Annotated in this window: 164 protein-coding genes and 2 pseudogenes; 64 read left to right on the forward strand and 102 right to left on the reverse strand. The window is 62.3% G+C overall.

All coding sequences use genetic code 11. The features are described from left to right. Window positions 1–240: 240 nt before the first annotated feature. Complete coding sequence (locus tag BLV07_RS05315; RefSeq protein WP_091880831.1) at window positions 241–2,280, reverse strand: methyl-accepting chemotaxis protein; 2,040 nt, start codon at window positions 2,278–2,280, stop codon at window positions 241–243. A gap of 348 nt (window positions 2,281–2,628) precedes the next feature. Here BLV07_RS05315 and BLV07_RS50265 point away from each other — a divergent pair. Both BLV07_RS50265 and BLV07_RS05320 read left to right on the forward strand, forming a co-directional pair. Then, window positions 2,629–2,766, forward strand: a pseudogene (locus BLV07_RS50265) (LysR family transcriptional regulator); the annotation flags it as partial. Between the two features lie 60 nt (window positions 2,767–2,826). Beyond that, window positions 2,827–3,516 carry a LysR substrate-binding domain-containing protein gene (locus tag BLV07_RS05320; RefSeq protein ID WP_502689889.1) on the forward strand — a complete coding sequence of 230 codons (690 nt, stop codon included), beginning with the start codon at window positions 2,827–2,829 and terminating at the stop codon, window positions 3,514–3,516. Between the two features lie 243 nt (window positions 3,517–3,759). Here the strand turns inward: BLV07_RS05320 and BLV07_RS05325 are convergent, their stop codons facing one another. The 7 genes from BLV07_RS05325 to BLV07_RS05360 form a co-directional block, all read right to left on the reverse strand. Continuing rightward, window positions 3,760–4,203, reverse strand: a complete 444-nt coding sequence (locus BLV07_RS05325; RefSeq protein WP_091880837.1) for a CBS domain-containing protein — start codon at window positions 4,201–4,203, stop codon at window positions 3,760–3,762. 425 nt (window positions 4,204–4,628) lie between these two features. Then, complete coding sequence (locus BLV07_RS05335) at window positions 4,629–5,612, reverse strand: D-2-hydroxyacid dehydrogenase (RefSeq protein WP_091880843.1); 984 nt, start codon at window positions 5,610–5,612, stop codon at window positions 4,629–4,631. Between the two features lie 195 nt (window positions 5,613–5,807). Then, window positions 5,808–6,662 carry an SDR family NAD(P)-dependent oxidoreductase gene (locus BLV07_RS05340; RefSeq protein ID WP_091880846.1) on the reverse strand — a complete coding sequence of 285 codons (855 nt, stop codon included), beginning with the start codon at window positions 6,660–6,662 and terminating at the stop codon, window positions 5,808–5,810. A gap of 42 nt (window positions 6,663–6,704) precedes the next feature. After that, window positions 6,705–7,361: a 3-oxo-tetronate 4-phosphate decarboxylase gene (gene otnC / locus BLV07_RS05345; protein WP_091881189.1), complete on the reverse strand. Its 657-nt coding sequence runs from the start codon at window positions 7,359–7,361 to the stop codon at window positions 6,705–6,707. Between the two features lie 84 nt (window positions 7,362–7,445). Beyond that, a complete protein-coding gene (locus BLV07_RS05350; protein WP_091880849.1) occupies window positions 7,446–9,071 on the reverse strand; it encodes an NADP-dependent glyceraldehyde-3-phosphate dehydrogenase in 1,626 nt (541 codons plus the stop codon). A 30-nt stretch (window positions 9,072–9,101) separates the two neighbouring features. Then, entirely contained in the window at window positions 9,102–9,422 is a 321-nt protein-coding gene (locus BLV07_RS05355; protein WP_091880852.1) for a putative quinol monooxygenase, read from the reverse strand. Then, window positions 9,422–10,534, reverse strand: a complete 1,113-nt coding sequence (locus tag BLV07_RS05360) for an isocitrate/isopropylmalate dehydrogenase family protein (protein ID WP_091880855.1) — start codon at window positions 10,532–10,534, stop codon at window positions 9,422–9,424. Before BLV07_RS05360 ends, BLV07_RS05355 begins: the two co-directional genes overlap by 1 nt. Before the next feature lie 367 nt (window positions 10,535–10,901). On the opposite strand from BLV07_RS05360, the gene BLV07_RS05365 reads away from it, so the two are divergent. Then, window positions 10,902–11,645: a GntR family transcriptional regulator gene (locus BLV07_RS05365; protein WP_091880858.1), complete on the forward strand. Its 744-nt coding sequence runs from the start codon at window positions 10,902–10,904 to the stop codon at window positions 11,643–11,645. A 73-nt stretch (window positions 11,646–11,718) separates the two neighbouring features. On the opposite strand, the gene BLV07_RS05370 is transcribed toward BLV07_RS05365, so the two are convergent. Then, a complete protein-coding gene (locus BLV07_RS05370) occupies window positions 11,719–13,056 on the reverse strand; it encodes an MFS transporter (RefSeq protein ID WP_091880861.1) in 1,338 nt (445 codons plus the stop codon). A gap of 155 nt (window positions 13,057–13,211) precedes the next feature. Here BLV07_RS05370 and BLV07_RS05375 point away from each other — a divergent pair, with 155 nt between their 5' ends. After that, a complete protein-coding gene (locus BLV07_RS05375; protein WP_091880862.1) occupies window positions 13,212–14,840 on the forward strand; it encodes a GMC family oxidoreductase in 1,629 nt (542 codons plus the stop codon). Window positions 14,841–14,855: 15 nt separating this feature from the next. Here BLV07_RS05375 and BLV07_RS05380 read toward each other — a convergent pair whose 3' ends face one another. The 7 genes from BLV07_RS05380 to BLV07_RS05410 form a co-directional block, all read right to left on the reverse strand. Beyond that, window positions 14,856–16,337, reverse strand: coding sequence for an aldehyde dehydrogenase (locus BLV07_RS05380; protein ID WP_091880863.1), 1,482 nt, complete (start codon window positions 16,335–16,337; stop codon window positions 14,856–14,858). A 45-nt stretch (window positions 16,338–16,382) separates the two neighbouring features. Beyond that, the gene (locus BLV07_RS05385) at window positions 16,383–17,102 is read right to left on the reverse strand and encodes a haloacid dehalogenase type II (RefSeq protein WP_091881191.1); all 720 of its coding nucleotides are present in this window, start codon (window positions 17,100–17,102) and stop codon (window positions 16,383–16,385) included. Window positions 17,103–17,418: 316 nt separating this feature from the next. Further along, window positions 17,419–19,392 carry a transketolase gene (tkt, locus tag BLV07_RS05390; RefSeq protein WP_091880864.1) on the reverse strand — a complete coding sequence of 658 codons (1,974 nt, stop codon included), beginning with the start codon at window positions 19,390–19,392 and terminating at the stop codon, window positions 17,419–17,421. A gap of 125 nt (window positions 19,393–19,517) precedes the next feature. Continuing rightward, window positions 19,518–21,377 (reverse strand): TRAP transporter large permease, encoded by a 1,860-nt coding sequence (locus BLV07_RS05395; RefSeq protein ID WP_091880865.1) that lies wholly within the window; start codon window positions 21,375–21,377, stop codon window positions 19,518–19,520. Between the two features lie 7 nt (window positions 21,378–21,384). Further along, window positions 21,385–22,398: a TRAP transporter substrate-binding protein gene (locus tag BLV07_RS05400; RefSeq protein ID WP_091881192.1), complete on the reverse strand. Its 1,014-nt coding sequence runs from the start codon at window positions 22,396–22,398 to the stop codon at window positions 21,385–21,387. Window positions 22,399–22,465: 67 nt separating this feature from the next. Continuing rightward, window positions 22,466–23,323 carry an alpha/beta fold hydrolase gene (locus tag BLV07_RS05405; protein WP_091880867.1) on the reverse strand — a complete coding sequence of 286 codons (858 nt, stop codon included), beginning with the start codon at window positions 23,321–23,323 and terminating at the stop codon, window positions 22,466–22,468. Between the two features lies 1 nt (window position 23,324). Next, the gene (locus tag BLV07_RS05410) at window positions 23,325–24,251 is read right to left on the reverse strand and encodes an NAD(P)-dependent oxidoreductase (RefSeq protein ID WP_091880870.1); all 927 of its coding nucleotides are present in this window, start codon (window positions 24,249–24,251) and stop codon (window positions 23,325–23,327) included. A gap of 234 nt (window positions 24,252–24,485) precedes the next feature. Here BLV07_RS05410 and gcvA point away from each other — a divergent pair, with 234 nt between their 5' ends. Further along, complete coding sequence (gcvA, locus tag BLV07_RS05415) at window positions 24,486–25,379, forward strand: transcriptional regulator GcvA (protein ID WP_091880873.1); 894 nt, start codon at window positions 24,486–24,488, stop codon at window positions 25,377–25,379. Between the two features lie 66 nt (window positions 25,380–25,445). Here gcvA and BLV07_RS05420 read toward each other — a convergent pair whose 3' ends face one another. The 6 genes from BLV07_RS05420 to BLV07_RS05445 form a co-directional block, all read right to left on the reverse strand. Continuing rightward, window positions 25,446–26,726 carry a glycerate kinase type-2 family protein gene (locus BLV07_RS05420; protein ID WP_091880876.1) on the reverse strand — a complete coding sequence of 427 codons (1,281 nt, stop codon included), beginning with the start codon at window positions 26,724–26,726 and terminating at the stop codon, window positions 25,446–25,448. Window positions 26,727–26,910: 184 nt separating this feature from the next. Continuing rightward, window positions 26,911–27,909: an MBL fold metallo-hydrolase gene (locus tag BLV07_RS05425; RefSeq protein ID WP_091880879.1), complete on the reverse strand. Its 999-nt coding sequence runs from the start codon at window positions 27,907–27,909 to the stop codon at window positions 26,911–26,913. Between the two features lie 159 nt (window positions 27,910–28,068). Then, window positions 28,069–28,929: an NAD-dependent epimerase/dehydratase family protein gene (locus BLV07_RS05430; protein WP_091880882.1), complete on the reverse strand. Its 861-nt coding sequence runs from the start codon at window positions 28,927–28,929 to the stop codon at window positions 28,069–28,071. 33 nt (window positions 28,930–28,962) lie between these two features. Continuing rightward, window positions 28,963–29,907 carry an ABC transporter permease gene (locus BLV07_RS05435; RefSeq protein WP_091880885.1) on the reverse strand — a complete coding sequence of 315 codons (945 nt, stop codon included), beginning with the start codon at window positions 29,905–29,907 and terminating at the stop codon, window positions 28,963–28,965. 43 nt (window positions 29,908–29,950) lie between these two features. After that, a complete protein-coding gene (locus BLV07_RS05440) occupies window positions 29,951–31,528 on the reverse strand; it encodes a sugar ABC transporter ATP-binding protein (protein ID WP_091880889.1) in 1,578 nt (525 codons plus the stop codon). A gap of 45 nt (window positions 31,529–31,573) precedes the next feature. Next, window positions 31,574–32,701 (reverse strand): substrate-binding domain-containing protein, encoded by a 1,128-nt coding sequence (locus BLV07_RS05445; protein ID WP_091880892.1) that lies wholly within the window; start codon window positions 32,699–32,701, stop codon window positions 31,574–31,576. Between the two features lie 507 nt (window positions 32,702–33,208). Between BLV07_RS05445 and BLV07_RS05450 the strand changes: the two genes are divergently transcribed. The 8 genes from BLV07_RS05450 (at window position 33,209) to BLV07_RS05485 (ending at window position 40,534) form a co-directional block, all read left to right on the forward strand. Further along, on the forward strand, window positions 33,209–34,093 hold the full coding sequence (locus BLV07_RS05450; protein WP_091880895.1) for an NAD-dependent epimerase/dehydratase family protein: 885 nt from the start codon (window positions 33,209–33,211) through the stop codon (window positions 34,091–34,093). Window positions 34,094–34,103: 10 nt separating this feature from the next. Beyond that, window positions 34,104–34,976, forward strand: a complete 873-nt coding sequence (locus tag BLV07_RS05455) for a beta-keto acid cleavage family enzyme (protein ID WP_244550970.1) — start codon at window positions 34,104–34,106, stop codon at window positions 34,974–34,976. Window positions 34,977–35,004: 28 nt separating this feature from the next. Then, window positions 35,005–36,315, forward strand: a complete 1,311-nt coding sequence (locus BLV07_RS05460) for an MFS transporter (protein ID WP_091880901.1) — start codon at window positions 35,005–35,007, stop codon at window positions 36,313–36,315. Continuing rightward, a complete protein-coding gene (locus BLV07_RS05465; protein WP_091880903.1) occupies window positions 36,203–36,901 on the forward strand; it encodes a dihydrofolate reductase family protein in 699 nt (232 codons plus the stop codon). Before BLV07_RS05460 ends, BLV07_RS05465 begins: the two co-directional genes overlap by 113 nt. Before the next feature lie 33 nt (window positions 36,902–36,934). Then, window positions 36,935–37,768, forward strand: a complete 834-nt coding sequence (locus BLV07_RS05470) for an oxidoreductase (RefSeq protein ID WP_091880906.1) — start codon at window positions 36,935–36,937, stop codon at window positions 37,766–37,768. A 10-nt stretch (window positions 37,769–37,778) separates the two neighbouring features. Next, the gene (locus BLV07_RS05475) at window positions 37,779–38,507 is read left to right on the forward strand and encodes a haloacid dehalogenase type II (RefSeq protein WP_091881194.1); all 729 of its coding nucleotides are present in this window, start codon (window positions 37,779–37,781) and stop codon (window positions 38,505–38,507) included. Between the two features lie 19 nt (window positions 38,508–38,526). After that, window positions 38,527–39,342, forward strand: coding sequence for an SDR family NAD(P)-dependent oxidoreductase (locus BLV07_RS05480; protein WP_091880908.1), 816 nt, complete (start codon window positions 38,527–38,529; stop codon window positions 39,340–39,342). A gap of 448 nt (window positions 39,343–39,790) precedes the next feature. Further along, a complete protein-coding gene (locus tag BLV07_RS05485) occupies window positions 39,791–40,534 on the forward strand; it encodes an SDR family oxidoreductase (protein ID WP_091880910.1) in 744 nt (247 codons plus the stop codon). 89 nt (window positions 40,535–40,623) lie between these two features. Here the strand turns inward: BLV07_RS05485 and BLV07_RS05490 are convergent, their stop codons facing one another. The 18 genes from BLV07_RS05490 to BLV07_RS05575 form a co-directional block, all read right to left on the reverse strand. Then, the gene (locus BLV07_RS05490; RefSeq protein WP_210187788.1) at window positions 40,624–41,373 is read right to left on the reverse strand and encodes an SDR family NAD(P)-dependent oxidoreductase; all 750 of its coding nucleotides are present in this window, start codon (window positions 41,371–41,373) and stop codon (window positions 40,624–40,626) included. Window positions 41,374–41,415: 42 nt separating this feature from the next. After that, entirely contained in the window at window positions 41,416–42,315 is a 900-nt protein-coding gene (locus BLV07_RS05495) for an SMP-30/gluconolactonase/LRE family protein (protein WP_091881197.1), read from the reverse strand. Between the two features lie 60 nt (window positions 42,316–42,375). Then, window positions 42,376–43,353 carry an ABC transporter permease gene (locus BLV07_RS05500; protein ID WP_091881199.1) on the reverse strand — a complete coding sequence of 326 codons (978 nt, stop codon included), beginning with the start codon at window positions 43,351–43,353 and terminating at the stop codon, window positions 42,376–42,378. 20 nt (window positions 43,354–43,373) lie between these two features. Then, window positions 43,374–44,885, reverse strand: a complete 1,512-nt coding sequence (locus tag BLV07_RS05505; protein WP_091880916.1) for a sugar ABC transporter ATP-binding protein — start codon at window positions 44,883–44,885, stop codon at window positions 43,374–43,376. 68 nt (window positions 44,886–44,953) lie between these two features. Further along, a complete protein-coding gene (locus BLV07_RS05510) occupies window positions 44,954–46,021 on the reverse strand; it encodes a sugar ABC transporter substrate-binding protein (RefSeq protein ID WP_091880919.1) in 1,068 nt (355 codons plus the stop codon). A 126-nt stretch (window positions 46,022–46,147) separates the two neighbouring features. Further along, entirely contained in the window at window positions 46,148–47,686 is a 1,539-nt protein-coding gene (locus BLV07_RS05515; RefSeq protein WP_091880922.1) for an aminoacyl-histidine dipeptidase, read from the reverse strand. Between the two features lie 731 nt (window positions 47,687–48,417). Beyond that, window positions 48,418–49,425 carry a transketolase family protein gene (locus tag BLV07_RS05520; protein ID WP_091880925.1) on the reverse strand — a complete coding sequence of 336 codons (1,008 nt, stop codon included), beginning with the start codon at window positions 49,423–49,425 and terminating at the stop codon, window positions 48,418–48,420. Beyond that, complete coding sequence (locus BLV07_RS05525; protein WP_091880927.1) at window positions 49,422–50,261, reverse strand: transketolase; 840 nt, start codon at window positions 50,259–50,261, stop codon at window positions 49,422–49,424. The genes BLV07_RS05520 and BLV07_RS05525 overlap by 4 nt, the downstream gene beginning before the upstream one ends. A 602-nt stretch (window positions 50,262–50,863) precedes the next feature. Further along, window positions 50,864–52,174, reverse strand: a complete 1,311-nt coding sequence (glcF, locus tag BLV07_RS05530) for a glycolate oxidase subunit GlcF (protein ID WP_091880929.1) — start codon at window positions 52,172–52,174, stop codon at window positions 50,864–50,866. Window positions 52,175–52,176: 2 nt separating this feature from the next. Next, a complete protein-coding gene (locus BLV07_RS05535) occupies window positions 52,177–53,361 on the reverse strand; it encodes an FAD-binding protein (protein ID WP_091880931.1) in 1,185 nt (394 codons plus the stop codon). Between the two features lie 41 nt (window positions 53,362–53,402). Next, window positions 53,403–54,836 (reverse strand): FAD-binding oxidoreductase, encoded by a 1,434-nt coding sequence (locus BLV07_RS05540; RefSeq protein ID WP_091880932.1) that lies wholly within the window; start codon window positions 54,834–54,836, stop codon window positions 53,403–53,405. Window positions 54,837–55,135: 299 nt separating this feature from the next. After that, a complete protein-coding gene (gene pyk, locus BLV07_RS05545) occupies window positions 55,136–56,551 on the reverse strand; it encodes a pyruvate kinase (RefSeq protein WP_091880934.1) in 1,416 nt (471 codons plus the stop codon). A gap of 74 nt (window positions 56,552–56,625) precedes the next feature. Next, the gene (locus tag BLV07_RS05550; RefSeq protein WP_176945353.1) at window positions 56,626–57,411 is read right to left on the reverse strand and encodes an SDR family NAD(P)-dependent oxidoreductase; all 786 of its coding nucleotides are present in this window, start codon (window positions 57,409–57,411) and stop codon (window positions 56,626–56,628) included. A gap of 26 nt (window positions 57,412–57,437) precedes the next feature. Then, entirely contained in the window at window positions 57,438–58,466 is a 1,029-nt protein-coding gene (locus tag BLV07_RS05555; protein ID WP_091880938.1) for a TRAP transporter substrate-binding protein, read from the reverse strand. A 55-nt stretch (window positions 58,467–58,521) separates the two neighbouring features. Continuing rightward, the gene (locus BLV07_RS05560; protein ID WP_244550984.1) at window positions 58,522–60,372 is read right to left on the reverse strand and encodes a TRAP transporter large permease; all 1,851 of its coding nucleotides are present in this window, start codon (window positions 60,370–60,372) and stop codon (window positions 58,522–58,524) included. Window positions 60,373–60,483: 111 nt separating this feature from the next. After that, window positions 60,484–61,872 (reverse strand): four-carbon acid sugar kinase family protein, encoded by a 1,389-nt coding sequence (locus BLV07_RS05565; protein ID WP_091880940.1) that lies wholly within the window; start codon window positions 61,870–61,872, stop codon window positions 60,484–60,486. Then, a complete protein-coding gene (locus BLV07_RS05570) occupies window positions 61,869–63,146 on the reverse strand; it encodes a ribulose-bisphosphate carboxylase large subunit family protein (RefSeq protein ID WP_091880943.1) in 1,278 nt (425 codons plus the stop codon). The genes BLV07_RS05565 and BLV07_RS05570 overlap by 4 nt, the downstream gene beginning before the upstream one ends. Window positions 63,147–63,350: 204 nt before the next feature. Further along, window positions 63,351–64,259 carry a LysR substrate-binding domain-containing protein gene (locus BLV07_RS05575; RefSeq protein ID WP_091880945.1) on the reverse strand — a complete coding sequence of 303 codons (909 nt, stop codon included), beginning with the start codon at window positions 64,257–64,259 and terminating at the stop codon, window positions 63,351–63,353. A gap of 177 nt (window positions 64,260–64,436) precedes the next feature. Here BLV07_RS05575 and BLV07_RS05580 point away from each other — a divergent pair, with 177 nt between their 5' ends. Further along, entirely contained in the window at window positions 64,437–65,321 is an 885-nt protein-coding gene (locus BLV07_RS05580; RefSeq protein WP_091880947.1) for a beta-keto acid cleavage family enzyme, read from the forward strand. A gap of 171 nt (window positions 65,322–65,492) precedes the next feature. On the opposite strand, the gene BLV07_RS05585 is transcribed toward BLV07_RS05580, so the two are convergent. The 8 genes from BLV07_RS05585 to BLV07_RS05620 all read right to left on the reverse strand — a co-directional run bounded on the left by BLV07_RS05585 (window position 65,493) and on the right by BLV07_RS05620 (window position 73,700). Continuing rightward, complete coding sequence (locus BLV07_RS05585) at window positions 65,493–66,473, reverse strand: aldo/keto reductase (protein WP_091880949.1); 981 nt, start codon at window positions 66,471–66,473, stop codon at window positions 65,493–65,495. Between the two features lie 39 nt (window positions 66,474–66,512). Beyond that, window positions 66,513–67,268, reverse strand: a complete 756-nt coding sequence (locus BLV07_RS05590; protein ID WP_244550971.1) for an N-acyl homoserine lactonase family protein — start codon at window positions 67,266–67,268, stop codon at window positions 66,513–66,515. A gap of 89 nt (window positions 67,269–67,357) precedes the next feature. Next, window positions 67,358–67,837: a hypothetical protein gene (locus BLV07_RS05595; RefSeq protein WP_091880952.1), complete on the reverse strand. Its 480-nt coding sequence runs from the start codon at window positions 67,835–67,837 to the stop codon at window positions 67,358–67,360. Further along, window positions 67,834–68,883, reverse strand: a complete 1,050-nt coding sequence (locus tag BLV07_RS05600; protein ID WP_091880954.1) for an aldo/keto reductase — start codon at window positions 68,881–68,883, stop codon at window positions 67,834–67,836. The genes BLV07_RS05595 and BLV07_RS05600 overlap by 4 nt, the downstream gene beginning before the upstream one ends. 29 nt (window positions 68,884–68,912) lie before the next feature. After that, window positions 68,913–69,977: an aldo/keto reductase gene (locus BLV07_RS05605; RefSeq protein ID WP_091880956.1), complete on the reverse strand. Its 1,065-nt coding sequence runs from the start codon at window positions 69,975–69,977 to the stop codon at window positions 68,913–68,915. Window positions 69,978–70,039: 62 nt separating this feature from the next. Then, on the reverse strand, window positions 70,040–71,026 hold the full coding sequence (locus tag BLV07_RS05610; protein WP_091880960.1) for a substrate-binding domain-containing protein: 987 nt from the start codon (window positions 71,024–71,026) through the stop codon (window positions 70,040–70,042). A 91-nt stretch (window positions 71,027–71,117) separates the two neighbouring features. Beyond that, window positions 71,118–72,101, reverse strand: coding sequence for an ABC transporter permease (locus tag BLV07_RS05615; RefSeq protein ID WP_091880962.1), 984 nt, complete (start codon window positions 72,099–72,101; stop codon window positions 71,118–71,120). Between the two features lie 57 nt (window positions 72,102–72,158). After that, on the reverse strand, window positions 72,159–73,700 hold the full coding sequence (locus tag BLV07_RS05620; protein ID WP_091880964.1) for a sugar ABC transporter ATP-binding protein: 1,542 nt from the start codon (window positions 73,698–73,700) through the stop codon (window positions 72,159–72,161). Window positions 73,701–73,881: 181 nt separating this feature from the next. Between BLV07_RS05620 and BLV07_RS05625 the strand changes: the two genes are divergently transcribed. The 3 genes from BLV07_RS05625 (at window position 73,882) to BLV07_RS05635 (ending at window position 75,824) form a co-directional block, all read left to right on the forward strand. Next, window positions 73,882–74,592 carry a FadR/GntR family transcriptional regulator gene (locus BLV07_RS05625; protein WP_091880966.1) on the forward strand — a complete coding sequence of 237 codons (711 nt, stop codon included), beginning with the start codon at window positions 73,882–73,884 and terminating at the stop codon, window positions 74,590–74,592. 126 nt (window positions 74,593–74,718) lie between these two features. Further along, window positions 74,719–75,105 (forward strand): CidA/LrgA family protein, encoded by a 387-nt coding sequence (locus BLV07_RS05630; protein WP_091880968.1) that lies wholly within the window; start codon window positions 74,719–74,721, stop codon window positions 75,103–75,105. Then, complete coding sequence (locus BLV07_RS05635) at window positions 75,102–75,824, forward strand: LrgB family protein (RefSeq protein WP_091880971.1); 723 nt, start codon at window positions 75,102–75,104, stop codon at window positions 75,822–75,824. The genes BLV07_RS05630 and BLV07_RS05635 overlap by 4 nt, the downstream gene beginning before the upstream one ends. Before the next feature lie 150 nt (window positions 75,825–75,974). Here the strand turns inward: BLV07_RS05635 and BLV07_RS05640 are convergent, their stop codons facing one another. Genes BLV07_RS05640 through BLV07_RS05650 form a run of 3 tightly spaced genes read right to left on the reverse strand, consistent with a single transcriptional unit; the run spans window position 75,975 to window position 79,240 of the window. Next, window positions 75,975–76,415: an SRPBCC family protein gene (locus BLV07_RS05640; protein ID WP_091880973.1), complete on the reverse strand. Its 441-nt coding sequence runs from the start codon at window positions 76,413–76,415 to the stop codon at window positions 75,975–75,977. A gap of 35 nt (window positions 76,416–76,450) precedes the next feature. Further along, on the reverse strand, window positions 76,451–78,007 hold the full coding sequence (locus BLV07_RS05645; protein WP_091880976.1) for a 4-hydroxyphenylacetate 3-hydroxylase family protein: 1,557 nt from the start codon (window positions 78,005–78,007) through the stop codon (window positions 76,451–76,453). A gap of 6 nt (window positions 78,008–78,013) precedes the next feature. After that, window positions 78,014–79,240: an ABC transporter substrate-binding protein gene (locus BLV07_RS05650; RefSeq protein ID WP_091880979.1), complete on the reverse strand. Its 1,227-nt coding sequence runs from the start codon at window positions 79,238–79,240 to the stop codon at window positions 78,014–78,016. 183 nt (window positions 79,241–79,423) lie between these two features. On the opposite strand from BLV07_RS05650, the gene BLV07_RS05655 reads away from it, so the two are divergent. Further along, complete coding sequence (locus BLV07_RS05655) at window positions 79,424–80,467, forward strand: winged helix-turn-helix transcriptional regulator (protein ID WP_091880981.1); 1,044 nt, start codon at window positions 79,424–79,426, stop codon at window positions 80,465–80,467. 7 nt (window positions 80,468–80,474) lie between these two features. On the opposite strand, the gene BLV07_RS05660 is transcribed toward BLV07_RS05655, so the two are convergent. The 7 genes from BLV07_RS05660 to BLV07_RS05690 are packed head-to-tail and all read right to left on the reverse strand — an operon-like array spanning window position 80,475 to window position 88,093. Next, window positions 80,475–82,016 (reverse strand): class I adenylate-forming enzyme family protein, encoded by a 1,542-nt coding sequence (locus tag BLV07_RS05660; protein ID WP_091880984.1) that lies wholly within the window; start codon window positions 82,014–82,016, stop codon window positions 80,475–80,477. 12 nt (window positions 82,017–82,028) lie between these two features. After that, window positions 82,029–82,778, reverse strand: coding sequence for an SDR family NAD(P)-dependent oxidoreductase (locus tag BLV07_RS05665; protein ID WP_091880987.1), 750 nt, complete (start codon window positions 82,776–82,778; stop codon window positions 82,029–82,031). Continuing rightward, window positions 82,771–85,173, reverse strand: coding sequence for a xanthine dehydrogenase family protein molybdopterin-binding subunit (locus BLV07_RS05670; RefSeq protein ID WP_244550972.1), 2,403 nt, complete (start codon window positions 85,171–85,173; stop codon window positions 82,771–82,773). The genes BLV07_RS05665 and BLV07_RS05670 overlap by 8 nt, the downstream gene beginning before the upstream one ends. After that, entirely contained in the window at window positions 85,166–85,927 is a 762-nt protein-coding gene (locus BLV07_RS05675) for an N-acyl homoserine lactonase family protein (RefSeq protein ID WP_091880991.1), read from the reverse strand. The genes BLV07_RS05670 and BLV07_RS05675 overlap by 8 nt, the downstream gene beginning before the upstream one ends. Continuing rightward, on the reverse strand, window positions 85,924–86,406 hold the full coding sequence (locus BLV07_RS05680; protein ID WP_091880993.1) for a (2Fe-2S)-binding protein: 483 nt from the start codon (window positions 86,404–86,406) through the stop codon (window positions 85,924–85,926). The genes BLV07_RS05675 and BLV07_RS05680 overlap by 4 nt, the downstream gene beginning before the upstream one ends. A 7-nt stretch (window positions 86,407–86,413) precedes the next feature. Then, window positions 86,414–87,274, reverse strand: coding sequence for an FAD binding domain-containing protein (locus tag BLV07_RS05685; protein ID WP_091880995.1), 861 nt, complete (start codon window positions 87,272–87,274; stop codon window positions 86,414–86,416). Window positions 87,275–87,319: 45 nt separating this feature from the next. Next, the gene (locus tag BLV07_RS05690; protein ID WP_244550973.1) at window positions 87,320–88,093 is read right to left on the reverse strand and encodes an enoyl-CoA hydratase-related protein; all 774 of its coding nucleotides are present in this window, start codon (window positions 88,091–88,093) and stop codon (window positions 87,320–87,322) included. A gap of 448 nt (window positions 88,094–88,541) precedes the next feature. Between BLV07_RS05690 and BLV07_RS05695 the strand changes: the two genes are divergently transcribed. After that, window positions 88,542–88,907 carry a hypothetical protein gene (locus tag BLV07_RS05695; protein ID WP_091880999.1) on the forward strand — a complete coding sequence of 122 codons (366 nt, stop codon included), beginning with the start codon at window positions 88,542–88,544 and terminating at the stop codon, window positions 88,905–88,907. Here BLV07_RS05695 and BLV07_RS05700 read toward each other — a convergent pair. Both BLV07_RS05700 and BLV07_RS05705 read right to left on the reverse strand, forming a co-directional pair. Continuing rightward, a complete protein-coding gene (locus tag BLV07_RS05700; protein ID WP_091881002.1) occupies window positions 88,855–90,210 on the reverse strand; it encodes a tyrosine-type recombinase/integrase in 1,356 nt (451 codons plus the stop codon). The genes BLV07_RS05695 and BLV07_RS05700 overlap by 53 nt on opposite strands. A 603-nt stretch (window positions 90,211–90,813) precedes the next feature. Continuing rightward, a complete protein-coding gene (locus tag BLV07_RS05705) occupies window positions 90,814–91,284 on the reverse strand; it encodes a DUF6998 domain-containing protein (RefSeq protein ID WP_091881004.1) in 471 nt (156 codons plus the stop codon). Between the two features lie 343 nt (window positions 91,285–91,627). Here BLV07_RS05705 and BLV07_RS05710 point away from each other — a divergent pair, with 343 nt between their 5' ends. Genes BLV07_RS05710 through BLV07_RS05720 form a run of 3 tightly spaced genes read left to right on the forward strand, consistent with a single transcriptional unit; the run spans window position 91,628 to window position 95,060 of the window. After that, window positions 91,628–92,701 carry an ABC-three component system protein gene (locus BLV07_RS05710; RefSeq protein WP_091881006.1) on the forward strand — a complete coding sequence of 358 codons (1,074 nt, stop codon included), beginning with the start codon at window positions 91,628–91,630 and terminating at the stop codon, window positions 92,699–92,701. Then, a complete protein-coding gene (locus BLV07_RS05715) occupies window positions 92,689–93,192 on the forward strand; it encodes an ABC-three component system middle component 2 (RefSeq protein ID WP_091881008.1) in 504 nt (167 codons plus the stop codon). Before BLV07_RS05710 ends, BLV07_RS05715 begins: the two co-directional genes overlap by 13 nt. Next, window positions 93,189–95,060, forward strand: a complete 1,872-nt coding sequence (locus BLV07_RS05720) for a recombinase family protein (protein WP_091881010.1) — start codon at window positions 93,189–93,191, stop codon at window positions 95,058–95,060. Before BLV07_RS05715 ends, BLV07_RS05720 begins: the two co-directional genes overlap by 4 nt. Window positions 95,061–95,339: 279 nt before the next feature. On the opposite strand, the gene BLV07_RS05725 is transcribed toward BLV07_RS05720, so the two are convergent. The 4 genes from BLV07_RS05725 to BLV07_RS05740 all read right to left on the reverse strand — a co-directional run bounded on the left by BLV07_RS05725 (window position 95,340) and on the right by BLV07_RS05740 (window position 101,010). Continuing rightward, on the reverse strand, window positions 95,340–96,179 hold the full coding sequence (locus BLV07_RS05725) for a universal stress protein (protein ID WP_091881012.1): 840 nt from the start codon (window positions 96,177–96,179) through the stop codon (window positions 95,340–95,342). 124 nt (window positions 96,180–96,303) lie between these two features. Then, window positions 96,304–96,693 carry a response regulator gene (locus BLV07_RS05730; RefSeq protein WP_091881014.1) on the reverse strand — a complete coding sequence of 130 codons (390 nt, stop codon included), beginning with the start codon at window positions 96,691–96,693 and terminating at the stop codon, window positions 96,304–96,306. Further along, window positions 96,690–99,731: a GAF domain-containing protein gene (locus tag BLV07_RS05735; protein ID WP_091881203.1), complete on the reverse strand. Its 3,042-nt coding sequence runs from the start codon at window positions 99,729–99,731 to the stop codon at window positions 96,690–96,692. The genes BLV07_RS05730 and BLV07_RS05735 overlap by 4 nt, the downstream gene beginning before the upstream one ends. Window positions 99,732–100,110: 379 nt before the next feature. Further along, window positions 100,111–101,010 carry a LysR family transcriptional regulator gene (locus BLV07_RS05740; RefSeq protein WP_091881016.1) on the reverse strand — a complete coding sequence of 300 codons (900 nt, stop codon included), beginning with the start codon at window positions 101,008–101,010 and terminating at the stop codon, window positions 100,111–100,113. A 208-nt stretch (window positions 101,011–101,218) separates the two neighbouring features. Here BLV07_RS05740 and BLV07_RS05745 point away from each other — a divergent pair, with 208 nt between their 5' ends. The 4 genes from BLV07_RS05745 (at window position 101,219) to BLV07_RS05760 (ending at window position 104,537) form a co-directional block, all read left to right on the forward strand. Next, a complete protein-coding gene (locus tag BLV07_RS05745) occupies window positions 101,219–102,427 on the forward strand; it encodes an arabinose transporter (RefSeq protein ID WP_091881018.1) in 1,209 nt (402 codons plus the stop codon). Then, on the forward strand, window positions 102,424–103,200 hold the full coding sequence (locus BLV07_RS05750) for a carboxymuconolactone decarboxylase family protein (protein WP_091881020.1): 777 nt from the start codon (window positions 102,424–102,426) through the stop codon (window positions 103,198–103,200). The genes BLV07_RS05745 and BLV07_RS05750 overlap by 4 nt, the downstream gene beginning before the upstream one ends. Window positions 103,201–103,321: 121 nt before the next feature. Beyond that, window positions 103,322–103,717 carry a (R)-mandelonitrile lyase gene (locus BLV07_RS05755; protein WP_210187790.1) on the forward strand — a complete coding sequence of 132 codons (396 nt, stop codon included), beginning with the start codon at window positions 103,322–103,324 and terminating at the stop codon, window positions 103,715–103,717. A 46-nt stretch (window positions 103,718–103,763) separates the two neighbouring features. Continuing rightward, on the forward strand, window positions 103,764–104,537 hold the full coding sequence (locus tag BLV07_RS05760; protein WP_091881022.1) for an SDR family NAD(P)-dependent oxidoreductase: 774 nt from the start codon (window positions 103,764–103,766) through the stop codon (window positions 104,535–104,537). 27 nt (window positions 104,538–104,564) lie between these two features. Here BLV07_RS05760 and greA read toward each other — a convergent pair whose 3' ends face one another. The 3 genes from greA to BLV07_RS05775 all read right to left on the reverse strand — a co-directional run bounded on the left by greA (window position 104,565) and on the right by BLV07_RS05775 (window position 106,070). Then, window positions 104,565–105,047 carry a transcription elongation factor GreA gene (gene greA, locus BLV07_RS05765; RefSeq protein ID WP_091881208.1) on the reverse strand — a complete coding sequence of 161 codons (483 nt, stop codon included), beginning with the start codon at window positions 105,045–105,047 and terminating at the stop codon, window positions 104,565–104,567. 68 nt (window positions 105,048–105,115) lie between these two features. Continuing rightward, window positions 105,116–105,601 carry a hypothetical protein gene (locus tag BLV07_RS05770; protein WP_091881024.1) on the reverse strand — a complete coding sequence of 162 codons (486 nt, stop codon included), beginning with the start codon at window positions 105,599–105,601 and terminating at the stop codon, window positions 105,116–105,118. Between the two features lie 133 nt (window positions 105,602–105,734). Beyond that, window positions 105,735–106,070, reverse strand: a complete 336-nt coding sequence (locus BLV07_RS05775) for a hypothetical protein (RefSeq protein ID WP_091881026.1) — start codon at window positions 106,068–106,070, stop codon at window positions 105,735–105,737. A 257-nt stretch (window positions 106,071–106,327) separates the two neighbouring features. On the opposite strand from BLV07_RS05775, the gene BLV07_RS05780 reads away from it, so the two are divergent. Next, window positions 106,328–106,561: a DUF3551 domain-containing protein gene (locus BLV07_RS05780; protein ID WP_091881028.1), complete on the forward strand. Its 234-nt coding sequence runs from the start codon at window positions 106,328–106,330 to the stop codon at window positions 106,559–106,561. Window positions 106,562–106,600: 39 nt separating this feature from the next. On the opposite strand, the gene BLV07_RS05785 is transcribed toward BLV07_RS05780, so the two are convergent. Both BLV07_RS05785 and BLV07_RS05790 read right to left on the reverse strand, forming a co-directional pair. Then, entirely contained in the window at window positions 106,601–107,119 is a 519-nt protein-coding gene (locus tag BLV07_RS05785; protein WP_091881030.1) for a hypothetical protein, read from the reverse strand. A 38-nt stretch (window positions 107,120–107,157) separates the two neighbouring features. After that, window positions 107,158–108,705 carry an acetolactate synthase large subunit gene (locus tag BLV07_RS05790; protein ID WP_091881032.1) on the reverse strand — a complete coding sequence of 516 codons (1,548 nt, stop codon included), beginning with the start codon at window positions 108,703–108,705 and terminating at the stop codon, window positions 107,158–107,160. 268 nt (window positions 108,706–108,973) lie between these two features. Here BLV07_RS05790 and BLV07_RS05795 point away from each other — a divergent pair, with 268 nt between their 5' ends. Together BLV07_RS05795 and BLV07_RS05800 are read left to right on the forward strand one after the other, a co-directional pair. After that, entirely contained in the window at window positions 108,974–109,552 is a 579-nt protein-coding gene (locus BLV07_RS05795) for a L,D-transpeptidase (RefSeq protein ID WP_091881034.1), read from the forward strand. A gap of 294 nt (window positions 109,553–109,846) precedes the next feature. Then, window positions 109,847–110,662, forward strand: coding sequence for a DUF2927 domain-containing protein (locus tag BLV07_RS05800; protein WP_176945362.1), 816 nt, complete (start codon window positions 109,847–109,849; stop codon window positions 110,660–110,662). Window positions 110,663–110,844: 182 nt separating this feature from the next. Here the strand turns inward: BLV07_RS05800 and BLV07_RS05805 are convergent, their stop codons facing one another. Then, entirely contained in the window at window positions 110,845–111,972 is a 1,128-nt protein-coding gene (locus tag BLV07_RS05805) for a threonine synthase (RefSeq protein ID WP_091881038.1), read from the reverse strand. A 383-nt stretch (window positions 111,973–112,355) separates the two neighbouring features. Here BLV07_RS05805 and BLV07_RS05810 point away from each other — a divergent pair, with 383 nt between their 5' ends. From BLV07_RS05810 to upp, 3 genes are all read left to right on the forward strand, one after another. Beyond that, a complete protein-coding gene (locus BLV07_RS05810; RefSeq protein WP_091881040.1) occupies window positions 112,356–113,612 on the forward strand; it encodes a GTP cyclohydrolase II in 1,257 nt (418 codons plus the stop codon). Window positions 113,613–113,619: 7 nt separating this feature from the next. Next, a complete protein-coding gene (locus BLV07_RS05815) occupies window positions 113,620–114,858 on the forward strand; it encodes a URC4/urg3 family protein (protein ID WP_091881042.1) in 1,239 nt (412 codons plus the stop codon). 159 nt (window positions 114,859–115,017) lie between these two features. Next, a complete protein-coding gene (gene upp, locus BLV07_RS05820; protein ID WP_091881044.1) occupies window positions 115,018–115,647 on the forward strand; it encodes a uracil phosphoribosyltransferase in 630 nt (209 codons plus the stop codon). A 242-nt stretch (window positions 115,648–115,889) separates the two neighbouring features. On the opposite strand, the gene BLV07_RS05825 is transcribed toward upp, so the two are convergent. Both BLV07_RS05825 and BLV07_RS05830 read right to left on the reverse strand, forming a co-directional pair. Further along, complete coding sequence (locus tag BLV07_RS05825; protein WP_091881046.1) at window positions 115,890–117,002, reverse strand: M48 family metallopeptidase; 1,113 nt, start codon at window positions 117,000–117,002, stop codon at window positions 115,890–115,892. Between the two features lie 3 nt (window positions 117,003–117,005). Then, the gene (locus BLV07_RS05830; RefSeq protein ID WP_176945363.1) at window positions 117,006–118,151 is read right to left on the reverse strand and encodes a YjgN family protein; all 1,146 of its coding nucleotides are present in this window, start codon (window positions 118,149–118,151) and stop codon (window positions 117,006–117,008) included. A gap of 388 nt (window positions 118,152–118,539) precedes the next feature. Here BLV07_RS05830 and BLV07_RS05835 point away from each other — a divergent pair, with 388 nt between their 5' ends. Continuing rightward, on the forward strand, window positions 118,540–119,805 hold the full coding sequence (locus BLV07_RS05835) for a cytochrome P450 (protein WP_091881048.1): 1,266 nt from the start codon (window positions 118,540–118,542) through the stop codon (window positions 119,803–119,805). Between the two features lie 180 nt (window positions 119,806–119,985). Next, complete coding sequence (locus tag BLV07_RS05840; RefSeq protein ID WP_176945354.1) at window positions 119,986–121,260, forward strand: cytochrome P450; 1,275 nt, start codon at window positions 119,986–119,988, stop codon at window positions 121,258–121,260. A 236-nt stretch (window positions 121,261–121,496) separates the two neighbouring features. On the opposite strand, the gene BLV07_RS05845 is transcribed toward BLV07_RS05840, so the two are convergent. Next, window positions 121,497–122,417 (reverse strand): LysR substrate-binding domain-containing protein, encoded by a 921-nt coding sequence (locus BLV07_RS05845; RefSeq protein WP_091881052.1) that lies wholly within the window; start codon window positions 122,415–122,417, stop codon window positions 121,497–121,499. Window positions 122,418–122,542: 125 nt separating this feature from the next. On the opposite strand from BLV07_RS05845, the gene BLV07_RS05850 reads away from it, so the two are divergent. The 4 genes from BLV07_RS05850 to mdlC all read left to right on the forward strand — a co-directional run bounded on the left by BLV07_RS05850 (window position 122,543) and on the right by mdlC (window position 127,460). After that, window positions 122,543–123,712 carry an acyl-CoA dehydrogenase family protein gene (locus BLV07_RS05850; protein WP_091881054.1) on the forward strand — a complete coding sequence of 390 codons (1,170 nt, stop codon included), beginning with the start codon at window positions 122,543–122,545 and terminating at the stop codon, window positions 123,710–123,712. 9 nt (window positions 123,713–123,721) lie between these two features. Further along, window positions 123,722–124,825 (forward strand): CaiB/BaiF CoA transferase family protein, encoded by a 1,104-nt coding sequence (locus tag BLV07_RS05855; RefSeq protein WP_091881057.1) that lies wholly within the window; start codon window positions 123,722–123,724, stop codon window positions 124,823–124,825. Window positions 124,826–124,840: 15 nt separating this feature from the next. Then, window positions 124,841–125,692, forward strand: coding sequence for an HTD2 family dehydratase (locus BLV07_RS05860; protein ID WP_091881058.1), 852 nt, complete (start codon window positions 124,841–124,843; stop codon window positions 125,690–125,692). A 145-nt stretch (window positions 125,693–125,837) separates the two neighbouring features. After that, a complete protein-coding gene (gene mdlC / locus BLV07_RS05865) occupies window positions 125,838–127,460 on the forward strand; it encodes a benzoylformate decarboxylase (protein WP_091881060.1) in 1,623 nt (540 codons plus the stop codon). A gap of 167 nt (window positions 127,461–127,627) precedes the next feature. Here mdlC and BLV07_RS05870 read toward each other — a convergent pair whose 3' ends face one another. Continuing rightward, on the reverse strand, window positions 127,628–128,404 hold the full coding sequence (locus BLV07_RS05870) for an SDR family NAD(P)-dependent oxidoreductase (protein WP_091881062.1): 777 nt from the start codon (window positions 128,402–128,404) through the stop codon (window positions 127,628–127,630). Between the two features lie 75 nt (window positions 128,405–128,479). On the opposite strand from BLV07_RS05870, the gene BLV07_RS05875 reads away from it, so the two are divergent. Then, complete coding sequence (locus tag BLV07_RS05875) at window positions 128,480–128,941, forward strand: MarR family winged helix-turn-helix transcriptional regulator (RefSeq protein WP_176945355.1); 462 nt, start codon at window positions 128,480–128,482, stop codon at window positions 128,939–128,941. Window positions 128,942–129,111: 170 nt separating this feature from the next. Here the strand turns inward: BLV07_RS05875 and BLV07_RS05880 are convergent, their stop codons facing one another. Then, the gene (locus tag BLV07_RS05880; RefSeq protein WP_091881066.1) at window positions 129,112–129,906 is read right to left on the reverse strand and encodes an SDR family oxidoreductase; all 795 of its coding nucleotides are present in this window, start codon (window positions 129,904–129,906) and stop codon (window positions 129,112–129,114) included. A 53-nt stretch (window positions 129,907–129,959) separates the two neighbouring features. Next, on the reverse strand, window positions 129,960–130,655 hold the full coding sequence (gene trhA / locus BLV07_RS05885; RefSeq protein WP_091881068.1) for a PAQR family membrane homeostasis protein TrhA: 696 nt from the start codon (window positions 130,653–130,655) through the stop codon (window positions 129,960–129,962). Between the two features lie 180 nt (window positions 130,656–130,835). Between trhA and BLV07_RS05890 the strand changes: the two genes are divergently transcribed. Further along, entirely contained in the window at window positions 130,836–132,305 is a 1,470-nt protein-coding gene (locus tag BLV07_RS05890) for a YcjX family GTP-binding protein (protein ID WP_091881070.1), read from the forward strand. Next, on the forward strand, window positions 132,302–133,330 hold the full coding sequence (locus tag BLV07_RS05895; protein WP_091881072.1) for a YcjF family protein: 1,029 nt from the start codon (window positions 132,302–132,304) through the stop codon (window positions 133,328–133,330). Before BLV07_RS05890 ends, BLV07_RS05895 begins: the two co-directional genes overlap by 4 nt. A 117-nt stretch (window positions 133,331–133,447) precedes the next feature. On the opposite strand, the gene BLV07_RS05900 is transcribed toward BLV07_RS05895, so the two are convergent. Next, window positions 133,448–135,037 (reverse strand): glycosyltransferase family 39 protein, encoded by a 1,590-nt coding sequence (locus tag BLV07_RS05900; RefSeq protein WP_176945364.1) that lies wholly within the window; start codon window positions 135,035–135,037, stop codon window positions 133,448–133,450. Window positions 135,038–135,461: 424 nt separating this feature from the next. Here BLV07_RS05900 and BLV07_RS05905 point away from each other — a divergent pair, with 424 nt between their 5' ends. The 4 genes from BLV07_RS05905 (at window position 135,462) to BLV07_RS05920 (ending at window position 139,452) form a co-directional block, all read left to right on the forward strand. Next, window positions 135,462–137,192, forward strand: a complete 1,731-nt coding sequence (locus BLV07_RS05905) for an adenylate/guanylate cyclase domain-containing protein (protein ID WP_091881076.1) — start codon at window positions 135,462–135,464, stop codon at window positions 137,190–137,192. A 330-nt stretch (window positions 137,193–137,522) separates the two neighbouring features. After that, entirely contained in the window at window positions 137,523–138,722 is a 1,200-nt protein-coding gene (gene sorA / locus BLV07_RS05910; RefSeq protein ID WP_091881078.1) for a SorA family sulfite dehydrogenase catalytic subunit, read from the forward strand. A gap of 12 nt (window positions 138,723–138,734) precedes the next feature. Continuing rightward, window positions 138,735–139,043: a SorB family sulfite dehydrogenase c-type cytochrome subunit gene (gene sorB / locus BLV07_RS05915; RefSeq protein ID WP_176945356.1), complete on the forward strand. Its 309-nt coding sequence runs from the start codon at window positions 138,735–138,737 to the stop codon at window positions 139,041–139,043. Between the two features lie 208 nt (window positions 139,044–139,251). Further along, on the forward strand, window positions 139,252–139,452 hold the full coding sequence (locus BLV07_RS05920; RefSeq protein ID WP_008563500.1) for a cold-shock protein: 201 nt from the start codon (window positions 139,252–139,254) through the stop codon (window positions 139,450–139,452). Between the two features lie 174 nt (window positions 139,453–139,626). Here BLV07_RS05920 and BLV07_RS05925 read toward each other — a convergent pair whose 3' ends face one another. Beyond that, complete coding sequence (locus tag BLV07_RS05925) at window positions 139,627–140,088, reverse strand: Lrp/AsnC ligand binding domain-containing protein (protein WP_018643717.1); 462 nt, start codon at window positions 140,086–140,088, stop codon at window positions 139,627–139,629. A 114-nt stretch (window positions 140,089–140,202) separates the two neighbouring features. Here BLV07_RS05925 and putA point away from each other — a divergent pair, with 114 nt between their 5' ends. From putA to BLV07_RS05940, 3 genes are all read left to right on the forward strand, one after another. After that, a complete protein-coding gene (putA, locus tag BLV07_RS05930; RefSeq protein ID WP_091881083.1) occupies window positions 140,203–143,202 on the forward strand; it encodes a bifunctional proline dehydrogenase/L-glutamate gamma-semialdehyde dehydrogenase PutA in 3,000 nt (999 codons plus the stop codon). A 115-nt stretch (window positions 143,203–143,317) separates the two neighbouring features. Then, a complete protein-coding gene (locus BLV07_RS05935; RefSeq protein WP_091881085.1) occupies window positions 143,318–144,523 on the forward strand; it encodes a CaiB/BaiF CoA transferase family protein in 1,206 nt (401 codons plus the stop codon). A gap of 167 nt (window positions 144,524–144,690) precedes the next feature. Next, entirely contained in the window at window positions 144,691–145,338 is a 648-nt protein-coding gene (locus BLV07_RS05940) for a glutathione S-transferase family protein (protein WP_091881087.1), read from the forward strand. 9 nt (window positions 145,339–145,347) lie between these two features. Here the strand turns inward: BLV07_RS05940 and BLV07_RS47360 are convergent, their stop codons facing one another. The 6 genes from BLV07_RS47360 to BLV07_RS05965 form a co-directional block, all read right to left on the reverse strand. After that, the gene (locus BLV07_RS47360) at window positions 145,348–145,512 is read right to left on the reverse strand and encodes a hypothetical protein (RefSeq protein ID WP_176945357.1); all 165 of its coding nucleotides are present in this window, start codon (window positions 145,510–145,512) and stop codon (window positions 145,348–145,350) included. An 80-nt stretch (window positions 145,513–145,592) separates the two neighbouring features. Continuing rightward, a complete protein-coding gene (locus BLV07_RS05945; RefSeq protein WP_091881089.1) occupies window positions 145,593–147,143 on the reverse strand; it encodes a hypothetical protein in 1,551 nt (516 codons plus the stop codon). A 93-nt stretch (window positions 147,144–147,236) separates the two neighbouring features. Continuing rightward, window positions 147,237–148,220, reverse strand: coding sequence for a hypothetical protein (locus BLV07_RS05950; protein WP_176945365.1), 984 nt, complete (start codon window positions 148,218–148,220; stop codon window positions 147,237–147,239). A 456-nt stretch (window positions 148,221–148,676) separates the two neighbouring features. Continuing rightward, entirely contained in the window at window positions 148,677–149,174 is a 498-nt protein-coding gene (locus BLV07_RS05955) for a TPM domain-containing protein (protein WP_091881093.1), read from the reverse strand. Window positions 149,175–149,177: 3 nt separating this feature from the next. Further along, on the reverse strand, window positions 149,178–150,095 hold the full coding sequence (locus BLV07_RS05960; protein ID WP_244550975.1) for a TPM domain-containing protein: 918 nt from the start codon (window positions 150,093–150,095) through the stop codon (window positions 149,178–149,180). Window positions 150,096–150,233: 138 nt separating this feature from the next. Then, window positions 150,234–150,836: a LemA family protein gene (locus tag BLV07_RS05965; protein ID WP_091881097.1), complete on the reverse strand. Its 603-nt coding sequence runs from the start codon at window positions 150,834–150,836 to the stop codon at window positions 150,234–150,236. 142 nt (window positions 150,837–150,978) lie between these two features. Here BLV07_RS05965 and BLV07_RS05970 point away from each other — a divergent pair, with 142 nt between their 5' ends. From BLV07_RS05970 to BLV07_RS05980, 3 genes are read left to right on the forward strand one after another with little or no spacing between them, the layout of a single operon-like run. Beyond that, complete coding sequence (locus BLV07_RS05970) at window positions 150,979–151,830, forward strand: enoyl-CoA hydratase (protein WP_091881099.1); 852 nt, start codon at window positions 150,979–150,981, stop codon at window positions 151,828–151,830. Window positions 151,831–151,834: 4 nt separating this feature from the next. After that, window positions 151,835–152,983: an acyl-CoA dehydrogenase family protein gene (locus BLV07_RS05975; protein ID WP_091881101.1), complete on the forward strand. Its 1,149-nt coding sequence runs from the start codon at window positions 151,835–151,837 to the stop codon at window positions 152,981–152,983. 15 nt (window positions 152,984–152,998) lie between these two features. Then, entirely contained in the window at window positions 152,999–154,195 is a 1,197-nt protein-coding gene (locus BLV07_RS05980) for an acyl-CoA dehydrogenase family protein (protein ID WP_091881103.1), read from the forward strand. Window positions 154,196–154,394: 199 nt separating this feature from the next. On the opposite strand, the gene BLV07_RS05985 is transcribed toward BLV07_RS05980, so the two are convergent. The 4 genes from BLV07_RS05985 to BLV07_RS06000 form a co-directional block, all read right to left on the reverse strand. Beyond that, on the reverse strand, window positions 154,395–156,716 hold the full coding sequence (locus BLV07_RS05985) for a xanthine dehydrogenase family protein molybdopterin-binding subunit (RefSeq protein ID WP_091881105.1): 2,322 nt from the start codon (window positions 156,714–156,716) through the stop codon (window positions 154,395–154,397). Between the two features lie 106 nt (window positions 156,717–156,822). After that, window positions 156,823–157,908, reverse strand: coding sequence for a S1C family serine protease (locus BLV07_RS05990; RefSeq protein ID WP_091881107.1), 1,086 nt, complete (start codon window positions 157,906–157,908; stop codon window positions 156,823–156,825). Window positions 157,909–158,082: 174 nt separating this feature from the next. Next, a complete protein-coding gene (locus BLV07_RS05995) occupies window positions 158,083–158,958 on the reverse strand; it encodes a dihydrodipicolinate synthase family protein (RefSeq protein WP_091881110.1) in 876 nt (291 codons plus the stop codon). A gap of 63 nt (window positions 158,959–159,021) precedes the next feature. Continuing rightward, on the reverse strand, window positions 159,022–159,987 hold the full coding sequence (locus BLV07_RS06000) for a VOC family protein (RefSeq protein ID WP_091881113.1): 966 nt from the start codon (window positions 159,985–159,987) through the stop codon (window positions 159,022–159,024). Window positions 159,988–160,186: 199 nt separating this feature from the next. Here BLV07_RS06000 and BLV07_RS06005 point away from each other — a divergent pair, with 199 nt between their 5' ends. Together BLV07_RS06005 and BLV07_RS06010 are read left to right on the forward strand one after the other, a co-directional pair. Then, window positions 160,187–161,053 carry a S1C family serine protease gene (locus tag BLV07_RS06005; RefSeq protein WP_091881115.1) on the forward strand — a complete coding sequence of 289 codons (867 nt, stop codon included), beginning with the start codon at window positions 160,187–160,189 and terminating at the stop codon, window positions 161,051–161,053. Beyond that, window positions 161,050–161,421 (forward strand): response regulator transcription factor, encoded by a 372-nt coding sequence (locus BLV07_RS06010; RefSeq protein ID WP_091881117.1) that lies wholly within the window; start codon window positions 161,050–161,052, stop codon window positions 161,419–161,421. Before BLV07_RS06005 ends, BLV07_RS06010 begins: the two co-directional genes overlap by 4 nt. 11 nt (window positions 161,422–161,432) lie before the next feature. Here the strand turns inward: BLV07_RS06010 and BLV07_RS06015 are convergent, their stop codons facing one another. From BLV07_RS06015 to BLV07_RS06030, 4 genes are all read right to left on the reverse strand, one after another. Next, complete coding sequence (locus BLV07_RS06015; RefSeq protein WP_091881119.1) at window positions 161,433–162,509, reverse strand: sensor histidine kinase; 1,077 nt, start codon at window positions 162,507–162,509, stop codon at window positions 161,433–161,435. Beyond that, window positions 162,496–163,188, reverse strand: a complete 693-nt coding sequence (locus BLV07_RS06020) for a response regulator transcription factor (protein WP_091881121.1) — start codon at window positions 163,186–163,188, stop codon at window positions 162,496–162,498. Before BLV07_RS06020 ends, BLV07_RS06015 begins: the two co-directional genes overlap by 14 nt. 103 nt (window positions 163,189–163,291) lie before the next feature. Beyond that, window positions 163,292–163,813 (reverse strand): hypothetical protein, encoded by a 522-nt coding sequence (locus BLV07_RS06025; protein ID WP_091881123.1) that lies wholly within the window; start codon window positions 163,811–163,813, stop codon window positions 163,292–163,294. Window positions 163,814–164,134: 321 nt separating this feature from the next. Continuing rightward, window positions 164,135–166,471, reverse strand: coding sequence for a Tex family protein (locus BLV07_RS06030; RefSeq protein ID WP_091881125.1), 2,337 nt, complete (start codon window positions 166,469–166,471; stop codon window positions 164,135–164,137). Window positions 166,472–167,110: 639 nt separating this feature from the next. On the opposite strand from BLV07_RS06030, the gene BLV07_RS06035 reads away from it, so the two are divergent. Next, on the forward strand, window positions 167,111–168,580 hold the full coding sequence (locus BLV07_RS06035) for an amidase (RefSeq protein ID WP_176945358.1): 1,470 nt from the start codon (window positions 167,111–167,113) through the stop codon (window positions 168,578–168,580). A gap of 39 nt (window positions 168,581–168,619) precedes the next feature. On the opposite strand, the gene BLV07_RS47365 is transcribed toward BLV07_RS06035, so the two are convergent. Beyond that, window positions 168,620–168,940: a hypothetical protein gene (locus BLV07_RS47365; RefSeq protein WP_164934991.1), complete on the reverse strand. Its 321-nt coding sequence runs from the start codon at window positions 168,938–168,940 to the stop codon at window positions 168,620–168,622. Window positions 168,941–169,081: 141 nt separating this feature from the next. On the opposite strand from BLV07_RS47365, the gene BLV07_RS06045 reads away from it, so the two are divergent. Together BLV07_RS06045 and BLV07_RS06050 are read left to right on the forward strand one after the other, a co-directional pair. Beyond that, on the forward strand, window positions 169,082–169,990 hold the full coding sequence (locus tag BLV07_RS06045; RefSeq protein WP_091881129.1) for a PaaI family thioesterase: 909 nt from the start codon (window positions 169,082–169,084) through the stop codon (window positions 169,988–169,990). 67 nt (window positions 169,991–170,057) lie between these two features. Then, on the forward strand, window positions 170,058–170,423 hold the full coding sequence (locus tag BLV07_RS06050) for a hypothetical protein (RefSeq protein ID WP_164934992.1): 366 nt from the start codon (window positions 170,058–170,060) through the stop codon (window positions 170,421–170,423). Window positions 170,424–170,634: 211 nt separating this feature from the next. Here BLV07_RS06050 and poxB read toward each other — a convergent pair whose 3' ends face one another. From poxB to BLV07_RS06065, 3 genes are all read right to left on the reverse strand, one after another. Then, window positions 170,635–172,371, reverse strand: coding sequence for a ubiquinone-dependent pyruvate dehydrogenase (gene poxB, locus BLV07_RS06055; protein WP_091881131.1), 1,737 nt, complete (start codon window positions 172,369–172,371; stop codon window positions 170,635–170,637). A 107-nt stretch (window positions 172,372–172,478) separates the two neighbouring features. Next, window positions 172,479–173,111: a 2-dehydro-3-deoxy-6-phosphogalactonate aldolase gene (locus BLV07_RS06060; RefSeq protein ID WP_091881133.1), complete on the reverse strand. Its 633-nt coding sequence runs from the start codon at window positions 173,109–173,111 to the stop codon at window positions 172,479–172,481. A 13-nt stretch (window positions 173,112–173,124) separates the two neighbouring features. After that, window positions 173,125–174,039: a 2-dehydro-3-deoxygalactonokinase gene (locus tag BLV07_RS06065; RefSeq protein ID WP_091881135.1), complete on the reverse strand. Its 915-nt coding sequence runs from the start codon at window positions 174,037–174,039 to the stop codon at window positions 173,125–173,127. A 217-nt stretch (window positions 174,040–174,256) separates the two neighbouring features. Here BLV07_RS06065 and BLV07_RS06070 point away from each other — a divergent pair, with 217 nt between their 5' ends. Further along, entirely contained in the window at window positions 174,257–175,354 is a 1,098-nt protein-coding gene (locus tag BLV07_RS06070) for an LLM class flavin-dependent oxidoreductase (RefSeq protein ID WP_091881137.1), read from the forward strand. 56 nt (window positions 175,355–175,410) lie between these two features. Beyond that, window positions 175,411–175,965, forward strand: coding sequence for a flavin reductase family protein (locus BLV07_RS06075; protein WP_091881214.1), 555 nt, complete (start codon window positions 175,411–175,413; stop codon window positions 175,963–175,965). 348 nt (window positions 175,966–176,313) lie between these two features. Here BLV07_RS06075 and BLV07_RS06080 read toward each other — a convergent pair whose 3' ends face one another. The 3 genes from BLV07_RS06080 to BLV07_RS06090 all read right to left on the reverse strand — a co-directional run bounded on the left by BLV07_RS06080 (window position 176,314) and on the right by BLV07_RS06090 (window position 183,456). Then, on the reverse strand, window positions 176,314–178,167 hold the full coding sequence (locus BLV07_RS06080) for a sigma-54-dependent Fis family transcriptional regulator (protein WP_176945359.1): 1,854 nt from the start codon (window positions 178,165–178,167) through the stop codon (window positions 176,314–176,316). A gap of 108 nt (window positions 178,168–178,275) precedes the next feature. Continuing rightward, complete coding sequence (locus BLV07_RS06085) at window positions 178,276–181,581, reverse strand: acetyl-CoA carboxylase family protein (protein WP_091881140.1); 3,306 nt, start codon at window positions 181,579–181,581, stop codon at window positions 178,276–178,278. A gap of 192 nt (window positions 181,582–181,773) precedes the next feature. Then, window positions 181,774–183,456, reverse strand: a complete 1,683-nt coding sequence (locus tag BLV07_RS06090; RefSeq protein ID WP_091881142.1) for a methyl-accepting chemotaxis protein — start codon at window positions 183,454–183,456, stop codon at window positions 181,774–181,776. Between the two features lie 361 nt (window positions 183,457–183,817). Here BLV07_RS06090 and BLV07_RS06095 point away from each other — a divergent pair, with 361 nt between their 5' ends. Together BLV07_RS06095 and BLV07_RS06100 are read left to right on the forward strand one after the other, a co-directional pair. Then, on the forward strand, window positions 183,818–184,318 hold the full coding sequence (locus BLV07_RS06095; protein ID WP_091881144.1) for a hypothetical protein: 501 nt from the start codon (window positions 183,818–183,820) through the stop codon (window positions 184,316–184,318). A 14-nt stretch (window positions 184,319–184,332) separates the two neighbouring features. Further along, entirely contained in the window at window positions 184,333–184,803 is a 471-nt protein-coding gene (locus BLV07_RS06100; protein ID WP_244550976.1) for a hypothetical protein, read from the forward strand. A 244-nt stretch (window positions 184,804–185,047) separates the two neighbouring features. Here BLV07_RS06100 and BLV07_RS06105 read toward each other — a convergent pair whose 3' ends face one another. Next, on the reverse strand, window positions 185,048–185,647 hold the full coding sequence (locus tag BLV07_RS06105) for a TetR/AcrR family transcriptional regulator (RefSeq protein ID WP_091881148.1): 600 nt from the start codon (window positions 185,645–185,647) through the stop codon (window positions 185,048–185,050). Between the two features lie 174 nt (window positions 185,648–185,821). Between BLV07_RS06105 and BLV07_RS06110 the strand changes: the two genes are divergently transcribed. From BLV07_RS06110 to BLV07_RS06120, 3 genes are all read left to right on the forward strand, one after another. Then, a complete protein-coding gene (locus BLV07_RS06110) occupies window positions 185,822–186,199 on the forward strand; it encodes a tautomerase family protein (protein ID WP_091881150.1) in 378 nt (125 codons plus the stop codon). 102 nt (window positions 186,200–186,301) lie between these two features. After that, window positions 186,302–186,673 (forward strand): hypothetical protein, encoded by a 372-nt coding sequence (locus tag BLV07_RS06115; RefSeq protein WP_091881153.1) that lies wholly within the window; start codon window positions 186,302–186,304, stop codon window positions 186,671–186,673. A gap of 1 nt (window position 186,674) precedes the next feature. Then, a complete protein-coding gene (locus BLV07_RS06120) occupies window positions 186,675–187,070 on the forward strand; it encodes a GFA family protein (RefSeq protein ID WP_091881155.1) in 396 nt (131 codons plus the stop codon). A gap of 15 nt (window positions 187,071–187,085) precedes the next feature. On the opposite strand, the gene BLV07_RS06125 is transcribed toward BLV07_RS06120, so the two are convergent. Beyond that, on the reverse strand, window positions 187,086–188,015 hold the full coding sequence (locus BLV07_RS06125) for a CobW family GTP-binding protein (protein ID WP_091881156.1): 930 nt from the start codon (window positions 188,013–188,015) through the stop codon (window positions 187,086–187,088). Between the two features lie 3 nt (window positions 188,016–188,018). Beyond that, window positions 188,019–189,509 carry an amidohydrolase family protein gene (locus BLV07_RS06130; protein WP_244550977.1) on the reverse strand — a complete coding sequence of 497 codons (1,491 nt, stop codon included), beginning with the start codon at window positions 189,507–189,509 and terminating at the stop codon, window positions 188,019–188,021. Window positions 189,510–190,161: 652 nt separating this feature from the next. On the opposite strand from BLV07_RS06130, the pseudogene BLV07_RS06140 reads away from it, so the two are divergent. Further along, window positions 190,162–190,641 (forward strand): annotated as a pseudogene (locus BLV07_RS06140) (DUF4102 domain-containing protein); the annotation flags it as partial.

The following is a 190,641-nucleotide window of genomic DNA, read 5'->3' on the forward strand; positions in this document are numbered from 1 at the left end:
AGATGACGCGTTCGTCCCTGATCTTGGCTCAGATCGCACCGGAGACGAGCCGATAGCAGACGAATCGCATCAAGGCTCATCCCGACAAACTCCGACAGTCCTCATCCAGACTGCTGTCGAGCTCAGAAGCGCAGCGTGAACTTCTTGCGCGGAGGCGCAACCACACTACAACCGCCGACCGAGCACCTTTCACATGAGGCGCGGTCTAACAGTGAGCCAATTCCTTTGAACATTATCGGGCTAAGCCGCCCGTATGTTGGCCATGAAGCGATCGAGCTCGGTCCGCAGACGCACACTCTCGGTCGATAGTGTCTTGGCCGAACTCAGCACCTCGTCCGAAGCAGTTCCGGTCTCGGTCGCAGCGCGATTGACCTGTCCAATGTCGACGGCCACAGCCTGCGTGCCCTGCGCGACGGTTTGGACGCTACGCGCGATCTCCTGGGTAGCGGCGCCCTGCTGTTCGACCGCGCTCGCGATCGAGGCTGCAATCGCCGATATCTGATCGATCGTCGTCCCAATCTCCTTGATCGCCCCCACTGACTCGCTCGTGGCGCCCTGCATCGCGGCAATGTGGGCCGAGATTTCGTCAGTCGCGCTTGCTGTCTGGCTCGCGAGCGACTTGACCTCGCTCGCGACAACGGCGAAGCCCCGCCCTGCCTCACCCGCGCGCGCCGCCTCGATGGTGGCGTTGAGGGCCAGGAGATTGGTCTGTTCGGCGATCGCTGTAATCAACTTCACGACATCACCGATCTGTTGCGCCGCGCGGGACAGCTTGGCTATGCGATCATCGGTTTCCTTGGCCTGCACCACGGCAGCTTCCGTGATACGGTTGGAACCCTGGACCTGCCGACCGATCTCCTCGACCGACGCAGAGAGCTCTTCCGTCGCCGTAGCGACCGACTGCATATTGGAGGAAGCCTGCTCGGAAACGTTGGCGACTTGGCTCGACAAGCCCTGTGTGGTCTCTGCGGTCCGCGTCAGCGTGGTCGCAGCGGTCTCGAGCTGCGCTGCGGAGGCCGAGACGGTTGATACTATGGAGCCGACCGCGCTCTCGAATTGGTCGGCGAATCGAATCAGCTCGGCGCGTCGAGAGGCCGCCTGCTCCCGATTCTGCGTCTCCGCCGTTGCGGCGTCCCGTTCAGCCTTAGCAATCGCCTGCAGCTTGAACTCTTCCACCGCCGCGGCCATTTCACCGAGCTCATCCTCTCGGCCAAGCCCCGGCAACACCACGTCAAAATCTCCCGACGCCAGCTTTCGCATCGCATTGCACATCGCGATCATTGGGCGAGAGATGCCGGCGCCGAGCAGGAGAGCAAGGACAGCGCCAAGAAGTATTCCGCCGGCGGCGAGAATCACGATCAGTTGCTCGGTCCGACCGATGGCCTGTTCCGACTCCGCTTCCAGTCGCCGCTGCTCGGCAAGGAGATCGGATTTCATCGCGGCCGAACCTTGCATGATCGTCCCGGCCGAGTTGCCCATCTCCGCCACAAGCTCATCGACGGACTTGGCATTCGCTATGAGCTTTTCCAGCGCCTCGCGATAGGCTTGCAGCAACGCCTTGGCTTCCCTGAGGCCGGCTACGACCTTCTCGTCCGCCGAATAGATCGCCTTGAACGAATTCTCGGCCAATTTCAGCCCACCGAGCGCACTCGCTGCTACCGGCTGATCCGAACTGAGATAGAAATTGCTGGCGGCTGCGTTCGCGGTCTGAAACTGCGTGTTGACCTGCTTAGTACCGAACTCAATAGCCTGAGTCTCGGTGTCGGACGCACCAAGACGGATATCGTCCAACTTGTATTTCAGCAGGCTCGCGCTGGGCGTGAGTTGATCATGCACGATCAGCGCACTGCTACGCTTCAGTTCGAGGATTCTGGCAAATGTCGCCGAAAAGCCGGTGAACTCCTTTGCCAGCTTGTTGAGACGCTCCAGGCGCTCCGGCGCTTTGGTGTTCTTGACCGATTGATCGATGGCGTTCTTCAAGCTGGCCTCGGCAGCCAGCGCTGCCATCGCATCGTCTTCCTTGCCAGTGACCACGAAGTATCGAGCACCCGAGCGGTAGGCCAGCAGTTCATGATCGATATTGCGTGCGAGATCGGCCTCCGAAACACTGACCCGGAAGGACCCGACTCCATCGGAGACACGCTCGAATCCGAAATAGGCGAACGCCATGCTGATGGCCAGGATGACGAGAACCGCCCCGAATCCGGCTACAATTTTCGCACGAAATCGCAGGGGCGGAATGAGATTGCCCGTCGGTTTTCTCTTGATACGCCCAGCCATCCGCATTCGCCCCCATGTGTTCGCACTGGCCCACCCAGCGGTCGGGAATTTTCCAGACAGTTTTGAAAATGAGTGGGGAGAGGTCAAAGTCAGGTAAATCCGTCTTACCGGACGATGGGTGCATCGTCGCTGCAGAGGAATGGCCAGCGTCGACCAATGACGCTTGGACGTTGACCGGCCTAGCCACAAGTGACTTGGCGAACCCATCGGAAACTGTTGAAGACCAACCCTTTTCTCAGATCGTGCTTTGGTGGAGGATGGACGGACTGCGGGGTCTGGCCGGTCACCGAAGGCCGGATTGTTGAATGCAAATTGACTAACTGTTGAGCCGAATGCATCGATCTCGATATGAGTAACCGAACCGACCTTGTTGAGCTGGAAGCTTTCCTGGCGATTGTACGTGCAGGCGGCTTCCGTCGCGCCGCGACCATCAGGGGTGTCTCCGCCTCTGCTCTCAGCCATTCCATGAGAAGCCTCGAGCAACGGCTTGGCGTCCGCCTTCTCCATCGCACCAGCCGCAGCGTGCATCTTACAGCTGCTGGGGAAATGCTCGTGCGTGAGCTGGAGCCTCGCTTCCGCGGGATTGAGGAAGCCATCGAGGGCCTGAATGAGTTCCGGGGCCACCTTGTAGGCCGCGTCAGGATCACCGCATTGCGCGACGCTGCGCGCCTGCTTCTCGCGCCGAAGCTCCCAGCGTTTCTCGCCGCTTTCCCTGAGATCGAGGTGGAGATTGCCGTCGATGACAAGTTCGTCGACATGGTCGCTGAGGGATTTGACGCGGGTATCCGCTATGGCGGGACCGTGCCCGAGGGCATGATTGCCTCGCGACTGAGCGACAGTCTCGAATGGGTCATCGTCGGCTCACCCGGTTATCTCAAAGATCATGGCCATCCAAAACACCCGGAAGATCTTTCGAGCCATAAGTGCATCCGCATCCGCCTGGGCACCGATCGAATCTACGAATGGGAATTCGAGCATCAAGAGAAACGTCTCACCATCGATGTTCCCGGAACGATCATTCTGGATGACTCCGAGCTCTCGATCCGAATGGCGGAGGCCGGTGTTGGCCTGTTCTATTGCCTGAAGGCCAGGGTCGAAGCTCAATTGTCGAGCGGCTCACTGGTCGCGGTGCTGCCCGAGTGGATTTCGCCCGGACCGGGCTTCCACGCCTACTACTCTTCCCACCGTCAAGTGCCCTCCGCGCTGCGAGCGTTCCTGGACCATCTTCGAGGTTAGTGGTGGTTTTCCCGCTCTGCCCGCTACAAGTCGTCCCCCAAGCGTCGCGATTTCGTCAAGGGACTTCCACGACTCTAGTCGAGCACGTGAAGTCGCCTGATCGCTCGCTAAGGCACGTTCTCACTACGGGCTGGCCAATTGATGTCCGGTGGCCCCCCAACAGCGACCGAAGAGCGGACATTCTCCGAGGTCACAGATGGGCCCACAAGCAGATATGGGGGCGGCGACACCGCAGTTCGTCTGTTAGCCCCCGGGGCCGTCCTTCATGATATAGCCCATTAGGTCGTCCACGTTGTGCTCCAAATCCCGGATGATGTTCTTGACGACGTCTCCGATCGAGATCACGCCGAGGACCTTGCCCGCGTCCAGCACCGGCAGATGGCGAAAGCCGCGCGCAGCCATCATTGCCATGCAGCCCTCCAGCCGATCGTCCGGCTTAACCGTCACCGGGTTGCTCGTCATCACCTGGCCCACGGGCGTCGTCTTCGCATCGAGCCCGGGCAGCAGCACTTTGATAGCGCAGTCACCCTGGGTCACGATACCGACCAGCACGTCGTCGTCGATGACCAGCACCGACCGGACCCGATTGTCGCGCATCTGGCGCAAGGCTTCGACGACCGTGTCGCCGGAACGAACATCGACCAGGGCACCCTGCTTCTGGGCCAGAGCGCTTTTTACTGTGCTCATCGATCTCCCCTCGGGGCCCTGTCCTGCCCCGCCCTTAATGGTCCGCATTGAAGAATAGTCGAAATATCTCGCCTCGTCAGCACCGCGCCGATGTCGCCGGCGAAGCCTGTCACCGATCCCGACAGCGGAATTTTCACCGCCTCGATGGCATAGCCCGGCAGCACCTTCACTACTTCCAGCTCGAAGCCGCTGACGCCATCGTGCGCAGCGCAACCCCTCGAGAGATACCGCTCTACCATCTCTCCAAATTCCATAGCCGACAGAGTGGTGGAATAGGGTACCCAGGTTCAAGCGGTCGAAGCACTGGCACCAGCTCAAGGGGTGCTATGGATTTAAAGCCGTCGATGGGTTTGAGCGACGCGCGGTCCGCTTACATCACTTAGCGGACTTATCTATGGTTACGCGAGACTTCTCGGTCCGGTCTACTAGTGAGCCCCCCTCACAACATTCTTCGGCGTGCCGTTCCAGAACGCTTCGATATTATCGATGAGCTGGTCCGCAAGCGATTGCACCGCCTCCTGACTTGCCCACGCGACGTGAGGTGTCAGGATGAAGTTAGGCAGCCCTGTCAGTTGCATGAGAGGATGATCGGCTGAGGGAGGCTCGACGGTAGCCACATCAAAGCCGGCGCCTGATATGCGACCGGAACGAAGCGCCTCACCCAGAGCGATCTCGTCAACCAGACCACCTCTCGCCGTATTGATGAGTATCGGCCTGCGTTCCATGAGCGCGAACTCGGGCGCTCCGATCATGTTGCGCGTTGCCGGCATCAGCGGAGCGTGGATGGTGATCGCATCGCTGAGACGCAGCACGTCTTCAAACGGCGTATAGAGCGGCCCCATTCCCTGCACACCTTTGTAGGATGAAAACAGGACGCGCATCCCAAAGGCTCGCGCGAGGTCCGCGACGGCACGTCCCAGCGCACCGTCTCCAATGATCCCGAGTACAGATCCTGCGATATTCCGGATCGGGTAATCGAAATAGCAAAACTGCCCCGATTCAGCCCAACGTCCCGCCCGCACCGAGTCACGATACGCGAGAACGCTGCGCCGAAGAGCAAACAGAAGAGCGAACGTATGTTCGGGGACTGTGTCGACCGCGTAGTCCCGAATATTTGACACGAGCACATTCCTGGCAGCACAAGCCGCAATATCCACCACATCTGTGCCGGTCGCAGCGACTGCCACCAGTTTCAGGTTGCGTGCTGTGGCAATCGCCTTTGCAGTTACCGGCGCCTTGTTTGTGATCACAACATGGGCATCAGCAATCCGATCGCTCACCTCCTCGGCTCGCGTCGCTTTGTACTCAATCCACTCGTGTAGAAATGGCAATTGGCGCAAAACAACGTCAGGCAGCATCGTGCTCCTATCGAGAAACACGACCTTTGCGGCTGTGATGGTTTTGCTCATGTTGAAACTCCGTCCAGGCGTGGCTTTCGCTTCGGGTCGTACCCGCACATTCCCTCCCCGCATACGATGGACGAGAGATCGCTAATTCCCCGCAAAACGACTTCAAGCAATTATGAAAGAACGCTTCGCGCTGGGAAAACGAAAAAGACGGTCGAACACATGAGTATTGCTCAACTTCGACATTTCAACGATATCTCAGCCCTCCTCCGGCGGTCCTGACATCCAGGCCGCAAAGCGCGGCCCCCAATCAGGATGCCATCGGGAAAGCGCGGGCCTGTTTTGAACCATATCGTCCGCGGCCCAACGAATTCGTCTAGCATCCATTTCGGATGTGACTGAATTGTCGGGACAAATGATGTAAAAGTCGCCTCGCCGAAACCTTTCGACAAACAGGTCGATCACTTGTTCGGCCGTCCAGGGCTCCTCCGGTTTGACATCCTGCAACGGCTTCAGGCCCGGAAAGTTCATGGGAGTCCATGTGTACCCAGGCACCAGCAAATGCGCCGTGACACGTCCACCAGTCGCTTTCAAAAGCTCGTGGCTGAGTTGTTCGGTCAGAACCTTAACTGCCGCCTTGGAGACGGAGTATGCCGCTTTTCCAGGAGGGGTGGTAATACCTTCCTTGGACCCGAGATTGACGATCGCGCTTCGCGTTTTTGCTTCCAGCATTCGCGGAACGAAGAGGTGCTGGGCCGCGAGTGGACCGAAAAAATTGACATCGAGCGCATGTCGCCATGCTTCGACTTTCTCGTAAGGGCCCGCGCGCTCGATGATTGCGGCATTATTCATCAGCAAGGCAACTTCACCGAATTGTTCGTATGCCGCTTCCCTTAAAGCTTCGAGATCCGCCTCGCGGGATACGTCGCCTGCCATGACGACAACTTCGGTATCGAGCGCGCCGGCGAGCACCCAAAGTCTCTTCTCGTCTCTATCGAACAGCACGAGGCGCATCCCTTCGCGAGCAAAGCGGCGTGCCGCAGCCGCGCCGATTCCGCTCGCCGCACCAGTCACAACTGCGACGCGCCCTCGCGCGATGATGTCGGCGTTCATCTCTGTCCTTCCTTAAGTGAGACCCGCATCCGGCTTGCCGTGCTAGGACCCCGATTCCGGCAAAGCCAGTCCGAATGTTTTGACCAGATCGTTCTCCTGCTCTGGTGATAGAAAGCGTGGATTGAGGCCACGCAATAGCAAATAGAGTTTGGCGGTCTCTTCGAGTTCCTCGGTCGCAAACACGGCTGCCTCGAGCGTTTCGGCGGAGACGACCGGCCCGTGATTGGCCAACAGAATGGAGGAGTATTTCCCCGCGAGCCCCGTAATCGCCGAAGCGACCGCGGGGTCTCCTGGTCGATAGTACGGGATCAGGGCCGTCTGACCGCACTTCATCAGATAATAAGGCGTCATCGACGGCAGGGCCGCACGTGCGTCGATCTCGGGCAGCATCGAGAGCGCTACCGAATGTGTCGAATGAAGGTGAACGACAGCTCCCGCGTTCGTGCGGGTGTCGTAGAGCGCAGCATGGAGCGGCACCTCCTTGGTCGGAGGATCACCGGAAACGACGCGCCCCTCCGCGTCGATCCTCGATATCCGGGCCGGATCAAGAAAGCCCAGAGAAACGTTGGTCGGCGTGACCAACCACCCGCCGTCCTCGAGTCGGACGCTGATATTACCCGACGAGCCTGGTGTCAGCCCCCGTTCGAATAATGACCGGCCGAACCGGCAAATCTCTTCTCGGCGTTTCGTCTCGCTCACGTGCACACCGAAGACTGGCCTCTTTCCGAACAGGACCCATCGCGGCTTACCGTCGCTACGGGATCGCTCTCGAGTCGTTTGCGGTCATAGAATGAAGCCGGTGTGGATGAAGTTCGAGTGATGACCATCGACAATGGCATTGAGGATTTCGCGCGCTGGCTGGGTGTATTTCGTCGCCACCATCGAACGAATTGAAAACGAACGCAGCGCATCCGTGACCGACAGCGTGCCCTCGGCTGAGTCCTTCCTTCCGGTGAACGGAAAGACATCGGGCCCACGCTGACACTGACAATTGATATTCACCCGGCACACCTGATTGACCAGCGAGTCCGCCATACGGCCGATCATGTCAGGATCGCTGGCAAACAGGCTCACCTGCTGACCGTGTTCGGATGAGGCGACGTAATCGAGCGCAACCTCAAGATCGTCAAAACTCATGATCGGGACGAGCGGACCAAATTGCTCCTCTCGATAGAGCCGCATTGCTGAAGTCACCGGGTATACCACCGCCGGATAGAACAACGTGCCTTCGACCGTACCGCCACCGGCGTTGAGAACATCGGCGCCATTTGCGACGGCGTCATCCAGAAGTTCGGTCATCTGCTTGGCCTTCCCCGTACTCGGCAAGGGGGTCAAGCTTACACCGGATGCCCACGGCATTCCGATCTTCAAATCGCCGAGAAGCCGCAGAAATTCCGACGTGAACGCCTGCTCAACATCACGGTGGACGAGCAACATTTTCAGGGCGGTACAGCGTTGTCCATTGAACGAGAGAGCTCCCGCCAGACATTCGCGCGCCGCAAGCCCTATGTCTGCGTCAGGCATGATGATGGCCGCGTTCTTGGCGTCAAGCCCTAACACGGCACGCAGACGATTGGTCTTTGGGTGCACCTTCTTGAGATGGTCTGCCACACGGCTTGACCCGATAAGCGTCAAGACGTTGACCTTGCCGGTGCTGAGAAGTGCTGGGACAATCTCAGCGCCTTCGCCGTAGGCGAAGTTGATCACCCCCGGGGGAAACGCCTCGCAAAAGGCATTGAGCAACGGCTCGAACAGGAGCACCCCATTACGCGGCGGCTTGAACACGACGGAATTGCCCATGATCAGGGCAGGAATGAGTGTCGCGAAAGTTTCGTTGAGCGGGTAGTTGTAAGGGCCCATGCACAACACGACTCCGAGCGGAGTGCGGCGGATGAGGCCGACTGTCCCCTCCACGATTTCGAAGTGGGAGTTCGCATTGTCGAGATTGCGTAAGGCCTCGATGGTTTCCCTAATATAGTCGATCGTGCGGTCGAACTCCTTTTCGGAATCGGCCAGCGTCTTGCCGATCTCCCACATGATGAGACGCGAGATATCTCCTCGGCAGGCGCTCATGCGAGCCAAGAATTTCTGCATCGCGAGGATACGATCGGAGACGCGCATCGTCGGCCAAACGCCACGCCCGTTGTCGTAAGCGGTCACAGCAGCTTCGAGAGCGACCAATGCCGACTCGACACTTCCGAACGGATGACTGCCGAGCCGCGCTTGCGTCAAACGACCGTTGTCGTCACGAACCATCACCGGCGAGAGCACATCCTTGGTTGGCCCCGCCCAATCGCGGATTTCACCACCCACGAGGATGCGACGCTGCTCGATCGGCTGGATCGCAAACTCGCGCAGACCTTTATCATCGGCGCTAGGAAACAACATTCTCAGTTGATCGGAGTTCATGACATTCCCCAGCCCGACGGCCCCAGGTCACTAATGACCAGACTTGTGCGATCTTGTCGTGGCCCCGAGACGGACGTAGGTCGCAATCCGCTTTTCGATCACCCAGGGCGAGACCAGTCGGTCGAAACGGCGGAAGTGCTCGGTCGCTAAGTGGGCGTCAAATGCCGCTTTGTCGTCATATATTTCGTAAAGGAATATCTCAGCGCCGTCGGCTGCTTCACAGACATCGAAGAGCCGACAACCTGGTTCGAGTGCGATCGAATCGGCGGCGTTCGCCAGCATCGCCTCGCGAAACTCGACCGTGTGCCCCGCCTTGATGGAAAAGGTCACGGTCACCACGAACTCGCCCATCACGCCACCGCCTTCATCGCTTGCGGAAGAGCTGCAATGGTTTCACGCGTGACTGCCGCGCATCCCGCCGTGCCGCCCAGCTCGATCGGCACCGCCCCGGAAGAGAGCGCCACTTGTACTGATGCTTCAATGAGACGAGCACGAACCTCCAGCTGAGGCTCGCCATGCTTCTCCGCGAGCCAATCAAGCATCATCGCGGCTGAGAGGAACATTGCGCACGGGTTCGCTTTTCCCTGTCCGGCAATGTCAGGGGCTGTACCGTGCGCAGGCTGAAACAAGGCATGCTTATCGCCAACATCGGCGGACGGGGCCATGCCCATTCCACCAACGAGTCCGGCGGCGAGATCGGACAGGATGTCCCCGAACATGTTCTCGGTGACCATGACGTCGAGTGTCCACGGCTTCTTGACCATCATAAGCGCCATGGCGTCGACATACGCATGGTCGGCCCCGATGGTCGGGTGCGTCGCCGCGACCTCATCGAAGATCTTGCGAAAGAACGCCATGGACGTGAACACGTTCGCCTTGTCGACACAGGTCACCCGCGCCTGGCCGCGCCTTGATTGCCGACGTTGGGCTAGCCGGAAGGCAAAATCGCTCACTCGCGCGGTACCGTTCCTGGTGATGCACATTGTGTCGTACGCCTCATCGTCACCGACGACTTTGCCCCTACCCCGCGCGTGGAAGAGCCCTTCTGTCTGCTCCCGGACCAGGACGAAATCGATGTCATCCACGCGCTCGTCTGACAAGATCCGCGGGAGGCCCGGAAACCAACGGATCGGGCGAACCCCGGCGTAGAGATCTAACGCCATCCGAAGATCGAGCTGGGGAATGATCTCTGTTCCGTCCGTATGCCGAATGTCCGGCCACCCCATAGCGCCGAACAGAACAGCGTCCGCCCCGCGGCAGGCATCGAGGGTAGCCTCCGGCAGTGCTTCACCGCTCTCGGCATAAAATTGTGCTCCAGCCTGCCAGGTGGTCAGTCGCAAAGGCGCGCCGGCGGTCTTGGCTTCCACGGCGGCCAGAAGTTCGAGGCAGGCCGTCATGACTTCACGGCCGATACCGTCGCCCGGCAGGACCGCAATATCAAGATGATTGGAAGAGACTGTCACGCTGCATCTCCAGGTCGGTTCTGCTTAGGCTTGCGGATCGCATCGCCATTGTACACAAAGGGGTGCCGTTGTTGCGTTCAATAACGTATGCATTAGTTATACACTAGTCCGATATGACGGAAGCTGCAAGCCACGATCCTTTCCCGGCTAGTCGAGGGGCGATCAGCGGGGACCGCCCCTCATCCACGAGTTTTTGGAGCAAGCGATGAGCCTCCCCTTCTCTTTCGACCTGGGCCAAGGCTAGGTTTCGACAAGTGACGGATCTGGCTCGGATCTTTCCACAACCGAACCTTCCGACTGATGGTCGCGATGCAATTGGTTGCTCACGGCGATAGTGGTAAGACCAGGGAGAGAAGAACTGACCGCAATGACAACCAAGCCTCGAAAAAAGTCGCCAGACCTCAAGCCTGCGCCCCGCAAGGTGCCGACACGGACGCGCCTGACCCCCGTTGCGTCCCCGAGCGGCAAACCCAATCAAGCTGATATCGCCTATGCCCGGCTGCGCGAGCTGATATTGAGCGGCGCTATCGCCCCCGGCAGCTTCGTTCTTGAACTTGAGGCGGCGGCACGTCTTGGGATGAGCCGAACCCCTGTACGAGAGGCGATGGTGAGGCTGCGCGCCGAAGGCATTGTCGAAATCCGCGCGCGCCACGGAATGCGCGTCCTTCCGGTGTCGGCGGACGACATGCGCGAGATCTACGAGGTGCTCACGAGCCTGGAAGCGACCGCCGCCGGGCTCGTCGCGAGGCGTGGAATCGCCAAGGAGGCTCTGGTCTCTCTCAATATGGCCGTCGCCAACATGGACGCCGCATTGGATCGGGATGACCTGGAGGCGTGGGCCCAAGCGGACGAGTCCTTCCATCGGACACTGATCAACAGTTGCGGCAACCGACGCATCATTCAGACAGTCGATCAGTTCTGGTCGCAGGCGCATCGTGCGCGCCTGCTGACGCTCCGCCTTCGTCCTAAACCGACGCAATCGAACCGGGAGCACGCCGCTCTGGTGCGGGCAATTGCCAAGGGCGACGCTGACGCCGCCATGCGCCTGCACCAAGAGCACCGCGAACGTGCGGGAAGGCTTCTGACCGACCTGCTCTCGAAGCTGCCCTGAGCGGCCGATCAGTTCGCACTTCGTGCCTGGCAGCGCTATCCGCGGATAGCGCTGCAGTTTGTTTGCCCTCGATTCAACGAGCCGCACCGGCAGAGGCCCCAACTGTCACAGGCGCGCTGCGGGACTTTTGCCGGGTGAAGTAGACCACCGAAACGGCCACGCACGCCGTCCAGATTCCGGCCACACAGTAGATGCCCAGGTCCAGCGTGTTGGTCGATTGCGTGAGAAAGCCGATGATGAAGGGCGCAAAGAACCCGGCCGTCAATCCGATCGAATTGATGAAGGCGATTCCGGCGGCGGCCGAAACATCCTTGAGCGCGGCCGTCGGCAGACTCCAGAATACCGGCAGCACGGCCATGACTCCGCCCAGCGCCATGCTCAGCCCGATCAGGACAAGAACGAGGTTGTGCTTGAACCAGACGCTGATCAGGAAGCCGGCAACGCCGAACAGGCAGCTTCCGACGAAGTGCAGGAAGCGCTCGCGCTTCCGATCGGAGCTGCGACCGACTGCGAGCATCACGATCACCGCTCCGGCGTAAGGCACCGCCGAATAGATGCCGAGCTGGACGGTGTCCGTAACCCCTGCCCCCTTAATCAAGGACGGGAGGTAGAAGAAAATTCCCGATTGTGCGAGCACGATCCCGAAGAGAATTGCAGCAAGCAGAAGCACGTCAACGTTCTTGAAGACGTCAAGGATGCCCATCTCGGGCTTCCTGACGTTCTCCGCATCGATGTTGGCGCGAAGGCGCACCTTTTCCGACGACGACAACCAAGAGGCCCCCTCGATGGTGTCGCTCAACTTGAACCAGACCACGAATGCCAGCAGGACGGCCGGGATACCCTCTAGCAAGAACATCCACTGCCAGCCGGCCAGTGATGCAGTTCCGTGCATGTGGGCGATGATCAGACCGGAAATCGGCGCGCCGAAGATGCCGGCAAGAGGTGCAGCGAGGTAGAAGAGCGACGTGACGGTGGCGCGACGCTCGGTCGGATACCATCGCATCAGGTAGAAGATGACACCAGGAAATAGCCCGGCTTCTCCGATCCCAAGCGCGATGCGGAAGATATAGAAGGAATATTCGGACCAAACCAGCATCATCCCCATCGAGATGAGGCCCCAGGTCATCAGGATGCGGCTCAGCCATCGCCGCGGGCCGAAACGGTGCATCAACAGATTGCTGGGGACTTCCGATGCCGCATATCCGAGGAAGAAGAGTCCCGCGCCGAGCCCGTAGACGGCTTCGTTCAATCCGAGATCGCCCATCATATGGGGCTTGGCAAAACTGATGTTGATCCGGTCGAGATACGACACCGTGTAACACGTGATCAGCAGCGGCATCAGATAAAGCGTGACTTTCCGGTAGAGAGCATCATCGCTGCCGGTCTTCGATCGCCCCGTTTCCGCACCCATGGTCCCCTCCTCCTTGCTTTACAGCATTCATTAATGCATGCATTAATGCGATCGTTACAAATGTGAGGCTGGAAATCAAGCCGTTTTCGCAGCATCTTTGATCCCGGGCGGGAAACCATGGGTCGAGAACGCGAAACACGCCTGGGGATGGATCGATGAGCGAGGAATTCGACTACGTGATCGTTGGCGCCGGCGCCGCTGGATGCGTCCTCGCGAACCGGCTTACCGCCGATGGCGTCGCCACGGTTTGCCTGCTCGAGGCGGGACCGCCCGATCGCAACCCGTTCATCCACCTGCCCGCCGGTTTCATCAAGACGCTGTTCGATCCGACCTGCACCTGGCAATTCAAGACGGATCCGACCGAGCGAACCGGCGGCCGACCGATCGCAACGACGCAGGGCCGCACGTTGGGCGGCGGCTCGTCCATCAACGGAATGGTCTACAACCGCGGACAACCGGCTGACTTCGATGGATGGGCCCAACGGGGCAATCGGGGGTGGGCTTGGGACGAAGTCCTCCCCTACTTTCGTCGCTCGGTGCGGCGGTTGGATATCGAGAAGGAGCCCGAGCAAGGCGAAGCAATTCCGGTCAGTCGAATGGACTGGCTTCACCCCGTCTCCGAGGCCTTCATTCGCGGTTGCATCAACGCTGGAATTCCGCAAAACCCGGACTATAACAACGGCTATCAGGCGGGAGTGGGATACTTCCAGCGCACGATCGACCGGGGCTGGAGAGTCAGCAGCGCGCGCGCATTCCTGAAGCCTGCCCTGTCGCGTTCAAACCTGGAACTCCGCACCAACGTTCGCGCGAGCGAAATTGTGCTCGACCAGCGTCGCGCAGTCGCGGTGCGGTATCTGCGTCGACGTGGTGCTACGCCAAACGAAGTTCGCGCGAGACGCGAAGTCATCCTGGCGACGGGTACCGCCAATACCGCACGGCTGCTCCAGGTTTCCGGCATCGGCCCAGCGCCTGCGCTTGCGTCCTTGGGTGTACCCTTGAGACACGAGCTGAACGGAGTAGGAGCGAACTTTCGCGACCACTATGCGGTGCGGATTGTGATGAAAGCCAGGCCGGACGTCGTCACATTGAACGAACTGTCGCGCGGGCTTCGTCTTGGAGGACAGATCGCCCGCTGGGCCGTCGGCTTGCCCAACATCCTGGCAACGTCCCCGTCGCAAGTCCATGTCTTTTGGAAGTCATTCGAAGGCCTCGATGCGCCGGACCTCCAATGCGTGTTCACGCCCGGCTCCTACAAGCAAGGGGCCGTCTATGTGCTAGACGACTATCCCGGCGTGTCGGCCGGCGCTTGGCCGCATCGCCCGCAAAGCACGGGATATGTGCACGCCCGCTCCACGGACGTCTTCGAGGACCCCGTCGTTCAGCCGAACTATCTCAGCGACCCGCAGGATCGACGTACCACGATCGGCGGCCTCCGCCTGATCCGCCGCCTCCTGTCAACGCCCGAGCTCGCGCAGTATCTCCAGAACGAGACGCTGCCCGGCCCTGACGTGACCACCGACGACGAACTGCTCGACTACAGCTATCGAAACGGGACCACCTGCTACCATCTCATCGGAACCGCGCGCATGGGACCGGCATCCGATCCGGATGCTGTCGTGGACAACGAGCTTAGGGTCCACGGACTTGACCGCCTGCGGATCGTTGATGCCTCGATCATGCCGACGATGCCGTCTGCGAACACGTACGCCACGACGCTTATGATCGCAGAAAAGGCTGCCGACATGATCCAAGGTCGACAGCTGCCGAACAATCAGGCCGGGTGAGAGGCGCAACGGCTGTCAGCGCATCACGAAGGGATCCACCACGTCTTCCGCGGTCCCAATCATGATGCTCTTGGTCTGGAGATAATTCTGGATCGAATCCAGTCCATTCTCCCGGCCGATGCCCGAATGCTTGTAACCTCCGAGAGGCGAGAGGTAGCTGATCACGCGATAGGTATTGACCCACACCGTACCGGCCTGAAGTCGTTCCGAAACCCGAAGTATCCTTCGAATGTCCTGCGTCCAGAACCCTGCCGCCAGGCCAAACGTCGTGTCGTTCGCGATCGCGATCGCTTCTTCGTCGTCGTCGAAGGGAATGCATGCCAGAACGGGACCGAAGACCTCTTCCTGGGCAATGCGCATCCGGTTGTGCACCCCCGTGAATATCGTCGGTTCGACGAAGTAACCGCCTTCTCCGATGTCAGGCCCGGTCGCCGGCCCACCACCCAGCACGCAGGTGGCCCCCTCACCCTTCGCTACGTCGATGTAGTCAAGAATCTTGCGATATTGAGGGGGCGTCGTGACGGGGCCGACCTGCGTGCTGGCCAGGAGCGGATCACCCTTCTTGGCCCGTCTGGCAAACGCGACGACGCGCTCCACGAACTGGTCGTGGATGCTCCGATGAACGAGGAGACGTGAACCGGCGATGCATGTCTGTCCGGTCGCGGCGAAAATCCCCGAGATGACGCCTTTGACCGCGTTGTCGATTTCCGCATCGTCGAAGACGATGTGAGGCGATTTGCCGCCGAGTTCGAGCGTCACCTTCTTGAAGCTGCGTGCCGCCAGTTCGCCGATTCGACGCCCGGTGGCTTCGCTTCCGGTGAAAGCAACTTTTGCAACATCGGCATGCGAGATCAGGGCATCGCCGATCTCACCTCCAAACCCGGTAACCACGTTGAAAACGCCTGGCGGAAAGCCGGCCTTGTCCACAAGCTTCGCGAACTCCAGCGTTGAGGCGGACGTGAACTCAGACGGCTTTGCGACGAAGGTGTTTCCCGCAGCGAGCGCCGGAGCGAGCTTGTAGGCGAGAAGCAGAAGCGGCGAATTCCAGGCGGTGATGCCGACGCATACCCCGAGGGCCTCCTGCCGTGTGAAATTGAATGTCTGCGGTTTATCGATCGGGATGACAGCGCCCTGGACCTTATCCGCAAGGCCGCCGAAATAGTAATACCACTGCGGAATGTACTTCAGCTGGAACGCCATCTCGTTGATGAGCTTGCCGTTGTCCGTCACCTCGGTTCGGGCGAGTTGCTCGGCGTGTTCGGCGATGAGATCGCCAAGGCGTCGGAGCAGATGTCCGCGCTCGGTCGCCGTCAGCTTTGGCCAGGGCCCCGTTCTGAATGCAGCCTTGGCCGCCGCCACGGCGCGGTCGACATCCGCAGGCTTTCCCCGCGGGATCGTTGCCCAGGCCTTGCCCGTGAAAGGATTGAGAGACTCGAAGCATTCGCCGCCCACCGCGTCGACCCATTCTCCGCCGACGAACATCTTGTAGGACTGCATTGCGCTATATCCTCTTCTCAACTGGGCCCGCAGACTGGCGTGTATCTACGCGCCGACGCGCTCGGCAAGTTCGATAATGTCGTTGGCCACGACGTCCCAATCCTGCGTCGGCTCGAGGTCGGTCTTCTGGCCCGGACCATGCTCGGTCGGACGCGGGATGAAGGCCGTTTTCAGGCCAGCTGCCCGGGCAGCAGCGAGATCGCCATTATGCGCAGCGCACATCATGACCTCCGCTGGATCGAGATACATGAGCCTGCACACGCCGAGATAGGTCTCGGGATGTGGCTTATAGTGCCGAAACAGCTCGCAAGAGAAGACGTTGTCCCACGGCAGCCCGGCATGCTTCGCCATATTGACGAGCAGCGCAACATTCCCGTTCGACAATGGGCCGATGACGTATCGGCGCTTGATGCGGGTTAGCCCCTCGACCGCATCGGGCCAGCCTTCCAGCCTGTGCCATACGCGGTTGATGTGCCGGCGCTGATCCACTGACAGGGCTTCGAGGTTGAGTTCAGCCAGAACCTGATCGAGGGCATGAGCGTGCAGCTCGTCGAGATTCGTCCAGGCGATTTCCCCGGTCCTGACCCGATCTTTCTCGGGTTCGTACCGCCCCCGCCAGCTGTCGGCCAACGCGGCCCAATCCGCCTTGATCCCTTCGCATTCCCCCCACGCCGAGAGGTCGCGAATGATACTTCCACGCCAGTCCACCACCGTGCCGAACGTATCGAACACGATCGCCTTTACTCGCTGGATCGAACTCTTCATCACCGGCTCCCTCAGCTGCGGCCAGGGTCCCAAGTCCGCAAAAAAACGTCTCTGTGCATTTATTAATGTATGCATTATTTCTGTCAAGCCTTGCGACTGGAACCGGTCACGCAACGTGACCGATCCTAATCCGCCGGGCGCCCTACAGGCCCTCCGGGCTACCGGTCAGTAGATAGTCAGACAGCCTGCATGCAGCAGAGGGACCAAACACGGGGCAAAGGGAGGATCGGTCAGGCAAACGTCGGCGGGCGTTATCGTGCGCTGGCCTCGTTCCCCGGCCATCGGCGTCGCGCTCGACTGACGGCCGGATCGGCCGTCACGATTGCTTGCCGGACTCAAGACGTTGCAAGACCTTCGTCACAATGTTCTCCGCCGTTATCCCGAAATGGCGGAACAGTTCCTCGCCCGGTCCCGACGCTCCAAAGCCGGACATGCCCACGAATATGCCGGCGTCTCCGATATAGCGCTCCCACCCGAGCCGGACGGCGGCCTCAACGCCTACGCGCAGCACGTCCTCTCCAAGAACGCTTCGTCGATAACTCTCTTGTTGCTGCTCGAATGCCTCCCAGCACGGCATCGATACCACAGCGGTCGGAATATTCAGGTTCTCGAGAAGTCCCTTTGCGTCGAGCGCGACGGCGACCTCAGATCCGGTCGCGAGCAGCGTAACTCGTCGTGCTCCGCCCGTCGCTTCGGACAGAACATAGCCACCGCGCGCGCTCAGATTCTCGTTCGAGTGCGTCGTCCTCACGAGCCGGAGAGCCTGGCGGGACAGGATGAAGGACGATGGGCCGTCACGCCGCGACAGCGCCATCTCCCAACACTCCGCGACCTCGACGGCATCTGCGGGACGGAGCACCAGAATATTGGGGATGGCCCTTAGTGAGGCCAGAAATTCGACCGGCTGATGCGTCGGGCCATTCTGTCCAATACCAATGGAATCGTGGCTGTTGATAAAGACGACGGGCAACCCCATCAGGGCTGCCATCCTGATGGCGGGCCGCAGGTAATCGGAGAAGGCCAGATAGGTCGCCCCGATCGGCATGATTCCGCCGTGAGCGGCCATCCCGTTCATGATCGATCCCATCGCGTGTTCACGGACGCCGTAGTGCACAAAACGGCCACCGCGCTCAATCGCGGTGAAAGCCTGCAGGTCACGCTTGTGGCAGGTGGGCCCCTCAAGATCCGGCGCGCCGCTGAGCAATTCCGGAAATACGTCGAACAACGTCGCCACCGCCTCGCCGGACGACAGGATAGATGGTTGGGCCGGCAAGGAAAGCGCGGACTCCTTGTATTGCCGCAAGGGAGCCTGCCAGTCCGCCGGCATCTTGCGGTCCGCCAGGCGTTCCAAAAGCGCGCGTCGCTCAGGCGCAAGTTCGGAGACCCGCGATTTCCAGGTATCGTACCGTTCTGTATTGCGCGCGCTGATCAAGCTCCGCCAGCCGTTCAGGACCTCCGAAGGGACAACAAAGGGCGGACTGGTCCAGCCAAGGCGTTCGCGAGCGGCTTGCGTATCCTCCTTGAAAACGCGCCCGCCATGTGCGCCCCGCTTTCCCTCAAGCCGCGGGAACCCGCGGCCGATCACCGTCGCGCACGCAATGAGGCTGGGCCTCGGATCGGATTTCGCGTGCGCGATCGCGACGTCGACCGATTCGAAATCGTGTCCGTTCGCATCCAGGACCTGCCAACCCGCCGCCCGGAAGCGCGTCCGGATATCTTCGCTGGTCGACAGGTCCGTGCTGCCGTCGTCGGTCATCGAATTGTCGTCCCAGAGAACGACAAGTTTTCCGAGACGAAGATGGCCAGCCAGTGCAAGCGCTTCCTGGGCGACCCCTTCCATCAGGCAACCGTCACCCGCGATGACATAAGTGAAGTGATCGAGCAGGTCGGAGCCGAGCATCTGGCGCAGATATTCTTCGGCAATGGCCATACCCACGCCATTGGCGAATCCCTGCCCCAGTGGCCCGGTGGTAACTTCGATGCCGTGCTCGACCGCATATTCCGGATGACCATGACAGATGGATCCGAGCGTACGGAAGCGCTTGATCTGCTCGATGTCGATCGCCTCGTATCCGCTCAGGTACAGCAACGAATAGAGCAACATCGATCCATGACCGTTGCTCAGGATGAACCTGTCGCGATCGATCCAGGTCGGATCGGCGGGGTTGAACTTGAGATGGCGCGTGAACAGGACGGTGGCGATCTCGGAACACCCAAGCGGTGCACCAGGATGACCGTCCCGGGCATTCTCGATGGCGTCGAGAGACAGCATCCTGATTGCATTGGCCATCGCCCCATCCAGGTCTTGATCTCGAGATACGGGTGTTCGCGGCACGATAGTCATGTTTAACCCTTGTCTGTTCACGTCTGTGATTGTTTCTTCGCCGTCCGATCAAATCGTTCGAGGCTGAGGCGCTAGAGAAAACCGATCGAGAGCCAGGGGATGCACGCGACCACGATGAGGCCGGCAAGCAGCGCCAGCATGTATCCCATCAAGGGACGAATGCCTTCCGCCGGATCGGCGCGACCGATCGCGCAAGCTGCGTAATATCCGACGCCGAATGGCGGAAGGAAGAGTCCCATTCCCATCGCCAGAATGATCACCATCGCATAGTGCACCTCGTGAAGGCCGACAGCCTTCGCGATTGGGAACATAAGAGGAGCGAAAAGCACGAGCGCCGGTATTCCCTCCAGCACGCTCCCCAGGACGATAAACATCAGGATCGACACGGCCATGAAGGTTGGGCCGCCGCCGGGAAGCGACGCCATGACCTTTGCGAGATCGCGCGAAAACCCCGACTGCGTCAAACACCAGGCGACGGTTGTCGCGGCACCGATGATGAACAGAATGGCGCCCGACAGCGCGGCCGTGTCGATCAGCATCTTTGGAAATTTCGACCAGTCGCACCGGCGATAGATCAAAATTCCGACGAGGACCGAGTATGCGATACCGATTGTCGAGACTTCCGTGGCCGTGGCCACGCCCTCGACGACCGCCGCTCTGATGATGAACGGAAGCGCGAGCGCTGGGAGCGCGAAGAGAAACGCGCGGAGAACATCCCGCCGCGGCGGCTTCGAGATGTGCGAGAGATCCTCTCGCCTGTTACTCCACCAAACGACCATCGCCAGGAAGAGACCGAGGACGACCGCCGGTACCAAGCCCCCCGTAAAGAGCGCCGCGATCGACACGCTGGTAACCGAGCCGATCGTAATCAACACGAGGCTGGGTGGGATGGTCTCGGTCTGGGCGCCGGTCGCGGCGAGCAATGCGACGAGCTCCCCGCTCTTTTGTCCACGCTTCCTCATTTCCGGAAGCAGCGAGGGGGCTACCGCGGCCATGTCTGCGGTTTTCGAACCAGAGATGCCCGACACGAGGTACATGGCGCCGATCAGAACGTAGCTCAACCCGCCCCTGACATGCCCGAGCAGCGCTGCGAGGAAGTCGACCATCGCCTTCGCCATCCCTGTGAGTTCCATCAGGTAGCCGAGGAACACGAAGAGCGGGACGGCGAGCAAGATGAGGTGCGACATGCCCTCGTCCATCCGCCCGGCGATCGTCAGCACAGGCGAATTCGTTGCAAGTCCGATGTATCCAAGAGCGGCCATCCCGAACGCAAATGCGATAGGCACGCCGAGAAACACGGCCACGCCGACCAGGCCCACGAAGAACAGCACGAGGTTGAGGTTACCGAGGCCCAGGAAGAAGCCGCGAGACAACCACATGAGCGCAGTCATGCCGGCCACAAGGCAAAAGGCGGTCAACAACCGAGGTCGTGCAATCGAACCCACCTTTGCGAGCGCGAAGACGACCATGAGGACGAGGCCCACGGGCAGCGCCGCTGCGCGCATCGATCCCGGCAACTCAAGCGCCGGAGTAATCACAAACGATTCCTCGTGCGCGTAGTCGATCGCCGGCCAGAGCATGAGGACCATGAAGGCGACGCAGGCCAACAATGCCACCGTTTCGCAGTTTGCCCGCGCCGAAGGGCCGAACCGATCGACAAGGGCTGTCATGCGCATGTGCTGGCCGCGGTGCAGCGCGATGGCGGAGCCGAGCATGGAGAGCCAGACGAACAAGATCTGAGCGAGTTCGTCGGTCCAGACGATCGACGCTTGAAAGACATACCGGGCAATCACGCCGATCGACAGCACTCCGACTTCGACCGCAACGACCGCGCCAGCGAACAACTCGGTGAGAGATATCAGCCAAGCTGTCAGCCGTGGGCCAAGACCCGGTCGGACGCCGATCATCACTGGTTCGTCAGTCACCGCCATCGTGCCCTCAGCTCAGCTTGCCGCTCGCTGCCTCGAGAAGAGACCAGGCTTCGTCCCCGTACTTGCCCTTCCATTCGCCGTAGAAGCCCGATTGCTGCAGCTTGGAGCGGAACGCGGCCGTATCGACCTTGACGAACTCCAGGCCCTTCGTGCTCAATTCGCCCTGGAGCGAGTTGTTGAGCGCCGCAACGTCGGCGCGCTGCTTGACTGCAGCCTCGTTGACCGTCCTGACGATGACATCGCGGTCCGAGGCTGGAATTCCCTCAAACGCCCGCTTGTTTGCCAGGAACCAGAAGCCGTCCCACATGTGGTTCGTTTCGGAGAGGTACTTCTGGACCTCGTACATCTTGGCGAAGTAAATTCCCGCCAACGGATTTTCGAGGCCATCGGCCACCTTGGTCTGGAGAGCGGAATAGGTCTCGCCCCACGGAATCGAGGTCGGCGAGGCGCCAAGGGATTTGAAAAGCGACGTCCACAACGGACTCGGCGGCACCCTGATCTTGAAGCCCTTTAGATCATCGGGCGTCTTGATCGGGCTCTTGGCCGAGGTGGTTTGCCGAAAGCCGTTGTCCCACATCTTCTCGAAGGCAACGATGTTCGACTTGGCGAAACTCGCGATGATGTGTTTTCCGAGAGGACCGTCGACGGCGTTCCAGACCTGGGAATAGTCCGCGAAGGCAAATCCGATTCCGGTGATCGCAGCGACCGGCACCAGGGTGGCTACAATCAGGCCCGACGATGCGAAGAACTCGATCGCACCCGACCGCAGCTGGCTCAGCATATCTGCGTCGGTGCCAAGCTGACTGTTCGGGAAGACCTCGATTGCGACACGTCCGTCGGTCAGCTTCAGGATCGCCTCGGCGGCCTCCGTCATCCGCGTGTTGAGCGGATGATCCTTCGGCATGATATTGGCGAACTTCAACTTGAACTGCGGCTCGGCCCTGACAATCGCGGGATATGCAAGACCAAGTGCAATACCAACTCCCCCGTGCAGTACGCCACGTCGCGACAACTTTCTCATCGTCTCCTCCTCCACAATGTTACTGGTATTTTCTTTGGTCGATTTCTGCGCCGGCGAACGCCTGCGCCTATTCCTTCTCTGCAAAGAAGCCCAACAACGCCTCGGAGATGAATTCCGGCGCCTCTTCGGCCACCCAATGTCCGCTGTCCGGGATCGTGCCGCCCCGCACATTTTCAGCGACACGCTTTAGCGACTCGATGGTTTCGAGCCCGCGTCCGAATGCCTTCTCGCCGCCCAGCGCCAAAACCGGCATCTTGAGCTTGCCTTGCGATGCCAATATCGCCTGATTGTCCGCGACGTCCTGCGCAAAGGCCCGGTAGTAGCCGAACATTGCGCGGAACGCCCCGAGCTTTTTGTAGGTCCGGTAATATTCCTGCTTGTCGTCCTCCGAGAGGCAATTGGCGCGATGGCCGTAGTTCTCGAAGAACCAGTTCAGCACTAGTTCTTCACGCCCCGCGCAGAGTGCCTCGGGAAGATCCGGAGTGCGATAGAAGGGGTGATGCCATCGGCGCCCGCCCTGCGACATCTCTCCGCCATCGCCCGGAATCGTCACGTCTAGAATCGCGAGCTTCGACACCGCCTCCGGGTGATGTGCAGCGAGCGAGAACGCGACCGGCCCGCCCCAGTCGTGTCCGACAAGATGAAATCGTTCGATTCCCAAGTGCCCGTTGACAAGCTGCCAGATGTCCTCGGCTACGGTCCTCTTGTCGTATCCCGATTGCGGACGGGTCGAGTCTCCCAGACCACGAAGGTCAGGAGCGATCACGAAGTATCGCTCAGCGAGCCGTGGCATCACGAACCGCCATTCATACGAGGATTGAGGGATCCCGTGCAGGAGAACCACCGGGTCGCCTTTGCCGGCGGCCAAGTAATGCAGCGAAACTTCGCTCAGATCAGCGAAATGACTGTTTGCCTGGCGCATCATCTCACCTTCCCGACACACCGGTCATTGCGCGATACGCTCTTACGACCTGACTGTCGTCGACCTGACCAAAGCCTTGGCCCGAAACCGCCAAAAACATCTGCTGTGCGATGGACGCGAGCGGGGTCGGCGCTTTCAGACGCTGGCCGGCATCCAAGACGATTCCGAGATCCTTGACGAAGATATCGATGGCGCTGGTCACCTGAGGTTCGCCCGCAATCATACGGGAGCCCCTGTCGCGCAACATCCAGCTGGACGCTGAGGATTCAGAGAAGATTTTGATCAGGATCTGCGGATCGATGTCCGCCTGCGCACCGAGTGAGACGGCCTCTGCAGCTGCCGCCAGATGCACGCCGCACAGGAGCTGGTTGATTGTCTTTACCAGCGCCCCCTGCCCAGGAATCGACCCGACATGATGCACTTTGTCTCCCATCGCCTGAAGAAGCGGCTCCACGCGAGAAAACGTTTCGTTCGGGCAAGCCGCCATGATGGTGAGCGTAGCTGAGGCGGCACCCGCGACTCCTCCGGACACGGGAGCATCGACGAAGCTGCGGCCGGTTTTGGTGACCGCTTTTGATATTCTTTCCACGTCTGCCGCTGGACAGGTCGCCATGAGAACAACGCCGCCTTCTTTTGGCAGAGCCTCAAGAACACCCGCCTCAAACAGCAGTTGCTCTGCCTGGGCAACGTTCACTACCATGAGCACCAGAAAGTCCGCGCCCAGCGCGGCATCCTTCGCTGCATTGGCCCAGATACCTCCTTGCTTTTCGAACGCGGCGCGAGCTTCAGCTCTGACGTCGTATCCCCTCACTCGATAGCCGCGAGCGCAGAGATGCGCGGCCATCCTTGAGCCCATGGATCCGAGGCCGATAAACCCGATGTTGATTGCCTTGGATAGATCCGTGCTCTTGCTATCCCGCGTCATGCTCATATGGCGATGGTGTCCCTTCGTATTGCCTTCGAGCGCGCTGCCTCCCTCGCCTTCGCGAAGGAGCGCTGACCAAGCAAGAAGGAGCGGAGGACTCTCGTGATGAGAGCCCAGTGGACGCACCTCCGGATCTTGCGGTTGTCAGCCCGCATTCTCTATCCCTTGAGCCTAGTAACCTTGCCCGGCACGAACAAAGGAATTAAAGTCCAAGTTAGATGATCTCTATTCATGTGAACCATGACCCACCTGCTCCACTTGCGCGCCATTCAGATTTTCGAGGCCGCGGCGCGTCTTGGCTCCTTCCTTCGCGCCGCGGACGAATTAAGGGTGACGCCTTCCGCCGTGAGCCACCAGATCAGGTCACTGGAAACCACTTTGGGCGTACAGCTCTTTCATCGAATCAACCGCGCGGTCATGCTGACCGACGTCGGTCGAAAGTATGCTGACGAAGTATCCGAGGCGCTCGGGCGTATTGAAGCCGCAAGCCAGACTGTCGCGCGAAAAGGCAAAAGCGACATTCTGACGATCCATTCGGTTCCGAGTTTTGCGAGCCAGTGGCTGATGCCACGGCTCTCCAGATTCGGCGCGCTCAATCCGGAAATCGATTTGAGATTGAATGCATCGGGCGACGCTGCCGACCTCGGAGGCGATGCCGTCGACATCGATATTCGATACGGCACCTTCGTGCCTGCAGCCTACTTGGGTGTTGACTCGTTTCCGCTCGAGACGATCGTCGTATTGTGCTCACCCAAGCTCATGAAAGGCGCATCGCGGATTCGGACGCCGGCTGACATAAAGAAGCACGTCTTGATCCACTCCGAGGTCAACCTCTACCGATGGAAGCACTGGGCAGAGGACGCAAAGCTCGAGCTGGATCTAGAGCGCGGCCCTCGTTTTGACCGCTCTTTCATGGCCATCAGCACCGCCGTTGACGGCCTCGGTGTTTGTTTGGAGAGCCGACTGCTAGTCCAACGCGAGCTCGAAAGCGGTCGCCTGGTCATGCCTTTCGGACCGAATGGCGCTCGTATGCTGTGTCACAGCCTAGTATACCGCCGCTCTCGCACCAACGTACCGAAGATCGCCACGTTCCGGAAATGGATGTCGCAGGCTTTACGCGAGACTGAGACCTAGAGGCACGTCGAACGTCCGGGCGATCGCGTGCCGTTCCGCTCCGAATGGGCCAGGCGGCGGCTGCGGCTACTCAACCAGGATGACCCGCAGATCATTGACATTCGTCAACGTTGGACCCGTCTGCAGCAGATCGCCGATCTCTGCGAAGAAGGCGCTTGCGTCATTGTTGCCGAGATATGACCGAGCGTCGAGGCCGCGCGATTTGGCCCGACTAAGGGTCCGCTCGTCAATGATGGCGCCGGCAGGATCTGACGCGACCTCGCTGCCGCCATCTGCACCATCGGTATCTGCAGCAAGAGCTGCGATGCCACTCTCGCCGTTGAGCGCGAGGGCTAACGCGAGTGCATACTCCTGATTGGGTCCGCCACGCCCATTGCCGCGAACGGTGACCGTTAGCTCCCCACCCGACACTATGGCGACGCGCTTTCGTTCCGACCGAGCTTGCAGCGCGAGGCGCGCATGGTTGGCCGCGACATCACGCGCCTCACCTTCAAGATCAGCTCCGAGATCGATGATCTCGTAGCCAGCTTTTCTTGCGGCAGCAATCGCTGCAGCCAGCGCGTCGCGTGGCCTTGCGATTAGCTCCAGGCGCGTCCTGGCAAAACACGGATCATTAGGCTTACAGCTCTCGTTTTGCGGATCCCTGAGGGCATGACGAATCGCCTCATCTGGCAGGAGGTCGTATTTCTCGATTACCGCTCGCGCGTCCGCAAGCGTCGTCTGATCCGGTACGGTCGGTCCGGACGCAATTGAGGACGGATCGTCGAATGGCACGTCGGAAATTGCAAGCGCCACGACCTCGGCCCGCCTGCTGGCACGCGCGAGGCGTCCACCTTTGATACGCGACAGGTGTTTGCGGACGATGTTGATCTCGTCGATCCGTGCGCCGGAGCGCAACAACGAACGCGTCAGTTTCTGCTTCTCGACGAAGGTAATGCCGTCAACAGGTGCGATCCAGTTGGCGGAGCCGCCACCGGACAGCAACACCAAGACCAAGTCTTCCTCTTGGGCACTCTGGGCGAGTCGCAGCGTCCTTTCGGTACTCTCCCGTCCTGCCTCGTCCGGCACCGGATGGCCGGCCTCAACGACCTCGACGCATCTCGTCGGCACGCGATGACCGTGCCGGGTCGTCGCAATGCCGATCAGTCGATCCGCATCAAACTTGAACACATCCAGGTAGTGCCGCTCGGCCGCTGCGGCCATGGCGGCGGCCCCCTTGCCGGCTGCGAGACAGATCAAACGGCCCTTCGGAGCTGCCGGAAGATGAGGCACCAGTATGACGTTGGGATGGGCGGCGGCGATCGCAGCATCTAGAACGGCGCGAAGGAGAGGGCGTCGATCGGTCATTTCAACACTCGTTCTAAAAAACGGCCCGACCTCTAGGGCCGGGCCAGTCTCGGGAGGAGCGCTTGCGCGCTTGTTTGGTCGGTGTCAGCGACCAACTTGGCAGGCCGCCATTAGACCGGCGGCTGAACTCCGCTGACAGGTCCGGTCAATGTCTGGCAGTGCCCGACTTGACCTACCCCGCAAGCTAAAGAGACGACATGTGCATTGGCTCAGGATAATAGCGGAATCCGTCACCATCCTTCCCTACGTGGCCAAGGCCGGGCCAAGGGAAGTGATATGACATCAGCGGCGTCCTGTTCGCGGCCAACATATCCAGCACTCTCACACGTGATTTTACCGACAGCTTGGAATCCGTGTCGAACAGAAACTCCATTCGAGGTTTTTCGAAAAGCAGCACGGGATGGTGCGTCAGATCCCCGAGATAGCAAAACGACTTCCCCGCCGACTCGATCATAAAGCAGTGATGACCGAGTGTGTGACCGGGCGATGCAATCGCGTGAACACCCGGCAGAAGCTGCTCGCCGTCCTTGAAGAAAACGATGCGATCGCGCACGGGCGGCAGGTTTTGGATCGCCGCTTTGACCAGACCATCGAGATCACCGCCGAGCTTGCTCTTGTCAGTCCAATAGTCGTAGTCGGTCTGGCTGATGTAGATCTGTGCGTTCGGGAAGGTCGGCTTGTTATCGTCCCCCCAGATACCACCGATGTGATCCCAGTGCGCGTGCGAACAGACGACCGCGTCGATGTCCTCAAGAGCAATTCCGGCAGCGGCGAGGCTGCTCTTCAGGCGCCCCGTGGTGGGCCCGAACTGCTTGAGTGATCCCATTCCGGTATCAAACAGCACCAGCTTGTTTCCAAAATCGACAACCGGCGCATTCTGCTCGAGCACGACTTCCTTTGTCGGAAGGAAGCTCTTGTCGAGCATCCGCACGATTTCCTCCTTCGGCACACCCAGGAAGCTTTCGCTCGGGTCTCCAAGGGGCAACGGTCCGTCCGATACGACAGTGACCTGTGCTTCCCCCAACGCAAATCGATAATACGACGGAACCTGCTTATCGGACTTCGGTTCCTTGGCTTCACTGTGTGTAGCAACCACCTCGGTCAACGCCGCACCGCCCACCAAGGCGGCTCCCTTGACAAGATCCCGGCGCCTGATTTCCGAACGAGTCTTGCTCGACTCCATTTGCTCCTCCCAATGAACGTGATTTTTAGTTTAGGCCGGACATCGGAAGGCTACGGCGTGCCATCACAAGGCTGCAAACGAAATGGTCGAGTGGATAGGTGATTCAATTTCATCTCAACCAAAAGCGGCTCCCCGAGTTTTTGAACGAGAAGTTCTTGTCTAACCCTTATTTTGAGCCGGCCGCCAACTGTGCTTCGGTGAATAACCGAGCACTCGACGAGCCTTGTCTATGGAGAGCAGCGTCTCATTTCCGCTGATTTTCCTCTTGAATGGTACGCCAGGAAAATATTTCTGTGCAAGCTCCACACTGGGTGTCGGCGATACCGTGTCGGCATTGGCAATTACGAAGACTTCTGCTCCCTTGATATCTGCCTCCAGCGACAATCGAACCGCCTGAGCCCCATCACGTGCATCGATGTAACCGAACAGATTGAACTTTCGATCTTCCGGATCGAAGGACGGAAATTGCCCGTATTCGGCAGGATCCATCACGTTCGAAAATCGCAGGCACGCAATCTTCAGTAGGGGATCCCACCGGCAAAACTGACGCGCAATTTCTTCGCCGACCGCTTTGGACAGCGAATAAGCCGTTTCGGGCCTCGCCGGATAATCTTCGTCGACTGGAAGATATGGCGGCGGATCCTTGTATGGCAGACCGAGCAAGGTCTCACTTGAAGCCCAGACCACATTGCGTATGCCAAGGCGGCGCGCGGCCTCGAAGACATTATAGGTACTGGCCGTATTGATACCGAATACCTCGCTGATAGCCACAACGCCGGGCATTGGAACGGCAGCGAGGTGAACAACTGCGTCCACCCCTCGCTTGTGATACCATTCCATGCCGGAAAGCAGCTCTATGGTGCGATCGAGATCCGTGAGATTGACCTGCACGAAAGGACAAAGGTCCACCGCAGGAGGTGTGACATCCGCGTTGACCACGTGGTAGCCGTGATCCAAGAGATCCTTGACGCAAGCTCGGCCGAGCTTGCCGCTTCCACCAGTGACGATGACCAAGGTCATGCGATAGTCCCTCTTTTTTTGAGTTCTGCTCGGTCAGGCGCGCTGGCTGCGGCCCAAGGCGACCGCCAGAACTATGAGAACGCCTCGCGCCATAAGCTGCTGACTAAAGTCGAGCCCAAGCAGAATGAGGCCATTGTTGATAACGCCGATCAGCAGCGCGCCCACGATTGATCCGATGACGGTTCCGGCTCCGCCGAACAGGCTGGTACCGCCAAGAACGACGGCGGCGATAACCGACAGTTCATCGCCCTCTCCCAGCTGGAAGCGCCCCGAGTGCAGGCGTCCCGCGTAAAGCATACCTGCGATGGAAGCCGCCGTGGCAGTCATCAGAAGCGCCTGAAACTTGACGGTTCTTGTCTTGATGCCGCTGTAGCGCGCTGCTGTCTCACCACCACCAGTGGCCAAGATCTTTCGTCCGAAGGGGGTCTTTCGCAGGGCCGTATGAGCCAGCGCGCCGAGGATCACGACCCACAATACAAGGATCGGGACCGGGCCGATATTTCCCGATCCGAAAACGGCGATGAAGGTGTCATCGATCACCGGCACGGGAGAGGTTCCGCTCATCCACATGCCAAGCCCACGGGCAAAGCCCATCATACCTAACGTGACCAGAAAGGAGGGAATGCCGATCCAGGCGGTCAAGCTTCCATTCACGGCTCCCACAAGGAGACCGGTACAAAGTCCGGCCGCAATCGCAGGTACAAGCCCGTAACGGCTGAGAGCGAGGCCTGAGGTCACGGAAGCCAAGCCTGCAATGGCTCCAACCGACAAATCGATCTCACCGGCGCACAACACGAAGGTCATGGCCATCGCCATGATGGCGATGATCGCGGTTTGTCGTGCGATGTTGAGCAGATTATTGGCTGACAGGAAGCCGCGATCACTCAGCGTGATCGCGAATATCACGAAAATCAGCGCGAACCCAATATAGACGACGTATTGTCGCCAGTCCGAGACAATGGAAGCGCCTCTAACCATGGCCAACGGACCTCGATGCGTCGTCGCTGCAGTTCCAGTTCCATCAGTACGTCGGAGCATTGAGCCGCACCTCCTGGATTAGGACTTGAAGGTTGTGCTCCGCCTTGGCGATCTGCCCCCCTTCGTCTGCGCTTCCGGTCGGCTCGCCGGCCGCCACGGAAATCTCGTCCCTGGACACCTCGCGGGCAATGCGTCCATCGCTCATGATGAGCACTCGATCGCTAACCGCCAGAAGTTCGGCGAGCTCGGAAGAAATGATGATGATGGCCCGTCCCTCATCCGCAAGTTCGCGGATGAGATCGACGATTTCCGTTTTGCTCCCGATGTCGATGCCCGCCGTGGGCTCGTCCAGGATGAGTATCTCGGGATTCATGGCCAACCATTTGCCGAGCACCACCTTCTGCTGGTTGCCCCCTGAGAGTGTTCGCACCGGCACCGAGCTGGAGGTTGCTTTAATACGCAGTCGTTGAATCAAGCCAGTCGCAGAAGCGGTCTCCTTGGTGCCGTCAAGGAACGGGCCTCGCGCGAGGTCGCCTAGTCGAGGTAGACTGAGATTTGTACGTATGCTGTGCGCTGCGATCAGGCCTTCGCGAGCCCTGCTTTCAGGTATGAGGGCGATTCCCGCTTCCATCGCTTCACGTGGACTGCGAATTCTGACAGCTTGGCCTTTCGCTCGAATTTCGCCGGAGGTCATTGCATCAATACCAAACATGACCCGAGCCAGTTCGCTGCGGCCGGAACCCAACAGGCCTGCAATTCCGAGCACTTCACCGGAATAAACTTCGAAAGAAGCGTTTATCGGCTTATTCGGCCCGGATACCGATCGGACCTCGAGAGCCGGGCTACGCGTGCGGTCAACCGAACGCGGCCGCCAGCTGAAACTTCCAACCCGCTTGCCGATCATATGCTCGACGACGTCCTGGATTTCGAACTGGCGCACTGGGGCGGTCGCGACGTTCCGACCATCCCTGAGGATGGTCACTTCCTCGGCGATCTCGAATATCTCATCCATCCGATGCGACACGTAGACGATCGCGGCCCCGTCCGCGGACAGGCGTTTGAGGAGAGAAAAGAGACGCTCGACCTCAACGCCGGTCAACGCGGATGTCGGCTCATCCAAAATAAGGATGCGAGCGTCTTGCGAGATCGCTTTCGCGATCTCGACCATTTGCATCTGGCCAGTGCTGAGCTTCTGAACAGGTGTTGCCGGATCGACATCCATGCCGAGTTCGGACATGATCACTCTCGATCGGTCCCGCGCCGTACGATCGTCCACGAGAAGCCCAAATTTTCTCGGCTCGCGAGAAAGAAAGATGTTCTGGGCGACGGTCAGACTTGGGATCAGGCTGAGCTCCTGAAATATCATCCCGATACCCGAGGCGCGGGATGTAGCGGCACTAAAGCTATTCATCTGCCGACCGAAGATGGTTATCGAGCCTTCGGTCGGCGTCAGAATTCCCTGAAGTATTTTGAGCAGCGTCGACTTTCCGGCGCCATTCTCACCCATCAGCGCGTGGACCGTTCCTTGCTTGACCGCGAAATCGACGCCGCGAAGGACCTGGAGCCCTCCGAACGACTTCTTGATGCCGGTCATCTCGACCGCGTTGCTGGATTCGCTCATGACCCATAGCTCGCGTGCGGGGACAAACTCCCGGGCCTACTAGTCCTACTTCAACGCGTCCGTCACCACTTGAGGCGGCGGCGTCCCATTGGACATTGGCCAGCCGGCAATCAAGTTCTGCTTGGTCACCGCCAGTGCGGGAAGGACGACATAGGGCGGCGCCGCTTTGCCGATCAGGGCATAGCCGGCCAAAATGCCTTCCGCATAGCCAGCGCCGTACGGCCGCTGCGATCCTGTCCCCTTCACGTAACCATTCTTCGCCATATCGATAGCGATGTTTACACCAAGGTCGCAGGTCGTGATCACGAGATCCTTCGGCCCGCGTCCGCTGCTACGCGCCGCAGCGAGCACGCCTTCGGTCGGCACATCCCAGACAGCCCAAATCCCGTTCAGTTCAGGATGGGCGGTCAGCATCCCAGAGGCGATACGCTCAGACTCACCGGAAAAGTCAGGGCCACCGACGCCCTGTTCGGCCACGATCTTGATGTCAGGGTAGGCTTTGATCGCCTCCTTGAATCCCATGACGCGCTCGACGGTCGCAAACAGGTCGGAAGCGTGTGGAATCAATCCAATATTGCCTTTTCCGTTCAGGGCCTGCGCCATAAGCAGCGCCGCAGCCTTGCCCATACCTCTATTGTCGGAAGACACGAGGCTCACATAATCCGTCCCGGGCGACATTCCGGCGCCAGTCTGATCGAGAAACACGATCTTTATACCGGAAGCCGCCGCACGCTTGTACGCGGCGGCCGTGCCGTTTTGCTCAGCAGGAACGCTAATCATCACGTTCGGTTTGCGGGCCATGACCGTCTCAATGTCGGAGACCTGTTGCTCGGCTTTGTACCCCGCGTCCGTGACAGCGATGATCTTGATTCCGAGCATATCGAGAGCAGCCTTTTGGCCCGCCATCTGCGCCTTCGCCCAATCGGAGGCGGTGTAGTGCATGACGATAGCCGCAGTCGCGTTCATCGACTTGATCTTTGCGATCTCCTCCGGGCTTAGCTCCAGGTCGCTGGCGAGAACGGGCTTTTCCCCGTGCGGACCGGATGCCGGATGCTCCTCGATATCCTTTAATGCCGCAGCAACATCCGCCGCCATCGACGGGCCTATGGCCAAGCCCATGATTGCGACAGAAGCAACTATCGCAGCGCTAAGGTTTTTAATCAGGCTAGACATGTGATCCCTCCCAAGAACGGGCTGCGCCCAAATGCGTCACAGGATCTTTGCGTCCCTTAATGCATACATTAATGCGCGCGACCCGAGACCGTCAATCGCTCGCAGCTCATTGTACTAGCTTGCTTGAAGCAAATTTCACTGAGGCTCGATTGCCAGATCATGTCGACTTGGAGCTGGACATCGCGTGATTTCCAGGGCGGCGGATAAATCTCGCGATTTGCGACGCGAATCTAGGTCAAACCTGGCGATACGGCCCCATTGTGCAGCGGTGCTTAACAGTCCAATGACCGAGAAAGCACAATCCCTAAACTTCAATTCCCTTCCTCGGGTCGATGGACCGCCACGTTGCGCAAAGGCTGCTCTCGCGAATCAAAGCGCCACGTGGCCATGCGGTGTGTGAGCCAGATCGTACAGCGTGTTGAGCGCAATGTTCGCATCGGATGCCGTTCTAACGGGTTGTGGCCTCCGGAACGACATTCCGGCCTCGAGCATACCCGGAGATGAACAATGGCTAACGGCAAGCGTGTCGCCGTCACCGGCGCACTCGGCAAAATCGGCACGGTCCTCGTCCCCTATCTGCGGGACAAGGGCTATGAGGTTTTCCTAATTGACGACATCGCGCCATCCGATCCGAAGGAAGCCGCGATTGTCGCCGACCTCACCGACTTCGGCCAAGCGCTCGACGCTCTGTCGTCGATCGGCGCCGATACTTATGCTCGCGCGGAGCCCAAGGCATTCGACGCGATCGTGCATCTGGCCAGCATGCCCCACCCGCGCATGAAGCCGGATGCCGAAGAGCTGCGCATCAACATGATGACGACCTATAACGTGTTCGAGTCTGCGCGCCGTCTCGGCATCAAGAACGTCATCTGGAGCACGAGCGAGGTCGCCACCGGCATACCCTACGACAAAACCGCCGCTCCCTATGTCCCCGTCGACGAGGCCTATCCGATGCGAGGCTACAACGTCTATTCGCTGACTAAAGTGCTCGGCGAGGAGATGGCGCGCCAGTTTTGTCTCAACGATCCCGAGATGCGCATCACTTGCCTTCGCCTCTCCAATGTCATGAACCCCGAGGAGTATGAGGGGTTCGAGAAGTGGCAGGACGACTCCACCAAGCGTCTCTGGAACTTCTGGACCTACATCGACAATCGCGACGTAGCTCAGGCGGTTGCGCTGGCGATCGAACATGATGTCCGCGGCAAGGACGAGTTTTTCATCACCAACGATGAAACGGTGATGCGGACTTCGACCACCGAGCTGCTCGACAGGCACTTTCCGAATATCGAGCGCCGCAAGGCGTTCAGCGGCAACGAGGCGGTCATCTCAAACGAGAAGGCCAAGCGAGTGCTCGGCTATCAGCCGGAGCATCGCTGGACCGACAAGAAGTAGGCCCCGAGTGATGGCGCGCAAACAGCTCATCATCGAGGCTCGGATCAACGAGTACACGCCGCGTAGCGAGAACAGGCACATCCCGTTCTCGCCATTGGAGATCGGCGAAGCTGCGGCGCGTGCTTGCCGGGCAGGTGCCAGCATCGTCCATTTCCACGCACGTCACGGCGATGGCTCACCCGACCACCGTGCCGAAACCTATGCAGCGGCTATCCGCGCCATCCGCGAGCGGTGCGATGTCCTGGTCTATCCAACGCTCGGTCAGGTCACTGCGGGCGGGGAGGATGAGGATCGGATCAGGCATATCGAGGCGCTGGCGGGCGATCCCGCCACACGTCCCGATATCGCGCCGATCGATACCGGCAGCACCAACATCGACCGCTTCAAGGACGGCGGGTTTCGCTCCGGCGAGCGGACCTATGTGAACCGCACCGGGACGCTGCGCTTCTTCGCAGAACGGCTGCGCACGCTTGGCGTCAAACCGCAGTTCGTCAGTTGGGCTGTCCCCTTCACGCGTATGTTCGAGGCACTTCGTGAGACTGGCCTCGTCGACGCCCCTGCCTGGTTCGTCTTCGAGTTGACGGGTGGCGGTATTTTGGGCGGCCACCCGGGCACGATCGACGGCCTGGAGGCACATCTACGCTTCCTTCCCGGCGGACCGCTCGAATGGTCCGTCTCGAACAAGATCGGCAACGTGACCGGTCAGGCCGCGCTCGCAATCGAGCGCGACGGCCACGTCTCGGCCGGCCTCGGCGACTATGGTTGGCCGGAACTCGGCTGCCCGGATAATGGCGCCGTTATCCAGTTCATCGCCAACCTGTCACGCGCCATGGGACGCGAGGTGGCTTCAGTCGCGCAAACCCGGGACATGCTTGGTCTGTGATCCGGGCAGCACGAGAAAGACAAGGATCATGATAGAAGACAAGATTGTCGCCGCCCCGCAGGGCGTGGCGCTCGCGCAGATCGCGCTCGGTCTAAGTGGCCTCTTTATCGGAACCGGCGAGTTCGCCGCCATGGGACTTCTGCCCGGCATGGCGCAGTCGGCCGGAGTCTCCATCCCACAGGCAGGCAATTTCATCAGCGCCTATGCGCTCGGCGTCGTTATCGGCGCGCCGGTCCTTGCCATTACGACGTCGCGCATGGAGAAGCGCAATTTGCTCCTGTTGCTCGCCGCGATCGTACTGGTGGGCAATCTCGTCTCCGCGGTCACTCAAGACTATCTCGGCATCGCGGCTGGCCGCTTCGTTGCGGGGCTCCCCCATGGCGCCTATTACGGGACGGCCTCGATCGTCGCCGCAGCCATGGCGCCGCCCTGCCAGCGCGCGCAGGCGATTGGCCGCGTCATGTTGGGGCTGGCCACTGCGAACCTCGTCGGCGTGCCGCTGACGACGTGGCTCGGCCAGAGCTTTGGCTGGCGGTCGGCTTTCGGACTAGTCGCCGTTGGCGGTGCCTTGCTTTTGGTGATGCTGCGCATTCTTATTCCCGTGGTCGAAGCGGACGAGGATGCAAGTCCGCGGCGCGAGCTGTCCGCCTTTCCCCGTCCGCAGATCTGGTTGACGCTCGCGGTTGCGACGATCGGCTTCGGCGGCATGTTCGCTGTCTACAGCTACATTACGCCGACCCTTGTTCAGGAAACCGGCGTGGCCGAGGGCACGGTGCCCCTGTTTCTCGCGCTGTGGGGCCTGGGCATGATCGTCGGCAACATCACCGGCGGGTGGTTCGCGGACCGGGCGCTGATCCCGTCGATTTTCGGCATCATCGTCTGGAACATCGTGTTCCTCGCGCTGTTCTTTCTCGCCGCACCCAACCCGATTCTCGCCGGCGCGTCGCTCTTCATGATCGGCATCGGCTTCGCGCTCGTGCCTGCGCTTCAGGCGCGGCTTATGGACGTTGCAAGCCACGCGCAGTCCTTGGCCGCCGCCATGAACCATTCGGCTTTCAACCTGTCCAACGCGATCGGCTCTTGGACGGGCGGGCTCGCGATCGCAGCCGGCTTTGGCTGGGCGTCGACCGGGCCTCGTCGGTGCCGCGCTGGCGGCGGGCGGGTTGGGGATCATGACATCTCGGTGCTGCTGATGCGCGGTGCTGCCCCTTCTCAGGAGACGAAACATGAAGCCTCACGTCATCTGCCACATGATGAGCCCGCTCGACGGTCAGCTCGTCGTCGATCAGTGGAGCCCGTCGACGGGCCGCTCGTCGGACGATCTGGTTGCCGAATATGACCGGGTGCACGACGAGCTCGAATGTGATGCCTGGATCGCCGGGCGCGCGGTCGGTGAAGAGTTCGCGGATGGCGAGCCCCATCCACCGAGCGATCATGGCGAGGTCGGAAGGCCGGTCCACGTCGGCCGTGCCGGTGCCGATGATTACGCCATCCTGATCGATCAGGATGGCAAGCTCCACTGGACGGCCCCTGAGACCTACGGCGCGCCGATCATCATGGTTCTCGGCCGCGATGTACCGGACGCGCATCTGGCGGAGCTCGCCGCCGACGGCATCTCCTACATCGTCGCCGAAGACGACACGATCGACCTTGCCGCGGTCCTCGAGATCCTCGCCGATCGCTTCGGGATCAGGCGCTTGCTCCTGGAAGGCGGCAGCCACACCAACGGGACGTTTTTCAAGGCCGGGCTCGTCGACGAGATCAGCCTGCTTCTCTTCCCTGCGATCGGCGGGCGTAGTCGGGGTCGGACCTTGTTCGAGGCCGGTCCCGAAGGGCTTGCCGACCATGTTCGCCTCTCGATCAGCGCGAACGAAATGCGGCGCAATGGCATCGTCCACCTCCGCTACTCCGTCTCCTACGTCTGAGACGGCTTCCCGCAGCGTTTTGAGGAGCATCTCATGAAGACATGGTTCATCACCGGCGCGTCGCGCGGCTTTGGTCACGAAGTGGCGTTCGAGGCGCTTCGCCGCGGCGACCGCATCGTCGCAACCGCTCGTTCCCTCGACGCGCTCGACGATGTGGTCGCGATCGACCCCGAACGCGTCGCAGTCGCCCAGCTCGACGTCACCAAGCGGGATGAGATCTCGCGCAGCATCGAGATTGCGCGCGAGCGCTTCGGTAACATCGACATTCTCTTCAACAATGCCGGCATCGGCTATTTCGCCGCGGTAGAGGAGAGTGACGACGCACACGTCCGTCGCCTCATGGAGGTCAACGTCTTCGGCCTCGCGGCGGTGACAAAGGCGTGGCTGCCGCACCTGCGCAAGCAGCGGTCCGGCCTGATCCTCAACACCTCCTCGGTCGGTGGCATCCGTTCCTTTCCCGCCGTCGGCTGGTACAACGCCTCGAAATTCGCGGTAGAAGGCCTTTCCGAAGCGCTGGCGCAGGAGATCGAACTGCTCGGCATCAAGGTTGTGATCGTCGAGCCCGGTCCATTCGCGACCGACTGGGCGGGCAATTCGGCGGCCGAGGTGTCGGGCCCTCACGCAATCGCCGACTATGATCAAACCGCCGGCAAGCAGCGCCGAACCTTCCGCGAGAACGTAGGCCAGGAGCTCGGGGACCCTGCCAAAGCCGCGCGCGCTATCGTCGATGTCGCGCACGACGATCATCCGCCACTGCGTCTGCCGCTCGGCAATTTCGGCTACGACGGCATGCTCGAGAAGTTTGACATGGTCCGCAAGGATGTGGCGGCCCGAGAGGCGGCCAGCCGCAGTGTCGACCGCGACTGAGGAGCCAGTGATGCCCATAGACTTCTCCATTGTCGGCTTTCTCGGGTTCGACGTCTTCGGCACCGTCGTCGACTGGCGTACGGGCGTTGCACGGGCGTCCGAGCCGTTCCTTGCCAGGCACGGCATCGAGGTGGACCCACTCGTCTTCGCTGATGAATGGCGGGCTCTCTACCAGCCCTCTATGCAGAAGGTGCGGGCCGGCGAGCGCCCCTGGGTCAAGCTTGAGGTTCTCAATCGCGAAAACCTCGAAACGGTGCTGAGCCGGCACGATGCGGATTTCGGCCGGATTTCCGATGCGGAGCTCGTTGACCTCAACAAGGCATGGGAGCGGCTGGATCCCTGGCCCGACTCGTTGGAGGGGTTGACCCGCCTCAAGCGCCACTTCGCCCTCGGCCCGTTGTCGAACGGCCATATCGCGGGGATGCTCAACCTGGCGCGGTTCGGTGGCCTCCCATGGGACGTCATCGCCGGGGCCGAGGTCACGAAGAGCTACAAGCCGATGCCGCAGACCTACCTGCGCTCGGCGGACGCGGTTGGTCTGCGTCCAGACCAGGTCGGAATGGTCGCCGCGCACAATGATGATTTGAAGGCTGCTCGCGCTGCAGGGCTCCGCACCGTCTTCGTGCGTCGTCCTCACGAGCACGGCCCCAATCAGACCACCGATCTCGATGCCAAGGAAGGTTGGGACGTGATTGCCGAAAGCCTGACCGAGGCAGCCGACGCGCTCGGCTGCAACTGAACCTCAAAGGAGAAATCGCATGACGAACCCCGACATTCGTCCGCTTGCGCTCGTCACCGGCGCATCCAGCGGCATCGGCTATGAGCTGGCGCGCCTGTTCGCAGCCGACGGCCACGACGTCATCATCACTGCGACCGGCACCAACGGTGACCTGAACCGTACCGCGGATGCTGTCCGCGCGACCGGTGTTGAGGCAATCATCGTCGAAGCCGACCTCACCGACTACGCTGGAGTCGAGAAGCTCGCCGATGCGGTGAAGCAGACCGGTCGCCCCTTGGCCGCCGCGGCGCTCAATGCCGGCGTCGATGTCGGCGGCTATTTCGTCGGCCGGACTGATCTCGCGGCCGAGATCAAGATGATCCAGCTCAACGTGACTTCGCAAGTTCACCTCACCAAGCGCCTGCTGCCCGACATGGTGAAGCGCGGAGAGGGCAAGCTGCTCTATACCGCCTCGATCTCGGGCACGATGCCGACGCCTTATGAGGCAGTATATGGCGGCACCAAGGCGTTCCTGATCTCCTTCGTAGAGTCCGTGAAGGAGGAGAACAAGGACAGCGGCGTCACTTTCACCCTGCTTCTGCCGGGTGAGGTCGATACCCCCTTCTGGCATCGCGCCGGCATGGACACGACCGAGCTAGGCCTCGGTGTGAAGGCCGCGCCGACCAAGGTAGCGCATGAAGGCTATGAAGCGATGAAAGCGGGCAAAGACCGCATCGTCTCGGGCAAGCCCGGCAGCAAGTTCATCGGTCACGTCGTCAACAACATCCTCCCCGACACGCTCAAGGCCGCGGCGCACGCAGGCGGCGCCCAGCCCGACTCGGGCCTAAAGGACTGAGCGCGGCGATGTCGGTGAACACAGTATCCATAGCGGCCCCCGGAGCGGGATCGCCCCAGCCCAATTCATTCTGGACTTGGGCGGGTTGTTACACCGCACCGGCGACTTCGCGGCGATGGGGCTCTGCCGGACTGCGCGCGCTCGGTCGACGTCAGCTTCTCGGAAGCCGGTTATCTCATCAGTGCCTATGGACTGGATTTGGTGGTCGGCTCGCCAGTGCTCGCAGTGGCGGCGGCAAGCGTGTTGTCAGCAAGCGCGTTCGGTACCGCTGTCTCATCGAGATGAGCACGCGGCGCGCCTTACCGCGGTCGTCCGCTGGACCAAAGCCATGAGCACATTGACGAACATGCAATCGGCTTTCTCGCCGCCCGACCTCGCTGCCGACTGGAATTGATCGCGAGCCGCTCTGAGGCGCGGCCCAAGCAAGCTGTCAAACGGAGACATGACTATGAAGTATCTCGAGAATGCCGTTACCGTCATATCAGGCGCTGCGTCGGGCATCGGTGCCGCGTCCAGCCGGCGCCTGGCCGGAGCGGGCGCGCGCATGGTGCTCGGTGACATCGACGAGGGCGGCCTCACGAAGTTGGTGGCCGATATCCAATCCGCGGGTGGCAAGGCCGTCTACAAGGTGACTGATGTTACCCGCGTAGAAGATTTTGAATCGCTCGTCGCGCTAGCGGAGAGCACCTACGGCCCCGTGGACATTCTGGTGAACAACGCCGGCCTGATGCTCTTCTCGTACTGGAACGAGCGCGCGATCGCGGACTGGGATAAGATGATCGATGTCAACCTGCGCGGGTATCTGCACGGCATCGCCGCCGTCCTTCCCACCATGCTCGAGCGCAAGGCGGGTCGCATCCTCAACATCGATTCCGTTGCAGGCCACCGTGCCGGCGAAGCAGGCGGAGTCTATGCCGCGACGAAGTTCTTCATCCAAGGAATGACAGAGAGCCTGCGCAAAGAGGTCGGTGCCTCGCACGGCATCCAGGTTGGAATGGTGAGCCCCGGCGTGATCGATACGGGCTGGCCCCACAAGCTACGCGATGGCAGGGCGAAGGACGTCGCCATCGATCTCTCCAGGCAGGCAATCAAGCCGGAGGCTGTGGCCGAAGCAGTGGTTTTCGCGCTGAACCAGCCGCCAAGCGTCGCGATCAGCGAGGTCATTGTCGCTCCTGTCGATCAGGCCTGGTGAACCCTGCGATTGAAAGGCATTTTGAGCCTTAACCTACTTTCCTCTCCTCTGGCTGAGGTTGATATCCGGCAGGCCTTGAACCGCGGAGATCAGACCGCGGTCATACCGCCATCGACGACTAATTCGGAACCCGTCATGTAGCTCGATCCGTCCGACGCCAAAAACGTGAGCGCCGCCGATACTTCCGAGCACTCTCCGGGTCTTGCCATGAGCGTGCTTCCCAGGATGAGACGCGTCTGCTCCGGATCAGAGAAGTAATTCTCATTGAGGGGCGTCCTGATCGTGCCTGGGTGTACAGAGTTCACTCTGATCCCGTGCTGCCAAAGGTCAACGGCCGCGGCCTTGGTAAGCATGCGAATGGCCCCCTTCGTCGCGCAGTAGCCGGTCATGCCCGGCATGTTCGCCACGATGCCGGACACTGATGACACGTTAATGATCGAACCTCCGCCCGCCCGCTTCATGCTGGGAGCGACCAGCTTGCACCCGAGGAACGCGCCAGTGACGTTCACCTCGTACAGCCTTCGGAAGTCCACGAGGGAAAGCTTTTCAATCGCCTCGCGGATGAATATTCCTGCATTATTGACGAGCACGTTGACATATCCGAAGGAGCGCTCCGCCTGATCAACGACGTTGCTCCACGCCTCCTCGTCAATCACATCGTGTTCGACGAAAATTGCCGTGCCGCCGGACGCTGATATTTCATCAGCAACACGACGACCGCTCTCTGTGTCGACATCGGTTAGGACCACGGCTGCACGTTGCGCCGCAAATTCGCGGGCATGGATCTCGCCCATTCCCTTGCCGGCTCCTGTGACGATAGCAACCTTTCCCACAAGCACTTCAAGTCTCCTCGTTTTGTCCCGTCGCGCTTTCGGCGCGAGTCAAATACCCGTCGTGTTGAGGCACACCGCGTAGATCGACGTGCTAGCCGCCATGAAGAGCCGGTTTTTACGACGCCCCCCAAAGCAAACGTTTGCGCAGGTCTCCGGCAGATGAATCTTTCCGATCAAGGCCCCTTCCGCGGAGTAGCAGCGGACGCCGTCTTCCGCGGGATCCGCCCACCCCATACTGCACCAGACGTTTCCATGAACGTCGACGCGCAGGCCGTCGGTGAAACCGGGAGCGAAGTCGTCGGCGAACACCGCGCCGTTCCTCAAGCGTCCGTCGACCACGTCGAAGACCCGGATATGCGACGGGCCGCCGTCCGTTATTCCGCTGTCGACGACATACAGCTGCGATTCGTCCGGAGATAAAGCCAGGCCATTAGGCCGCACGAAATCGTCCGCGACCACATTGAGCGATCCGGCGGGATCCAGTCGGTAGACCGCCCGGGGAAGCTCGGCTTCCTGCTTGACCCCCTCATAGTCGCTGTCGATGCCGTACCCGGGGTCGGTGAACCACAGCGCGCCATCGGACGCCACAATCACGTCATTTGGCGAGCTGAGCCGTTTTCCTTCGTACCGGTCCGCCAGGACGGTGATGGTCCCGTCCAGCTCTGTGCGAGTAACTCTTCTAAGGTGCTCACAGCTGACAAGGCGTCCATTACGATCGCGGGTATGCCCATTCGCATAATTCGAAGGACTTCGAAATACTCCTAGATGTCCATCCGCCTCAAACCAGCGATAAATACGGTTGTTCGGAATATCGCTGAAGAGAAGACTGCCACTATCCCCGAAGTAGACAGGTCCCTCCACCCATCCAAAGCCTGTTGCGAGACGTTCGATCGGTGCATTTCCGATCTTGTACGTGAACCGTCGATCGAGCGCCTCGACGCCCTCCACGGGGTATCGCAAGCTATTCTCGATTGGGCCTAGGCCAAAACCCACACTTGCCTCCCGCACTCAGGTGTCCCTCGAGCGGCCACCAAACTTGTCGGCGCACACGGCCAACAGAATGATCGCGCCGATCACGACTTGATGCCAGAACGTGTTAACGTTGAGAATATTGAGACCGTTGCGCACGACGGCCATGAGGACCGCCCCAGCAGCAGTTCCCAACAGAGACGCCTTGCCTCCCGCGAGGCTCGTACCCCCCATAACTACCGCTGCGATCACATCCAGTTCATAGCCCTCGCCAGCCTCTGGCATTGCTGCTTCGAGCCGTGAGGTAAGGAGAACGCCTGATAGCGCCGCCAGAAATCCAGTAAGTGCATACACAGCAATCTTGATGAGATCGATTCTTATACCGACCAGCCGCGCCGCTTCTGGATTGCTTCCGATCGACAGCGTGTAACGGCCGAAGCGCGTTTGATAAAGCAGGAAGTAGACCGCTGTAAAAGTCAGAATGGTGACCAACACCGGCATTGGCACGAACCCAACGAATCCCTGGCCGAAGGCCTGGAAGGAAGGATTCGACAAGCCAGTGAGCGGAATGCCCTCCGTGTAGACCATGATCAATCCACGCGTGATGACCATCATCGCCATGGTGACGATGAAGTCAGCTATCTTGACTTTTGCAACCAGAACGCCGTTCACGATGCCGATCAGAGTACCGACAGCCAGGCTCGCGGCGACGCTGACGAACGGATTGAGCCCCCGATTCATCAGGTCCGCAGCAATCAGGCCGGTGAATGCCAACGTCGACCCAACCGAGAGATCAATGCCTCGCATGGCAATGACGAGGGTAGCACCGAAGGCGATAATGGCGACAAAGACCGCCTGCCGCGTGATATCTGTGAGGTTACCTACGCTCAGGAAGCGTGGCGATGCGACTCCAAGTGCCACTATGAGAACGATCAGCGCGATCACGATGCCGCTCGCCCCCCCGGAGAGCCTGAATTTCGATACCGATGTCTTTGCATCCAAGGCCTGAGTCGACATTCTGTTCTCCATTGTTTTTCTCAGGTCCGCTGAATCGAAAGCGAGGCGATGGCTTCTTCGCTTGCGGAAGCCGAGTCCAGTATTCCGACCACCTCGCCTTCAAACATGACCATTATCCGATGACACAACCCCAGCAGCTCGGTGTTGTCAGATGAGACCACGATGATCCCCTTTCCGGTCTGCGCGCTGCTGGCGATTAGCTGGTAAACATCGGCCTTCGCCTTGATGTCGATCCCCCTCGTCGGCTCCTCGAGAAGCAATACGTCAGGCTCGGTGAGCAGCCATCGCGCTAAGAGCACTTTCTGCTGGTTGCCGCCGCTCAGCCGTCCGATCGACTGCTCAGGTCCTTCCGATTTGATACCCATCTTCCGGATGTGGTTGATGCATTGAACACGTTCCGCTCGCCGATCCAGGCGAACACCGCCGAATTTGCTCAAGCTGGAGGCGGTCAAATTCCAGCCGACGCTATGTTCGGCGAAGATGCCCTCCGTCTTGCGCTCAGCCGGAAGAAACGCGATCCCGTTGTTCATCGCGGCCGATATCGAGTCGATCGAGATCGATCGTCCCTTCAGCAGGATTCTGCCAGAGTCCCACACACCATCACCGAACAACGCCCTTAGAAGGCGGCTCTTGCCCGATCCTTCGAGCCCCGCAACGCCTAGAATCTCCCCCTCGTGCAATTCGAAATTGACGTTCTCGAATGCTCCGCGTCGGGATAGACCCTCTACCTTGAGGACAGGATCAGCGCCTGGATCTGTCTTCGTCGGAAATTGCTTTGCCAGCGAGCCGCCGATCATCAAGCCGATCATCTTGTTCACGTCGAGCGTCGATGCCGGCAGGTCGGCGACGCACGCCCCATCGCGCATCACGACGACGCGGTCACAAATTTTCAAGACCTCATCCAGTTTGTGAGACACGTATATGACGGACTTCCCGGCCAGCTTAAGATCGTTAATGATTCTGACGAGGCGTTCTCGTTCGGCTTTCTCAAGCGCCTCGGTCGGCTCGTCCATGATCAGGATCTTTGCGTTTGAGTTCAACGTCCTGGCGATTTCGACGATTTGTCGTTGAGCAAGAGTGAGCGAGCCAACAGGGCAATCGAGATCAATCTCGACGCTAAGCACATCATTCAGGATTCGACGGGCGCAATCCCGCATGGCCTTCTTTCGAAGCGGCACCGTCATGTTCGGAGAATTTCCAATCGACATCTCCCGGCCGATGAAGATGTTTTCAACCGCATCGAGGTCCGGGAACAGACTGAGCTCCTGATAGATAATTCCTATACCTACCCGTTGCGCGTCCGCCGGCTCGCGGATCTCCACCCGCCCCCCATCAACTTCAATCTCGCCCTCGTCACGCACATGGGCCCCAGATAGGATCTTCATCAGGGTCGATTTTCCGGCCCCGTTTTCGCCCACCAATCCCAGCACCTCGCCCTTGGCGAGATTCATCGAAATGCTCGACAGCGCGTTGGTCGCTCCGAAGCGCTTGCCAACGCCTGTGATTTTGAGAGCCAGTTCCGACCGGTTCATTGATGTCGCCCCTTCGTAACAGCAGATGGAGCCACGCTCGAGCGGCGAGCGTGGCTCCTCCTGACCATCTACTTCGTATTCTTGGCGACGTAGATGTAGTCGGCCGGATCAAACGTGCCGATGTTCTTGGCATCGTACGTCTTTGGCGCGACGAAGATCTTCTTGGGGACGCCTTCGCCCTTCATGACGAATCGCTCGACCGCGCGGATGATGTTGCGGCCTTCCTCTTTGGCCCCGGTATCGACGGTGGCTGCGAAATCGCCGACCTTGATCGCGTCGTTGGCTTCCTTCATGTTCTCGTAGCCTACGATCGCAATCTTTCCGTTCAGCTTCCTCGCCTTCAAGGCCTGGAGGCCCCCCAGCGCCATTTCATCGTAGAGCGCAACGAGAATATCCACATCTGGATGCGCGGTGAGCATGTTCTCGGTCACGGTCAGACCTTGCGCGCGCACCCAACCGGCCGGCTGCTTGGCCACAATCTTAAGGTTCGGGTACTTTGAGAGGACTTCATTGAAGCCCTTCATGCGTTGCGCAGTGTGCGGACCGGGCAAGCCCTCAAGGACAGCAATCTTGACCTCTCCCTTGTCCTTATAGTTATCGACAATCCACTGCGCCTGAGCGCGACCACCGTCGCTCTGGTCGTATCCGATATCGCTGACGTAATAAGGGTCGTCCGCGACGGGTGAGTTGAACAGGAACACCGGGATTCCCGCTTCCGTCGCGCGGCGGATCAACGGCTCCAAAGCGCCCTCGTTGTAGAGCGCGACCGCTATCGCGTCGACGCGTTCGTTAATCCAGGCCTCCATCGTGCGGACCTGATCGTCCGTCGCTGATTGGCTCTTCGGCGCTTGCACGAGCAGTTGGATCGTGGAAGGTCCCCCGGCTCTATCGATCTCCTCCTTAACTCCAGCCAGCACACGCTGATAGTACGTATCCATTGCCGTCGGCAGGAAACCGACTTTAAGGGGACGATTGGTCTTCACCTGGGATTTCGCCTCTTTGCCGGTTGGCGGAATCACCTTGTCCATGAGGATTCCTGGAAAAACCGCCCCGTAGTCGGCGGCAAACGCCATACCGGGCATGACGATGGCCACGAGCAACCCCGCCGCCAATGAATTACAGAAAGAACGCTTCATGTTTCCCCTCCAATGCTTGTTTCTGGTGCAACATCTGCTGCCCGCGTGCGCGAGCAACCTCGTCCAGGGCTCCAGTCATTATGGAGCTCTGTTAACGATCAGTCCGCTGAGACGCGCGAGGTCGCGCTAATCTCTGAGATTGCGGAGAATTTCCTTGAGAAGCCGCCAGATAGGCTCGACGGTGGTATGATTGAGACGCTCTCGGGTCGTGTGCACATCGAACGCTTCCGGTCCGATCGAGATCATGTCGATTCCCGGGATCTTCTTGTTGAAAAGACCCAACTCGAGGCTTGAGTGAGATACTTCAACGTGAGGTTTGGCCTTGAACGTATCTTCGAACGCGCGGGTGGCGACCGCCAAAAGCTTTGAGTCCTTGTTGTAGGGCCACTCCGGGCAATCGGCGAAGGTGGTAACCCTGGTCCCACGCCCCATCAGCTCGGCCAGCCGCTCGATACGTTTGAGGATGGCGTAGCGCCGCGAGCTGATCGCGCTCGGAATGGTCGAGAGGATCTCGACTTCCTCGTCGCTTGTCGACAACAGGGCAATGGTGTTCGAACTCTCCACCAGATTCGCGATTGTGAGGCTCATGCTTTGGACGCCGTTGGGCGTCAGCGTGATCGCCTGGACAACCGAATTGGCGGTAACATCCGAAAGGACGCGCTCCACGAGACCGTCGCTCGGCTCCAAACCGACCTCGAGCTTCGGGTCGCTGACGAAGAACTCCTTCTTGATATCTGCGGCGACGTTCCGGACGATCTCGCTCGCACGATCCACATCTGCCTGATGCATAAGCAGGAGTGCTTCGGCGTCTCCCGGAATAACGTACCGATTGACGCCCCCCCTGACCGACGCCAGCCGGACCGGCAGTTCGTCGAGGAGCGCACCGACGACCCGAGCGAGAAGGACGATCGCGTTGGCGCGCTCGAGGTGAATGTCGAACTCCGAGTGGCCGCTGCTCAGTCCCTTCACGAACAGGCGCATCGCCGTCAAGCCGGCCGGCGCTTTCTGCCATTCGACCGGAATCCGGAAGCGCGCCGAGATGTCGCCCGCGCAGCCGGCGAAGAGACTCTTGGGATCGTGCCAGTTGAAATCGATCAACCGCCGGCCCGTCAGACGGGACGCATCGAAGTGTTGAGCGCCTCCCTTTCCGACCTCTTCCTGGACTGTCAGTACGACCTCGAGTGGCGGATGGGGAATGTCCTTGGCGTCGAGCACGGATAGCGCCAACGCCACACCCACCGTGTTATCGGCGCCGAGCGTCGTACCGGTGCCATGGATGAAGTCGCCGTCGATCCGCAGCTTGATGCCCTGCTTCTCGAAATCGTGCTCCACACCTTCATCGCTCTCGCACACGATGTCGGTATGACCGTGGAAGATGAGCGGCGACGCGTTCTCGTATCCGCTCGTTCCCGGCTTCTTGACTAGGATATTGTGGATGTCGTCCTGGTAGCACTCGAGCCCGCGGTCCCGCGCGAACTTTGCGATGTAGTCGCTCACCTGCTTCTCGTTATAGGACCCGCGGGGAATGCGGCTGATCTCTTCGAAGTAGCGAAAGAAGACTTCGGGTTTGAGGTCCGCAAGGACTCCACTCTTATCGGCTCCCACCGAGTGAGCGTCGGGACGTCGATCGTTTACGGTTGTTGTTGCGGTCTGGTGCGCAGACATGAATTCCTCCCAGTGCCGGCGCCGTCGTGCATTGCGGCCGCCCTCATTCTTCCGACGATAAGAAATAGGATCAGCAGATCAAACGAATTGCGCGCTTCATTGAGTGAATTGTCCTCATCCAAATGCCAGTTTCGAGCGGCGAACAAACTTCGATCGAGGGGAGTTACGTTCTACAATCTCCCACGCGCCGACCGTCACCGTCTTTACCGGCGCTAGCATCAGAGAAACGGGTGCTAAACGGTCGGGGCAAAATAGCGTCGGCACCTGCAAAGAAAGCCGGTGTCGAATAAGACTGCCGAGAGATTTTTTAAATGCCGATCTCGCTCGCTACGCCTGGCTTGTCGATAAACATGCGAGAGGTTCGTGGTGGCTTCGACAGCAAACACGCGAACCGCAGGACTCTGATTGGCCTCCTGGAATCTGTTTCCACGCCAAGCAGAATGCCAAATGCCTGAGCGGCCGCCGACAGGCGCATCCGCTATGAGCACGAAAGTCTTCAGTGAGGGGAACACTAAAGCTCCCTAGCTTACGAGGATAGGCCTATGGCCGCGAGCACCAGGATCCTCTGAAAGGGCTACCTGCCGCGCAGGTTTGGACCTACGCTTCCCGTACCGAGCGAACCTGTCAAAGGTGCCCGTCTGCTCATTTGGAGGCTCCGTATGGGCAGACCCAGGGCGACTCGTTCAAGGTCGACAAGCAGACTCGCGTCCGCGCGTCGTGGTACGTAGCCGTCAAAGCCAGGACTTGACGCTGCTAACGATCGCATCCGTCGAAATTCCGTATCGATCGTGAAGCGTAGGCAAGGCGCCAGCCGCTAGGAATTCGTCCGGCAGGCCGATCATGTGGAATGCAGGATGCACACGCTCCCTCATCAGAACAGCGGCGACTGCTTCGCCTAGCCCACCAATGATCGTATGGTTCTCCGCGACGACGACGACTCGCCCCGGCTTTCTACAAGCGGCCACAATGGTCTCGACATCAAGCGGCTTGATGGTCGGCACGTGGAGCACTGACGCGCCAACACGATCTGCTTCAAGTTTTTTTGCTGCTTCTAACGCCCGCATCGTAAGTAGGCCGGAAGAGATGATGAGAACGTCATCCCCGCTTCGCAAGTGCTTCGCTCTTCCAAGTTCGAACTTGTAGCCGTATTCGTCAAGCACGAGCGGCACCTGCCCTCGCAGCAGACGCATATAGACGGGGCCAGGATGCGCCGCCATGGCAGGCACCGCCTGCTCAATTTCCAGAGCATCGCATGGATCGATAACCGTCATGTTCGGCATCGCGCGGAACAGTGCCAGGTCTTCAGCCGCCTGATGACTTGGGCCGTATCCGGATGTGAGCCCTGGCAGCGCGCATGCGATCTTCACGTTCCGATCTTCTTCGGCAATCGTCTGGTGAATGAAATCATAGGCGCGCCGAGAAGCGAACACGGCGTAAGTCGTCACAAACGGCATAAAGCCCTCTGCGGCAAGTCCGGACGCGCCCCCAAACAACAGCTGCTCAGCCATACCCATCTGATAGTAACGGTCCGGAAACTCCTTCGCGAACACATGGAGATCGGTGTATTTGCCGAGGTCAGCCGTCATCCCAACGACTTCGGGACGCCGTCGCGCGAGTTCGATCAAGGCATGGCCGAACGGCGCGGCCCTTGTTGGTTGTCCCTCTGCGGCAATCGAAGCGATCATTGCCGATGTCGTAAGGCGCTGCTTCGACGTAGTGGTGCTTGATGTCACCTTCATGGCTGACTCCCATCCTGCAGCGCTGCGAGTGCCAACTTCCACTCGTTCGCATCGACGCGCATGAAATGATTCCGCTCACGCGCCTCAAGAAACGGCACGCCTTTTCCCATGACCGTGTCGGCGATAATCATTCGCGGCACGGCTCCCTCGTGCGTCTTTGCCGCATCGAATGCCGCAACGACGGCATTGAGATCATTACCGTCCACCCGCTGAACGAACCAGCCGAATGATCGCACTTTGTCGACCAGGGGCTCGAAGCCCATCATTTGGCCGGAAGGGCCATCCGCCTGCTGGTTATTGACGTCGACCACGGCAATGAGATTGTCCAACTTGTAGTGAGCGGCGGACATCATCGCCTCCCACTTCGATCCTTCATCGAGCTCGCCGTCAGAGAACAACGTGTAGACGAAGCGGTCGGATCCTTTTCGCTTCAATCCAAGGCATCGGCCGACCGCGATGGTAAGACCGAGCCCCAGCGAACCGCCCGACATTTCCATCCCCGGCGTGTAGCTTGCCATACCGGACATCGGCAGACGGCTATCATCGAAGCCGTAGGTCTCCAGCTCTGCCTCCGGAACGATGCCCGCCTCGATCAGCGCGGCGTACAGTGCAATTGCATAGTGACCATTGGAGAGAAGGAAGCGGTCGCGCCCTTCCCACTCTGGATCTTCCGGCCGATACCGCATGGCATGGAAGTAAGCCACCGCCAATACGTCAGCGATATCCAGGGCTTGGGCGATGTAGCCCTGCCCCTGCACTTCGCCCATTCGGAGCGCATGGCATCTGATGCGGCGAGCTCGTTCGTGCAGTGAGACGTTGTGGCCTTGAACCGTCATGTCGCCTGATCCTAGTTGTTGCGGAACGCGCGAAACCCGCGCTCCTGTCGAACAGCGAACGAGACGAGGCATACGGCGATCTTCCGTTGCGCACTCGATCTGGGCGCTTCTCCGATTCGCGCGGCTCTTCGGTCCGCGATCGCCAAAGCAATATAAGTCTGGGCAATTACAGCAAAAGAATTAGATCGTCATTTAGGTGATTCTGGTTCATGTATGGCGGCGACGCCGTTGCAAGTTTCGCCCGAAGATCGGCGCGAACCATCCGCACGCCCCGCTTAACATGCGTCAAGCGGGTGACATTATTCTCCGTCTCTGGAGGACTGTTTGTAAGAACGCTGCGTCTCCCGACAACACTTTGGAGATGTGACATGCTGAGAAGATCGTTTTTGCTTGCCGTGAGCGCGCTCGCTCGCGCTATCGACCCCACTCCGCCCAATCCAGAACCGCCGCTCAAATCAGAACCATGCCAGATGCCGCTGGATGATCGGGAGCGACATCTAAAACCAAGGTGAGTTTTGCGTCTTCCATGCCCGAGTTCTCACCGCGCAATCTCGCACTCGCTGCAACCAGACACACAGTTGTTACCTCGCGCGCCTTTAAGATCAGCCCACAGCAAATGACTTCGGCGCTGGTCCTCCGGTCGCCCAATCGAGCAACTCGATCGTATGGACGATCGGTATGTCGGCGCCATCGCCGATCTGCGTGATGCAACCTATGTTTCCTGTCGCGATCAGGTCTGCTTTCACGCGCCGAATGTTTGCCACTTTTCGCACACGCAGTTGTTTCGCGATTTCCGGCTGAAGAATGTTGTAAGTCCCCGCCGATCCGCAGCAGATGTGTCCTTCAGGTATATCCCTGACCGTAAAGCCGGCCTGTTTAAGCAACGCTTTCGGTTCCTCAGTGATCTTTTGACCATGCTGCATCGAACAGGCCGAATGGTAGGCGACGACGAGATCGCGCGCTATGGGTGAGACGTCCAGTTTCATCGGCCAGAGGAATTCGGTGATATCTCGCGCGATTGCCGAAACCCGCCGTGCCTTATCTGCATAGGCGGGATCTTCACGGAGCATGAAGCCGTAATCCTTGATCGTCGTTCCGCATCCAGACGCCGTAGTGATGATCGCGTCGAGGCCCTCGCCATCCATCTCTGCGATCCACGCGTCGATGTTTCTCCTTGCGAATTCGTGTGAATCGCGTTCGTGTCCGAGATGATGGACCAGCGCGCCACAGCACCCCTCACCTCTGGCTTGTACCACCTCGACGCCGTGGCGGGTCAAGAGCCGGACGGCTGCCTCATTGAAGTCGGGGCGTAGTACAGGCTGGGCACAACCGCTGAGAATTGCGACGCGGCCGCGCTTCTCTCCCATTGCCGAAAAAACACCCGGCTTTTGCGTGGCGGATCGAAGCGGCACATGGGCTGGCGCGAGATCGAGCATTGCCGCAAGCCGATCGCCTACATGGGGCAAGCCGGCCAAGATATACTTTAACGGCCGGCCAATTTGCGCCGCAGTGATCGCCGCTCGGAACCGTCTCGGATAGGGAAGAATCATCGCGAGCATGGCCCGGACAAGCCGGTCGTGGAAGGGCCGCCGATATGTCTGTTCTATATAGGCGCGAGCATGATCCACTAGGTGCATGTAGTGCACGCCCGACGGACAGGTAGTCATGCACGACAGGCACGATAGGCAGCGGTCGATGTGCTTGACGACCGGCGTGGTCGCCGGTTTGCTGCCCTCCAGCATGTCCTTGATCTGATAGATGCGGCCGCGAGGGCTGTCGAGCTCGTCGCCAAGCAGCAGATACGTCGGACAGGTGGCGGTGCAGAAGCCGCAATGAACGCAGCTTCGAAGGATCTTTTCCGAAGCCTCTGTTGCGGGATTCCGTAGTTGTTCAGCGGTAAACGTTGTCTGCATCGTTACAGCTCGGGGAACATCCGACCAGGATTGAATATCCCAGCCGGATCGAGAGAGGCCTTCAGCCCGGTCTGAAGCCGCGCAATCGCTTCGACCGGAGGATCAAATACATCGACCGCAGCACGGACGTCTTCGGGTGCGCGCACGAGGGTGGCATGTCCACCGGCCTCACGGGTCGCCGCGCGAATCGTTGCCGCACTGGCGGCACTGGCCGTTGAGCACGCCAGCCAGATCAACCCGCCACCCCAGTCAAAGAACCACCGCGCATCGATAGTCCGAGCAATCCGCGCCGCGACGTCAGCACCTTTGGTCGGTGCCGTTGAGATGCGCCAGATCGCCTTATCGCGAGGCTCAGCGAGGACCGTTGCATCGCGGATCGCCCCCCAGAGATCCCTCCCAGTGTCATCGGCGAGCACCACGGCCGTGCCGAACGCTTTCAAAAGCGACCGCAGCTCACCGAGTCGATATTCTACCGAATCGGGAAACCCCTCGACGCGGATCAAGGTGCGCGCGCCGTCACCGATCTTCGCGGGCAGGTGCGCTGCGCCGCTGATATCGTACGGCGAGCCGAGCGCCGCCGACAGCGCCGCTATGGCGGTCTGGTCGGAGAGGCCCACCAGCCACAATGTTGCTACACGCTGTGGGCTCGGGACGACTTTGAAAGTGACTTCGGTGAGGAAGCCGAGGGTGCCATGCGCGCCGACCATGAGCTTGACGAGGTCAAGGCCCGTCACGTTCTTCATGACACGACCGCCGGACTTGATCGCCTCGCCGCGCCCATTGACGAACCGCACCCCGAGAGCACTATCGCGGGCTGACCCGCCAGCGATTCGGCGCGGTCCTGAAAGGTTCATGGCGGCGACCGCTCCGATCGTCGGTTCACCGTCGCTGCCCAGCAGTGGGCGGTAGTCGAGAGGTTCGAAGGCGAGCTCTTGCCGATGCTCCGCGAGCAGCCGAACGATCCCACTGAGAGGGGCGCCAGGCTCGGCGGAAATCACGAATTCTGCTGGCTCATAGAGCGTGACTTTTGTCATTTGCGATGACGAGAGGGTCAACTCGAATTGCGGCGGCCTGCCGAACGCGCGCTTCGTCCCACTGCCCTGAATCGCCAGTGGAGTGCGCTGCGCCGCAGCTTCTGCGACGATTGCGCAGGCCTCAGCCTCAGACGTTGGATTATGGCGCGTCATATGGACACAACTCCCTCCCGATGCCGGTGTCGCACGCGTAGCTACGCGGTTAACCGGTTGTCGAGCGGGAACACTTTTGCGGGATTGAGCAACCATGCAGGATCGAAGACAGCTCGCACGCGCATCTGCTGCCACAGATCGCGTTCTTCGAACTGGAAGCGCATCAAATCGCGTTTCTCGATCCCGACCCCGTGTTCGCCGGTCAGGCAGCCGCCCACTTCCACGCAGTATTTCAGGATGTCTTCGCCAGCGGCTTCCGCCTTCGCCTGCTCGGCCGGATCGTTAACATCATAAAGAATCAGCGGATGCATGTTGCCGTCGCCCGCATGAAATACATTTGCGACGCGCAGGCCGTAGGACGCGACAATCTCGCCTGTGCGTTTCAAGACGTTCGACAGCTGACCAAGCGGCACTGTACCGTCCATGCAGATGTAGTCGGCAACACGCCCTGTTGCTCCGAAAGCGGACTTGCGTCCTTTCCAAATTGCCGCGGCTTCCGCTGCGGAGTGGCTCTCCTTGATGTGACGGACATTGTGCTTCCGCGCGATTCCGACGATCCGCGCGAGCATGGCTTCCATCTCACGGTCGGAGCCCTCCACCTCGATAATCAGAAGAGCGCCGACGTCGAGCGGGTAACCCGCCTTGGCAAATCCCTCCACGATCTCGATCGTCTGTTTATCCATGAACTCAATGGCCACCGGGACGATGCCTGCACCCATGATTGCCGCGACACAGGCCCCCGCTTCCTCGCTCGTATCGAAGCCGAATAGGACGGGCTTGGCGCCCTCCGCGGCACGACGAATCCGCACGACCGCTTCGGTAACGACGCCGAGCTGGCCTTCCGATCCAACGATAAGACCGAGGAGGTCGTAGCCTGGGCTGTCGAGGTGCTCTCCGCCGATCTCAACTATCGTTCCGTCGAGCAAGACAAGTGTCACGCCAAGGATGTTGTTCGTGGTCACGCCGTATTTCAGGCAATGCGCCCCGCCCGAATTCATCCCGATGTTGCCGGCGATGGTGCAGGCGAGCTGGCTCGACGGGTCGGGCGCATAGAAAAAGCCTTCATGCGCAACTGCCTGGCTCACCGCAAGGTTGGTAACGCCCGCCTGCACTCGGGCGGTCCGGTTCCCGAAATTGACATCCAAGATCCGGTTCATCTTCGATACGCCGAGAACGATCGCATCCTCCTGCGGAATCGCCCCGCCCGCGAGCGACGTTCCGGCGCCCCGCGGAACAACCTTCACCTGATTTTGCGCACAGAACTTCAGGACGGCCGACACTTCCGAGGTGGTCGACGGAAGCACGACCGCGAGCGGCATGCGCCGATAGGCAGTAAGGGCGTCGGTCTCGAAGGCGCGGCGTTCGTCTTCGGAGACGATGAGCGCCTCCGGGGCAACGAGTTGGCCAAGGCCGGTCAGAATTTCGCCGCGGCGGCCGAGCACGGCCTCGTCAGGTATTGGGAATGCAATCGGCATGGCTCTTCCTTCACTCCGCCCGGCAGAATGGGCCTTGTGCCACCAGCCAGACCAGATCCGCGCTTTTCAGGTTAGGTAGCATCCTTCGTTTCCCCGACCACCCGCCATGAGAGCGAGTAAATGCGCTGGTCGGATGCGAGCGACCACGCATCCAATTGACCCGCAGCGCGCCAGCTTCCAACTGCTTTTCCTTGGCATGCCTCTTAGTGCGAAACGTAGAAGCCGCCACTAAGCGCGATGAGAGTGCATAATTTCCAACGACCAGTTGTAAGGGCGATGTGAGTTAAGCTTAGAGACGCTCAAGGCACCGTCATGACGCGGATGTTGTTCGTGGTACCGGCCTGCGCGAATGGGATTCCAGCGACGATCACTACCGTGTCCATGCGTTTAGCGAACTGCTCGCCGACCGCGGTAGAGACGGCCCGAGACACCATCTCCTCGTAGTCGTTCACGTCGGTTGACGACACACTGTGCGCACCCCAGAGCAAACAAAGCCGGCGCGCAGTGTTCATACTTGGAGTCACTGCAAGAACAGGCACATCCGGACGGCGACGGGCAATGCGAGCTGCGGTCGTGCCTCCAGATGTGTAGACGACGATCGCAGAGGCATGGATCGCAGATGCTAATCCCGCAGCCGCCGCGGCCACCGCGTGAGGGGCCGTCTGCTCCTCCTCCGGGCGCAAAGCATCGAGGATAGAACGATACATATTGTGACGTTCTGTGCTGCGGATGATGCTGTCCATCATCTCCACTGCTTCACGCGGGTAGCGGCCTACGGCAGACTCCGCGGACAGCATTACCGCGTCGGCTCCATCGTAGATGGCCGTCGCTACATCCGATGCCTCCGCGCGGGTCGGAGTCGGCGAAGCGACCATGGAATCGAGCATCTGCGTGGCCACGATTACCGGCTTTACTGCCAATCGACAGGCCCGTACCAATTCCTTTTGTCGGCCAGGAACGTCTTGATGAGGAATCTCGACGCCAAGATCGCCTCGCGCCACCATGACCGCGTCGGACAGATTTATGATGTCATCAATTCGATCGAGCGCCGCCGGCTTCTCGATCTTCGCGACGAGGGCTGCCCGATCCCCGATCAGTCCCCTCGCCTCAATGAGATCTCCCGGCCGCTGCACGAACGATAGCGCCACCCAATCGACGCCCAGTCGAAGACCGAAATCGAGATCTCCACGGTCTTTCGGAGTAAGTGGCGACAGATCGAGGATCGTCCCCGGCAGGTTAACTCCTTTGTGGTTGGAGAGCTTTCCGCCGATGATCACCTCGGCTTCAAGGCTCTCGCGGTCGAGCGATTTGACGCGAACTCGCAGCCGTCCATCGTCGATCAAGAGATCGTGCCCCGGCGCTGCCGCCGCAAACACCTCCGGATGCGGCAATGGGATTGCATCCCGATCACCTTCGGTGCCTTCCTGAACGAACCGAACGGTCTCGCCCGCCAGCAGCGTCAGGCTCCCCTCGCGCAACGTACCGATCCGAATCTTGGGTCCCTGGAGGTCGAGCAGAATACCGATCGGCCTGCCCATCTCGATCTCCAGAGCTCGGATCGCGGCGTGAACCTTGGCATGGTCCTGCTTCGCACCGTGGCTGAAGTTGAGACGAAACGTATCGACTCCAGCCTCGAACAACTTTCGAAGCATCTCTGGTTCGCAGCATGCCGGTCCAACGGTTGCTACGATCTTTGCTCGGCGGTTTCGGCGCACGTCAGTAATCTCTCCATCGGCAAATCAGGACCGCTCCCGGACGAAGCGGTTCCCCAAGGTGTCTCAATCTCCGGCTATCGCGGAGGCGTCTTGTCAGGTCCGAACATCAAGCCGGCCTCGCGGAACCCTCCGTCGACGTTCAATGTGTGGCCGTGAACGTATCGGCTCTCGTCCGACGACAGGAAAACCGCGGCATCGGCAATTTCCTCCGGAAGCCCATAGCGGCTCATTGGGATGAGATATTCATAGGCTTTCCGCGTCGCCGGGTCGTGTGCCGTCTTGGCCATCTCGGTTTCGATCGCTCCTGGAGCAATGTTGTTGACATTGATCCGGTGCTGCGCGAGCTCGACCGCCATAACCTTCGTGAGCAATTCCAGCCCGGCTTTGGCGGCGCCATATGCGCCTCGTCCGTTTCCACCGCGCTGTCCCGAAAGCGAAGCAATGTTGATGATCTTTCCGCCGCGGCCCTGATTTACCATCTGGCGCGCAACCGCCTGCGCTACAATGAATGCACCGGTCAAATTGATCGAGATCATTCGTTCCCAATCCTCGAGCTTGATATCGAGGAAGGGTGTATTGCCACCGATGCCGGCATTGTTGATCAGAATGTCCAATCCGCCGCACTGCTGGACGATTTCATCCAACAACTCGGTCACAGACTCCTGGTTCGCTACATCCACCTTCAAGCCGAGATGCTCGCGACTTGCGTTTTCGAGCATCAACGCCGATGTTTTCGCGCCATCCACGTTGAGGTCCGCGATGACAATGCGAGCCCCTTCTCGCGCCAACGCCTTGGAGATCGCGAGGCCGATACCGCGCGCGCCACCGGTGACGAGCGCCACCTTCTTGTTCAATCTCATATCAATCTAACTCCCGCTTCGTCGTCTCAGGTTAACTTTCCGGTGGTCCGCTCAAGCGTTGTCCACAGTTCCTCGCCGTACTTTGCACGCCATTCTTTGTAGAACCCGGCAGCGCGAAGCGCTTCCCGGAAGGCTGCGACGTCCGGCTCGTTGAATATGAGGCCCTTCTTGGACAGATCTCCCCGTAGGGATGTCGCGAGCGTTGCCATATCCTTTCTCTCAGCCATCGCGGCATCATTGATTGCAGTAGCGATGATCTTGCGGAGATCCTCGGGAATAGCTTCCCAGTTCCGCTTATTTGCGACGCAGAAGAAGGCGTCCCACATGTGGCCGGTCAAAGCGCAGTATTTCTGCACTTCGAACAGATTCGCGGTGAAGATATTCGCCAACGAATTTTCCTGACCGTCGACGATCTTGGTCTGCAGCGCGGAATACAGTTCGCTGTAGTTGATCGTTGTCGGTGCGGCACCAAAGGCCTGGAACATCGACGTCCAGAGCGCGCCGACCGGCACGCGGATCTTGACGCCCTTCAGATCGGCGGGGGTGTTGATCTGCTTCGTGCTTGTGGTGATGTTGCGGAATCCGTTATCCCACATCTTGCCTACGGGTACGAGATTCGCTTTTCCGATAGCAAGCCGCAACGCATCACCGAGCTCTCCATCCATCGCCTTCCAGACGGCATCATAGTCGGGGAAGATAAAGCCCAATCCGTAAATCGATGCCGACGGGACGATCGTCGAGAGAACATTGATCCCGGAATTGAGGAACAGATCGAGCCCGCCGGCGCGCAGTTGCGACAGCATGTCGGTGTCGCCGCCGAGCTGGTTGTTGGGAAACACGTTGATTTCCACCCGTCCCTTCGTTTCCGTCAATACGCGTTCAGCCGCCTCTCTGGCGCGCGCCGTAATCGGATGAGACTCGGCGAGATTGAAACCCCAGCGAAGCCGGAACTCCGCGGCCGCCCGAGCACTTTTAACAGGGTATCCAACGCTAGTGGCCAGAGCTGCTGCCGTGGTCCCCTGAAGAAACGTCCTGCGATTGAAAGTCCGTTTCATCGCTTCCCTCCATTCTCTACGTGGTTTGTACTCTTATGCGTCTGGGCATCAGCCCTTACAGGAATCCCGTCGATATCCACGGGACCAGCGCCACGATCGCGAGCCCGATCAACAGGGCCGCCATGTAACCCACGATGGGTCTCATTCCAGCGTCCGGGCTTACCCTGCTGATCGCGCAAGCTGCGTAGTAGCCAACGCCGAATGGCGGTGCGAACAACCCGACGCCCATCGCCAATATGACGACCATCGAATAGTGCACGAGATCGATTCCGAGCGCTTGAGCGATCGGGAAAAGCAGCGGCCCGAAGAGAACGATCGCGGGAATGCCCTCGAGCACACTGCCCAGTACGACGAAGGCCACGATGGACACCGCCATGAAACTCATTGACCCGCCTGGCAGCTGCTTCATCGCCACGGCGAGCGAGCGCGAGAATCCCGATTGCGTCAAACTCCATGCCATCGACGTCGCGGTGCCGATGATGAACAGAATTGCGCCGGACAAGCTGGCGGTCTCGACCAGCATAGGCTTGATACGCCGCCAGTCGAATTGCCTGTAGAACAGAGCTCCGACGACGATCGCATAGAATATGCCGATCGTGGACACCTCGGTCGCGGTCGCCACGCCTTCGATGACGGCAGAGCGAATGACGAATGGCAATGCGATTGCCGGCACGGCGACCAAAAATGTCTTGCCGATCTCCTTGGCGGAGGCACGACGGGCGAGGCTGCGGTCCTCGTTGCGGTACCTCCACGCGATGACGCAACAGAGCGTGATCGCCAGGATGACGCCAGGTAGCAGGCCTCCGGTGAACAAGGCCGCGATCGAGACACCCGTAACCGACCCGATCGTGATGAGGACGATGCTGGGGGGAATTGTCTCGGTCTGGGCGCCTGTTGCCGCGAGCAACGCGACGAGGTCTCCCTCCTTGGCGCCGCGGCGCTTCATCTCGGGGAAAAGAACAGGCGCAACTGCCGCCATGTCCGCGGCTTTCGATCCCGAGATGCCGGATACGAGGTACATCGCTCCGACGAGGACGTACAATAGTCCACCACGCACATGACCCAACAGGCTGGCAAGGAAAGAAACCATGGCCCGCGCCATGCCTGTCATTTCGATGAGCTGGCCGAGGAATACAAACAGAGGAACCGAAAGCAGGATCAGGTGGCTGACGCCCTCATCAATGCGGCCCACGATGATAAGCGGCGGCGTCCTCGTAGTGAGCATGAGATAGCCGAACGTCGCCAGACCGAACGAAAAGGCGATCGGCACGCCAGTGAATACAGCGCACGCCACCACCACGACGAAGAAGATGAAAAGATTGATGTTGCCAAGCGGCCCAAATAGCGGCTGGAGCAACCAAAACAGGCCCACAATGAACGCGACGGTGCCGAGCGAAGAAAAGATCAATTTCGTATCAGCGAGGCGAACGAGCCGAAGCAGCGCAAATATGACCATCAACCCGAAGCCAACGGGTGCAGCGGTGGCGCGCCAAGCATTGGAGAGGTCCATCGCCGGCGTCCTGACGATCGCTTCCTCGATGGCGTACTCGAGCGTGGCTGGGAATAGCAGGACGACCAGTCCGAGCGATGCCGCCAATGCGATTGCGTCTAGTTGCGCTCGCATCCGCGGCGATACGAAAGCGAACAGGGCCGTCATCCGCATGTGCTCGCCCCGTCGCAACGCGATGGCAGAGCCCAGCATCACGAGCCAGAGAAACAGCATGGACGCGAGTTCGTCCGACCAAATGATCGGCTTGAGGAAGATGTAGCGCGCCAGAACTCCGGCAAACAGCAGCAGGATCTCCGCGGCGAGCAGTATGGAGACGCACACCTCGAGCAGTCGACCGATCACTCGGTCGACGCCGTCCGCAGCAGCAAGCGCGACGTTCTTGCTTGAGTTCTCCATGACTTTCGGCAGAGCCGCGCACGACATGGCGTCGCTCGCACCATCGTGCGTAACCACGCCGCCCGAGGGCATCGATGGGACACTCATGGCGTCCTCCCTGTTTCGCTTTTGTTAGACTTTGCCTAGCCACCCGTGTTCGAAGAACTTTTCTTCGCCGAGTTGACCGCCTTTGAACGCTATCTGAAGTCCGTCCAACCGGCCGCGTGTCGCCCTGGCTCTGCAGAGCGGAACGCCTGGACTTATGCGGGCCGCAATTTCGAGGGCGTCAATGTCCAGCAACTGCGCGACTTGGCTCGACGTGTCGCCGCCCGACAGCAGCAATCTCTTCAAAGGTACCACATCGAGGATGTCACTGACGAGCTGTCCGAGCTTGCGGCCGAGATCACGGCCGCCTTCATGCTTGGCGAGCTCGCGAGACATTCCGCCGCCGACGAGCTTCTCGATCATCTTTCCGATCCGCGGATCATCCGGACCGCGGGCCGTATGCAATATGACGCTACGCCCTTCCTTCAGAAGAGAAGTGGCGCTTTGGACGACTTGGGTCGCGATGGCGCCATGCTTGTCGGGATCAAGCAAGCCGGCTGCATCAAGAGGAACTTCGGCAAAACCGGCCCGTACGGCTGCGTCGATCTGCAAGGCCGTCAGCGAGGAAGCACTGCCGGACACGGCAAGCACTTGGTCAACCGGGGACGGGTTACCATAGTTTTCAGACGGCGGAGGAATTATCCCGGCCTCACGCCACCATTGCATCAAAGCATATTCCACACCCGACGGGCCGACTACAAATGCGCTTCGATTCCCGGCCGCGCGATCGGCGAGCAGTCGGCCGACCTGCGTAAGTTGCGACGCATTCGCGGAATCCAGCAATATCGCATCGGGCGCAGATTTCGTCAGTTCTGCGAACCGGTCGGCGGCCCGCGCATAATCCTGATCAAGGAAGGGCAACGTGAGTTTTTCGAACTTGAGTGCTGCCTGCCGCCCGATATGGACGGCCAGATCGCTTTCCTTCATCGGCGTCACGGGATGAACGCTCATGATCGGGTGACGGTCGATCCTGTAGATGTTCCCATCCGTCCCGGATCGGGCAAATAGATTGCCGAAGAGGCAGTATCGTTGCAGCGAAGGCGTTCCGCCGACGATCGGGATCGGATCGTTACCGAACACGGACTTCGCGATCTCGATCACCCGGCCGATGCTGCCGATCTCGGGCGAGCTGTCGAAAGTTGAGCACACCTTGTAGTGCACAATTGGTGCTCCAAGCGATGCAAGGTATCGGAAATCTCCCGGCAGGCGCTCAGTCATCTCCGCGGACGACATGCCGCGGCTTACTCCCGCGAGGCCGACAACCTCTAGGTCGCCGAAATGCTGCAAGACGTCCGGCGTCGGGGGACGTAGAAACAGTGCCGCACGTAGCCCGGCGAAGGCCACGGCCTCAAGGGCGTCAGTCGATCCTGTGAAATCGTCGCCGTAGAAGGCAAGCCGATATCGACCTTGCGTCACGACGCGCCTCCGAACTTGGAAATAGCGAGCTGCAATGGTCGATGGGATTTGGCGTATTCTGTTACTGGCACGCCTTGAACTGCGGCTTCCCAGGCCTGGCGCAGGCTCATGACACCGTCAGCAATGCCACCTGGATGGCCCATGATGCCACCTCCTGCCAAATGCATCAGATCGATGGCTCCAAGCCGCGCAAACGTGTCACCGGCTTGTCCTGCCCATTGTCCCGACGAGAAGACCGGCATCATCGGCTTGACGCCTGAAAAGGCCGCCAGACAAGACCTGGCCGAAGCAATGACCGAATCATCCGGCTCCCAGAATTTGCTCCTCAGGCCGTTGACATGCAGATGATCGATACCGGTCAGGCGCCATAGCTTTTGAAACGCGGCAAAGTCGAAGCCGAGCCATGGGTGGCGTGTAAACAGGCCCCAGCCGTTGCGGTGACCGTGGATCGGTAGATTAGTGTATGTTCGCAGATGTTCAATTGCCGAAAAGCCGCACCAGTTCACACTCACCATCACGCACGTGCCGCCGGCTTCCAGAACCAGGTCGTGGCGACGTCGCATGTCGTCGATCGAGCCACTGATGTTGATTGCGTACATCGGCTTTCGACCCAACCGATCGGCATGCCGTTCGATGACCGGCAACACTGCCTTCAGGCGCTCCTCAAAGGGCGCATACGGCGGATCCGCGATCAGCTCGTCGTCTTTGAGAAAGTCTATGCCCGCTTCGCAAATCTTGTCGACGAGCGCGGCGGTCTCGGACGGAGACATGCCAATGCTGGGTTTCAGGATCGTGCCAATCATTGGCCGATCAAACACTCCGGCCAAACGTCGGGTGCCTTCGACACCGAACTTCGGACCCGGAAAGCCCGCGGCGTAGCTGACGGGCATCTTGATGTCGAGGAGCCGGAGGCCCGTCGTCTCGCCCAGCTCGAACAGATTGCCCGCAATGGTCGCCAAGAGCGTCGGGATATTGCAGCCTACATTGTCAATCGGAAATGCGATTTCGATCTCGCCGCGATGAAACGCTTTTGGACGATCGTTTTTCTCGAAGAAGGAACTGCGCAGAGTCGGGCTATCGACAGGCGGAAGCTCGGTTACGCTAATCACCCGGGCTCGCGATCGCTTCTTGAGCTCATCGGTTTCCCCGGGTAACGCAAGAAACGTCCCGCTCGACTGCTCCCCGGCAATGACTTCCGCTGCCCTCGCCACGCTATCGCCGGTCTCGACGAGATATCGGGCGGTAAACTCGGATCGCGGACTATCGCTGCGCATGGTACGCCCTGTCGAGGTTTGCTGCGTTTCTTCCGAAAGTTCGTCTCTTTCATCCGGACGGCCTACAGGACCCGTATGATGGACGGGCACATCTGACCTTGAGTACACCGCGGCAGCAAACGATATTGATGAAGCAAGGTGTGAGAAAAACTCACATCGCGCGATCTACGGATCCGACACCGCTCGGGGCTTCGAAGGATTGAACTAGGCGTCCACACTGCTCAAGGCTGCACACATCTTCGCGGTGGTGGACATCTCGCGCGTGAGCCAATGGGAAACCGCCCTACTTTCAGGACGGGTCGCCACGTGAGGAGCGGTCCAAAGCATCAACCTTCGCTTGCCGGGGATGCTGCCGAATGGAGCGACCAGCCTTCCACTGTTGATTTCCTCGAGGACAAACATCGTCGGGACTAGCGCCAAGCCAAGGCCGCACAGCGCGGCCTGGATTAGCAAATAGAAGTGTTCGTAGGATTCTTGAATGTGGACATCTTGCCGCAGCCCCAACTCGTCGAGCCAATCCGACCAGGCCTCCGGACGCGTCCGCGTACCCAACAGACGGCAGCTCGCGATGTCGCCGGGCTTTTGGAGCCTGTTCGCCTTCGCATAGGAAGTCGCACAAACGGGGGAAATCCACTCCCGCGCAAGCTCTTTAATGACAACATCCTTGGGTGGCGCGATGGTGCTGGAACGTATCGCGATACTCACCTTATCGCGGATGAAATCCACCTGATCGTAGTTCATATTGAACTGAAGATCGATGTTCTTATTCGCTTCGTGAAACGCCGCGAGGCGGGGAATTAGCCAATACATCATGATGGTCGCCGAACATGAAACTGTCAGCGGTCCAGGCAATATCTGCTCGACACTACCATCTATAAGATTGAATGCAGCGGTGAGGCCTTCAGCCAGGCGACTCCCCTCAGGGGTCGGGTCTGTCGAGGAGGACGTTCGCACCAAGAGCGGAACGCCAAGCAATTCTTCGAGCGATCGAATATGGCGGCTGATCGCCCCATGAGTCACCGATAACTCGAGCGAAGCCGCAGTCATGCTGCGCAACCGCGCCGTTGCTTCGAAAGCGCGTAGTGCATTGAGCGAAGGCTTTGGACGCGCCATTCGTCCCCTCAAAATGACATTCTAGCGGCTGTGAGCTTTTATCACAAGGTCGGCGTTAAAAGTCGTTTGGGGGTTCTGCGCCCGAGTCTTAAGCTCGGGCAACGCTCGATCGTGGCTGGCCCAACCCACTACGGACGGCCTTGAAGTCCGCCTGCTCGTTGGCATGAGGCATCAAAAATGACGCACAAGAAGATGATCGTCGAAGCTCGCGTGAACGAATACGCGATGCGGGATGGAAACCCGAATGTGCCATGGACGGCGGATGAAATCGCCGAAACCGCGGCCCGCTGTCGCGAGGCCGGCGCGTCGATCCTGCATTTTCACGCCAGAGCTGATGATGGCGCGCCCCTGCACACGGCTGAGAAGAACGCCGAGATCATTCGCAAGGTCAGGCAGAAATGCGACATACTGATCCTGCCGACGCTTGGCTTCTTTGCCAACGACACTGACCCGAACGCGCGCATCAACTGCATTCTAGAGCTTGCCAAAAGCCCGGAGACGAAACCCGATATTGTCCCAATCGATACCGGAAGCAGCAACCTCGACGCGTTCGATCGCGACAAGCTCGTGTTCGAGCATTCCGACCGCATCTATGAAAACCGAACGTCCGCCGTGGAGCACTATTTCCGCTCTCTCAAATCTGCCGGCATAAAGCCGAAGATGACCTGCTGGTCGATCGGGTTCGTCCGACGCGCGATAGCGTTCATGGAAATGGGGCTTGTAGCAACGCCGGGCTACTTCTTGCTCAACATGACCGACGGTCCCTATCTCACTGGTCATCCCGGCACGCTCGAAGGGCTGGACGCATTCTTGCCGTTCTTACCAAAGCACGTTCGCCACAGTTGGACGGCCAACATCGTTGGCGGCAACTTGCTGTCCATGTGCGAAGGCGTAGCCAGGCGCGGCGGCAACATCGCCCCGGGGATCGGGGACTATCCCTACATCGAATACGGCTGTCCGACTAACGAGGAGCTCGTCCGTCGGACATGCGTCATCGCAAGGGGCTGCGGCCGCGAAATTGCGTCTCCTGACGACGTCCGGGAGATGCTTGAGATTTCTTGAAGCTGTCCTGTCTTCAGCCGCTGACCACTGACCCGAAGCGAACGACCAGCCTCGCTCCACTCTTCGGAGGGCTCTCCCTGACTGTGCCGGGATCTCATAGATCCCGGCACTTTTTTCCGTATTTGCTTCTGATCTGCCGAGCGCTTCCCTTGACGTGGGATTCGGTTTATTTCACTTCAAGCCGACAACTCTGTGAGGCACATAGCGCTCTTCTAGCCGCGCAATTTCCTCTGACGTCAGCTTTAGACCTAAGGCTGCGATTGCATCATCCAAGTGCTGAGGCTTCGTTGCGCCGATGATCGGCGCCGTTATGCCATCTTTTCCGGCCACCCAGGCGAGAGCTATATGCGCTGGTGCTACCCGACGCTCCGTTGCGATGTCAGACAGCACGTCCACAATACTCCGGTCGGCCGCTTCGGCGTGTCCATAGAACTGCGACGTTACGTTGTCCGTCTCGGAACGGGCACTTTTCTCAGTCCAGGGGCGGGTAAGGCGCCCGCGAGCCAGCGGACTAAAGGCGATTACACCAACGCCCTCGTCGCGACAGAGCGGCAGCATCTCTCGTTCCTCCTCCCGATAGAGGAGATTTAGGTGACATTGCATCGACACGAAGCGTGCCCAAGAGTTCACGTCGGCCCGATAGAGAGCTTTGGCAAACTGCCAAGCATAAGTGTTGCTGGCACCGATGTAACGGACCTTACCGCTGCGCACGAGATCGTTCAATGCTTCGAGCGTTTCATCGATCGGCGTGTCGTTGTCCCAAAAGTGGATCTGGTAAAGATCGATATAGTCGGTGCCGAGCCTCCGGAGACTGGCCTCCGCTTCGGCAAGAATTGCCTTTCGCGAAAGACCCGCCCCATTTGGCCCCTGCCGCATACGGCCGTAGACCTTCGTAGCGATCACGATCTCGTCTCGCGGCACAATTTCCTTTAGAATTTTGCCGACGATCTCCTCGCTCGTACCGTCCGAGTAAACGTTGGCCGTATCGAAGCAATTGATGCCGCAGTCGAGGGCCTTCTGTATGAACGGCCGGCTCTCGCTTTCACCGAGCGTCCAAGGATGATTCCCTCGCTCTCCCACTCCGTAGCTCATACAACCCAGTACGATCCGCGAGATCTTGAGGCCCGAGCGGCCCAAACGCATGTAATCCATGAGCGATACCCTCGCTGGCTTGCCAGCCCCTGAGCCGTTTCAAAGTGTCGCGATGTCGGTGATTCGAAGTCCCCGATCACTCACCCTAGACGGGAAGTGGTCCTTGAGCTTTTCCTCGTGGACGGGTACGAGCCTCAGCATGTCGCCGCCGACGCTGGCGAGCATCTCTTCCGCCGTGAGAATTAGATTGGTCTGGCTTCCCGTCGCAAGTCCTGGCGGCACGAAGCATGGATCATTCCGATCGCCTCCGTGCAGGTTTTCGTATGTGTAGACGACGTCTCCGGTAAGGACCCATCGGTCCTCGATGCTTCCGCCGTTGCGGACCACCACGTACTGCGAACCTGCCGTGTGCGTGTCGAAGGCTGGAAGAAGATCGATATTCGGCAGGACGTCGTGCGACGCACCGTCCAGCACGAGCAGCCGATTCTTCAGTCCGAGATCCACGAGCTTCAAGATATCGGCAGGATTGATGCCGCCGAGGAGGGAACGAAAACGGCGCCCCTTTGTCATGGCCCAGACCCAGCTTTCGATCTCGCGCTTCTGGATGTAGAACTTAGCGTTCGGGAAGTAGTCCAGCCCGCCCATGTGGTCGAAATGAGCGTGTGTGAGGAACACGTGCTGCACATCTTCGGGACGAATGCCGACGGCCCCCAGGACCTGAGAAGGTGGGGTCCAGCCTGTGACGCCGATCGAATTGGCGATCTCGCCTCCGAAATCCGACTGATCATAACCAGTGTCAACCAACGCGACCGTGTCGCTGCTGCGCAGGAGCACATAGGCAAACGGCAGGTTCATGCTTCCACTGTTGTGCCGCCCGTATAACACCCCACTTATCGGATGCTGGGGGCTCGCTGCGTATTCGAGCACAGTGATGGCATATCTCGTCATTCGGAGGCTCCAATCAGAGGATCAGCACCAAGCTTAAGGTGGCCACAACACTGCCGCAGGTCGATCAAGCCGCCGCTGGCGATCGGGCTCGCCCGCCGCAGATGGCCCCAGGCCTTTGACAGCAAGCTCGTCTCGCTCGTGCGCCGATGCAGTGCCAGGGCCGCTCGCGGCGGCAGCAGCAGATGTGCCGCCTGCTTCACGTGGTAATGCTCATGCCGCCGCTGCAGCGGGACCCGAACCGCTGCAAGAACATCGTACACATGATCCGGATCGCCGGCGTCAGGCTTGCTTTCGTCCTCCAGATGTGACGTCCCGATGAAGTTCGCGAGAAGACGAACAGAGCGATCAGTTACGACATCGCGCAGATAGCGGACGACCGGCCCGATGACAATGTCGTATTCGGCGACCGCTGAACCCGTTGCAATCCCCTCTAAGGGATCGTCGGCACGGAACTGTGCGCCCAGAAATCCGCTCACGAGGATCGCCCGTCTTCAGGAACCGGAGCATTCGATGGGATCAGGTTGAAGTTCCTCAAGTCCTGCCAGAGAGCAGCGGGTATCCGCGCCGAGACGGCGTGGACGTTCTGGGTAACCTCGCTTGTCGACTTCGCGCCCTGAACCACGGTGGCGACGGCGGGATGCGCTTGCACGAACTGGGTCGCGACGGTCGGTAGATCAACACCGTGTCGTTCGCAAACTTTCTCGACTGAACGGACGCGCTCCAGGATAGCGCTGGGGACCTGCTGGTAGTCATAGGTCGAGGCCACCGCCTTCGATCCAGCGGCTAAGATGCCCGAATTGTAGATGCCGCCCGCAATTACAGAGACATTTCGAGACTGAAGCTCATCAAAATGCCCATCGAGCGGTGCATGGTTGAGAAGCGTATATCGACCCGCGATCAAAGCGCAGTCAATCGGGAATTCGCGCGCGACTCCAACGACGGATTCGGTCTCATTTACCCCCAACCCTACCGCACCGATAGCACCCGAACTCTTCAGCACGTCGAGGGCACGGTATCCGCTCTCACGGAGTTGGTTCCAGTAATATTCTGCTTGATCGCCGTGCCATGCGCGCCCGACGTCATGGACCAGAAGCACATCGATATAATCTAGGCCCAAACGCTGCTGACTATCCTCGAACGAGCGCATCACACCGTCGTACGTGTAGTCATAGGTGTCTCTAAACGGGTAAGGATCAACCCATTCGATGCCGTACACCGTGTCGAGCTTCGGTGTTCGGCTCGCGGGCTTGAGCACGCGGCCGCACTTCGTACTCACGACGACCTGATCGCGAACGCGGAGGTCCCGGAGAGCACGGCCAAGGAAATGCTCTGCCTTTCCGAGACCATACATCGGCGCGCAATCGAAATAGCGGACCCCGAGATCGAAGGCTCCCTTGACGACAGCTTCGAATTCGGAATAGGGCACTCCGACATTGAATCCCGAAAGAGGCACCGTCCCGAGCCCCGCGGATGTGACGGACACTTTAGTGCAGCCGAGAGTTCGTCTTTCGAGCGGAATCATCGCTCTTCTCCTTGCTTGTCTTGGATCATTCAGCTGGACAGAGCCATGGAGCCCTGGTCCGGCAGTGGGGCTTCTCTGGGAATCAGACCTTCGCTCTTCAGCTCCATCCAGAAGGCCTGAGGAATTGGCGCCGATATGGAGGCGACGTTCTGCTCCACATGCGCCGTCGTGAGCGCGCCCTGAACCACTGATGTCACGGCCGGATGCGCATAGACGAACTGTGAAGCCGCATTGGCGAGCGCGACGTTGTGACGTTCACAAACAGCTTCCAGCGCCTTCACGCGCTGTACGATGGATTCGGGAGCCGTCTGATAATCATAGGTCCGCGTTAACGCATTACCCCGACTGCCCTCCGCAAGAATCCCCGAATTGTAGACACCGCCGGCGATAATGCCGATGCCGAGACGTTGGGCCTCGGGAAAGAAGTCAGTCAGTGGCGCATGATTTAGAAGCGTGTACCGCCCTGCCACGAGCGAGCAGTCGAGATTGAATTCGGCGGCCACTTCAAGCACCGAAGCGGTCTCGTTTACACCGAGGCCAATCGCCTTAACCGCTCCCGAGCGACGGAGTTCGTCGCACGCCCGATATCCGCTCTGACGGAGTTGCCGCAGATAAAGTGGGTACTTCTCCTGGTGCCAGACACCGCTCACGTCGTGCAGGAAAAGAATGTCGATATGGTCGAGACCGAGGCGCTGCTGACTATCCTCGAAGGACCGCATGATGCCATCGTAACTGTAATCGTATTCGTCGACGAAGGGCAGCGGATCGACCCAGTTGATCCCATAAAGACTTTCCGCGCGCTTTGAACGGCTTGCCGGCTTCAACAGCCGACCCGCCTTGGTGCTTACCACGACCTCCGAGCGAAGACCGTGAACACGAAGGACGTGGCCGAGGAAATGCTCCGATTTCCCGAGACCATAGAGTGGAGCAACATCGAAATAACGTACGCCCTGCTCGTATGCCTTAAGGATGACAGCCTCAAAGGTCTCGAAACTAACCGGAACACCACATCCGCCCAATGGCGACGTGCCGAGCCCGAGCGAAGTCAAGTTCACGCGCCCGTTCGGAAGCGCCCGCTTTTGCAGAGTCGTCATGTGCAGCTATCCCGTCTAAGATCAGTGCGCACGCGATGCTCACCGCGTGCGCACGATTTACATCACATGTATTTTGCGACGTTCGAGGAATCCAAGATAAGCCAGGGAACCACGTAGTCCTTCTGGCCTCCGCCTTTCCACTCCATCAAAGACTCCCAAACTTCGGACCGCGGCTTGTAGCTGTCCCCCTTGACGGCATGCAGGGCGAGGTCGACGGCGCCCTGCCCCTCAGCACGGGCGTACTTGTAGAGCGTGACAGTCATCTCGCCTTTCTGAACCGCGCGCTTTCCGTCCGGGATGCCATCTATTGCGAGCACCGGAACGGACTTGAAGTCCACCTTGGCGCTCTTCATGGCCTCGATCGCGCCCAGCGCCATCTCGTCATTTTCGGCGAGCACGGCATTGATCTGCCCTGGATGCGCGAGCAACCAATTCTCCATGAGCGACTGCCCCTCGGCGCGACTCCAGTTGCCGGACTTGCTTGCGATCAACTTGAGCTTCGGGAACTTGGCTAAGCCGGCATCGATGCCAGCCTTGCGCTCGATCTGCGCCGATTGACCAATCGGCCCTTCCATCAGCACCACATTGCCACCATTCGGAAGCAGCTTACCTAGTTGGTCCCCGATAATACGCCCTCCTTCCGTGTCGTTGACGATGATCGACGCAGTGTAGTTCTTCGATGCGGTTTTCAGGGCCGACACGATCACCGGAATGCCCGCAGCAACGGCTTTGTCGATCGCGGGCGCCGACGCCTGGAGATCGAACGGCGACATAATGATGGCATCGAACTTTTGGGTAATGGCCGTATCGATCTGATTCGCTTGGACGAGCGGATCGTACTTACCGTCAAAGATCGTGACTGCGACAGAACCGTCCTTGACTGCCGGGTGGTTCTGAATCTCGCTGGACCAGGCCTTCATGTACTCGCCGGACTCCCCGAACGATAAAGCGGCGATCCGTGTCTTGCTTTGAGCAAAGGCCGTACCGGTCGATAGAATGATTGCAGCAGCGGCGAAACTCGCCATCGTCGATCTACGCGTAACCTTCATCGTCTCCTCCGATTGATGTGGTCAGTCACCTAGTCCGCCCATGCTGGGCGTTACAGCCGTTTGTCATCGTCTGTAATGGTCTTCGCAGGTGTCACTTGCGAAATTGGTCAAGCATCACGGCGACGACAATGATCGCGCCCTTGAGAAGCTGCTGGTAGTAGGAAGACACGCCCATCAGATCCATGCCGTTGTTGATCGTTCCGATGATGAGTGCGCCGAACAGCGTTCCGACTAGCGAGCCGCGCCCTCCTGCGAGGCTAGTCCCACCGATCACCACGGCCGCAATCGCATCGAGTTCGTAGCCGATGCCCGCCTGTGGAAGTGCGGCGGTCGTGCGGGAGGTAAGCACCAGGCCAGCGAGTCCGGCGAGAAGTCCCGAGATAACGTAGGTGGATGCAATGACGGTCCGCGTGGAGATGCCGCTTGTCTTAGCGGCCTTATCGTTTCCTCCCACGGCGTACACGTAGCGCCCGAAGGTCGTGTAAGAAAGCACGATCCATCCGATCGCAAACACAAGAAACAGGATCAAGACCGGTACAGGGACGCCCGCAACGCTGCCACCGCCGATCCAACGAAACGACTCGGAGAGGTTGGGAACAGGGCGCCCGTCGGAAAAGATCAGCGTCAAGCCGCGAGCCATGCTCAGCATGCCGAGCGTAGCGACGAAGGGCGGGACATTGAAGGTCGTCACGATGACGCCGTTCAGCAAGCCCAGTGCGGCTCCCGTCCCTAATCCTGCAACAATTGCCCACAGCACAAAGTGCTGGTTGGTCGAGGTCACGAGGCTGGCCGCGATCATACCGGCGAGGGCCATAACGGAGCCAACGGAAAGGTCGATGCCTTTTGTCAAGATCACGAAGGTCACCCCGATCGCCAAAACGCCGTTAATCGAGGATTGTCGCAGCAGGTTCACCCAGTTGAGCCACGTCATGAAGTACTCGTTGGCTACGGCGAAGAACGCCGAAATCACCACGAACACGATGACGATGCTGAACGACTTCAGGTATGGTCCTACAGCAGCGATACTTTTGGATCTGGCACCCGTCGCGACGTTGCTTATTGCGTTAGCCACCATTCCACTCCTCGCTTCAACCGCATGCCTACGCCAATTCTTGAGAGCCTATCGATCCGCTCAACTGGCGAGATCTGTCAGCATTTGCTGGGTTGTCTCGTGCCCGTCGACGACATGATCGAGTCGCCCTTGCCGAAACACGGCAATCCGATCGCTGATTTGGAGAATTTCCGGCGCTTCGGATGAGACGACGAGCACCCCATTGCCCTTCGCCGCGAACTCGCGGAGAAAGGCGTAGATCTCCTGCTTCGACCCTTCGTCGATTCCACGTGTCGGCTCGTCACATATCAGCAGTCGCGGATTGGTCAGCAGACAGCGGGCGAAAACTACCTTCTGCTGGTTTCCGCCGCTAAGTGTCTCTACGGGGATATTTGGAGATGCCGCTTTGATCCGGTGCAATCGCATCATCCGATCCGTAGCGGCGGCCTCCGCCTTGCGGCGGACGAACCCGCTCACGGCGCGGAGTGCTAGAGACGACAAGGCGATGTTGTGTGCAATGGAGGCACAAAGAACGAGGCCGGTATCCTTCCGATCCTCGGGCACCATGGCCATACCTCGTTGGATGCACTTCTTGGGATTGCCAGGATCGACCCTCGTTCCATCGAGAAAGACGTCTCCGGCGGTCGGCGCGTGAATGCCGTAGATCGTCTCCAGGAACTCGGTCCGACCAGAGCCAAGCAAACCGTAGATGCCCAGCACTTCTCCTGCAGCGACCGTTACAGAGATGTTCTTGAAATGAGATCCGCGCGACAATGAACGCACTTCGAGCAGGATCGGCGCGCCTTCATTAGGCTTGCCCTTTTCGACCGTCTTGACCTCGTGGCCGACGATCTGAGTCACGAGGTGATTGCGATCGATCGAGGAAATTGCCCCGCTCTCGATGAATCGGCCATCACGGAAGACCGTGTATTCGTCCGCGATCTCGAAAATTTCGGTCAGCTTGTGCGATACGTAGATGATCGCGGATCCACGCGCTTTTATTCGCTTCAGGGCGTTGAAGAGGATGTGCACCTCGTGCTCGCCGATGGCCGAGGTCGGCTCGTCCATGATGACGATGTCCGCGCGGTGGCTAAGTGCCTTCGCAATCTCGACGAGCTGGATCTGTGCCAAGCTTAAGTCTCGCATGCGAGCGCCGACCGGCACGTCGAACTCGAGGTCATCCAGAAGCCGTTTTGCGGCTTGCCGCATCTTCGGGAAGTCCACGACAAGACCGCCGATCTTCGGCTCCCTCCCCAAGTAGATGTTCTCGGCCACCGTCATCTCGGGAACCGGAGACAATTCCTGGGTGATGATGGTCACGCCGTGCCGCAAAGCATCCGCGGCACTCCTGAAATCGACGGCCATCCCGTCGATACGAATGCTGCCTTCGTCGCGGTGCAGCAAACCCATTACGATGTTCAGGAAAGTGGACTTGCCGGCGCCGTTACCGCCGCAGAGTGCGTGAACGGTTCCGCGCTTGAGGACGAGCCGCCCGTCGCGAAGGGCCGGAACACCATTGAAAGACTTTGCGATTCCGTCCGCCACCAACAACGGCTCGTCGCGCGGCCCTGGAGCAGCGTTCTTTCCATGACCTTCCGGATTTGACCCGGTCGACAAAAGCATCGGTTTCCTCCCGCAGCGTCTTGATCGCGCCTGCGTGAAGATATGAGGTCATACCTTATACCTGTTGTCAATTGAGATCATACCTCCTACCTTGTGGATGTTGGTTTGTTTCGTCTGGTCGCGCGGCGGCTTATGTGTTGGCTTCGCGGAGCAACGGCGAAAATTAGACTGCGAGCGACCGATGGAGCGGATGGAAACCAAAAAACTACCCACGCGTGTCGAAGTCGCGTTGAATTACATCACGGGCGAGATCGCCAACGGCAACCTAAGTCCCGGCGACAAGTTGCCCAATGAGAAGGAGCTCGCAGAAAAGCTCGGCATCAGTCGGACCCCCATTCGCGAGGCGATGAAGACGCTTGCGGTCTCAGGATTGATTGAAACCCGCCACGGGCACGGCAACTATATCCGGAAGGACGAAGGCACAGCCGTCATGCCCCTGATGATGTTTCAGCTCTATCTCCAGGACTCTTCACCTGAGATGCTGATGGAGCTTCGGTACATTTTCGATCGAAACTGCGCGGAATTGGCTTCGATAAGACGCACCGACCGAGATTTAGAGGTCATGCGAGAGAGCATCGATCGCCTGAAGGCTCTCTCCGAGGATCCTCATTCGCCGATCGACAAATTGCTGGAAGCCGATCTCGACTTTCACCGTGCAGTTTATGCGGCAGCAGGCAACAAGCTCATCGTGGTGATCGCTGATTTCGTTTTGAACATGGTTGCCCCCTGGATCCGCAAATCGCTGGAAGTAAGCGGACGGTATCGCGCCGTTGGCCTACATGAAAAGATGTACGCAATGATCCGCGATCAGAAGACAGGCATGCTCAGTCGGGAGAGCGTGGAGGCGAACATGGAGCACTTCATGTCATCCCTGAAAATTCCTGCGGCGTAGCACGTTGCCAGGTGGATCCAGCTCAAACTTCGCTCCCTGGATCGCCTCGATACCCTCACATTTCTCTTACTCTGAACGCGCCCAGGGCCTTCATCGACAACAATTCGTCAGCCGCCACGCACCTCCATGATCGCAAGTCTGAGCTTAATTCTGTTCTGCCAGTTAGGCGGCGAAGTCATCGTGCGCGGCCTCAACCTGCCAATGCCGGGGCCGGTACTCGGATTGGTGTTCTTGCTCATCCTTCTCTTGACGCGCGATCGCTTCAGCGCGCTCAGACGCGGCCCGCTGCGGAACGATGCCGTTGAGAGCACCGCTCGCGGCTTACTTTCACATCTTTCTTTGTTGTTTATTCCTGCTGGCGTAGGCGTGGTCAAGAATCTCGACCTGGTCATTGGGCACGGGATCGCAATCCTGCTGACTTTGGCGGCGTCGGTCGTAGTCACTTTATTCGCAACGGTCGCTACCTTCCTGGCGATCAACCGGCTTCTCACGAAACGCCAAGTAGAGCCATGAGCGAAAACTCATTCTCGCTTTGGGTCTATCTCTCGCAGTCACCGCTACTGTGGCTGACGGTGACACTCTCGACCTATGCGGTCGCTGATACCTTGTCGCTTGCGACACACAGGCATCCCCTGGCGAATCCGGTGCTTCATTCGATCTGGATCATCGGTGCATTCCTGCTAATAACCGGCACTTCCTACAACACTTTTTTCGCCGGCGCGCAGTTCGTTCACTTTCTGCTCGGACCAGCAACGGTCGCGCTCGCGGTGCCGCTCTACGACAATCGAAAGCGGGTTGTCGCGGCGATCGTGCCAATGCTCGTTTCGCTGGTGGCCGGCTCAATCACGGCAATCGTGTCCGTCGTTCTGTTCGCCAAAGCTCTCGGCCTACCGCATGCCATCATTCTGTCGCTTGCGCCGAAATCGGTGACTGCCGGTGTCGCCATGGGAATCAGCGAATCCCTCCACGCCGATCCGTCGCTCACGGCGGTCTCAGTCGTGCTTACGGGCATCATGGGCGCCATCGTCGTCACCCCGCTAATGAATTGGGCAGCGATCACCGATTTTCGCGCGCGGGGCTTCGCGGTCGGCATCGCGGCTCACGGTATCGGCACAGCACGCGCATTCCAAGTCGACGAAGTGGCCGGCGTTTTCTCCGGAATCGCCATGGGCCTCAATGCGCTCGTGACGTCGCTCTTGGTCCCGCTCGCGGTGACCCTACTGCTTGGTTAATGGCCCGTTTATTTCCTTTGGCTCTCAAATCTTGCTTGCTGTGACAGCGCGCTTCTGAACCAGCGAATGCACAATAGCGTTCGCTAGTTTGCATCAATCTTCAATCTTGTCTGGCCGGGATCTGAGTTGGAGGGGACGGCTATTCTCCGTCTAAAGGGCTCGCGCGAAATTGGCGAAGAACTCGTCGGCAAGCTTCTTGGCGGTGCCATTGACAAGTCGCTGTCCTAATTGCGCAAGCTTTCCACCGATTTGCGCGTCGACCTGATAGGTCAACAGCGTGCCGTCATCCCGCTCAAGCAAATTGACCCTTGCGCTCCCCTTTGCGAAGCCTGCGACACCGCCCTCCCCCTCTCCTACAATATTATAGCTGCTTGGTGGATCGAGGTCGGTCAGAGTGACCCTGCCTTTGAATCGTGCGGAGACGGGCCCCACCTTCATCTTTGCGACCGCACGAAATCCTTGATCATCGATCCTCTCCAACTCCTCGCATCCGGGAATGCAAACCTTCAATACGGCGGCGTCGTTCAATTTGGCCCAGACAGCCTCTCGCGAGGCGGCGAGCTGGATTTCTCCATTCATTGTCATAGCCATTGGCGTCTCCGAAGGTTCAAGATAGATAGCTGATCTCAGTTGCGAACAGGCGCAAACACTCTGGCCATGTAAGTCGAAAGATCGTTCTCGATCTCCGCGAGCGATGCGGACGAAATGCCAGCGAGGGACTTGGCCAATTCCTTCTTGAATTCGATCTGCATCGAGCGAGCGATCTGGATGCGCTGGGCCTGTGGCGAACCGGCGCCGTGCATGGACTCGGTCAGGTAGCCCACGGCATTTCTGCCGAGTGTCATGTTCTCCAGCAGGCGCAAGATGCGGATTCGGTCTTCCGTTGCGATCTCAGGCCGTCCCTTCAGGTATTTCTCGATGATCGGACCGATCGTCTCGTGCCTGAGCTCGCGCTCTGATGGCAATGTCACCATCAGCCCGCCGGCGAGGTCCTGTGCCAGCCGGCCGATCTCGTAGGGCAGCCGTGTGACGTGATGCTTGCAGACGTTCGCGAGCATCTCGTCCGGCAAACAGGCACCGGATTTCATCCCCGTCCCCTGATGGCTCGCCGCGATGCCTGCGCCGTAGATTGTCTCGTTGAGATGGGTCATCTCGACGAGTTTGTCGCGGATGTGAGATGCACGTTCGACACCGTTGTAATCGGCAATGGTCGCCGCGGCGCCGATCAGGACGTCACCAACGCCGGTTTTGCAAACATAGCTGCGGCGATGATAGCATGTGAAGCGCTCGACCAACGAGGAGGCGAACTCCACCTCACCATCCATGAAGACGTGCTCGAGCGGAACGAAGACGTCCTCGAAGACGATCATCGCTTCTTGACCGGAAAAACGCGCATTGCCGGCGTCGATGCTGCCATCCTCGGCGCTACGCGTATCGCAGGATTGCCGGCCGTAGATGTAAGTGATGCCCTCGGCGTCAACCGGTACGGCACCGACGATCGCGTAATCCTTATCGCCAACGTCCAGCCTCATCGTCGGCATGACGATGAGCCAGTGCGAGTTGAGGCAACCGGTCTGATGCGCCTTGGCACCGCTGATATAGACCCCTTGCTTAGTGCGCTTCGTTACACGCACGAAGAGATCAGGATCGGCCTGCTCTGACGGCGATTTACCGCGATCACCCTTCACGTCGGTCATCGCGCCGCCAATCACGACGTTCTCCCTCTGGATCCGGCCTAAAAAGGCGTTGAAACGGCTGTGGTAGCCGGTGCCGTACTTCTGATCCAGATCATATGTCACCGAATGCAGCGCGTTCAGCGCATCCATGCCGACGCAACGCTGAAAGCAAGTACCTGTTAATTGGCCGAGCCGGCGCTGCATCTTGTTCTGCATGACAAGCTCGGTGGGGCTGGTCGCGATATGCAGGAAGCGGTTGATGCGCTCGCCGGTCAAAGGCGACATTACCGATGCCACTTCCGGATTCTCGATGGCGAGATCGTAGGTTTCGGCGACGGCGTTGATCGAGGGTCGGATGATCGGATGGTCGACCGGTTCAACGACCGCGTCGCCCATCAGATAGACCCTGAGCTTCCGCCCCCTCAGGCTATCGATATAATCGGTCCCTGTGCGGATCGGCTCTCGGGATAACGTAGCGAAAGCAGCGGCGGCTGAATCCTGATCCATCCTGCTTCAACCTTTCTTGACCAGCGGGCAGACGCTATCCTTGAGCGGGCGGAACGCCTGCTCGCCGGGGATCACCTCGCGCAGCTTGTAGAAATCCCAATCGCCTTTCGACTCCGACGGCTTCTTCACCTCGTACACATACATGTCGTGCACCATTCGACCGTCCTCGCGGATGCGGCCGTTCTTTGCGAAGAAATCGTTGATCGGCATCTCGCGCATCTTGCCCATCACGGCCTGGGCCTCGTCGGTGCCGGCGGCCTCGATCGCCTTGAGATAGTGCATGGTCGAGGAATAGTCGCCGGCGTCGCCCATATGGGGCATCCGCTTGATGCGCTCGTAGAAACGCTTGGACCATGCACGCGTCTCGTCGTCGCGATCCCAGTAGAAGGCGTTCGTCAACACGAGCCCCTGCGCTGAGCTCAATCCGAGGCTCTTGATATCGGTGATCCAAACGAGCAACCCAGCAAGCGTCTGCCCTCCCTTCGGGATCCCGAACTCCTGGGCCGACTTGATCGTATTCACCAGGACGGCGCCCGAGCCGGCGAGGCCGATGACCTGGGCTTTTGACGACTGTGCTTGCAGCAGGAATGAAGATTGATCGAAGGTCTCGGGCGGGTATCGCGTCGATCCGACGACTTCGCCGCCCAAGCCCTTCACGACGGCCGACGTATCGGCCTCCAGCGCATGTCCAAAGGCGTAGTCCGCCGTGAGAAAGTACCAGCTCTTCTGGCCGCCTTTCAGCAGCGCGCTGCCCGTGCCGCGGGCAAGCGCGTAGGTGTCGTAGGCATAGTGAACGCTGTTGGGCGTGCACGCATCATTGGTGAGGCGCGATGAGCCCGACCCGTTGATGATCGCAATCCTGTTCTTCTCCTTTGCTAGCTGGGAAACGGTGAGCGCGATCGAGGAATTGATCAGGTTGGCAACCATGTCGACATGATCGACATCGAACCACTTCCGCGCCAACCCTGAGGCGATGTCCGGCTTGTTCTGGTGGTCGGCAACCAGCACCTCAATCGGCTTGCCCAGCACCTTACCGCCGAAATCCTCAGCCGCCATCTTCACCGCCGTCACGGCGCCCTCGCCAGACTCATGCGAGAACTGGCCGGACATATCGGTCAGCACGCCAATCTTCACGGCATCGTCTGACATCCCCGCGGTTTGCGCGCCGGCATGGTGTACCAACGCCACCATTGCCGCGACTGCGATCAGAAATTTCTTCGCTCCCGACTTCATGGCATTCCTCCCAAGGCAAATGGACCCGGTCCGATCGGCATTTATTACATGCATAACTAGACTTTTGTTACATGCGTAACTAGACTAATTTTTCGAGAGAGTCAATCGTGCCGATGTGTTAAACGAACTCCGACTTAGAAGGCGGCCTTCGAATGGTGGCCGCGCAGACGGATTGTCGAGGGAATGCCTGCCATCGCGAAGCTCCAGACGACGACGCCATCGGCTCGGACGGCCGCGAAGGCGAGCAAAGCCCAAGCCGGCACTGCCCGGAACGAGCGGAATTGTTCAGTCGCACGCACGCTGGACATCGTATCCGACGCGTGGGCGTTCCTGATCATCCGCGAGGCATTCTTCGGCACACAGACCTTCGAGGCGTTCCGCTCAGCGCTCGGCATTCCCCGCGCAACACTGACTAATCGCCTGCGTAAGCTCACGCAACTCGCGATCTTCCGTCAGATCGCGCCTGGATCTTCTCTGCGCAAGGAATACCGTCTCACCAAGATGGGCTTCGATCTCTATCCGAGCTTCATCGCCCTGATGCAATTTGGCGATCGCTGGCTCGCCGGCGGCAAGCCCGCGCCATTAACGCTGGTTCACGTGAGTTGCAGATGCGACAGTCACCCGATTGTTGCGTGCTCGCATTGCGGCGAACGCGTTAGCGCGCGCGATGCGAAATACCGGGACGGACCCGGCGCTGGGCGCCATGCCGCCAAGGCCGGCCGCAACACGAGGCGTGCCTCCGACGGCAACCGCTTCCAGCTTGGCCGTCCGAGCTCCGTCTCGCGCGCGCTCGAGATCATTGGCGACAAATGGAGCTTCATGGTCGTTCGCGAGGGCTTCTTCGGCAATCGACGCTACGACAAGATCCTGACTGAGCTTGAGATCGCGCCGAATATCCTGACCGACCGGCTCAATCGTCTCGTCACCAGTGGCGTACTTAGTCGCCGGCAATACCAGAGTTCGCCGGATCGCTACGAGTATCTTCTCACAGACATGGGGCGCGACCTCTATGGGCCCTTCATCACCATGTTGCGATGGGGCGATCGTTGGCTGTCGAAGGGCAAACCGCCGCTGCTGCTCACCCATCTCACCTGCGGGCACGACTTCCATGCGTCGGTGAACTGCGATTGCTGCAAGCAGCCGATCGTCGCGGCGGACATGCGCTACAGGCTGACCTACGATCCTAAAGCCTTCGGCGCCCTGGGACCGCGCTCCATCGACTCCTGATTGCACCCTACGCCCGGCCCAGCGCCTCGACCAGCTTGAAGCGCATGATCTTCCCTGATCCTGTACGCGGAATCTCGGAGACGAGGTGGGTGGCTTCTGGAATCTTGTAGGATGAGAGATGGGCTTTGCAGTGGTCCATCAACGAGGCGACATCGAGCTCATTGGTCTTAGCCACGACAAAGAGACAGGGGACTTCACCGAGTGTGGCGTGCCTGATCCCGACGACCGCACAATCCGTCACCTGCGGATGCCGTACCACGACCTCCTCGATCTCGGCCGGCGCGATGTTCTGCCCGCCGCGAATGATCAGCTCCTTGATCCGGCCGGTGATGGTCAGATAGCCGCTGGCGTCTGACTTGGCGAGATCACCGGTGTGGTACCAGCCCTTTCGCAAGGCCGACGCGGTTTCCGCCGGCTTGTTATAGTAGCCGTGCATCAGATTTGGTCCGCGCACGATCAGCTCACCCTCCTCACCGATCGGGACATCCTCCAGCGAGGATGGATCGACGATACGCACGGCAAGGCCTGGCACTGGCAGCCCACACGATCCCATTGGCCGGGCTCCGTGCAGCCAGTTCATCGTGACCATGGTGGACGTTTCGGTGATGCCGTAACCATCGAGCAGCCGAGCCTTGAAGCGCTGCTCGAACGCCTTGTTCAGGGCTGCCGGCAGAATGGCGCCGGCGGAGATGCAGAGGCGGATTGAACCGAGCCGTTCGAGGCCGATCTCCTTGGCCCGATGCAGGAGATAGTGGAACATCGTCGGCACGCCGGGCAGGACGGAATACTTCCCGGTCTGCAACAGATCGAGAACCTGCTGCGGCGAAAATTTCTCCATAATGTGCTCGCTCGCACCAACCGCGAGGACACCGAGCACCGACAGGTTGAGACCGTAGGAGTGAAACAGCGGGAGTGGCGACAGCACGACATCCTTCTCGGTCAGCTCGCAGATCGGCGTCCAGCATGCCGCGGCGATCCACAACATGCCTCGCAGCGACAACAGCACGCCCTTGGCTCGGCCCGTGGTGCCGGAGGTGTAGATAATGAAGGAAGCGCGATCGATGTCGTCGGGATCGAGCGGGTTGGTCGCCTCACCCCTTGCCAGATCCGTCAGCGTAGACCCGGCGTTCGCTGCATCCGGCCCGGTAAAAATAACTGAGGGCGGTATCGGTGCCTCACGACAAAACTTTGCGATCAACTCCTTCCGCGCCGCCGCGGTGATGACAAGGCTGCAGCCGGCATCACTCAGGCGGTAGCTGATCTCACCTTCTGCGGCGTCGAAGCTGATGGGCACCACGACCGCGCCGGCGCGCAATGCGGCGAGACATGATTCGATCCAATCGACGCCGTTCGGCAGATACAGCGCAACCTTATCGCCCTCTCGCAAACCGGCCTTCGCCAGATTCGCCGCGATCGAGGCGGTGCGCGTTGCAAGTTCCGCGTATGTGACGGACCGTGACGAATCCCAGTATGCAACCTGCGCCGGCCGCTGTTTCGCGTGACGACCGAGCAGCGTTGCGATGGGTGCAATCAGATCAACATGCAGCATCGTCGTTCTCTCCTAGACCATACTGTATCCACCGTTGACGCTGATGACCTGTCCCGTGATCCAGCTCCCGGCATCGGATGCCAATAGCGTGACCAAGGGGGCGACGTCTGAGGGCAATCCCAGCCGTCGGATGGCATAGGCCTTGACCAACTTGTCGCGGTTTGCGTCCACCCATGTCTTGTCGTGGGCGGTCTCGATCAAGCCAAGCGAGATCGAATTGGCCGTCACGCCAGAGCGGCCCCATTCGCGCGCCAACGACTTCATCAGTGCGATGGTACCTGCGCGTGCGGCGGCCCCGAGCGCAAGACCGGACTCGCCGACCCGCGAGGAATCTCCCATGATGGAAATTATCCGGCCGCGGCCTGAGGCCTCGAGCAGCGGCCCGGCACTATGCGAACAGTTCAGCGCCCCATAGAGACAAGTATCGATCTGCTTCTTCCAGTCTTCCGGCGAGCTTTCGCTGAAGCGCTTGCGGAACACGAGCCCGGCGTTGTTGACGAGGATGTCGAGCCCGCCGAAGTCGCTCTTGATGTTCGCGACCATTGCCCGAACAACCTCCGCGTCCGATATGTCCGCCCGATAGGCCTTCGCCTTGCCGCCGGCCTTTTCGATCTCGGCAACTACCGCGTCGGCCTCTGCTTTCGAGCTGTGATAATTGACCGCAACGCTCGCGCCCTTTTCCGCCAGCATCTTCGAGATCGCGGCGCCAACATCCCGTCCTCCCCCCGTCACGAGGGCGACACGTCCCTTGAGATCACTCATCTGCTTTTCCTCTTGATTTGAGCCTGGCCTGCTCCATGAGCTTGAAGATGCGCTCCGGAGTCATTGGAAGAATGGACACCTCGATATCGAGCGGCGACAACGCGTCGGCGATTGCATTCGCAATGGCGGCCGGTGCGCCGATTGTGCCGCCCTCGCCCATGCCGCGGAATCCACCAGCCACCGCGGACTCGCTTTCGATGTGGACGACGTCCATCACCGGAACTTCGGGCGCCGACGGGATCACATAATCGACGAGACTCGCGCTCAGAAGCTGACCATCGTCGTCGTAGACCAATTCCTCGAACAGCGCCGCCCCGATACCTTGCGCCACACCGCCATGCACCTGACCATCAACAATCATCGGATTGATGATCCGGCCGCAATCCTCGGCGACCACATACTTCAGTATGCGGACGAAACATGTCGCCGGATCGATTTCCACCGCGGCAACGTGGGTCGCCGCCGCGGTCGTTCCATTGATGGGATCGTAGGTGTATGTCGCGGTCAGTTCCTCGCGCGCCTCGACCGGGAGCGTCTTCATATCGGAATAGACCGCCTTTGCGATCTGCTTGAAGGTCACCGCACGATCGGTACCGAGCACAACGGCTTTGCCTTCAGAAACCTCGATGTCGTCCTGATTGGCCTCCAGGAGATGAGAGGAAACTCGCTTGATCTTTTCCTGGAGTATGCGCGATGCATGCTTGGCAGCACCGCCGCCGAGCACCGCGCTGCGACTTGCGTAGGTCCCGGTCGACATCGGGACCTCGTCGCTGTCTCCCTGAATGACGCGGACATCCTCGAACCGTGCGCCGAGATCATCGGCCACGATCTGCGCCAGCGTCGTTTCGAGCCCCTGTCCGTGAGAGGCCACACCGAATGCGGCCGTGATGGCGCCGGTCGAATCAATCGTGATCTTCGCCGTCTCCGAGCCAGTGTTGATCGGCATACCCGGTGCGACGGCAATCCGAGATCCGATGCCGGTCAGTTCTGCGTAAGAAGCGATACCGATGCCTAACAATCGGCCGTGGTTGCGTGCGTCGGCTTGCTGGATCCTGAGCTGTTCATAGTTCGCTGCCTCAGCGGCGGCATCCAGGCATTCGAGGAAGCCCGTCTTGTCCCATATGATTCCGGACGCGATCCGGTACGGGAAATCTTCAGGCCGGACCAGGTTGCGACGCCTGACTTCCAAGGGATCGAGGCCGAGCGCCTTAGCGCCAAGGTCCATCAAGCGCTCGGCGACGAAGGTCGACATCGGCCGGCCAACCCCACGATAGGGACCGGTGGGCGGCTTGCAGGTGGCAACGCCGCGGACCGCTCCCCGATACGATCCGATCTTGTAGGGGCCGGGAAGGAAGCTGACGACCTGAACCGGCTCCAGCCCGCAGGTCCATGGATAGATCGAATAGGCGCCGACATCGCCGATGACATCGGCTTGCAGCGAGGTCGCGACGCCATTGGCATCGAATCCCATCTCGGCCTCGACGATCTCGGCGAAGGCTTGGCTGGAACTGCTGACGTCCTCCAGACGATCCGCCGTCCACTTCAAAGAGCGGCCGAGCTTGCGGGCGGCGATGCAGATCAGGAGCTCCTCCGGATAGAGCGACCCTTTTGATCCGAAACTTCCACCGACATCGGGCGCCACCACGCGCAGGCGGTGGCCTGGAAGGCCGAGCGACTCCGAAATCGCGTCACGCACGATTCCGGGAATATTCGATGACGTATACAGTGTGATAGCGTCTCGCCGTTTCTCGTACTCGGCCGTGTAGCTTCGGGGCTCCATCGCAAGCGGAGCCTTGCGGGTCATTTCAAAACGGCCACCTACCCTCACCACAGCGGCCTCGAGGTCGCCCGCGACGTCACCCTTCCTGAATTCGCGCGCGATCAGGACGTTGGTGCCAGCCTCTTCGTGCAGCAGCGCTGCGTCATCTACGACGGCGAGCTCCGCGCGCGATAACGCACCAAGCGGCTCATAGTCGACCTCGATCAACTCGAGTGCATCCTCCGCAAGATATCGCGAGGTGGCGATGACGGCAGCAACCGCCTCGCCGACATAGCGAACCTTGCCGGAGGCAAGAGGCATGATCGGAGTCGCGTAGTAATTCGCCATCCGCGAAAACGGAATCACCGGTTTGAAGTCGCCGGAGATGCTTTCCGCGGTGAACACCGCAACCACGCCCGGCGATGCCTGCGCTACGGCAGTATCAATCCGCGCGATCAGCGCATGTGGCTGACCACTGCGAAGAAAGGCGATGTGAAGCGGCCGGTCAGGCTTCCGGTCGGCGCTGTATTCGCCGCGACCGGTCAGCAGCCGCAGGTCCTCCGTACGCTTGATGGACGCGCCGACATTCCGCGGTCGCACGACATCCGATGGCTGCGCGCGCATGTCGTTACTCATAGCCATCGATTCCCTTGCGTAGGCCTTGCCACTGCCGGTCGTCATGGCCGCAGATCACCGCCGCACCGGCGTTCTCGATCCGCCGCACTTCTGCGAACGTCTTAAGCTGCTCCTCGAGGTTCCAGGTATTGCGAGGCGCGGTATCGGCGTCGAGGTTTTGACGCAGGCTGACCGCGTCCGAAGCGAGCAGAAACTGACCGTCGCGGTCGAGGCTTACCAGCGCGCCGAGGGAGCCCGGCGTATGGCCGGGCAGCGGCACCAGGACGACGCTGGCATCCCCGAAGAGATCCTTCTCGCCGTGCACGGGCTCGATAGGCTGGCCGTAGTCCCAATCCGCGCGGAGATAGCCCGCAGCTTCCGAACCCTGTGCGTTTGCGGCGTCGATCTCTTTGGCATGGGCGAGGATCGTGGCCTTGCGGAAGAACTGATTGCAGCCGCAATGGTCGGGGTGGAAATGAGAGTTGACGATGACATCGATATCGTCCGGCTCCAGCCCGACACAGGCAAGGCTCGGGAGCAAGGTCTCGTTCGCGCTCATTAGCGGTTTCATGACCTTGGCGAGCGATCCCCAGCGCTCCTCCGCATGGTCGACCACCGACGGGTGGCAGCCGGTGTCGAACAGCACATTACCCTGCTTGTGCCGGATCAGGGCGCTGCTGACCGGGAGATCAATCATCTCGCTGCGGTCGGCGCCGGCCACGTATATGCTCTTCTTCATGCGAAGGCGCCCGGCGGGAAGAAAGTTCAACTTCATGACGTTTTCTCCGCACGCATCGCAGCCGCGCTCCTGATCGCGGCAACAATATTCTGGTATCCGGTGCAGCGGCAGAGATTGCCCGATAATCCTTCCCTGATCTCATCGTCGGTCGCGAGCGGATATTTGCGGAGCAAATCTTCGCCGGTGATCAGCATGCCCGGCGTACAGAAGCCGCACTGAAGCCCGTGATGCTCGCGAAATTGGCCTTGCAGCTCGTTGAGCACATCAGGGGTCCCAAGGCCTTCCACTGTCGTGATCTCCGCGCCGTTGGCCTGAACGGCGAGCATGAGGCAAGAGCGGACGCTGTCGCCGTTCACAAGCACGGTGCATGCACCGCAAACACCGTGCTCGCATCCGACGTGGGTCCCCGTCAGCCCCAGCGTTTCGCGCAGGAAGTCGGACAACAGGAGGCGCGGCTCGACGTCCGATTCGTCGTACTTCGTGCCGTTGACGGTTACCGATACTGTCGCAGTCATCGCCGGATCACCCCTTCGCCGCCAAGGACGCTTGCATGGCACGTTTGGCCAACTGCCCCAGCAAGTGCTGGCGGTATTCGGCAGAGGCGTGAAGATCGCCATTTGCCGATACGCACGACGTGACCAGTTCCGAAAATCGATCCGGCGTCTGGCCGTCGATCGCGATGCTGGTTAGCTTGCCCTCGACTTGCCTCAGCCGGAGCGGTGTGTCGGCCACACCCATCACGGCTACGCGCGCGTCGTCGATGGTAGAAGACTTGCGCCGGACCGAGACGGCGACACTGGCAAGCGCGAAATCGCCAAAGCGGCGGGCGACTTCCTCGAAGGCCCAACCGCTGTGTTGCAAAACCGGAAATTCGAGCTCCACCACGATCTCGTCGGGCCCCAAGCAATTTGTCAGGGCATCGACGAAGAAATCCTCGGCAGCTATAGACCGACGCCCTGACGGGCCCTGAACCGACAGCGTCGCGTCGTAGAATAAGGAGAGCATCGGCAACTCAGCCGCGGGGTCCGCATGAGACACGCTGCCGCCGATGGTGCCACGATTGCGGATCGCCAGGTGCGCCACGTGACGCATCGCCGCCGCCATTACAGGCAGCTTCGACGCAATCAGGGGCGATTGCTCGATCTCGCGATGCCGCGTCAGCGCTCCGATTGCGATGCGATCGCCTCTCAACTCGATGAACGAAAGCTCTTTGATGCCGTTCAGGTCGACCAGAACCGCAGGCCGCGCCATCCGGAAGTTCAGGAGCGGGAGCAAGCTCTGGCCGCCGGCGAGAACCTTTCCCTCGCCGTTTGCCGTCGACAAGGCTTCGATTGCTGCATCCACCGTCGTTGGCGCTATGTAATCAAATTTGGCAGGCTTCATCGAATTCGCCCTCCAAAGCCGGTTGTCTTCCCTGTTTGGTCGTTCTTATTCGCCGCGAAATCGCGGCTGTCTCTTTTCTGCGAAGGCGCGCCGGCCTTCCTTGAAGTCCTCGCTGTCGGAAGCAGCATCGATAAGCTGTTGCGCCACCGCCAGATCAAGAGTCCCGGTTCCCATCGAAAGGCCGTTCAGCATGTATTTTGCGCCCACGATCGAGAGAGGCGCATTACGCGCCAAGCGCCGCGAGAACTGTTCGGCAGCGAGCGCGACGTCGTCGTGCATCTCGTCGATCAATCCCATGGACATCGCCTGCTCTGCTGGGTAGCGGTCGCCTGAGTAAAGGATGCGCTTGGCATTCGCGATGCCCGACAGTCCCAGCAGTCGCTGCACGCTACGAACACCGTAGACGATCGATAGCTTGGCCGACGGAATCCCGATCGTTGCGGTTCGATCGCCGAAGCGAAAATCGCAGGCCAGCGCGAGATGACAGCCGCCCCCAAGGCAATAACCGGAAATGGCCGCCACAACCGGCTTTCCCGATGCCGCGATTGCATCAGAGCATGCATCGACTACCACTTCATAATCGGCACTCTGACGCTTGTTGCCTCGGATCTCACCGAATTCGCTGACATCTGCGCCTACTGAGAAGTTATTGCCTTCCCCCGCCAGCACGATCGCGCGGACATCTCGGTCGTCAGCAAGGCGAGAAAAAATTCTGGACAGCTCACCCCACATCGCCAGCGTGACGGCATTCTTCACAGAGGGCCGGTTCAGGGTGACGCGCGCGATACCGTCGCACCGGTCGATCTTGATAGCCTCCAAGTGCGGATCCTCTAACATTTCGAATGTCACTTGCATAACTAGACTATTTATTTTGACGTGTCAAGCTGCGTTCCGAATCAACATGGGATTGGTCGGCCAGGCGCGTAGAACTATTCCTAGAGATTGACGCCCAGTCGCTCCTAGCGTGCGCCAAGAGACAGGAGTCGCGATTATTCCGATGGGGGCGCGTACGATGCCTGCATGCGTGTCGTCCACAGTAGGTTCGGCGTCGTTGCGTTGCACTTTGGTACGGCGCAGATGCGACGGTAGATTGGCCGCGCATAAATCCGTGCTCGGCTTGGGCGTCCGAAAGCGCACAGATTAACGGGTATTTGTCCTATTTGTACGCCATAGCTACCCAGCAGCCAGACTCCCGCTCTAGATTCCTTTCTTGCTAAGAAAGCCTAATATCTTTTTGCCTCGCACCTATCATGATTCAGTCGAAGACATGGGCGACAAGGACGAAATCAATCGGATCGATGTATTTAGTTTGCCAGGTGATAGGAAAATGTCGCGCGATGTGAAACGTCCTCGCAAGAACCGTGGCATGCCGCCGCCCGCGACGTTCGATATCGATAAACTGCCAGGCAGCTCCAATTTGACGGCATTGGAGGTGGCGGCGGTCGTCCGGCGCACACCCGGGGCGCTCGAGCAGTGGCGGCGCCATCCGAATCACCCGCTGAAATGGCGCTACGTCGATCGCCGCCCTCTCTATCGTGTTGATGCGGTGCGCGACTATCTGGCTGGGTGCGACAAAATTACTAGCCCCCAGCCGCATAATGCTCGCGGAGACGACCGAGCAATTCTCCCTTGATAGCGTCGAGCGGATTCGTCCGTTGCAGCCGGACGACGTTGCCGACCCGTTTCGCGCCGACCAATTGCGCGATGTAGTCGTGAGCCGCCTCGAATGCCATCTTGCGGATGATCCACTGTTCGTCGTGATTGTAGACCTGATCGATCCCACGCGGTTTTTGGCCGACGCACAGCCGCTGGATTTCGTTGTCATAGCCGCAGCGTGACATGATGGTGCGCAAGCTCCGCCTCAAATCATGCATGGTGAATTTGGCGACACCTGCTTCCTTGACCAGACGGCTGACCATCTTGGTGAAACCTGACATCTGGCCGCCGGTCTTCGGCGACGGGAATACAAAGTCGGAGGTTGCCCGCTGGAAGTATTTCGCGGCAGCGAGCACCTCGTCAACGAGGTGGGTGCGCGGCACGTCGTGATGCAGGCCCATCTTGGTCCATGCCTCGTCGAAGGTAACGCGGTCATCCATGATGTGCTTCTGCCACTGGATCATGGTAGGCTCGCTCCGGCGCGGACCGCTAAGCAAGCACATCCGCGTCAATAGCCCAAACGCACCGAGCTTGCCGCCCGCCTGCCAGACCTTGATGATCTCCTCGTCGGTCAACGCCCGACCCTTGGTGCGACGTCCGAGCCGCTGCGCCCGGGTTTCCTTCGGCGCGCGATAGCCGGCGAGGACGTTGTGCTCGACGTAACCTTCACCGACACACCATTCGAGGAATGTGTGGGCGTGCTTACGCAAGTCCTTGGCTGCGCCCCGCTTGCCAGTCTTGGCGATCTTATCCACCGCCGCCATGATTTGCCGCCGGGTCAGCTCGCCGATGGCGAGATCGACATGAGCCTTGAGACCGCGCCTGAGCGCTGACATCGCTGGCTTCCAGTTAACGACTTGGCGTCCAGTCAGCGATGTTTCGTAGGGGCCGTCCTCAACAACCAGGTTTGCCAGCGTGATGCACTCCCGCTCGGCCAGCTGCTGCCGTTTGGCCTCGCGCTTGCCATCGTTCGGATCGCCCCCCTTTGCCACCTCGCCGGCGGCGATGGTAGCGGCTAGGCGCGCGGCCTTCTCGTTGAACTTGGGCCATGCACCCAACGTCTTGCGTTGCGTGCCCCTCGCCCCAGGCTTGGTAAAAAGGTAGACCCAAGTCCGGCCGCCAGTCGCGCGCATCCTGATCGCCAACCCAGGCTGCTCGGTGTCGTGGAGATAGTGCTGGGACTTGCCTGATGGCAGCGTCGCCGCACGGATCGCCGCGTCAGTGAGCCTCAAGTAGTTCGTCGTCACTCCAGGGCTGTGGCCTTCATCACTCGCTTCCATCGTCCCTGCCCTTCTCCTCGTCCCCCGCCGCACTTTCAAAGCAGGCCGACAAATGGGACGCAATCCGTTCACTCGATGCTTTCCGGCTCTAGTGTGCCCGAAGGGAAAACTCACGAAGGGCACAGCGGGGGCATACAAGATATGGGATGTCCAAACATGGCCCACTATGGCCGCATATGGACAATTGTCCCTATACGACAGTGCTTTTTCTAATTTTACTGTGGCGGAATTTGGTTGGCCGCGGTCTACAGATTGTGGTTCACACGGGAGAGGTCCAAGGTTCGATCCCTTGTGCGCCCACCATTTTTCTTCCTGAACCATCCAGTTTCGAGCGATCGCGGCCGCCTGACGGCCCACTCGCGGCTGTCCCGACCCGTCTCATCAAAAAAATGAAAAAACAACCCCATGCACAGTAGCGGACGCGAGCGGAAACAATGGGTTACGTATTTTCCGAATTTCGGTTGACACGTCGGGCAAAACACGGGCAGGATGGCATGATCCGGAGCTGGAGGTGCTCAGTATCGAGCGATCAAGTATGACCTGATTTCATCACGTCTTGAATTAGATTCCCAGACATTCCTGCGGACCCTTGACCTGTACCCATCATACTAGCGGCCACACGGCTTTTGCGAGCCGTTTAAAGTCCCCGACGCTAAGCGCCCCGCGCTCGTTGCGCGCTTTCGAGCCTGGCTCCTTCAGACGCGCGATGACCTTGTCGTAAGCAGCTTCCCAGATGCCGACCGGCTCAAGGGTAGTATTGTCGAGCACGACGAGAAGGACGACGTCGCAGTCGGCGTTCTCCTTGATCCGGCCCAATCGCTGGCTCGGCTTTGAGTCCTCGCCAAACGCACGTCCCTTGATCTGTACTCTGATCTCGCCAGCCGGCGTCTTGCGGATCGCGTCGTGACCGGACGTGCGAGCTGAGGTCAGTTCCAGTTGGAGCTTCTCTGCCGCGACGTACTCGGCGACTTCACCTGTAACCCCTAAGGGCTTGCCGGTGAGCCGGTAATACTCGGCCGCGAGCGGTTTCACAGTGGCAAGTATTTGCTTCACACGCTCGGCGCGATCTTCCATTGACCAATCCTCTTCGACTTCAAAAAACGAGCGCACGCCAGGACTTGTAATCGCTCAGATCCATGCGGTTATTAATATCCGAACCAAGCCGATTCGGAATCTGCTCGACCGAGCGGATCACTAAGCACCCGGTGCCGCAAGCGAACTATCACAGCCTTGCCGACTGTCGATAAGCCGTTGATGATACTAAAGAATGCTGTCGCGCCGATTGATATTGCGATCACGAGCCGCTACGTCATACTCAAGCTTGCAACAAAAGGATCATTCAACCTTGCGATCGTGCGCCCCCGTCACTTGCCGCCGACCGCGTAACCCATGCGTGTTCGGGCGACGGTGACCTCATATGCATGGCTATCAGCCTATCGTTCTACCGCCGTCGACGACGGTTGTAACGGCTCAACAGGTCACGGGCGGCCCCCCGATCCTGCCGATCGCGAGAATAAGGCTGTATTCGCCTGACGAATGGGAAGCCTTTACCAACGAGTGGGCGCATTATTTCTTCGAAGGAAAAGAGGTCGTCAGATTTTCAGGTGCCGGCGACAAGGGCGTCGACATTGCGGTGTTCGAGCCCGGCCAGGATTTCATCGGCATTTGGGACAGCTATCAGTGCAAGCACTACGACAATCCGCTGCGGCCGTCAGATATCTACGTTGAGCTCGGTAAGGTGCTTTGGTTCTCGTTCAGCGGAGAATACAAGGCGCCGCGCAGCTACACGTTCATCGCCCCCTCCGGCATCGGGACAAAGCTGAACAACCTCTTGAAGAATCCCGCCAAACTTAAGCAAGAGCTAATCAGCAATTGGGAGAAGCACTGCCGCAAAGAAATTACTACCACCGGAGATATCCTGCTGCAGGGCGCCTTCCTCGCTTACGTCAACGCTTTCGACTTCACGATTTTCAAAGGCAAACAGCCCCTTGCGTTGATCGACGAACACAAGAAGTCGCCCTACCATCTGTCTCGATTTGGCGGCGGTTTTCCGGCTCGTCCGGCCGTACCCTGCCCGCCGACCGACATTGAAGCGAATGAAACCAAATATGTCGAACAGCTTTATCTCGCTTACGCGGATCACCTGAAGAAGCCCGTCACCTCGACCACCGATCTCGGAAAGCCCCCGCTGAGAGAGCATTTCTCGCGGCAACGCGAGGCGTTTTATCAGGCTGAAGCGCTGCGGGTGTTCGTCCGCGACAAGGTGGAGCCTGGCACCTTTGAACGGCTGCAGGATGAGATATACGCAGGCGTGATCGACACCCACGACGACGATTATGAGGACGGGTACAAGCGTGTCGTGGCGGTCACAAAAGCGGCGCAAGACATGTCGATCACGGCAAATCCCATCGCGCCCATTGCGCAAACGCAGGATCGAAGAGGCATCTGCCATCAACTTGCTAATGACGACAAACTGAAATGGACGCGATAAAGCTTCCTCGGCGGCAGGTCACGTTCAACGGCCCGCTCGAAGCCGGCATACGCGCGGTGGCACTCCTCGGCGCCGCGTATCCGAAGGCGTTCGACCTGCAACGCCTGACTGCGCTCGACTATCTTTTGGTCAGAACCAGGGACCTCGAAGGAGGACCGGAGAGTTTGCATCCGCCGACGCCACTTCGTTCGCCTGACGCCGAGGTAAGACGCGGCATCGTGCATCAGGGTTTGATTTTGATGATGTCGCGGGACCTGGTCGAACAGGCCCCACAGGAAGCAGGTCTGATGTATGTCGCCGGGGAGAACGCGGCGGCATTTCTCGATGCTTTGCAGTCGCCCTATCTCTTAAAACTCAAAGACAGGGCTGATTGGATCATCAAGCATTTCAGTGGCTACTCCGACGCCGAGTTCAACGCACTCATTCGACAATATTTCGAGGACTGGATAATTGAGTTCCAGGAGTTCGAGCGGAGCATTAGCACGTCATGAGCGACTTTGCCCGTCTCCAAATCCGTCACCTAAGTTTCCTCGGCCCAAACCGACCGCCGGCAACCATGCGCTTCGAATCGGGCTTTAATGTCCTTTACGGCGCTTCCGACACCGGCAAGTCATTCATTCTCGATTCTATCGACTTCATGCTTGGTGGCAAAGGCCCGCTGCGTGATTTCCCTGAGCGCGAAGGCTATGACCGAGTTCTCCTCGGCATGCAGCTAACCTCCGGGGAGGCGTTTACGTTGCATCGGAGCACGGGAGGCGGCGGGTTCCTGATGGTCGAGGGCCTGCACGAAACCGAGCTTCCCGAAGGCGCCGTTGAGCTGCGCGATCAGCATGATGAACGCAAGGAAGATAACCTATCGCGCTTCCTACTGAAGAAGATTGGTGTCATCGACAAACGAATCCGGCGCAACAAGCTTAACGAAACGAATAGCTTGAGCTTCAGGAATCTCGCCAGGCTTGCGATCGTGGACGAGGAGGAGATCATCCAGAAGCGCTCGCCCTTGTCTGACGGCAATCTCGTCGCCGACACACCCAATACGGCGACGTTTAAGCTACTTCTGACTGGTGTCGACGACTCCGCGCTCGTCCCGGCGCGGAGTTCACCACAGGAGCATTCCAGAGCAGGACAGATAGAGCTTCTCGGTCAGCTGATCGCAGCGAACCAAGCCAAGATAAGGCAACTGTCGGGCCCGCCGAAGCAACTGCAGGAACAGGAACAACGGCTCGACGAGACCATTCGGCGCAGAGGACAGCAGCTCGCCGCTAGCGAAAGCGAGTTTCGGGACGCCTCCAGCCGGCGCCGCGATGCTCGGCGCAAGCTAGAGGAAGCCAACGAACGTCTCGCAGAGGTCCACGTTCTGCTTGATCGATTCGATCTGCTTGGAAGGCATTACCAATCCGACGTCGAAAGGCTGGAAGGAATAAGAGAGGCCGGCACGATGTTCTCGTCCCTCTCGGACGGGATGTGTCCTCTTTGCGGCGCAGAACCAGCGCATCAGCACCGCTCGGCGGATTGCGAAGGCGACACGGACCAGGTTGTCAAGGCGGCCGAAGCCGAGCTTTCCAAGATTGCCACACTTCAGGAAGACCTTGCAAAAACAGTGCGTCAGCTTACCACCGAGTCACGCAGCCTTCAGCGACGCCTCCCCAAGCTCGAACAAGACGTTTTCGAGGTGAGCTCGAAGATCGAGCAAGAACTGGCGCCCAACTTGAGGGCGATGCGCACCACGTACACTGAATTGGCGGACAAGCGCGCCGAGGTACGTGAAGCACTCGGTCTTTATCAAACTCTCAAGGACCTGGAGGATCGCAGGGCCGCACTCGAACTGGAGGAGGCAGAGGAAGCTGGCGGCAACACCCCGGATACCAGCTTGCCTGCAGGGAGCCTCGACAAGTTCTCTACTGTCGTCCAGAACATCCTCCAAAGCTGGCATTTTCCAAACGCCGAACGCGTCTTTTTCGATCAGAAGGCGCGCGATTTGGTTATCAGTGGCAAGAACAGGACGTCATTTGGCAAGGGTCTAAGAGCAATCACGCAGTCGGCGTTTACGATTGGGCTGCTCCGATATTGTAAGGAGCAAGATACCCCCCATCCAGGCTTTGCGCTGCTCGACTCCCCTTTGCTCTCGTACAAGGAACCAGATGGCGCTGATGATGACTTACGACATACCGACCTTAAGGTGCGCTTCTACGAGTACCTCAAGCAGGTTTCCAGCGATCAGCAGGTCATAATCATCGAGAACACCGACCCACCGGACGACGTACGGTCGATGTCCTACGCACAGAAATTCACTGGGAATTCCGAAGAAGGTCGCGCAGGTCTCTTCCCTGTGGTTACCATAGAAGAACGATCGAGATAGATTTATCGGCTGAGTAAGCCGGCACGGATTAACGGGACGCCGAAGCAAGATTGAGTGAACCCATCGCGGAGTTGAATGCTGGCGCAAACGCGGGCAACTGCGGCGATGGTGAAGATAAAGGCCTTCATTTTTTGGTGTATCGGCTGGCTCTGTGCAGGCTTCACGCGGGATACTTAACGCCCTTCCTCCACGTTTTCTGCTCCGTTGTGCCCCAAGGAAAAATTAGAGGGCAAAACAGGGGCAGGATGGCATGATCCGGAGAGAGGCCTGCGTGCGGCTCTAATGAGCCATCAGGACAGGCAGATCCGCATGCTCCATGATATAGCTGGTCGCCCCACCGAATATCATTTGCCGCAACCTGGTGCGGGTGAAGGCTCCCTTGATCAAGAGATCGCAGCCTTGAGCCCTGGCGGCATCGAGGACCGCCTCTCCGGTGTCGCGATCTTCCAGTCCAACCCTTGTCACATGAGCTGCAATGTCATTGTACCGCAGTTGCTGGACGATCCGATCGGCAGATGGTCCTGCTACCCCCTGGCCGCCAACAACGGTTAGGACCGATACCCTTTCGGCCGCACGAAGCAACGGCATGGCAAATGCATTTGCCCGAGCTTGCTCGGTACTACCATTCCAGTGGATCATGATGTTTGTCGCGATGCTTCTTGGTGCATTCGATGGCGTCAGTAGGACGGGCCTGCCGCTCTCAAACAGCGCGGATTCAATCGCGCGACGGTGAGGGCTCGGAGCATCAATGTCAGACCGTGCCATCACGATCAGATCGAAAGCGCGCCCATAACTTCCGACAACGTCTTCGCCCTCCGGCGCGGTCTCCAGCCAGCCGAAGCAAGGTCCGCGCGATCCCGCAGTGGCTCGAGGAATATCGTGCTTCAACATGAATGCTTCGAAAAAGTTGCGCATGTCGTTCAATTCGGCTTCGGTCTTAACTTGATACGAATCTAAGAGGATGCCGGTGGCCAATTCCGCGGCTACATATTGAGGCATGCCGAACCGGAGTGGAAAGCCTTCGATATAGGCGCCGGAACGTTGCGCGAGGCCTACGACGACATCGAGCGTGGATGTCATCATCGAAATATTTCGAAGCGGGACCAAGAGCGTCTTCATTTTGAACCCCCGGTGTTTTCGGTGAACATTGACGCAGGATGCCTAATTTCACTTGGGACGGCGCCTAGGAGATTACACCTTGCGAGCCGTTCCGGTTTGTCATCGACCACGAGACTGATTGCGGTCATGCGGCTTGCTCGAGCCTTGTATCGATCTCCTGGCGCAGCGCCGCGAAGTCAATAGGTTTGGTCAACAGGTCGGCTGCGCCGTTCTCCAGCGCTTTGCGCTTGGTCTCGGCGTCACCGTAGGCTGTGATCATGATGACCGGAACATCGGGGCGGGCCGAGCGCACGATAGATAGCATCTCCAGCCCGCTCATTCCGGGCATGTTGATGTCAGACAGGATCAGGATCAGGGTGGCATCCTCAATCTCGACTGCACGCTGCAGGGCCGCCGGTGCCGACGGGGCAAACTCCATGAGGAAACGACCGGCGCGCAGATCACGTCGGAACTGCTGGCGGAATAGCGCCTCGACATCGGGCTCGTCGTCGACGACCATTATATAAACGCTCAACTTCTGCCTCCGGTCTGCGATGGTGCCGCCAGCGTGCGCGGCAGCGTAATGATGAACTCTGTATAATCGCCAGCCTCGGTCTCGACCTCGATGCTGCCGCCGTGTTGCTTCACAATGATGTCGTGGCAGATTGAAAGGCCAAGCCCGGTACCTTCTCCTGCGGGCTTGGTGGTGAAGAATGGATTGAATATTTTCTCTCTCACGTCGGCCGGGATGCCCGCGCCATTATCGCGAATCCGGATTTCGACGGCGCCGCCGAGATTTGTAGTCGTCGCGCGCAGCCTTGGCTCGAAGCCGCCACCGGCGGCGTCCTTTTGTTTGCTAGCCGCGTAGAATCCATTTGAAATGAGGTTGAGGAACACCCGCGTGATTTCCTGCGGATACAGGTCGAGCGCCCCCGCGCTGGGATCGAGATTCCTTTCAAGCTTGATGTTGAAACCTGCCTTTTCAGCGCGCGCGCCGTGATAGGCAAGGTTGAGACTTTCCTCAACGATGGCGTTGATATCGGCCGAACGGCGCTCGCCAGAACCCTCGCGTGAGTGCAGAAGCATATTCTTGACGATGGAATCAGCGCGCTTTCCGTGCTGCACGATCTTTTCCAGGTTGCCTTGTAGCATGCGTATCAGCGCGTCGATGTCCTGCCTTGCTGCTTCGCCGAGGGCGGCTGAGCGCAGCCCGTCGCCGAGCTCGTCAATCAGTTCGGAGGAAAGCGCAGCAAAATTATTGACGAAATTGAGCGGGTTCTTGATTTCATGTGCAATGCCGGCGGTGAGTTGCCCGAGCGAGGCGAGCTTCTCGGTCTGGATCAACCGATCCTGCGCGTTTCGCAATTCCTCGAGCGATTGCGACAACTCCATAGTTCGCTCGCGCAGTTCATTCAGCAGGCGTGCATTCTCGATCGCGATCACACCCTGATGCGCGAAATTGGACACGAGCTCGACCTGTTTGTCCGTGAAGGGCTTAACCTCCTGGCGGAAGATCGTGATGGTGCCGATCAGCTCGTCTTCCCTGAGCATGGGCACGATGACGAGGGTCCTTGCGCCAGCAAGGTCGGCAAGCGCACGAACGTTCGGGTTGCCTTCGACGTAGGGCGGCTGAGTTCTGATGTCGTCGATATGAACCGTCTGATGAGTTTTCTCGACGGTGCCGAGCCCGCTTGCGGGATGTGGGCGAATATTCTGGTGCAGCCGGGTCTCAACATAAGCTGACGGCGCGTTGTGCAATGCGACCGTACGAAAGCCGCCTTCCTCGTACAGATTCATAGTGCCGAAGCCGGCGCCACAGATCCGTGTCGCATTCTCCAGCATCTTGTGGAAGACCGGAGTCAATGCGCCCGATGATGCGCTTATGATTTCCAGCACCTCCGACGTTGCGGTCTGCCGCTCCAGCGATTCGTTCAATTGTTCGAACAGACGCGCGTTGCCGATGGCGATAACAGCCTGATCTGCAAAAGTTTGAAGCAGAGCGATCTGCTTCTCGCCGAATGGACGAACCTCGGTGCGACGAAGCACGATCGCACCCATGCTCTCGCCTTCGCGCAACAGCGGCACGCTTAGAACAGTCCGAACGTTGGAGCGAAGCGCATATTCCCGTCCTGTCGGGAATTCGTCCCCTTCGGGCCCAAGCAGGTCGTGCACGTGAACGGTGCGGCGGTCGCTAATGGCCCGGCCGCTGGGCGATTGCACACTGATCGATCGTCGGCTCCACACCACGGGAACTTGTCCATGGTGCGCCTGGACAACGATGTCGTCGCCGTCCCTCAGAACGACTAGCGCATCATATGCCTCGCAAAGCCCGCATGCGCTTTCCACAATCGCTTCGAGCGCCGGACCGACTTCAGTCGGCGAGGAAGCGATAACCCTGAGGATATTGGCGCTGCCGGTCTGGTACGTCAGCGCCTCGGACAGATCTCGCGTCCTGCTTTGCAATTGTTCGAAGAGCCGTACGTTCTCGATGGCGATCACGGCCTGATCGGCAAACGTGGCGACGAGCTCGATCTGCTTTTCCGTGAAAGGCTGCACGCGCTTGCGAGCGATCACGATCGCGCCGATCGGCTCATTCTCGCGCATGAGGGGAACACCGAGCGCCGTGCGCTGACCAGCCATGGTAGTCGACTCGCGCAGGCCGTATTCGGGATCGGCAGCGACGTCGAGGACCTGCACCGGACGGCGCTCGAGTACGGCCCGACCTGTGACCGTGCTCCGTCCGGGGATAATGGGGTGAGCTTGCAGAAACTCGCTGTATTCCTCGGAAAACCCGACCGCGGCACCGGCCTGATATTCATCACCTTCGCGGCGCATGATGAACGCCATCTCCGCTTCGCACAGCCGTGCCGCCGAATCGACCAGCGTGTTGAGCACGGTTTGCAGGTCGAAGGTGGAGCGGCTGATCACCTTCAGCACATCGGCCGTCGCGGTTTGCTGCTGAAGCGATTCGGCGAGATCGCGCGTCTTCGCCTGGACCTCATCGAATAGCCGGACATTCTCAATCGCGATGACGGCCTGATCTGCGAAGGTCTGCAGAAGCTGCACGTGATGTGGAGCGAAGGTGCCAGGCTCGACTCGCGTGACGCTGATCATGCCGATCACCACGCCGCCGGTCGTGAGCGGAACGAACAGCATGCTGCGAAAGCCACGGGCGCGCGCGATAAATTTGATTTCGGTCGTCAGCGCTTCAGTGTCGGGGGTCGGTACCACCTTACCCGCCTGTGTTCTTGCGAAACTCTCAAAATCGGCAATCGGCCTCGGAAACATGTTCTGCAAAGCCGCATCGGCGGCAGGATTCGTCGGCGTGAATGCCGCCAGGTGGGCCATGCCGTTGATGAAACGGAATACGGTCGTCGAAAAGCCGCCGAGCAAGGCATTGGCCCGCCTCGCGATTGCATCGAATACCGGCTTCACCTCCGACGGCGAACTGGCAATGATCTTGAGAATGTCCGCGGTGGCGCTCTCGCGATCTTGTGCGGCGCGCAATTCGGCCAGCAGCCGCGCGTTCTCTTGCTGCAAATCCGCCACCACGTCCTGAGGAAGCGCGGCCATCATGAAAATCCACGTCGCCAGCCGGTTCGGGGTCGACGTCAAAATCTGATCAAGAAACCGTTGGGAATTATTCCACTGTCAGGTGCTTCCGACCAGACTTATCGTTAGTTGATTTTCAATCGACTACGCGTCAATTCGCCCCCGCGATCGGCCGAACCGGCGAGTTCCACCAACTGCCGCTGCCGTCGACTTCCTTCGTGCGGCATGGTGGCAGGCCTTGAGGAGCCGCTGGACCCAAGTGCTGCGCTAAGTGCGGCGCCCGCAAGATCCCAGCAACCGGCGTGCAACGTTGACCGTCACCGAGGCAACCACCGAGCTTGAGGGAAGCTCTGGCGCAAAGCGGCATCCTTCGGACATGAAGTCCCGTGGTCATGCCGTTCTACCTGCCTCGATATCGGAGCGCTTCCACGAGCAGCGAGAAGGCCGGTGAAGGCTGGCGCCGACTGGGATAGTAGAGATGGTATCCCGAGAACGGCGGGCACCAATCCGAGAGCACGCGGACCAGACGTCCCTGGGACAGGTAGGACTGCACATGTCCCTCAGTGAGGTAGGCAAGGCCCAAGCCTTTCAACGCTCCGTCCAGCAGAAGGCCCGCGCTGTTGAACACGAGCTGGCCCTCCACCCGCACATTGAGCTCCCGCCCGTTCTTTTCGAATTCCCAGGCGTAGAGGCTGCCGCCGTGCGTCGGCAGACGCAGATTGAGGCAATTGTGGTGAGTCAAATCCTGCGGCGTCTTCGGTCGCTTGCGTTCGGCGAAGTATGAGGGTGACCCGACGACCGCCATCCGCAGGTCGGGGCTGACGCGCACCGCGATCATGTCCTTGGCGACGAGCTCGCCGGGACGGATGCCCGCATCAACCTGCTGCGCCACGATGTTGGTGAGCCCGTAGTCGATGATCACCTCGACATGGATGTCCGGGTACTTTGGCAGGATCTTTCGGAGCGCCGGCAGCAGGATCTCGGCGGCGGCAAACTCCGTCGCCGTCAGCCGGATGGTTCCGGCAGGCTTCTCGCGCAATTCGCTGAGCGCAGCGAGATCGGCATCCATCTCGGTGAACTTCGGGCCGACGCTGAGGAACAGCCGTTCTCCGGCCTGGGTCGGCGTGACGCTCCGCGTCGTCCGGTTCAACAATCGCACGCCGAGCCGCTCCTCCAGATTCCGGATGATCTGACTGAGCGCGGATTGCGTCATGCCGAGCTTTGCCGCGGCGCGCGTGAAGCTGCGTTCTCTCGCGACTGCGAGGAAGGCGAGGAGATCGCTGGCATCCTCTCGATTCATTCATAAGCCCGGCTAATGACCGCATGCGAAATCTATCACCTAATCGGTAAGCTGCGGAAGTCTTAGGTTCAGATCAGCCATCGAGCGGCAGGACGGCTTCAGAACGAAGGCGAGGATCCATGACAGAAGCAATCGAGCTCCCGAACGGCGTCAGCGCGTCGCAAGACGCCGATCGCCAGCTCCGATGCAGCACGAGCTCTGAGCTCGCATGTCGGTAACAGCCATTCGAGAGACCGCTGCGCCGCGCGGCGTCGCCAACCTGATGCCGATCATGGCGGTGGTGTTCGTTGCCTTCCTGGTCATCGGCGTCGCGATGCCGGTCCTTCCGCTTCATGTCCACGATGGATTGGGCCTGGGTACCTTCGTGGTCGGCCTGGTCGCCGGCAGCCAGTTCGCCGCTTCGCTGATCTCGCGCCCGTGGGCTGGCCACTTCTCGGATCGAAGCGGAGCGAAGCGCGGCGTGATCGTCGGCCTGCTCGCTGCCGCGGCCTCCGGACTGTTTTATCTGGCTTCTCTCGGCTTCGCCCAGACCCCGCTGGCGTCGGTCTCCATACTGCTGCTCGGCCGCGGACTGCTCGGCGCGGCCGAAAGCTTCATCATCACCGCTGCGGTGAGCTGGGGACTGGCGCTCGCCGATTCCGGCAGCACCGGCAAGGTCATCGCCTGGGTCGGCTCGGCGATGTTTGCAGCCTTCGCGATCGGCGCGCCCGCGGGATCCGTGCTCTACGCTGCCTACGGTTTCGCGGCGGTCGCGATCGCCACCGTCGTCGCGCCGCTGCTGACGCTCCTGCTCGTGGTCCGGCTCCCCGCAGTCCCTCCCCTGCACCACAAGGCCCACACATCCTTCGCCGAGGTGCTCGGTGCCGTCTGGCTCCCTGGCTTGGGCTCGGCACTCGGCAGCGTCGGCTTCGGCGCGGTCACCACATTCGCCGCGTTGTTGTTCGCGAACCGCGGATGGGCCAACGGATGGCTGGCCTATTCCGCTTACGCCATCGCCTTCATCCTGGCCCGCGTGTTCTTCAGTCATGTAGCCGACGTGCTCGGCGGGGCAAAGGTCGCGCTGGTCTGTGCGGGAATCGAAGCTGCGGGCCAGGCGCTGATCTGGCTTGCCGTCCGGCCCGAGATGGCGCTCGCCGGCGCCGCGCTCACCGGCTTCGGCTTCTCGCTGGTCTATCCGGGGTTCGGCGTCGAAGCCGTGCGCAGCGTTCCCATGCAGAGCCGCGGGCTCGCCATGGGAGCATACACGGCGTTCCTGGATCTCGCGCAAGGGCTCGCGAGCCCGGCACTCGGATTGATCGCGACCGGCGCACGACTGAACATCGTCTTTCTCGTCAGCGCCGTGACCGTGCTCTGCGCAGCCCTGGTGGCGCTGTGGCTGATGGCGCACCCGACAAGCTTGGAAGGAACCCCGTCATGAGGATGCTCGCGACCTTGCTTTCATTGGGTCTGTTCGCCGGCGCTGCCGCCGGACAGACGTCCATTGCAGGAGTAAATCCAATGCCAAAGCCGGAAGACGTCCGCGCCGTCGCTCCCGCCCTCGAAGGCTATGCGCAAAAATTCGTTCTCGGCGATCTCTGGAAACGACCGGGGCTGTCGCGGCGGGATCGCAGCATCGTCACCGTCGCCGCGCTGATCGCGCGCGATCAAACCGTCGAGCTGCCGTACTATTTGGCACTCGCGCTCGACAATGGCGTGAAGCCGTCGGAGATATCGGAGATCATCACGCATCTGGCCTTCTACACCGGCTGGGCGAACGCGATGGATGCGATCCCGGCGGCGAGGGAGGTGTTCAGGAGCCGCAACATCGGGGCCGATCAGCTCCCGCCGGCCTCGGGGCCGCAGCTGCCGCTCGATGAGACCGCGGAGAAGCAGCGGGCGACGCGGGTTGCAGAGCAGTTCGGGCAAATCACGCCAAGCCTGGTCCAGTACACGACCGACGTGCTGTTCCGGGATCTCTGGCTCAGGCCGGCGCTGGCGCCGCGCGACCGCAGCCTGGTCACCGTGAGCGCTCTCATCGCGACCGGCCAAGTCGCGCAGATCACCTATCACCTGAACCGCGCGATCGACAATGGGTTGACGCGGGAGGAAACCGGCGAAGTGCTCGGCCATCTCGCCTTCTACGCCGGCTGGCCCAACGCATTCTCCGCGGCGCCAGTGATCAAGGACGTCATCGAAAAGCGTCCGCGCTGACCGGAGAGATGCCGTGATCACGCGACGGGGCGTACTCATCGCCGGCAGCGCCGCCGCCACTCTCGGAATTCAGCGGGTGCAGGCGCGCGCGTCCGAAGCACAGAAGGAGGCTCAAATGGAAATCGACATCAAGAGAAACGGGTCTCGGCCCTCGCAGAAGGGCTCCCAAGACTGGTTTACCGGCAGCGTCCGCATCGATCCGCTGTTTCAGGCGCAGGATCCGGCTCACACTGGGGCCGGCCAAGTCACGTTCGAGCCCGGTGCCCGCACCGCCTGGCACACGCATCCACTCGGGCAGACGCTGATCATCACGGCTGGGCTCGGCTGGGTTCAGCGCGAGGGCGGCCCGATCGAGGAAGTCCGCCCCGGCGACGTCGTCTGGTTCCCGCCCGGACTGAAGCACTGGCATGGGGCTTCGCCGACGACGGCGATGACCCACATCGCGATCCAGGAATCCTCCGGCGGCAAGAACGTGGATTGGCTGGAGAAGGTGAGCGACGAGCAATATCGGAAGTGATGCGCGGGCGCTGTAGAGTACATCCAGAAATCCGGAGGAACAGCGCATGGCGATCGTATTCATCACGGGCAGCACGGACGGCCTCGGCCGGGCGGCGGCACAATCACTCCTCGATCAAGGCCACCGCGTGGTACTGCACGCGCGATCAGTCGACCGTGCCGCGGCGCTTGGCGCGCTCACGTCGCGTGGCGCCGGAATGGTGGTCGGCGATCTCAGAAGTGCCGCTGAGACGAAGAGCATCGCGGACCAGGTCAACTCGATCGGCCGCATGGATGCGATCATCCACAACGCCGGCGTCTACATCCAACAGAGCCGCGGCGCGACTCCGGAAGGCCATGCCAGCACGCTGGCGATCAACATTCTTGCGCCGTACATGCTGACGGCACTGATCGAGCGGCCCAGCCGCTTGATCTATCTCAGCAGCGGGCTGCACCGCGGTGGAGAGGGCTCGCTGGATGACCTCGACTGGAACAGACGCGCTTGGGATTCGGCAAAGGCCTACGCCGAGAGCAAGCTGCACGTGGTCGCCCTGGCGTTCGCGCTGGCGCGGCGCTGGCCCAACGTCCTCAGCAACGCCGTCGATCCCGGATGGGTGCGCACGAAGATGGGTGGTGCGAGCGCCCCGGTCGATCTCGACACCGGACAACGGACTCAGACCTGGCTGGCGGTGAGCGAGGATTCCGCGGCCCTGGTCAGCGGGCGCTACTGGCATCACCTGCGGCAGGAGGAGCCAGCCGATGAGGCGACGGACCCGGGATTCCAGGAGGACCTCATCGCAAAACTGGGCAAGCTGACGGGCGTTGAACTCCCACAGGTCTAGGCCGTAGCCCAACACACATTGCGCTCGCTACGCGATCGACAGGATCTCGATCTCCTGGTTGCCCGAACCAACGACGTCGCCGGCCGCCTTCCCCATCAACGACCGCGCGACCGGCGAGACGAAGGAGATCGACCCTGCCTTCGGATCGGCCTCGTCCTCGCCGACGATGCGATAGGTTTGCACGCGGCCATCGGCGCGGCTGAAGGTCACCGTGCTGCCGAACGCGACTGTGTCGATCGAGGTCGGATCGGGAACGAGCTGCGCCGTGCGCAGCCTTTCCGTCAGATAGCGGGCATCGCGCAAGGGCACGGCCGATTGCCGGCGCTTCTCATTGACGTCCTCGATGGCTTGCGCGGCTTCATAGGCCGCGCGCGCCTCGGCAAGCTGAGCCTGCAATAACCGCAAGCCTTTTTCCGTCACGAGGTTTGGATGCGGCGAGATCGGGCGATCCGGCAACAGCGTCTCGGACGCGGTTTCGGCGCTCTCTTCCTTGGTAAAGGCGACGCTCAATTTCAAAATCCTGTCGAACTTGTTTTGGCTAATGGCGCGACGCTCGCGCCGCCCGCCGATTGCCCTGACTATATCTCAAGTTCGACGAAGCGGCGCAGCTTGAAGACGAGGTCCGGCAGGGCCTGGCGGAACCGGGTCGCGTTCCGGAACGTGGTCGAGAACGGCGCGAAGGTGATCATGGCGTTCCAGTGCCGGTAGCCATAGACCGTGACCGAGACGCCGGTCGCCGGAAAATTCTCCAGCTTGCGCAATTCACCAAGCACGAGATCGGCAATCGCTTCCGCAGGCAGCAATTTCTTGCCGTCTCGTGTGGTGGCGATTTTCGGAGGTGGCGCGACCGGCTTGGTCTCGGCTGGTACGGCTTCGGGGGCCGGCTCAGACTCCGCCGGCTCCGCATCGGTGCTGGACAGCTCGACCGCCTCGAACCCGTTCGTCGGCGCTGTCGGAGGAGCCTCGGTGAGCGGCGGCGGCGTCACGACGTCCGCGCGCTTGTTGCCTCCAAGGATGCTGGTGATCATGGCCACAAGGCCAGCATCCTTCCCGTCGTCACTCATTCTTTCCCCCGGACTTAAGCCTAATCTAGCACCGCGCGCCACAATGTATGTGGTTGGATCCCATGGCCAAGGTCATCCTGCAATGGGCAACGGCGACGCAGCCGCTGATCCGGTCGCGCCGCCATGCGATCCGCTACCGCTTATCGAACGGAATGTATTGCTGGTACTGCTTGGGCACCGAGCTGCGGTAGCGCGCGGGAACGGTGCCGGTGTCGATCGAATGATCGATCTCCTGCTGCCGCGTCATCTTCTTCTTCGCCGGCTTCTTCGATGCGCTCTTCTTGGAATCGGTTGGCTGGCTGGAGGTGTCGGTGGTCGCAGCCGGTGCTGTCGTCGCGGCCGGCGCAGTGGTTGTCGCGGCAGGTGCAGCGGTTCCGCCGGCGGCCGGCGCGCTCTGCGCCAGCGCGAGCGGCGTTTGCATCATGAGCACCAGCGCTGCCGTCGCAGCCAGCAAATATGATTTCTGCATCAGAACCTCCAAAATGCCTGATCCGAATGAGGCAAGCCTAGTCCCACGGGATCGAGGCGTGCAAGGTCGTTGAGATAGGTCGGAACCTGTGCGCGAACTGTGGCGGAGATCACATTGTCCGGCGCCGGCTGCGTCACGATGTACATTATGTCGAACGCATCCCGCGTCGCGGACACCAACACAGCATGACCATGTGTCAGACAGGCCACGGGAACGCCAAGGCACGGCCGTTCCACCATGCTCGAAGGAGATTTGAAATGCGTCGCACCATCCTCACGCTTGCATCGTTCGCAACCGTGATCGCAGCGTCATTGTCGGCGGCGCCGGCCCAGGCCGCAAACGACAGATACTGCCTGCAAGGCCGCCAGTGGGGCTATCCCGGCAATTGCCAGTTCGCGAGCTATCAGCAATGTGCCGCCACCGCCTCCGGCACGTCGGCCTATTGCGGCATCAACCCGCGCTACGCGTACTCGCAGCCGTACCATTACTGACGAGTTGGCGGCGTGCGTGACCGCGCACTCCGCGCTGCTCTATGCGCGAATTCCGAGACCGGTCTCCTGAAGACGCGTCGCGAACCAGCGCGACAGCGCCTCATCGACGAGGCCGCTGACATAGACCTCCGACATCGTCACGTGCTGCCTGTCGAGCACCAGCAGCAAACCGATCCAATAGGGAAACCAGACATGCACGTCGGTCAGCGCCCTCAGCTTGTGCTGATCGTGCTCGAGCGGCGTGTGATTGCTGGCCTTGCGGATCTCGACAGTGAGCAGATTGTTCGGGATCTCGCGCTGGTGCACGGCGACATCGGGATAGATCGATTTGCCGAGATGGTCGTCGGTCGAGATGATGCTGCCGTGCGGCAGATGCAGCGTGCGCTCGCCGAGCCGGTCGTAATTGCAGTCGACTGACCAGCCGGAGAACTGCTTCTCCAGGTGCACGGCGAAGCGGTGCGTGATCGCGCGCTCGCCGACGTCCTTCTCGAAAAGGAATGCTTCCTGCGCGTAGAAATCCCGGAGCACCGCGATCACCTTGTTCAGCTCGGTCTGCATCGTGCCTCCGGGCTCACGGCGCTCCGTCTGTTGACGCCCTACATCTGAACTTCGATCAGGCGCGGGCCGGGCTCGGCGACGGCCTCAGTCAGCGCCTTGTTGAGCTCGTCGGCACTGGTGACGGCGCGGCCGGGCACGCCCATGCCCTTCGCCAGCGCGACAAAATCCAGCGTCGGGCGATCGAGCCGCAGCATGTCGTTGGCACGCTGGCCGGGCTCGCCGGCGCCGACATTATCGAACTCGCCGCGCAGGATCTGGTAGATGCGGTTGGCAAACACGATGGTGACGATGTTGAGGTTCTCGCGCGCTTGCGTCCACAGCGACTGGATCGTGTACATCGCGCTGCCGTCGCCGACCATGGTGATCACCTTGCGATCCGGACAGGCGATCGCGGCGCCGATCGACAGCGGCGTCGAGAAGCCGATCGAGCCGCCCATGTTCTGGAGCCAGTCGTGCGGGGCCGCCGCCGCCGTCGGTGGGAAGAAGCCGCGGCCGGTGGTGAGGGATTCGTCGACCATGATCGCGTTCTCGGGAATCGCACAGGCGATGGCCTGCGCGATCGAGGCGAAGGTGAGCGCGCCGGTCGGCTTGACTAGTTCCTGCAACGCCTGCGGCTTGACGTCCCTGGCGCTGGCCTTCACGGCGCCGGCAAGCGCTTCCAGCGCCGCAACCGAGTTCTCGCCCCAGGAGGTCATGCGATGGACCTCGCAGCCCTGGGGCTTGAGCATGCTCGGCTTGTTCGGATAGGCGAAGAACGCCACGGGATCGTCGGACTCGACCAGCACGATGTGACGGAATTTTGCCAGCATCGGCAGCGCGTTCTCGATGACGTAATGGATGCGGTCGATCGAGAAACGGCCGCGGCCGCGCGCCATCTTCGGACGGAACGTCGGGCCCATCACCGTGCAGCCGGTCTTGCCGGCGATGCGCTCGGCCAGCGCCAGGCCATGCTCGCTCAGCGCGCTGCCGGTCATCAGCAGCAGCGTGCCCTCGCCGTCGCGATGCAGGATTTTTGCGGCCTGCTCGACCGCCTGCGGCGAATAGCTCGCCCGCTGCTGCTCGGCCGGAACCTCGGCGATGCCGTCGGCTTCGTTCCAGGCGGTGTCGGCGGGCAGGATCAGGGTCGCGATCTGCGGCGGCGCGCTTTTGGCGGCGGCAATCGCTGCGGCGCCGTCAGCAGCAACCGATTTGGAATCCGGCGAGGTGCGCACCCAGGACGACATCGGCCGGGCCAGGCCCTCGATGTCGGAGGTCAGCGGCGCGTTGTAGCCGATGTGGTAGACCGCGTGCTGGCCGACGATGTTGACGATGCCGGAATTGGCCTTCTTGGCGTTGTGCAGATTGGCAAGTCCGTTGGCGAGACCAGGGCCGAGATGCAGCAGCGTCGAGGCCGGCGTGCCCTTCATGCGGAAATAGCCGTCGGCGGCGCCCGTCACCACGCCTTCGAACAGGCCGAGCACGCAACGCATGCCCGGCACGCGGTCGAGCGCTGCGACAAAATGCATCTCGGAGGTGCCGGGGTTGGTGAAGCAGACGTCCACCCCGCCCTTGACCATTGTCCGCACCAGGCTTTCCGCACCGTTCATTCCAAGGCTCCCACGACCGGCATTATCCAGATATCGGTTCGATCAATCATTGTTCGCGCGTGCCGTCAAAGCAATAGCCGCCATCGCTGCCCTGCCCCGCGTGACGATGCGCCGGCTTGGCTAATTCTTTTCGGCAAATTGGCGTGGTTGCCGATTTGGTAACGCCAATCGTTAAGCATGGCGTTCCTCACGGGGCCGTGGCTTGCGGAATGCCCGCGAATATGGCCTGTGGCTTCCATTGAATCGTTTTTTTTGCTTGGGGGAGACAATGATCCGGTTTTTTGCCGCGCCGATCGCCGCCATCGCACTGCTATCGGCCATGGCGGGCGGCGCGCTCGCCGAAGAGTTCGACACGCGCGACATCATGGGTGGCGGCCCGAACTTCTTCCGTTCCGGCGCAAATCCCGTCCCCCGCACCACCGTCATCTATAACGGCAGTTACGCGCCCGGCACGATCGTGGTGAACACCGGCGAGCGGCGGCTGTACCTGGTGCTCCAGAACGGCCAGGCGCTGCGCTACGGCATCGGCGTCGGCCGCGACGGTTTCCGCTGGGGCGGGGTGCACAAGATCACCGCCAAGAAGGAATGGCCGGCCTGGACGCCGCCGTCGCAGATGCTGGCCCGCCGGCCCGACCTGCCGCGCCACATGAAGGGCGGCCTCGACAATCCGCTCGGCGCCCGCGCGATGTATCTGGGCTCGACCCTCTATCGCATCCACGGCTCCAACGAGCCGGAGACGATCGGCCAGGCGGTGTCCTCGGGCTGCTTCCGCATGACCAATGAGGACGTCACCGATCTCTACAGCCGCGTCGCGGTCGGTACCACCGTGGTGGTGTTGAACAACTAGGCGGCCACACCGGTGCTGCGCTCCCTCTCCCGCCTGCGGGAGAGGGTTGGGGAGAGGGTGTCTCCGCAGTGAGACACCCAATGGGGAGAGAGCCCTCACCCGGCGCGCGGGACGATGCTTCGCATCGCCTGGGCGCGCCGACCTCTCCCGCAAGCGGGAGAGGTTGAGCCCGCGGCTCGAGCTCGGCATTGCGAAGTTCGTACTCTTTGGCTGCAGACGAGCGGCTGGAACCCGCGAGGCGCGTGAATTTGCGGGCTTGTGCGCGCGACGCGAATGCGGCAGCGTCGCACGACGATGAGCGCATTGAACCTGACCGCGCCCGCCTTCCGCATCGCCCTCTTGGCGCTCGCCGCGCTCACATTGGTGCCTGACACCGCTACCACGGCCCGAGCGGGTGAACTGCCCGCCATCGTCTCGCGCCAGCGCTCCGAGAAGAAGAGCTTCACCGACGGCGAGATCGTCGAGGGTTTTCTCAAGACGGCGTTCGGCGCCGAGTACCACCTCGCCGGCCGCGTCGATCGCATCCGCAAGTTCGACGGGCCGGTGCGCGTATACGCCGAGGGCGATCGCGCCGATCGCAAGACGCAGCTTGCGAAGGTCGTGAACGACATCGCGACACGCGTGCAGCATCTCGACATCGCCATGACCACGATCAGCGAGGCGGCGAATGTGCGGGTCAAACTCGTGCGCGACCGCGATCTCTACCGCACCCTCACCAGCTTTTACGGCGCCGAGAAGGCGCGCGAGATCCGCGCCTCGCTGGATCCGCAATGCCTGTCCGGCTTCCGCAAGAACGATAATTTCGAGATCGAGCATTCCGACGTCATCCTCACCGTCGACAACGGCGATTTCGTCTTCCTCGACTGCGCCTATGAGGAGCTGCTGCAATCGCTCGGCCCCATCAACGACACCACCAGCGTGCCCTGGACCATGTTCAACGACAACGTCTCGATGGGCTATTTCGACGTCTACGATCAGTACATCCTCAATTTGCTCTACGATCCCCGCATCAAGGCCGGCATGACGGTGGCGGAGGTCAAGGCGGTGCTGCCCGCCGTGCTCAAAGATGTGCGCGCCTGGGTGAAGCGGGTGAATGATCTGAAGGAGTGAGATGCTTCTTTTCCCTCTCCCCTTGTGGGAGAGGGTGGCTCGCCGCATCGCGGCGAGACGGGTGAGGGGTTGTCTCCGCGAGTTCAATTCTCATTTGATTATGCGGAGAGAGAGACCCCTCATCCGGCGCTTCGCGCCACCTTCTCCCACAAGGGGAGAAGGAAGAAAACGTCCTCTCCGCCCTACTGCACCAGATCGGCAACGGTGGTTGCGGCCTTCAGGCCCGTGCCAGTGAGAACCGCCACCGTGGTTTCGTTCGCCTTGATGGCTCCGGCAGCGAACAGTTTGTCCAGCGCGGCGGCTGCGCTGGCGCTGGTCGGCTCGGCGAACAGGCCTTGCCGCGCGAGACGGCGCAAGGCGGCGACGATGTCATCCTCGGTGAGCGCGACGGTGCCGCCGCCGCTCTCGCGCAAGGCGCCGATGATCTCGCGCAGGCGCAGCGGATTCTTGATGGCGGTGCCTTCGGCGATGGTCTTGTGCACCTCGCGCGCGACAGGCGTATCCGCGCCGGCCTGGAAGCTTGCATCGATCGGCGAGCAGTTCAGCGGCTGCGCCGCGAACAGGCGCGGCAGTTTTGCGATCTGACCGGCCCTCAGCAACTCGCGGAAGCCGAAGGCGCAACCGAGCAGGCTGCTGCCGGCCCCGACCGGAACGATGACGTTGTCAGGCGCGCGGAAGGCAAGGTCTTCCCAGATCTCATAGGCGAGCGACTTGGTGCCTTCGAGGAAGAACGGCTGCCAATTGTGGCTGGCGTAAAAAGTCTGGTGCGACTGGCGGATGGCTTCGGCTTCCGACTCCTCGCGCGGACCCTCGACGAGCTGCACCGCGGCACCATAGGCGCGGACCTGCGCGATCTTGGCCGGCGAGGTCGAGGCGGGCGCGAGGATCTTCACCCGCATGCCGCCGGCGGCACCGAGCCCCGCCATCGACGAGCCACCATTGCCGGAGGAGTCCTCCAGCACCGCATTGACGCCGATCTGGCGCAGGAAGGACAGCATCACGGAAGAGCCCCGGTCCTTGAAGCTGCCAGTCGGATTGAACCATTCCAGCTTGAACAACGGCCGCAGCTCGCCCCACTCCTGCTGGACCAATGGCGTGCAGCCCTCGCCGAGCGTGATCGGCTTTGCGATCTCGACCGGCAGCGTCGCCCGGTAGCGCCAGAGCGATCGCATGCGGCCATCGATGTCCTCGCGCGAGATACCGGTGCCCGGCGTTACCAGCAGTGGCGTGCGCTCGTCCGAGCACCAGCGCGGCTGATCCAACTGATAAAGCTGTCCGTTGCGGGGGTCGATATAGCTGGCGGCGGGCATGGCAGTCTCCTGGGCAAGGGCGATCCGCACGATTGGCCTGATGTCAGGTTTTGTCGAGAACCTGACGCCTGTCGCGCGAAACGACGCAGCCCCTTGAAAACATGAAAAATGGAAATATTTCAATCCCTTAAACTGGCCGCACAGGCAGAGCGGCGAGGTCGGCCAACGCGGGCGCGCGGTGTCAAACGGAGGGCCTGCCGGCGCGTTGACCGACGGGAATTTGGCAACAAAGACCCTGCCCGTCCGGCACGATTAACTTGTCTGTCGTCGCCGGCCGCTACAATATGTTGGATTGAGCTCGCGTCGCCGGTGTCCTCGACTGGCAACGCGACCGAGCCAGGCCCGTCCGAACGGCGGGCCGTTGGCTTTTTGGGAGCCTGGACATGAGCCGCGCGAACCGTACCGACCACATCCGCCTGACCTCCCATCCGGAGCCAGGCCGGAAGGCCGCCTTCCCGATCCATTGGGGCGCCGCCGACGCGCGCGCCCGCGGGCCGATCATCGGCACGGTGTCGCGCGCTGGGGATCGCAACGTGATCGGCAGCCATGGCGGATCCTACGCGATGTACCGGGCGCTCGCGGTGTCCGCCGGCGCGCTCGATCCGATCAGGCGTCCCGACCTCACCAACACGTTTCCGGCCGCGACCATCGGTCCGTTCCCGCAATGGAGTGATCCCACAAAAATCGTCGCGCTCGATCCCTGGGGGCATCTCGTTGCGGAGAACTTCCGCCAGGAGATCGCCGAAGGCGCCGACATCAGGCCGAGCATCGCGGTGACGCGAGCGCGGCTGGACCTGCCGGAGATCCGCGAGGCGCTGGCCGCAAAGCGGCTGCGCGCCGACGGCGAGGTCGTGCACGCCAATGGCAGCGTGTCGGTGGTCAAGATCGCGATCGATCCGGTCTGGCACTTGCCCGGCCTTGCGCAGCGCTTCGGCACCAGCGAGACCGAGCTGCGCCGCACGCTGTTCGAGCAGACCGCCGGCATGTTCCCCGAGCTGGTGACGCGGCCGGACATGAAGGTGTTCCTGCCGCCGATCGGCGGCACCACCGTCTACATGTTCGGCGACGTCAGCAAGCTGCCGGACCATCGCACCAAGATCACCTGCCGCGTCCATGACGAGTGCAACGGCTCCGACGTGTTCGGCTCCGACATCTGCACCTGCCGGCCCTATCTGATCCACGGCATCGAGGAATCCGCGCGCGGCGCGCAGGAGGGCGGGCTCGGGCTCGTGGTCTACAACCGCAAGGAAGGCCGCGCGCTCGGCGAGGTCACGAAATTCCTGGTCTACAATGCGCGCAAACGCCAGGAGGACGGCGACGCGGCCGCGGCCTATTTCGAACGCACCGAATGCGTCGCCGGCGTCCAGGACGCGCGCTTCCAGCAATTGATGCCGGATACCATCCATTGGCTCGGCTTGACCCGTATCGACCGCTTCCTGTCGATGAGCGACATGAAATACGACGCGCTGACCTCGCAAGGCATCGACATCGTCGAGCGCGTGCCGATCCCGCCCGAGCTGATCCCGGCCGACGCCTATGTCGAGATCGCCGCGAAGAAGGCCGCGGGCTATTACTCGACCGACATCGCGCCGGAGAAGGACGTGAACGGCGTAGTCGGCCGCTCGCTGGAAAAATACTGATCGCGTGATGTCGGACTCTTTGGAACGAGAGGCCCGCTCGCTGCTCAGCGCAGCAGCGGTACGCGCGCGCGCCGGTGAGATGCTCCAGATCGGACTTGCCGGTGGGCTGAACCATTTCACGATCGATCTCGGCCGCATGGACGACGTCGCGGAAGCCGTGCTCGCGGTGACGCGAAAGGCCTATCCGACGCTGGACGTTCCCTTCCATGCGCGCTGGCGGCATTTTGTACTTGGCGGCGTCGACCGCTGGGCGCAGTTGGCCGACGCTGCATTGTGGCCGGACCGCGCGGCGCGGGCCCGCGCTGAATTCGACCTCGCGATCGTCAGCGTCCTGCTCGATGCCGGTGCGGGTGCGGCGTGGCGCTATCGGGACTCTGTGACTGGGGAAGCCATCGGCCGATCCGAGGGGCTTGCGATTGCAAGCCTCGACATGTTCGCGAGTGGCCTCTTCTCGCGCGATGCCCATGCGCCGTTCAGGGCGGATGCGGACGTGCTGGCGCAATTGCCGCTCACGTCCCTCACCTCTGCGTTTCAGGTCAGAGAGGCCAATCCGCTGCTCGGCCTAGAAGGGCGTGCGGATCTGCTGCGGCGCCTGGGCAAGCATGTTGCGAACTACCCGGAGATTTTTGGACGGCACGACGCTCCGCGGCCGGGCGGACTGTTCGATCACATCGCAGCTCACGCTGCGAGCGGCGCCGTTGCCGCGCCCGCCATCCTGTCCGCCGTGCTGAATGAGCTCGGGCCGATCTGGCCGTCGCGGCTGGAGCTCGCGGGCGTCCCGCTCGGCGATTGCTGGCATCATCCGGCGATCAAGGCGAACGACTCAACAGAAGGCCTCGTGCCGCTCCACAAGCTGTCGCAATGGCTGAGCTATTCGCTGATCGAACCGCTCCAGCGCGCAGGCTTCGACGTGACCGACATCGACGGCCTGACCGGGCTTGCCGAATACCGCAATGGCGGCCTGTTCGTCGATCACGAGGTGTTGCGCCTGCGCGATGCCGCGGACGCTGCGCGCGCGCATGCGGTGGATTCGCTGCTCGTCGTGGAATGGCGCGCGCTCACCGTGGCGTTGCTCGATCGGCTCGCGGAGCGCATCCGCGTCAAGCTCGGCCGCACGCCAGACACGCTGCCGCTCGCCAGCATTTTGGAAGGTGGCACCTGGGCCGCCGGCCGCGCCATCGCCTTTGCGCGGCGCCCTGATGGTTCGCCGCCGCTCAAGGTGATCAGCGACGGCACTGTGTTTTAACCCTCTCCCCTTGTGGGAGAGGGTGCCTCGCGACAGCGAGGCGGGTGAGGGGTTCTCTCCGCGAACCCATCTCTCAGTGAAGTTCGCGGAGACGACCCCTCATCCGGCGCTTCGCGCCACCTTCTCCCGCAAGGGGAGAAGGAAGAAAGGCATCCCATCATGCAAGGCGTCACGATCGTCGATCATCCGCTGGTGCAGCACAAGCTGACGCTGGTGCGGGACAAGTCCATTTCGACCAAGTCGTTTCGCGAGCTGATCAAGGAGATCGGCATGCTGCTCTGCTACGAGGTGACGCGCGATTTGCCGCTCACGGACGTCGTGGTCGACACGCCGCTGGCGCGGATGCACTCGGCCAAGATCGCCGGCAAGAAGCTGGTGTTCGTGCCGATGCTGCGTGCCGGCACCACCTTCGTCGACGGCATGATGGACCTGGTGCCGACCGCGCGCGTCGCCCATATCGGGCTCTACCGCGAGCCGCACAGCTTTGCCGCGGTCGAGTATTTCTTCAAATCGCCGTCCGATCTCGGCGAGCGCCTGGCGATCGTCGTGACGTCGGTGGTCGCCACGGCCAATACGGCCGTGGCCGCTATCGACCGGCTGAAGGAGCGCGGCGCCAAGGATATCCGCCTCGCCTGCCTGATCGCCGCGCCGGAAGGACTTGAGCGGCTGCGAGGTCTGCATCCGGACGTACCGATCTGGACCGCCGCGGTCGACGAAGGCCTCGACGAGAACGGCTTTATTTTGCCGGGCCTCGGCGACGCCGGCGACCGCGCTTACGGGACGAGGTAGTTCAGAGCACGATGATGTTAGGTTCGGTCGGCTGTCCGTGGCTTACCTCTCCCCAGCGGCGAGAGGTCGGATTGCTATGGCGCGCAATTGCGCGCCTGAGCAATCCGGGTGAGGGCCACGGCGCTCAGTGAGACTGTAACCCCTCACCCGGATTGCATCTTTCGATGCGATCCGACCTCTCCCTACGGGAGAGGTGATTCGAGTTCTGGGCTCGCACCAATTCAAGCAAGGCTCATTCTGCTTCAGATCTTCCCGCTGCCGCAAATGCCCTTCAGCGACTGCCACTCCTTGTTCGTCAGCAGCGGCGGGCCGCTGGCGGGACGATCTTCCCTGGTCATGCGCGCGAGGCGGTCTTCGGTGAGCGGGTGGCTGGCGAGGATATTTGTCAGACCAGAGCCGCCTTCCCTGCCGGTGATGCGGAACATCAGCTCGGCCGCGGGTTTTGGCGAGCGGCCGAGCGCATGCATGATCTCGATGGCGAAAGTGTCGGCGCCGGTCTCGGCTTCTCGCGAATAGGAGGCTTCGACGACGCTGCGCGAGGCGAAGATCACGGCCGAGGAGCCGGTAACGTCGCCGAACAGCAGGCCGATCAGGAACGAGGTGCCGCCGTTGTAGATCAGGCCGCGCATGTTGTCGTGATGCTTGAGATGGCCGAGCTCGTGCGCGAGGATGCCGGCGAGCTCGTCGGGGCTTTCGGCCTTGTCGAGCAGGCCCTTCAGCACGAACACCTTGCCGCCCGGCAGCGCGAACGCGTTCGGCACCGGGCTCGGCAGCACGCCTGCCGTCGTGGAATCGTCATCGAGGCCGGCGGCATCGCGGAGGCGGTTGACGAGCTTTGTGAATGCGGCCTTGCCCGCGGGGTCCTCGCACACTCTGCGGCCGAAGATGGTCTTGACCTGGACCTCGGACGCATCGCCAATGCGTCGCTCGATCGGTTTCGGCACCAGCGGCGCGAGCCGGTCGGCGGCGAGCGGCACACCGAACAGGACGACGCAGACGATGGAGACGGCGGCGGCCACCGACCAGCCCACGATCTTTGCGACGCCGCGGCGCGAGGTCTGGTGCTCGTCGAGGCGCAAGCATCGCGCGGTGAGATCCGCTGCAAGCGCGGCATCACGGATCTCGAGCCGCGCGAGCGGCGGCGCTGACGTCGATGCCAAGCGCAAAACCCCCTCTGGGCCGTCGGCACGACGGATTTCGGCATAGGCCCAGCGAACCGGCGCTTCGCCGTCTTCGGCGATCTCGAGCACGTCCCCGAGCGACAGCATCACCTGACGCCTGCGGCTCGAGACGCCGTCGAAGAAGATCGTCGGCTTCACGGACTGCGCCGGGGCCTCGGCAGACAACTCACTCACAGCTCAAAATCCTGCAACATCCAGTCCATCGGCAAAGCCTTCACCGAGCGCGCTGGCGAGCTTTCCGCTGCCGCGCACATCCGCCGCGGCCGCGATGTTGTGCACCTCGACGGTCTCCAGCACCTTGGCCCAGAGATCGCGCTGAAGATAGACCCGCATGACGATGTTGACGGCAAGGGCGAGCGCGAAATAGCCGATCACCATCATCACAACCATCGGGATGCTCTTGGCAGCATTGCCAGCCCCGAACACCTCCTCGGCCGGAACGCCGGTCAACGTGACGACGAGAAAAGCGCCGCCGCCCATGTAGGCCGCGAAGGCGGTCGTGAGCAGCATCCACCAGCCGATCACCTTCCAGTACAGGCCGTAGAAGGCGTCATGGGGCAGGCGCGAGGACAGGCTGACGCCGCCGATGCGGATGCCGTCGAGCCACCAGCGCCATTCGCGCGCCTTGAACTCGGCATAGAAGAACGGCGCGAGTGGGAAGATCAGCAGCGCGATCGGGCTGAGCAGCCACAGCCACCAGCCGCGCTTGAAGAACGTCCAGCCGTCGCCTTCGAAATCGCCGGTGAGATCGCCGTAATGGGTGTGCTGCATCTTGTAGCGTTCGAGCGCAGCCTCGCGCCAGGGCAGCGCCAGGCCGAGCGTCAGGAACACCAGCACACCCCACAGCATGGCGCGGAGCGAATAGGCCCAGCCCGAGCCGTCCATCCAGAACCGCACGCCGCGCCAGACCGTGCGCGTCAGGCGATAGCGCCGCGCGCGAAAAATCGCGAATTGGCCGAAGGCGTAGAAGGCGATGAAGAGCGGCGTCGAGGCAAAGCCCTGCCAGCGCTCGAACTCGATGCCGACAAGAAAATAAGCGAGATAGATCGGCATCAAGATCGCAAGCGCGAACAGGAAGCCGACCAAGAGCTCCTTAGCCCGTCCGGTGTATTCGGCGGCATCGCCGTCCACCGCGGTGTTCGTCCACAGATGACGGCGAATGTCGGTGACGAGCCAGAACCGGTAGAAGCCGAAGGTGACGAGTTCGAGCATGGCCCCCTTGGTGACCAATTTGCGGAACTCGGAGCGGTTGCCGGTGAAATCGACCCGCGTGGGTGGCAGCGGCGGCGGGACGGGTTCGGAGCCGATGGGGGCCCATTGCATGTCGTTCACGGCGGCAACCTCGGGGTGCGCATCTGTTACGGTCAAACTATAGATCAGAGGTTAGTCGATCCCCAAGATGACCGGGTTCGATTTACCCCGATTCCAGTTGGTTTCTTGCACGATTCCGCCGTTAGAGGCGTGATGGGGATCACGTTGCAAATCTGTCGTCCCGTAGCCTGGATGGAGCGCAGCGCAATCCGGGTCAGCGGTCGTGGCGGCCCGAACCCCGGATTACGCTTGCGCTCCATCCAGGCTACGCACCTCCCGCAAAGGTTGGATGTGGCAAACTCTCCCTTGCTCCGGCGCAGACAACCGGCTGTAATTGCAAATCAAATACCGCAGCGCAGAATTCAACGAGAACGCGCGGTTCACCACAGGGAGAGCGGTCATGCATGGGACCATCGAGAGCGCGGCCACGCTCGACGCACTTCGCGCACGCGCCACGTCGCTGCCGCTGGAGCAGTTCGACCCGGGCGATCCTGAATTGTTCAGGACCGATACGTTCTGGCCCTATTTCGACCGCCTGCGCCGGGAAGATCCGGTGCACTATTGCAAGGACTCGATGTTCGGGCCGTATTGGTCGGTGACGCGCTACAATGACATCATGGAGATCGAGACCAATCATTCGGTGTTCTCCTCGGCCTCCTCGCTCGGCGGCATTACCATCCGCGACATCGATCCGGACCTGCGCCGCGAGAGCTTCATCTCGATGGACCCGCCGCGGCATGCGGCGCAGCGCAAGACCGTGGCGCCGATGTTCACGCCGACCCATCTGGACAATCTCGCGCTGAACATCCGCAAGCGCTCGGCCGAGTGCCTGGACAACCTGCCGCGTGGCGAGGCGTTCGACTGGGTCGACCGCGTCTCGATCGAGCTCACCACGCAGATGCTGGCGGTGCTGTTCGACTTCCCCTGGGAGGACCGCCGCAAGCTGACGCGCTGGTCCGACATCGCCACCACCATTCCCGGTCCTGACGGCCTTGTTGCGAGCGAAGACGAGCGGCAGGCCGAGCTGACGGAATGCGCGGCGTATTTCTCTCGCCTCTGGAAAGAGCGCATCGCCCAGCCGCCGAAGAGCGATCTGTTGTCGATGATGGCGCATGGCACTGCTACGCGCGACATGGATGCGAAGAACTTCCTCGGCAATCTCATCCTTTTGATCGTCGGCGGCAACGACACCACGCGCAACACCATGTCGGGCTCGCTTCTCGCGCTGAGCCAGCATCCGGAGCAGTATCGCAAGCTGCGGCAAAACCCCGATCTGCTCGACAGCTTCGTGCCGGAGGTGATCCGCTGGCAGACGCCGCTCGCGCATATGCGGCGCACGGCGCTCTCCGATTTCGAGTTCCGCGGCAAGCAGATCAAGAAGGGTGACAAGGTCGTGATGTGGTACGTCTCGGGCAACCGCGACGAGGCGGCGATCGAGAAGCCCTACGATTTCATCATCGATCGCGCCCGCCCGCGCACCCACCTCTCCTTCGGCTTCGGCATCCACCGCTGCGTGGGCCTGCGGCTAGCCGAACTCCAGCTCAAGATTATTTGGGAAGAAATTCTCAAGCGCTTCGACCATATTGATGTGGTCGGCGAACCCAAGCGGGTCTATTCGAGTTTCGTGAAGGGTCTGGAGACGCTGCCGGTCAGGATTGCGGCGTGAGTTAACTCCCTCTCCCCGTCCTTACGGGGAGAGGGTCGGGGTGAGGGGCTCTCTCCGCGAGCACGCTGAGAAACGGACTCGCGGAGAGTCCCCCTCACCCGGATTGCATCTTTGATGCAATCCGGCCTCTCCCCGCAAGCGGGGAGAGGCAAAGAAAGAGAACCAACTGGAGCCACGACGATGAACATCCAAGCGCCGGTTAAGGTGGACAAGGCCGAACGCATGCGCAGGGCCCGCGAGGAGGCCTATGCGACGCCGCTGGCGCAATTCCATCCCGGCGCGCCCCGGCTGTTCCAGGACGACACGCTGTGGCCGTGGTTCGAGCGGCTGCGCAAGGAAGAGCCGGTGCATTACTGCACCAACGCGCCGATCGAGCCGTATTGGTCGGTGGTGAAGTACAACGACATCATGCATGTCGACACCAATCACGGCATCTTCTCCTCGGACTCGACGCTCGGCGGCATCTCGATCCGCGACGTGCCGGAAGGCTACGACTGGCCGAGCTTCATCGCCATGGACCAGCCCCGGCATTCGGCGCAGCGCAAGACGGTGTCGCCGATGTTCACCCCTCAGCATCTCGACGAGCTGGCAAAACTGATCCGGCAGCGCTCGCAGACCGTGCTGGACAATCTGCCGCGCAACGAGACTTTCAACTTCGTCGAGCGCGTCTCGATCGAGCTGACGACGCAGATGCTGGCGACCCTGTTCGACTTCCCCTGGGAGGAGCGGCGCAAGCTGACGCGCTGGTCCGACGTCTCGACCGCGCTGCCCAAGAGCGGCATCGTCGCCTCGGCGGAAGAGCGCCGCCGCGAGATGGACGAGTGCTATGCCTACATGTCGAAGCTGTGGAACGAGCGCGTCAACTCGGCGCCGCGCAACGATTTGCTGTCGCTGATGGCGCATAACGACGCCACCCGGTTCATGGACCCCGACAATTTGATGGGCAACATCATCCTGCTCATCGTCGGCGGCAACGACACCACGCGCAACACCATGACCGGCTCGGTGCTGGCGCTGAATGAGAACCCCGAGCAGTACGACAAGTTGCGGGCCAACCCGGCGCTGATCGATTCCATGGTGCCGGAGGTGATCCGCTGGCAGACGCCGCTGGCCCATATGCGGCGCACCGCGCTTGCCGACACCGAAATCGGGGGCAAGCCGATCCGCAAGGGCGACCGCGTCGTGATGTGGTACGTCTCCGGCAACCGGGATGAGGAGATGTTCGAGAAGCCGAACGATTTCATCATCGACCGCCCGCGCCCGCGCACCCATCTTTCCTTTGGCTTCGGCATCCACCGCTGCGTCGGCATGCGCCTCGCCGAGCTCCAGCTCCGCATCGTCTGGGAGGAGATGCTGAAGCGGTTCGACCGTATCGAGGTGGTCGGCGAGCCCAAGCGGATCTATTCGAGCTTCATCAAGGGGTATGAGTCGCTGCCGGTGCGGATTCCGGGGTAGGCCCTCATCCTCCGTCATTGCGAGGAGCTCTTGCGACGAAGCAATCCAGACTGCCGCCGCGGAGGAATTCCTGGATTGCTTCGCTGCGCTCGCAATGACGAGGTTTTGCACACTCGTAGCCGCGGCGCGTTGACGCCCGCCAGCTATAAAATTCCGGCATGACAGCTCGCTCAAGATGCGAAGGGCCGGCTGCGGGCTTGTGCCCTAAATCGCTCTGAGAATTCGGCGCTGGCGCTTCAAGCGAGCCTGATGTCCCACACACCTTCCTTGCGGCAGGCGGCGACCTCCTCGCGCAAAAGCGCGGTGATGGCGAGCGAGGCCGTCGAGGCCGGACGATCGATCGGAGAAGCGAAAATGAGCTCGCGCGTCATCGGCTTGGAAACGGGCGCGGTCTCCAGTCGCCCGTCTGCGACCTCGCCGTGGACCGACGAGGGCGGCAGCAGCGCGAAACCGAGGCCTTCCTCGACCAGGCTCGTCAGCACGCGGAACGAATCCGCTTCTAACTGGACGTCGAGCTTGATCTTGCGCTGGGCGGCCGCGTGCTCGATCAGGGCGCGAAGGCCGTGGGAATGACTCGGCAGCACCAGCCGCTGCCGCAGCAGCCAGCCGATGTCGACGCTCTTTTTGCGCGCGAGACCACAGCCGCGCGGACCAACCGCGACGATGTTGTCGCGCCCCAAGCTCTGCACATTGAGATGCAGATCGGCCGAGCGTCCATAGAGGATGGCAAGGTCCATCTCGCCGCGATGCAGCCATTCGACCAGATGGCCGCTGTAGCTCTCGACGATGCGCAGCGAGATGCCTGGAAATTTCTCGACGCAGCGCCGCGCAAAGCGCGCCGACAGCACGCAGCTCACGGTCGGAACCAGGCCGAGCACGACTTGGCCGGACGGCGGGCCCTTGGCCGACTGGATGTCGTCGCGGATCTGGTCGATCTGCCGCACGATGCCGGAGGTGCGTGCCAGCAGCAGGCGGCCAGCCTCGGTCAGCACCATGCCGCGGCCGTTGCGCGTGAAAAGATCGGTGCGCAGCTCGTGTTCCAGGAGCTTGATCTGGCGGCTCAGCGCCGGCTGCGCCACGCGCAACGTGTCGGACGCCTTGGACAGGCTGCCGAGCTCCGCCACGCAACTGAAGGTCCTGAGCTGCCGGAAATCCATGCTTGCCAATCCTGGAAGGCTACTTCATACGCTATAACAAATGAGCATAGGGGGCTGGCGTTGTTTTCACAACGCCAGAGGATTGGCCGGCGTTATCTTAACTGCCGCTAAGAATTGGAAACGCCATGAGTCAAGAACACCACAGCGAAGATTACGCCGACATCCGCGAAGCCGTCGCCAAGCTTTGCGCGCAGTTTCCCGGCGAATATTGGCGCAAGCTCGATCGCGAGATGGCTTACCCCAAGGCGTTCGTGGATGCGCTGACCGAGGCCGGCTATCTCTCGGTGCTGATCCCCGAGGAATATGGCGGCGCGGGGCTGAAGCTTTCCGCCGCGGCTGCGATCCTCGAAGAGATCCAGCGCGCGGGGTGCAATGGCGGCGGCTGCCATGCCCAAATGTACACGATGGGCACGGTGCTGCGGCATGGCAATGCCGAGCAGAAGGCAAAGTATCTGCCGAAGATCGCCAGCGGCGAACTGCGCCTGCAGGCGTTCGGCGTCACCGAGCCGACCAGCGGCACCGACACCACCTCGCTCAAGACCTTCGCGCGCAAGGACGGCAACGACAGCTACATCGTCAACGGCCAGAAGATCTGGACCAGCCGCGCCGAGCATTCCGACCTGATGATCCTGCTCGCCCGCACCACGCCGAAGGAGCAGGTCAAGAAGCGCACGGATGGGCTTTCGGTGTTCATCGTCGACATGCGCGAGGCCAAGAACAACGGTCTGGAGATCCGCCCGATCCGCACCATGATGAACCATGCCACCACCGAAGTGTTCTTCACCGACATGAAGGTGCCGGCGGAGAATCTGATCGGCGAGGAGGGCAAGGGCTTTCGCTACATCCTCTCCGGCATGAATGCCGAGCGCATTTTGATCGCGGCCGAATGCGTCGGCGATGCCAAATGGTTCATCGCGAAGGCCACCAATTACGCCAAGGAGCGCGCGGTGTTTGGCCGTCCGATCGGCCAAAATCAAGGCGTCCAGTTCCCGATCGCCAAGGCCTATGCCTCGATGCGTGCGGCCGAGTTGATGGTGAAGGAAGCGACGCGCAAATACGAGGCCGGGCTCGATTGCGGCGCGGAGGCCAACATGGCCAAGATGCTCGCGGCCGATGCGTCCTGGGAAGCGGCCAATGCCTGCATCCAGACCCATGGCGGTTTCGGCTTCGCCGAGGAATATGACGTCGAGCGCAAATTCCGTGAGACGCGGCTCTATCAGGTGGCGCCGATCTCGACCAATCTCGTGCTGTCCTATGTCGCCGAGCACGTGCTCGGCATGCCCCGCTCGTACTGAGGTCGCGCCATGGGAGCACTTGACGGGATCAGGGTGATTGCGGTCGAGCAGGCGGTGGCGGCGCCGTTCTGCTCCTCGCGGCTGGCGGATGCCGGCGCGGAAGTGATCAAGATCGAGCGGCCCGAGGGCGATTTCGCCCGCGGCTATGACGCGGCGGCCAAGGGCCAGAGCAGCTATTTCGTCTGGCTCAACCGCGGCAAGCAATCGGCGGTGGTCGATCTGGCCACGAAAGAAGGCTGCGCGGAGCTGGAGAAGCTGATCGCCAGCGCCGACGTGCTGATCCAGAACCTCAAGCCGGGCTCGATGGACAAGCTCGGCTTTTCGCGCGAGCGGCTGCTCAAGGACTATCCCAAGCTGATCTCGTGCACCATCACCGGCTATGGCGATGAGGGCCCCTACGCGCATCGCAAGGCCTATGATCTCCTGATCCAGGCCGAGAGCGGCCTCGCCTCGATCACCGGCAATCCCGACGGTGCCTCGCGCGTCGGCATGTCGATCGTTGACGTCGCAACCGGCGCCACCGCACATGCGGCGATCCTGGAGGCGCTGATCGCACGCGGGCGCACCGGCAAGGGCGCCGACATCCGCATCTCCATGTTCGACGTGATGGCGGATTGGTGCACCGTGCCGCTGCTCAACTCGGAGGCCGGCAATCCGCCCAAGCGCATGGGCCTGCGCCATCCCTCGATCGCGCCCTACGGCGTGTTCACCTCGAAAGACGGCAAGGACATCCTGATCTCGATCCAGAGCGAGCGCGAGTGGAAGACGCTGTGCGCGAAGGTGCTGGACCAGCCGGATCTGCCGAGCGATCCGCGCGTCGCCAACATGGTCGAGCGCGTGCGCAACCGCGACTTCACCGATAAGACGGTCGCAGATATCTTTGGCAAGATGCCCCGCGACGAGCTTCTCAAGCGGCTGTCGGACGCCGACATCGCCTTTGCCGAGGTCAACACCATGGCCGACCTCACCAGCCATCCGCATCTGCGCCGCATCGAGGTCGACACGCCGAACGGCCGCGTCAGCTATCCCGCGCCGGCTCCGATCATCGTCGGCGAGATGCGCTCTTACGGCCCTGTGCCCGCCATCGGCGAGCGTCCCCAATCCAGGAAATAACAAGAGCGAGGCGTCATGACCGAGAAGCTCGACATCGATCACTTGCGGCAATGGATCGGCCGCAGCACGGAGGCCACCGACATCGTCACCGCGCAGCTCGTGAAGGGCCTGCGCGCGACGCTGTTCCAGGAGGTCGGCGAGCCCAAGACCGGCGATGCCGCACCGTTCGCGGTGCATTGGTGCCTGGCGCAGCCGGTGTTTCCGATGTCGATGCTCGGCCCCGACGGTCACCCGACCCGCGGCGGCTTCCTGCCGCCGGTGCCGCTGCCGCGCCGGATGTGGGCCGGCGGCGAGATCGAATTTTTGCAGCCACTGCGCGTCGGCGACGAATCGACGCGGACGTCGCATATTGCCGACGTGCAGGTGAAATCAGGCTCGACCGGCACGCTGTGCTTCGTCTCGGTCGAGCACAGCATCTCTTCGCCGCGCGGGCTCGCTATCCGCGAGCGGCAGGACATCGTCTATCGCGAGATGACGAGCAGCGCGCCGGCGCCCGCAAAGGCTCCGCCCCAGCCTCCGAAGGCACAGCACCGCGAGACCCATGTCTCCGATCCCGTGCTGCTGTTCCGCTACTCCGCGTTGACCTTCAACGGCCACCGCATCCATTACGACCGCGACTACGTCACCAAGGTCGAGGGCTATCCGGGCCTGATCTTCCACGGGCCGTTGCAGGCGGCGCTGATCGTCGAGATGGCGGCCCGCTTGCGCGACGGCAAGGCGCCGAAGAAGTTTACCTATCGCGGTGTGCAGCCGCTGTTCGAAGGCACGGAGTTCTCCATCAACGCGAATGACAGCGGCGAGAGCATGGAGCTGTGGACCGCGAACGCGGAAGGGCAGCCGACGATGAAGGGGACGGCGGTGTGGTAGGCCACCGCGGCCTCCTCGTCATTGCGAGGAGCGAAGCGACGAAGCAATCCAGACTGCCACCGCGGCGACAGCCTGGATTGCTTCGCTTCGCTCGCAATGACGAGTGCGGGGCTGCTACCTTCGCTAAACAACAAGGGACGGAACCATGTCCAAGAACGGCAAGACCGGCAGCAAATCCGTCACCGTGAAGCAGGCGACTCTCGACCTGCTGCGATCCTTCGGTATCAATAAGGTGTTCGGCAACCCCGGTTCGACCGAACTGCCGTTCCTGAGCGACTGGCCCGATGACATCGACTACGTCCTGGCGCTGCAGGAAGCCAGCGCGGTCGGCATGGCCGACGGCTACGCGCAAGCGACGCGCAATGCCGGCTTCGTCAACCTACATTCGGCCGCCGGCGTCGGCAACGCGCTCGGCAATATCTACACCGCGCATCGCAACCAGACACCGCTCGTGATCACCGCGGGCCAGCAGGCGCGCTCGATCCTGCCGCTACAGGCATTCCTCTATGCCGAGCGCGCCTCCGAGTTTCCGCGGCCTTACGTCAAATATAGCGTCGAGCCAGCACGGCCCGAGGACGTGCCGGCCGCGATCGCGCGCGCCTATTACACCGCGATGCAGCCGCCGTGCGGGCCGACCTTCGTGTCGATTCCGATCGACGACTGGGCGCATGCGGCAGCTCCCATCGAGGCGCGCAAGGTCAGCCGCGAGATCGGACCCGAACCTGATGCGATGCAGGCGCTGGTTGCTGCGCTCGGTTCGGCCAAGCACCCTGCCCTCGTGGTCGGCCCCGGCGTCGACCGCGCCGGCGCGGTCGACCTGATTGTGCGCGTCGCCGAGAAGGCCAAGGCCAGCGTCTGGGTCAGCCCGTTCTCGGCTCGCTGCTCGTTTCCCGAGCGGCATCCGCAATTCGCGGGCTTCCTGCATGCGTCGCCCGCGCAGCTGTCCGATGCGCTACGCGAGCACGATCTCGTGGTCGTCATCGGCGCGCCGGTGTTCACTTTCCATGTCGAGGGCCATGCCGCGATTTTCGACGGCGGCGCGACGATCTTCCAGATCACGGATGATCCGGATGCGGCGGCGGTGACGCCGGTCGGCACCAGCATCATCGCCACCATGAAGCCGGCGCTGAGCCTGCTGCTCGACCTTTTGCCAGAGAGCAAGCGGTCAACGCCGAACGGCCGCACGCTGCCGCCGCCGCCGCAAGCCGCCGATCCGCTGCCGGTCGACTTCCTGCTGCATTCGTTGTCGCAGGCGATGCCTGAGGGCGCGTCGCTCGTCGAGGAGGTGCCGTCGCACCGGCCGGCGATGCAAAAGTTCATGCCGATGCGCGGCCAGGACAGTTTTTACACGATGGCGAGCGGCGGGCTCGGCTACTCCCTGCCCGCCGCGGTCGGCATGGCGCTCGGCAAGCCGAAGCAACGCACGGTCTGCCTGATCGGCGACGGCTCGGCGATGTATTCGATCCAGGCGCTATGGACCGCCGTGCAGCGCAAGCTGCCGCTCACCGTCGTCGTCATCAACAATTCCGGCTACGGCGCCATGCGCTCATTCAGCCAGGTGATGCAGGTGCGCAACGTGCCAGGGCTGGAACTGCCGGGGATCGATTTCGTGCGGCTCGCCGAAGGCATGGGCTGTCATGCGGTGCGGGTGAGCAAGGCGGCGGAGCTGGGCGAAGCGCTGAAACGCGGGATGGCACATGCAGGCACCTGCCTCGTCGAGGTCGTCGTGGATTCAGCGGTGCCGGTGCTGTACGGGCAGAAGCATTAGGGGCGTCGGCCACATCGTCGTCCTGGCGAAAGCCAGGACCCATTACCACCGCAGGCCATTTGGCGAATGGCTGGTCATGACGATCTCACACGACAACGACTTCCTGGGGTAATGGGTCCTGGCTTTCGCCAGGACGACGCGCGGAAGCAGTCTCGCCCCCCGAAGAATTACGACGCCAAAAATCCCCCATCAGCCGCGAGCACATGCCCGACGACATACGACGACGCGTCCGACGCCAGCCACACCACCGCCTCCGCCACTTCCTCTGGGCTCCCCATCCGCCGCAGCGGCAGGCCGGCGCTCACGGTTGCGACATCGCCGACGCCGGCGCGTAGCATCATGTCGGTGATGACGCGGCCTGGGGCGATGGCGTTGATGCGGATGCCGCGCGGGGCATTCTCCATCGCGGCCGAACGCGTCAGCGAGATCGCGGCGGCCTTGGAGGCCGAGTAGAGCGAGAAGCCGGGATTGGGATTGCGCACGCCGCTGACGGAGGCGTTGACGACGATGCTGCCGCGGCCGTGCCCCAGCATAACAGGCAATTGATGGCGCAGGCACAGGAACAGCGCGCGGACATTGGTGTCGAACACGCTGTCGTAGATCTCCGTGCCCTGCTCCTCCAGCGGCGCGCGGCGCTCCTGGAATCCGGCATTGTTGAAAGCCACGTCGAGCCGGCCGCAACGCGTCACGGCCGCGCTGACGAGGCGCGCGACGTCGTCCTCTCGCGTGATGTCGGTCTTGACCGGAATGGCCAACGCACCGAGTTCGCTGCATGCCGCGGCGGTGGCTTCGATCTCGGCCTCGCGCCGCCCCGCGACAAAAATCGCTTCTGCGCCTTCGGACGCCATCCGCAGCGCGGTGGCGCGGCCGATGCCGCTGCCACCGCCCGTCATCAGGCAGACCTTGCCCCTCATCCGCATCCCCGCCGGCAAAGTTCCGCTCATGGCTCACTCCACAACGCTTGCGCGCGCCGTTGCACGCATATAGTTGTATGATACAACTATATGCCGGGAGTCAAGATGGCCGAGCTTTCGCTGATCGACGACATCCGCGCCGCCTCGCGCCTGATGGTGCGCGAGCTCGGCTTCATGGACGCGACGGTGGCGGCATCGGACTATCCGCCGTCGGCGGTGCACACCATCCTCGAGATCGGCATCCGCGGGCCCATGACCTCGGGAGAGCTCGGCGATTTCCTGCGGTTGGAGAAATCCAGCGTCAGCCGCCTGGTGCGCAAGCTGATCGACTGCGGCGAGCTCAGGGAAACGCCTGATGAGCTTGATGCACGCAGCAAGCTGTTGTCGCTGACGGCGAAGGGACGGCGCACGCTGGAGGCGTTGCACGCGTTCGGCCGGCAGCAGGTGAGCGGAGCGCTGGCCGCGCTGACGGAGGCGGAGCAGCGCACCGTGCGCGAGGGGATGATGCTCTATGCGCGGGCGCTCAGGCAGAGCCGGATGGAGGAGGAGGGACGGAGTGCGGCGTAGCCGTGCAGCTCGCCCCATCGTCGTCCTGGCGAAAGCCAGGACCCATTACCCCAAGGAGTAGTTTGGCGAAGACTTGCCGTTCGGTACTCCTATCGCGGCTAGATCGGTAGACCTCGCGGTATGGGTCCTGGCCTTCGCCAGGACGACACCGAAATTGCGGCACTCCCTCCCTACTTCCCGAACTCCTCCCGCATCTTCGCCTGGATCTTGGCCATGCCGCCGATCCAGCGGTCGTAGTTCTCGGTCTTCTTGCGCATGTAGCCGAGCACCTGGGGGTGCGGCAGGATCAGGAACGTCTCCTGTTCGAGGCCGGCGAGTACGTCTTTCGCGACCTGCTCCGGCGTCAGATCGCCGTCGCCGGATTGCGGGCCTTTCGGGATCGAGCGCAGCATGTTGGTGTCGACGCCCTGCGGGCAGAGGATCGAGACCTTGATGTTGTGGGCCTTGTGCGAGATCGCGAGATTTTCGGCAAAGCCGACCGCGGCGTGCTTTGTCGTCGAATAAGCCGGGCTGCCGACCTGCGACAACAGGCCCGCGGCCGAGATGGTGTTAAGGAAATAGCCGCCACCGCGCGCCTTCATGCGCGGAACCAGATGCCGCGCGGCATAGACGTGGGCCATGACGTGGATGGCCCAGCTGCGCTGCCACGGCTCGTCGGAGGCGCCGCCGGCATTTTCCGACATCGGATCGAAGCCGCCGCCGATGCCGGCATTGGAGCAGAACAATTCGATCGGGCCGAACTGCCGCTCGGTCTCCTCGATGACGTGCGCAATGTCCTTTTCCTGCGCGACGTCGCATTTGAAGGCGGCACCATCCACCATGGCCGCGACCGCCCTCGCATTGGCGGCGTCCATGTCCGCGACGACGACCTTGGCTGCACCCGCCCCTTGAAAAGCCTCGCACAGCGCCTTGCCGATGCCATTGGCGCCGCCCGTGACGACCACGACCTTGCCAGTCACCTGCATGCGACGTCTCCTCTTGTCCTGGACCGCGTCTCTTATACCGCTTCGCGGCTTGCTTAGCTCAACACGAGGTCGAGCACCGCGGTATAATGACACGCCGCGCCGGCCAAGACAAAGCCGTGCCAGATCGCATTCTGGAAGCGCAGCCGCCGCCAGGCGTGGAAGATCACGCCAAAGCTGTAGAGCAGGCCGCCTGCAAGGATGAAGCCCAGCACCAGCGAGGGCAACGCCCTGACGACGGCGTCGTAGATCATGATGCCACTCCAGCCCATCGCGAGATAGATGCCGACCGAGACCCGGTCGAACCGGCCGGGATAAAGAAGCTTCAGCACGATGCCGAGGATCGCCGCGCACCAGACGCCGGCAAGCAGCACCAGCGCGAACACGCTGTCCTTCACTTCCAGGATGAACGGCGTGTAGGTCGCCGCGATCAGCAGGTAGATCGCGGAATGGTCGAACCGCCGCAGCAGCCATTTTGCCGGCGACACCGGCCAGAGATTATAGGTCGCCGACAGCACCAGCATCGAGATCAAGCCGGCGACGTAGATCGAGACGCCGACGATGTCGGTGGCGTCGGAATAGACCGCGGCCAGCACCACCAGCACGGTCGCTGCGATGATGCCGAAGAGGACGCCGATCGCATGCACGACGCCGTCGGCGATCAGCTCGGCGCGATCGTAGTTCCAGCCCATCGCGTCGGCTGCGGCGTGGACGGAGCTGGATGCAAGCTGTTTCAGTTGGAAGACGGTCATGGCAATCCGCAAAGCGTGGCAATGCCCTCTTGTATGGGTCTTTCGAGATCGGCGCATCGTTCAAACGGCTGATTTGCCGACAAAGGCGGTGGAAGTATGAAGCTTGATTTTCCTCAGGCAGTTGCCACTTTTGTGACTAATCCATTTTGCGTTTCCCCGCCCAAGGTCCCCCACGTTCATATGGCATTCAGTTTCCAGGATATGGTCGAGGAGGCGCGGCTGTCGGCGAGGGCGCTGATCGACTATGGCGAGCATTTCTTCAATCCGACGGTGCGGCTTGGCGTCACCGGCCTGTCGCGGGCCGGTAAGACGGTATTCATCACGGCGCTGATTCACGGCCTCACCCGCGGCGGCCGGTTTCCGGTGTTCGAGGCCTATGCCTCGGGCCGGATCGCGCGGGCGCATCTGGCGCCGCAGCCGGATGATGCCGTGCCGCGCTTTGCCTATGAGAACCATCTGCGCGCACTGATCGAGGAGCGGCGCTGGCCGAGTTCGACCGTCGACATCAGCGAGCTCCGCCTCGTCATCGACTATCAGCGCCCGAACGGCGCCGACCGCACGCTCACGCTCGACATCGTCGACTATCCCGGCGAATGGCTGCTGGACCTGCCGCTGCTCCAGAAGAATTTTGAGCAATGGTCGGCGGAAAGCCTGGCGCTGTCGCGTGAGGCGCCGCGTGCGCATCTGGCAACGGACTGGCACGCGCATCTCGCAACGCTCAAGCCCGGCGCACGCGAGGATGAGCAGGCAACACTGACGGCCGCGAAGCTCTTCACCGATTATCTGCGCGCTTGCCGCGACGAGCGCTTCGCGATGAGCCTCTTGCCGCCCGGCCGCTTCCTGATGCCCGGCAGTCTCGCCGACACGCCGGCGCTGACCTTTGCGCCGCTCGACGTGCCCGCTGGCGGGCAGGCGCCGGAGGGATCGCTATGGGCAATGATGGTGCGCCGCTATGACGCCTACAAGGACATGGTGGTGCGGCCATTCTTTCGCGATCATTTTGCGCGGCTCGATCGCCAGATCGTGCTCGCCGATGCGCTCACCGCGTTCAACTCCGGACCCGAAGCGCTGCACGATCTCGAAGCCGCGCTTGCCGGCATTCTGGATTGCTTTAACATCGGTCGCAGCACGTTGCTCTCCAGCCTGTTCCGGCCACGCATCGACCGCATCCTGTTCGCGGCGACCAAGGCGGACCATCTGCATCATTCCAGCCACGACCGGCTCGAGGCCGTGCTACGCCGTGCGGTCACCGGCGCGGTGACGCGCGCGGAAAATACCGGCGCGCAGATCGACGTGGTGGCGCTCGCCGCCATCCGCGCCACGCGCGAGGCGCAGGTGGCGCATGGCCGCGACAAATTGCCGTCGATCCTGGGAACGCCCGCCGCGGGCGAAAGCGCCGGCGGCGAATTCTTCGACGGCAACACTGAGGTTGCGACCTTTCCAGGCGATTTGCCGCTGGATCCCGAACCGCTGTTCAACGGTACGGACGCGTTCCGCGGGCTCTCGACGCAAGCCGCCGAGAAGAGTGATTTCCGCTTCCTGCGCTTCCGCCCGCCGAAGCTCGAGCACGAGGGCACGGAAGAGCCGGCCCTGCCACACATCCGCCTCGACCGTGCCTTGCAGTTCCTGATCGGAGACAAGCTCTCATGAACGAGCGATCCCAGCAGCGGCGGCCCGCGACGTTCCGGCTGGACGATCCCAGTGTCGTCGTCACCGAAGCCGACGAGACGGGACGGATCAGTCGCGGCACCATCCAGATCACGCCGGAGCCCGATCCACTGGCGCTGCCGGTGCTGGTTCAAACCGCGCTTCCGGCGCGCCGCGGCTTTCCCTGGGGCACGCTGTTCTGGTCCGGGCTCGCCGGATTGACGCTGCTCGGTACCGGGCTCGGTGTCGTCCGTCTGATCGAGGATCTGTTTGCGCGCAGCGAAAGCCTCGGCATGGTCGGCCTCGCTTTCGCGTTCGTCACCGCACTTGCGCTCGCGGTGGTGATCGGGCGCGAGGCGTTCGGGCTGGCGCGGCTCGCGACCATCGAGAAACTGCATCAGCGCGCCGCCGCGGTGCTTGCCAGTGACGATCGCAAGGAAAGCCGCGTCATCGTGCAGGACCTCCTGAACATCGCGCACCAGAATCCACAGCTCGCGCGCGCCCGCGCGACGCTGGAGAGCCATGCCGGCGAGATCATCGACGGCGCCGACATGATCCGGCTCGCCGAGCGCGAGTTGATGTCGCCGCTGGATGCGGAGGCGCGGCGGCTGGTGTCGTCAGCGGCGCAAAAGGTCTCGATCGTCACGGCAGTCTCGCCGCGCGCGGCGATTGACGTGCTGTTCGTGTTCGTCGCCGCGCTGCGCCTGATCCGCCAGCTCGCCTACCTCTATGGCGGCCGCCCCGGCGCGCTCGGCATGATCCGCCTGCTCCGCCACGTCATCGCCCATCTCGCCATCACCGGCGGCATGGCCGCGAGCGACAGCCTGGTGCAGCAGATGCTGGGCCACGGCATCGCCGCGAAGCTGTCGCAGCGGCTCGGCGAAGGCGTGCTCAACGGTCTGCTGACGGCACGGCTCGGCCTTGCCGCGATCGAAGTCACGCGGCCGCTGCCGTTCGCGGCCCTGCCGCCGCCGAAGCTGTCGGACCTCGCGACGGATCTGTTGCGGAAGAAGGACGAGGAGGAGTAGCGCGCTCTCTCTTACCCTCCCCTGGAGGGGGAGGGTCGGCTCACATTAAGCGGAGCGAAATGTGAGACGGGGTGGGGTGACGGTCTCGCCACATCCAACAGTGCCCGAGGGGAGAGATCACCCCACCCCGCTCGCACTGCGCGCGATCGACCCTCCCCCTCCAGGGGAGGGTAAGAGAAACCGCGCGAGCCTCGCGCTGAATTCCCCCGCCAGCACGCGCCATTGGAACAGCGGCGAATCCTTCGGCGGCGAGAGCTCGGGTGTCCAGCCGGTGAGCTTCTCAAGCACATAGGTGTCCATCACGCGCCCACGCCAGCGGCGCTCGACCTGGCCAAGCGGCTCGCGTTTCGCCGGGATGTTCTCCCACATCGATGATCGATTGTCCGGCTCCCGCCCGACATAGATGCCGGCTTGGCCCTTGATCCGATCCATGCCGGGATCGCGGAAATCCTGGAAGCGGCCGCGCTCGTTGAGCTCGACCACGGGCACGCGGCCCCTGAACAGCCAGCGCATCATGGCGTAGGTGCGATAGTCCGTGGTGGCGATCCAGGTCGCGCCGGTCTCGTCCAGCGCGGCCTGCGCGCGCGCGGCGACCTGCTCGTAGCCGGCTTCCGCGCCGATCGGGTCGATCTTGCCGAGGAGATTCCAGGGCGCGGCCACGTAGTAGAGGAACACGATGACGACGAATGCGATGCCCGTCGTGATGGATGTCCTGGCCCAGAACGCTGACGATCTGAGCATGCGCGCCGACCAGCCCTCCTTCGTCATCGTTGCGAGGTTCACAGCCGCGGCGGCGAAGCCGACCGGCCACATGAACATCGGCCAGGTGTCGCCGACCCGAAGCGTCATCGACTTGACCAAGAAATAGAGAAACGGCACCAGCACCGCGGTCGACAACAGGATCGCGACCGGCTCGCGCGTGCGATAGCCGCGCCATGCCGTCAGCACCAGGCCCGTCAGCACCACCGGCAGCATCACGAAGCCGACAAGGCCGAATTGCAGGCCGATGTAATCGCCGATGGTGCGGAACGAGATGCCGTAACTGGCAGTGGCGCGCACGCCCTGGAAGCGAAACGAGGCCCAGTCGTGCTGCGCATTCCAGATCAGCACCGGCGAGAACACGAGGGTCGCGACCAGCACCGCGAGATAGGGATAGGGGCTGCGTAGCCAACGCCAGCGCCAATCTGGCACGAGTAGAAAAGCTGCCACGGCGGGCGCGAACATGATCGCGGTGAATTTCGACAGCATCGACAGACCCGCGAACAGGCCGGCCGCGAGCCACCAGCGTCCATCGCCGCTTTGCGCGAGCCGCACTAGCGACCACATCATCGCCACCGCAAACGGGATCATGGCGACATCGGGCGCGACCTTGGCCATCAGCAGGCCGTAATAGAGCGCGGCCTCCGGCATCAGCACCGCGATCATGATCGCTCGTGCGTCATGGGTGAGACGGCGAACGATGTCGGCGAGCAGCAGCTGCGTCACCAGCATCGCGACGATGCCGCCGAAGCGAACGCCAAGCGCGGTGTCGCCGAAGATCGCAGTGCCGGAGCGAATGAGCCAGGCGACGCCAGGCGGATGATCGAGGAAGCTGAGCGCGGCCTCCTTCGACCAGGTCCAGTAATAGGCCTCGTCGGTGCGCAACTCGATCGCGGAGGCGTAGACGATGCGCAGCACGGTCATCGCGGCGATGATCGCTGCGGCCATCACGAAGGGCCGGCGCGCGGCGCCGCGGAGGGGCACGGTGATGTCAGGGGCTGTCGTCACGGCCGCGCTTTTCGCCAACCTGGGAGGGGGAGTCAATGCGGGCCGCCACCGCCGTCCCGGGCAAGCGAAGCGCAGACCCGGGACCCATAACCACAGGGTGGAGTTTGGCGAAGACTCGGAGTTACCAGCCCGTCGCACAACATCTTTCTGTGATTATGGGTCCCGGATCGGCGCGCGCTTGGAGCGCGCTTGTCCGGGACGACGGCGGAGCGGAAGGACGCGGAATGGTGGGCACGGCGCCAAGGCGCCTTTGCCCACCCTACGATTCCGTAACCTTGCCGCGGCTGTGACCTCACAACCTGTCCAGCCCTGGAATTAAACGCTACGCTGGCTGTTCTCCTTCATGAACTGATACAACCGAATCATGGCCACCGCTCCCATACAGATGTCCGTCGTCCGTGCCACCAGCGTGCGGCAGGTGCGGCTGATCTGTGGAATCATCCTGTTCTCCTATGTGGTGAGCCATTTCCTCAACCATGCGCTCGGCAACATCTCGGTCGATGCCATGGAGGCCGGGGTCTACTACCACACCCTATTCTGGCAGTTCCTCCCCGTCGCGATCGTGTTCTACACGGCCGCACTCACCCATATGGGGCTCGGCCTCTATGCGCTGTACCAGCGCCGGCAGTTCCGCTGGCGGACGATCGAGCCGCTCCAGCTGGTGCTGGGCTTGAGCATCCCCGCTTTGGTCATGGCGCATGTGATCGGGGTGCGGCTCGGCCAGACGCTGTACGGACACCAAAAGCTGTATCCGCAGGAACTCTATCTGTTCTTCGTCGCATCGCCCGGCCGGCTCTGGCAGATGACGATCCTGCTTCTCATTGCCTGGGTGCACGGCTGCATCGGCATCTTCTTCTGGCTTCGCCTCAAACCGTTCTTCACGCGCGCGGCACCCTATCTGCTCGCGGCGGCCGTGCTGATCCCGACGCTGTCGCTGCTCGGCATCTATCAGGGCGGCCGTAGCATCGCCGTCGAGAGCGACGATGGAGAATGGCGTACGCACAATCTCACCCGCCGCCAGGTCGGCACGGTCGCGGAAGGCAATACGCTCGACCGCATCACCGGCGGCCTCACCGTCGGTTATTTCGGCCTGCTCGGACTGGCGCTGGCGGCGCGCGGCGTGCGCGCGTTGCGCGAACGGCGCGGCGGCATGATCGCGCTATCCTACGGCAACGGCAAGACGGTGCGGGTTCCCAAGGGACTGTCGGTGTTGGAAGCGAGCCTGCGCCACAATGTGCCGCATGCCAGCGTCTGCGGCGGCCGCGCCCGCTGCTCGACCTGCCGCATCCGCATCATCGGCGACCATGGTGCCCTGCCCGAGCCGTCGCAGCGCGAGGCCTTCGTGCTGACCCGGGTCGGCACCAGCGATCCCTCGATCAGGCTCGCCTGCCAGCTGCGGCCGACGTCCGACCTCTCCTTCTTTCAGCTTTTCACCCCGCACACACTCTCCGCGAATGCGCAGGCTTCGACGCCCGCCAGAATTGGCCAGGAGCGCTATCTCGTCAGCCTGTTCGTGGACATGCGCGGCTCGACGCAGCTTGCCGAGAAGCGGCTGCCGTTCGACACCGTCTTCATCGTCAACCGCTTCCTCGGCGCGGTGTCGCAGGCGGTGATCGAGAACGGCGGTCAGCCGAACCAGTTCGTCGGCGACGGCATGCTGGCGCTGTTCGGGCTGTCGGCCGATCCGCAAACTGCCTGCCGGCAGGCCCTGAAGGCGGCCGCGGCGATCGCCATGCATATCGACGAGCTCAACGAACTCCTGAGCCACGATCTGCGCCAGCCGATCCGCTTCGGTATCGGCATCCACGGCGGCGAGGTCATCATCGGCGATATCGGTTATCGCGATCACATCGTCTTCACCGCACTCGGCGATGCCGTCAACGTCGCGGCCCGCCTGCAGGACATGACCAAGACGCTGGCCTGCGAGGCAATCGTGTCGGAGGAAGTCCGCCGCACCGCCGGCCTTGCCGAGCACGCCCTGCCGCAGCAGGAGGTCGCGATCCGCGGCCGCGACGAGCCGATGGCGGTGCGCGTCATCGCGGATGCGAGGGAGCTGACGGCGCTGGTCGACGGGAGCGTGCGGGTCGCAGCTTAAGGCGCAAGCCTCAGGGGGAGTGCGCTCCCTCCCTCGCCTGCGGGGGAGGGTTGGGGAGAGGGTGCCTCGACAACGGGACAATCCCCCAGAGGAGAGAGCCCTCACCCGGCGCTCCGCGCCGACCTCTCCCGCAAGCGGGAGAGGTGGAGTGCACCGTCGCTGCCGTTACACGACTCCCTCTCATCACCACGTAACACCGGCCTGCTGCAACGCAGCGGCATGGGCTTGCTGCGAAAGCACGAATTGACTTCGTCCAAATCGTTGCGACAGTTGAGCGCGGGATCGCGGTGATGACCGTGATCCAACGAAAAGCTCCGGGAGGGGACCAGAATGTTCGATCGACGCGACCTGCTCAAGGGAGCGGGTCTTTCCGCACTTGCGGCCACACTGAGCTCAGCCAAAGCACTGGCGCTCGACACCGTCACCCTGCCCTTTGCCAATGGCGAACGGCCGCTGGTGAAGTATCCGCAGAAGCGGCCGATGATCGGCCTGACCAGCCGGCCGCCGCAGCTCGAGACGCCGTTCGCGGTGTTCAACGACGGCCCGATCACGCCGAACAACGCCTTCTTCGTGCGCTATCATCTCTCCGACATGCCCTACAATCTTGATCCCGACAAGTTCACGCTGGAGGTCAAGGGCAAGGTCGACAAGCCGCTAAGACTGTCGCTGAAGGACATCAAGAAGATGAGGGCGACCGAGATCGTCGCCGTCAACCAGTGCTCGGGCAACAGCCGCGGCTTCTTCGAGCCACGCGTCGCCGGCGGCCAGCTCGCCAACGGCGCCATGGGCAATGCGCGCTGGCGCGGCGTGCCGCTGAAGGCGGTGCTGGAGATGGCGGGCGTGCAGGCCGGCGCCAAGCAAGTCACCTTCAACGGCATGGACGGCCCGGTCAACGACAAGACGCCCGATTTCATCAAGGCGCTCGATATCGATCACGCCACCGACGGCGAGGTGATGCTGGCCTATGGCATGAACGGCGAGGACCTGCCGTTCCTCAACGGCTTCCCGCTGCGCCTGATCGTGCCCGGCTATTACGGCACCTACTGGGTCAAGCACCTCAACGAGATCACGGTCATCGACAACGTCTATGACGGCTTCTGGATGAAGTCGGCCTATCGCATCCCCGATACGCCCGACAATGCAGTCGAACCGGGCACTGCGCCGAAGGCGACGATCCCGATCAACCGCTTCACCATCCGCTCCTTCATCACCAGCGTCCCTGATGGCGCCAAGCTGAAGGCGGGAGCTACGACCCTGCGCGGCATCGCCTTCGATGGGGGCAAGGGCATCAAGGAGGTCCAGGTCTCCACCGACGGCGGCAAGACCTGGACCAGCGCCAAGCTCGGCAAGGATCTGGGCAAATACTCGTTCCGCGAATGGAAGCTGCCGGTGAAGCTCGCGGCTGGCAGCCACGATCTCAAGGTCCGCGCCACCAGCAATGGCGGCGAGACCCAGCCGGACACGCCGCTCTGGAACCCCGCGGGTTATTTGCGCAATGTCGTCGAAACCATACGCGTGACCGTGGCCTGAAGGAGAATGATCATGCAGCGCACCGTTCTCCTCGCCATCTCGCTCGCCCTCGTCGCCGTGATCGGTTCGGCACTTGCGGCGCCGGTCAATTACAAAACCCCAGACGAGGTCGCGGCGTTCAAGCCGGGGCCCAATCTCGAGGTCGTGCAGGGCAATTGCGGCGCCTGCCACTCGTCCGACTACATCGCCACGCAGCCGCCGATGAAGGACAAGAAGGCCTTCTGGCAGGCCGAGGTGACCAAGATGATCAAGGTCTATGGCGCACCGATCGACGATGCCGATGTCGGCAAGATCGTCGATTATCTGGCCGCGACTTATTGACGGATGGCGCGCCGCGTGCCGGCCATTTGACCGCGAAACGGGCAAAACCGGCAAAAACGCTGCGAAGTTGAGCGGAATTCGGGGAAATGCCGATGTGGTTTGAGCTACCAAGCCTGCCACATTCCGCGTATCCTGTTAGGACCGAACCGGCCGGTTGGCGGGGACTGGCGGTTCGAGATCTCGGAGGAAGACCCGCGGAGAAGTCGTGATGGCTAAAGGTACGGTCAAGTGGTTCAACCCGACGAAGGGTTATGGATTTATCCAGCCTGCGTCGGGTGGCAAGGATGTGTTCGTGCATATCTCGGCAGTGCAGAAAGCCGGTCTGTCCACCCTCAACGAGGGACAGACGGTGGAATACGAAGAGATCGCAAACCGGGGCAAGACGTCCGCAGAGAACCTCAAAGTATAAGCCCGCGCCAGCCATTGCTGCCTCCCGGATCTGTCCGGGAGCGGGGCCAAAAAAATTTCAGAAGACGGCCAGTGCATTCGACGACAGGCGTTGCGATTGCACAGGGATAGCTATTTTTTTCCGTGACGACCGCTCGTTCAACGCCACAGCAATGACAATCGCGACAGCACTTCGCTAACCCACCGGCAACGGTGCGTCGCGCTTGATCTCTTCCATCACCGCATAGGTCCGCGTCTCGCGCACGCCCGGCATCGACAGCAGGGTCTCACCGAGGAAGCGTCGATAGGCGGTCATGTCTGCCAGCCGCGCCTTGACAAGATAGTCGAAGCCGCCGGCAACCATGTGACACTCCAGCACCTCGGGCGCGAGCTTCACGGCACGCGCGAAACGCTCGAAATTGTCGGGCGTTGTCTTGTCGAGCAGCACCTCGACGAACACCAATAGACCGAGGCCAAGCCGGTGCGGATTGAGCCGGGCGCCGTAGCCCTCGACAAAGCCCTCGCGCTGCAAGCGCTTCAGCCGCTCGCCGATCGACGTCGGCGACAGCCCGATGCGCTCGGCGAGCTCGACATTGGCGATGCGCCCATCCTCCTGCAAGATCGAGAGGATTTTCCGGTCTATTCGATCAAGTTCCATATTATACGCGGTAAAATAGGGAATGATCTTCATTTTCTAAGGCAATTCGGTTAAATTGTCCATCGAACCACGGTAACGCGGGCCTTACCCTGGATTTCAGCCACAGGACACGCCATGCCGAACATTCCGCCGCCCTTCTCCGCCCCCTACGCGCCCGATGATAGTGACATCGCCGCGCGCCTGTTGCCGGCCTCGCATCTGTCCCCGCCGCAGGAGGCGCGGATCGACCGCACCGCTACGCGGCTGATCGAGGCGATCCGCAAGCGCGACGATCGCCTCGGCGGGGTCGAGGACATGCTGCGAGAATTCGCGCTCTCGACCAAGGAGGGGCTCGCGCTGATGGTGCTGGCCGAGGCGCTGCTGCGCGTGCCTGACGCACGCACCGCCGACCAATTCATCGAGGACAAGCTCGGCGAGGGCGATTTCATTCATCACGAGACCAAATCCACCGCCTTCCTGGTCAATGCCTCGGCCTGGGCACTTGGCATCTCGGCGCGGGTGATCCAACCCGGCGAGACGCCTGATGGCACCATCGGCCGGCTGGTGAAGCGGCTCGGTGCGCCGGCCGTGCGCACCGCCACGCGCCAGGCGATGCGGCTGATGGGCAATCATTTCGTCCTGGGTGAGACCATCGAGCAGGCGCTGGAGCGCGGCCGGCCGCGCTCCGGCCAGAAGCCGCGTTATTCCTTCGACATGCTCGGCGAAGCCGCGCGCACGGCAGCGGACGCAACGCGCTATTTCGACGCCTATGCGAGCGCCATTGAGACGATCGGCAAGACCGCCGGCAGCCATCCTCTCCCCGACCGGCCCGGCATCTCGGTCAAACTGTCGGCGCTGCATCCCCGCTTCGAGGCGATCAGCCGCGAACGCGTGATGCGCGAACTGGTGCCGCTGCTGCTGGACCTAGCGCAACGCGCGAAGGCCCATGACCTTAACTTCACCGTCGATGCCGAGGAAGCCGACCGGCTGGAGCTGTCGCTCGACGTGATCGCGGCAACGCTCGCCGATCCCTCGCTTGCCGGCTGGGACGGATTTGGCCTGGCGATCCAGGCCTATCAGAAGCGCGCGAGCGCGGTGATCGACTATGTCGAGGCGCTCGCCCGCGCGCATGACCGCAAGCTGATGGTGCGGCTGGTCAAGGGCGCCTATTGGGACACCGAGATCAAGCGCGCGCAGGAGCGCGGGCTCGACGGCTATCCCGTGTTCACGCGCAAGGCGATGACGGACCTGAACTACGTCGCCTGCGCGTCAAAACTGCTCGGCTTGCGGCCGCGCATCTTCCCGCAATTCGCCACCCACAACGCGCTGACCGTCGCGACCGTGCTGGAGCTTGCCGGGAAGAGCGGCGGCTTCGAATTCCAGCGCCTGCATGGCATGGGCGAAGCGCTCTACGAGCAGCTTGCCAAGGATCACCCCGAGATCGCCTACCGCACCTATGCACCGGTCGGCAGCCACCGCGATCTGCTCGCATATCTGGTGCGGCGGCTGCTGGAGAATGGGGCAAACTCCTCCTTCGTGGCCCAGGCGGCCGATTATCGCGTGCCAGTCCTGGCGCTGTTGCAGCGTCCGGCCGATGCCATCGAACGTCCGCAACAGGCGGCTCATCCCAAGATTCCCCTCCCCCGCGATCTCTTCGCGCCGGAGCGCCGCAATTCGCGCGGCGTCGAATTCGGTGAGCATGCCGCGCTCGACCGGCTGCTGGCCGACGTCAAGGCCGAGACGGCCGATCTCATGCCCATCACCGACACGACGCCGGATCAGGCCAACGCAGCGGTGGCTGCGGCGCGCGCCGGCTTTGTTGCCTGGAGCCGGACGCCGGCAGCCGCGCGCGCGGCGGCGCTGGAGCAGGCCGCGCATCTGCTGGAGAGCCGCAGCGCCCATTTCATCGCGCTGCTGCAAGCCGAAGGCGGCAAGACGCTGGACGACGCGTTGTCCGAGTTGCGCGAGGCCGCCGACTTCTGCCGCTACTATGCCGCGCAGGGCCGCAAGCTGTTCGGAGTTGATGCCGCCATGCCGGGCCCGACCGGCGAGAGCAATGCGCTCGCCATGCGCGGCCGCGGCGTCTTCGCCGCGATCTCGCCGTGGAATTTTCCGCTCGCGATCTTCCTCGGCCAGGTCACGGCGGCGCTTATGGCCGGCAACAGCGTTGTGGCCAAACCTGCCGAACAGACCCCGCGCATCGCGCGCGAGGCCGTGGCCCTGCTGCACGAGGCCGGTATCCCCAAAAGCGCGCTGCATCTCGTCACCGGCGATGGTCATATCGGCGCCGTGCTGACCGCGCATGCGGACATCGCCGGAATCGTCTTCACCGGCTCGACCGAGGTGGCGCGCCAGATCAACCGGACGCTCGCCGCCAAGGACGGGCCGATCGTGCCGCTGATCGCCGAGACCGGCGGCATCAACGCCATGATTGCGGACGCGACCGCGCTGCCCGAGCAGGTCGCCGACGACGTCGTGACCTCGGCGTTCCGTTCCGCCGGCCAGCGCTGCTCGGCGCTGCGGCTCTTGTTCGTGCAGGAGGACGTCGCCGACCGCATGATCGAGATGATCGCAGGCGCGGCGCGCGAGTTGAAGATCGGCGATCCCAGCGACGTCGCAACCCACGTCGGGCCGGTGATCGATCGCGAGGCCAAGCAGCGTCTCGATGCCCACATCGCGCGGATGAAGACGGAAGCGCGGCTGCACTTTGCAGGCCACGCACCAGAGGGCTGCTTCGTCGCGCCGCACATCTTCGAGCTCAAGGACGCCGGCCAGCTCACCGAGGAGGTGTTTGGCCCGATCCTCCACGTCGTCCGCTATCGGCCCGAGACCCTAGAACGTGTCCTGCAAGCGATCGAGCGCACCGGCTTTGGGCTCACGCTCGGCGTCCACTCCCGCATCGACGACACCATCGAGGCGATCATCGATCGCGTCCGGGTCGGCAATATCTACGTCAACCGCAACATGATCGGCGCCGTGGTCGGCGTGCAGCCGTTCGGCGGCAACGGCCTGTCCGGGACTGGGCCCAAGGCCGGCGGCCCGCACTACCTCGCGCGCTTTGCGACCGAGCAGACCGTGACCATCAACACCGCGGCAGCCGGTGGCAATGCTGCGTTGCTTGCGGGGGAGGAGTGAGGCCCTGCGCCAGGCGTCGTTGCATCCCGCGGAAACATCGGTCTAATGCTCCCATGATGGGCTCGCGCCAATTCCAGCGCGCGGGAAACGACAAGAGCGAGGGAGCAACGCCGCGATGGAAAAGGGCATTTTTGCGGGGCTGAAGGTTCTGGACTGCGCGAGCTTCATCGCAGCGCCCGCGGCCGCGACCGTGCTGTCGGATTTCGGCGCCGACGTCGTCAAGATCGAGCCGCCCGGCACTGGGGATCCCTACCGCAATCTGCCGAACCTTCCTGGCTATCCGACCGGCGAGCACAATTTCGCCTGGCTGCTGGAGGCCCGCAACAAGAAGAGCATCGCGCTCGACCTCTCCAAGCCGGAAGCGCAGGCCGTGCTTTACAAGCTGGTGGCGGAGGCCGACGTCTTCATCACCAACATGCCGCCGCCGGTGCGCGCCAAGCTCGGCATCACCTATGACCACCTCGCCCATCTCAACGACCGACTGATCTACGCCTCCTTCACGGGCTATGGCGAAAAGGGCGAAGAGGCCAACAAGCCCGGCTTCGACAGCAACGCCTATTGGGCGCGCTCCGGCCTGATGGACCTCGTCCGCGCCGATACCCACACGACACCCGCCCGCTCGGTCGCCGGCATGGGCGACCATCCCTGCGCGATGGCGTTCTACGGCGCCATCGTCACCGCGCTCTATCAGCGCGAAAAGACCGGCAAGGGCTCGCATGTCGCGTCCAACCTGATGGCGAACGGGGTGTGGGCGGCGAGCGTGCTGGCGCAGGCGAAACTCTGCGGCTCGAAGTTCGGCGAGCGGCGCCCGCGCGAGCGCGCGCTGAACGCGGTCGCCAACCACTACCAGTGCAAGGACGGCCGCTGGCTGATCCTGTCCCTGCTCAACGAGGAGCGGCAGTGGCCGACGCTGGCGCGCTGCCTCGGGCGCGAGGATCTGATCGACGATCCCCGCTTCGTCACCAAGCCCGACCGCCACGCCCGTTCGGTCGAGCTGATCAAGATTCTGGACGATACCTTCGCGACCAAGGATCTCGCCGAATGGCGCAAGATCCTCGACGGCAATGGCCTCGTGTTCGGCGTCGTCGCCATTCTCGACGACATCCCCAACGACAAGCAGATGCTCGACAACGAGGTGCTGGTGCCGTTCGAGAACGACACCATGCTCACCATCAACAGCCCGATCTGGATCGATGGCGCCAGGAAGGTCCAGCCGCGCAAGCCGCCCGGCGTCGGCGAGCACAGTGACGAGATTTTGCGCGGCGCGGGATACGACGAGGCGGCGATCAAGCAGCTGCGGGCGAAGGGGGCGGTGGGGTAAGGCCGAGTCGCTCGCTCCGAACACCGTCATTGCGAGGAGCCCTTGCGACGAAGCAATCCAGACTGTATCCGCGGATGCATTGCTGGATTGCTTCGCTACGCTCGCAATGACGATGCCGTACTATCCCGATATAGTTTCACGACCACATTCGTCGTCGTGAGGTCCCCATGCCCAGCTATCGCCTGCACTACTTCCCCGAATCCGGCAACAGCTACAAGCTGGCGCTGATGCTCTCGCTTTGCGGCGAGAAATTCGAGCCGGTCTGGACCGATTTCGGCGGCGGCGTCACGCGCACGGCGGAGTGGCGCAAGGCCGTCAACGAGATGGGCGAGATCCCCGTGCTCGAAATCGACGGCGTGAAGATGACGCAGACCGCGCCCCTCCTGCTCAAGCTTGCCGATCAGTACGGGCGTTTCGGCGCCGAGACGGACGAGGAAAAGTTCGAGCTGTTGCGCTGGCTGTTCTGGGACAACCACAAGCTCACCGGCTACATGGCGACCTACCGTTTCATGCGCGCCTTCACCGAAAAAAACGATCCGCAGGTGCTGAAGCATTTTCGTCGGCGGCTCGAGGATTTCCTTGGCATCCTCGACGGACACCTCCAACACAATGAATTCGCGATCGGCGCAAGGCCGACGATCGCCGATATCTCGATGATGGCCTATCTGCACTATCCGAGCGACGAGCACGGCTTCGAATTCGCGGCAAGCCATCCCGCCATCCACGCCTGGCTCGGCCGCATGGCCGCCCTGCCCGGCTGGAAGCCGGCCTATGAGCTACTGCCCGGAAAACGGATGACGAATTACGCGAAGTGAGGACGCCGGCTACCGCAACGCCAGCCAGCCGAGCGTGAACAAAATCCCACCGATGATGACTGCCATCGCGACCGCCCAGATACTGACGCGGATGCTGCCGGTGACCTGCTTGGCTTCCTCATTGCGCGCGATCTCGCGATTGCGCTCCTTGTTGGCCTCGCTCGTATCCGTCATGGGTCATCCAAATCGCTTGGTTGCTTTATCTTGCGCAGGATCTTTTCGAAAAACCGCTACACACTTTTTCGGATCACGCGCTAACGCGTCTTGATGAAGCACATGCCGATGCGGCGCGAGGCCGCGGCAGCCTGACAGGTGAGACCTTTAGCACAGCTCCATGACGTAAAACTCTTGTCCGCCGTTCCCGATCCCGCAGTTTGCAGGGAACAGTGCGCGCCCCAGCCGTCCTGATATTCGGTGCCAGCGAGCTCGCGGCTGCCGCGGGTCTGCGGTCGGCTGGCAAATCCGCGCGAGAAATCAGGGCGTTTGCCCGCGGCGAATGCGGTCAGGATGTCGCGGCGGCGGAGCTGGTCGCCGAAGAAATGCGGCGAGGCCGGCACGATGGTGGAATTGAACGGCTTGTCTGCGAGCCAATCCACGCCCGGGAAATGGAAGCCGCCGATGCCGCGGGTCTGGTGGCAGCCGGCGCAGGTGACGTCGTTGAGGCGGCGCTGAAAGCCAGCGACCGAGCGGACGCTCTGCAGATCGATGCCGCGCCCGGCAGCCTGTTTCAAGGCACCGACCACGTCGTCATCGCTGAAAACGGGATCGTCCCTGCCCTCCGCTTTTCCTTCTCCCTGCATCATGCCGAACTCCGGCTGCAAGGCGGAGGCATCGAGCCCGGCGGGTGTCGGCACCACCGCAGATGTCGCCAGGAATTTCTCGGGGATCAGCACCGTGCCGCGATCGAACTCGCGCAGATTTTCGGGCGCGAGCAACCAATCCCTGAAGCCGCGCCGAAGCGCATCGTCGCCAAGGATCCGGTCGCGATCGATCTGGTTCTCCAGCGTCGATTCCTCGAACTGCTTGGTGGCAGCGTCGTACTTGAACACCTTGAGCAGATAGTCGGAGCGGAAATCGTGTAGCGCCGATTTCAGCGCGACGGAGACTTGGACGTTGGTCTCGATACGATCGAGCATGGCATCGTCAGAGGAGAAGCGATTGCCGATCAAATCTTGCCAGTCGCCATTGTCGAGCCAGCGCCGCGCGATCTCGGCGCAGCTGACGGGATTGCCGTTCGCGTTCGTCTGGCGCGCGTCGCGCGCCTTCATCACCAGATTGAGCGTCATCGGCAGGCGCGTCGCGGTCTTGCCGCCGTCCGGCCTGCCCTCGAAACGCGCGAGACGGTAGATCAGCCGGATCTCGCCGCAGGACTCTTCCGAGACATAGGCGCGGTCCATGCGGTTGACGATGCCGGCGAGGACGAAACGCGTGTCGCGCGATTTCAGATTGGCGAGATCGAACAATTGGACTTCAAAACCCTCGCCGACGCCGATCGTCTCGCCCGGATATGTCGCCTTGTACCGAGAGATGTAGTGGTCGAATTCCGCATCGATCGCCGGCGGAATCGCTTTGAGCTGTGGCAGCGACGAGAACAGCAGGTCGGTCGTGAGCGGAACGTCGGCGTTCCGCTCCGGCCATAGCAGGCGCGCGATCGTGAGCGCGTCGCTCTGATCGAGCCGGCGCAACAGATCGGGATCGGTGATCGCCGTGCCGCGCGCCAGTTGCGCATTCTCCGCCGCCGAAAGCGAAACGACGCCGCCCAACAATGCAGCGACAGCAACGAGAATTCGCAACGCGCGGCTCATGCCTCCAGTAACACCGCGCGGGGATGCCTATTCAAGCAAAAAGGCGCTTCACATGGTGGTGAAGCGCCTCTTCGAAAATCGAATATCGGACGCTCAGCGCGCGACGATCAGGCCCTTGCTGGTGACGACGACCCAGCGGCCGTCTTGGCGGCGGATCGCATCGACGCGGCCGATGCCGGGGATGGGATCGCCGGGATATACTTCGTAGAGGCCGTCGCGGCCCTCGATCAGCGCACCGCCATTGGCAGCGTTGCGCAGCCTCCAGCCTTCGATCGTCGGCAGGCGGCCGACCTCGGTCTTGGGCGCGGCAGGGGCGGGAGCCGGTGCGGCTGCGGCAGTCGCGACCTGGGTCGGTGCGATCGAGCCGGTGGTCTCCTTGGCGGGCGCGGCGGCTGCGGCCGGCGCAGGGGCCGGCGGCGCGGCGCGGAGCTTGTCGACCGTCTCCGAGAGCTTGGCGATCTTGGCCATCGGCTCGGCCTGCGCCTTCTCGAGCTTGTCGAGACGGTCGTTGGCCCGGTTGAGCTGGCTGACGCCGGTTTTCGAGCTGTGCTCGACATTGGCCTTGAGCGCGACGAGGTCGGCATCGATCCGCGCGACGGAAGCATCCAGCGCGCTGGTATCGGCGACCTGAACCGGCGCCGGGGCCGGGGCGGCAAAGTGCATCATGCCGGCGGTCGCGAGCGCGCCGCTGATCGCGCCGACGCAAGCGGCAATCGCAACCACCGCGGCCATCGCCGACAAGCGGCGCTTGCCGCCGGTTTCGCGCGGTTCCTCCGCCTTGACGTGGGGAGCAAAATCCTCGCGGTCCCACGAGCGCTCCGAGGGCGCCATCACGATCAGCTTGCCGGGGCTCGGCTCGACCTTGGGTTCAGCCTTGGACTCAGTCTTGTGTTCAGCTTTGGCTTCGAACTTCGGCGCCTCGATTTTTGGCGGCTCGACCTTGACCGGGTCAGGCTTGGGCGGTGCCTCGTGGTCGGGTGCGATCGAGGGGGCCTCGATCCCGGCAGCCTCGACGGCCTGCGGCGCGGTCGCTGCGGCTTCGACGGCGCCATGATCCAGGGCGGCCTGCTCGGGCATTGGTTCGCTCACGGCTCAAATACTCCAGTCTAGGTTGACCTTTTGGTAACTTTCATTGCTTGCGAAATCCTTACCTTAGGACCCGCTTACCGAAATTTTAGGAACTCGTCCGAGGCCGAATTTGGCCGGGAAAGTGGAACCGGCGTGGCGGCGTGCAACAAATTGTAATCGAGGCAAGATGAACGGCCGCGCAACGGCCGGGCCGTCGCCCTTCGAAGCTCGCTGCGCTCGCGCCTCCAGCGATAACGGCTTCGCCGTTGCGCGAGGGTGACGGTGAGAGAGTCGGCGGCGCTGTCTCCAGTTGTCATTGCGAGCGCAGCGAAGCAATCCAGAATCTTTCCGCGGAAAGACTCTGGATTGCTTCGTCGCATCAGCGCAAAATTGCTCCGCAATTTTATCGCGAGCTCCTCGCAATGACGGAGCGCGCGGCGGCTACCTCGTCCACATCACAGTCCGTCACATCAGCACCGGCGCATCCGGCAGCTCGTTCGAACGCGGTCCTTGCAGCGGGAAATGCCGCGCCAGCTCGCGCGACACGGCCTCGATGCCGGCGATCACGCCGCGTTCGAACTGGCCCGACCTGAACTCCGTCTCCATCGCCCGGCAAATCTTTTCCCAGCCTTCCGCGCCAACCTTCGCGTCGATGCCGCGGTCGGCCACGATCTCGACGTCACGGTCGGCGAGCAGGAGATAGATGAGGACGCCGTTGTTGTGCGCGGTGTCCCAGATGCGCAGATGCGAGAACACATCGAGCGCTCGCGCCCGCGCCGGCTGGTTGCGGAACAGCGGGCGGCCGTCGAGCGCGCCTTCGACCACGAAGCGGACCTGCCCGGAGTGGGTGGCTTCGCCCCGCTTGATCGCCTGCTCGATGCGGTCGAGCACGGCTTGCGGAAAGATCTGCTTTGCCCGCCAATGATGCTGCACGAGGTGTCTGGCAATGCGCTTCATGCTCATGACCTACCAGCTCCCCGAGGCGCCGCCGCCGCCAAAACTGCCCCCGCCGCCGCTGAAGCTGCCGCTGTCGCTCGATGAGCCGCTGCTCCAGCCGCCTCCCGATGATCCGCTCGACCACGAACCGCCGCGCGACGATCGCGTGCTTGGCCCCATCGCCGAAAACAGATCGGCGATGAATCCGATGATGAAGCCGAGCACGCCGAGACCGATCGCAAGCGCAAGAGAGCCAAGAATGAGCCAAGTCAGCGCGGCGATGATGCCACCGGTCGCCAATGATCCAAGCAACCGCCCCAGCATGGCCCGGAAGAACCCGCCGATCCCGATCGAGGCGAACAGCGTCACGATGAAGACCGGCGCGAGGTCGTCCAGATGGCCGAAGCTGACGGTCGGCGAGGGAACCGGCAGCGGCTCGCCGTCGATGACCCGGATCATGCGATCGACACCATCCGAGATTCCGCCGCTGAAATCGCCCGTCCTGAATTTCGGTGTGATGACTTCATCGATGATCCGCCGCGACGTGACGTCGGTGAGCGCGCCTTCGAGCCCATAGCCGACCTCGATGCGCAAATGCCGGTCGTTCTTGGCGACGATCAGGATCGCGCCGTCATCGACCTTCCTGCGCCCGATCTTCCAGGCGTCGGCAACGCGGATCGAGAACTGCTCGATCGTCTCCGGCTGTGTCGTCGGCACGATCAAGACGGCGACCTGGCTGCCCTTACGGTTCTCGAAATCGCGCAGCTTTTGCGACAGCGCGGCGATGTCGCCGCCGGAGAGCGTGCCGGTCTGGTCGACCACGCGGCCGGTGAGCTCCGGCACGGCGACGTCGGCCGAGGCTGGGAGCGCGAAGGCGAGACACAGGATGAGCAGGAGAACGCCGCGCTGTAAGAAGGCAGAACGGGCGCGCCAAAACCTCGCTGTCATCGCCCGGCTTGACCGGGCGATCCAGTATTCCAGAGACGCCAGAGGACTACGGTGAAGCCGCGGCGTACTGGATTCCCCGCCCTCGCGGGGAATGACGGCGGTGGGTGGGGGTAAGGGCATTTGCAAAACGGCGCGTGCTTACTTCGATGGCGCCGGGTTGAAGTCCACCTTCGGCGCGGTCGAGATTTCTTTCTCGTTCTCGACCGAGAAGTTCGGCTTCTCCTTGTAGCCAAACGCCATCGCGGTGAGGTTCGTCGGGAACGATCGGACGGTGACGTTGTACTCCTGCACCGCCTTGATGTAGCGGTTTCGCGCCACCGTGATGCGGTTCTCGGTGCCCTCGAGCTGCGACATCAGGTCCTTGAACAGCGCATCCGATTTGAGCTGCGGATAGTTCTCGGTGACGACGAGGAGCCGCGACAGCGCGCTGGTGAGCTCGCTTTGGGCGGCCTGGAATTTCTGGAAGGCGGCGGGATCGTTCAGCACCTCCGGCGTTGCCTGGATGCTGCCGACCTTGGCGCGGGCATTGGTGACGCCGAGCAGCACGTCCTTCTCCTGCTGGGCAAAGCCCTTCACCGAATTGACCAGATTGGGCACGAGATCGGCACGGCGCTGATACTGGTTCACGACCTCGGACCAATTGGCCTTGATCTGCTGATCCTCGCTCTGGATCGCGTTGTAGCCGCAATTGGTCAGGCTCAGCGAGGCCAGCGCCGCCAGCACGGTGAGGATCTTGCGCATCAAATTTCTCCCGGTGGAATCTGGTGCAAACTACCAGATTAAGCGCGTGAGAAAAGCAGCCGACCGACGCAAGCCTCTTGCCTATCCCTCGCCCACATAGTCAACTCGGGCAAAACAAGAACGGAAACGCCAGGGGAAAGCGATGAGCTCGTTCGAGACCATCCTCGTGGAGCGACCGGAGCCGGCGATTGCCCGGATCGTGATGAACCGGCCCGAGGCGCGCAACGCGCAAAACCTGCAAATGACCTACGACCTCAACGCCGCCTTCGATGCGGCGGTGCAGGACGATGCGGTCAAGGTCATCATCCTCGCCGGCAACGGTCCGCACTTTTCGGCCGGGCATGACCTGCGTCCCGGGGCTAAGAATGCCGCGGGCGTCGATTTTCCGCCGATTGGAAATTGGGGCGGTTTTGCCGAGCCCAATGCCCATGGCCGCTTCGCGCGCGAGCAGGAAATTTATCTCCAGATCACCCGGCGCTGGCGCAATCTGGCAAAACCGACCATTGCCGAGGTGCACGGCAAGTGCATCGCCGGTGGGCTGATGCTGGCCTGGGCCTGCGACCTCATCGTCGCCAGCGACGATGCGCAGTTCTGCGACCCCGTCGTCACCATGGGCGTCTGCGGGGTCGAATGGTTCGTGCATCCCTGGGAGCTCGGCCCGCGCAAGGCCAAGGAATTCCTGTTCACCGCCGACAGCTGGAGCGCCCAGGAGGCGCATCAGCTGGGTATGGTCAACCAGGTCGTGGCGCGCGCGGAGCTGTCATCAAGTGTGCTGGCGCTAGCGCGGCGGATCGCGACAAAACCGTCCTTTGCGCTGAAGCTGACCAAGGAGGCGGTGAACCGCTCGGTGGACGTTATGGGCCAGCCCGCCGCGATCGACCAGGCCTTTGCGCTGCATCAGCTCTGCCACGCCCATAATCTCCAGGAGTTCGGCATGATCGTCGATCCCTCCGGCCTGCATCCCTCCGTGCGCAAGCCGCCAGTGGCGGAGTAGCCCCATGGACCTCAATCTCAGTGACGAGCAAAAGTTGCTGCGCGAGAGCGCGGAGCGGTTCGTGGCCGAAAGCTACGATGCCGATCATCGCCGCAAGATGGCGAACGATCCGCTCGGCTTCAGCCCTTTGGTGTGGAAACAGTTCGCCGAGCTCGGCTGGCTGTCCCTGCCGATCGCGGAGGAATTTGGTGGGCTCGGCGGCGGCGCGGTCGATGTCGGCATCCTGATGGAAGCTTTTGGCCGCGGGCTGGTGTCGGAGCCCTATGTCGCAACCGTGGTGCTGGGAGCCGCGCTGATCGCTAGATGCGGCACTACGGAGCAGAAGCAAGCGAGCCTGCCCAAGGTGACGGACGGATCACTGAAGCTCGCATTGGCGCATTCCGAGCGCGCCGCACGGTTCGATCTCGCCAAGGTCGCGACGGTCGCGGACAAAACGGCGCAGGGCTGGCGCCTTTCCGGCAGCAAGATCGCCGTCCTCGACGGCCATGCTGCGGACGAGATCATCGTCTCCGCGCATGTTCACGATCATCGGGGACCTTCGGGACGGATCGGCCTGTTCCTGGTGCCGGCGACGACGCCGAGCATTGCGATCAGCGACTATCAGCGCCTTGGCGGCGGACGCGCCTGCAACATCGAGCTGTGCGACGTGCATCTACCTGAAGACGCTCTGCTCGGCGACGGTCACGACGCGCTACCCGCCATCGAATGGGCCATCGACCGCGCCATGGCCGCGCTCGGTGCGGAAGCTGTCGGCACCATGCAGACGCTGCTCGACACCACGCTGGAGTACACCAAGATTCGAAAACAGTTCGGCCGTCCGCTCTCGGCCAACCAGGTGATCCGCCACCGCCTCGCCGACATGGCGATGCAGGTCGACGAATCCCGCTCGATGGCGCTGCGCGCTGCGCTGAAAGCCGACGCCGATCCCGTTGAACGCGCGCGGGCCGCCTCGGGTGCGAAGGCGAAGATCGGCAAGTGTGCGCGCTTCGTCGGCGAGCAGTCGATCCAGCTCCACGGCGGCATGGGCGTCACCGAGGAGCTCGAGGTCGGCGCCTACTTCAAGCGCCTCGTGGCCTTCGGCACGCTGTTCGGCGGCAGCGCGCACCACTATGCCCGCCACGCCGCGCTGGGCCGCACCAAAGCGCCGGCCTGACACTGGGAGAGCCTCATGGACCTGTCGTTCAATGCCGAGGAGCGCGCCTTCCAGGACGAAGTGCGCAACTTCATCGCGAAGAATCTCACTGACGAGATGAAGCGCGCGACCGCGCTGACGCCTTCGGTGTTCTCCGACCCCGACATCGGCATGGCCTGGCAGCGTACGCTGCACCGCCAGGGTTGGGGCGCGCCGGGCTGGCCGGTCGAGCATGGCGGGCCGAACTGGACACCGGCGCAGCGCTGGATTTTCGAGACCGAATGCGCGCGCGCCGGCGTGCCCAACGTCAACGTGATGGGCGTGAAGATGGTCGGGCCCGTCATCATCGGTTTCGGCAGCCCCGAGCAAAAGAATTTTTATCTGCCGCGGATTCTCTCCGGCGAGGACTATTGGTGCCAGGGTTATTCCGAGCCGGGCTCCGGCTCCGACCTCTCGTCGCTGAAGACGCGCGCGGTGCGCGACGGCGACGATTACATCATCAACGGTACGAAAATCTGGACCACGCATGCGCATCACGCCAACCGCATGTTCGCGCTGGTGCGCACCAGCGACGGCCCGCGGCAGCAGGACGGCATCAGCTTCATCCTGATCGACATGAAGACGCCGGGCATCACCACGCGCCCGATCCTTACCATCGGCGGTGACCACGAGGTCAACCAGGTGTTCTTCGACGACTTGCGCGTGCCCGTCGCCAACCGCGTCGGCGAGGAAGGCAAGGGCTGGACCTACGGCAAATATCTGCTCGAGTTCGAGCGCGGCTCGGGCATCGCCTCGGCAAAACTGCGCGAGGGCTTGAAGGCAATTGCTGATCTCGCCGGGTCCGACCTCACGGGCCGCGCGATCGACAGTCCCGATATCGCGACGCGCATCTCGGAGGTCGAGGTCGACATCGATGCGCTGGAGATGACCGAGCTGCGCGTGCTCTCGGCGCTGCAGACCGGGCAAAATCCCGGCGCGGTGTCGTCGATCCTGAAGCTGCGCAACAGCGAAATCCGCCAAGCCGTGACGCGGCTCGGGGCCGACGTGATCGGCCACGACGCGCTCGCCGTCGAGCCGATGCGCCCGCTCTACAAGCTCAACCACGAGCCGGCGATCCCGGAGGAGATGCTGACGGTGATGCCGGAATATCTCAACGGCCGCGCCTATACGATCTTCGGCGGCACCTCCGAGATCCAGCGCGACATCATCGCGAAGATGATGCTGGGGATTTGAGGCTCGAGCTGGCGCTGCATTCTCCGCTGTCGTCCCGGCCTAGTGCGCAATTGCGCACGGGGGCCGGGACCCATACTCCGGGGAGAAGCTGTGGTGCGAAGCTGATAACCACCAGCATTCACCAAATTTGACTCGGTGGTTATGGGTCCCGGCCTTCGCCGGGACGACAAGCTGAGTTTGGGGCAGCGACGGAGAACTCCTACCCCGCCTTTGCGTCGCGGATCGCCTGCCAGATCTTCTGCGGCGTCAGCGGCGTATTCAGCTGAGTGATGCCGAGCTCGGCCAGCGCGTCCATCACGCCATTGGTGACGCAGGGCGGGCCGCCGATGGCACCGGATTCGCCGCAACCCTTGGCGCCGAGCGGATTGGTGCGGCAGGGCGCGGAATCGTCCAGCGTCACCACGATCGGCGGCACGTCGTCGGCGCGCGGAATGCAGTAGTCCTGGTAGCTCGCGGTGAGGAGCTGGCCGTCGGGATCATAGGACACACCCTCATACAGCGCCTGGCCGATGCCTTGCGCAACGCCGCCATGGATCTGGCCCGTCACCAGCATCGGGTTCACGGCGATACCGACGTCGTCGACGGTGGTGTAGCGCACGACCTTGGAGACGCCCGTCTCGGGGTCGATCTCGACCTCGCAGATATGCGTGCCGTTGGGCCAGCTCGGACCATCCACCTCCCCCTCGGAATCGACGCTTAGCCTGGCGCCGCTCTCCTTCTCGGCGAGATCGAACAGGCTGATGCGGCGGTCGGTGCCGACCACAGTGAGCATGCCGCCCTGATATTCGATGTCCTCGACCGAGGTCTCCAGCGCGTTCGCCGCCTTCTCGCGCGCCTTCTCGATCAGGTCGTTGGAGGAGACTGCCACGGCGGTGCCGCCGACGAACAGTGAGCGCGAGCCGACGCTGCCAAAGCCCATCGCCAGATCAGTGTCGCCCTGAACCACGTCGATCTTGTCCATGGGGACACCGAGCGTATCCGAGATCATCTGGGTGTAGGTGGTCTGCAATCCCTGCCCCATCGCCATGGTGCCGGAATGCAGGACGACGCGGCCCTGCGAGGTCGCGTGCAGGCTGACCTTCTCGGTATGCGCACGCCCGCCGGTCCATTCGATATAGGAGGTGAGACCGCGGCCGTAGAGCAGGCCCTTCTTCTTCGCCGCCTTCTTGCGCGCAGCAAAGCCGTCCCAGTCGGCGAGCTTCACGGCGCGATCGAGCATATGCGCGAAGGCGCCGGAATCGTAAACCTGGCCCGCCGCGTTCGTGTAGGGCAGCTGCGCCGGCTTGATGTAGTTGGCTTTGCGGATCGCGCGCGGATCCATGCCGATCTTGCGCGCAGCCGCGTCGAACAGGCGCTCGACGATGAAAACGGCTTCGGGTCGGCCCGCGCCGCGATAGGCGCCGACCGGCGCGGTGTGCGTCATCACCGACTGCACCTCGAAATGCACCAGCGGCAGATCGTAGACGCCGGTCTGCACGAACGGCCCGAGCACCAGCGGGATGATGTTGGCCGCCCCCGAGGAATAGGCGCCGGTGCAGCCGATCGACTTGACGCGATAGGCCAGCACCTTGCCCTTCTCGTCGAGCGCGAAGGAGGCGGTGGAGGTGAGGTCGCGGCCGTGGGTGCCGCCGACGAACTCGTCGGTGCGATCGCCGCGCCAGCGGATCTTCCGGTTCAACTTGGTCGCGGCATAGGCGACGAGGCCATCTTCGGGATAGAGGTTGGTCTTCTGGCCAAAGCCGCCACCGATGTCGCCGACCAGCACGCGCACGCTGTCCTTGGGACGCTTCAGCACGGCTTCCGCCAGCACGTCGCGGGTCGAGGCCGGCGTTTGCGACTGCACGTGCAGCAGCAGGCGGCCGGTCTTCTTGTCGATCTCGGCAATGGTCGAGCGCGGCTCCATCGCGGAAGGAACGAGGCGCTGGCTGACGAGATCGAGCTCGACGGTATGCGCGGCCTTGGCAAAAGCCTCGTCCACCTTGGACGCATCGCCGTAAGCCATCGCGCCGACGATGTTGTCGGGCGCCTCCGGCCACACCACGGGCGCACCAGGTTTGACCGCCTCGACCGGGTCGACCACCGCAGGCTGCACGTCGTATTCGACCACGATCGCTTCGGCCGCGCTCTGCGCCTCAGTGCGCGAGGCGGCCACCACTGCGGCGACCGCTTCGCCGGCATAGCGCACGACTTCATGGGCGAGCAGCCGGCGCGGCGGCACCGTCATCGGCTTGCCGTCGGGACGCTTGAAGATGTTGAGCGTCGGAATGCCACCGATGTCGTCCTTGACGAGGTCCGCGCCGGTGTAGATCGAGGTGACGCCGGGCATGGACGCCGCGGCGCTGGTGTCGATCGAGACGATCTTCGCGTGCGCATGCGGCGAGCGCAGCACATGCAACCACAGCGCGCCGTCCTCCGGCTTGTCGTCGATGAATTGCCCCTTCCCGGTGAGCAGCCGCTGGTCTTCCAAACGCTTGACGGGCTGGCCCGCTCCGAAACGCAAATTGCCGGGAAGAATGTTCATTCCGCTATGTCCTTGAAATCCGGAAAACGACCGCGGCGGTTTTAGCCGATTTTGCAGTCGATACAACCGAGCCGCGGCACATGTGCCACGCCCCCTTTTGCGGGGGTCAGGAACGCTCGATGTCGATGATGCCCACATTCACGTCGCGGCTGTCCGAGCCGCGCTTGACAGTGAGGCGGACGGTCTTCCCGGCCCCAGCCTGCTCCAGCGCATCGGACAAGTCGGCGAGGCGCCGCACCGGCTTGCCTTCGACTGCGGTGATGATGTCTCCGACCGCTCCAGTCGATAAGTTGACACCGCGAATCCCTGCCCGTTCGGCAGGGCTGCCGGGGGCCGTCCGCACCACGATCACCCCTTCGACGCCAAGCCGCGTCGAAACATCCTCGCTGGCGGCGACGATGCCGATGCCGGGCGTTGGCACGCGGCCGTTGCGGATGAGCTCAGGGACAATCCGGTTCACGACATCGACCGGCACCGCGAACCCGATGCCGGCGTTCGATCCGGACGGTGAGATGATCGCCGTCGTGACACCAATCAGGCGGCCTGCGGAATCCAGCAGCGGCCCGCCTGAATTGCCTGGATTGATCGCGGCATCAGTCTGGATCACATTGGCAATCTCCCGGCCGCCATGGGTCGGAAGCCTGCGCTTGAGGGCACTGATGATGCCGCTGGTCATCGATTGATCGAGCCCGAAGGGATTGCCGATCGCAAAGGCGGATTGTCCGACCTTCAGGTCGCTCGAACTGCCGAGCGCCACCGGCGGAGGGAGTTCGCGCACGCTCCGGATTCGCAGGACCGCAAGATCGTAATTGGGGGCCGTGCCGATAAGGTCCACCTGGGCCACCTCTCCCGACGCAAAGCGCACGGCGATCTCGCCGCCATTGGCCACGACATGATTGTTCGTCACGAGGTGACCCTCGCGGTCCCAGACGAATCCCGTGCCGGAAGCGCCGCCCTGGCCTTCCTCACCCATGAGAGGATTGGCCGCCGATCTCGCCGCCACCTGGACAACCGAAGGAGACACGCGCTCGAAGATGTCGATCGTGGCCGTTTCGGCCTCGGACAGCGGCCCGCGCTGCTCGACGGCTCGCGCGGTGGGAGTGGTCCATGGCGCATGTTGGATTTTCGCAGCAGTAATTACGAGCAGCAGAGCGGCAAGAGCTGCCGCGGCAATTCCGTATCGACGATTCATGGCGATCACCGCGGTGTGTGCTGAAAGCAGTGTTCGGAATGCACATGCATGAGATGGCGGACCTCGCTCACGCGGCAACGTCGCAAGCGGCGGGAAGTTTCCTGACCAAGGCAGATAGGGAACGGCTTTGCTTTCGGCAGGGCGTCCAAGGACATATTGCCGCGTGACAATCGGCTATGCCAACTCCCGCAACGCAGCTTCCACGATCCTGCGCTGCTCGGCCGTCAGCGCGGCCTGAGGCGGGACGGGATCGCCAACGTCGTAGCCCTGGATCGAAAGCCCCGCCTTGATGCAGGCGGCGAGATTGAAGCGGGCGAAGGCCTCGTTGATCCGCCACAGCCGGCGCTGCAGCACTATAGCCTCGTCCCAGCGGCCGGCCTTGCAGAGGTCGTAAAGCGCAACGCTCTGGCGCGGGATGATGCAGGCTGGGCCCGCCATCCAGCCGCGGCCGCCGATCAGCATCACCGCGGCCGGAATGTGGGCGGAGGCCGAGAACACCCGCAAGCCATCGCCGCAGCGGTTCATGATCGAGAGCAGACGGCCGGTGTTGGTCGAGGCGTCCTTGATGTAGCCGATGCGCGGATGCGCGGCGAGGCGCGGGATGACATCGAGGGTGAGATCGGAGCGCTGGAATTGCGGATTGGTGTAGATGACGACGGGGATGTCCACGGCATCGGCGATGGCGCGGAAATAGGATTCGACCTGCGCATCGGCGAGCGGGAAGTAGGCTTCCAAAATCGCCAGGATGCCGTCGGCACCGAGCTTCTGGTACGCTTTCGCCTGCGCCACCGCATCCACCGTCGAGGTGGAGGCGACACCCGCGACAACAGGCACGCGGCCGTTGGCCGCCTCGATCGTGGTCTGCACGATCGCCATGCGCTGTGCGGCGTTGAGATAGGCGAACTCGCCGGTCGAGCCCAGCGGCGTCAGGCCGTGCACGCCGGCGCCGATCAGATCGTCGCAGAGCGTGCTGAGAACTTCGCTGCGCACCGTGCCATCGGCGTCGACGGGCGAGACGAGATAAGGAAAGACGCCGTGGAAATCGGCCATGTCGGAGTGTACCCCGGAAGCTGGTTTACGCCAGACCGGTATTACCAACGCACGTAGCCGCGATCAAACCCTGAGAAGCCGCACCCGCGTGCCCCAGGGATCGACGGCTTCCAGGCCGCTCCCGAGCGCTGTGACCTGCGCGCCGCTCTTGCGCAGGCGCTCCTCCTGTGCGGCAAGCAGTTCCTGCTTTTCCATGACCAGCGAGAACCAGGCGAGACGCGTCGCCTGATCGTCACGTTGGCCCGCGCCCTGGCTCTGCCAGACGTTCATGCCGAGGTGATGATGATAACGGCCGGACGACAGGAACGCGGCGCCGTTGCGGCGGCGGGTCGGGTCGAGGCCGATGGTGGCATGATAGAAGCTCTCGGCCTGCGCGAGATCGCCGACGCGCAGATGCATGTGACCGATACGCATTCCGTCCGGCGCTCTGGCATAATCGGCCACGCGCGTGTTGGTCAGCGACAAGAGATCGGGGATGTTGAGCTCGTCGGTCGCCATCTTCACGCTGCCCTCGCTCCATTGCCATTGCGAGGGATCGCGGTCGGCATAGACCTCGATGCCGTTGCCTTCGGGGTCGTCGAGATAGACGGATTCGCTGACGAGGTGATCGGCAAAGCCCGACAGCGGCACGCGATGCGCGGCGGCTGCTACCAGCCAGCGCGCCAGATCCTTCCGCGTCGGCATCAGGAAGGCGGTGTGGTAGAGGCCGGCGGCGTTGCGCGGCTCGATGGCTGCTTCGGGACGGGCTTCCAGGACCAGCAGTGTGATGCCGGCCGTGCCGAGCTTCGCGCCAGCCGCCGAGCGCTCCATCACGGTGAGCCCGATCACATCGCGGTAATAGTCAGCGACCTTGTCGAGGTTCCTGACCCGGAGCGTCACCATGCCGACCCGCATCGGCGTGCGGCTGGCATAGGTCGGCCCGCCGTCCTGTGCATTCCCCTCGGCGCGCGCCGCGGCTGCGGCCGCCATTGCGAGCGAGGTCGCGCCGGCAAGTTGAAGCAGGATGCGGCGGGTGAGATCGAGGGTCATCAGTCAGGGCTCGCGGAAATGGTTGAGGCTGTACGGCGCAATGTCAGGCCGATTGCTACACGTTCCCGTGAGCGGCTCCCAATCACATGTTCGTCGGCCGGCGCTGCTGAGGCCCGGCCGTCCCATATGTCCTGGCCACCCGGCCAGTTTCGCAAATGCCTGTGACGTCCCAGATTGAGGACAGCTATAGGAGCCTGCCATGACCGACCCCACTCCTCTGTTTTCCCTGTCGTCCGCGCTCGCGGACGTGGTGGCGCGCACCGCGCCGTCCGTCCTCTCCGTGCATTCGCATCGCTCCCGCGCGACCGGCTTTGTCTGGAAGCCTGGTCTGATCGTCACCGCCGACGAGGCCCTGGCCGACGAGGGCGCGGTCGAGATCGGGCTTCCCGACGGCAGCCGAGTGGCCGCCACGGTCGCCGGCCGCGACCATACGACAGACATCGCGCTACTGCGCACTGAGGCCGCCATTGCCCCGGTCAAGCTGACCACAACGGTCCCTGCGCTAGGAACGCTGTCGATCGTCGTCGCAACCAACCGCGATACGCCGAGTGCGGCGCTCGGGATGGTATCGACGTCGGGCAAGAGTTGGCGCAGCCTGCGCGGCGGCGACATCGATGCGCGGATCGAGCTCGACGTCCGCCTGCGCGGTAGCCAGCAGGGTGGCCTTGCGCTCGATGCATCGGGTGACGCCTTCGGCATGGCCGTGCTCGGACCGCGGCGGGTGCTGGTGATCCCGACGGCGACGATCGAGCGCGTCGCGCCCCAGCTCGAGACGCGCGGCCGCATCGCGCGCGGCTATCTTGGTCTCGGGCTCCAGCCAGTGCAGCTCGACGACGGGATCGGCGCGATGGTGATGAATGTCGACAAGGCCGGGCCTTCGGCCGCGGCCGGCATCCGCCAGGGCGACGTGATCGTGGCGGTCAACGACCAGAAATTGTCCGGCGTGCGCGCGCTGTCGCGAACACTGGGTCCGGCGAGCGTCGGCACGGTCGTCGATGTCGCCGCGCGCCGCGGTGGCGAACCGGTCAGCTTCAAGGTCACGATCGGCGAGAGGGCGGAGGCGTGAGCGAGGACAACGCGCCGGAGATCGTGCTCGCCCTGGAGATCGACGACCCTGCCCTCGCCGATCGCCTCGCCAAGCTGCTCGGCAACGTCGCCGGACTTCGCCTCGCCGCGCCTGGCGAAGCCGCCGCGGCGACGGTTGTCGCCCGCGATCCGCGCATCATGCCCGGCGACATCGCGCTGACTCAGCGCGAGCTCGACGTGCTGGCGCTGATGGCCGAGGGATCCTCAAACAAGATGATCGCGCGCCAGCTCGGTATCTCCGTGCACACCGTGAAATTCCATGTCGGCTCGCTGCTCGACAAGCTGGACGCCACCGGCCGCACCGACGCGGTCGCGCATGCGGCGCGCCGCGGCGTGATCGAGCTCTGATGCCGTCCGATTCACATCGCTGATGCCGCCTTGAAGCTGAGCCGGACGGTGAGGCCCGGCACATTGTCATGCAGCGCGATCTCGGCGCCATGGAGACGCGCGACCGCAGCGACGAGGCTGAGGCCGAGGCCATTGCCCGGCGTATAGCGGCTCTGTTCGAGTCGGTAGAAGCGCTTGAACACGTGATCGCGCTCCTCGGTGGGAATGCCCGGACCGTCGTCGGCGATCGCGATCACCGCGCAGCCATCGGCGCTGCGGCAGGTGACGGTCACTTGCCCGCCTTTGCGGCCGTGCTTGATCGCGTTGTCGACGAGATTGGCGATGGCATCGAACAAGAGGTCGCGGTCGCCGGTCACCGGCACCTCGCGGTCGCTGGCGAGGCTGAGCTTTGTAGCAACCTGCTCGGCCGCGGCATCGTAGAGCTCAACGACCTCACCGGCGATCTCGGCGAGGTCGAGCGCACGGAAAGCGCCGGTGCGGGCGCGGGTTTCGATCTCCGAGATCCGCGTGATGGAGGCGAACATGCCGAGCACGGCGTCGAGATCGGCGATGGTGTCGCCGATCAGCGCCGCGTCCGCCTCGCTGTTGCGCGGGGCGTGATAGGCCTTCTCCAGCCGGCCACGCATGCGCGTCAGGGGAGTGCGCAGATCGTGGGCGACGTTGTCGCTGACCTGCTTGACTTCGCCCATCAGCGTCTCGATGCGGTCGAGCATCTGGTTGAGGTTTTCCGCGACGCGGTCCCATTCGTCGTTGCTGCCGCGCAAGGGAATGCGCTGGTCGAGGCCGGCGAGCATGATGGCGCGGCTGGTGGCGTTGATCTGCTCGATCCGCCCGACCGTGCGCCGTGTCACCAGCACCGCCGCGAGCCCGGCGAGCACCAGAAGCAGCACGGCGACCGCGGCCATCGCGAGCTCGATCATGCCGGTGAAGCCGTCATGATCGCCGACGGTGCCGAGCCTACTCTTCACATAGGCGAGCGTGCCGAAATAGACATACGCCATGATGGCCGCGACGATCAGCCCGAACGCCGCGATCGCGATCAGCGCCAGACGGAAGGTCGAGGAGCGGAGCGTCTTAGCCAGGAGCACGGAGGCAATATCCGATGCCGCGGATGGTGTGGATTAGCGGATAGTCCTGGGCATCGTCGACTTTGCGGCGGACCCGTCCGACATAGACGTCGATGATGTTGGTGGAGGGATCGAAATGCAGGTCCCAGACGTGCTGGAGCAGCATTGCGCGGGAGACGACGCGGCCTTCGTTACGGACGAGATATTCGAGCAGTTGAAACTCGCGCGGCAGCAGCGGGATCTTGCGGCCGCGGCGGCTGGCACTGCGCGCGATCAGATCGATGGCGAGATCGCCGACCCGAATCAGCGTTTCCTTGGCAATGGTCTCGCTGCGGCGGCCGAGCGCCTCCAGCCGTGCGAGCAGCTCGACGAACGAGAACGGCTTGACGAGATAATCGTCGCCGCCGGCGCGCAGGCCACGCACGCGATCATCCACCTCGCCGAGCGCGGAGATGATCAGGAACGGCGCGGCAATGCCGTCGTCGCGCAGCTGCCGCATCACGGTGATGCCGTCGATATCGGGCAGCATGCGGTCGATCGTGATCACGGCATAATCGCGCGCGGCGCCATGGCTCAGGGCCTCGCGCCCGTTAGCTGCGAGATCGACCTCGTAACCGGAGGTCGTCAGTTCCTCGACGAGTTGGCCTGCGGTTTCCGGATCGTCCTCGACGACCAGGATGCGGCGGTGACCTCCGGTCATGACGAACTCCGCGCGACGATCGCCACCAGACTATCCCGTCCCGGGGCTGAGCGGAACTGCCCGGTGGCGACCGCGACAATGGTGCGGTACGGCGATGCGACTATCAATAGTCTCCGCACACATTGACCCATTGCCACCCATAGGGCGTCCAGCTCCTGCGCCAGCAGCCGTCGTTGTAATAGTTGGCATAGACGAACGGCGCGCCAATGAAGGCGAAGCGGTGGAAGCGATGATGCCGGAAGAAGAAAGCATGCCGGCCAACGAAATGCCTGCCGTGCCAGCCCGTGCCGGCAAACCGCGGGCCGAAGGCGGCGCGGGTCGCGAGCGGCGCACCGGCAAAGCGCGGCCCGATCGCCGCGTGAGCGGCCATCGGGGAACCGGCGAAGCGGGCGCCACCGAAATGAGCTCCGCCCATGCCGCCCACTCGCATGCCGCCGCCCATACCGCCGACATGCATGCCACCGCCCATGCCGCCGGCGTGCATGCCGCCACCACCGAAATGCCCGCCGCCAAAGCCGCCGTGGCCGACACCGCCAAAACCACCGCGCGCGAGAGCGGGCGCCGCAGCCGCCAGCGTCGCAGCAACTGCCGCTGCGACGAGCCCTGTGAGAAGCCTGTTCTTCATCGGAAGATCCTCCTTGCAGTGCAGCGCTAGTCCCGCTGCACGAGGAGGATCAGGAGAAGCGAATGCGCTGTCCCCATCAACTTACAAATGCGCCAGATTCTGACGCGGGTGTCAGGGAGGCGGCGCTCTGTCACTCCCTCTCCCCGTTCTTACGGGAGAGGGAGGGGTGAGGGGTGCTTCGGCAAATTCGATTTGAGTTATGAGCCCGATATCCGACGAGTCGGATGGATTCCCGTCTCGGCACCATAGTGCCCTGCCCCTCACCCGGATCGCTGACGCGATCCGACCTCTCCCCGCAAAGGGCGGGGAGAGGTTAAGAGGTCACATCCGCTTGCCGCCGCTCTTCTCGGCTGCACGCCGCAACGCCTCCGCAAGCGCGCCGCCGCCGGAGGATTCCTGCTTGCGCGGGGCCGACGAGGTCATGCGTGCGCTGTTGCGCGAATTGTTGTCGCGCTGCATGCCGGGCGCGTCCTTCTTGGCGCCAACCTCGTCATCCAGCCGCAGCGTCAGCGAGATGCGCTTGCGAGCGACCTCGAAGTCCAGCACCTTCACCTTGACGATGTCGCCGGGCTTCACCACCTCGCGCGGATCCTTGATGTAATTCTTCGACATTGCCGAGATGTGCACGAGGCCATCCTGGTGCACGCCAATGTCGACGAAGGCGCCGAAGGCGGCGACGTTGGTCACGGTGCCCTCGAGGATCATGCCTTTCTTGAGATCCTTGATCTCCTCAACGCCTTCCTTGAAGACTGCGGCCTTGAACGCCGGGCGCGGGTCGCGGCCGGGCTTTTCGAGTTCGCGCAGGATGTCGGTGACGGTCGGCAGACCGAAGGTCTCGTCGACGAAATCCTTCGGCTTGAGCGTGCGCACGATCTCGCTGCTGCCGATCAGCGCCTTGATGTCGCTCTTGGTTGCCGCGAGAATCCGGCGCACCACCGGATAGGCTTCCGGATGCACGCCGGAGGCGTCGAGCGGATCCTCGCCGCCGAGGATGCGCAGGAAGCCCGCGCACTGCTCGAATGCCTTCGGCCCGAGTCTCGGCACGTCCTTGAGCGCCTTGCGCGACTTGAACGGGCCGTTGGCGTCGCGGTGCGCTACAATGCTTTGCGCAAGGCCTGCGCCCACGCCGGATACGCGCGCCAGCAGCGGCGCGGAGGCGGTGTTGACGTCGACGCCGACGGCATTCACGCAGTCTTCCACGACGGCATCGAGCGATTTTGCGAGCTTGGCCTGGCCGAGGTCGTGCTGATACTGGCCGACGCCGATGGCCTTGGGCTCGATCTTGACCAGCTCGGCGAGCGGATCCTGGAGCCGCCGCGCGATCGAGACCGCGCCGCGCAGGGTGACGTCGAGGCCCGGCAATTCCTCCGAGGCGAAAGCCGAGGCCGAATAGACCGACGCGCCGGCTTCCGACACCACGATCTTGGTCATCTTCAGTTCGGGGAGACCCTTGACGAGGTCGGCCGCGAGCTTGTCGGTCTCGCGCGAGGCGGTGCCGTTGCCGATCGCGATCAGCTCGACGCGGTGCTTCAGCGCAAGCCTGCCAAGGGTCGCCAGCGACTCGTTCCATTGCCGCTGCGGCTCGTGCGGATAGATCGCGGTGGTGTCGACCACCTTGCCGGTGGCATCGATCACGGCGACCTTGACACCGGTGCGGTAGCCGGGATCGAGCCCCATGGTGACGCGGGTGCCGGCGGGCGCCGCCAGCAAGAGATCGCGCAGATTGGAGGCGAACACACGCACGGCCTCGGTCTCGGCCGAGTTCCACAGCCGCATGCGCAGGTCGATGTTGAGATGGACCTGGATTTTTGTACGCCAGGCCCAGCGCACGGTGTCGATCAGCCAGCGGTCGCCGGCGCGCTTGAGATCGGCAATGCCGAACCGCTTCATGATCTTCAACTCATAGGCGCTCGGCACGCCCGGCGGCGGCGCTTCGGCCTCGGCCTGTATCTGCAGATCGAGGATCTCTTCCTTCTCGCCGCGGAACATCGCGAGGATGCGGTGCGAGGGCAGCTTCGTCAGCGGCTCGGAGAAATCGAAATAATCGCCGAACTTCTCGCCCTCGGTCTTCTTGCCGTCGCGCACCTTGGAGGCCATGCGCGCATTGGTCCACATCTCCTCGCGCAGCGCGCCGATTAGGTCGGCGTCCTCGTCGAAGCGCTCGACCAGGATGGCGCGGGCGCCGTCGAGTGCGGCAGCGGCATCGGCAACGCCCTTCTCGGCGTTGATGAAGGCTTCGGCCACGACCTTGGGATCGTTGCCAGGCTCCGCCATCAGCTGAGTGGCGAGCGGCTCGAGTCCGGCTTCCTTGGCGATCTCGGCCTTGGTGCGGCGCTTCGGCTTGAACGGCAGATAGATGTCTTCGAGGCGTGCCTTGCTGTCGGCGGCGAGAATGCTGGCTTCGAGAGCCGCGTCGAGCTTGCCCTGCTCGCGGACCGATTCGAGGATGGCCTTGCGGCGGTCTTCGAGCTCACGCAGGTAAACCAGGCGCTCCTCCAGGGTGCGCAATTGCGCGTCGTCGAGCGCACCGGTCGCTTCCTTGCGGTAGCGGGCGATGAAGGGAACCGTGGCGCCGCCGTCGAGCAGCGTCACCGCCGCCTCGACCTGCTCGGCGCGAACCCCAAGCTCCTGCGCAATCTTCTGGTTGATATTTGCCACGCGAGATTCCCTCTATCCAAGCACGCGACGCAGGGGCGAACCACCGGCCACGGGACGCCGCTTATGGACCAGCCGGGGTTGATTCATCAAGGTGCGGCGGATGGCCGTCGACAGAGGATTTTTTGTTGAACCGATGCGATATCGCCACAATCGTGGGGAGGACGACGTGTTCGTGCTGTGCTCTCGTGTCCCGGACGCGCTGCAGCGCATCGTCGAAGACGCGGCGCTGCGTCCGGGGCACGAGAGCGGAGTGCGGCGCCCGCTCTCTCCACGCCGTCATTGCGAGGAGCTCGCGACAAAATTGCAGAGCAATTTTGCGCTGATGCGACGAAGCAATCCAGAATCCCACCGCGGGGAGACTCTGGATTGCTTCGCGGAGCCTGTCATCGGGCCGCGCTTCGCGCGGACCCGGTGGCTCGCAATGACGGAGCGAGGGACATGCTCCATTGAGCCCGCGGGCTACGGTGTCCGGCGGCGGGCCGGTTGCAGCGATCGCGCGACTGTCGGATTGATACAGCCGGCAGCTCCGCGTCCCCGACCTCTCCGCCCCACGCAACCCTGCCCCTCGCGCCAGCTCGGTTGATTCACGCGGTTCCTTGCGAAAGGAAGGTGACGCCGCATCAAGGGGATTTTGAGTACATGACTTTGCCGATGAGCTGGAGTGAATGGGCGCAGCACGACGGCGTGGCGCTGGCCGCCCGCGTCCGCAACGGCGAGCTGACGGCGAAGGAACTGGCGCGGCAGGCCGCGGCGGGCGTCGCCAAGGTCAATCCGGCGCTGTCGGGCGTGGTCGAGCTGTTCGATGATGTGATCGCCGATCCCGCCAAGGACGGGGCCAACCTCTCCGGCCCGTTCGCAGGCCTGCCCTTCCTGATGAAGGATCTGGGACCGACCATGAAGGGCCGGCTCCAGGAGATGGGCTCTCTCCTGATGCGCGGCAATCGGGCGGCCGCCGACACGTTCCTGACCGGCAAATTCCGCCATGCTGGCCTCAACCTGATCGGACGCACCACGACGCCGGAATTCGGCGTGTGCAGCTCGGCCGACAATCCCGCCGTCTATGTCACGCGCAATCCCTGGAATACCGACTACACCACCTGCGGCTCGTCGGCCGGCAGTGCCGCGATGGTCGCGGCCGGCGTGGTGCCGATCGCGCATGCGACCGACGGCGGCGGTTCGATCCGCATTCCCGCCGGCGTCAACGGCAATATCGGATTGAAAGTATCGCGCGGGGTGTTCTCGCTCGCCCCGCACATGTCCGATCTCACTGGCCTCGTCTCGATCCAGGGCTGCCAGTCGCGCTCGGTGCGCGACACCGCCGCCTTCGTCGACCACGCAAGGGGACCGGCGCCCGGCGAGTTCATGCCGTTCTGGACCACGGCGCAGCCCTATTGCGAGATGATCAAGCGCGATCCCGGCAAGCTCCGGATCGCGCTGTCGCACACCTGGGGCGACTACACTGCGACGCCGCACATCGCAGCTGAGCTGGAGAAGACGGGCCGCTTCCTCGAAGGCCTCGGCCATCACGTCGACTATACCCTGCCCGAACTCGACTTCCGCGCTGCGTTCGCGGCGCAGACCACCTGCTACATCTCGAACTTTGCAGTAGTGATCTCCAACATGCTCGCCGCGCGCGGGCTAACGACGCCGCCGGAAGATCTGATCGAGCCCATGAACATCCGCATCTGGGAAGCCGGCCGGCACACGAGCTTCGCCGAGCGCGCGAAGATGCAAGGCGTGTTCAACACGACCTCGCGCGGCTTCGGCGCCTTCTTCGAGCAGTGGGACGTGATCCTGACGCCGGTCACCGCGCTGCCGACGCCGAAGGTCGGCACCAAGGAATATCTCACGATCTCCGATAATCCCGATGTGCTCGACTGGTTCGGCAATCTCTGGCGCAATTTCGCCTTCACGCCGCTCGCCAATCTCTGCGGCATGCCGGCGATCTCGCTGCCGATGGCGACCCACGAGCACGGCCTGCCGCTCGGCATCCAGGCGATCGCGAAGCAGGCCAAGGACGGCCTCTTGCTGCAACTCGCTGCCCAGATCGAGCGCGCGCTCGACGGCAAGTGGAACGGCGGCAAGAAGCCGAAGGTGCATGTGGGCTGAGAAGCTGCGATTGCGCTGACAGGCGATCGCGCTTCGGCCTCAATTCTTCACCGCGGGGATCTCTTCCGTCGGTGGCTGCTGCTGCCCCTGCTTGTACATCGCCAGCGCCTTGTCGAGCGCTTCGCGCAGCGCCAGCGCGGCGGCCACGCTGCAACGCAGGTGCGCGGTCTGGACCACGTCGACCCTGACGGCGGCGCCGACCGGCATCAGGAGGTTCGCGGCGAGCTCGATCTGGATCGCACCATTGTGGTGACCGAAGCAGGAGGCGCCGTCGAAATAGATGATCGGCGCCCGCTCCGAGCTGGAGGTCGAAATGGTGACGGGCCCCTGGGCGGTCGAGGGCGTTTCGGGGTCGGTCATGGGCGCTCCTTACGGCTAGTCGAACGAAGCACCCACCATCGTCGCTTCGGCCCGCCCTGTCGAGGCCAAACCGCCCGAGGCAGATCTGCGACGCCTATTCGGGGTTTTGCGCGGCGCCCGGCGCTGGTCTAGAACGTCATCATGTCCACTCTACCTACCACGCTCCCCTTCGAGGAACTCGCCGAGGCGATCCAGGGCCGGCGCTCCGACTACGGCCATATCAGCGGCCTCCAGCTCGACCGCTTCGCGCCCGCCGAGGCCTGGTCCAGCCTGCCCTACCGTCCCGTCTTCGTCGGCGACACCGAGACTGGCGTGTTGCACGGTGGCGTCGTCACCGCGATGCTGGACGAGAGCTGCGGCATGGCGGTGCAGCTCGCGCTCGACGGCACGCGCGCGATCGCGACGCTCGACCTGCGTATCGACTATCAGAAGCCGGCGACGCCGGGCCTCGACATCAAGGCGCATTCGGTCTGCTATCGCACTACGCGCTCGATCGCCTTCGTTCGCTCCACCGCCTATCAGGAGTCCGAGGACGATCCGGTCGCGACCGCGACGGCCTGCTTCATGATCGGCGCCAACCGCACCAACATGCTCGCCGACCGCCGGATGGATGCGTGCAGCATCCCGACGCTGGAGGCGCCGGAGGATCCGGATGGTCCGTTCGCAAATAGCCCGTTCGCGCGCTGCCTCGGCATTCGCGTCAACGACGACGGCACGCTGACGATGCCGTTCTCGCCGAAGATCATCGGCAATCCGATCCTGCCCGCGATCCATGGCGGCATGACCGACGCTTTCCTGGAGACCACCGCGATCGTCGGGGTGGCGCGCGAGCTCGGCACCGCCGCGCCACCCAAACCGATCGGCCTCACCGTCAACTATCTGCGCTCCGGCCGTGCGCTCGACACCTTTGCCAACGTCTCGATCGTGAAGCAGGGCCGCCGCATCGTTGCCTTCGAGGCGCGGGCCTGGCAGGACGATGCGAACAAGCCGATCGCGACCGCTTTCGGTCATTTCATGCTGCGGCCGACGCCTGGAAGTGACGAGGAATAGGCGTATTTTACTTGACGGGCGGAGCGCAGGACACAACGATAGCGCGTTCCCGGCGAGAGGTATTGATTTGCGGCACCCGCTCGACATCATCGCCATGTTCGCCGCACTCTGGCTGCTGGCATCGATGGTGCTCGACGCGTTGACGCCGAAGGAACTGACGGCGGTGATGATCGCCATTGCGATCGGGCCCGCCATCGTCGTCACCGCTGTGTTCTACTACCTGCGCTGCCCGCGCACGGATTTTGCGGTGATGTTCGCGGCGCTCTGGCTGATCTCGGACATCGCGATCGCCTTCATCTCGCCGAAGGAGTTGCCGCATTTCCTGATCATGCTCGGCTTCGTGCCGGCGCTGCTGATCGGCATCGTGCTGCACTGGCAGCGCTTCCAGCGCCGCCACGAGCGGATGCCCGCGCCCTCGATGAAGCGGGGCTAGCGCGATTCCCACCTCTCCCCGACGGGGAGAGGTCGGATTGCGCGCGGCGATGCGGAGCATCGTCCAGTGCAATCCGGGTGAGGGGCCGCAGCAAACGGTGAGACTGTAACCCCTCACCCGGATCGCATCTTTCGATGCGATCCGACCTCTCCCTTCGGGGGAGGTGAACCGCGTTCGTGGCTCGCACTTGCTCACCCAACTTCGCCGCACTTCAGCGCGGCAGCAGGTTCGTCTTCGCGAGGTCGAGCACCTCGTCGCCGCGGCCGTTCATCACGGCGCGCAGCACCCACAGACTAAAGCCCTTGATTTGCTCGGTCGTAATGGTCGGCGGCATCGACAGCTCCTGCTTGGCGGTGACGACGTCGAGCAGCGCCGGCCCATTATGAGCCAACACCTCCTTCATCGCGCCCGGGAGTTCGCCCGGATCCTCGACGCGCTTCGCAAAGACGCCCATCGCACGCGCCATCGCGGCGAAATCAGGGTTCTCCAGATCGACATTGGTGTCGACGAAGCCAGCGGCCTTCATCTCCAGCGCGACGAAGCCGAGCACGCCGTTGTTGAACACGATCACCTTCACCGGCAGCTTCATCTGCGTCACCGTGATCAGGTCGCCCATCAGCATGGTGAAGCCGCCGTCGCCCGACAGCGAGATCACCTGGCGGCCGGGCTGTGCAGCCTGCGCGCCGATCGCCTGCGGCATGGCGTTGGCCATCGAGCCGTGCACGAAGGAGCCGATCAGCCGGCGGCGGCCGTTCATGTCGAGATAGCGCGCGGCCCACACCGTGGGCGTGCCGACATCGGCCGTGAACACGGCGTCGTCGGTCGCATGGTCGCTGATGACTTTTGCCAGATATTGCGGATGGATCGGCTTGGCTCCCGGCGAACCCTTGGCGAGCGAATCGAGTCCCTCACGGGCCTTCTTGTAGTGCGCGACGGCATCGTCGAGATGCTTGCGCTGCGTCTTGGTCTTGAGCAGCGGCAGCAGCGCCTCGATGGTGAGCTTGGCGTCGCCGACGAGGCCGAGATCGATCTTGCAGCGCCGTCCCAGATTTTCCGGCCTGATGTCGATCTGCGCGATCTGGCAGTCGGTCGGGAAGAACTGCTTGTAGGGGAAATCTGTGCCGAGCATCACCAGCGCGTCGCAGGCGTGCATCGCCGCATAACCCGAGGAGAAGCCGATGAAGCCGGTCATGCCGACGTCGTAGGGGTTGTCGTGTTCGACATGCTCCTTGCCGCCGAGGGCATGCACGATCGGGCTCTTCAGGGTCTCCGCAAGCTGCATCAGCGGCGCGTGCGCGCCGGCGCAGCCACGGCCGCAGAACAAGGTGATGCGTTCGGCACCGTTCAGCAGATCCGCGAGCGCCTTCAGCTCATCGGCCTGCGGTACGACCTTCGGCGCTGCCAGCGCGAGCCCGCGCGTCGTCGACAGCGCGCGCTTCGGCGGGCTGCGGAAAGCAACATCGCCGGGCATGGCGACGACGGCGACACCGCGCAGGCCCACCGCCGCACGGATCGCATTCTCCAGCACGTAAGGAAGCTGGCTCGGGTCGGAGACCAACTCGCAATAATGGCTGCACTCGCGGAACAGGTTTTGCGGATGCGTTTCCTGGAAATAGCCGCCGCCGATCTCGGCTGAGGGGATCTGCGCCGCGATTGCGAGCACAGGAACGCGGCTGCGATGTGCGTCGAACAGGCCGTTGATCAGATGCAGATTGCCGGGGCCGCAGGATCCGGCACACACCGCAAGGCTGCCCGTCATCTCGGCTTCGCCGGCGGCGGCGAACGCCGCAACCTCTTCGTGCCGGACATGGATCCACTCGATGGTGCCGCGACGGCGCAGCGCCTCGGTAAATGCGTTCAGGCTGTCGCCGACGATGCCGTAGATGCGCTTGACGCCGGCCTGTTCGAGCGTTGCCACGAACAGATCGGCCACATTGTTGATCGCCATGTCGGTCTCCTGCTTCAGCCAATCACATGCACATGATGTGCAGGCATCGATTGCGATGCCGTGAGGCACAATAAGCTATGACACGATTGCGGCGTATCTGTTCCGGCTCAATCTTTCACAATCGCCCGATCGTAGGCTGCGATCGTCGCCTTCGCGCGCGCCGCGACATCGGCGGTCGACATGCCGGGCTTGTACAGGCTGGAGCCGAGCCCGAACGCCGTCACGCCGCCCTTGATATACTCGGCAAAATTCTGATCGGAGACACCGCCGACGGCGGCGATCATCACGCCGACCGGCAGCACGGCGCGGATCGCGGCAATGCCGGACGCGCCGAGCACGCTCGCTGGAAAGAACTTCAGGCTTGAGGCGCCGGAGCGAGCCGCCAGCAGTGCCTCGGTCGGCGAGAACACGCCCGGCATCGTCACCATGCCGTGCTGGTGCGCACGCGCCAGCACCGCGGTATCGACATTCGGCGAAACCATGAGCTTGCCGCCGACGTCGTTGAGACGATCGACATCCTGAGCCGTCAGCACCGTGCCGGCGCCGATCAGCACGCCGGCCGGCGCGAGCTTCACGGCGGTGCCGATCGAGCGGAACGGATCGGGCGAGTTCAGCGGGATCTCGATCGCGGTCATGCCGGCCTCGATCAGCACGCCGACGATCGCCTCGGCCTCCTCGGGCTTGACGCCGCGCAGGATCGCGACCAGCGGACGCTTCATCGGCGGAAAGGGAACGCTCATCTCAAGAGTCCTTCTATTTCGTCCAGATCGCCGCAGCCGCCATCGACAGACCGCGGCGGACGGCTTCATCGGCATCGATCGGCTGCACGGTGACCGACAGTGCGTCGAAAGCCAGCCGGTATAGCGTTGCAAGGCGACCCGATGCCAGCAACATGACGCCTGCTTTCGGCACGGTACCGGAGAGCCCTGCCGCCAGCTCGACGCCGATCAACGTGCCCGACAGCGCTTCGCGCGCTGCGGCCGGCGTGCCGCCGAACAAGAGCTGCCGCGACCGCGCGGTGAACAGAAGATTGGCGGCAAAGGCCGGCGTCTTGAACGCTGCAATCACCGCCGCCTTGAAGCTTGCGACATCCTCGGCGTCATCGGCGCCGGCAACTGCAAGCGACAAAATCGTCTCGCGCGACACCACGCTGAAGAGTTCGCCGGTCATGAAAGTCGCAAATCGCTCGACTGTGCCATCCTTCACGCGGACCCATTTCGAATGCGTGCCGGGCATGCAGACCAGCGCCTCGCCGGCGGCACCGAGGCCGAGCGCACCGAGCAATTGCGTCTCCTCGCCGCGCATGACGTCCGGCGCGTTTGCATCGCGCTGCGCGATGCCCGGCAGGATGCGGATATCGCGCGCCTCGCCCGGCACAAGCGCGGCCTGTTTCAGGATGGCGGCGAGTGGCGCCGGCGTGTCGACATAACCGGCCTCGACCCAACCCGTTTTGGCGCCGGCCATGCCGCAGACGAGAACCGGCAGATGATCCGGAGCTTCGACCGCCGCAAGATGCGAATGCAGCACGGCGGGAAAACCGGTCTTGGCCGCAGCCAGCATGCCCTCGCCGCTGCGGCGTTCCGCCAGCACCTGGCCGGCACGGTCGATCAGCCAGAGCCGGAAGCTGCTGGTGCCCCAGTCCACCGCGACATAGGCGGGTTCGGTCATCTCAATTCTCGTCCTCGTCTCACGGCCAAGACGCAGTCTCGCGACAATGAGACAGCGCCTTGCAAATCCGTCCCGGGATATCGGCTATTTCCGCCGTAAACCAGCCTTTTCTCGCAGGTCCGCGGCGCCGCCCGTGCTGGCACACCGCTTGCTGAAGCAGCTCCACTCACGTCCGTGAACCGCGCAACAAGACGCGTCAACATCAGATGAGGAAACCATGGAGATCGGCTATTTCACGATGCCTTCGCATCCGCCGGAGTGCGGCCTGAAGGAAGGGAACGACTGGGACTTGCAGGTCATGCGCTGGCTCGACGAACTTGGCTATCAGGAGGCCTGGGTCGGCGAGCACCACACCGCGCCCTGGGAACCCAACCCCACGCCGGACCTCCTGATCGCGCAGGCGCTGATGCAGACCAAGAAGCTTCGCATCGGACCCGGCGGCTTCCTCTTGCCCTATCACCACCCGGCCGAGCTCGCCAACCGCGTCGCGATGCTGGATCATCTGTCCGAGGGCCGGCTCAATTTCGGCGTCGCGGCGAGCGGCCTGCCGAGCGACTGGGCGATGTTCAACGTCGACGGCATGAGCGGGCAGAACCGCGACATGACGCGCGAAGCGCTGGAGATCATCCTGAAGCTGTGGACTGAACCTGCGCCCTTCACCCATAAGGGCAAGTTCTGGACGGTGACCAAGCCCGACACGATGTTCGACTTCCTCAAGCCCCACATCAAGCCATTGCAGGCGCCGCATCCGCCGATCGGCGTTGCCGGGCTCTCCAAGAATTCGGACACCTTGAAGCTCGCCGGCGAGCGCGGCTTCATCCCGATGAGCCTCAACCTCAATCCGGCTTATGTCTCGAGCCATTGGGATTCGGTCGAGATCGGCGCCGCCAAGACCGGACGCAAACCGAACCGGCAGGACTGGCGGCTGGTGCGCGAGGTGTTCGTCGCCGACACCGATGAAGAGGCGTGGAGGCTCTCGACCGGCGACATGATGGGCCGGATGATGCACGAGTACTTCCTGCCGCTGCTCGGCCATTTCGGCTTCAAGGACTATCTGAAGCACGCGCCCGACGTGCCCGACAGCGACGTCACGGTCGAATATTGCGCCAAGCGGAACTGGATCGTCGGCTCGCCCGCGACCGTCGCCGAAAAGATCGAGAAGATCTACGACGAGGTCGGCGGGTTCGGCGTGCTCCTGGTGTTCGGCTTCGACTACAAGCACAAGGCGGAAGCCTGGCACCACTCGCTGTCGCTGTTGAAGAACGAGGTGATGCCGCGCCTGGCGCATCTCGGCTCCGCGAAGAAGGCCGCTTGACCCGCAGCGGGTGCGGCGCGATCGTGCCGCACCTGCTTCATTTCGGAGATTTCCGCGTGACGGTCGACGCCAAGGATTTCAAGCAGGCGATGCGCCAATGCGCCGGCGCGGTCGCGCTGGTGACTGTCGGCGCCGAGCACGGCAAGCGCACCGGACTGACCGTGACCTCGGCCTGTTCGCTCTCCGACAATCCGCCCTCGCTGATCGTCTGCGTCAACCGCAACGCCAGCGCGCATGGGCGCATCCGCGAGGAAGGCGCCTTTGCGATCAACTTCCTGCACGAGGATCACGCCCTGCTGGCGCTGACCTTCAGCGGCCAGAAAGGCGTCAACGGCGACGACCGCTTCGCATTCGGACAATGGACACGCGGCGAGACCGGCGCGCCGGTGCTGACGGACGCGGTCGCGGCATTTGATTGCGTGCTGGCGCAGGAGTTCGAGACCAAGACGCATTCGATCTTCGTCGGCGAAGTACGCGGCGTGTGGCATGCGGCGACGGCCATGCCGCTGGTGTACTTGCGAAGCAGTTTTCATACACCCCACGAAATCCGCGAGACAGTTACAGTCGGCGACCTCGATTCGCGGCATCTGAGCTGGACGGATTTTTCGTAGCGGCGGCGCTGACGGTGCGCTCCCCTTTTCCCCTTGCGGTAGAAGGTGGCATAGGCGGCCTTCGGCCGCCGTCCTTGAGAACGCCGATGCTCCGCATCGGCTGTGGCGCCGGATGATGGGTATCTATCCGCGAACGCAGATATCGTAGGGTGGGCAAAGCGAAGCGTGCCCACCGCTTCTGTTGCAGAGCTGGATCGAGGGTGGGCACGGCGCAAGTGCGCCTTTGCCCACCCTACGATTCCGGACTCGCGGATAGAGACCCGTCCCGTCTCGCCGCTGCGCGGCGAGCCACCCTCTCCCACAAGGGAGAGGGGAAGAACGAGCACCGCTTCGCAAACTGTTAGCTGCCTACTGCGCAGTCTCGATCTTCAGCTGCTTGATCTTGCGATACAGCGTGGCGCGGCTGAGCTTCAGCGCGCGTGCTGTCTCGGTCACGCGGCCGCCATGCTTGCGCAACGCGTCGACGATCGTCGCACGCTCGGCCGCCGCGAGATCAGGCTCCGCCCTTCCCCCAAACGGCGGCAAATCGAGATCGGCATCGGTGATGACACCGTCTTCCGCCGTGCAGCCGGCGAGCCGCAGCACGTGGCGGAGCTGCCGCATGTTGCCGGGGAACGGATAGGCCACGAGCCGCGACCAGGCTTCCTCCGTGAGGCGGCAGTTCGGCGCCTCCTCGCGCGCGATCTGGCGGATGACGTCGTCGCGGTCGGCGCGCTCGCGCAAGGCCGGCAATCGCACCTCCATGCCGCGGAGGCGAAAATAGAGATCGGCGCGGAAGCCTCCCTGCTCCGCCATGCGGCCGAGATCGCGATGCGTGGCGCTGATCAGACGGATGTCGACGGCGACAGGCTTGAGCGCGCCGAGCGGCCAGACCTCGCGGTTTTCCAGCACGCGCAGCAGGCGAGTCTGCAGCGCGACCGGCATGTCGCCGATCTCGTCCAGGAACAGCGTGCCGCCATCGGCCTGCACGATCAGGCCCTTCGAGCCCTCGCGCCGCGCGCCGGTGAAGGCGCCGGCCTCGTAGCCGAACAGCTCGGCGTCGATCAGGCTCTCCGGCATCGCCGCGCAGTTCAGCGCGACATAATTGTTGCGCGCGCGGTTGCTCGCGGCGTGAATGGCGCGCGCGAACACGTCCTTGCCGACGCCGGTCTCGCCATGCAGCAGCACCGGCAGATTGTGGTCGCCGATGCGCCTGAGCCGCTTCACGCTTCGGATCAGGCCGGGATCGCGGCCGGCGAGCCGATCCAGGGCATCGAACCGGCCGGCAGGCGCATCGCGGCGCGGTGCATGCGACTTTGCACGCAGCGGCGGAGCAACGTGCCCCTGTCCCAACAGACTGCCATCGGCGCGGCGCAGCTCGACGAGCTCATCCGTACCGCGCGCGCCATGATGATCGAACTTGACGTAGCGCGACAGATCGATGCCGGAGGCGATCATGCCGTCGGTGAGCCCGAGCAGTGCACGCGCGGAACGGCAGGCGCCGACGACGCGCCGGTCGTCGTCATAGGCGATGAGGCCATTGCCGCCGTCACCGGGCACGGTGGCGATCCAGGCGTTGCGGAAATGGCCACGGAAGATCGCGCCCTCCATCCGCCGCGTCGCCTCCATCGTCACCGCGAGCGCGAGCTGATGTGCGGCGCGCTCCAGATCCTCGCGGCAGGAGGTGATGTTGATGGCACCGGCGAGCCGCCCGGCCTCGTCGAACAGCGGCGCCACGGCGCAGGAGAACATGTGCCACTGGGCGCGAAAATGCTCGTCGCGATGCACCAGGATCGGCTTCTTCTCGGCCAGCGCGGTGCCGAGCCCATTGGTGCCCTCGAAGGTCTCGGCGAAGTTCGAGCCCGTGTAGATTTTCCAGTCCAGGAACATCCTTGCGTCGGCCTCGCCCGGCAGGCGGCTGAACAGCATGGTTGCGTTGGCATCGGCGAGATTGACGCAATAGCCGGCGTCGCGCAGCACACGGGCGAGATCGTCGAGCTCGGGCGTGGCGAGCCTGATCGTCTCCTCCAGGGGTTCGGCGGCATGCCGGATTTCGGTTTCGGTCAGCGTCTGGGGCGGTCCGCGGCGGGCGGGATCGAGCTTGTGATTGACCAGGCAGCGCCGCCAGGAATTGGCAATCCGCGAAGAGGCATCGACGTCGGCCACGTGGTTGGCGACGGACAAGACACGGGCGACATGGTTCGAGGCCGAAAGGCTGGCCATCGCGGACGTCTCCACCCTGTATTATTGTGCAAAGTCTGGCACCGCAGGCGGGGAAGTCAATCGGGAACCGGGAACGCACGCGGCGCAGTCAAAATTGCTGCATCGCCCTCACCACGTATCGATGCACGGCCGCTTCTTGCCCGTTCGCGCCGGCGGCTTCGGCACTGAGCGCAGGCCCGCCATGATCCAGCGCCGTGTCTCGGCGGGGTCGATGACATTGTCGATCTCGAACACGGAGGCGATCGAGACCGCCTTGCCGTTGGCGTAGAGCTCGGCGACCTTGTTGCGGTAGTAGGTCTCGCGCTCCTCGGGATCGGCGATCGCCTCCATCTCCTTGCGGAAGCCGAGGCGGACATAGCCCTCCAGGCCCATGCCGCCGAACTCGCCGGTCGGCCAGGCCGCGGTGAAGAACGAGGCGTGGAAGCCGCCGCCGATCATCGATTGCGCGCCGAGGCCATAGCCCTTGCGCAGCACGATGCCGAACAGCGGCACGGTGAGGCTGGCGCCGGTCACGAACATGCGCGAGACGTGACGGACGATCGCGGTCTTCTCCGCTTCCGGCCCGACCATGAACCCAGGCGTGTCGCAAAGCGAGACGACGGGTAAGTCGAAGGCGTCGCAGAGCTGGAGAAAGCGCGCGGCCTTGTCGCCGGCATCGGCATCGATCGCGCCACCGAGATGGCGTGGATTGTTGGCGATCAGGCCGAACGGCTTGCCCTCGATGCGGATCATCGCGGTGATCATGCCGAGGCCGTAGTCGCGGCGCAGCTCCAGCACGGAATCCTTGTCGGCGACGAGATCGATCACGCTGCGGATGTCGTAGACGCGCAGGCGGTTTTCGGGGATCGCGCGGCGGAGCAGGCGCTGGTCGGCGGCTTCCCACTCGGTCACCGCGCCCTGGAAATAAGACAGATATTTCTGGGCGACGGCCGTCGCCTCTTCTTCGTCCTCGACCAGGATGTCGATGACGCCGTTCGGCGCCTGGAACGAGACCGGGCCGACCTCGGCCGGATGATAGACGCCGAGCCCGCCGCCCTCGATCATGGCGGGGCCGCCCATGCCGATCGAGGCGTTCTTGGTGGCGATGATCACGTCGCAGCAGCCGAGCATCGCGGCATTGCCCGCAAAGCAATAGCCGGAAACGACACCGACCACGGGCACGAGGCCGGACAGCCTTGCGAACTGCACAAAGGACGGGCCGTCGAGTCCGGTCATGCCGAGCCGGTCAGTGTCGCCGGGGCGACCGCCGCCGCCCTCGGCGTAGAACACCAGCGGCACACGCCAGTCTTCCGCCAGCGTCAGCATGCGGTCGATCTTCTTGTGGTTCATGTGGCCCTGCGTGCCCGCGAGCACGGTGTAGTCGTAGGCCACGACGATGCAGCGCCCGCCCTCAGGGCCGAACTTCTCGGCATTGACGGTCGCAACGCCCATGACGAGGCCGTCGGCCGGCGTGTTCTTGATGAGGTCGTCGAGCTTGCGCCGGCGCCGCTGCGCCGCGATCGCGAGGCTGCCGTACTCCATGAACGAGCCGGCATCGACGAGCTGGGCGACGTTCTCGCGCGCGGTGCGCTGGTTGGTATTGCGGCGGCGCTCGACCGAGGCCGGCCGGTTCGCATCGAGCGTGTTGGCCTGGCGAGCGATCAGTTCGGCAAGATCGGGACGGATGTGATCGAGATCGATGTCGGCTTCCGCCGCTGTGCTATCGGCCGCGACGTCGAGCGGCTCCAGATACAGGATCGGCTCACCATGCATCAGCGTGACGCCGTCGCCGGCAACGAGCTTCATGACGCGGCCGCCCTGTTCGGCCATGACCAGATGCTCCATCTTCATGGACTCGATCACGGCGAGTTGCTGGCCGGGGCGGACGATCTCGCCTTCCTTCACTTGGATAGTGACGATGGTTCCCTGCAAGGGCGCCGCGACCATTACCGCACCTTCAGGCACGACTTGCGCTATGTCCGCCTCGGTGCCGTGAGCGCTGCGTCGCTCGGTTGCAGCAAAGTAGAGCGGCTTGGCGGCGCCATCGGCCGCTTCCACGAGCTTTGCGATGTTGCGATCGATGAAATCGGTCGCGATGTGGTTGGTCCTGAAATCGGGATGCGCCAGCACGGCCTGAAGGAAGGCGATGTTGGTGACGACGCCGTCGATCCGAAACTCGCGCAGGGCGCGCGAGGCTTTTGCAACCACGTCGTGCCAGGCCGCGCTCGGCGTGTGCACAATGACCTTGGCCAGCAGCGAGTCGAACGCCGCGCTGGTCTTATAGCCGGCATAGCCAAAGCTATCGACGCGGACGCCGGGCCCCGATGGCGGCTCGAACACGGCGAGCAAACCACCGGTCGGATGCGTCGCTCCCGTTTCGTCCAGCGTCTCCATGTTGACGCGCAGCTGCATCGCATGGCCGCGCGGCTTCGGAATATCCCCTTGCGCAAAGCCGATCGAGGCGAGTGTCGCACCTGCGGCGACCGCGAGCTGGGCGCGAACAAGGTCGAGGCCGAGCACCTCCTCAGTGACGGTGTGCTCGACCTGGAGCCGCGGATTGGCCTCGATGAAGGCAAAGCTGTCGTCGGCGCTGCCATCGACCAGGAACTCGAACGTGCCGAGATTGTCGTAAGAGGCGGCCGCGGCGAGCTGCTTCGCCGCCTCGATGATGCGGCCACGCAAAGGATCGCTCAGCGAGGGGCTCGGGGCCACCTCGACCAGCTTCTGGTGCCGGCGCTGGATGGTGCATTCGCGCTCCCAGAGGTGGGAGATCACGCCGTGGCGGTCGCCGATGATCTGCACCTCGATGTGGCGCGCCTGCCGGATCAGCCGCTCGGCGTAGACGCCGTCGAAGCCGAATGCCGCCTTCGCCTCCGACTGGCAGCGCGCATAGGCTTCCGCGAGATCGGCGGCATCCTCCAGGACACGCATGCCGCGTCCACCACCGCCGGCCATCGCCTTGATCACGATCGCCGCCTTGCCGCCGAGCGAGGTGAAGAACGCCGTGATCTCCTCCAGCGAGGATGGCCCGCTGGTGCCCGCGATGATCGGCACACCGCAGCGTTTTGCCAGTTGCCGTGCCGCAACCTTGTCGCCGAACAGCTCGAGCGCCGCGGGCTTCGGCCCGACGAAAGCGATGCCTGCGTCAGCGCAGGCTTTTGCGAACGCGGCGTTCTCGCTGAGGAAGCCGTAGCCGGGATGCACGGCATCGCAACCGGCGGATTCCGCCGCCTTCACCACCGCGTCGATGTCGAGATAGGCCCGCGCACCGCGGCCGGGAATTTCGACCGCCTCGTCGGCAACTCGCACATGCAGCGACAGCGCATCGTCGGCGGGGTGGATCGCAACCGTCGCGATGCCGGCATCGGCCGCGGCGCGCGCGATGCGGATGGCGATCTCGCCGCGGTTGGCGATCAGGAGCTTCTTGAACGACATGCGACGGTCTCCATGCCCGCGAGGCCGGCGCGGGTCGGCAGGTTCGATGATCCTGCTTCTTCACTTTAACCGCAGCCGTCAAGAGCGGGAAAGCCGGTCGCGATGACCGCTCCCGCAGGCCGGAATTTCGATCCGCAACGCGCGCCGTGACGAGGCGAATAATCCACGTCACGGCAGACAGATCGGCGACGATCAGGCCGCCCGAACGCCCGCAACGAAGGCGCCGACCTCGTCTTCGAGCGATTGCAGCTTCTGCGTCAGCCGGCCGCTCGATTGCAGTACGAGGCCGGCGGCCTGGCCGGTTTCGGCCGTGGCATCGGTGACGCCGGAGATGTTCTGCGAGACCTGGTCGGTGCCGGAGGCCGCCTCCTGCACGTTGCGCGCGATCGCCTGGGTCGCGGCGCCCTGCTCCTCGACCGCGGCGGCGATCGACGAGGAGATCTCGTTGACCTCCATGATGGTGGCACGGATGCTCTCGATGTTGCCGACGACCTCATTGGTCTCGGCCTGGATAGCGGTGATCTGCGCGCCGATCTCGTCGGTCGCCTTCGCGGTCTGGCTCGCCAGCGATTTCACTTCGCTCGCGACCACCGCAAAGCCCTTGCCGGCTTCGCCCGCCCGCGCCGCCTCGATGGTGGCGTTGAGCGCGAGCAGATTGGTCTGCGAGGCGATCTGGTTGATGAGATCGATGACCTCGCCGATCTTATGCGCGGCCGCGGCCAGCCCCTGCACGGTGTCGTTGGTGCGCTGACCGTCGGCGGCGGCCTTGTCCGCCACGCTGGTAGCCTGCGCCACGCGCTGGCTGATTTCGGTGATCGAGGACGACAGCTCGCCGGCGGCGGAGGCGACCGTCTGCACGTTGCTCGAGGCCTGCTGGCAGGCGGTGGCGACGAAGCTCGCGCGGTCGGTCGCCTTGTTCGCGGTCTCCGACATGCCCTGCGCGGCCTGCTGCATCGCGCGCGCCTCGTTGAAGACGTCGCGGACGACGGCCTGAACGCTTGCCTCGAACTTGCCGGCGAGATCGGCCATCGCCCTGCGCTTCTCGTCGTCGGCCTTCTGCTTCAGCTCCTGCTGCTCGGCATGCATCCGGCTGACCGCCGACGCATTGTCCTTGAACACGGCGAGCGCCCTGGCTAGCCCGCCAATCTCGTCGCGGCGATCGGTGTGGGGCACGTCGAACGCGCTATCGCCGGCGGCGAGGCGCTCGGTCAGCGCGGTGATCCTGGTCAGCGGCCGGGTGACGCTGCGCCCGATCAGGAAGGAGGCGCCGAGAACCAGGATCAGCACGGCGAGGCAGATATAGCCGAACGTCATCGCATTCTGGCGGAAGGCAGCGTCGACGTCGTCGAGATAGATGCCGGTGCCGATGATCCAGCCCCAGGGCGCAAAGCCCTTCACATAGGAGATTTTCCCGACCGGCTGATCGAAACCGGGCTTCGGCCAGAGGTAGCCGTAGAAGCCCGCGCCATGCTTGTTGACGACGTCAACGAAGCCCATGAACAGCGCATTGCCGGCGGGGTCCTTCATCCCGGAGAGGTCCTTGCCATCGAGCTCTGGCTTGATCGGGTGCATGACCATTTTGGGGGCCATGTCGTTGATCCAGAAATACTCGACCTTGTCGTAGCGCAGGCTCTTGATTTCGCCCATTGCACCGGCCTGGGCCTGCTCGCGCGAGAGTTTTCCTTCGCTCTCGAGCTTCTGGTAATGCGCCAGGATGCCGTAGCCGACGTCGACCATGTGCTGCGTCTTGGCCTGGCGGTCGGCGATCATCTGCGCGCGCAGGGTCGACAGCGCGATCGGCGCCAGCGCGACCATGCCGAGGAGGCTGATGCCGACAATCAGGACCAGCTTGAAACTGATGCGGGAGAAAACCATCGGTGCTCGCAAGAATTGGAAGGGCTGATATGTCTGTTTATCCCGTTCCCCTTAGCAAAGCTTTAAGCATTGGATTCCCCAGAGCCCGTAGAACTGCGTGAGGATGGCGCGCCGTTCATCCGGCGGCGACCTGCGTCCTCGATCCCCCGCCGTCATGGACGTCGCTGGAGAGGGTTGGAATGCGTCGGCGCTTCCCCTGCATTGGAATAGTTCGAGACAAGGCCAGAGACAGGCTCTTTAGATCTAGAAGACCTCGATATCGCCCCTCCGAGCGTTGACTTGCAGAGGGCTCTGGCAGAACGATCGGCGCAAATCATCAACGCCAACCGTGGCGTGAGCGCAGCCGAACGCCGGAGCCTCAATGCATCAATCGACAAACACCGGGTCCCTCGACCTTCCCGCGCTGAGCGCGGCGGAGCGGCTCTTCATCTGGGGATTTCGGGCCAAGGCACGCAGCGGAGGCGCCGTCCCGACCGCGGCCGATATCAAGCAGGTGTACGACCATTTTCGCGTGGGCGATGCCGTACCCTCGCTGGAATCCATCATCGAGATCTTCGCGTGCACGGCGCATACGGCGATCGAAGTGCACTGCCCTACCTGCCCGCGCATGTCCGACAGCGAGCACGGAATCTTGCGGGCGATTGCCGCGGCCCAGCAGGAACGCATCGACGTCGCACGCGAGCAGTTCGAGTGCTGGCTGCCGCCGGTCGGGGCCGATTGGGCGCTGGCGCCGGTGTGCGGGCTTGCAACGATTTTTCGCATGGCGGGCCTCATTCTGCCCGACCGGCACGTCCGCTCATTCGAGCTTGATCGGACGATGGCCATGAAAAGCTGGTTTGTGGGCAGTCCCACGCTGCACTGATGGGATCGTCGAAGATGCAGGACGCGAGCGGCTCCGTGCCAGTCCCGGAGGCGGGCCAATCGCGGCTCTGTCCGCTCCAGGCCGTACTTTCGACGCCACGAAACCTCGAGAGCTACGATCAGTTTTCGCGCGTCGCGCTGTCGTTGTTCCGCTTTATCGGGGCGGCCTATGCGACCGGCGCGTCCGATTGCTGGGAAGCGGCCTATCGCTTCGCCGACGAAACTCCTGACATTGCCGACAGCGCATTGCTGGTGGCGCGGGCTGCCGCGCTGGTCAGGATCCTGCGCAGCGGCCGGCCATGCGAGCTGTGCTTCATGCCGCCGTCCTGCCGGCGTCTGTCGAAGGACGAGACGGAGCTGATGCGGTTGCTGGCGGTCGCCCGCCGCAAGCAACCGGGCGAGCTCGAGTCCATGGTTTGCCAGTTCGTCGGCTCCGGCAAGGAGGATGCCGCGACACGCGCGGTCAACGCGCTTGCGCTGTGCTGACACTTTGACGGGTTCTAGTCGCATCCGCAGCAGCCTTGCGGTATCAACATCGCCGTGGAGAGGCGGAGCTCGACGCCTTCCATGAAACCTCCAGACGATCCCAGCGCGATCATCGCTGGGATCGTTGTTTCTCGCATGTCCACCCAAAGCGCGATGAGATTAGGATGAATCGTCATCGCGCTTTAGGTTGTTGTTTGAGCATGATCTTTTCGGAAAACCGCTGCGCACTCTTCCGGATCATGCCTTAGGCGCCCTTCTTGCCGAGCACGAGGTCGATCGTGTGGGCGGCGATCTTGCGCAATTGCGGCTCGTCGCCGAACGCGCGTTCGAGCACGGCGAGTCCACGCGTCATCGTGACGATGTGTAGGGCTGCGGTGGCGGGGTTGCCACTGAACTCGCCACGTTCGGCGCCGGCCAACAACGTGTCCTGGACCAGAGCAGTGATGCGCGAGACAAGGCTTGCAAAAGCTTGACGCGCCTCTTCATCCAGCCCTTCGTCTTCGGCCGCGCCGAGCTCCATCAAGCCACGCGTGGTCGGACATCCCCGCGGCGGAGAGCCCGAGCGGAAGTTGCTGATGGTCAGGTCGAAGAACGCGGTGAGGCGTTTGCGCAATGAGCCCGCGCCGAGCGCCTTTTGCAGGGCGACGAGATAATCGCCCGAATAGCGCTCATAGGCCTGGAGGAACAGCGCCTCCTTGCTGCCGAACGCATTGTAGAGGCTGCCGCGCTGGACGCCGGCGTCACGCGCGATGTCCGACAGCGACGTGCCGCGCACACCCTTGCGCCAGAACTGGTCGAACGCGATGCGCAGGACGTCGTCGTGGTCGAACTCGCGCGGTCTCAAATGGTGATCCTCCTGGACTGCCCGGTCCTGAATGAACCGGCAGTATTTGACATGATGTCAAGAACGTGCTTTTTTTGACACTACGTCAAAAACAGATCGAGGTCGATCGCCAGCTTCCTCCCTGGACCGGCCCGCAAGCAGGCGGTCGCGCCGGAAAGCAAAAGGGGAATCCCGATGCCTCTGCTCCACATCTCGATGCGCGCCGGCAAGCCGGAAGCCTACCGGCAGGCGATCCTCGACGGCCTCTACCGCGCCATGCGCGAGGCGCTGAACGTGCCCGAGGGCGACCAATTCATGACCATCAGTGAGCTCGAGCCCGCGAACTTCCGCTGCGGCAACGCCTACGGCGTCCAGCGCAGCGATGACGCCGTGCTGATCCAGATCACCGTGTTCGCCTCGCGCACCGCCGAGCAGAAGACGGCGCTGTATCGCCGGATCGCGGACCTGCTCGGCGAAAATCCCGGCATCCGCCCCGAGGACGTTTTCGTGAACGTGCTCGATGCGCCCAAGGAGAACTGGTCCGTCGGAAACGGAATCGCACAATTCGCGTGAGTTTGCCGGATCTGCCGACGCCCTCTTGAGAATTGCCGGCCGGAAGGGTCTGATAGGCTGCGGAGGAAGACTCCGCCGAGCCGAACCCGGGACCTGAACGGCATGACCATGTCGATCGAGCAATTGTGGAGCTTGCCGGAAACGGCGCTGATTGGCGCCTATGCGGAGGCGCGGCGCCGCTACGCGGAGAAAAAGTTCGAACGCGACACCCAGCGGGCGCGACTCGAATGGATGCGCGCAAAGCTGTTCGTCAACACGCAAGGCAACGTGACCGAACGCAAGATGGCGGTCGACGTGTCGGAGGAACTGGCGCGCAAGGGCCAGGAGGTCCGCGAGATGACGCGCGATCTCGACATGCTGAAGATCGAGGTGGACGTGATCGACACCATGATCCGGCTGCGCGGCGCGCATGGCGCGCCCCCGGTCCATGCGGAAGAGACAGCCGAGAAGCCGGACGAGCCGGAGGTTGAATGAGATGATGGCGTTCCGGGGAAGCTGCCTGTGCGGCGAGGTCGCGTTCGAGGTCGAGGGTCCGTTCGACCGCTTCCTCAACTGCCATTGCTCGCGCTGCCGCAAGGCGACCGGGACCGCGCATTCCTGCGAGGTGATCGTGAAGGCGCAAGCACTGCGATGGCTGCGTGGTGAAGCATCCGTCGTGCGCTTCGATCTGCCCAATGCGCGAAGCTTCGCGACCGCGTTCTGCAAGATTTGCGGCAGCCCGATGCCGCACCTCACACGCAGCGGGCGCGAGGCGATCATCCATGCCGGCGCATTTGACGAGATGCTGGGTGCGACGCCCGACCGACACGTACAGTGGGCATCCCGCGCGGCATGGTATGTCCACGGGGACGGATTGCCGGTGGAGGATTGAGACGGTGCGCAGGCTTCACACCACCGCAACGCACGCCTCCATAATTTCATCGAGCTCCGCCTTGGAGAGCACCCCGAGCTCGGCGATGAAGACGATCCGCGTCCGCGGCACGCCCGGCGCCGGCGCATCGCCCGGCGCCAGCGTGGCGCGGCCGGCGGCAAACTGAAACACCATCTGGCGGCCGGGCTGCTCGACGGTCTCGAACAGGCCTTTGGCGCGCGCGAGCTTTGGCGCAAGGCGGCTGATGGCCTGCTGCAAGCGAGGCAGCGAGATGGGCTGGTCCGATGTCCAGCTCAGCGTCTCGAAGCGCTCTTCCGTCGGCCGTCGCGGCGCCACCTCGCGCGGCGCGGGCGCGCGATCGACATTCGCGGGAAACAGCAACGCGGACGGAAGCTCGCCGTGGTTCGCATCGACCACCACGGCAGGGATGCGCTGGGCGCGGATCGCCTCGCGCATCCGTAGCCCCGCGCCCTCGTTAGCCAGATCCAGCTTGCTCAGCGCCACGATATCGGCGACCCGCAACTGCGACCGCTGGAGCGCATCCTCCAGGGCCGCGGGCCGAGCCGTCGCATCCAGCACGCAGAGCACGGTTTCGAGCAGCGCTTCGCGCAGGATCACCGGGTCCATGAGATTGCGGACGATGTCGGCGGGATCGGCAACGCCACTGGTTTCAATGACGATGTAGTCGGGCTTGGGATCACGCCGCAGCAGCGTCGAGAGCGTGCGCAAGAGATCGCCCTCGAGCGAGCAGCAGATGCAGCCATTGGCGAGGCTGACCACGCCGTCGCTGGCGCCCGCGATCAGCTCCGCATCGATGTTGATCGCGCCAAAATCGTTGACCACGGCGGCGATGCGTCGCCCGTCCGCATGCGCCAGCAGACGGTTCACGACCGTGGTCTTGCCCGCCCCCAGAAAGCCCGTCACCAGGAGAATGGGGACCGGCATGAGTCAGCTCTCGACGACGGGCCGGCGAACGGGGCGGCCGGGCCGCGCCGCCACGTCAAGCACGCCGTCACTGATCAGCACCTGGCCGCTAACGATCAGATGCCGCACGCCCTCGGAGGGACGGTTCATCGCCGTGAAGGTCGCGCGGTCCGAGAGCCTCTCGTAATCGAACACGACGATGTCGGCATCGGCGCCCCTATCGAGCCGGCCCTTGGCGCGCATCGCGGGCGTGCTCTGCGACAAGATCTCCGCGGGAATCAGCGCGCATTTGCGCACGCCTTCGAGCAGTGACACGGCCTTGCGCTCGCGCACCCATTCGCGGATGAACTTTGTGAAGCAGCCCGCCGAGCGCGGATGCGAGGTGGCGTCATTCGGCAGCGGCCAGGCATCGCCGGTGTAGGTCGAGCCGTCGGGCAGCGTCCACGGCATCGCGTCGGACGCGATCGCGCCGCCGGGATACAGCACCGACATGTCGAGCAGGTCGCGGTGATGCGCATTGTTCTCGGTGTCGAGGATGTGCCAGAGCACCAGCGAGGACGGCTCTTCGGCCTGCGCCTTGAGCAGCTCCTCGCGGTCGCGGAAGCGATGGCCGTCGGTGACGCGTTGGACGGAATCGTAGCCGGTGCCGTTGCGCTCGACGAATTCGGGATCGCTGAAGAAGGCGGCGGCCAGCACGGTCGAGCCCGTGCCGTAAGGATAGGCCTCGACCGTGATCGGCAGGCCCTGCGCCTGCGCCTTCTCGACCAGCACGCGGCAGCGCTCGATGTCGGTCTTGCTCGACGAATTGAAATGGCAGATGTGCATGTGCGCGCCGGTGGCGCCGGCATAGCCGATCAGGCGGATATAGGCTTCCGCCGCGCTCTCAGGGTCGATGCGTGACATGAAGGCGACGTGGGTGAAGGTCGGCACGTCCTTTGCGGCGGCGAGTTGGCAGACCGCGGTCAGCTCCTGCACGCCGGCGCCCGGAGCGTAGGCGTTCAAAATGCCGATGCCGATGCCGCCTTCGTTGAGGCCGCGCGAAAGGCGCTCGAGGATGCCGGCGACCTCCGCATCGGTCGCGACGTTCTCGATCCAGCGGCGGTCGCGCATGGCATTGCCGAACGCCTCCAGCGAACTCTCCGCATTGGAGCCCGTCATCGCGCCGATGCGCGCAAACGCCCAGTTGGCGGCGGCGCCGTAGTTCAGCACCCGCCCCTTCCTGGCCTGGCGTTCATACCAGGATGCGACCGGCAGCACCCCGGCCTCGAGATCGAGCGTCGTTGTCACGCCGTCGAACGCCTGCATGCGGTCGGCCGGGAGCGACTGGCCATGTGCATGCAGATCGATGAAGCCGGGCGCGACCACAAGGCCGGTGGCGTCGATCACCCGCTCGGCGCCGCCGAGCGAGGAGCCGACCGCGGCGATCTTGCCGTCCACCACCGCCACGTCGCCGATGGCGTCCATTCCGCTGGCGGGATCCACCACCCGGCCGCCAGAGATCACCAAGCCGCTCATATCAAGACTCCTCCGCGCTGATATCGCATCAAGGCAGATTCCGGGGGCAACGACCACCTCCACGGCGGCCGATGCATCATGCTCACACGGAAGATCATTTGGCAGGCAGACCGCAGACGCGCGCTTGCAGCCTCGCGGCATGTTTTGCCCGAGCTGTGCTCTTCTCTTCGCACCCTCTCTAAGAAAGGGCGCAGGGAAGGCCGGGCGCCGGCTGGCACCCATAAGACCCCTGCGCTGAACGAATTGCACACGCAATGCACAGGGGAGACACAGGGCAGCCGAAACCAGGCCTTCCCTGCGCGATGGTTTGACGGCCTATGCCGCGCTCTCCCGGGAGCCGAGTTCCTTCTGGCCTCCCTCACCTCCGCGAAATGCACGGCAGCGCGCCGGTTGACGCGATGACGCCTTCGCGAAGGCTTGACCGTAGCAACGACGGCCAGGACCACACGTCTATATTTTGGCATTCGGTGAAACACGCCGAAACTACAAAAACCCTTTAAAACAAGTCTTTTTCGACTAGCCTGTTTCGGGGCGCTTCGGCGGGTTTCGTCAAATCTAGGGCCCGGCCCTAAGCCTTTCAGCGTCCGCACGACAAAACTGAAAGACCCAAAGCCGAGCCCTTTGGTCCCAAGCCTTAGGAGCCGAAACCGAAATGGATACTACCATCACCGCCGACCCCGCTGGCAAGCGCACCCGCACCGGCAGCGTCATCCTGACCAATCGCCTTTGCGAAAGGCGGGTGCCCAAACGGGTCAAGTTCTACGATCGCAAATGCCCCGGCCTCTATGTCAGCATCACCACGGCGGGCGTGGCGACCTTCTCGTTTAAGTTCACCGATCTAGAGACTGGCAAGCAGCGCACCGGCTGGCTCGGCGTGTATAACCCCGAGACGTTCACCGTCGATGATGCCCGGAGCAAGGTCTATGGCCTCAAGGGCATGGGCGGCGACGCGATTGCCGAAACCTTCCACGACCGGAAAGAGCGGCAGGCGAAGCGAGGCAAGACCGTCAATGAGATCATCGAGGAACGGATCGACTGGATGAAGACGCCAGTCCGGAAGGCGGACGGCGAGATGCGGCCCCGGCTGGAAAGCTGGGAGAACACCGCGAGCCATCTGCGCCGCTTCATCGGC

Origin of the sequence: Bradyrhizobium sp. Rc2d (genome assembly GCF_900099855.1) — a bacterium.
Lineage (GTDB): Bacteria > Pseudomonadota > Alphaproteobacteria > Rhizobiales > Xanthobacteraceae > Bradyrhizobium.

Coding starts and splice junctions, on each gene's coding strand:
- BLV07_RS05315 (WP_091880831.1), bottom strand. CDS start 2,280: ATGGCTGGGCGTATCAAGAGAAAACCGACGGGCAATCTCATTCCGCCC.
- BLV07_RS05320 (WP_502689889.1), top strand. CDS start 2,827: ATGCTCGTGCGTGAGCTGGAGCCTCGCTTCCGCGGGATTGAGGAAGCC.
- BLV07_RS05325 (WP_091880837.1), bottom strand. CDS start 4,203: ATGAGCACAGTAAAAAGCGCTCTGGCCCAGAAGCAGGGTGCCCTGGTC.
- BLV07_RS05335 (WP_091880843.1), bottom strand. CDS start 5,612: ATGAGCAAAACCATCACAGCCGCAAAGGTCGTGTTTCTCGATAGGAGC.
- BLV07_RS05340 (WP_091880846.1), bottom strand. CDS start 6,662: ATGAACGCCGACATCATCGCGCGAGGGCGCGTCGCAGTTGTGACTGGT.
- BLV07_RS05350 (WP_091880849.1), bottom strand. CDS start 9,071: ATGAACTCCGATCAACTGAGAATGTTGTTTCCTAGCGCCGATGATAAA.
- BLV07_RS05355 (WP_091880852.1), bottom strand. CDS start 9,422: ATGGGCGAGTTCGTGGTGACCGTGACCTTTTCCATCAAGGCGGGGCAC.
- BLV07_RS05365 (WP_091880858.1), top strand. CDS start 10,902: ATGACAACCAAGCCTCGAAAAAAGTCGCCAGACCTCAAGCCTGCGCCC.
- BLV07_RS05370 (WP_091880861.1), bottom strand. CDS start 13,056: ATGGGTGCGGAAACGGGGCGATCGAAGACCGGCAGCGATGATGCTCTC.
- BLV07_RS05375 (WP_091880862.1), top strand. CDS start 13,212: ATGAGCGAGGAATTCGACTACGTGATCGTTGGCGCCGGCGCCGCTGGA.
- BLV07_RS05380 (WP_091880863.1), bottom strand. CDS start 16,337: ATGCAGTCCTACAAGATGTTCGTCGGCGGAGAATGGGTCGACGCGGTG.
- BLV07_RS05385 (WP_091881191.1), bottom strand. CDS start 17,102: ATGAAGAGTTCGATCCAGCGAGTAAAGGCGATCGTGTTCGATACGTTC.
- tkt (WP_091880864.1), bottom strand. CDS start 19,392: ATGGCCAATGCAATCAGGATGCTGTCTCTCGACGCCATCGAGAATGCC.
- BLV07_RS05395 (WP_091880865.1), bottom strand. CDS start 21,377: ATGGCGGTGACTGACGAACCAGTGATGATCGGCGTCCGACCGGGTCTT.
- BLV07_RS05400 (WP_091881192.1), bottom strand. CDS start 22,398: ATGAGAAAGTTGTCGCGACGTGGCGTACTGCACGGGGGAGTTGGTATT.
- BLV07_RS05405 (WP_091880867.1), bottom strand. CDS start 23,323: ATGATGCGCCAGGCAAACAGTCATTTCGCTGATCTGAGCGAAGTTTCG.
- BLV07_RS05410 (WP_091880870.1), bottom strand. CDS start 24,251: ATGAGCATGACGCGGGATAGCAAGAGCACGGATCTATCCAAGGCAATC.
- gcvA (WP_091880873.1), top strand. CDS start 24,486: ATGACCCACCTGCTCCACTTGCGCGCCATTCAGATTTTCGAGGCCGCG.
- BLV07_RS05420 (WP_091880876.1), bottom strand. CDS start 26,726: ATGACCGATCGACGCCCTCTCCTTCGCGCCGTTCTAGATGCTGCGATC.
- BLV07_RS05425 (WP_091880879.1), bottom strand. CDS start 27,909: ATGGAGTCGAGCAAGACTCGTTCGGAAATCAGGCGCCGGGATCTTGTC.
- BLV07_RS05430 (WP_091880882.1), bottom strand. CDS start 28,929: ATGACCTTGGTCATCGTCACTGGTGGAAGCGGCAAGCTCGGCCGAGCT.
- BLV07_RS05435 (WP_091880885.1), bottom strand. CDS start 29,907: ATGGTTAGAGGCGCTTCCATTGTCTCGGACTGGCGACAATACGTCGTC.
- BLV07_RS05440 (WP_091880889.1), bottom strand. CDS start 31,528: ATGAGCGAATCCAGCAACGCGGTCGAGATGACCGGCATCAAGAAGTCG.
- BLV07_RS05445 (WP_091880892.1), bottom strand. CDS start 32,701: ATGTCTAGCCTGATTAAAAACCTTAGCGCTGCGATAGTTGCTTCTGTC.
- BLV07_RS05450 (WP_091880895.1), top strand. CDS start 33,209: ATGGCTAACGGCAAGCGTGTCGCCGTCACCGGCGCACTCGGCAAAATC.
- BLV07_RS05455 (WP_244550970.1), top strand. CDS start 34,104: ATGGCGCGCAAACAGCTCATCATCGAGGCTCGGATCAACGAGTACACG.
- BLV07_RS05460 (WP_091880901.1), top strand. CDS start 35,005: ATGATAGAAGACAAGATTGTCGCCGCCCCGCAGGGCGTGGCGCTCGCG.
- BLV07_RS05465 (WP_091880903.1), top strand. CDS start 36,203: ATGAAGCCTCACGTCATCTGCCACATGATGAGCCCGCTCGACGGTCAG.
- BLV07_RS05470 (WP_091880906.1), top strand. CDS start 36,935: ATGAAGACATGGTTCATCACCGGCGCGTCGCGCGGCTTTGGTCACGAA.
- BLV07_RS05475 (WP_091881194.1), top strand. CDS start 37,779: ATGCCCATAGACTTCTCCATTGTCGGCTTTCTCGGGTTCGACGTCTTC.
- BLV07_RS05480 (WP_091880908.1), top strand. CDS start 38,527: ATGACGAACCCCGACATTCGTCCGCTTGCGCTCGTCACCGGCGCATCC.
- BLV07_RS05485 (WP_091880910.1), top strand. CDS start 39,791: ATGAAGTATCTCGAGAATGCCGTTACCGTCATATCAGGCGCTGCGTCG.
- BLV07_RS05500 (WP_091881199.1), bottom strand. CDS start 43,353: ATGTCGACTCAGGCCTTGGATGCAAAGACATCGGTATCGAAATTCAGG.
- BLV07_RS05505 (WP_091880916.1), bottom strand. CDS start 44,885: ATGAACCGGTCGGAACTGGCTCTCAAAATCACAGGCGTTGGCAAGCGC.
- BLV07_RS05510 (WP_091880919.1), bottom strand. CDS start 46,021: ATGAAGCGTTCTTTCTGTAATTCATTGGCGGCGGGGTTGCTCGTGGCC.
- BLV07_RS05515 (WP_091880922.1), bottom strand. CDS start 47,686: ATGTCTGCGCACCAGACCGCAACAACAACCGTAAACGATCGACGTCCC.
- BLV07_RS05520 (WP_091880925.1), bottom strand. CDS start 49,425: ATGAAGGTGACATCAAGCACCACTACGTCGAAGCAGCGCCTTACGACA.
- BLV07_RS05525 (WP_091880927.1), bottom strand. CDS start 50,261: ATGACGGTTCAAGGCCACAACGTCTCACTGCACGAACGAGCTCGCCGC.
- glcF (WP_091880929.1), bottom strand. CDS start 52,174: ATGCAGACAACGTTTACCGCTGAACAACTACGGAATCCCGCAACAGAG.
- BLV07_RS05535 (WP_091880931.1), bottom strand. CDS start 53,361: ATGACGCGCCATAATCCAACGTCTGAGGCTGAGGCCTGCGCAATCGTC.
- BLV07_RS05540 (WP_091880932.1), bottom strand. CDS start 54,836: ATGCCGATTGCATTCCCAATACCTGACGAGGCCGTGCTCGGCCGCCGC.
- BLV07_RS05550 (WP_176945353.1), bottom strand. CDS start 57,411: ATGAGATTGAACAAGAAGGTGGCGCTCGTCACCGGTGGCGCGCGCGGT.
- BLV07_RS05555 (WP_091880938.1), bottom strand. CDS start 58,466: ATGAAACGGACTTTCAATCGCAGGACGTTTCTTCAGGGGACCACGGCA.
- BLV07_RS05560 (WP_244550984.1), bottom strand. CDS start 60,372: ATGGAGAACTCAAGCAAGAACGTCGCGCTTGCTGCTGCGGACGGCGTC.
- BLV07_RS05570 (WP_091880943.1), bottom strand. CDS start 63,146: ATGCGCAGCGATAGTCCGCGATCCGAGTTTACCGCCCGATATCTCGTC.
- BLV07_RS05575 (WP_091880945.1), bottom strand. CDS start 64,259: ATGGCGCGTCCAAAGCCTTCGCTCAATGCACTACGCGCTTTCGAAGCA.
- BLV07_RS05580 (WP_091880947.1), top strand. CDS start 64,437: ATGACGCACAAGAAGATGATCGTCGAAGCTCGCGTGAACGAATACGCG.
- BLV07_RS05585 (WP_091880949.1), bottom strand. CDS start 66,473: ATGGATTACATGCGTTTGGGCCGCTCGGGCCTCAAGATCTCGCGGATC.
- BLV07_RS05590 (WP_244550971.1), bottom strand. CDS start 67,268: ATGAACCTGCCGTTTGCCTATGTGCTCCTGCGCAGCAGCGACACGGTC.
- BLV07_RS05600 (WP_091880954.1), bottom strand. CDS start 68,883: ATGATTCCGCTCGAAAGACGAACTCTCGGCTGCACTAAAGTGTCCGTC.
- BLV07_RS05605 (WP_091880956.1), bottom strand. CDS start 69,977: ATGACGACTCTGCAAAAGCGGGCGCTTCCGAACGGGCGCGTGAACTTG.
- BLV07_RS05610 (WP_091880960.1), bottom strand. CDS start 71,026: ATGAAGGTTACGCGTAGATCGACGATGGCGAGTTTCGCCGCTGCTGCA.
- BLV07_RS05615 (WP_091880962.1), bottom strand. CDS start 72,101: ATGGTGGCTAACGCAATAAGCAACGTCGCGACGGGTGCCAGATCCAAA.
- BLV07_RS05620 (WP_091880964.1), bottom strand. CDS start 73,700: ATGCTTTTGTCGACCGGGTCAAATCCGGAAGGTCATGGAAAGAACGCT.
- BLV07_RS05625 (WP_091880966.1), top strand. CDS start 73,882: ATGGAGCGGATGGAAACCAAAAAACTACCCACGCGTGTCGAAGTCGCG.
- BLV07_RS05630 (WP_091880968.1), top strand. CDS start 74,719: ATGATCGCAAGTCTGAGCTTAATTCTGTTCTGCCAGTTAGGCGGCGAA.
- BLV07_RS05635 (WP_091880971.1), top strand. CDS start 75,102: ATGAGCGAAAACTCATTCTCGCTTTGGGTCTATCTCTCGCAGTCACCG.
- BLV07_RS05640 (WP_091880973.1), bottom strand. CDS start 76,415: ATGGCTATGACAATGAATGGAGAAATCCAGCTCGCCGCCTCGCGAGAG.
- BLV07_RS05645 (WP_091880976.1), bottom strand. CDS start 78,007: ATGGATCAGGATTCAGCCGCCGCTGCTTTCGCTACGTTATCCCGAGAG.
- BLV07_RS05650 (WP_091880979.1), bottom strand. CDS start 79,240: ATGAAGTCGGGAGCGAAGAAATTTCTGATCGCAGTCGCGGCAATGGTG.
- BLV07_RS05655 (WP_091880981.1), top strand. CDS start 79,424: ATGCCTGCCATCGCGAAGCTCCAGACGACGACGCCATCGGCTCGGACG.
- BLV07_RS05660 (WP_091880984.1), bottom strand. CDS start 82,016: ATGCTGCATGTTGATCTGATTGCACCCATCGCAACGCTGCTCGGTCGT.
- BLV07_RS05665 (WP_091880987.1), bottom strand. CDS start 82,778: ATGAGTGATCTCAAGGGACGTGTCGCCCTCGTGACGGGGGGAGGACGG.
- BLV07_RS05670 (WP_244550972.1), bottom strand. CDS start 85,173: ATGAGTAACGACATGCGCGCGCAGCCATCGGATGTCGTGCGACCGCGG.
- BLV07_RS05675 (WP_091880991.1), bottom strand. CDS start 85,927: ATGAAGTTGAACTTTCTTCCCGCCGGGCGCCTTCGCATGAAGAAGAGC.
- BLV07_RS05680 (WP_091880993.1), bottom strand. CDS start 86,406: ATGACTGCGACAGTATCGGTAACCGTCAACGGCACGAAGTACGACGAA.
- BLV07_RS05685 (WP_091880995.1), bottom strand. CDS start 87,274: ATGAAGCCTGCCAAATTTGATTACATAGCGCCAACGACGGTGGATGCA.
- BLV07_RS05695 (WP_091880999.1), top strand. CDS start 88,542: ATGGGCGACAAGGACGAAATCAATCGGATCGATGTATTTAGTTTGCCA.
- BLV07_RS05700 (WP_091881002.1), bottom strand. CDS start 90,210: ATGGAAGCGAGTGATGAAGGCCACAGCCCTGGAGTGACGACGAACTAC.
- BLV07_RS05705 (WP_091881004.1), bottom strand. CDS start 91,284: ATGGAAGATCGCGCCGAGCGTGTGAAGCAAATACTTGCCACTGTGAAA.
- BLV07_RS05710 (WP_091881006.1), top strand. CDS start 91,628: ATGCATGGCTATCAGCCTATCGTTCTACCGCCGTCGACGACGGTTGTA.
- BLV07_RS05715 (WP_091881008.1), top strand. CDS start 92,689: ATGGACGCGATAAAGCTTCCTCGGCGGCAGGTCACGTTCAACGGCCCG.
- BLV07_RS05720 (WP_091881010.1), top strand. CDS start 93,189: ATGAGCGACTTTGCCCGTCTCCAAATCCGTCACCTAAGTTTCCTCGGC.
- BLV07_RS05725 (WP_091881012.1), bottom strand. CDS start 96,179: ATGAAGACGCTCTTGGTCCCGCTTCGAAATATTTCGATGATGACATCC.
- BLV07_RS05735 (WP_091881203.1), bottom strand. CDS start 99,731: ATGGCCGCGCTTCCTCAGGACGTGGTGGCGGATTTGCAGCAAGAGAAC.
- BLV07_RS05740 (WP_091881016.1), bottom strand. CDS start 101,010: ATGAATCGAGAGGATGCCAGCGATCTCCTCGCCTTCCTCGCAGTCGCG.
- BLV07_RS05745 (WP_091881018.1), top strand. CDS start 101,219: ATGTCGGTAACAGCCATTCGAGAGACCGCTGCGCCGCGCGGCGTCGCC.
- BLV07_RS05750 (WP_091881020.1), top strand. CDS start 102,424: ATGAGGATGCTCGCGACCTTGCTTTCATTGGGTCTGTTCGCCGGCGCT.
- BLV07_RS05760 (WP_091881022.1), top strand. CDS start 103,764: ATGGCGATCGTATTCATCACGGGCAGCACGGACGGCCTCGGCCGGGCG.
- BLV07_RS05770 (WP_091881024.1), bottom strand. CDS start 105,601: ATGAGTGACGACGGGAAGGATGCTGGCCTTGTGGCCATGATCACCAGC.
- BLV07_RS05775 (WP_091881026.1), bottom strand. CDS start 106,070: ATGCAGAAATCATATTTGCTGGCTGCGACGGCAGCGCTGGTGCTCATG.
- BLV07_RS05780 (WP_091881028.1), top strand. CDS start 106,328: ATGCGTCGCACCATCCTCACGCTTGCATCGTTCGCAACCGTGATCGCA.
- BLV07_RS05785 (WP_091881030.1), bottom strand. CDS start 107,119: ATGCAGACCGAGCTGAACAAGGTGATCGCGGTGCTCCGGGATTTCTAC.
- BLV07_RS05790 (WP_091881032.1), bottom strand. CDS start 108,705: ATGAACGGTGCGGAAAGCCTGGTGCGGACAATGGTCAAGGGCGGGGTG.
- BLV07_RS05795 (WP_091881034.1), top strand. CDS start 108,974: ATGATCCGGTTTTTTGCCGCGCCGATCGCCGCCATCGCACTGCTATCG.
- BLV07_RS05800 (WP_176945362.1), top strand. CDS start 109,847: ATGAGCGCATTGAACCTGACCGCGCCCGCCTTCCGCATCGCCCTCTTG.
- BLV07_RS05805 (WP_091881038.1), bottom strand. CDS start 111,972: ATGCCCGCCGCCAGCTATATCGACCCCCGCAACGGACAGCTTTATCAG.
- BLV07_RS05810 (WP_091881040.1), top strand. CDS start 112,356: ATGAGCCGCGCGAACCGTACCGACCACATCCGCCTGACCTCCCATCCG.
- BLV07_RS05815 (WP_091881042.1), top strand. CDS start 113,620: ATGTCGGACTCTTTGGAACGAGAGGCCCGCTCGCTGCTCAGCGCAGCA.
- upp (WP_091881044.1), top strand. CDS start 115,018: ATGCAAGGCGTCACGATCGTCGATCATCCGCTGGTGCAGCACAAGCTG.
- BLV07_RS05830 (WP_176945363.1), bottom strand. CDS start 118,151: ATGCAATGGGCCCCCATCGGCTCCGAACCCGTCCCGCCGCCGCTGCCA.
- BLV07_RS05835 (WP_091881048.1), top strand. CDS start 118,540: ATGCATGGGACCATCGAGAGCGCGGCCACGCTCGACGCACTTCGCGCA.
- BLV07_RS05840 (WP_176945354.1), top strand. CDS start 119,986: ATGAACATCCAAGCGCCGGTTAAGGTGGACAAGGCCGAACGCATGCGC.
- BLV07_RS05845 (WP_091881052.1), bottom strand. CDS start 122,417: ATGGATTTCCGGCAGCTCAGGACCTTCAGTTGCGTGGCGGAGCTCGGC.
- BLV07_RS05850 (WP_091881054.1), top strand. CDS start 122,543: ATGAGTCAAGAACACCACAGCGAAGATTACGCCGACATCCGCGAAGCC.
- BLV07_RS05855 (WP_091881057.1), top strand. CDS start 123,722: ATGGGAGCACTTGACGGGATCAGGGTGATTGCGGTCGAGCAGGCGGTG.
- BLV07_RS05860 (WP_091881058.1), top strand. CDS start 124,841: ATGACCGAGAAGCTCGACATCGATCACTTGCGGCAATGGATCGGCCGC.
- mdlC (WP_091881060.1), top strand. CDS start 125,838: ATGTCCAAGAACGGCAAGACCGGCAGCAAATCCGTCACCGTGAAGCAG.
- BLV07_RS05870 (WP_091881062.1), bottom strand. CDS start 128,404: ATGAGCGGAACTTTGCCGGCGGGGATGCGGATGAGGGGCAAGGTCTGC.
- BLV07_RS05875 (WP_176945355.1), top strand. CDS start 128,480: ATGGCCGAGCTTTCGCTGATCGACGACATCCGCGCCGCCTCGCGCCTG.
- BLV07_RS05880 (WP_091881066.1), bottom strand. CDS start 129,906: ATGCAGGTGACTGGCAAGGTCGTGGTCGTCACGGGCGGCGCCAATGGC.
- trhA (WP_091881068.1), bottom strand. CDS start 130,655: ATGACCGTCTTCCAACTGAAACAGCTTGCATCCAGCTCCGTCCACGCC.
- BLV07_RS05890 (WP_091881070.1), top strand. CDS start 130,836: ATGGCATTCAGTTTCCAGGATATGGTCGAGGAGGCGCGGCTGTCGGCG.
- BLV07_RS05895 (WP_091881072.1), top strand. CDS start 132,302: ATGAACGAGCGATCCCAGCAGCGGCGGCCCGCGACGTTCCGGCTGGAC.
- BLV07_RS05900 (WP_176945364.1), bottom strand. CDS start 135,037: ATGGCCGCAGCGATCATCGCCGCGATGACCGTGCTGCGCATCGTCTAC.
- BLV07_RS05905 (WP_091881076.1), top strand. CDS start 135,462: ATGGCCACCGCTCCCATACAGATGTCCGTCGTCCGTGCCACCAGCGTG.
- sorA (WP_091881078.1), top strand. CDS start 137,523: ATGTTCGATCGACGCGACCTGCTCAAGGGAGCGGGTCTTTCCGCACTT.
- sorB (WP_176945356.1), top strand. CDS start 138,735: ATGCAGCGCACCGTTCTCCTCGCCATCTCGCTCGCCCTCGTCGCCGTG.
- BLV07_RS05920 (WP_008563500.1), top strand. CDS start 139,252: ATGGCTAAAGGTACGGTCAAGTGGTTCAACCCGACGAAGGGTTATGGA.
- BLV07_RS05925 (WP_018643717.1), bottom strand. CDS start 140,088: ATGGAACTTGATCGAATAGACCGGAAAATCCTCTCGATCTTGCAGGAG.
- putA (WP_091881083.1), top strand. CDS start 140,203: ATGCCGAACATTCCGCCGCCCTTCTCCGCCCCCTACGCGCCCGATGAT.
- BLV07_RS05935 (WP_091881085.1), top strand. CDS start 143,318: ATGGAAAAGGGCATTTTTGCGGGGCTGAAGGTTCTGGACTGCGCGAGC.
- BLV07_RS05940 (WP_091881087.1), top strand. CDS start 144,691: ATGCCCAGCTATCGCCTGCACTACTTCCCCGAATCCGGCAACAGCTAC.
- BLV07_RS47360 (WP_176945357.1), bottom strand. CDS start 145,512: ATGACGGATACGAGCGAGGCCAACAAGGAGCGCAATCGCGAGATCGCG.
- BLV07_RS05945 (WP_091881089.1), bottom strand. CDS start 147,143: ATGAGCCGCGCGTTGCGAATTCTCGTTGCTGTCGCTGCATTGTTGGGC.
- BLV07_RS05950 (WP_176945365.1), bottom strand. CDS start 148,220: ATGCCCGAGCAGGCCGCCCTGGATCATGGCGCCGTCGAAGCCGCAGCG.
- BLV07_RS05955 (WP_091881093.1), bottom strand. CDS start 149,174: ATGAGCATGAAGCGCATTGCCAGACACCTCGTGCAGCATCATTGGCGG.
- BLV07_RS05960 (WP_244550975.1), bottom strand. CDS start 150,095: ATGACAGCGAGGTTTTGGCGCGCCCGTTCTGCCTTCTTACAGCGCGGC.
- BLV07_RS05965 (WP_091881097.1), bottom strand. CDS start 150,836: ATGCGCAAGATCCTCACCGTGCTGGCGGCGCTGGCCTCGCTGAGCCTG.
- BLV07_RS05970 (WP_091881099.1), top strand. CDS start 150,979: ATGAGCTCGTTCGAGACCATCCTCGTGGAGCGACCGGAGCCGGCGATT.
- BLV07_RS05975 (WP_091881101.1), top strand. CDS start 151,835: ATGGACCTCAATCTCAGTGACGAGCAAAAGTTGCTGCGCGAGAGCGCG.
- BLV07_RS05980 (WP_091881103.1), top strand. CDS start 152,999: ATGGACCTGTCGTTCAATGCCGAGGAGCGCGCCTTCCAGGACGAAGTG.
- BLV07_RS05985 (WP_091881105.1), bottom strand. CDS start 156,716: ATGAACATTCTTCCCGGCAATTTGCGTTTCGGAGCGGGCCAGCCCGTC.
- BLV07_RS05990 (WP_091881107.1), bottom strand. CDS start 157,908: ATGAATCGTCGATACGGAATTGCCGCGGCAGCTCTTGCCGCTCTGCTG.
- BLV07_RS05995 (WP_091881110.1), bottom strand. CDS start 158,958: ATGGCCGATTTCCACGGCGTCTTTCCTTATCTCGTCTCGCCCGTCGAC.
- BLV07_RS06000 (WP_091881113.1), bottom strand. CDS start 159,987: ATGACCCTCGATCTCACCCGCCGCATCCTGCTTCAACTTGCCGGCGCG.
- BLV07_RS06005 (WP_091881115.1), top strand. CDS start 160,187: ATGACCGACCCCACTCCTCTGTTTTCCCTGTCGTCCGCGCTCGCGGAC.
- BLV07_RS06020 (WP_091881121.1), bottom strand. CDS start 163,188: ATGACCGGAGGTCACCGCCGCATCCTGGTCGTCGAGGACGATCCGGAA.
- BLV07_RS06025 (WP_091881123.1), bottom strand. CDS start 163,813: ATGAAGAACAGGCTTCTCACAGGGCTCGTCGCAGCGGCAGTTGCTGCG.
- BLV07_RS06035 (WP_176945358.1), top strand. CDS start 167,111: ATGACTTTGCCGATGAGCTGGAGTGAATGGGCGCAGCACGACGGCGTG.
- BLV07_RS47365 (WP_164934991.1), bottom strand. CDS start 168,940: ATGACCGACCCCGAAACGCCCTCGACCGCCCAGGGGCCCGTCACCATT.
- BLV07_RS06045 (WP_091881129.1), top strand. CDS start 169,082: ATGTCCACTCTACCTACCACGCTCCCCTTCGAGGAACTCGCCGAGGCG.
- poxB (WP_091881131.1), bottom strand. CDS start 172,371: ATGGCGATCAACAATGTGGCCGATCTGTTCGTGGCAACGCTCGAACAG.
- BLV07_RS06060 (WP_091881133.1), bottom strand. CDS start 173,111: ATGAGCGTTCCCTTTCCGCCGATGAAGCGTCCGCTGGTCGCGATCCTG.
- BLV07_RS06065 (WP_091881135.1), bottom strand. CDS start 174,039: ATGACCGAACCCGCCTATGTCGCGGTGGACTGGGGCACCAGCAGCTTC.
- BLV07_RS06070 (WP_091881137.1), top strand. CDS start 174,257: ATGGAGATCGGCTATTTCACGATGCCTTCGCATCCGCCGGAGTGCGGC.
- BLV07_RS06080 (WP_176945359.1), bottom strand. CDS start 178,167: ATGGCCAGCCTTTCGGCCTCGAACCATGTCGCCCGTGTCTTGTCCGTC.
- BLV07_RS06085 (WP_091881140.1), bottom strand. CDS start 181,581: ATGTCGTTCAAGAAGCTCCTGATCGCCAACCGCGGCGAGATCGCCATC.
- BLV07_RS06090 (WP_091881142.1), bottom strand. CDS start 183,456: ATGGTTTTCTCCCGCATCAGTTTCAAGCTGGTCCTGATTGTCGGCATC.
- BLV07_RS06095 (WP_091881144.1), top strand. CDS start 183,818: ATGCATCAATCGACAAACACCGGGTCCCTCGACCTTCCCGCGCTGAGC.
- BLV07_RS06100 (WP_244550976.1), top strand. CDS start 184,333: ATGCAGGACGCGAGCGGCTCCGTGCCAGTCCCGGAGGCGGGCCAATCG.
- BLV07_RS06110 (WP_091881150.1), top strand. CDS start 185,822: ATGCCTCTGCTCCACATCTCGATGCGCGCCGGCAAGCCGGAAGCCTAC.
- BLV07_RS06115 (WP_091881153.1), top strand. CDS start 186,302: ATGACCATGTCGATCGAGCAATTGTGGAGCTTGCCGGAAACGGCGCTG.
- BLV07_RS06120 (WP_091881155.1), top strand. CDS start 186,675: ATGATGGCGTTCCGGGGAAGCTGCCTGTGCGGCGAGGTCGCGTTCGAG.
- BLV07_RS06125 (WP_091881156.1), bottom strand. CDS start 188,015: ATGCCGGTCCCCATTCTCCTGGTGACGGGCTTTCTGGGGGCGGGCAAG.
- BLV07_RS06130 (WP_244550977.1), bottom strand. CDS start 189,509: ATGAGCGGCTTGGTGATCTCTGGCGGCCGGGTGGTGGATCCCGCCAGC.